This window comes from Pararhizobium sp. DWP3-4, from assembly GCF_049898205.1.
Classification (GTDB): Bacteria; Pseudomonadota; Alphaproteobacteria; order Rhizobiales; family Rhizobiaceae; genus Pararhizobium.
On the sequence record NZ_JAFCXF010000008.1, the window covers coordinates 1 to 230,686 of the forward strand.

190 protein-coding genes, 6 pseudogenes and 1 other annotated feature (1 of these 197 cut by a window edge) are annotated in these 230,686 nt (G+C 58.7%); of the genes and pseudogenes, 109 read left to right on the forward strand and 87 right to left on the reverse strand.

Going from position 1 to position 230,686, the window contains the following annotated elements:
• Nucleotides 1-125 precede the first annotated feature (125 nt).
• Nucleotides 126-539 (forward strand): annotated as a pseudogene (locus ACP7E6_RS20215) (glucuronate isomerase); the annotation flags it as partial.
• A 1,011-nt stretch (nt 540-1,550) separates the two neighbouring features.
• Nucleotides 1,551-2,330, forward strand: coding sequence for an SDR family NAD(P)-dependent oxidoreductase (locus ACP7E6_RS20220; protein ID WP_426231508.1), 780 nt, complete (start codon nt 1,551-1,553; stop codon nt 2,328-2,330).
• A gap of 702 nt (nt 2,331-3,032) precedes the next feature.
• On the opposite strand, the gene ACP7E6_RS20225 is transcribed toward ACP7E6_RS20220, so the two are convergent.
• Nucleotides 3,033-3,182, reverse strand: coding sequence for a hypothetical protein (locus tag ACP7E6_RS20225; protein ID WP_426231509.1), 150 nt, complete (start codon nt 3,180-3,182; stop codon nt 3,033-3,035).
• A gap of 84 nt (nt 3,183-3,266) precedes the next feature.
• Nucleotides 3,267-3,917: an RNA polymerase sigma factor gene (locus ACP7E6_RS20230; protein WP_426231510.1), complete on the reverse strand. Its 651-nt coding sequence runs from the start codon at nt 3,915-3,917 to the stop codon at nt 3,267-3,269.
• A gap of 226 nt (nt 3,918-4,143) precedes the next feature.
• Between ACP7E6_RS20230 and ACP7E6_RS20235 the strand changes: the two genes are divergently transcribed.
• Nucleotides 4,144-6,987: an ATP-binding protein gene (locus ACP7E6_RS20235; RefSeq protein WP_426231511.1), complete on the forward strand. Its 2,844-nt coding sequence runs from the start codon at nt 4,144-4,146 to the stop codon at nt 6,985-6,987.
• A 215-nt stretch (nt 6,988-7,202) separates the two neighbouring features.
• On the opposite strand, the gene ACP7E6_RS20240 is transcribed toward ACP7E6_RS20235, so the two are convergent.
• The gene (locus ACP7E6_RS20240) at nt 7,203-7,976 is read right to left on the reverse strand and encodes an ester cyclase (protein ID WP_426231512.1); all 774 of its coding nucleotides are present in this window, start codon (nt 7,974-7,976) and stop codon (nt 7,203-7,205) included.
• 840 nt (nt 7,977-8,816) lie between these two features.
• On the opposite strand from ACP7E6_RS20240, the gene ACP7E6_RS20245 reads away from it, so the two are divergent.
• The 3 genes from ACP7E6_RS20245 to ACP7E6_RS20255 all read left to right on the forward strand — a co-directional run bounded on the left by ACP7E6_RS20245 (nt 8,817) and on the right by ACP7E6_RS20255 (nt 11,655).
• Nucleotides 8,817-9,239, forward strand: coding sequence for a DUF305 domain-containing protein (locus ACP7E6_RS20245; protein ID WP_426231513.1), 423 nt, complete (start codon nt 8,817-8,819; stop codon nt 9,237-9,239).
• Complete coding sequence (locus tag ACP7E6_RS20250; protein ID WP_426231514.1) at nt 9,236-10,690, forward strand: YncE family protein; 1,455 nt, start codon at nt 9,236-9,238, stop codon at nt 10,688-10,690. Before ACP7E6_RS20245 ends, ACP7E6_RS20250 begins: the two co-directional genes overlap by 4 nt.
• A 95-nt stretch (nt 10,691-10,785) precedes the next feature.
• The gene (locus tag ACP7E6_RS20255; protein WP_426231515.1) at nt 10,786-11,655 is read left to right on the forward strand and encodes an alpha/beta fold hydrolase; all 870 of its coding nucleotides are present in this window, start codon (nt 10,786-10,788) and stop codon (nt 11,653-11,655) included.
• Between the two features lie 144 nt (nt 11,656-11,799).
• On the opposite strand, the gene ACP7E6_RS20260 is transcribed toward ACP7E6_RS20255, so the two are convergent.
• The 8 genes from ACP7E6_RS20260 to ACP7E6_RS20295 form a co-directional block, all read right to left on the reverse strand.
• Nucleotides 11,800-12,600, reverse strand: coding sequence for a M24 family metallopeptidase (locus ACP7E6_RS20260; RefSeq protein WP_426231753.1), 801 nt, complete (start codon nt 12,598-12,600; stop codon nt 11,800-11,802).
• 378 nt (nt 12,601-12,978) lie between these two features.
• Nucleotides 12,979-14,127, reverse strand: a complete 1,149-nt coding sequence (dgoD, locus tag ACP7E6_RS20265) for a galactonate dehydratase (RefSeq protein WP_426231516.1) — start codon at nt 14,125-14,127, stop codon at nt 12,979-12,981.
• A 1-nt stretch (nt 14,128) separates the two neighbouring features.
• Nucleotides 14,129-15,361: a CaiB/BaiF CoA transferase family protein gene (locus ACP7E6_RS20270; RefSeq protein ID WP_426231517.1), complete on the reverse strand. Its 1,233-nt coding sequence runs from the start codon at nt 15,359-15,361 to the stop codon at nt 14,129-14,131.
• 26 nt (nt 15,362-15,387) lie between these two features.
• Nucleotides 15,388-16,173: an enoyl-CoA hydratase/isomerase family protein gene (locus ACP7E6_RS20275; protein ID WP_426231518.1), complete on the reverse strand. Its 786-nt coding sequence runs from the start codon at nt 16,171-16,173 to the stop codon at nt 15,388-15,390.
• The gene (locus ACP7E6_RS20280; RefSeq protein ID WP_426231519.1) at nt 16,170-17,084 is read right to left on the reverse strand and encodes a hypothetical protein; all 915 of its coding nucleotides are present in this window, start codon (nt 17,082-17,084) and stop codon (nt 16,170-16,172) included. Before ACP7E6_RS20280 ends, ACP7E6_RS20275 begins: the two co-directional genes overlap by 4 nt.
• Entirely contained in the window at nt 17,024-18,055 is a 1,032-nt protein-coding gene (locus tag ACP7E6_RS20285; protein WP_426231520.1) for an ABC transporter permease, read from the reverse strand. Before ACP7E6_RS20285 ends, ACP7E6_RS20280 begins: the two co-directional genes overlap by 61 nt.
• A 17-nt stretch (nt 18,056-18,072) precedes the next feature.
• A complete protein-coding gene (locus ACP7E6_RS20290) occupies nt 18,073-19,569 on the reverse strand; it encodes a sugar ABC transporter ATP-binding protein (RefSeq protein WP_426231521.1) in 1,497 nt (498 codons plus the stop codon).
• A gap of 60 nt (nt 19,570-19,629) precedes the next feature.
• Nucleotides 19,630-20,595 carry a substrate-binding domain-containing protein gene (locus ACP7E6_RS20295; protein WP_426231522.1) on the reverse strand — a complete coding sequence of 322 codons (966 nt, stop codon included), beginning with the start codon at nt 20,593-20,595 and terminating at the stop codon, nt 19,630-19,632.
• An 82-nt stretch (nt 20,596-20,677) separates the two neighbouring features.
• Here ACP7E6_RS20295 and ACP7E6_RS20300 point away from each other — a divergent pair, with 82 nt between their 5' ends.
• Entirely contained in the window at nt 20,678-21,454 is a 777-nt protein-coding gene (locus tag ACP7E6_RS20300; protein WP_426231523.1) for an SDR family oxidoreductase, read from the forward strand.
• A gap of 24 nt (nt 21,455-21,478) precedes the next feature.
• Here ACP7E6_RS20300 and ACP7E6_RS20305 read toward each other — a convergent pair whose 3' ends face one another.
• The 3 genes from ACP7E6_RS20305 to ACP7E6_RS20315 form a co-directional block, all read right to left on the reverse strand.
• The gene (locus ACP7E6_RS20305; RefSeq protein WP_426231524.1) at nt 21,479-22,573 is read right to left on the reverse strand and encodes a glycoside hydrolase family 88 protein; all 1,095 of its coding nucleotides are present in this window, start codon (nt 22,571-22,573) and stop codon (nt 21,479-21,481) included.
• Between the two features lie 10 nt (nt 22,574-22,583).
• A complete protein-coding gene (locus ACP7E6_RS20310; RefSeq protein WP_426231525.1) occupies nt 22,584-23,390 on the reverse strand; it encodes a FadR/GntR family transcriptional regulator in 807 nt (268 codons plus the stop codon).
• 248 nt (nt 23,391-23,638) lie between these two features.
• Complete coding sequence (locus tag ACP7E6_RS20315; RefSeq protein ID WP_426231526.1) at nt 23,639-24,160, reverse strand: hypothetical protein; 522 nt, start codon at nt 24,158-24,160, stop codon at nt 23,639-23,641.
• A 61-nt stretch (nt 24,161-24,221) separates the two neighbouring features.
• Here ACP7E6_RS20315 and istA point away from each other — a divergent pair.
• Both istA and istB read left to right on the forward strand, forming a co-directional pair.
• Nucleotides 24,222-25,779 (forward strand): annotated as a pseudogene (istA, locus tag ACP7E6_RS20320) (IS21 family transposase).
• Complete coding sequence (gene istB / locus ACP7E6_RS20325; RefSeq protein ID WP_426231527.1) at nt 25,721-26,455, forward strand: IS21-like element helper ATPase IstB; 735 nt, start codon at nt 25,721-25,723, stop codon at nt 26,453-26,455. Before istA ends, istB begins: the two are co-directional and overlap by 59 nt.
• Nucleotides 26,456-26,595: 140 nt before the next feature.
• Here istB and ACP7E6_RS20330 read toward each other — a convergent pair.
• The 3 genes and pseudogenes from ACP7E6_RS20330 to ACP7E6_RS20340 all read right to left on the reverse strand — a co-directional run.
• Nucleotides 26,596-27,042, reverse strand: a pseudogene (locus tag ACP7E6_RS20330) (alcohol dehydrogenase catalytic domain-containing protein); the annotation flags it as partial.
• Complete coding sequence (locus ACP7E6_RS20335) at nt 27,035-28,123, reverse strand: Gfo/Idh/MocA family protein (protein WP_426231528.1); 1,089 nt, start codon at nt 28,121-28,123, stop codon at nt 27,035-27,037. The pseudogene ACP7E6_RS20330 and the gene ACP7E6_RS20335, both read right to left, overlap by 8 nt.
• Entirely contained in the window at nt 28,120-28,572 is a 453-nt protein-coding gene (locus ACP7E6_RS20340; protein ID WP_426231529.1) for a nuclear transport factor 2 family protein, read from the reverse strand. Before ACP7E6_RS20340 ends, ACP7E6_RS20335 begins: the two co-directional genes overlap by 4 nt.
• Before the next feature lie 102 nt (nt 28,573-28,674).
• On the opposite strand from ACP7E6_RS20340, the gene ACP7E6_RS20345 reads away from it, so the two are divergent.
• The gene (locus ACP7E6_RS20345) at nt 28,675-29,604 is read left to right on the forward strand and encodes an AraC family transcriptional regulator (RefSeq protein ID WP_426231530.1); all 930 of its coding nucleotides are present in this window, start codon (nt 28,675-28,677) and stop codon (nt 29,602-29,604) included.
• On the opposite strand, the gene ACP7E6_RS20350 is transcribed toward ACP7E6_RS20345, so the two are convergent.
• From ACP7E6_RS20350 to repA, 13 genes are all read right to left on the reverse strand, one after another.
• Nucleotides 29,601-30,446: an SDR family NAD(P)-dependent oxidoreductase gene (locus tag ACP7E6_RS20350; protein WP_426231754.1), complete on the reverse strand. Its 846-nt coding sequence runs from the start codon at nt 30,444-30,446 to the stop codon at nt 29,601-29,603. The genes ACP7E6_RS20345 and ACP7E6_RS20350 overlap by 4 nt on opposite strands.
• 124 nt (nt 30,447-30,570) lie before the next feature.
• Complete coding sequence (locus ACP7E6_RS20355; RefSeq protein WP_426231531.1) at nt 30,571-31,008, reverse strand: DsrE family protein; 438 nt, start codon at nt 31,006-31,008, stop codon at nt 30,571-30,573.
• A 123-nt stretch (nt 31,009-31,131) separates the two neighbouring features.
• On the reverse strand, nt 31,132-32,097 hold the full coding sequence (locus ACP7E6_RS20360) for an MBL fold metallo-hydrolase (RefSeq protein WP_426231532.1): 966 nt from the start codon (nt 32,095-32,097) through the stop codon (nt 31,132-31,134).
• 93 nt (nt 32,098-32,190) lie between these two features.
• Nucleotides 32,191-33,015: an alpha/beta fold hydrolase gene (locus ACP7E6_RS20365; RefSeq protein WP_426231755.1), complete on the reverse strand. Its 825-nt coding sequence runs from the start codon at nt 33,013-33,015 to the stop codon at nt 32,191-32,193.
• A gap of 250 nt (nt 33,016-33,265) precedes the next feature.
• Complete coding sequence (locus ACP7E6_RS20370) at nt 33,266-33,565, reverse strand: tautomerase family protein (RefSeq protein WP_426231533.1); 300 nt, start codon at nt 33,563-33,565, stop codon at nt 33,266-33,268.
• A gap of 32 nt (nt 33,566-33,597) precedes the next feature.
• Complete coding sequence (locus tag ACP7E6_RS20375) at nt 33,598-34,602, reverse strand: zinc-dependent alcohol dehydrogenase family protein (RefSeq protein ID WP_426231534.1); 1,005 nt, start codon at nt 34,600-34,602, stop codon at nt 33,598-33,600.
• 135 nt (nt 34,603-34,737) lie between these two features.
• Entirely contained in the window at nt 34,738-37,605 is a 2,868-nt protein-coding gene (locus ACP7E6_RS20380; protein WP_426231535.1) for an ATP-binding protein, read from the reverse strand.
• Nucleotides 37,606-37,810: 205 nt separating this feature from the next.
• Nucleotides 37,811-38,734 carry an SDR family NAD(P)-dependent oxidoreductase gene (locus tag ACP7E6_RS20385; RefSeq protein ID WP_426231536.1) on the reverse strand — a complete coding sequence of 308 codons (924 nt, stop codon included), beginning with the start codon at nt 38,732-38,734 and terminating at the stop codon, nt 37,811-37,813.
• A 503-nt stretch (nt 38,735-39,237) separates the two neighbouring features.
• A complete protein-coding gene (locus ACP7E6_RS20390; protein ID WP_426231537.1) occupies nt 39,238-40,155 on the reverse strand; it encodes a DUF6929 family protein in 918 nt (305 codons plus the stop codon).
• 437 nt (nt 40,156-40,592) lie between these two features.
• Nucleotides 40,593-43,106: a DNA translocase FtsK gene (locus ACP7E6_RS20395; protein WP_426231538.1), complete on the reverse strand. Its 2,514-nt coding sequence runs from the start codon at nt 43,104-43,106 to the stop codon at nt 40,593-40,595.
• Between the two features lie 77 nt (nt 43,107-43,183).
• Nucleotides 43,184-44,494, reverse strand: a complete 1,311-nt coding sequence (gene repC, locus ACP7E6_RS20400) for a plasmid replication protein RepC (protein ID WP_426231756.1) — start codon at nt 44,492-44,494, stop codon at nt 43,184-43,186.
• A 232-nt stretch (nt 44,495-44,726) separates the two neighbouring features.
• Nucleotides 44,727-45,731, reverse strand: coding sequence for a plasmid partitioning protein RepB (gene repB, locus ACP7E6_RS20405; protein ID WP_426231539.1), 1,005 nt, complete (start codon nt 45,729-45,731; stop codon nt 44,727-44,729).
• Nucleotides 45,732-45,897: 166 nt separating this feature from the next.
• Nucleotides 45,898-47,124: a plasmid partitioning protein RepA gene (gene repA, locus ACP7E6_RS20410; RefSeq protein ID WP_426231540.1), complete on the reverse strand. Its 1,227-nt coding sequence runs from the start codon at nt 47,122-47,124 to the stop codon at nt 45,898-45,900.
• 567 nt (nt 47,125-47,691) lie between these two features.
• Here repA and ACP7E6_RS20415 point away from each other — a divergent pair.
• From ACP7E6_RS20415 to ACP7E6_RS20490, 16 genes are all read left to right on the forward strand, one after another.
• The gene (locus tag ACP7E6_RS20415) at nt 47,692-48,864 is read left to right on the forward strand and encodes an ABC transporter substrate-binding protein (protein WP_426231541.1); all 1,173 of its coding nucleotides are present in this window, start codon (nt 47,692-47,694) and stop codon (nt 48,862-48,864) included.
• Nucleotides 48,865-48,993: 129 nt separating this feature from the next.
• Nucleotides 48,994-49,857: a branched-chain amino acid ABC transporter permease gene (locus ACP7E6_RS20420; RefSeq protein WP_426231542.1), complete on the forward strand. Its 864-nt coding sequence runs from the start codon at nt 48,994-48,996 to the stop codon at nt 49,855-49,857.
• A 1-nt stretch (nt 49,858) separates the two neighbouring features.
• On the forward strand, nt 49,859-50,866 hold the full coding sequence (locus ACP7E6_RS20425) for a branched-chain amino acid ABC transporter permease (protein WP_426231543.1): 1,008 nt from the start codon (nt 49,859-49,861) through the stop codon (nt 50,864-50,866).
• Nucleotides 50,863-51,627: an ABC transporter ATP-binding protein gene (locus ACP7E6_RS20430; RefSeq protein ID WP_426231544.1), complete on the forward strand. Its 765-nt coding sequence runs from the start codon at nt 50,863-50,865 to the stop codon at nt 51,625-51,627. The genes ACP7E6_RS20425 and ACP7E6_RS20430 overlap by 4 nt, the downstream gene beginning before the upstream one ends.
• Nucleotides 51,608-52,324 carry an ABC transporter ATP-binding protein gene (locus ACP7E6_RS20435; protein ID WP_426231545.1) on the forward strand — a complete coding sequence of 239 codons (717 nt, stop codon included), beginning with the start codon at nt 51,608-51,610 and terminating at the stop codon, nt 52,322-52,324. Before ACP7E6_RS20430 ends, ACP7E6_RS20435 begins: the two co-directional genes overlap by 20 nt.
• A gap of 140 nt (nt 52,325-52,464) precedes the next feature.
• Entirely contained in the window at nt 52,465-52,857 is a 393-nt protein-coding gene (locus tag ACP7E6_RS20440) for a hypothetical protein (RefSeq protein ID WP_426231757.1), read from the forward strand.
• Nucleotides 52,858-53,096: 239 nt separating this feature from the next.
• Complete coding sequence (locus tag ACP7E6_RS20445; RefSeq protein ID WP_426231546.1) at nt 53,097-54,494, forward strand: FAD/NAD(P)-binding protein; 1,398 nt, start codon at nt 53,097-53,099, stop codon at nt 54,492-54,494.
• 243 nt (nt 54,495-54,737) lie between these two features.
• Nucleotides 54,738-55,907 (forward strand): FMNH2-dependent alkanesulfonate monooxygenase, encoded by a 1,170-nt coding sequence (gene ssuD / locus ACP7E6_RS20450; RefSeq protein ID WP_426231547.1) that lies wholly within the window; start codon nt 54,738-54,740, stop codon nt 55,905-55,907.
• A gap of 177 nt (nt 55,908-56,084) precedes the next feature.
• Nucleotides 56,085-61,535 (forward strand): MG2 domain-containing protein, encoded by a 5,451-nt coding sequence (locus tag ACP7E6_RS20455; protein WP_426231548.1) that lies wholly within the window; start codon nt 56,085-56,087, stop codon nt 61,533-61,535.
• Nucleotides 61,536-61,582: 47 nt separating this feature from the next.
• Complete coding sequence (pbpC, locus tag ACP7E6_RS20460) at nt 61,583-63,619, forward strand: penicillin-binding protein 1C (protein WP_426231758.1); 2,037 nt, start codon at nt 61,583-61,585, stop codon at nt 63,617-63,619.
• A 183-nt stretch (nt 63,620-63,802) separates the two neighbouring features.
• The gene (gene bcsN / locus ACP7E6_RS20465; RefSeq protein ID WP_426231549.1) at nt 63,803-64,732 is read left to right on the forward strand and encodes a cellulose biosynthesis protein BcsN; all 930 of its coding nucleotides are present in this window, start codon (nt 63,803-63,805) and stop codon (nt 64,730-64,732) included.
• A gap of 108 nt (nt 64,733-64,840) precedes the next feature.
• The gene (bcsA, locus tag ACP7E6_RS20470) at nt 64,841-67,027 is read left to right on the forward strand and encodes a UDP-forming cellulose synthase catalytic subunit (RefSeq protein WP_426231550.1); all 2,187 of its coding nucleotides are present in this window, start codon (nt 64,841-64,843) and stop codon (nt 67,025-67,027) included.
• Nucleotides 67,024-69,375 carry a cellulose biosynthesis cyclic di-GMP-binding regulatory protein BcsB gene (locus ACP7E6_RS20475; protein ID WP_426231551.1) on the forward strand — a complete coding sequence of 784 codons (2,352 nt, stop codon included), beginning with the start codon at nt 67,024-67,026 and terminating at the stop codon, nt 69,373-69,375. The genes bcsA and ACP7E6_RS20475 overlap by 4 nt, the downstream gene beginning before the upstream one ends.
• Complete coding sequence (locus tag ACP7E6_RS20480) at nt 69,372-70,424, forward strand: glycosyl hydrolase family 8 (protein ID WP_426231552.1); 1,053 nt, start codon at nt 69,372-69,374, stop codon at nt 70,422-70,424. The genes ACP7E6_RS20475 and ACP7E6_RS20480 overlap by 4 nt, the downstream gene beginning before the upstream one ends.
• On the forward strand, nt 70,421-72,586 hold the full coding sequence (locus ACP7E6_RS20485) for a cellulose synthase (protein WP_426231553.1): 2,166 nt from the start codon (nt 70,421-70,423) through the stop codon (nt 72,584-72,586). The genes ACP7E6_RS20480 and ACP7E6_RS20485 overlap by 4 nt, the downstream gene beginning before the upstream one ends.
• Before the next feature lie 59 nt (nt 72,587-72,645).
• Nucleotides 72,646-73,197, forward strand: coding sequence for a glutathione peroxidase (locus ACP7E6_RS20490; protein ID WP_426231554.1), 552 nt, complete (start codon nt 72,646-72,648; stop codon nt 73,195-73,197).
• Nucleotides 73,198-73,270: 73 nt separating this feature from the next.
• Here ACP7E6_RS20490 and ACP7E6_RS20495 read toward each other — a convergent pair whose 3' ends face one another.
• The 6 genes from ACP7E6_RS20495 to ACP7E6_RS20520 form a co-directional block, all read right to left on the reverse strand.
• Nucleotides 73,271-74,989 (reverse strand): dihydroxyacetone kinase family protein, encoded by a 1,719-nt coding sequence (locus ACP7E6_RS20495; RefSeq protein WP_426231555.1) that lies wholly within the window; start codon nt 74,987-74,989, stop codon nt 73,271-73,273.
• Nucleotides 74,986-75,939, reverse strand: coding sequence for a sugar phosphate isomerase/epimerase family protein (locus ACP7E6_RS20500; protein ID WP_426231556.1), 954 nt, complete (start codon nt 75,937-75,939; stop codon nt 74,986-74,988). Before ACP7E6_RS20500 ends, ACP7E6_RS20495 begins: the two co-directional genes overlap by 4 nt.
• A 39-nt stretch (nt 75,940-75,978) precedes the next feature.
• Nucleotides 75,979-77,517, reverse strand: coding sequence for a tripartite tricarboxylate transporter permease (locus ACP7E6_RS20505; RefSeq protein WP_426231557.1), 1,539 nt, complete (start codon nt 77,515-77,517; stop codon nt 75,979-75,981).
• A 33-nt stretch (nt 77,518-77,550) separates the two neighbouring features.
• Nucleotides 77,551-78,051: a tripartite tricarboxylate transporter TctB family protein gene (locus ACP7E6_RS20510; protein ID WP_426231558.1), complete on the reverse strand. Its 501-nt coding sequence runs from the start codon at nt 78,049-78,051 to the stop codon at nt 77,551-77,553.
• A gap of 62 nt (nt 78,052-78,113) precedes the next feature.
• Nucleotides 78,114-79,103 carry a tripartite tricarboxylate transporter substrate binding protein gene (locus ACP7E6_RS20515; RefSeq protein WP_426231559.1) on the reverse strand — a complete coding sequence of 330 codons (990 nt, stop codon included), beginning with the start codon at nt 79,101-79,103 and terminating at the stop codon, nt 78,114-78,116.
• Nucleotides 79,104-79,172: 69 nt separating this feature from the next.
• Entirely contained in the window at nt 79,173-80,207 is a 1,035-nt protein-coding gene (locus ACP7E6_RS20520) for a 4-hydroxythreonine-4-phosphate dehydrogenase PdxA (protein ID WP_426231560.1), read from the reverse strand.
• Nucleotides 80,208-80,389: 182 nt separating this feature from the next.
• Here ACP7E6_RS20520 and ACP7E6_RS20525 point away from each other — a divergent pair, with 182 nt between their 5' ends.
• A complete protein-coding gene (locus ACP7E6_RS20525) occupies nt 80,390-81,076 on the forward strand; it encodes a GntR family transcriptional regulator (protein ID WP_426231561.1) in 687 nt (228 codons plus the stop codon).
• Nucleotides 81,077-81,097: 21 nt separating this feature from the next.
• Here ACP7E6_RS20525 and ACP7E6_RS20530 read toward each other — a convergent pair whose 3' ends face one another.
• Nucleotides 81,098-82,132 carry an AraC family transcriptional regulator gene (locus ACP7E6_RS20530; RefSeq protein ID WP_426231562.1) on the reverse strand — a complete coding sequence of 345 codons (1,035 nt, stop codon included), beginning with the start codon at nt 82,130-82,132 and terminating at the stop codon, nt 81,098-81,100.
• A complete protein-coding gene (locus tag ACP7E6_RS20535; RefSeq protein ID WP_426231563.1) occupies nt 82,108-82,329 on the reverse strand; it encodes a hypothetical protein in 222 nt (73 codons plus the stop codon). The genes ACP7E6_RS20530 and ACP7E6_RS20535 overlap by 25 nt, the downstream gene beginning before the upstream one ends.
• Here ACP7E6_RS20535 and ACP7E6_RS20540 point away from each other — a divergent pair.
• From ACP7E6_RS20540 to ACP7E6_RS20585, 10 genes are all read left to right on the forward strand, one after another.
• Nucleotides 82,328-83,095, forward strand: coding sequence for a 3-hydroxyacyl-CoA dehydrogenase (locus tag ACP7E6_RS20540; protein ID WP_426231564.1), 768 nt, complete (start codon nt 82,328-82,330; stop codon nt 83,093-83,095). The two genes, ACP7E6_RS20535 and ACP7E6_RS20540, sit on opposite strands and share 2 nt — an antisense overlap.
• A 21-nt stretch (nt 83,096-83,116) precedes the next feature.
• The gene (locus ACP7E6_RS20545) at nt 83,117-84,304 is read left to right on the forward strand and encodes an acetyl-CoA C-acyltransferase (RefSeq protein ID WP_426231565.1); all 1,188 of its coding nucleotides are present in this window, start codon (nt 83,117-83,119) and stop codon (nt 84,302-84,304) included.
• Between the two features lie 24 nt (nt 84,305-84,328).
• A complete protein-coding gene (locus ACP7E6_RS20550; RefSeq protein ID WP_426231566.1) occupies nt 84,329-85,456 on the forward strand; it encodes an acyl-CoA dehydrogenase family protein in 1,128 nt (375 codons plus the stop codon).
• Nucleotides 85,457-85,522: 66 nt separating this feature from the next.
• On the forward strand, nt 85,523-86,755 hold the full coding sequence (locus ACP7E6_RS20555) for a 3-methyl-2-oxobutanoate dehydrogenase (2-methylpropanoyl-transferring) subunit alpha (protein WP_426231567.1): 1,233 nt from the start codon (nt 85,523-85,525) through the stop codon (nt 86,753-86,755).
• A gap of 1 nt (nt 86,756) precedes the next feature.
• Complete coding sequence (locus tag ACP7E6_RS20560; RefSeq protein ID WP_426231568.1) at nt 86,757-87,770, forward strand: alpha-ketoacid dehydrogenase subunit beta; 1,014 nt, start codon at nt 86,757-86,759, stop codon at nt 87,768-87,770.
• Nucleotides 87,771-87,772: 2 nt separating this feature from the next.
• Nucleotides 87,773-89,095, forward strand: coding sequence for a dihydrolipoamide acetyltransferase family protein (locus ACP7E6_RS20565; RefSeq protein ID WP_426231569.1), 1,323 nt, complete (start codon nt 87,773-87,775; stop codon nt 89,093-89,095).
• A gap of 4 nt (nt 89,096-89,099) precedes the next feature.
• On the forward strand, nt 89,100-90,491 hold the full coding sequence (gene lpdA / locus ACP7E6_RS20570; RefSeq protein ID WP_426231570.1) for a dihydrolipoyl dehydrogenase: 1,392 nt from the start codon (nt 89,100-89,102) through the stop codon (nt 90,489-90,491).
• The gene (locus tag ACP7E6_RS20575; RefSeq protein WP_426231571.1) at nt 90,475-91,578 is read left to right on the forward strand and encodes an enoyl-CoA hydratase/isomerase family protein; all 1,104 of its coding nucleotides are present in this window, start codon (nt 90,475-90,477) and stop codon (nt 91,576-91,578) included. Before lpdA ends, ACP7E6_RS20575 begins: the two co-directional genes overlap by 17 nt.
• The gene (gene mmsB / locus ACP7E6_RS20580) at nt 91,575-92,465 is read left to right on the forward strand and encodes a 3-hydroxyisobutyrate dehydrogenase (protein WP_426231573.1); all 891 of its coding nucleotides are present in this window, start codon (nt 91,575-91,577) and stop codon (nt 92,463-92,465) included. Before ACP7E6_RS20575 ends, mmsB begins: the two co-directional genes overlap by 4 nt.
• Before the next feature lie 34 nt (nt 92,466-92,499).
• On the forward strand, nt 92,500-93,270 hold the full coding sequence (locus tag ACP7E6_RS20585; RefSeq protein ID WP_426231574.1) for an enoyl-CoA hydratase: 771 nt from the start codon (nt 92,500-92,502) through the stop codon (nt 93,268-93,270).
• 23 nt (nt 93,271-93,293) lie between these two features.
• On the opposite strand, the gene ACP7E6_RS20590 is transcribed toward ACP7E6_RS20585, so the two are convergent.
• The gene (locus ACP7E6_RS20590) at nt 93,294-94,217 is read right to left on the reverse strand and encodes a LysR family transcriptional regulator (protein WP_426231576.1); all 924 of its coding nucleotides are present in this window, start codon (nt 94,215-94,217) and stop codon (nt 93,294-93,296) included.
• An 83-nt stretch (nt 94,218-94,300) separates the two neighbouring features.
• Between ACP7E6_RS20590 and ACP7E6_RS20595 the strand changes: the two genes are divergently transcribed.
• Nucleotides 94,301-95,011 carry an SDR family oxidoreductase gene (locus ACP7E6_RS20595; protein WP_426231577.1) on the forward strand — a complete coding sequence of 237 codons (711 nt, stop codon included), beginning with the start codon at nt 94,301-94,303 and terminating at the stop codon, nt 95,009-95,011.
• Nucleotides 95,012-95,039: 28 nt separating this feature from the next.
• On the opposite strand, the gene ACP7E6_RS20600 is transcribed toward ACP7E6_RS20595, so the two are convergent.
• From ACP7E6_RS20600 to cyoA, 6 genes are all read right to left on the reverse strand, one after another.
• Entirely contained in the window at nt 95,040-95,795 is a 756-nt protein-coding gene (locus tag ACP7E6_RS20600; protein WP_426231578.1) for an MBL fold metallo-hydrolase, read from the reverse strand.
• Between the two features lie 127 nt (nt 95,796-95,922).
• A complete protein-coding gene (locus ACP7E6_RS20605; RefSeq protein WP_426231759.1) occupies nt 95,923-96,600 on the reverse strand; it encodes an SURF1 family protein in 678 nt (225 codons plus the stop codon).
• Nucleotides 96,601-96,687: 87 nt separating this feature from the next.
• Nucleotides 96,688-97,095: a cytochrome o ubiquinol oxidase subunit IV gene (cyoD, locus tag ACP7E6_RS20610; protein ID WP_426231579.1), complete on the reverse strand. Its 408-nt coding sequence runs from the start codon at nt 97,093-97,095 to the stop codon at nt 96,688-96,690.
• Nucleotides 97,092-97,715 (reverse strand): cytochrome o ubiquinol oxidase subunit III, encoded by a 624-nt coding sequence (gene cyoC, locus ACP7E6_RS20615; protein ID WP_426231580.1) that lies wholly within the window; start codon nt 97,713-97,715, stop codon nt 97,092-97,094. Before cyoC ends, cyoD begins: the two co-directional genes overlap by 4 nt.
• A gap of 1 nt (nt 97,716) precedes the next feature.
• Nucleotides 97,717-99,717, reverse strand: a complete 2,001-nt coding sequence (gene cyoB / locus ACP7E6_RS20620) for a cytochrome o ubiquinol oxidase subunit I (RefSeq protein WP_426231581.1) — start codon at nt 99,715-99,717, stop codon at nt 97,717-97,719.
• A gap of 30 nt (nt 99,718-99,747) precedes the next feature.
• Nucleotides 99,748-100,905, reverse strand: coding sequence for a ubiquinol oxidase subunit II (gene cyoA / locus ACP7E6_RS20625; protein WP_426231582.1), 1,158 nt, complete (start codon nt 100,903-100,905; stop codon nt 99,748-99,750).
• A gap of 305 nt (nt 100,906-101,210) precedes the next feature.
• On the opposite strand from cyoA, the gene ACP7E6_RS20630 reads away from it, so the two are divergent.
• The 5 genes from ACP7E6_RS20630 (at nt 101,211) to ACP7E6_RS20650 (ending at nt 107,938) form a co-directional block, all read left to right on the forward strand.
• Nucleotides 101,211-102,575 carry an MFS transporter gene (locus ACP7E6_RS20630; RefSeq protein ID WP_426231583.1) on the forward strand — a complete coding sequence of 455 codons (1,365 nt, stop codon included), beginning with the start codon at nt 101,211-101,213 and terminating at the stop codon, nt 102,573-102,575.
• Between the two features lie 605 nt (nt 102,576-103,180).
• Complete coding sequence (locus tag ACP7E6_RS20635; RefSeq protein WP_426231584.1) at nt 103,181-104,197, forward strand: amino acid ABC transporter substrate-binding protein; 1,017 nt, start codon at nt 103,181-103,183, stop codon at nt 104,195-104,197.
• A gap of 66 nt (nt 104,198-104,263) precedes the next feature.
• Nucleotides 104,264-105,412, forward strand: coding sequence for an amino acid ABC transporter permease (locus ACP7E6_RS20640; protein ID WP_426231585.1), 1,149 nt, complete (start codon nt 104,264-104,266; stop codon nt 105,410-105,412).
• Nucleotides 105,412-106,506, forward strand: a complete 1,095-nt coding sequence (locus tag ACP7E6_RS20645; protein WP_426231586.1) for an amino acid ABC transporter permease — start codon at nt 105,412-105,414, stop codon at nt 106,504-106,506. The genes ACP7E6_RS20640 and ACP7E6_RS20645 overlap by 1 nt, the downstream gene beginning before the upstream one ends.
• The gene (locus ACP7E6_RS20650; RefSeq protein WP_426231587.1) at nt 106,499-107,938 is read left to right on the forward strand and encodes an amidohydrolase family protein; all 1,440 of its coding nucleotides are present in this window, start codon (nt 106,499-106,501) and stop codon (nt 107,936-107,938) included. Before ACP7E6_RS20645 ends, ACP7E6_RS20650 begins: the two co-directional genes overlap by 8 nt.
• 74 nt (nt 107,939-108,012) lie before the next feature.
• Here ACP7E6_RS20650 and ACP7E6_RS20655 read toward each other — a convergent pair whose 3' ends face one another.
• The 3 genes from ACP7E6_RS20655 to ACP7E6_RS20665 form a co-directional block, all read right to left on the reverse strand.
• Nucleotides 108,013-108,180 carry a hypothetical protein gene (locus ACP7E6_RS20655; protein ID WP_426231588.1) on the reverse strand — a complete coding sequence of 56 codons (168 nt, stop codon included), beginning with the start codon at nt 108,178-108,180 and terminating at the stop codon, nt 108,013-108,015.
• Between the two features lie 65 nt (nt 108,181-108,245).
• Nucleotides 108,246-108,395 carry a hypothetical protein gene (locus ACP7E6_RS20660; protein ID WP_426231589.1) on the reverse strand — a complete coding sequence of 50 codons (150 nt, stop codon included), beginning with the start codon at nt 108,393-108,395 and terminating at the stop codon, nt 108,246-108,248.
• A 245-nt stretch (nt 108,396-108,640) separates the two neighbouring features.
• Nucleotides 108,641-108,787, reverse strand: coding sequence for a hypothetical protein (locus ACP7E6_RS20665; protein ID WP_426231590.1), 147 nt, complete (start codon nt 108,785-108,787; stop codon nt 108,641-108,643).
• Between the two features lie 380 nt (nt 108,788-109,167).
• Between ACP7E6_RS20665 and ACP7E6_RS20670 the strand changes: the two genes are divergently transcribed.
• From ACP7E6_RS20670 to ACP7E6_RS20710, 9 genes are all read left to right on the forward strand, one after another.
• Entirely contained in the window at nt 109,168-110,214 is a 1,047-nt protein-coding gene (locus ACP7E6_RS20670) for a LacI family DNA-binding transcriptional regulator (RefSeq protein ID WP_426231591.1), read from the forward strand.
• Nucleotides 110,215-110,217: 3 nt separating this feature from the next.
• Nucleotides 110,218-111,195 (forward strand): ABC transporter permease, encoded by a 978-nt coding sequence (locus tag ACP7E6_RS20675; protein WP_426231592.1) that lies wholly within the window; start codon nt 110,218-110,220, stop codon nt 111,193-111,195.
• The gene (locus tag ACP7E6_RS20680) at nt 111,195-112,091 is read left to right on the forward strand and encodes a carbohydrate ABC transporter permease (protein ID WP_426231593.1); all 897 of its coding nucleotides are present in this window, start codon (nt 111,195-111,197) and stop codon (nt 112,089-112,091) included. The genes ACP7E6_RS20675 and ACP7E6_RS20680 overlap by 1 nt, the downstream gene beginning before the upstream one ends.
• A 48-nt stretch (nt 112,092-112,139) precedes the next feature.
• A complete protein-coding gene (locus ACP7E6_RS20685; RefSeq protein ID WP_426231594.1) occupies nt 112,140-113,564 on the forward strand; it encodes an extracellular solute-binding protein in 1,425 nt (474 codons plus the stop codon).
• Complete coding sequence (locus tag ACP7E6_RS20690) at nt 113,551-114,735, forward strand: ADP-ribosylglycohydrolase family protein (RefSeq protein ID WP_426231595.1); 1,185 nt, start codon at nt 113,551-113,553, stop codon at nt 114,733-114,735. The genes ACP7E6_RS20685 and ACP7E6_RS20690 overlap by 14 nt, the downstream gene beginning before the upstream one ends.
• A gap of 18 nt (nt 114,736-114,753) precedes the next feature.
• Nucleotides 114,754-116,862, forward strand: coding sequence for an ADP-ribosylglycohydrolase family protein (locus ACP7E6_RS20695; RefSeq protein WP_426231596.1), 2,109 nt, complete (start codon nt 114,754-114,756; stop codon nt 116,860-116,862).
• 78 nt (nt 116,863-116,940) lie between these two features.
• Nucleotides 116,941-117,996: an ABC transporter ATP-binding protein gene (locus ACP7E6_RS20700; RefSeq protein WP_426231598.1), complete on the forward strand. Its 1,056-nt coding sequence runs from the start codon at nt 116,941-116,943 to the stop codon at nt 117,994-117,996.
• Entirely contained in the window at nt 117,993-119,210 is a 1,218-nt protein-coding gene (locus tag ACP7E6_RS20705) for a CaiB/BaiF CoA transferase family protein (RefSeq protein WP_426231600.1), read from the forward strand. The genes ACP7E6_RS20700 and ACP7E6_RS20705 overlap by 4 nt, the downstream gene beginning before the upstream one ends.
• On the forward strand, nt 119,207-120,067 hold the full coding sequence (locus tag ACP7E6_RS20710; RefSeq protein ID WP_426231601.1) for an HpcH/HpaI aldolase/citrate lyase family protein: 861 nt from the start codon (nt 119,207-119,209) through the stop codon (nt 120,065-120,067). Before ACP7E6_RS20705 ends, ACP7E6_RS20710 begins: the two co-directional genes overlap by 4 nt.
• A gap of 65 nt (nt 120,068-120,132) precedes the next feature.
• Here the strand turns inward: ACP7E6_RS20710 and ACP7E6_RS20715 are convergent, their stop codons facing one another.
• The 8 genes and pseudogenes from ACP7E6_RS20715 to ACP7E6_RS20750 form a co-directional block, all read right to left on the reverse strand.
• Nucleotides 120,133-121,599 carry a SulP family inorganic anion transporter gene (locus ACP7E6_RS20715; protein WP_426231602.1) on the reverse strand — a complete coding sequence of 489 codons (1,467 nt, stop codon included), beginning with the start codon at nt 121,597-121,599 and terminating at the stop codon, nt 120,133-120,135.
• Nucleotides 121,600-121,669: 70 nt separating this feature from the next.
• Nucleotides 121,670-121,725 (reverse strand) — a sequence feature (sul1 is cis-regulatory element that is thought to sense ions involved in sulfur or methionine metabolism; They are found in Alphaproteobacteria).
• 114 nt (nt 121,726-121,839) lie between these two features.
• Nucleotides 121,840-122,079, reverse strand: a pseudogene (locus ACP7E6_RS20720) (C4-dicarboxylate transporter DctA); the annotation flags it as partial.
• 78 nt (nt 122,080-122,157) lie between these two features.
• On the reverse strand, nt 122,158-123,885 hold the full coding sequence (locus ACP7E6_RS20725) for an acetyl/propionyl/methylcrotonyl-CoA carboxylase subunit alpha (RefSeq protein WP_426231603.1): 1,728 nt from the start codon (nt 123,883-123,885) through the stop codon (nt 122,158-122,160).
• Between the two features lie 43 nt (nt 123,886-123,928).
• Complete coding sequence (locus ACP7E6_RS20730; protein ID WP_426231604.1) at nt 123,929-125,530, reverse strand: 5-oxoprolinase/urea amidolyase family protein; 1,602 nt, start codon at nt 125,528-125,530, stop codon at nt 123,929-123,931.
• Nucleotides 125,531-125,537: 7 nt separating this feature from the next.
• Nucleotides 125,538-126,344 carry a putative hydro-lyase gene (locus ACP7E6_RS20735; RefSeq protein WP_426231605.1) on the reverse strand — a complete coding sequence of 269 codons (807 nt, stop codon included), beginning with the start codon at nt 126,342-126,344 and terminating at the stop codon, nt 125,538-125,540.
• A gap of 22 nt (nt 126,345-126,366) precedes the next feature.
• Nucleotides 126,367-127,131: a LamB/YcsF family protein gene (locus ACP7E6_RS20740; RefSeq protein WP_426231606.1), complete on the reverse strand. Its 765-nt coding sequence runs from the start codon at nt 127,129-127,131 to the stop codon at nt 126,367-126,369.
• A gap of 10 nt (nt 127,132-127,141) precedes the next feature.
• The gene (locus ACP7E6_RS20745; protein WP_426231607.1) at nt 127,142-128,410 is read right to left on the reverse strand and encodes an NRAMP family divalent metal transporter; all 1,269 of its coding nucleotides are present in this window, start codon (nt 128,408-128,410) and stop codon (nt 127,142-127,144) included.
• Nucleotides 128,411-128,541: 131 nt separating this feature from the next.
• Nucleotides 128,542-128,775 carry a hypothetical protein gene (locus tag ACP7E6_RS20750; protein ID WP_426231608.1) on the reverse strand — a complete coding sequence of 78 codons (234 nt, stop codon included), beginning with the start codon at nt 128,773-128,775 and terminating at the stop codon, nt 128,542-128,544.
• 36 nt (nt 128,776-128,811) lie between these two features.
• Here ACP7E6_RS20750 and ACP7E6_RS20755 point away from each other — a divergent pair, with 36 nt between their 5' ends.
• Nucleotides 128,812-129,480, forward strand: coding sequence for a GntR family transcriptional regulator (locus tag ACP7E6_RS20755; RefSeq protein WP_426231609.1), 669 nt, complete (start codon nt 128,812-128,814; stop codon nt 129,478-129,480).
• Nucleotides 129,481-129,682: 202 nt separating this feature from the next.
• On the forward strand, nt 129,683-131,074 hold the full coding sequence (locus ACP7E6_RS20760) for a family 16 glycosylhydrolase (protein ID WP_426231610.1): 1,392 nt from the start codon (nt 129,683-129,685) through the stop codon (nt 131,072-131,074).
• 288 nt (nt 131,075-131,362) lie between these two features.
• Here the strand turns inward: ACP7E6_RS20760 and ACP7E6_RS20765 are convergent, their stop codons facing one another.
• Complete coding sequence (locus tag ACP7E6_RS20765) at nt 131,363-131,569, reverse strand: hypothetical protein (protein ID WP_426231612.1); 207 nt, start codon at nt 131,567-131,569, stop codon at nt 131,363-131,365.
• A 147-nt stretch (nt 131,570-131,716) separates the two neighbouring features.
• Between ACP7E6_RS20765 and ACP7E6_RS20770 the strand changes: the two genes are divergently transcribed.
• The 3 genes from ACP7E6_RS20770 to ACP7E6_RS20780 all read left to right on the forward strand — a co-directional run bounded on the left by ACP7E6_RS20770 (nt 131,717) and on the right by ACP7E6_RS20780 (nt 134,296).
• A complete protein-coding gene (locus ACP7E6_RS20770; protein ID WP_426231613.1) occupies nt 131,717-132,001 on the forward strand; it encodes an acylphosphatase in 285 nt (94 codons plus the stop codon).
• Between the two features lie 228 nt (nt 132,002-132,229).
• Nucleotides 132,230-132,481, forward strand: coding sequence for a helix-turn-helix domain-containing protein (locus tag ACP7E6_RS20775; protein ID WP_426231614.1), 252 nt, complete (start codon nt 132,230-132,232; stop codon nt 132,479-132,481).
• Nucleotides 132,482-132,715: 234 nt separating this feature from the next.
• Nucleotides 132,716-134,296, forward strand: coding sequence for an ABC transporter permease (locus tag ACP7E6_RS20780; protein WP_426231615.1), 1,581 nt, complete (start codon nt 132,716-132,718; stop codon nt 134,294-134,296).
• Nucleotides 134,297-134,473: 177 nt separating this feature from the next.
• On the opposite strand, the gene ACP7E6_RS20785 is transcribed toward ACP7E6_RS20780, so the two are convergent.
• From ACP7E6_RS20785 to ACP7E6_RS20795, 3 genes are all read right to left on the reverse strand, one after another.
• Nucleotides 134,474-135,091: a helix-turn-helix transcriptional regulator gene (locus ACP7E6_RS20785; RefSeq protein WP_426231616.1), complete on the reverse strand. Its 618-nt coding sequence runs from the start codon at nt 135,089-135,091 to the stop codon at nt 134,474-134,476.
• A 10-nt stretch (nt 135,092-135,101) separates the two neighbouring features.
• Nucleotides 135,102-136,208: an aminotransferase class I/II-fold pyridoxal phosphate-dependent enzyme gene (locus tag ACP7E6_RS20790; protein ID WP_426231617.1), complete on the reverse strand. Its 1,107-nt coding sequence runs from the start codon at nt 136,206-136,208 to the stop codon at nt 135,102-135,104.
• 79 nt (nt 136,209-136,287) lie between these two features.
• Nucleotides 136,288-137,106: a class I SAM-dependent methyltransferase gene (locus ACP7E6_RS20795; protein ID WP_426231618.1), complete on the reverse strand. Its 819-nt coding sequence runs from the start codon at nt 137,104-137,106 to the stop codon at nt 136,288-136,290.
• A 122-nt stretch (nt 137,107-137,228) separates the two neighbouring features.
• Between ACP7E6_RS20795 and ACP7E6_RS20800 the strand changes: the two genes are divergently transcribed.
• The 5 genes from ACP7E6_RS20800 to ACP7E6_RS20820 all read left to right on the forward strand — a co-directional run bounded on the left by ACP7E6_RS20800 (nt 137,229) and on the right by ACP7E6_RS20820 (nt 143,296).
• Nucleotides 137,229-138,362 (forward strand): ABC transporter substrate-binding protein, encoded by a 1,134-nt coding sequence (locus ACP7E6_RS20800; protein ID WP_426231619.1) that lies wholly within the window; start codon nt 137,229-137,231, stop codon nt 138,360-138,362.
• A 3-nt stretch (nt 138,363-138,365) separates the two neighbouring features.
• Entirely contained in the window at nt 138,366-139,433 is a 1,068-nt protein-coding gene (locus ACP7E6_RS20805; RefSeq protein WP_426231620.1) for a FecCD family ABC transporter permease, read from the forward strand.
• The gene (locus ACP7E6_RS20810; protein ID WP_426231621.1) at nt 139,427-140,182 is read left to right on the forward strand and encodes an ABC transporter ATP-binding protein; all 756 of its coding nucleotides are present in this window, start codon (nt 139,427-139,429) and stop codon (nt 140,180-140,182) included. The genes ACP7E6_RS20805 and ACP7E6_RS20810 overlap by 7 nt, the downstream gene beginning before the upstream one ends.
• Before the next feature lie 323 nt (nt 140,183-140,505).
• The gene (locus ACP7E6_RS20815) at nt 140,506-142,032 is read left to right on the forward strand and encodes an ABC-F family ATP-binding cassette domain-containing protein (RefSeq protein ID WP_426231622.1); all 1,527 of its coding nucleotides are present in this window, start codon (nt 140,506-140,508) and stop codon (nt 142,030-142,032) included.
• 157 nt (nt 142,033-142,189) lie between these two features.
• Nucleotides 142,190-143,296 (forward strand): HPP family protein, encoded by a 1,107-nt coding sequence (locus tag ACP7E6_RS20820; RefSeq protein WP_426231623.1) that lies wholly within the window; start codon nt 142,190-142,192, stop codon nt 143,294-143,296.
• A gap of 60 nt (nt 143,297-143,356) precedes the next feature.
• Here ACP7E6_RS20820 and ACP7E6_RS20825 read toward each other — a convergent pair whose 3' ends face one another.
• From ACP7E6_RS20825 to ACP7E6_RS20840, 4 genes are all read right to left on the reverse strand, one after another.
• The gene (locus ACP7E6_RS20825; RefSeq protein WP_426231624.1) at nt 143,357-144,154 is read right to left on the reverse strand and encodes an inositol monophosphatase family protein; all 798 of its coding nucleotides are present in this window, start codon (nt 144,152-144,154) and stop codon (nt 143,357-143,359) included.
• Nucleotides 144,155-144,183: 29 nt separating this feature from the next.
• Entirely contained in the window at nt 144,184-145,245 is a 1,062-nt protein-coding gene (locus ACP7E6_RS20830) for an ABC transporter ATP-binding protein (protein WP_426231625.1), read from the reverse strand.
• Nucleotides 145,242-147,473, reverse strand: a complete 2,232-nt coding sequence (locus ACP7E6_RS20835) for an ABC transporter permease (protein WP_426231627.1) — start codon at nt 147,471-147,473, stop codon at nt 145,242-145,244. The genes ACP7E6_RS20830 and ACP7E6_RS20835 overlap by 4 nt, the downstream gene beginning before the upstream one ends.
• A 147-nt stretch (nt 147,474-147,620) precedes the next feature.
• Entirely contained in the window at nt 147,621-148,652 is a 1,032-nt protein-coding gene (locus tag ACP7E6_RS20840; RefSeq protein ID WP_426231628.1) for an ABC transporter substrate-binding protein, read from the reverse strand.
• 183 nt (nt 148,653-148,835) lie between these two features.
• Here ACP7E6_RS20840 and ACP7E6_RS20845 point away from each other — a divergent pair, with 183 nt between their 5' ends.
• A complete protein-coding gene (locus ACP7E6_RS20845) occupies nt 148,836-149,840 on the forward strand; it encodes a substrate-binding domain-containing protein (RefSeq protein WP_426231630.1) in 1,005 nt (334 codons plus the stop codon).
• Between the two features lie 5 nt (nt 149,841-149,845).
• Nucleotides 149,846-150,379: an NUDIX hydrolase gene (locus ACP7E6_RS20850; RefSeq protein ID WP_426231631.1), complete on the forward strand. Its 534-nt coding sequence runs from the start codon at nt 149,846-149,848 to the stop codon at nt 150,377-150,379.
• Between the two features lie 54 nt (nt 150,380-150,433).
• Here the strand turns inward: ACP7E6_RS20850 and ACP7E6_RS20855 are convergent, their stop codons facing one another.
• On the reverse strand, nt 150,434-150,592 hold the full coding sequence (locus tag ACP7E6_RS20855) for a hypothetical protein (protein WP_426231633.1): 159 nt from the start codon (nt 150,590-150,592) through the stop codon (nt 150,434-150,436).
• A 317-nt stretch (nt 150,593-150,909) separates the two neighbouring features.
• Here ACP7E6_RS20855 and ACP7E6_RS20860 point away from each other — a divergent pair, with 317 nt between their 5' ends.
• From ACP7E6_RS20860 to ACP7E6_RS20905, 10 genes are all read left to right on the forward strand, one after another.
• Entirely contained in the window at nt 150,910-151,056 is a 147-nt protein-coding gene (locus ACP7E6_RS20860) for a DUF1127 domain-containing protein (protein ID WP_113243755.1), read from the forward strand.
• Nucleotides 151,057-151,214: 158 nt separating this feature from the next.
• On the forward strand, nt 151,215-154,175 hold the full coding sequence (locus ACP7E6_RS20865; protein ID WP_426231634.1) for an aminotransferase: 2,961 nt from the start codon (nt 151,215-151,217) through the stop codon (nt 154,173-154,175).
• Between the two features lie 85 nt (nt 154,176-154,260).
• Nucleotides 154,261-155,928: an amidohydrolase gene (locus tag ACP7E6_RS20870; protein ID WP_426231635.1), complete on the forward strand. Its 1,668-nt coding sequence runs from the start codon at nt 154,261-154,263 to the stop codon at nt 155,926-155,928.
• Between the two features lie 109 nt (nt 155,929-156,037).
• Nucleotides 156,038-157,147, forward strand: coding sequence for an ABC transporter ATP-binding protein (locus tag ACP7E6_RS20875; RefSeq protein WP_426231760.1), 1,110 nt, complete (start codon nt 156,038-156,040; stop codon nt 157,145-157,147).
• Nucleotide 157,148: 1 nt separating this feature from the next.
• Entirely contained in the window at nt 157,149-158,069 is a 921-nt protein-coding gene (locus ACP7E6_RS20880; RefSeq protein WP_426231636.1) for an ABC transporter permease, read from the forward strand.
• Nucleotides 158,062-158,862, forward strand: coding sequence for an ABC transporter permease (locus ACP7E6_RS20885; protein ID WP_426231638.1), 801 nt, complete (start codon nt 158,062-158,064; stop codon nt 158,860-158,862). The genes ACP7E6_RS20880 and ACP7E6_RS20885 overlap by 8 nt, the downstream gene beginning before the upstream one ends.
• 22 nt (nt 158,863-158,884) lie before the next feature.
• On the forward strand, nt 158,885-159,919 hold the full coding sequence (locus tag ACP7E6_RS20890; RefSeq protein ID WP_426231639.1) for an extracellular solute-binding protein: 1,035 nt from the start codon (nt 158,885-158,887) through the stop codon (nt 159,917-159,919).
• Nucleotides 159,920-159,986: 67 nt separating this feature from the next.
• Nucleotides 159,987-161,018: a histone deacetylase family protein gene (locus ACP7E6_RS20895; RefSeq protein WP_426231641.1), complete on the forward strand. Its 1,032-nt coding sequence runs from the start codon at nt 159,987-159,989 to the stop codon at nt 161,016-161,018.
• Nucleotides 161,019-161,020: 2 nt separating this feature from the next.
• Nucleotides 161,021-161,905, forward strand: a complete 885-nt coding sequence (gene aguB / locus ACP7E6_RS20900; protein WP_426231643.1) for an N-carbamoylputrescine amidase — start codon at nt 161,021-161,023, stop codon at nt 161,903-161,905.
• Nucleotides 161,902-163,047, forward strand: coding sequence for a serine hydrolase domain-containing protein (locus ACP7E6_RS20905; RefSeq protein WP_426231644.1), 1,146 nt, complete (start codon nt 161,902-161,904; stop codon nt 163,045-163,047). Before aguB ends, ACP7E6_RS20905 begins: the two co-directional genes overlap by 4 nt.
• Before the next feature lie 2 nt (nt 163,048-163,049).
• Here ACP7E6_RS20905 and ACP7E6_RS20910 read toward each other — a convergent pair whose 3' ends face one another.
• The 4 genes from ACP7E6_RS20910 to ACP7E6_RS20925 form a co-directional block, all read right to left on the reverse strand.
• Complete coding sequence (locus tag ACP7E6_RS20910) at nt 163,050-163,736, reverse strand: DUF2161 domain-containing phosphodiesterase (protein ID WP_426231645.1); 687 nt, start codon at nt 163,734-163,736, stop codon at nt 163,050-163,052.
• Nucleotides 163,737-163,824: 88 nt separating this feature from the next.
• Complete coding sequence (locus tag ACP7E6_RS20915) at nt 163,825-164,298, reverse strand: GreA/GreB family elongation factor (protein ID WP_426231646.1); 474 nt, start codon at nt 164,296-164,298, stop codon at nt 163,825-163,827.
• Between the two features lie 227 nt (nt 164,299-164,525).
• Entirely contained in the window at nt 164,526-165,527 is a 1,002-nt protein-coding gene (locus ACP7E6_RS20920; protein ID WP_426231647.1) for a pyridoxamine 5'-phosphate oxidase family protein, read from the reverse strand.
• 53 nt (nt 165,528-165,580) lie between these two features.
• Nucleotides 165,581-166,198, reverse strand: a complete 618-nt coding sequence (locus tag ACP7E6_RS20925; protein WP_426231648.1) for a glutathione S-transferase family protein — start codon at nt 166,196-166,198, stop codon at nt 165,581-165,583.
• Nucleotides 166,199-166,322: 124 nt separating this feature from the next.
• Between ACP7E6_RS20925 and ACP7E6_RS20930 the strand changes: the two genes are divergently transcribed.
• The gene (locus ACP7E6_RS20930; protein ID WP_426231649.1) at nt 166,323-167,255 is read left to right on the forward strand and encodes a LysR family transcriptional regulator; all 933 of its coding nucleotides are present in this window, start codon (nt 166,323-166,325) and stop codon (nt 167,253-167,255) included.
• A gap of 192 nt (nt 167,256-167,447) precedes the next feature.
• On the opposite strand, the gene ACP7E6_RS20935 is transcribed toward ACP7E6_RS20930, so the two are convergent.
• The 4 genes from ACP7E6_RS20935 to ACP7E6_RS20950 form a co-directional block, all read right to left on the reverse strand.
• Nucleotides 167,448-169,322 (reverse strand): hypothetical protein, encoded by a 1,875-nt coding sequence (locus tag ACP7E6_RS20935; RefSeq protein WP_426231650.1) that lies wholly within the window; start codon nt 169,320-169,322, stop codon nt 167,448-167,450.
• A complete protein-coding gene (locus tag ACP7E6_RS20940) occupies nt 169,319-170,269 on the reverse strand; it encodes an AAA family ATPase (RefSeq protein ID WP_426231651.1) in 951 nt (316 codons plus the stop codon). Before ACP7E6_RS20940 ends, ACP7E6_RS20935 begins: the two co-directional genes overlap by 4 nt.
• Nucleotides 170,270-170,423: 154 nt before the next feature.
• Nucleotides 170,424-172,583 carry a DDE-type integrase/transposase/recombinase gene (locus ACP7E6_RS20945; protein ID WP_426231652.1) on the reverse strand — a complete coding sequence of 720 codons (2,160 nt, stop codon included), beginning with the start codon at nt 172,581-172,583 and terminating at the stop codon, nt 170,424-170,426.
• Nucleotides 172,584-172,610: 27 nt separating this feature from the next.
• Nucleotides 172,611-173,435: a hypothetical protein gene (locus ACP7E6_RS20950; RefSeq protein WP_426231653.1), complete on the reverse strand. Its 825-nt coding sequence runs from the start codon at nt 173,433-173,435 to the stop codon at nt 172,611-172,613.
• Between the two features lie 651 nt (nt 173,436-174,086).
• Here ACP7E6_RS20950 and ACP7E6_RS20955 point away from each other — a divergent pair.
• Nucleotides 174,087-174,776 (forward strand): hypothetical protein, encoded by a 690-nt coding sequence (locus ACP7E6_RS20955; protein WP_426231654.1) that lies wholly within the window; start codon nt 174,087-174,089, stop codon nt 174,774-174,776.
• 104 nt (nt 174,777-174,880) lie between these two features.
• Here ACP7E6_RS20955 and ACP7E6_RS20960 read toward each other — a convergent pair whose 3' ends face one another.
• Entirely contained in the window at nt 174,881-177,184 is a 2,304-nt protein-coding gene (locus tag ACP7E6_RS20960; protein WP_426231655.1) for a DNA cytosine methyltransferase, read from the reverse strand.
• 327 nt (nt 177,185-177,511) lie between these two features.
• Between ACP7E6_RS20960 and ACP7E6_RS20965 the strand changes: the two genes are divergently transcribed.
• Both ACP7E6_RS20965 and ACP7E6_RS20970 read left to right on the forward strand, forming a co-directional pair.
• Nucleotides 177,512-177,700: a hypothetical protein gene (locus ACP7E6_RS20965; RefSeq protein WP_426231656.1), complete on the forward strand. Its 189-nt coding sequence runs from the start codon at nt 177,512-177,514 to the stop codon at nt 177,698-177,700.
• A gap of 3 nt (nt 177,701-177,703) precedes the next feature.
• Complete coding sequence (locus tag ACP7E6_RS20970) at nt 177,704-178,162, forward strand: hypothetical protein (RefSeq protein ID WP_426231657.1); 459 nt, start codon at nt 177,704-177,706, stop codon at nt 178,160-178,162.
• On the opposite strand, the gene ACP7E6_RS20975 is transcribed toward ACP7E6_RS20970, so the two are convergent.
• The 3 genes from ACP7E6_RS20975 to ACP7E6_RS20985 all read right to left on the reverse strand — a co-directional run bounded on the left by ACP7E6_RS20975 (nt 178,163) and on the right by ACP7E6_RS20985 (nt 180,680).
• Nucleotides 178,163-178,693 carry a PIN domain-containing protein gene (locus ACP7E6_RS20975; RefSeq protein ID WP_426231658.1) on the reverse strand — a complete coding sequence of 177 codons (531 nt, stop codon included), beginning with the start codon at nt 178,691-178,693 and terminating at the stop codon, nt 178,163-178,165.
• A 428-nt stretch (nt 178,694-179,121) separates the two neighbouring features.
• On the reverse strand, nt 179,122-180,327 hold the full coding sequence (locus ACP7E6_RS20980) for a hypothetical protein (protein ID WP_426231659.1): 1,206 nt from the start codon (nt 180,325-180,327) through the stop codon (nt 179,122-179,124).
• Entirely contained in the window at nt 180,324-180,680 is a 357-nt protein-coding gene (locus ACP7E6_RS20985; protein WP_426231660.1) for a hypothetical protein, read from the reverse strand. Before ACP7E6_RS20985 ends, ACP7E6_RS20980 begins: the two co-directional genes overlap by 4 nt.
• A gap of 674 nt (nt 180,681-181,354) precedes the next feature.
• Here ACP7E6_RS20985 and ACP7E6_RS20990 point away from each other — a divergent pair.
• Both ACP7E6_RS20990 and ACP7E6_RS20995 read left to right on the forward strand, forming a co-directional pair.
• Entirely contained in the window at nt 181,355-182,011 is a 657-nt protein-coding gene (locus ACP7E6_RS20990; RefSeq protein WP_426231761.1) for a transcriptional regulator, read from the forward strand.
• 297 nt (nt 182,012-182,308) lie between these two features.
• A complete protein-coding gene (locus ACP7E6_RS20995; RefSeq protein WP_426231661.1) occupies nt 182,309-183,523 on the forward strand; it encodes a GlxA family transcriptional regulator in 1,215 nt (404 codons plus the stop codon).
• Between the two features lie 9 nt (nt 183,524-183,532).
• On the opposite strand, the gene ACP7E6_RS21000 is transcribed toward ACP7E6_RS20995, so the two are convergent.
• The gene (locus ACP7E6_RS21000) at nt 183,533-184,183 is read right to left on the reverse strand and encodes an HD domain-containing protein (protein ID WP_426231662.1); all 651 of its coding nucleotides are present in this window, start codon (nt 184,181-184,183) and stop codon (nt 183,533-183,535) included.
• Between the two features lie 484 nt (nt 184,184-184,667).
• Here ACP7E6_RS21000 and ACP7E6_RS21005 point away from each other — a divergent pair.
• The 13 genes and pseudogenes from ACP7E6_RS21005 to ACP7E6_RS21065 all read left to right on the forward strand — a co-directional run.
• A pseudogene (locus ACP7E6_RS21005) lies at nt 184,668-184,874 on the forward strand (Na/Pi cotransporter family protein); the annotation flags it as partial.
• A gap of 152 nt (nt 184,875-185,026) precedes the next feature.
• Nucleotides 185,027-185,704 carry an MFS transporter gene (locus ACP7E6_RS21010; protein WP_426231663.1) on the forward strand — a complete coding sequence of 226 codons (678 nt, stop codon included), beginning with the start codon at nt 185,027-185,029 and terminating at the stop codon, nt 185,702-185,704.
• 167 nt (nt 185,705-185,871) lie between these two features.
• On the forward strand, nt 185,872-186,318 hold the full coding sequence (locus ACP7E6_RS21015; protein WP_426231664.1) for a MaoC/PaaZ C-terminal domain-containing protein: 447 nt from the start codon (nt 185,872-185,874) through the stop codon (nt 186,316-186,318).
• Nucleotides 186,319-186,325: 7 nt separating this feature from the next.
• Nucleotides 186,326-187,090: an IclR family transcriptional regulator gene (locus ACP7E6_RS21020; protein ID WP_426231665.1), complete on the forward strand. Its 765-nt coding sequence runs from the start codon at nt 186,326-186,328 to the stop codon at nt 187,088-187,090.
• A gap of 409 nt (nt 187,091-187,499) precedes the next feature.
• Nucleotides 187,500-187,796: a hypothetical protein gene (locus tag ACP7E6_RS21025; RefSeq protein WP_426231666.1), complete on the forward strand. Its 297-nt coding sequence runs from the start codon at nt 187,500-187,502 to the stop codon at nt 187,794-187,796.
• A 648-nt stretch (nt 187,797-188,444) separates the two neighbouring features.
• Nucleotides 188,445-189,620, forward strand: a complete 1,176-nt coding sequence (locus tag ACP7E6_RS21030; protein ID WP_426231667.1) for a substrate-binding domain-containing protein — start codon at nt 188,445-188,447, stop codon at nt 189,618-189,620.
• A 39-nt stretch (nt 189,621-189,659) separates the two neighbouring features.
• Nucleotides 189,660-191,222 carry a sugar ABC transporter ATP-binding protein gene (locus ACP7E6_RS21035; RefSeq protein ID WP_426231668.1) on the forward strand — a complete coding sequence of 521 codons (1,563 nt, stop codon included), beginning with the start codon at nt 189,660-189,662 and terminating at the stop codon, nt 191,220-191,222.
• A 69-nt stretch (nt 191,223-191,291) separates the two neighbouring features.
• Nucleotides 191,292-192,263, forward strand: a complete 972-nt coding sequence (locus ACP7E6_RS21040) for an ABC transporter permease (RefSeq protein WP_426231669.1) — start codon at nt 191,292-191,294, stop codon at nt 192,261-192,263.
• A 46-nt stretch (nt 192,264-192,309) separates the two neighbouring features.
• Nucleotides 192,310-193,728, forward strand: a complete 1,419-nt coding sequence (locus ACP7E6_RS21045; protein ID WP_426231670.1) for an amidase — start codon at nt 192,310-192,312, stop codon at nt 193,726-193,728.
• A 1,087-nt stretch (nt 193,729-194,815) separates the two neighbouring features.
• Nucleotides 194,816-195,658, forward strand: a complete 843-nt coding sequence (locus ACP7E6_RS21050; protein WP_426231671.1) for an oxidoreductase — start codon at nt 194,816-194,818, stop codon at nt 195,656-195,658.
• 22 nt (nt 195,659-195,680) lie between these two features.
• Complete coding sequence (locus ACP7E6_RS21055; RefSeq protein ID WP_426231672.1) at nt 195,681-196,634, forward strand: DMT family transporter; 954 nt, start codon at nt 195,681-195,683, stop codon at nt 196,632-196,634.
• A 20-nt stretch (nt 196,635-196,654) separates the two neighbouring features.
• The gene (locus ACP7E6_RS21060) at nt 196,655-198,151 is read left to right on the forward strand and encodes an aldehyde dehydrogenase family protein (protein ID WP_426231673.1); all 1,497 of its coding nucleotides are present in this window, start codon (nt 196,655-196,657) and stop codon (nt 198,149-198,151) included.
• Between the two features lie 50 nt (nt 198,152-198,201).
• Nucleotides 198,202-198,648 (forward strand): annotated as a pseudogene (locus ACP7E6_RS21065) (aldo/keto reductase); the annotation flags it as partial.
• A gap of 600 nt (nt 198,649-199,248) precedes the next feature.
• Here ACP7E6_RS21065 and ACP7E6_RS21070 read toward each other — a convergent pair.
• The 3 genes from ACP7E6_RS21070 to ACP7E6_RS21080 all read right to left on the reverse strand — a co-directional run bounded on the left by ACP7E6_RS21070 (nt 199,249) and on the right by ACP7E6_RS21080 (nt 202,677).
• Complete coding sequence (locus tag ACP7E6_RS21070) at nt 199,249-200,178, reverse strand: LysR family transcriptional regulator (RefSeq protein ID WP_426231674.1); 930 nt, start codon at nt 200,176-200,178, stop codon at nt 199,249-199,251.
• Between the two features lie 645 nt (nt 200,179-200,823).
• Nucleotides 200,824-201,900, reverse strand: coding sequence for a LacI family DNA-binding transcriptional regulator (locus ACP7E6_RS21075; RefSeq protein ID WP_426231675.1), 1,077 nt, complete (start codon nt 201,898-201,900; stop codon nt 200,824-200,826).
• 318 nt (nt 201,901-202,218) lie between these two features.
• Complete coding sequence (locus tag ACP7E6_RS21080; protein ID WP_426231676.1) at nt 202,219-202,677, reverse strand: MaoC family dehydratase; 459 nt, start codon at nt 202,675-202,677, stop codon at nt 202,219-202,221.
• A 551-nt stretch (nt 202,678-203,228) separates the two neighbouring features.
• On the opposite strand from ACP7E6_RS21080, the gene ACP7E6_RS21085 reads away from it, so the two are divergent.
• The 11 genes from ACP7E6_RS21085 (at nt 203,229) to ACP7E6_RS21135 (ending at nt 217,131) form a co-directional block, all read left to right on the forward strand.
• Nucleotides 203,229-204,863, forward strand: coding sequence for an ABC transporter substrate-binding protein (locus tag ACP7E6_RS21085; protein WP_426231677.1), 1,635 nt, complete (start codon nt 203,229-203,231; stop codon nt 204,861-204,863).
• A gap of 109 nt (nt 204,864-204,972) precedes the next feature.
• Complete coding sequence (locus ACP7E6_RS21090; protein WP_426231678.1) at nt 204,973-205,995, forward strand: ABC transporter permease; 1,023 nt, start codon at nt 204,973-204,975, stop codon at nt 205,993-205,995.
• Entirely contained in the window at nt 205,985-206,851 is an 867-nt protein-coding gene (locus tag ACP7E6_RS21095; RefSeq protein ID WP_426231679.1) for an ABC transporter permease, read from the forward strand. Before ACP7E6_RS21090 ends, ACP7E6_RS21095 begins: the two co-directional genes overlap by 11 nt.
• Nucleotides 206,848-207,804 (forward strand): ABC transporter ATP-binding protein, encoded by a 957-nt coding sequence (locus ACP7E6_RS21100; RefSeq protein ID WP_426231680.1) that lies wholly within the window; start codon nt 206,848-206,850, stop codon nt 207,802-207,804. Before ACP7E6_RS21095 ends, ACP7E6_RS21100 begins: the two co-directional genes overlap by 4 nt.
• Complete coding sequence (locus ACP7E6_RS21105) at nt 207,801-208,835, forward strand: oligopeptide/dipeptide ABC transporter ATP-binding protein (protein ID WP_426231681.1); 1,035 nt, start codon at nt 207,801-207,803, stop codon at nt 208,833-208,835. Before ACP7E6_RS21100 ends, ACP7E6_RS21105 begins: the two co-directional genes overlap by 4 nt.
• A complete protein-coding gene (locus tag ACP7E6_RS21110) occupies nt 208,832-210,274 on the forward strand; it encodes an amidase (RefSeq protein ID WP_426231682.1) in 1,443 nt (480 codons plus the stop codon). The genes ACP7E6_RS21105 and ACP7E6_RS21110 overlap by 4 nt, the downstream gene beginning before the upstream one ends.
• 220 nt (nt 210,275-210,494) lie before the next feature.
• Complete coding sequence (locus ACP7E6_RS21115; protein ID WP_426231683.1) at nt 210,495-211,289, forward strand: SDR family NAD(P)-dependent oxidoreductase; 795 nt, start codon at nt 210,495-210,497, stop codon at nt 211,287-211,289.
• 57 nt (nt 211,290-211,346) lie between these two features.
• Nucleotides 211,347-212,873 (forward strand): CoA-transferase, encoded by a 1,527-nt coding sequence (locus ACP7E6_RS21120; protein ID WP_426231684.1) that lies wholly within the window; start codon nt 211,347-211,349, stop codon nt 212,871-212,873.
• 11 nt (nt 212,874-212,884) lie between these two features.
• Nucleotides 212,885-214,597: an FAD-binding protein gene (locus ACP7E6_RS21125; protein ID WP_426231685.1), complete on the forward strand. Its 1,713-nt coding sequence runs from the start codon at nt 212,885-212,887 to the stop codon at nt 214,595-214,597.
• A 39-nt stretch (nt 214,598-214,636) separates the two neighbouring features.
• Nucleotides 214,637-215,620 (forward strand): AraD1 family protein, encoded by a 984-nt coding sequence (gene araD1, locus ACP7E6_RS21130; RefSeq protein ID WP_426231686.1) that lies wholly within the window; start codon nt 214,637-214,639, stop codon nt 215,618-215,620.
• A 68-nt stretch (nt 215,621-215,688) separates the two neighbouring features.
• A complete protein-coding gene (locus ACP7E6_RS21135) occupies nt 215,689-217,131 on the forward strand; it encodes an aldehyde dehydrogenase family protein (protein ID WP_426231687.1) in 1,443 nt (480 codons plus the stop codon).
• 694 nt (nt 217,132-217,825) lie between these two features.
• On the opposite strand, the gene ACP7E6_RS21140 is transcribed toward ACP7E6_RS21135, so the two are convergent.
• The 5 genes from ACP7E6_RS21140 to ACP7E6_RS21160 form a co-directional block, all read right to left on the reverse strand.
• Complete coding sequence (locus tag ACP7E6_RS21140; protein WP_426231688.1) at nt 217,826-219,067, reverse strand: Zn-dependent hydrolase; 1,242 nt, start codon at nt 219,065-219,067, stop codon at nt 217,826-217,828.
• A 57-nt stretch (nt 219,068-219,124) separates the two neighbouring features.
• Nucleotides 219,125-220,633: an amino acid ABC transporter permease/ATP-binding protein gene (locus tag ACP7E6_RS21145; protein WP_426231689.1), complete on the reverse strand. Its 1,509-nt coding sequence runs from the start codon at nt 220,631-220,633 to the stop codon at nt 219,125-219,127.
• Nucleotides 220,634-220,693: 60 nt separating this feature from the next.
• Nucleotides 220,694-221,497: a transporter substrate-binding domain-containing protein gene (locus ACP7E6_RS21150; RefSeq protein WP_426231690.1), complete on the reverse strand. Its 804-nt coding sequence runs from the start codon at nt 221,495-221,497 to the stop codon at nt 220,694-220,696.
• Nucleotides 221,498-221,595: 98 nt separating this feature from the next.
• Nucleotides 221,596-222,768, reverse strand: coding sequence for a M24 family metallopeptidase (locus ACP7E6_RS21155; protein ID WP_426231691.1), 1,173 nt, complete (start codon nt 222,766-222,768; stop codon nt 221,596-221,598).
• A gap of 43 nt (nt 222,769-222,811) precedes the next feature.
• Nucleotides 222,812-224,011: a diaminopropionate ammonia-lyase gene (locus ACP7E6_RS21160; RefSeq protein WP_426231692.1), complete on the reverse strand. Its 1,200-nt coding sequence runs from the start codon at nt 224,009-224,011 to the stop codon at nt 222,812-222,814.
• 105 nt (nt 224,012-224,116) lie between these two features.
• On the opposite strand from ACP7E6_RS21160, the gene ACP7E6_RS21165 reads away from it, so the two are divergent.
• Nucleotides 224,117-224,593: an Lrp/AsnC family transcriptional regulator gene (locus ACP7E6_RS21165; protein WP_426231693.1), complete on the forward strand. Its 477-nt coding sequence runs from the start codon at nt 224,117-224,119 to the stop codon at nt 224,591-224,593.
• Between the two features lie 489 nt (nt 224,594-225,082).
• Here the strand turns inward: ACP7E6_RS21165 and ACP7E6_RS21170 are convergent, their stop codons facing one another.
• Complete coding sequence (locus tag ACP7E6_RS21170; RefSeq protein WP_426231694.1) at nt 225,083-225,880, reverse strand: SDR family NAD(P)-dependent oxidoreductase; 798 nt, start codon at nt 225,878-225,880, stop codon at nt 225,083-225,085.
• Nucleotides 225,881-225,995: 115 nt separating this feature from the next.
• Here ACP7E6_RS21170 and ACP7E6_RS21175 point away from each other — a divergent pair, with 115 nt between their 5' ends.
• From ACP7E6_RS21175 to ACP7E6_RS21190, 4 genes are all read left to right on the forward strand, one after another.
• On the forward strand, nt 225,996-226,943 hold the full coding sequence (locus tag ACP7E6_RS21175; RefSeq protein ID WP_426231695.1) for a GlxA family transcriptional regulator: 948 nt from the start codon (nt 225,996-225,998) through the stop codon (nt 226,941-226,943).
• Nucleotides 226,944-227,711: 768 nt separating this feature from the next.
• A complete protein-coding gene (locus ACP7E6_RS21180; RefSeq protein WP_426231762.1) occupies nt 227,712-228,335 on the forward strand; it encodes a (2Fe-2S)-binding protein in 624 nt (207 codons plus the stop codon).
• Nucleotides 228,332-229,309: an FAD binding domain-containing protein gene (locus ACP7E6_RS21185; protein WP_426231696.1), complete on the forward strand. Its 978-nt coding sequence runs from the start codon at nt 228,332-228,334 to the stop codon at nt 229,307-229,309. Before ACP7E6_RS21180 ends, ACP7E6_RS21185 begins: the two co-directional genes overlap by 4 nt.
• Nucleotides 229,306-230,686, forward strand: partial view of a xanthine dehydrogenase family protein molybdopterin-binding subunit gene (locus tag ACP7E6_RS21190; protein WP_426231697.1) — the 5' portion only. Its footprint extends 848 nt past the window's final position; the window shows 1,381 of its 2,229 coding nt (coding positions 1-1,381); its start codon is at nt 229,306-229,308; its stop codon lies beyond the right edge, outside the window. Before ACP7E6_RS21185 ends, ACP7E6_RS21190 begins: the two co-directional genes overlap by 4 nt.

Here is a 230,686-nt window from a genome sequence, read left to right on the forward strand (position 1 = left end):
GCGGCGCTCAGGACCGGGCAGGACTTCTATCTTCGGATTGTGACTAGTCATAATGGGCACATTACCTCGCACACTTGTTAAGTGGGAGATCGTGTCCGGATATTTATGGGGCCATTACAGAAGGATTGAAACCCCTTCTCGACCGCTTCGGCAACGATCCTAACTTCCACCTTATCCTATTCACGCTTGACGAGACGGCTTACTCGAGAGAACTTGGTCCTTTGGCTGGCGTGTACCCATCCCTCTGGTTGGGGTCCCCATGGTGGTTTCACGACAGCATTGAAGGATTTCTTCGGTACCGTCAGCAGGCGACCGAAACAGCTGGCTTTTATAAATATGCCGGGTTTGTCGATGACACACGCGCGTTCTTTTCTATTCCCGCACGCCATGATGTGGCCAGAAGACTGGACGCGGCGTATCTCGCAAACTTGGTAGTTACACATCGGTTGACCGAGACTGCCGCTTTCACCCTGATCAACGACTTCGCGACGCATCTGCCGCGGCGGGCTTATTGCCTCGATGGAGTGAATCCCAGATAGGGAAACTTTCAAGACATCCACAATCGAAGACAGCGTTCCGAGAGCTACGACGGTCTTGAGTCAATGGTTTTTGACCCACTCATAAGGTAACGAGCCACGGTCCACGAGTGCTGGGCGCCCAATAGATGCAGACTTGATCACGCAAAGGTCAAAGCCAACGTCCGAAGAATGTCGCGTGCATTTTGCAGCGGCTGGCGGTTTTCTTCGATCGCACACACAGCTTGTCATGTCCGGTGCGACGAGTTTTTCGTGAATTGTCTGCGATCATGTTACCTGCCTCAGTGTATGGCCAGGTGTTGTCGTGGGCCGCGGTTCCCGGCTAAGGCGGAGAGAGCACCGGTCGAAAGTCTGCGTGTCACCTACACGGTTTAACAGCCTAAATGCTGATGATGTCGCCAGACACGTAAGTCGGCGTGCATCCGAACGCGAGCCCAGATGTAGGGATGCGCGGTTGGTTATGCGGAGAATGTAGCCAAACCATTGCATCGCCAATCGACTTGCGGAAGCAAGGTAACAGACTTCAAATTTTACCAATACGCTGACGTCCAGCATATGAGCGAGGGAGACATGCTGACCAAGAGAGGTGAACAGTTCGGGGACGAATAGCTTATCCGCGCTACTTACTCGGCTCAGCATTACCACTGGCTTCTGCTATTTTGCTGTCATTCTCGGCGCCTGCAACGGAGAGTGGTCGGTTATAGCCTGTCGAAACGCTTGGACTCGCCGTTGGCGCTGGCGGAATGCATTCAGCCATTCAGAACGGGAAACCGCTCCCGGGCTGCATTCACCACGCCGACCGGGGATGATAACGCAAGTGAAACCTAACGAAGGCCGCTGCGCGAGTAGCGCTGACGAGTTATCTCATTGCATATGGCTCACAATCGCCACTCTTTGAAAAATTGGAGCGAGAGCACTACGGCAGGTGGTGGGGGTTTCGAGAAGGCCTGCGTCTATCGCCTTGTAGCTCGACAAACGCAACAACGATATTGATGAGAAGTGTGACAAAGGAGAATGCCAGTGACTATGCCAGCCGGAAAAAATGCCAAGATTGCCTTAGTAACAGGTGGCAGTCGTGGAATGGGCCGAAGCACGGTACTCAGCTTGGCCGCACGTGACGTCCAAACGATCTTCACCTACAATTCGAATAAAGCCGAAGCCGACAAGGTCGTAGCATCAGCGGCGCTGGCCGGGCACCGTGCGGTCGCTCTTCAACTTGATATGGGCCAGGTGGGTTCATTTGACGCGTTTGTCGAGGACCTGCGTGGGGCATTGGATATGCTGCATGCGACACGGCTTGACTTCCTAGTCAACAATGCAGGAATGTCACTGCACAAGCCCTTCGATCAGACCAGCGTCGATGATCTTGATCTCGTGTTCCGAGTTCATTTTCAAGGGGTCTTCTTTCTCATCCAGAAGCTTCTGCCGATATTGAACGACGGTGGGCGGATTATCAACATTTCGTCGGGCCTGACCCGGTTTACGTCGCCGGGCATTTCCGCATACGCCTCGATGAAAGGTGCGGTGGAGGTCCTGACTCGCTATCTCGCAAAGGAACTGGGCCCGCGCGGGATCACAGTTAACACAGTAGCCCCGGGCGCGATCGCGACAGACTTTAGCGGCGGCATCGTACGAGACAATCCTGAGCTGAACCGACAGGTGTCGGCCATGACCGCATTGGGACGTGCCGGGCAGCCCGATGACGTGGGCCCGATGATTGCTGCCCTATTATCCGACGACAACCGGTGGGTCAACGCCCAGCGGATCGAGGTTTCCGGCGGCATGGTGATCTAACCGAGCCCTTGAAGAATCGGAAAGACCCAATCATTCGCCGTTCGGCCGGCAGCGGGTAACACCGCAAGCTACAACAATGCCATGACGGGCATTGTGGCAAGTTTGGTTGCTCGCGGATTCTTCTCCCTCATTTCCACCGGTGTCCGTCGAAATTTACTCCCATTTGAGCGCCACCTGTGGGCTGCCGTCTGCCTGGTCTGGCGGTGGCTTTGACAGGTGGTCTGTTCGGCGGCGGTACTTGAGGTTTGCTCGCGCGACGAGGGGAAAGGCGAGAAGCTTTGGACGGCTTTCTAATCGGCCTGCGCAATACGCAACAGTAGGAACGCGACGAGGCGACGCCAATCTGGGTGCGGACCGCATTGTTGTTGTGCCCAGGAAATGGCAGATCCCCAACGTCTGCTTTACTCAAAGAAGAACAGTTCAATCGCTCAGCAGCGGTTTTAGAGATCGGCAACCTACTGTGCTGGCGCGTCGAGATCGTTAGCCAGGAGGCGCAACAACTTGCCTGCATCCGTTCGAGCGGTGATCTCGCGCAACGGATCGTTAAAACGGGTTTCTGCGGCGTTCAGCTTGGCGCGTCGGCAGAAGGCCGCGATCTGACAGTATGGGGACCGGTTCTTGCGACCGCGTGCTCGTCACGGCAAGCGGCGTATGTGACTTGAACTGCGTGACGATTCGGCACCCGGCCTTGTCCAGCTTGTCCTACCAGCCAAAAATTGTGAGATAGCCGAGATCATAGACGTGGGTCCCGCCCAGCTGTATCGGCATCTCTTTCGCAGCGGCAATGTCGTTGATATTGGCGGGTGTGACGGCCGCATAGATCGGCCTCATCCTCAGCATCGTGGCTGACATGGACTTTTGCGCGGCAGGCCCGATGGAAAAAGCGCCTACTGCGACTCGGTCACGGTTGACATGATTGGGACCACAATATGCTATTCACTCCGCATCCCAAGCTTGGCGATGGTACGACATATGCAATATAGCCTTATTGACGTGTTTCTCGACTGCACTGACGGAAATGCCAAATTGGTGGGAGATCTCTTTGTAGGAGAGCCCATCAACGCGCCGCAGCAGGAAGACCGTTCGCGTTCGCGCGGGCAAAGCCGCGAGCGCAGCGAGGGCTGCTGATAGGGACTGCCTGTCTTCCAAGATTTGATGGGATGAACAATCTAAGCCACCATGCAGGTCGGGCTCAAATGAAGTATGAAATGCAGCGCATCTGACGACACGGCGACGATGTCGATCCGTAAGTACACTTCCAGCAATGCGATAAAGGTAACCGCCCGTATTCGAAATTGTTTCAGGGAAGTTGCAGGACACGATACGTAGGAGAACATCTTGGACCAGGTCGTCTATCTCGCATTGGTCAGATATCCTTCGCCTAAAGAATGCTCTTAAGGCGTCTCGCCGGGATGTAGCATCCTGAATGAGTTCAGCTTTTTCTACGGCAGCATGCTGTATTGATCGGTCGTAAGGTCGCTTTGGAGTAATGCTTTGCGTGCTGACAGCAAGCTCTGGAAGGTCGCCACAAACCCGTTTTGAAGAACTCGTATGTGACGGGTGACAGCTAAAGTTTTGTGATAACATTTGGGTCTCCCTGCAGTGGGTCGTAGAACCAGTACTGCCGGTTCTTGCACCATTATGCCGAAGGACCACCGTTATTGGTGAGTTGTGAGTTGTGAGTTTTCGTTGGTTTGTAATCTCGATGTAACGCGAGCGGATTACACGCCACGCTCAAACATGAAATGTCGGTAATTCGCACCCCGTTGTTGTCTTGTATCCCTTTTGCATCGTTCGTGAGGAGATAAAGGAGATGGAAAATCATGAGGGAATCCAACACCCCAACACTCTGCGATTTGGACCTTTCACGCTACATGTTACGGAAAGACGATTGGAGCGCGACGGGCAAGCTGTTCCTCTGGGATCTCGCGCACTCGACTTGCTCATCGTCCTAACCCGCCGCGCCCAGACAGTCGTCACCAAGGACATATTGATGGAAGAGGTCTGGGCCGGGTTCACGGTAGACGGGTGTAACCTACGCTACCAAGTCGCAGCGCTGCGCAGAGCCTTGGCAGACGGCGTTGACGGCGCGCGTTACATTACTACGGTGCCCGGGAGAGGATACTGCTTCGTCGCCGTCGCACGGGGTGCGAATCAAGGTGCTCTACCGATCGACTATAGTGAGGGGGATAATCTCCCACAATCTTTGGATCAGATCATTGGTCGCGACGAAGACTTGGCTGTGGTGACTGCAAAGTTACTGTCCGAGCGTTTTGTTTCAATTGTAGGCACAGGAGGCATCGGTAAAACGACCGTGGCGGTAGCGGTTGGCCATACGTTACGCTATAATTTCAGCGACCTGGTTCGCTTTGTAGAGCTTGGGTCGGTGAGCGACCCCCGCCTTGTGACAAGTGTTGTAGCAACGACTCTTGGACTGGTCGTGCAGACCGATAATTTGCTGAACAACATCGTCGCTGCTGTTCGCGACAAGCACATACTGCTTATCTTCGACAGCTGCGAGCATGTAGTTGACATGATTGCCCCTTTGATCGAAACGATTCATGCGCAGGCACCTCGGGCGTACATCCTTGTAACAAGCCGCGAGACGCTTCGGGTGATGGGTGAGCACGTCCATTGGCTACGGCCGCTTGCCACTCCCGCGCAGGATGCGATCCTCACCGCATCGGCCGCTATGCGATACCCCTCGATCCGACTTTTTGCTGAGCGCGTTGACGCCGCTGAAGGTCGGTTTGTTCTTAGTGACGAGGACGCGCCAATCGTCGCCACCATCTGTCGACGGCTTGACGGTATCGCGTTGGCGATCGAGTTCGCCGCAGGTCGTGCTGGATCATATGGCGTCGCGATGACTGCGCAGCTTCTTGAACGTCAGTTTCACTTACAGTGGCAGGGCCGACGCACTGCTCGACCCCGTCACCAGACGCTCGAAGCAGCGTTGGACTGGAGTTATATGTTGCTTGCGGAGACCGAGCGTCTGGTCCTTATACGACTGTCAGTTTTCGCGGGAGTATTCGATCTGGACGCGGCAACCGCAGTCGCGATCGACGGCGACCTGGCTGATGCGGCCGTCTTGGAAGCCATTGCTAGCCTCATTTCCAAATCTTTGATCACGAGGGTAGCTGGCGACTCCACACGAAGGTATCGGCTCTTGGATACAACGCGTGTTTATTTACTGAAAAAATTACTTTCTAGCGACGATGCTACCCCCGCAAGGTGGAGACACGCCAGCTACCTGCTTCGCTTCTTTAACAGTGAGAAGAACGCCGCCGCCAGACTAACACAGGGCGAGGCATTCGCTAGATATGGCTCGTCTGTCAACGACGCCCGTCTAGCACTTCAATGGTGTCTGGCAGAGGGGGGAGAACCAACTATTGGGGCTGCTTTGGCGGCGGCGGCGGCGCCGATTTTGCTACTCATGGCCTTGCTTACTGAATGTAATCGTTGGATGGAGGAGGCGATTGCCTCTTTGAACCAAGAAGCCCTCGGGACGCGACTTGAAATGGAACTGCAAGCCGCGCTGGGACAGTCACTGATGTGGACGGAGAGCAGCAGCGAACGACTATTTGCCGCGAACGATCGAGCGCTCTCCATTGCCGAGCGCATCGAGGGACCCGAGTATCGGCTGTGGTTAATTCGGGGTTTGCACTCCTATTTTCAGAGAATTGGCAGCTACAACAAAGCACTTGCATATGCCGAAAGTTGTCTCGCTCTATCAGATCAGCTCGGCGAAGAGGCGCGACATTTGGCCCTCTCGCTTCTTGGTATAACCCGGCACAGCATGGGTCTGAACGAGCAGGCGCTTCGCGATCTCCGCGCCTCGTTGGCGTTGCCGGAGGGTTCTCAGAGCGCCAAAGCCGTTTACTTTCTGCTGGATTACCGTAACAGGGCGCGTTTAGCCCTTGCCCGCAGTCTTTGGATTAGCGGCTATACAAACGAAGCCTTGCGGGTAAGTGAGCAAGCGCTTTCAGAGGCTGCGGAATTGCAACATCCCGTCGCGATATGCATGTCGAACGGATGGACGTCGTCGTTATTCCTTTGGTCTGGCGATCTGGAACGAGCAGAGCATCATATCGATCTGTTCTGGGACATGATCCAACGGCACTCATTTGCGGGCGGCGAGGCAAACTGGCTTGGCGTAAAAGCGGTTATTGCGGTTGCAACGGGACGCGAAGCTAATGCAGTCGATATTCTTCGCCACTGCATCGATACCTTGCAGCGGGAAGAGTATCTCTTCCTGCTTCCTAATTTTGAGATAGCCCTTGCCGAGGGACTGTTGGCTACTGATCGAGCCGAGGAAGCGCTAGTTTCAATCGATCGTGCCTTAGCCCGGACTGAGTTATGCGGAGACCTGTTAACGAGGCCTGAGATGCTGAGAGTGCGCGGTGAGATACTTGCGGAGATACCAGACGTCCGAGCCAGCGAGGTCGAGGCCTCAATCAAAAGTGCTCTCAATCTTGCCAACGCGCAAGGCGCTTTGGTGTGGGAGCTTAGGGCGGCAATAAGCTTAGTTAAAGTGTGCGATACGACTTCAGGCGGTGTTGCTGCGCGTCAAATCCTTGCGTCAGTGATCGACCGATTCGGCGAAGGCTTTGACCAACCCGACCTTGTGGCTGCTCGGCGGATACTCGCTGCGCCGTAAACACGTGAACAGCCGATTTTTAGCATTTCGCCAAAAGCTCGCCATAGCAATCTGCAGTGCTCACGGCTACGGTCATTTTGGAGCTTTGGAGCGTTGTATCCGGAAGTTAATGAATCTGGACTGCCATTGAGTGTCGAAAGTGACTAGCCAGCCGACGATAGCCTCCAACTGTGCCGCAAATTCCGATCTCGAGCCGCGGAGGGCAAGGCAGACGGTTAGGGGCGGCGATCGGCTTCCTCACCTGGAAGCTTTCCGATTTGCGTCAAAAATGTCAGATTATCTTCAAGATGCCAGTTGTCAGTGATGCGACCATTTCGGACGCGTACAATATCGGTCGCAATGAAGTCAACACGCTGACCAAAACCCCTAGTACCCTCGAACATACCAGTAAATGTTCCAGTAAATCGCAAATGCGAGACGACGCGATCGGAGATCACGAGGCGCTGGACTACAGCCACATTCAGGTCTGGCACCGCACCTAAGAGAGTTTTGGCGGCAGCAGCGGGACCGTTCGGGCCTTGGGAACGCCCCGGCGGCAATGTGTGGTCCGTAAATCCTCGGTCAATCGCTGCCGAAAGCAAGGTACCGCTGCCATTAGTCCAGAAGCCATAAAAATTCTCGACCGGCTTGAGTAAGGCAGCGCGGCGTTCCTTGGAAATGTCGGCCGCGACAATCAACTCTAGGGGTTTTGCCATTGCAACCGCAGTCACATCGTCGACCTGCGCGGCCACTGCGGGACAGGCGAAAGTCGCCGCCGCTGCTATCCATAAGGGCATCATCAACCCCCCCTTTGGCTTCAGAGCACCAGGGAGTTTACGCCCTCGCTTGCGAATAATGAGTGCCGCAATGGCTTTGCGACTGGAGGGATAATTGGATCGTTTGACCGCCGCTCCATTCTGATCGCGGCTGGTCCATTCATCTTTGGACATTCGGACCTTGACCAACGATGCCTCATCGTATGGTGGGTACAGGGGGATGGTGCTCGACATAGCTGCTCCTAAATCATGGCGTGGTGGACGGACGGCCCTGGGGGAAGAGGCTGTCCGTCCGTTGCATGTCCGGCCGACCGCCGAGGGAGGCTCGACGTCGTCTCGTCCGGATGACACAAACTGCGAAGGGCTTGTGTCAATAGTAGAGACGCAACCGGTCAGAAACCCCACACCTTGAAGAGATCAAGTTAGCGATCGCGGCCTTACGTTGGCAGTTACGCCCAGAATCGCCTCGGCGATAGCGTGCGTTCACAATCAGTGGTCAGGACCGCGCCATGTCACTGAGCGGTCCAGCGGAGATTGGTTTCCCCTAGATGCTTGAGAAGCGTCAACATCACTGGTTTATTTGCAATCGGGATGAGGATTCCGACCACTGCCGCGTCTAGTGTTACGAGGCCTAACCGTAACGACGGAGGTAACAGATGCTGTGTTCTAGGGCCCTGATAAGCTGGCGGGAAAGCCTGATCGACGACATTTACACGACTGCTCTCGACTTCAATATTCTGCCCGTTGACGGCTTGTTGGGTTACCGCACGAGCAGGTTATCAAGCGGCTTTTACACCCATACTGCACGCCACAGTTCGTAATCCTATACCTTTCGTCCCGTTACAAGCGAAAATTGCGAAGACTGCTACCATCACCCTCACGTAAAATCAGAACTAGGCCCGAGCCAAACGGACATGTCAGCTCCCCAGGGCCAAATCGGGCACGGATTTTACCAATCATTTCTCATTTGAAGACCAGCTCAACTTCGTAGCGCCACTGTTCCACAATTTTTCTCGATCGCGAAGTCGTGCGGTCCGCTATTTCGACAACTAAACATCTTGATTGGAGTAAAAAATGAGCCAGAAAGCAATCGGAGTAATCTACGCTTTGGCGTTGCTATTGCCGGGCATCGCCACCGCGGAACAGGCGAGTTTGCCCGTCGCCGAACAGCATTTCACACGAGGCAACGCTATCGCGATGGACCGTATGATGACAGCCATGCACCTGCCGTCTAGCGGGGACGTCGACACTGACTTCGTGAACATGATGGAGCCGCATCATCAAGGCGCAATCGATATGGCGATCCTCCAGCTCCGCTATGGGCGCAATCCTAAATTGCTCCGGCTGGCGCAAGAGATCATCGTTGAACAGCGGCAAGAAATTGACGCAATGCGACTGGCACTTGGCCGGCCGCTTCTGTCGCCATCGCCGCTGCCGGGGCGTCAATTGGTACTCCAGACGGCCCCCATTCACTACCACGCGGAGTCAAGGCCATGACCCCTTTGAAGATTGCGTTGACGCTCACCATCGGGTCGTTGCTTGCAGCTACTCCAGTCTATTCTGGCCAAGCTCCGTTCGCCGCCTCGGCCCTTGATGTCCCCATTAGTTCGCGCGATCGCGTCTATGCTGCGGAGCAGTTTTCTAACACCGTCTCGGTAATCGACCCGTCCAGCAACCGTTTGCTCGGGGTGATTCGTCTTGGCGAGCCGCAGCCCACCAACTTTAGCCCGCTCTACCGTGGACAGGTACTGGTGCATGGCATGGGGTTCGCGCCGGATGGCAAGACCATCGCGGTTGTCTCGATCGGATCTAACGGAGTGAGCTTCATTGATACCGCGACCAACATAGTGAAACAAACCACCTATGTCGGCCGCGCGCCACATGAGGCCTTCTTCACTCCTGATGGCCGGGAGGTCTGGGTAACAGTGCGCGGCGAGGACTATGTTGCGGTCCTCGACAGCGCAACATACAAAGAGATCGCGCGAGTGAAGACACCGGGCGGCCCTGGGATGACAATCTTCTCGCCCGACGGTCGCCTCGCCTACGTATGCTCGTCCTTTAATCCTGAACTCGTCGTATTCGACGTGACGAGCCGCACCGAAGTCGGTCGGGTCGCGCAGCCAAGCCCATTCTGCCCAAATATCGCCGCCACTCCCGATAGCAAGCAGGTTTGGTATACACTAAAGGACGTCGGTAAGGTCGTTGTCATTGATGCGAAGCCACCGTTCGCGACCCTGAAGGTCATCGATGCAGGTCCGATCACCAACCACGTCAACTTCGTCGACAACCGGCACGGCAAGTTTGCCTACATCACCGTTGGAGGTCTGAACGAGGTGCAGGTGTTCCGGCGTGATAACTTCACCAAGGTCGCAACAATCCCGGTAGGTGCGCTGCCGCACGGCATCTGGCCGTCCGGTGACGGCCGCCGCATCTATGTTGGGCTCGAGAATGGCGACGCCATGGTTGCCATTGACACGCTCACTAATCAGGTCGTGGCCACCATTCCGATTGGGCAGGGAGCACAGGCGGTCAACTATGTACCCAACGCTGTGCAGACCGGAACGGGTTTAGCCAGCCTTGAGCCTCTTGGCATCGCCGGCAATGCGAAACATATAGCGCTCGCCGCCTCCGGCGATAAAACCAGCCCACCAACAACTAGCGTCAGCCTTTTCGATCAGGGATTGGTGCAGGTCCTTGAGGCAGGAGTAACCGGCCTCGCCCCGAAATCGCCCTACGTCCTCGGTCTCACGTCGAAGCCCGATGGCAGTGGAAGTTTTGAGCCGCTTGCCGCCTTCACTACCAACGCCGCGGGCGCCGCGATTGTCAATGCAACCGGCCGGATCCGCACCATTGTCGAAGCGGACAGCCCCTCACTGCGTCGCTACCTCGTCATCGTTCAGGGTACGCCAGGCCGGCCCGGTGTCGCCGTTCAGGTGCAGGTCAATTGATTAGTACTACCCCCAGTGACTTGCCTTTTCTGTAGTACGCAATCGGCATCGATTTTTCCGAAGTTATGAAACTAAGCCGTCAACCGGAGTTGATTATGTTTGCGGAGATAAATGGAACGCGGATTTTTTTCGATATCGAAGGGACGGGTCTCGCGTCTTCTGACGGTGAATTAACAGCTAAGCCGACACTGGTAGCGCTTCACGGCGGCCCAGGATTCGATCACGGGTATCTACGCCCCGGCCTGTCGGCACTGAGTGAAATCGCGCAGGTGGTCTATGTAGATCTTCGGGGACAAGGTCGCTCTGATCGCCCTTCACTCGAAACATGTACACTGGAACAAATGGCCGATGACATTGCGGGCTTGTGCCTCTTCCTCGGCATCGAAAAGCCAGTGTTGTTTGGACATTCGGCTGGTGGGTTTGTCTCGATGCACATTGCACTTCGACATCCGCACCTTCCCAAAGGTATGATCCTCTCAGGGAGCTCGGCCAGTATGAAGCCAGGGCAAGAGGATGGCGGTGAACACCCCCCTCCACTTGCCTCTCGTGCCAGCTCAGACGTCGTCGAGACAGCGGCGCGGGTATTTGCCGGAGATATCACTGAAGAAAGCGTTGCCGCCTTTTTAAGGAAAGTCGGTCCCTTCTACGGCGGCCCCGCCCACATGCAAATAGTCAGCGAAATATTGCGACTTACAACTGCAAATATTGATATAATGAAGCACTTCATGGTCAGTATCGGTCCGCGATACGATCTTCTAGCTGACCTTTGCAGAATAGACGTCCCAACCCTTGTCATGGTTGGAAGGTACGACTGGATCTGCCCACCTAGAGCCAGTCGCGCGATCGCTCGCGGGATTCCGGAAGCGAGGATTATTCAATTCGAAAATTCGGGCCATTTCCTATTTTCGGAAGAACCCAATGAGTTCTTATATCGAACGCGACTGTTTTTGGACTCTTTAAGGTAGCCGCGTCACTTCACGATCTCTGGCCATCTGGCCAGGGACCACCGGTTAGAAGCTGGCCCCACATACCTGTGGGGACGGTTTCGCATGTCTGGTCGAAGTCTCCGGGTTTTCGCCTTTTTTAGCGCCAGAGTGGAATTGAGTTTCTCAACTGCTTTGCTCCAAAGGAAAATCGGTAAGGACTTCGACGCCGGTCGCCGTCACTCGCAGCATATGTTCACATCGCACGCCGCCGACGCCGGGGACATAAGCGCCCGGTTCGACCATGAGCACCATATCCTCTTCGATTGTTCCGTGCTCACCCTGTACGAGACGGGGCCATTCATGCACTGATGTTCCGATGCCGTGCCCCGAATGATGAGGGTACTCCAGACCCATTTTTCGCATGTGGGCGCGAAGACTCGTATCAAAGGCGTGGACCGTAAGCCCGGATCGCAACGTCGATATGGCGAGCATCAGCGTCTCGTGTACACTTTTGTAAATTGAGCACCACGCTTCGGACGGCGCCCCCAGTGTGAAGCTGCTGCAACTATCGCCCCAATATCCCGCAACGCGAGGCGCCAGATCGCATAGGATGGGGTCACCCCCCAAGAGCCGACGCGGCCCCGGGTTTGTCCCCAGCATGGCTGTGTGGTTGACGCCACCGAGAAATTCCCCCGCAAGTGCACATCGTCCCCCAGCCTCCTGCTCCATCACGGCACGTATTGCGTTGAGCACCTCGACCTCGGACATGCCTACACGCGACAAACTGCGCGCGGCAATCTGCCCTGCGCTGGCGACCGATGCCGCGGAGCGTAGAGCGATAAGCTCGGACGGGGTCTTTATTGCGCGAGCCCGTTGAAGCAGATGATCGACGGGAACTGTCATGGGCATCAAATCGTCAAGGCTAGCAGGCTGAGTCCCTAACTGGATTGCCAAACACCCACCAACATCCAAGTGTCGCATCATTCGTTGGACAGCCGTTCGGTAGCTGGTGACTTGATCGACCACACCGCCTGCAAAGCCCGTGTATACTTCCGCATGTAGAGCGTCCGGCAGGTTTGCCGCCTCGACATTCGAGCAAACAAGGCCCACTTCGCCTTGGCGTCCAACAAAAGCGAGTGCGGGTCCGCCTGTAAAAGGCGACGGGCCAGTTTCAATCGGGATGACCTGACCGGTAGCATAGCAGACCGCATCCGGACCGCTAAGCACGGCCCAGTCTGCACCAAGTTCACAGAGAACGTTATGAATGCGGTCTTGCCGGTCCGTCGTCACAGAGCTGGTTCTTTCTTTTTGGGCATCGAAATATATGTGGTCTTAATTTCGAAGAGATGGCGTTGTGACGGCCTACCACTCTGCCACCGCCCCGTCCTTATGCCGCCAGACCGGAGCACGCCAACGATGGCCGGTTTGGGCAGCTTCGACAACGCAAGACTCATCGATTTCGATACCGAGGCCCGGGCCGGTGGGTATGAGCAAGTGACCATCCTTCAATGTAAAGCCACGCTCCGGAAGCATATAGTCAGCCAGGTCGCCTTTTTGATTATAGTGAATACCAAGGCTTTGCTCCTGAATGAAGGCGTTGTGGCACACCGCGTCGACCTGCAGACATGCAGCCAGCGCGATCGGCCCCAGAGGGCAATGCGGAGCGAGCGCCACGTCATAGGCCTCGGCCCAATGACCGATGCGGATTGTCTCCGATATCCCGCCGACATGGGCAGGATCGGGGTTTATAACCTGCGCAGCCCGCCGTTCGAACACCGGCTTAAAATCATAGCGCGAATGCAGTCGTTCTCCGATGCACAGGGGAATTGAGGTCGCACGCGCCAGATCAGCCATCGATTCCACCATAGCCGAAACCACCGCATCCTCAACAAAGAGCGGCCGCAATGGCTCCATTTCCTTCAAAAGGACACGGGCCATCGGTAGATGCACGCGGCCGTGAAAATCAAATGCGAGATCCATCGTCGGGCCAACGGACGCGCGTAGATCGAATAGCCGTTTCAGAATCGTGTCGACCGCAGCATAGGTATCGACGATCTGCAATTCCTCGCATATGTTGAACTTGACCGCATCAAAACCACGTTCTCGCATCGCCTGTGCGCCTTCGATCAGACGTTCTGGTCTGTCTCCGCCAATCCAGCAATAGCTGCGGATGCGGTCGCGCACAGGCCCACCGAGAAGCTCGTAAATCGGCACACCCAGCGCCCTGCCCTTGATGTCCCAAAGGGCAGTATCGATGCCGGCAATCGCGCTCATCAGCACGGGGCCACCGCGATAGCAACCGTTGCGGTAGAGCATCTGCCAGATATCCTCGACGCGTCTTGGATCAAGGCCGATGACGAAATCAGCGATTTCGGCAATTTTAGCCGCGAGCGTTTCAGCATGCCCTTCAAGGACCGGTTCGCCCCAACCAGATATACCTTCGTCCGTTTCCACCTTCAGAAAGAGCCAGCGGGGAGCAACCAGAAACGTTTTAAGCGCGGTGATCTTCATTTCAGGCGTCCAAGGCAACAATAGTGCCACGGGCAACGAGCCCGTCGATCTGGACTTCACCAAAGCCTTCCGACCGCAGGATTTCACGGCTGTGGGCACCATAGGCGGGTGCGGACGTCATTTTTTGCGGGCCGACGGCGGGAAAGCGGATGCCGGGCGCGACGGTGGTATAGGTTCCGCCTTTGGGATGGTCGAGCTCGATCAGCATTTCGCGCGCCTGCGGGTGAGCAAGGAAAGACGCGTAGTCGTTGGCCACCATGCACCAGACGCCAAGCGGTGAAAGCAGCGCATCCCATTCGGCGGCCGGCGCGTGAACCAGTTTGGCGGCAACAGTGCCGACGATCTCATCGCGCCATGTGGTCAACGCCGCGACATCACCCTGCGGTGGACGCGTCGCCTTCAGTGTCGAAAGGGCGGGCAGGTCAAGCGCCCGTGCCAACACGTCGAGATCGGCCTGCGCTATAGCGAAAAAGCCTTCCCCGCACTTATAGAGCCCATAGGGCGGTTCTTGATAAATCGACACCTGGGGCTGGGTTCCGCGAACTGGGGGTGCATCGGCGGCTAGGAAGCTCGTCACTTCCTGGCACTGCATTTCCATGATGGCCCCCATCATCGAGACCTTAACCTCCTGGCCTCTGCCGGAAACACCGCGCGCGACAAGTGCTGCCAGTACACCTTCGCACACCATATGCGAGGCCGTGACATCAACCATGTAAAGTGGCGACGCTGCTGGCAGTCCATCGGCGGTTCCGCCATTGAAGGCCAAGCCCGTGAAGCTCTGCAGCAGCAGATCCTGTCCAGGACGATCTTTCATCGGCCCTTCGTCGCCATAGCCGGTAATTGAGCCATATACGAGACGCGGATTGCGAGCTGATAGGCTCTCGTAGTCGATCCCCAGCTTTTTTGCCACATGCGGGCGGTAGTTCTGGACCAGAACATCGGCGCCCAGAACCATTTTGTTCAGCACATCGCGGCCTTCCTCCGATTTAAGATCGAGCACGAGGCTGCGCTTGTTGCGATTTAATGTCACGAAACAGGTGGCATCGCCAAATCGGGTCACGCCGGCCATCGGCGCATGACGGGCGAAGTCCCCGCCACCCGGTGCCTCGATCTTGATCACGTCGGCGCCCATTTCGGCCAGTCGCTGCGTGCACAGCGGACCTGCCATTGCGATCGTTAGGTCCAAAACGCGAAGTCCGGTCAAGGGGCCTTTTTCAACGTTGTTCTCGGTCATTTCATTTGTCCTTCAATCCGTTTGGCCTAACGCCCGCGAAACACGGGGTCGCGCTTTTCGCTGAAGGCGGCCATGCCTTCACGTGCGTCCTCCGTCATCATGCAAAGCGTGTATCCGTCGTTTTCCCAAGCAAGCCCCTGCGCAATCGATGTGCCTTGGCTTTGCTTGATAATTTGCTTGGCTGACTGGACCGCAATCGGCGGGTTGAGGGCCAGTCGCGCTGCGATCTTCCGCGCCTCGGACAGCAGTGCGTTAGGATCAACAATCCTTTGAACCAGCCCGACACGATATGCCTCTGCAGCGTCAAAACGGTCACCCGTCAGGATCCACAAAGCCGCGTTACCGTAGCCGATGAGCCGGGGCAGGATGGAGGTGTTGCCGGAGCCCGCATGCCAGCCCCGCTGGACTTCGGGCGCGCCGAAAGAGGAGTTGCGGGTCGCGATACGGATGTCGCAGCACATCGCCACTTCGAGACCTCCGCCGAGACAATAGCCGTCGATCGCGGCAATCGCAGGCTTGCGCAGGCCGAGAAGGGGCGCAATGTAGTCGCGGTCGTAGTCGGCTCGGTTGCGGCCGTCCCATGGCGTGCCGAGATCATCCAGAGCGTTAACGTCCGAGCCCGCAGAAAACGCCCGCCCGCCGGCACCCTCGATGATGAGGACCTTGATACTGGCATCGGTGTCGATCCGGCGAGCCAGTTTGGCTATCTCGCCGCCCATGGCGGCGGTGATGGCGTTGTGCTTGGCCGGCCGGTTCAGCGTGATAAAGGCTATCCCCTCTTCGACGCGAAACAGGATGTGATCTTCGCTCAATTGTCGGTTCTCCGATTGGGGCCGGTCAGCGTCACGCGAACGGACCAGCGGTGGGTGACGTGTGACTCAACAGTTTTGGCCTGACCGATTGCCTCGGCGGCTGCAAGGTGATCCGCCGCAGCCGTCGCCGGCTCCAGCGCTACCTGATGAACGGGATCATGCGTAGGCCAGCCGCCGTAGGACAACCAAAGACCGAAAGCGGGAATACCGTCCCAGCAAAACCGAATGCCGCCATCCGGATTGACGATCTCTGCGGACGCGACGGTTGGCGTCATAGCGTACGATTTCAGCGCGAACCCGTCGCATGCCGTACCGATAAGGCTAAGATCGCGCGCATGATGATGTGGCCAATCAAATGGTGCTGAATTCGCGATCATCTCGTCAAGGCCCGAAAGCACGATCTTGTCCTCGAGCGTGGTGGACAGCAGGCAATGCTGACTCCAGAGGTAAGCAAAAGGCACGGCAGCGCGGTTTGTCACGGCATAATCCGCCGTCAAAGTTGCATCCTGCAGGCTGAGCTTGCGCACGAAACGAAATGCGGGAGAGACATACTGCGTCTCGATGCGGTCGACTGCAGCCTCCACCACCTCCCAGGCCTTACCCCAAAGAAGGCCGTGGTCGCGCAGCTTGCCCCAGGACGGATGCTCGCACGGCGCAACGGTGGGAAAGCATTCATCCCAACCGCACGCTTCGGCCGCTCCATAAATTGCGTCCGCGCCTGTGTCAGGACTAAGATCGCCCGGTATCAGCCATTGCCGGCCGGTAGAGCGATCCCACAGTTCCGTCACCCTCGCGCCATACTCAGGAACAATTGTGAGACGAATTCGATCGTTGGCGAGTGTCAGTGTCATCACGCCGTCCCGGACGTGGTGAGCTTGGCCTGACGCTTTTCCGCCATAGCCATCCGCCATTGGCCGATCGCCACCGCTAGGACGAGAAGCAGACCTTTGGCAACGAGCTGGTAGAAAGTGGGAATACCCAGGAGGTTCATTCCGTTCGACAGCACGGCCAAAAGCAGAACCGCCAGCATCGTGCCAACGATAGTTCCCTTCCCGCCAGCCAGCAGCGCGCCTCCAAGGAACACGGCCGTGATCGCCTCAAGCTCCAATCCTTGCGTTCCGGACGCTGGTTGTCCCGAGGACGTGCGCGCAGTGACAATAACCCCCGCCAGTCCAGAAAGTCCGCCCGACACGGCGTAGATCCAGAGTCGCATGCGGTTGAGATCGATGCCTGCAAGGCGTGCAGCGGCAGGGTTGCCACCCATCGAATAGATCGACCGGCCGAAGACCGTGGACGACATGATAAAGTGCGCGACGACCGCAACACCGACAAGTATGGCGAAGGCGATGGGAAATCCTGGAAATCCGCCGAGTTCGAAAAACCGTCCGGAACCCAGCAGGGCAAACGTCGGATCGAGCACGCCGACAGGACGCCCGCCAGGAGCGATCAGAAAGGCGACGCCGCGGAAGGCTGACATCGTGGCAAGAGTTGCCACCACAGCATTCACCCGCAAATAGTTGATAATCATGGCGTTAATGACGCCAAGTACGAGGCCAATGGCGATGCCGCCAGCCAGGCCGCCTGATACCGCGCCCGTACCTGCAACAAGCATCGCACAAACCACTGAGGCACAGCCGGCAATGGACCCAACCGAAATATCGAGCCCGGCAGACACGATCACCAGCGTCATACCGACGGCGATCAACCCTACAACTGCCATGTTCTGCGCGATGTTAAACAGATTGCGCGACGAAAACAGGAATTCCGTTTGGCTAGAGACGGCCGCCACCAGCAGGATCAGGGCAATGATCAAGGACAGATTTTCTGCCCCGATAAACCGCGTCGCCCGTAGCACAACACTTTCGGATGGACGGCTGTTCATATGTAACTCTCCCGTGGTCATGCAGCAGCTCCCGTACCAAGCGCGTAGGCGACGATGACTTCCTCTGTCGCGTCTTTCTTTTCAATTGGCGGCGATAACCGGCCATCTCGCATCACGACGATCCGGTCCGACAATGCCAAAAGTTCAGGCATCTCCGAAGAAATCACCATGATCGCCATGCCCTGTTTTGCCAGGTCGTCGATTAACCGATAGATTTCGGCCTTGGCACCCACATCGACGGCTCGCGTCGGCTCGTCCAGAATGAGCAAGCGAGGACCAGCAGCCAACCAGCGGGCCAATACGACCTTTTGCTGGTTGCCGCCGGACAGTTTGCCGACATCGTGATTGAGCGACGGCGTCTTCACATTGAGCTGCCGTATGACCGGCCCGACCGCCTCGATCATCCAGGCATTGCGCAAGACACCCCAGCGGGCGAGACGCGAATAGATCGCCATCGATGCGTTCTCAATGACCGAACGGACCAGAATAAGCCCCTCGGCCTTGCGGTTCTCAGGCGCGAACCCGATGCTCGCCCGGATCGCATCGGAAGGCGAGCGGATGTCTACGTCGATGCCAAGCAGCCTAACACGGCCCGTAGTTCTGGGGTATTCGCCAAAGATCACCTTGGCGAGTTCCGTGCGCCCGGCACCCACCAACCCGCCGAACCCGAGAATCTCTCCCGCCCTGATCTTGAACCTGATGTCGCGGTGCCACCGGCTAGATAGACCATCCACCTCAAGGATAACGTCATCGCGCGTTGTCTCGAGGCGCTTGAAGCCGTGAATGAGCTCACGTCCCACCATCAACCTTACGATCCGGTCTTCCGTCGTCTCGCTGGTTACAAGGTCGCCTGTCGGCACGCCGTCTTTCAAGACGATCACCCGGTCGGAGATCGCCATGACCTCTTGAAGACGGTGAGAAACATAGATGATACCAAGGCCCTCCGCCTTCAATTGCCGGATCAGGGCAAAAAGCCGATCGACTTCGTCCGAGGTCAAGGACGACGTCGGCTCGTCGAAAGCCACAACTTTCACGCCGGGCTTCAACGCCCGCATGATCTCGACGATGTGCATTTGCGCGGGCGAAAGACTACGGCCATCGGCATCAATATCGATCATTCCAGCGAAACCGTACCGGGTGAGCAATGCCGTCACTGCCGCGCGCACGGCGGCAAAATCAACCCGGCCAAAACTGCGGCAGGGATATTCGCCGATGAACACGTTTTCGGCGACGGATATATCTGGGACGATTTCCGGCTCTTGGCGCACCAGCCGAAAGCCCGCCCGTCGCGCCTCCAATGGCGATGCGTGCGAGACTTCGACCCCGTCAAGCAACACCTGCCCCTGGTCCAGACGATAGTCGCCGGACAGTATCTTCAGCAACGTGGATTTGCCCGCGCCGTTTTCACCGACGAATGCCACCACCTCGCCCGCGGCTACTGTCATCGAAAGGCCGGACAGCGCCCGTACACCGGGGAAGGACTTACCCACCGCTTTAATTTCGAGCATGGTCATGGTTTACAAATTCCGAAAGAAAAGGACGGGCCGCCGCAACGACCCGCCCGGTCTGAACATTTATTTGCAGGGCATAATATCTGCGTAGCTTGTCGGATCGACTATGGTCGTATTAGCCACAGTCTTTTCCGGCAGCGGTTCGCCTGTCTCGATGGACTTGATCAGTGCACGCGCAGCCGCATCGCCAACATCAGTTCCGCTAATATAGAGCGCGGCCTTGAATCCGGTTTCGATGCCTTCCTTCCAGGGCCGGCATGCTTCATACGCGCCAAGTCCGACCGCAATCACGTCAGATGCGGCAAAACCGGCATTTTTCAGCGCGTTGACGCCGCCCAAAACGCCCTCGTCGTTACATGACACCACAACCCACTTTGCCACCTCCGGATTGGCTGTAATCACCGGGCCGGATGCGGAGAGCGCGACATCAGTGGTTCCGTCATAGGAGACCGGGATGACATTCGCCTCTGTCGCACCCGCAGCAAGCAGCTGCGCTTTCGCAGCATTTGTGCGATCGTTGCAAACTGAAAGCGTATCGAGGTTGATGCTCAAGATGCCGTACTTCGTGCCGCCCGCCCAGCCGGACTGCTTCAGCAGTTCGCCCGCTCTCTCGCCGACTTTCGTCCCCATGGCAGCGCCATCGAAGCCTGCAAAGGGAACGGGCTTGCCGTCACCGTCCTTAAGCGGGTCGTCGGTAGCGATCAGTGGAATGCCGGCCTTGGCGGCGGCAGCAGCAGCAGCAGCGCCCATTGCCTGATCCGGGGCCGTCAGTCCTATCCCTTTTGCACCAGCGGCGATAGCATCAGACACCGCGCTGATTGCAAGGTTGGCGTCGAGTTCAACATTGATGATCTGAGCCTTATAGCCCAATGCCTCCGCGGCTTTGGTGAAGCCAGCGGCTTGATCGATAAAGTACTGTTGGGTGCCGCTCTTATATATAGCAACGACGAGCTTGTCGGCACCAAAAGCGGTACTGGCGAGCAAGGTAACCAGTGTTGTGGCAACTAGGAATGTTTTGGAAATGTTCATTGCATCCTCCTCCTCAGAATGTTTATAGTATTGTCACTTAAACTGTTTATCAGACAAAGGCAAGAGCCGTAAAGGATGGAAAATGGGTAGACTGCAGGGAAAAACCGCGATTGTGACCGGCGGTGGTAGAGGAATTGGCGCTGCTGTTGCTCTTCGGTTCGCACGCGAAGGAGCATTAGTGATGATCGCCGACGTGGACGAAGGTCAAGGCAGAGCAACCGCTCTTGATATTGCGCAAAAGACAGGGGTGAAGGTGATTGCACATCGATGCGACGTTGCCGATCCAGTGTCCGTGGTGGCGATGGTCGACGCTACCCGGAACCAACTCGGCCCCGCCAATGTCTTGGTCAACAATGCCGGAATAGCAGTGTTCAGGGAGCCGCTTGAGATGACCCCTGCCGACTGGACTCGGTGCATGTCCGTGGACTTGGAGGGCGCCTGGCACTGCGCGCGAGCGGTTCTGACTGACATGCTAACAAATCGAGACGGCGCCATCATCAATATCATTTCTAATCATGCCTTTACGGTTATCAAAGACACCTTCCCTTATCCGGTCGCCAAGCACGCCCTCCTAGGGCTGACCCGATCACTGGGGCTCCAATATGCAGACCGGGGCATTTCTGTGAATGCCATCTCACCTGGCTATACCGACACGCAGATTGCGCAGGACGATTTTGACCGCCACCCAGACCCGGCTAGAGCGCGGGCTGAGACCGAGGCGAAACAACCACCAGGTAGGCTTTGCAAGCCTGAAGAGGTGGCCGCTGTCGCCGTGCTTCTGGCATCTAACGAGGCGCGGTTCATGATCGGGGAGAATATCGTGATAGACGGCGGGGTCAGCATCCGGATGTACGAATAACCCCGCCCACTCTAATTCGGCTGGCTAACCGTCGCTCTGCGCTTGCCACCGCCGGCGAGCAGCCGCAGCCGTCAGCGCGGGGCCTTGCCCCCATGGCACGATCCGGTCCAAAGGGACGTGCCAGTAATGCTGTTGTACCAATGCCGACATCACGGCCGCCGATACCCCGAGCAAATTACCCTCGGCATCCAGATTAGCCTCCATTGCGCGATAGGCGCGTTCAGCCGCATTCGTAAATTCCTCACTCGGCAACAGGCCAAGGCGCATACCTCGAAAAAAAGCCGTCGCCATGAAGGCGGCGGTAGAGCTTTCAGGCCCACTTTCGGCTTCGTGCACCATGCAGTGCCAGTTGCCGTCTGGCAGTTGGTAATCCAGCATCCGACGTGCAAGGCGCAGAGCTTCTTCGCGAACGTCGGTGGCCCCAGAGATTCCCTCTGGCAGGTGTTCTGCCACGTCGATCAGACCTAGAAGGGCCCAGCCCTGCCCACGACCCCATCCTTGAGTGTAGGAGTGCTGCGCCTTTTCAAGCCAAAAATGGTTATAAAGACCCGTCGAAGGATCAAGCAGCAAATCGCGATAGCCAAGAATTTCCGACACCGCTGTCTCGGACCAACCTTGACCCGGATCGATTTTGTCGAGATGCGCAAAGAAGGGCGGGTCGAAATGCATGCAATCGAGCCAAATCCCTGGTCCGGGAGACTTCATCTGCTCAGCTTCCGCCTCCGAAAGTTGCACGCCACCATAGGGGAGGCGTAGAGATCGAAGAGAGTCCTCGAACGTCACCGAGACGGACCCCACCTTGCGCCGCGCACGCAAATCGCGGGCCAAGGCAATAACGGCATCCCGCAAGACAGCATCTCCGGTGCGCTCCACCACAACACACATCGCATGACCAGGGGCCGTGTTATCGTCAGGCCTGAAGGGCAACATGCGCGTTGCCCACGCCCGGAAAAATCCGTGGCTGAAGTTGAACCAACCCGGGCTCCCCAGCATATCGGATGCGGCAATCAGCCCTTCGAAACCTACGGAATCGCCGTAGAACCAGCATTTAAAATCATGCGCGCCGAGGCGTGCGGCGACTGCACCGATTAAGGTGTCGGTCAGCTTTACGTCGTTCATCTCATCTTCCTCAGGGGGCTCTTTGCTTGAAACCATCATGCGCGTCGCTGATTGCCCGTTCGATGAGCCGGCGCATTGCCGCCTCAGCGGCCACCGGGTCGCGACGTTCGAACTCGACATAGACTGCTTCGTGCAACGCTTGGCTTTCTTCCATACCGATCATCTGGGTCGTGTATCCCCGGGCACTCATTTGCATGTCCAGAAGAAGGCCGAGCGCCGCCTCGATCACCGCGAACAACTGCGACAAGAGGTCGGACTGCACCGATGCCAAAAAGGCCCGGTGGAACTCGAGATCAGCGAGAATAAAGCGTCGGCGACGCTCGGCATAATCTGGATCGGGGGTGGTGTAGACATGCACCTTCACTTCCCATGCACGACGAACCCGGACTCTGGCTTCTTCCGACGCCATCAACGTCGCCGCGTGCACCACGCCTGGTTCGAGAACCAGCCGCACCTTCAATAGGTCATGCAAGAGAGAATTAGTGTCCCCCGCCTTGATCCGCCAGTCCATGACGTCGGGATCGAGAAGGCGCCATTCGCTGCGGGGCTGGACTCTTGTTCCATCAGAAGTACGGCTACGGATCAAACCCTTTGCGCCCAGGATGCGAAATGCCTCGCGGATCACCGATCTACTAACTCCCATCTCATCGCAAAGATCGGATTCTTTGGAGATGGCTTCGCCGGGTAACCACGTGCCGCCGACGATTTGGGTTCCAAGTTCAGAGACCGCCTCCCCCAAGACGCCTCTTACCTCGATGACGCCGGCTAAGCTCTCACTACGTCGACCGCCAAAGATTGGCTTTACAATATTAGACATGATCCAACACCCAGTAGTTTATCTGATAAACATACTAACGCTGGCGAGAGTGTGAAACAAGAGGCTATCTACCTAAGTGAAGTTTTGCTGCCCTTCGGCAGCTGCGGGCCACAAATAATGAGATGCAGACCGTTTGAGTTTCTCGGTCTCAACGCGACTGCACCGCCTGTTCAGTTACAGAGGTGCTTGAATGCCCATAAGGCCAGTGACCGAGCGGCTGCAGCAATTAAGCGTTTTAATCGCTCCCATTAATCGATGCAAGTTTTGACGTGAAAGAGCACTCCATCCATAGCATCGATGTCCGTTCTAAATGCAGTTGTCGATTGTGAAGAAAATGCGCCTCTGAGAGGGAGGATTGTTGCCGGTGCGTTGAGTTTCACCTCGACATTTAACGCGTCGCTGTGGTGATTTAACAGGGCGATAATGGTCGATCCATCCGGAAGCGAATGTTCTGTTACCGCGACCCTGGGTTCCTCTATGGCTGCAAGAGGCCGGCGCACCAGATGATCCCCCAGCTTTCTGTAGATTTGCCAGACGGGGTTTTGATCTGAAAATTCCATCGGGTGCGCGACCAGTTCTGCCTCTAAGGGAGCACAAAGAACGTATATGAGACCCTTTCCACACCTGTTCCTCCAGAAAACAGGCTGGCCGTTGTCGCTTCGGGAACCAAGTAGTTCGGCAGTTGTCAATTTGATTTCAAACTCGTCACCGCCGCTGAGTGTGTTTAAGCATGGAATGTTGACCCCTCTGGCGGGGTAATACTTATCCAATTTTGACCCCCCTTGGATTTCATCCGACCATCCGGCTTTTGGCAGCGGATGGAGTGGGGAGTTGAAGAGAGTGGATACGATTGCCCGTGTCCGACGAGCCTTCCATGTTCAGGGCTGGTCGGTGAAGAAGATCACCAGAGAGCTGAACGTTTCGCGCAATACGGTCCGCAAAATTCTGCGCTCTGATGCGACGGAGTTTGCCTACAAGCGAGAACATCAGCCGTTGCCGAGAATGGGAGCCTGGAAGGGTGACGTCGAACAATTCCTCATCGCCAACGAAGGCAAGGCGTCGCGCGAACGGCTGACGCTGATCAGGATTTACGAGGAGGTCCGGGCACTCGGTTACGACGGCAGCTACGATACCGTTCGCCGCTATGCCAAGGCCTGGGCAAGGAAGCGAGGAGCTGTAACGGCCGAGGCCTATGTTCCGCTCTATTACGCGCCAGGCGAGGCCTACCAGTTCGACTGGAGTCACGAGATCATTCTGATCAACGGGGTGACGACGACTGTGAAGGTCGCTCATGTCCGGCTCTGCCACAGCCGGATGATGTTTGCACGAGCCTATATGCGTGAGAGCCAGGAGATGGTGTTCGATGCGCACGACAAGGCATTCGACTTTTTCCGAGGCACCTGCACGCGCGGCATCTACGACAACATGAAGACCGCGGTCGAGACTGTGTTCGTCGGCAAGGAGCGGCAATATAACCGCCGTTTCCTGCAGATGTGCAGCCACTATCTCGTCCAGCCGGTCGCCTGCACGCCTGCATCCGGATGGGAGAAGGGACAGGTCGAGAACCAGGTCGGCTTGGTTCGAGAGCGCTTCTTCACACCGCGCCTCCGGGTCAAAAGCCTGGAGGAGCTGAATGTCTGGCTGCTCGACAAATGTATCGCTTACGCCAAGGCGCACCGCCATCCCGAGCAGACCGAGCGAATGATCTGGCAGGTGTTCGAGGAGGAACGCGGCAGCCTCGTGCATTACGTCGGGCCGTTCGACGGCTTCCACAGCGTCTCGGCCTCGGTGTCGAAGACCTGCACGGTCCGTTTCGACAACAACAAATACTCAGTTCTCTCGACTGCCGTCGGCCGGCCTGTCGAGGTTCATGCCTATGCCGACCGGATCGTCATCCGGCAGGACGGGGTGAATGTCGGAGAGCATCAGCGTTGCTTTGGCCGGGGCGAGACAGCCTACAATCCTTGGCATTATGTGCCTGTTCTGGCTCGTAAACCCGGTGCTCTTCGTAACGGCGCACCGTTCAGGGACTGGGCGTTGCCAGCGGCAATGGAGAAGGTCCGCAAGCGCCTGAAGTCAGTCCATGACGGTGATCGGCAAATGGTCACTATCCTTGCATGCGTTCCGACCGATGGTCTGGTGGCTGTCGATGCTGCCTGCCAAGAGGCGCTGGATCACGGCGTCTGCTCGGCCTCGGTGATCATCAACATTCTGGCCCGCAGCCGTGATCCGGCTCCAGCGGCAACTCTTCAAACCCCGGATGCGCTTCGATTGACCCATGAGCCGGTCGCCGACTGCGCCCGCTATGACAGGCTCAGGAGGGCAAGCTGATGGAACGCACACAGGTTCTCGAACTGATGAGCACGCTCAAGCTCTTTGGCATGCGTAGTGCCTACGACGAGGTCATGGGCAATGGCATCAAACGGCAACACGAACCGCCGCGCATCGTCGGTGACCTCCTGCAGTCGGAGATCGCCGAGAAGCAGGCACGCTCCATTCGCTACCAGCTCAGCATCGCCAAGCTGCCGCTTGCCAAGGACATTGATGACTTCGACTTCACCGATACACCTGTGAATGAATCCCTGGTGCGGGAGCTGGCTACCGGCACATTCGTCGCCGATCAGCGCAATGTCGTTCTCGTCGGCGGCACTGGAACAGGTAAGAGCCACCTGGCCATTGCGATTGCCCGTGCTCTCATCCGCAACGGAACACGCGGCCGCTTCTTCAATGTCGTCGATCTGGTCAACCGCCTGGAAACGGAAACGCGCAGCGGAAAGCAGGGACGAACGGCGGACTATCTCAATCGCCTTGACTTTATCATCCTCGATGAACTCGGCTATCTGCCCTTCGCCCAAGCCGGAGGCCAACTCCTGTTCCACCTGATCAGTAGGCTCTACGAGCGCACCTCGATCATCGTCACGACGAACCTCGCCTTCGGTGAATGGCCGTCAGTGTTCGGCGATGCCAAGATGACGACGGCGCTCCTCGACCGCCTGACCCATCATTGCGAGATCGTCGAGACCGGAAACGAATCCTGGCGCTTCAAGAACCGCTCTCAAAGCTAAAGCCCAAGAACGACATCACCCGCACTTGGCCTACCCTCTGCAACCCCGGCCAGCGCCGGGCAGGCCAAGCGCTGATCTACAGCATATGGGGGGTCAAAATTGGATAAGCAAAAGGGGTCAATGTTCGGTGCTGATTGACACCCCTTGTCGAAGACGGCTTCCCACGCGGTCAGGCCGACCACAGGGAGCGCGGCAGCCTGCACGAAATCGAGGTTCTTCGGCTTTCGCGAGAGGTAAGCCCCCTGTATCACCTTGTACTCCGCGTAGCTGCCCGGGTTCCCAGGATAGCCGCCATCGATGTACCAAACTTCGTCTCCAATCGCCACGTTGTCGACAGCGTCGCCGATATCCTCAACGACGCCAACGCCGTCGATGCCAAGGGTCGTCGGCGATCCGGCGTCTGCATCTGGATCGGGCCTCTGTCCACTCTTTCTATTCTGCCAATCGGCCGGATTAATCCCGGCAGCGACGACTTTGATGAGAGCATCCTGAGGTCTCTCGATTTTCGGCTTGGGTATGTCCCGCACCTGCAAGACTTCAGGTCCGCCGGGGGTGTCCAGCACCAACGCACGCATCTTCTCAAACATCGCGCCAACCCCCACCGCTCTGTTCGACCGCATTGATCAGCCGATGCAGGTTGACGGCGCTTTCGAACGTCGGGCTTTGGCGCGTGCCGGACATTTTGTCGGAGGCAAAGAGTTCGTAAAGTTTCTTAACGTTGCCAATCAGGACATTCTCATCCGGCCCGAAGTCGCCTGGAACGGGTATTGGATGCAGGTTCTCGCCCGCTTGCGCACCAGAAAGGTTGAACCCGCCAACGCCCACGTAGCCGACCGGGCTGGTCAGGAGCAAGTCTCCTTTGCTTCCGTTGATCTCCATATGGAAATTCGTCGCGCGCGACAGGCCACCGCGGAAATGGCTTGTCACAAAAGCGCCCGATTCAAGCCTACCGCTAAAGGCGATCTGGTCTGCGACAATGAGCGGAACAACCTCGCGACCCTCCACTATTCTGATGGTGGGCCGCCGAGTTGCGAGCGTCCCTGAAACGCTGAGGAACTCAGAGCCCAGCGCGAACCCAAGAGCGTCCATTGTATGCGCGAACGGCACGTGCAGCATGCTCGCCCCCTTGGATGGATCCAGGGTGTACCGGAAGGCTTCCTCGATTTCCTCGCCCCAGGTGATCCCGGAGCCGATAACGGAGGCCGAGAGAACCTCGCCAACATACCCGTCGCCGACGAGCTGCCGAATGTGCCTGATGGCCGGGTTGGCGCGGGTCTGGAGACCGATCATCGTCGAGACACCCCTGGCAGCGGCAAGCTCGTTCATGGCTTCCGCATCGCTGACGTTCATGCCGAGAGGCCATTCGGAGAACACTGATTTCCCCGCATCCAGGGCGGCGGTCACAAGCTGGAGGTGTTCCGGGACCCTGACTGTAACGACGACGAGATCCACTTCGGGGTGGTTCACGAGCTCCTCGGTTGATGAGACAGCGTGGTCGAACCCGAACTTCTGTGCCGCTGCCTGTGCGACTTCAGTCCGGCTGTGGCTTAGAACCGAAAGCCTGAACTGCGGCAGTTCCTGAAGAGCGGGAACATGGGCGGTAGATGCCCAGCCACGGTCGGGGTGTACCCCGATGATGCCAACTCTGATTGATGCTTGGGTGGTCATTGGATGCGCTCCTTGGGCTTGATTTCAAGAATGGTGCGACGGAGGGCGAGCTTCGCAATGCGCCACTGTCCATCCGCCAGCTCCCACGTTTCGTGGTAGTGTCCGTAGCCATGCATGCTGGCCGGACGCGTTTCGTCTTCCACCGGGAAGACGAGGTAATCCTCCATGGACCAGATCGCCGTGACCTGGTGGGCAGACACTCGTTCCAGTTCAGCGTTGTGGACTTGGTGGATCGTACGGGCGCCCTCAAGGAAGCGGGCGGTTACCGCGACGAAATCGGCGACAGAATTGAACGCGCCGACTGTGTTTCCTTCAGGGCCCATGAACCGGACTTCTGGCTCGGTCGAGAACAGCTTCCCGAACTCATCCCAGCGTTTGGTGTCGATGTATCGGCAATACCGGGCCTTCTGAAACCCGATTTCTTCGAATACCTCTGTGTCGTTCTGCATTTGCAATCTCCGTTAGGGTGTCTACATAAGTCGTCGGTTCCGGACGTTTGAGATCGGTTAGTCTCGGATTGTTGTCGGATCGTCCAACTCTGACGAGGTGACATGGACGCGCTTTCGAAAATCTTCACTGCCCCCCGCATCAGAGGGGCGAAGTTCACTCGCCTGGAGGCCAGCGCACCGTGGGGGATAGTTTCCCCCGGCGAGCCTGTGGTGAAGTTCGTACATGTCGTGAGCGGCTCGGCTGTATTGACCACGCCCGACCAGGCCCTGCCCACGCGGTTGGAAAGCGGTGACGTCTTCATCCTGCTGGCGGATGCCGCGTACCAGATTTTCGACGACGAACGTTCGGTGCTCATCGATTGCGTCGACGTCGAGCTAGCCCGCGTGGGCGACGGTATTAAGTTCGGCGGCGGCGGAGCCACGACGACATTCATCAGCGGGTCCTTCGAGATGGAGCCGCTCGGGCGCAATTACGTCCTCGACGTGCTTCCGCCGTTTCTGCATCTAACAAAAGGCGTTGGACGGACGGAGGGTTTCGCGACCATCCTGAACATGCTTGCACTTGAAACCTCCGTTCCTGGTCTGGGCGCAGACGCAGCGGTGGCCCGACTATTCGAGCTTCTGTTTATCCATGCGCTCCGCGCCTACGTGGGCGATGACAGGCACCAGAAGCGCGGTTGGTTGGCCGCTGCATCGGATGTCCGGCTAAAATCCGCTATCGAGGCGATCCATGCCGATCCCGCAAAGGACTGGACCGTCGATGCCCTTGCCAGAACGGCAGGCATGTCGCGGTCCGCTTTCGCGGCGCGTTTCAGAAACGTTCTTGGCCAAACTCCGCTGGAGTACATGACCTCATGGCGTGTCTACTGCGCTTCGGCGCTTCTCCTCACATCCCCAGCGCCGATATCGGAGATCGCCCACAAGACCGGATATGCATCTGATGCCGCATTCAATAAGGTGTTCAAGCGAGTAACCGGATATACGCCGGGCATGTTCAAGCGCGTGAATGAACCTGCGAGCCGCGCTGACTAGCGTCCTTGATCGAGGAGACGAAGCGACATATCCCAAAGCCTTTGAGCGTTGGCTGTGTCGAGGGCATATCCGGCGACGCCCTCCAACCGCTGCTCCGGCCGACTTTCAACCACGGGAGCCTCGGCGCAGTCCTCGAAATATCGCCCGCTCGTTCCCCCCACCAAAGGGGAAGCTGCCAGGAGCACGGAAGTCGCCGCGCCTTCCTCGAGCGTTTTGCGGAGATGTTCGGGTGTTCGCAGTCCGCCAGTATGACGCTGTAGATTGGTCGCAATAGCTCCGGGGTTAAGCGCGTTCGAAACTATCCCGTCGTCGGCCAATTGATAGGCGATGCCAACGGACAGGAGGGTGCAGGCGGTTTTCGACTGAGCGTAGGCTAGCAGTGGATCGTAAGGGATGAAGCGGAAGTGCGGGTCGCCCCAGAATACCGGGCCGAACAAGCTGCCACTGGAACTCACGGACACGACCCGCGCGTGTTTGGCCATGGCGAGCGATCGGCGGAGGCCGAGCGTCAGGGCGAAGTGCCCGAGGAAGTTCGTAGCGAACTGCATCTCCAATCCTTCGGCCGTTCGTTGAAGCTCCGGCAACGCCATGATACCCGCGTTGTTGATGAGCGCGTCAATCGGACCTTCCCAGCCGTCGACGAACTGACTTACGGAACGGAGATCGGACAGATCCAGCGGCCGCACCGTGATATCGGTGTTCGCGGACCTGATCCTGAGGTCTCGGGCGACGACTTCGGCCGCCTCCGGACGACGCGCGGCGATGACAACGGACGCACCGGCGGCGGCAAGAGCTGCCGTCGTCTCGGTGCCGATCCCGCTTGCGCCTCCGGTCACGATCATTGTCTTTCCATGGAGATCAATGCCCTGCACGACATCCGAGGCCGTTGAATGGAAACCAAATGGCAGTTGGAGCATGGCACCGTCCTTGGATGTTCGTTTCTTGGCAGGACAGGGAACCGGAAGGTCACTCGGTGATCTTGACGAATCCTTGCTGGACGAGCTGGATCGTCCGCGCCATGGCGTCGAGATTGATCTTGATGCGGGGCAGAAGATCTGCGTTGCCCCATCCGTTCACCTTCGCAGTCGCTCCGCAAAGCTCGACTTTGACGCCGATGTCGATGAGGTCCGCGACCAGCTTTTTGTAGGGGTTGCCAGTGGCGATGTTCCGCGACGCATTGTAGGCCTCATCGCCTAGCGTGACGTGGCCGGCATTGGTGTGGAACACCACGATCACTTCAGAAGCAGCCTTCCAGTTCGCTATATCGGTCGTGATCAACTGGAGATGGAACAGAGCCGCAGGCAGGTCGCCCTCGAACTCCAGGCCTCCGATGCTGTGGACTGACTTCACTTCTCGCAATTCGACAGGGATATCGATTACGAGCTCGCTTTTTTTATCCGGCATGTTCGTCTCCTTCGAGAGTAATGGTTGCGAATAGATCCGGGACGCCAACTGGCGGTGCCCCGGAGGCGCGCGAGGGAGCGGTGGGAGGAGCGCGCCGAAAGGGTTTCGTGAGATCGGTGCACCCTAGACGCCGGCGTAGACGAGCCTCGTGAAGAAGGCGGGATCAATCACGAACTGGCCCCACTTCTCGTCAAACGCAGCCGTGGGCTTTGCCTCGACCGTCTCATCAAGCGACCGTCCCTGCCGTTTCAGCTTGGCCACGTTCTCGCGGATGGCAACCAGCATGTCACGGAAGTCACGCAACTCGGCGCGATTGCTCACCGGGTTTCCATGTCCAGGAATGATGATGGTCTTCTCGGTGGACGCGGCGAGGTTCGCTTCAGAGGCAGCGATCATTCCGTCGATACTTCCGCCTGTCGAGTGATCGATGAACGGATAGATGCCGTTCCAGTATGTATCGCCCACATGGAGGACATCCGCCTCGCCGAACATCACGAAGATATCGCCGTCGGTGTGGGCCGGGCCGTAATATTTCAGAGCGAGTGTGTTACCATTGAGTTTGAGCGTATGCTCCTTCGAGAACACATGCTGGGGGACGCCGCTTGGCGCCAGCGGTAGAAAATTGTAATCCCAGTCCTCTACGCGTTGGACCTGCGAAAGGTAGTTGCGGGTGTTCTCATGCGCGATGATCTTTGCACCGCTGGAGCCTATCCAGGGGTTTCCATCCGCGTGATCGAAGTGCCAATGCGTGTTGATCAAGTGGGACACGGGATCCGGCGAGATGTCGGATATCGCCTTGGTCATCTGTTTCTGCGAGACACTGATCCCGGCGTCCACCATGACGAGGCCGTCCTTGCCGCCCAACACGGCGATGTTGCCACCCGACCCTTCGAGGATGGTAATGCCATTCCTCAGCTTGTGGGTGGAGATGGTGGACTTGGCGGCGCTGTCCTTTATGAGGCTTACCAGGCCGCGCGCCTCCGCATAGGCATCGCGGGGGCTCAACCATCCTCCCGTTGCGGCAAATCCCGCCGCACCAATGCAGCAGAGGCAAAACCCACGGCGCGAGAGCATGTGTTCGGATTTCATGACATACCTTTCCGCAGCCGGTCTCGAACGAGCCGACAGCTTTCGAACTGGAGTTGGAGAGGTCGAGGGCGGGCGCTACGGCCCGCCCGGCCATCAGGCCTTGATGAAGGCCAAAAGATCAGCGTTGATCACGTCGGCGTGCGTCGTGAACATTCCGTGGGGGTAGCCGTCGTACACTTTGAGCTTCCCGTTCTTGAGCAACTTCACCGATAGCTCCGCGGAGTCGGCGATGGGAACCACCTGGTCGTCGCTGCCGTGCATCACGAGCACAGGCACATCGATAACCTTAAGGTCCTCCGTGAAGTCGGTCTCCGAGAAGACCTTGATGCACTCGTAATGTGCATTCGCGCCGCCCATCATGCCCTGACGCCACCAGTTGCGGATGGTACCCTCCGAGACGGTCGCACCGGGGCGACTGAAGCCATAGAACGGCCCGCTTGCGATATCGAGGTAGAGCTGCGCGCGGTTCGCGGCTAATGCCGCCCGGTAGCCGTCGAACACCTCGATCGGAAGCCCGCCCGGATTCTTGTCCGACTTGACCATGACCGGAGGGATTGCGGAAATGAGAACCGCTTTCGCGACCCGGCCCTTCCCATGTCTTGCCACATATCTTGTGACTTCGCCGCCGCCCGTCGAATGGCCGATATGAATGGCGTCGCGAAGATCGAGAGCATCGGCCAGAGCCGCGACGTCGGCCGCATACGTATCCATGTCGTTGCCACCGGATGTCTGGCTTGAGCGGCCATGGCCCCGGCGGTCGTGTGCTATGACACGGAACCCCTTACCCAGGAAAAACAGCATCTGGTTGTCCCAATCGTCGGCGCTGAGTGGCCAGCCATGATGGAATACGATTGGCTGACCGGAACCCCAGTCCTTGTAGAAAATCTGCGCACCGTCTTTCGTCGTGATGCTGCTCATGATCTCACTCCCGGTTTCGATGTTTGCATTGATCGGATTTGAAGAGGCCGTGGCCGCAAGTGCCTGCATCGGCAGCGCGACCAGTGCCGTGGCGGCCGTTCCCATCAAAACCTCCCGTCTTGTCACAGCGGGTATCGGAAAATGTTCTCTCGAAGTCATGGTCCTGTCCCTTTTTCGGCCGGATGGCTCTGTGCGGGTGGAGGTCTTCCGTCCGGCTTTCTGTGTTTGCCCAGGCTCAAATGCAGGGCGGTCAGCCAACGACTGGCGCGGCCGCAGCCCACTCTTTGCGCGTGGTCGGATCACCGTCGATCGTCTCGATGATTTCTTTCGATTTCGAAAGCGTGGTCATCAAGGACTTCGGCCCCTCGAACGGCCTTCCTCCGATGTGCCAGCCATCCGTGTGCAGTTCCTCGATCAGTACCCAGACGACCTCGCGGAAGGCTTCCGATCCTTCGAATTTGACCATGACATCGGTCAGCGCCTTGGCCATGGCGTGTTTTTCCTCTGGCGTGAAGACGCCGTCGACGAGCTTTACGTTTACGAATGGCATAGCTTTCTCCTTGGCTGGTGTGAGACGCCCACCTAGTCGGCGACGTCGATGACGATCTTTCCGCTGGCGGTGCGACTTTCGACTTCGGCATAGGCTGCCGAAACGGTCTCGAAGCTGAAGCGGCGTGGGTCGAGGAGAGGAGTGATCTTTCCGGCTTCGGCAAGGCGTTTTGCCTCGCGCAGGATTGAGCCGTGGTGGGCGCGGCCTTCTCCGGTCAGGATGGGCAGGAGCGTGAACACGCCCGAGTAGCTTGCGGCCCGGAAGGAGAGCGGTCCGAGCGAGTGGGTGCCCCATCCAAGGCAACTGACCACGTGGCCGAATCTGCTCACGGCGTTGAATGCGGCATCAATCCCTGCCCCGCCGACGGTATCATAGACGACATCGAAGCCGCGTCCCCCCGTGTGGTCCTTCACGTACTCCTCGACGGTAGTCTGATGGCGGTCTATCGCCGTCGCACACAGCTCTTCGATCTGCCTCTGCTTCGACGCTTTGTCCACGGCGAAGACCTGAGCTCCGAAGGCGCGTGCGATTTGGATTGCTACATGACCGACGCCGCCAGCACCGAGTACGAGCACCTTTTGCCGTGCCTGGACGGCAGCGCGATCGACCAGCCCTTCCCAGGCCGTAATGAACACCAGCGGCAGTGCGGCGGCCTCGCGCATGGTTAGATTGTTTGGCTTGGGTGCCAGCAGATCGGCATCGACAGAAACGAAGGTCGCCAGTGAGCCCTGAAGGCCTCCAACGCCGCCTGTCAAGCCGAAGACCTCGTCCTGCGGCTTGAAGGACGTAACGCCCGGGCCGACTGCCTCGACGACTCCGGCCAGGTCCATTCCGAGGATTGCGGGCAACGGATGGCGGGCGTGCGGGGCCTGTCCGCTCTTGATCTTGAGATCGAGCGGGTTGACGCTGCTCGCCTTGACGCGGACGAGAACCTCCCCCGCCGCGGGAGCCGGGCAGACCATGCGGGAACGGACAAGGTCCGAGTTCGTCTCGGTGAGGACGAGTGCGTCCATTTCTGTAGGCATGGTGGTCATCATCGGTCTGCCCTTTGTGCGTTGCCGACAATCCGGCAACGGGCACAAGATGACAGAACACGGCGGTCACCAGCCAGTGAATCGCGGTGAATTCTTGTGTGACGGTCAAGCGGGCGTCCGCGGAACGGAAAGTCTGGATCAGGACAGTTCGGCCAGTATCGCCTTCGCCGCGCGCAGGTCTGCGGTATCGAGACCTTCGCTGAAACGTTCATAGACCGTGGCCAGAAGCTCGCGCGCTCCAGCTCTGTCGCCGCGCCCCAAAACCGATTGAGAAAGGCTAACGGCCGCTCTCAATTCCAGGGAAAGTGCGTCCTGCTGTCGCGCCAGCTCCAAGGAATGGAGATAGCATTGCTCGGCTTCGTCGCCATGTCCGCACTTCGCAAGGATTTCACCTCTCAAACGATAGAGCTCTGTAATATACCAGAGTTCCTCCTTATGCTCGCTTGCGGCAATGGCCGCCTCCACTTGGGCGCGCGCTTCGGCGTGCTCGCCGAGCGAGGCGAGGCCCTCGGCCAGGAAGCAGACAAATCTGACGTTGTAGAGGTTGAAAAGCTTGACCTGCCGCAGTTCCGCCAGTCCGCTGCGGAGAAGCGGAACACCTCTTTCGGGATGTCCCCGCTGGATCAGCAGGGCCGCTTTCCAGCAGCGGCCGAATACCTCCCACGGACCCAGGCCGTTCAGTTTGGCCAAATCAAGCAGTTCTGTGATCGCGAAATCAGCCGCCGCGAGATCCCCGACATGAACCAGGATTGGACATGACCACCGGGCCAATGCTTCGCAAAGCGAAATTGCGTGGCCGGAGGTGCGTGCCGCCTCCACGGCGGCATCGGCGGCGCGCACGGCCTGATCGGGGAATCCCTGCATCCACAGGAGCTGAGCGGGCTGTATTCGCGCCGAAACGGACTGACCAAATCTGAACCGGACGAACCCGCCAGGGGGAAGCTCGGTCGAGATATCGTGCTCCAGCATGAGATCGGCGTGGCGACGGGCACCCCGGAAATCTCCCATACAGAAGAGCGTCATGCTCAGCATGCGGTCGCCGATGAACCTGTCGAGGCCGTTACGAGCAAGCCTCACGAACCGATCGGCATTATCGCGCGATGCCCGATACTCGCCCATACCCACCTGCGCGATCCACAAGCCCCACAGGGCTTCTGCCTGCGCGTCGACGTCGCCCAGCTCTTCGGCTATCTCCAGTGCCTTTGCGAACGCGGCAGGAGCCTGTGGCGCGAACCCGACCTTGAAGGCCTGCGAGAGACCGAGCGCCCTATAGAGCTGCATGACCTGACGGGCGCGCCCATCCCGCTTTTCCCCTGGATCGATGGCAAGCAGTGCGCGGCGCACACACGTCAAGCACTCATCGACCAGCGACAATTGATACCAGAGCGGAATTGCCGAAACAGTTACGGCGACCCCTACGTCGGCGTCGCCGTTGTCGGCGTACGCCCAGTCGAGAACGTAGCGGACGTTGTTGATTTGTGACCCGTACTTGAGCAGCCAGTCCTCGCTTGACAGGGTTTCCACTTCCTCTGCCGAATGCTCGAGGGTCTCGCACAGATATCTCGCAAGACGCTGGACGGCGAGGCTTACCTCCCCTTCTTCCTGCAATTTGCTTGCAGCGAAGGCACGTGTCGTATCGAGCAACCGGTATCGTGCCGCCTTGCCGTGCGTATCAACAGCTAAAAGGGACTTCGCCACGAGTTGCGCGAGTTGCCCCGGTACATCGCGTTCGTTTGCGAGCGCATCGAAAGCAACGGCTGCGGCGGCCTCGCGCCCGAATTCACCAGCGAACACGGCGAGCCCTCGCAACACCGCCTGCTCCTCGCGCGAAAGCGCACCGTAGCTCCAGTCAATCATGGCAGCCAGCGTCTGGTGACGTGGAAGAGCGGTGCGCCTGCCACCAGTCAGCAATCGTAACCGATCATTTAAAAGCTCCGCTATTCCTCGGGTGCCAAACGCCTCGACCCGACCGGCAGCGAGCTCGATTGCCAGGGCAATTCCGTCGAGCTGACGGCATATGTGGCTGACGATCGGAGCTTCGTCGTCGTCGAACGTGAACTCACTTCCGGACGAAGTTGCTCGGTCCACAAAAAGGCGGATGGCGGGAAATGCCAGAGCATCGGAAGCCGTAAGACCCGAGCCAAGCGGGGGCATATCGAGTGCGGGAAGCCTGTAGACGCTCTCCCCCTCCACCCGCAATGCCTCTCGGCTGGTAGCCAGAATGCCGATAGCCGGAGCCTCCCGGAGCAGGATCTCCGCCAGTCCTGCAGCGGCGTCGAGAACGAGTTCGCAACTGTCGAACACCAGAAGCATACGCTTGTCGCGCAGGTGCGCGGTCAACAGGGAAACAGGATCGCCCGTGATCTCCGGGAGCCGAAGCTGTGATGCCAGGACGGACGGAAGCGACGAAGGATCCCGAAGCGGTGCCAGATCCAGAAAGCACACGCCATGCTCATACGATGAAGATAGCTCTTCCGCCACACGGATGCCGACCGTTGTCTTTCCGATGCCGCCGGGACCTACAATGGAGACAAGACGAGACCGTTGAACCCGTCCTTCAAGGATTTCGATTGCCTCCTCCCTTCCGATCGGTCGCGTCAGTTGCCGTGGAAGGCTATTCGGCGCTGCATCCTCGGTAGCCCCGTTCGGGAGTTCCGAGCGGGAAATTGGCGCAATGAACCGATAGCCCCGCGCAGGGACGGCGGCAATGTAGCGCGCCGTGGATTGGTCTTCGCTGAGCGCCCTCCGAAGCACGGCGATCTGCGCTCTGAGGTTCGATTCCTCGACTATCGTGTTCGGCCAGGCGCGCGCGATCAGTTCGTCTTTCGTCAGGAGCTCGCCAGGCCGTTCCGTCAGCGCGATGAGGATGTCGAGCGCTCGCGACCCGATGGGTACCGGCTCCTGGTCTCTGACTAGGAGGTGACGTCCCGGGTACAGCCGGAAATCGCCGAAGGATGTCGCAACATCCGGCGCCCCCGTTGCGTTTGGAAATGCCTGCCCTTCCATCCTGATCGGCCCTTAAAGAAAAGCGGTGTCAGCTCGCGGCCAGTAACGCGGCGCATCATATTCGATCCTGTCGGGTCGGAGAATGATAACGCATAGAATGCTAACTCGAGAAACTTGTGGCAACAATTAGCGGGCCACCCATCTTCTCCTGGCGATATCAGTCCGTGTCGTGCCGTCGTCGGTCGCTGAAAGGCATCATTATGCTTCAAGTTATTTCAATATCTAAATCCGTGATCATGGCGCTCTTACGCCACAACCTTTCGGCCCTCTCCGGGTCAATCGCATAAGGGCGCACCCCGAAGGGGCTTTCGGTCTCGACGGACGCGATGTCGCAGTTCTCGCAGTATACTCCTCCTAGAGAATTCAAAAGTGGGGAGGTTGCGCACCAGACCGTCGTAGCTGCGCCCTGCCCGGGTGTTTTTTTGTCCGCAACCGGATTGATCACCGGAGACCCGTCTGGCTCGAGCGCGCCGACAGCGTCGAACTCGGATCGGGATAGATGCCGGATTCCCGGTGTGACGATCATCCCCGGATGAACAGAAAATGCGCGAACTCCATTCGCGCGGCCACGCCTGTCAAGCGCCACCGCGTAGAGGGCGTTCGCTGTCTTGGATTGACCATAAGCCATCCACTTATTATAGGGACGTCGAACGAAATCGATATCCTCGAAATCGACATCGGATATTTGGTGTCCCCGGGATGACAGGATGACTACTCGCGATGTCCGGGCGGCCACCAACGCTGGCCACAGCAGCGCCGTGAGCTGATAGTGTCCTAGGAAATTGATTGCGAAATGGCCCTCATGTCCACGCGTATCACGGAAAAGCGGCTGCGCCATTATGCCCGCGTTGAGAACGAGAATGTCGATCCGACCCCATCGGTCGAGGAAAGCGTTCGCGAAAACTTTAACTGATGCCTCGTCCGCAAGATCAAGGGACCACACATCGACATTGTCGGTTCCGCTCAACGCCGCGCGGGCAGCGACAGGGTCGAGAGCGGGAACATGTACGCGCGCCCCGGACGATGCCAACGCGCGGACCGCCTCAAGCCCGAGACCGGACGAACCACCAGTTACTACAGCAACTCGTCCCGTTAGGTCCGCGTCGCGCACTACCTCCATAGCCGACATGGCGGCCCCGAACCCGGTCAGCAGTGGTTCTTGAACTACTTGCAATCTGCCCCCAAGAATTTGATCGTCGCTATGATCGGCACTCGAGGATCAGGGCGATGTCAGAGATATACCTTGCCTTGCAGACCGCCAAACTATCAAACCACCGAAGGGCAGGCAACACGATGCGCCGGATTGCATCGCCCGATCGACGGGAAGCGAGCCGTGGCAAATCTTCCGAATATTAAACGACGGTCAGAATGTGAGCGAGCACTCAGTCACCATCAAGGTGACTGAGACATGCCGGTAACATCAGACTGACTCCTTCCAGGTAGACAGCGCGTGGTATGAAGGACCGGAATGGTGGCGCGAAGTGATTTCCGCTCCAGCCGATAGGACATTAACCGGTGAGACAGTCGCCGCTGGCCGTTTAACCCTAGCAGGCGTAGCCGGCGCGGCTTCGGAGTATGCCAGCCCCACATTGGTCTCAGCGAAACCGCTTGGCACAGTTCAAGGGACCACAGCTACTTCGGGATAGAAGTGGAAAACAGCGCTGCCGGCATTCCGGGGTCGTCGGCATCGGTGACAAGCAGTAGATTCAGTCGATCGCCGTCCTGCCGGGCGTTGATGCCCTCTACCTTGTACGGCCGGTCAAGGTGCTGGAAGGAGACAATGTGCCCATTGTTGTCGGCAATGCCGATGCCAGCTGCGATGCAGGGTCCATCGCGATAGGCATCTTCGGTATCTTCCGCGACAGCGCAGAACACCATGTCCCCGTTGGGCAGAGCGGCTGCGTCGGTAAAGCTGAAGGGAACGCCCCCGATCGAACCGAGGTCCAGCCGATGGATCGCCGAAGGTACGATGGTATCGGCGCCTAATCTTTGCAAAGCAGCGAGAACGCGCGAAAGCGGATAGCGGATGATGGCGTTGTCGGCCTGCTGCTTGTTGCCGCGCTGGAACAGGCGCAACTCATCGCCAAAAACAACGGCGCCCTCGATGTTGAGTTCAGGGAACGCGTCTTTGAGTGGACCGAGGATGGGCGATAAATCCAGTTCACGAGGCGAACCGCAGACCGCGCCGTTTGCGTCGAGGCCGAGCAGGGCACCACGGCGACGGTTTGGTCTTGAGCCCGAGCCAATGGCCAGGAGGGCGCCATGCGGAAAATTCCGGATGGGCGGAATGAGGACAAGCGCCTCCAGGTCAGGTTTCCGCCGCTTCCGCTCAGCCTTAATGTCTGGCAGCGCGCCATCAAACAGGCGGATCAAATCGCCGGGTTGAGGCTCGGTTGTCGAAAACACGCCCAGGTGAAGCTCGTCGTCGGCGACGACGTACAGGGTCGAACCGACACACACGAGCCCGCTCGCCGCACTGATGTGCAAGGGCCTCCTCCTCGTAGAGGGCGCCTTGATAATGAGCTCGCGTATCTTGGTCAGGCTGATCATTGCCGTGTCTTAGCAGGCTGAACTGGGGAGCTCCACCTCCCCTCCCCCGAAGACCGTGCACACTTCGATTTTCTCAGAGGCGCAAAGGCCGTCGGTTTGGCGAAAACAGTCTCAAATGCAAATCTGTTATGAGCGCTTTACGCGTCACATGGTGCTCTAACCGCACCACTCGTCTCAGCGCCATAACGACTGATAATGTTGCATTATCGCTTGTTGTACCAGTGCTGGCATCACTGGCGGAAATTCCTGCATCGCTGACGGATTGAGCTCCACCCATGCCGTGGCGTCATGAAGCTCGATCTTCCCTCGTTCCTGATCAAAATATCACCTGTCCACTGGCAATCTTATCCCATGAACAAAACGTATCCTGCAGACCGGTCCGGAACCGGGATTCACGATGCCCCTCCCCCGCCGTCATCTCACGGGCCCGTCTCGATCTATTCCTCGTCACCAGTGGGCATTTCTGCGACTTCGCGGCCGGCTGACAGGATCGAACGCTTGCCGACATGGTTTGCCGATCCGACCAGCCCCTCCCGCTCCATCCGTTCGACCAGCGACGCGGCTCTGTTGTAACCGATCTGAAGGCGCCGCTGGATATAGGATGTCGAGCATTTCTTGTCGCGCAGTACGACCTTTACGGCTTTGTCGTAGAGGTCGTTGCCGTCTTCCTCCGCCATTGCGCCCTTGTCGAAAACCGCAGCGTCTTCGTCCGCCGGCCCATCGATTTCCTCGGCATCCTCTGTCACCGTACCGAGATATTCCGGTCGCCCCTGCGTCTTCAGATGTGCGACAACCTTTTCGACCTCCTCGTCGGATACGAACGGCCCGTGCACACGGGCGATCCGGCCGCCACCCACCATGTGCAGCATGTCCCCCTGCCCCAGCAGATGCTCGGCCCCCTGCTCGCCCAAAATGGTACGGCTGTCGATCTTCGACGTGACCTGGAACGAAATCCGGGTCGGGAAATTGGCCTTGATCGTGCCGGTGATGACATCGACCGAGGGGCGTTGGGTTGCCATGATCAGGTGGATACCGGCAGCTCGCGCCATCTGGGCCAGACGCTGGATGGCGCCTTCGATCTCCTTGCCGGCAACCATCATCAGATCGGCCATCTCATCGACGATGACGACGATATAGGGCATTGGTGCGAGATCCATTTCCTCTTGTTCGAAGATTGGCTCGCCGGTCGAGCGATCAAAGCCCGTCTGGACGCTGCACAGGATCGTTTCGCCCTTTGAGCGCGCCAAAGCGGCGCGCGTGTTATAGCCATCGATATTGCGCACACCGAGCCGCGACATCTTGCGATAGCGGTCTTCCATTTCCCGCACGGCCCATTTCAACGCCATCACCGCCTTTTTCGGGTCTGTCACGACAGGCGTCAGGAGATGCGGGATGCCGTCATAGACAGACAATTCCAGCATTTTCGGGTCAACCATGATCAGCCGGCATTCCTCCGGCTTCAGCCGGTAGAGCAAGGACAGGATCATCGTGTTGATGGCGACGGATTTACCGGAGCCCGTCGTGCCGGCGACGAGAAGATGCGGCATTTTTGCAAGTTCGGCGATGACCGGTTCACCGCCGATGGTCTTGCCAAGGCAAAGCGCGAGCTTGAAACGCGTATCCTGGTAGTTCTCCGACTCGATCAGTTCGCGGAAATACACCGTTTCACGCACCGGGTTCGGCAACTCGATACCGATGACATTGCGGCCTGGCACAACGGCAACACGCGCCGACAGAGCCGACATCGAGCGGGCGATATCATCGGAAAGACCGATGACACGCGAGGATTTCACACCGGGCGCCGGTTCGAATTCGTAAAGCGTAACGACGGGGCCTGGGCGGACGTCGATGATCTCGCCGCGGACGCCAAAATCCTCAAGCACGCTTTCGAGCAGGCCGGCACTCTGTTCCAGGGCTTCCTGGGTGATTACCGCAGTTTCCTGAACCGACGGCTCCTGCAGGAGGTCTACCGGGGGAAAGACATATTCGGCTGCACCAGGCTCCGTCGTCATTTCCGGTATGGCCACAAAGGTATCTGGCCGAACTGCCCGGATCGGTCTGGAAACCGCCACTGGCGGCTTAACGATACGCACGGGTTCGACAGGGCTCGCGACCTCGGCAACAACCGGCCGGATTTCTACTTCGACAATCGGTAAAGGCGTGTCGATGGACGCAGGCCTGCTGCTGACCGTTGCAGCAACGTGACGATCGACCGCCTTAACACCGATTTCGCGGTAGAGTTCCGTTACCGAACCTGCGAGAGAAACAACCTCTGGAGGCTGCCAATGCATGACCGGCGCCAGAGCGTTGATATCGGCTTCCAAGTCCAGGGTGTCCCAGAACACTTCGTCCGACACGTACAGGAAGGATCCGCCCCGTTTGACCGTCGTTTCCGGCAGATCTTCGGCCACAGGCTCTCCTCCGGCCGGAAAACACGCCAGGTCAATATCGGTAAGACCCGCATATTCGACCGCCGCTGGTTGAATCAACGATGTATCAAGCTCCTGCCTGAGCCGTAGTGAAAGCAGTTGAATGCCGGAAACAACCGGCGTTTTGTCAAGAACAGGTTCGATAACCGGTAAATGGTCTTCGGTTACGGCGACAGTTTCCGCGACTTCGATAACCGGTTGCTCAGCCGGGCCTATCTTTTCCGCTTCCTTCCCAGCCTCGCCGGCCGGCCGCTTCGAATAGACACTCTCCGGAGTTCGGGTGAACCGTACGTTCGGGCCAAGCACAAAAGCGCTTTGCCAAACGGGTGCCTCCCCTCGCCCCTCGATTTCTGCCATCGCATCGGTGTCCGCCTCAAAGGGACCTTCGGCGCTTTTCACATCGGCAGGAGCACCGTAGATACGGCGTTGCGGCTCCGCTTTTCCCAAATGATTGTCCGGATCTGCGGGCTGATCCCCAGTGATATCGAAGCCGTTCGAAAAGTTGGTTCGGGAAAGACGCATAGGGACCTGCTCACTCATAATTCACGCGCAATGGGCACACCCCTTTTCAATAGAAAATAAAGGTTAATCACCCCTTTCTAGCCGGCCCTTCTCAGAGAATTTCCATTCGCCCTCGCCAGCGACATAATCATCGGGCCGATGGCGAATTCGCCCTTTTCCGCCCGTCTTGTCAGGTCCCGCAGGTAGCCGCCGGCCGAATTGATATGCCCTGCCCGCTCCAGAATGCAGGCAATCACCGTCGCTGCATTTTCGGCCCCGAGTATTTCGCACGCCTGCTGATAGGCATCCGGGCTGACCCCAAGCATCGACCGCACGACGACAGCGGCGGCCATCAGGTCTCGCCAGTTTGAAATCGCTCCTCCGGAGCCGTAGGGGATGATTTCCGGGCAAGCCTGGAGTACCAAGGCCAGCGGGAAGGCCTTCATCTTGCCAGTTGCCGACGAGGAATTTTGTCTGCCCTCGCCGGCCGTTGTAGCTCCGCTATTTGGTTTGCCGTCGCCATCACGCTTTTGCCGCGTCATCGCCGTTTTTGGCACCAGTTGTTCGGGTTCTGAATTTTCGCCCTGCCGTTGTTCTTTGGCAGGTTCAAATTCAGAAATAGATTCGGGTTTTGAATTCTGTATGTGCCGATCATTTTGGAAGGGATTGCCGCTTATATCTTTGGTTTTAAGCTGCATTTCCAATTGGTTGACAATCTCTTCGCGCAACGTTTCCATTTCACCCAGCGCCGTCGTCACTTCGAGTACCGTCGGTGTGCGGGGAATTGCCGTTACTAGAGCCCGGAAATGGGTCGTGGCCATCTCCCAGTTGCCGCTAGCGCCCTCTTCCAGCGCAGCCTCGATCAGCTTGGTGACGTCGCGGCGGCACAATGTCAGCCGTTCACGCAACCGCCGCAGCTGCAGCCGCTCGGCGACCACCTGTGCCGCCAACTCCTCCAGTTCGTCGGCACGCGCAAGCAATGGCGCAAGAGAAAACCCGAAGGCATCGTCGATAGCGCCCGTACTGCCCCGGCGCACGTAGCGCTTGCCATTCGGACTGTCTTTTCGGACGATCAATCCGGCCTGGACCAAGATCGCCAGATGACGCCTGATCGTCTGTTCGGTCATGCCGTGGGATCGCAGAGATAACTGCGCGTTTGATGGGAACACGACCAGACCATTGGTCTCGGACAGTTCGTCTTTCGGGTAGAAACTGAGCAATGCACTCATCACCGCCAATGCGCGATCGGTCACGCCAATCAGCGGCCTGGCTTCGCATAGCGCCCGATAGAGTTTCCACTTATCGATGCTTTTACCGTCTTCAATATCCCGAGACACAAGTTGGCTTGCCAACATGCCAAGCGTCATCGGCCGCCGCCCAAAGGGCGTCGTCACACTTCCACTTTCCATCGCCTCTGCCTTTCGCAAGGACAAAGCTATCCGGCACGTCGAAATGACGTCTATCTCGATGAAGAGACTTGACTACGATTCCAGGAAGTGTGATTCTCTCAGTCGCCAAACAGTCGAGAAGGGCTTCCGGAATAGATTTCGGGGGCCTTTTTCTTTGCCTAATTTTCCCTTGTGACTATCCTTCGATAGCGGTTGATCTAAAGGTCCCTGCCCTGCAGGGACCCGGCATAAACTATTGCCGGCCGCCCTGTTTTAGGCTTGCCGTAAATTCTGCATAAAGTTCGTCCAGTCGATCGGCGAGATATCCGCCGAACTCGGGCACCTGACGTTCATCGAACACGATTCGCGTCTGGACATCGTCGCGCTCTATGCGTGCTGCCTTGCGCCCCTGCGGGCTTTTCCATTCCTGCGCCTTCGGCTTCCGTTTTGCAGGCTCGGCTCCAAGCATTTCAAAAACTCTGCTAAAGCGTGCATCGCTATCGCCTGCAAGAAAATCCGGTCCGGTGATCAGCGCTTCAAGCATATGCTGCTTGCGCTCGGCGCGATCCACCAATGCCGCCCAGCGCGCGCGCCCGGCTTTTGGCGCCGGTCCGATCGCCTGGACAAGGTATTCGGGGATGCTTCTGGCAATGCTGATGTAGCGGCTGAGGTCTGCCTTGTCGGTCGAAAGTGCGGCCATGATCGTGGCGCGATCGTAACCACCATCTTCTAGACGGCGGGCAAATTGGGCCTTCTCGATATAGGAAAGGTCCTGCCGGTCGAGGTTCTCCTTTCCTTGCGCGATGACAAGCTCGTTATCGGTCAAGGTTTGGACGATCGCGCGCACCGTGCGGCCAAGCAGGGCCGCTGCACGAAGCCGCCTGCGGCCGTATGCCACCTGGAAACGGCCGGGCGATGCCGGCTGCGGCCGCACCAGGATGGGAACCTGCTGGCCGTTTTCGCGCATGCTGTCGACCAGAGACTCGAAACCCGGGTCAACGGTGATGGAAATGCGATCGCTGACCGACGAGTGGTCGATCAGCGCGGGGTCGAGGTCGACTACCGACGAACCAGACGCCAGTTGCTCCTGCAATCTTGCAGCGCTACGTGCGCCTTCCGTCATTTCCTGCAGCGATGCACCCATTGCCGATATGGCACCGCTACGAACGCGATCGGTGTTCTTTTCAACGCCAGCGACGGGCACAGATCCTTCGGGCTTTCGCATGAACAGCGTGTTGACGGTATCTTTTCGGCTCACAGCGGGCCACCTTCATTGTATTGTAACGAGCGCCCGTTGGGAGTTCCCAACGATGATGTTTGGGCGGCAGGCAACGTCTTTGGCATCACGCAATCACAGGCCTTGGCATGATAAGAGCCTGTCGTTGGGAGTTCCCAACACATCGCCCGCAATGTTTGAAGCAAGCTCATTTTGGCGAACGCCCCCATGCTTGGCGAATCAACGATTCAATCTCGCCATTGACGGAATCGAGCGCTTCCATGGCCCGGTCGTATGTCGAGCGCGTCAGATTTTCGCGGCCGATTTCGTAGAGCGTCTGCTTCGTCAGTCCGGCGTCGGAGACAGCAGCCGACTTCACCATCGGATTGGTCATGACGTGGTCATCGAACAGATTGCGGAGGAGGGCGGCGACTTTCGTCTGCGGCGCATCCTGCGGCTCGTAGCGGGTGAGCAGATAACGGATGAAATCGTACTTCAGCTCGCCGCCGGCTTCACGAACGACCGCAAGCAGATCGTGCGTCATCAGAAGAAACTGGCTCATTGACGCAACGTCTAGCATCTGCGGATGAATAGTTACGACCATCGACGTTGCGGCACAAAGCCCGCTAAGCGTGAGGTAACCCAATTGTGGCGGGCAATCGATCACGACGACATCGTAATTGTCGGCAACTTCATCGAGGGCGCGCGCAACGCGCGTGAAGAAAATTCCATCAGCATCCCGGGCGCCTGTCGTCAGGGCGCGGGGCGTCGTGTGCTCGAACTCCATCAGTTCAAGATTGCCCGGAACCAGATCAAGCCCATCAAAATACGTATTGCGGATGACGTCGGCCAAGGGACGCTTCTCTTCGTCGTAACGGATTGCTGCGTAGAGCGTTTCGTTGGACTTCACGTCCGTTTCCGGCAATACGCCAAGCAGGGCCGAAAGGCTCGCCTGCGGATCGAGGTCGACAGCCAGGACGCGATAGCCTTGCAGCGCAAGATACTGGGCGAGATGAACAGAGGTGGTCGTCTTCCCGGAGCCGCCCTTGAAATTGGTAACGGCAATCACCTGCAGATGATCATCGTGACCACGGCGCGGCACAAAATTATAAGCTTCCCTGCCACGGGCCGTTTGCGCCATCTTTTCGCGTAATTCATTAATCTGGCGCAAGGTGTAGAGACGGCGGCCGTTGCTGGTCAGATCGGGTTGCGGCCCTTCGCCGGCGAGCGTCATCTTGCGCAGCGTCGAATCCGAAACGCCCATCAGCTTCGCCGCCTCCCCGGAGGTGAACCTACGCAAGGTTTTGTTTGCTGTTGGCGGAAAAAGCGCTTCGCTGATCGCCTGGAGCTGCGAGCTGATGATTGCCGCATGATCTCCGATCGTCTCATCGACGGTCTTCCGCTCAATCTTGGTGGCTCGAATGGCATTGCTCACGTTGAAAAACTTTCGTCACGGTAAAATGGCCCGATGGGAGATATAACCGTGACGATACGCAACGCAACGATTCGTGCAAGAAGTTATTGGTTAACAGTTGCTTACACCGGGCAGGTCAGAAACTGAGTCTGCAGGGCTTGCCGACACGTTTCGCCTATGAATCCAAAGCGTTCCTGTCTTGCAAATATGCCAGAGTGAAAAACACGCAGGGAAATGATTCATGTGTGTAATTTTGATTTGGGCGACGTCCTGACCGATGAGGGGGAGGGGAGCCAAAGGCGACTCACTGCTTTCCACCTCTCAGTCTCCGTCACAACGACCGTTTTGTCGCGTATTTTTAACCCCTTCACTATCCCAAACCTGCTTCAGAAAATGAAGGCAACGGGAAACGGCTAAGGTCCAGGCCACCGCGGTCAAAGGCCCCGATCCATAATCAAATGCATATGGAATCCCCTTTGATATTTCATTTTACATTACCATTCGGCATGACAAACTGAGATCAGCTGCTTTGTCAGTCATTTTGTGCCGGTTCTTTGGGAGCATGCCGGCCATTCAGGGAGGAGAATCATGAAACGGGCCATCATCGCCGCGTTTGCGGCCATCATCATGGGTAGCGGTGCCTATGCCGACACGATCAAGATCGGTGTCGTCGGTCCATTCTCCGGACCATTCGCGCTGCAAGGCAAAAACTTCAAGGCCGGTATCGACGCCTATATCGCGATGCACGGCGCGACGATCGGCGACGACACTGTCGAGATCATCTACCGTGATCTGCCGGCAGCTGATCCGGCCCAATCCAAGGCGCTGGCGCAGGAATTGGTGGTCAAGGAAAAGGTGCAATATCTCGCCGGGTTCTATTTCACCCCCGATGCGATGGCTGTCACACCGATCCTTAAGCAAGCCAACGTGCCCCTGATCGTCATGAATGCCGCAACATCGGCAATCGTCACCAAGAGCCCGCTTGTCGTGCGCACGTCGTTCACTACATGGCAAACCTCTACACCTATCGCAAAGGTCGCGCACGACGCCGGCGTTGCCAAGGTGATCTCCATAGTCAGCGACTACGGCCCGGGCATCGACGCCGAGAACGCCTTCAAGGCCGGCTTCGAGAAAGAGGGCGGGGCGGTCGTCGAGGCGATCCGCATGCCGCTTTCCACCAATGACTTCAGCCCGATCATGCAGCGCATCAAGGATTCCGGCGCACAGGGCGTTTTCGCCTTCCTGCCATCCGGTCCGACGACACTCGGTTTCGTCAAGGCTTACAACGAAAACGGTCTCAAAGCTGCAGGCATCAAGTTCTTCGCACCGGGGGACCTGACACAGGAATCTGATCTGCCGGCTCTTGGCGATGCTGCCCTGGGCATCCAGACGACGTTCCACTATGCGGTTTCCCACGATTCTCCTGAAAACAAGGCATTCGTCGAAGCCGCCTCCAAGGCGATCGGCAATCCTGCTGAGCTTTCCTTTCCTTCGGTCGGAGCCTTTGATGGCATGAACGTCATCTATAAGATGATCGAAGCGACGGGCGGAGAACAGGATGCGCAGAAAGCCGTCGATGCCGTAAAGGGCCTGTCCTGGATCAGTCCGCGCGGCCCGGTTTCGATCGATCCGGAATCACGTCATATTACGCAGAACATCTACCTGCGCGAAGTGACGAAGGCGGATGACGGTTCCTATTACAACAAGGAAATCCAGACGTTCGAAAAGCAGGGCGATCCCGGGCTCGCGGCCGTCAAGTAAACGTCCGGCGGCAAAGCGTATCGGCATATAGCGGAACAGACCGTGATGCCGATACCTCGCCCTGATTTTACGATTGCGGGGGAGGGGAGGGCTCTCGTCTCGCGCAAATAACCAAATGGAATTCGCGCGATGCAGACAGTCTTCAGCATAGCCATCGACGCATTTGCCTATGGAATGGTGCTCTTCGTCATTTCGATCGGCCTTTCGGTCACCATGGGTCTCATGCGCGTCGTTAATTTGGCCCATGGCGCCTTTGCCATGATCGGCGGCTACATTGCCTCCTACGCAGCGCAAGACCTTGGGCTCGGTTACGCCGCAGCCGTGCTGCTTGCTGTCGTCGGCACGGTGATTATTTCAATCCCGATAGAACGGCTGCTCTACCGGCGAATTTATGGTGCGCCTGAGCTGACGCAGGTGCTGATGACCATCGGCATCACCTTCTGCATTATCGGCATCGCCAACTATGTCTTCGGCCCGACGTTGAAGACGATCCCGTTGCCGCCCGCTCTGCAGGGTTCAGCCGACCTCGGCTTCCGTTCTATCGCCGTCCACCGCCTTTTTGCCATTGTCTGTGGTCTGGCCGTCGCCGGCGGACTTTGGTACGCGATCGAAAAAACGGCGTTCGGCGTCAAGCTGCGCGCCTCCGTCGACAATGCCTCCATGGCTGCCGCCCTTGGTGTGCGTACGGAAATCATCTATGCGATCAGTTTCGCTGTTGCGGTTGGTCTCGCGGCCTTCGGCGGCGTGCTGGGTGCCGAGTTGCTCCCGGTCGAGCCATATTATGCCCTGCGCTACATGGTAACCTTTCTGGTCGTCGTTTCCGTCGGCGGCGCCGGCTCCATCCCCGGAGCTCTTCTCGCGTGTCTCGTGCTCGGCGGCATCGATACGACAGGCCGCTACCTCATGCCGGAATTCGGCGAATTTTTCTTCTACCTTGCGGTCATCGCCATCATCTGCATTTTTCCGCGTGGCCTTGCCGGACGGGCACGCTAGGATGACACTGATCATGAATCATCAACCTGCCACGAAGACGCGCGCCCAAAGTCGCGGCATCGGCCGAGACCTGATCGGCATCGGTGCGATCATCGCTGCATCTGCGGTCGGCTATCTCCTGTTTCCCGATAATCTGGCGCTTTTGACACGGATCATCGCCATCGCGCTGCTGGTTCTGTCGCTCGATCTGGTCACCGGCTATTGCGGCGTCGCGACGCTTGGTCACGCCGCCCTGTTCGGCTCCGGCGCCTATGCGGCCGGGATCGCCGCCGCCCATTACGGCATTACAAACCCTTTGCTGATGACGCTTGCCGGCATTCTTGGCGGAGCGATTGCCGGACTGGTCTGCGGCGTCATTATCCTGCGGGCACATGGATTGCCGCAACTCGTCCTGTCGATTTCGTTGATCTATCTCTTCCATGAGTTTGCCAACAAGGCCTCGTCCTGGACGGGCGGAAGCGATGGCTTGTCCGGAATTTCACCCGACCCGCTGTTCGGCAGCTTCGAGTTCGATCTCTGGGGCCAGACAGCCTATATCTTCGGCGTCTTTCTGCTGCTTGCGGTTTTCGTTCTGTTGCGTTTTCTGGTGCGCTCGCCATTTGGCATGCTCTGCCGTGGTATCAAGGAAGATCCGCTGCGCATCATGGCCATGGGCGCCTCGCCCAAGGTCACGCTGATGAAAATGTACGTGATTTCCGGCGCCGTCGCCGGCATCGGCGGCGCCCTGAATGCGATCTCTACGCAGGTCGTCGGTCTCGACAGCCTGTCCTTCACTCAATCGGCCGAGGCGCTGGTCATGCTGGTTCTCGGTGGCACCGGATCGCTGTTTGGCGCGCTGATAGGTACAGTCGTCTTCATGTTGTTTGAGGATTATGTTTCTGCGGCCAATCCCTTCCACTGGCTGACAATGGTCGGCGCTCTTTTGATCGCGGTCGTCCTGTTCGCACCGAAAGGGCTTTATGGCACTGCGGCCGACATCATTGCCCGCCGCTGGGAGAAACGCACATGAGCGCGGTCTTCGACGTTCGTAATCTGAAAAAAGCCTTCAGCGGCCTGACGGTCACCAATGACGTCTCCCTGGCGATGGCGCCCGGCGACCGGGTGGCGCTGATCGGCCCGAACGGCGCCGGGAAAACCACCTTCGTCAATCTCGTCACCGGCAATCTGCGGCCAGATTCCGGCGAGGTTCGTCTCAACGGTGAAACCGTCACCAAAATCGACGCGATCGGCCGTGTCCGCCGCGGGCTGGTCCGCTCTTTTCAGGTGACGCGGCTCTTTCAGCAGATGACACCGGCGGAACACGTGGCTCTGGCCATCCTGCAGCGGGACGGACGCGCCGGAAAGATGTTCGGCAACTTCCTGTCCATGCCCAATGTCATGGACGAAGCAAGCGTGCTGTTGGCAAAGCTCGGCTTGGCCGATCTGATGCACCGCAAGGTGAGCGAGATCGCCTATGGACAGCAGCGCCTGCTCGAAATCGCCCTGGCACTGGCCCTCAAACCAAAAGTCCTGCTTCTGGATGAGCCGGCCGCCGGTGTGCCCCAGAGCGAAACTGGCCGCATCGAACAGGCACTTGCCGATCTGCCCGCCGATCTTGCGGTTCTGATGATCGAGCATGACATGGATCTGGTTTTCCGCTTTGCCAAGCGGGTCATCGTGCTGGCTGCCGGCACCATCATCTTCGACGGTTCGCCCGCCGACGTCACCAAGGACGCCGCCGTGCGGGAAGCCTATCTCGGGAGCTATGCCAATGCCAGCCACGCCGCTTGACGTCGAAAACCTGTCGGCCGGTTATGGTCCGACACGGGTTCTGGAAAACGTCTCCTTCTCGGTTTCCGCCGGACAGCGCTTGGCGGTGCTGGGGCGCAACGGCATGGGCAAGACGACGCTGCTGGCAACCCTGGCCGGGCAGACAAAACGCTATGACGGGCGCATCCGCATCGGCGCAACCGACGTCACCGCAATCTCAAGTGCACTGCGCGCCCGCACCGGGCTCGGATATGTCCCGCAGACGCGGTGCATCTTTCCGACATTGACGGTCGAGGAAAACCTGTTCGTTGGCCTCAAGGACCGGCCGAAAAGCGACCTTCAGGATGCCTACGCAATGTTCCCCCGTCTTTTCGAGCGCAAGGGGAACCTTGGCTCGCAGCTTTCCGGCGGCGAGCAGCAGATGCTATCGACAGCGCGAACCATCCTTGGCCGCCCCACTGTCCTGTTACTCGATGAACCGCTCGAGGGGTTGGCGCCGGTGATCTGCGAAGAACTGATGACGGCGTTTTCCGAACTGGCAAGCACCGGCAACATGACTATCGTGCTTGTCGAGCAGCGCATCCAGAGCGCGCTTGATTTTGCCGATCAGGTCATCGTTCTCGAACGGGGCAGAGTGGCCTGGAGCGGCACGCCACAGGCACTGGCCGCCGATCATCATGCGGTAGACCGGCTGCTTGGTGTCGGCGGACTGCATTGATGCAGAAGCAGGGAAAAGGGCCTTTTCAAAATCTGCAAATTATTTTGAGGAGGAGGGAACAATCCGTCTCCTCTTGCATTTTTACGTCAGGTCGATTTCTGTCGGCACCAACCACCGTTCAAAACGATGAGGATGTGCAGATGAGCAACCTTTTACCCGAACTGCATGAAGGCCATGCCCCAATCACGCTGCATCTGCTCTTTCGCGATGCACTTGAAGCCTATGACGACTGGGGGGATGAGACAGATGTCCCCCTTGTTTTCCATCTCGGCATGCCAGTACCGATCGGGCTGGTATTCGATCATATGCGAGGTTGCACAGATATCCTGCCGAACAACATGGTCAGCGCCATCACCGAACGGCTGACCAAGCCCTTGAGCAGCAATAGCGCGCTAGACGAGATGACGTTTTCGACGGCGGCCCGGGTGATGTGTGTGGTCATCCGCAAGAGACAGCTGCAACGCAGCGGCAGTGACATCGGCGTCTTCCTGCGCCGGTTTGAGAAGCTTCGTGCAGGCCGCGCCGATCCCTGACGTTTCTCGCCTACGACGCTGTTTCAAGTTCTCGCGAAAGAAGCGCGCTTCCAACGTCTGGTAACTAAGTAACGGAAATATATTGCGTTTTTATAGGTCGTGAAAACGGCTTGTAACGATAGGGTCTCCGTGTTTAAAATGATGAAATACATAGAATATGCCGCATATTGATGAACTGGCGTTTGAGTAGGGGTGCCGAGGTTCAACCATCCAGCCGCATGACGCGGAGAGGAAATGATATGACGGTTCATGGTCTTTCGTCGCCTTTCAGCCCGCGGAGCGATCAACCGTTGCAGATCGCCATCGTCGGCCGCGGCTTTTCCGGCCTGATGATGGCCATAGCGCTGTTGAAGTCGGTCAACCAGCCATTCCGGTTGCGCATGTTCGATCCCCGCCCGATCATCAGTGGCGGCCAGGCTCTGGCCACGGCGCGCTCCACCGAAATTCTCAATAGCCGCGCCCGGGACCTCTCTGTTTCGACCGGTGAGCCGAAGGACTTTACCCGCTGGCTGCAGGCGAACGCCCCATTTCGTGAAGCCGTTTCGGCGGCAATTCCGGGATTTGGCCAAATCTTCGTGCCCAAGGCGACGTTCAGCGATTATGTCTATCAGCGTTTTTCCGAAGCGCTGGCGCAGCGGACGGACGTAACCGTGCAAATGTCCAACGAGGGCATCGCCCATGTCCGCCGTAACGAGAATGGCCAGTTTACGCTCAGTCTGGCCGATGGCGGCAAGGGGATTTATGACACGGTTGTTCTTGCTACCGGCTACGGTTTGAAGCCGCCGTTGGAGACGGCCGAGCAGGATATGGACTCCCTTCTGCTAGAACGCCCCGAGCCGCGCCGGCATGTGATCGTCATGGGCAATGGACTGCGCGCCGTCGATCAGGTTCTGCAATTGCGCGATGGCGGCTTTACCGGCCACATCACCATCCTGTCGCGCCGCGGTTTCCTGCCGCAGCCGCATACGCGCATGCCGGCCGATGCGGTCTTTCCGACACAGCCGATGCCGTCGCAGCTGCGCAATATCGTCCGTTTCGTGCGCGACGCCTGCGCCGAGGCCGAAGAAAATGGCTGGAGTTGGCAGGCGGCGATGAACGGCCTGCGCAAACGCGCCCGCACCCTGTGGGCATCCCTGCCACCGAGCGAGAAACGGCAGTTCAATCGGCACCTGCGCGCCATCTACGACAGCCATAGAAACCGGCTCCCCGCCGATGTGCATGCAAGACTGGAACGAGAGTTTGCCAGCGGCCTGACCGAGCTCAGGCGCGGAACAACCCTCAAACGCACGGCGGAAGGCCTTCTGGTCCGCTGGGCCGGCCAAACGACTGAAAGCCATTTCGCTGCCGACGAAGTGATCGACTGCCGTTGCCTGTCACCGGACCTCAAGGATCCAGTGGTGGCCGACCTTCTTGAGGCCGGCCTTGCAGCGACAGACGAGCTCGACCTCGGTCTCGCCGTCAATCCAGCCGGGGAATTGTTGACGCCGAAGGGCCGGCCAGCCGGCCTCTTTGCCGTCGGACCTCTTGGCCTCGGCTCACTGCCCGATATCGATCTCGTTCCGGAGATCGTCACGCAGACCTATGCGGCGGCCACCCTGATCGGCGCACGATCGCTGCCGCAACTGCAGGCGAGCTGACATCTGGCCAAGTGCTCGCCGGCAGGCCGTACCGTCGCGGTAGTTCCCGGCCTGCGCCTCGCCGTTTCCTCCCGTTAACCGACGCACTGTTCGCCTGCTGGGTGTAACGCCTCAAGAAGGCGGAAAACGCGAACGGATTTTCCATACACGATAAAATTTATAGATATTATAATTTTGCGATCAAAGCCGATCCCGGAAAAACTAGGCGATGACCTATTTCCTATCCGCTGGAGACAATCGCTTATGAACACCGTTCCGGAAAAGATCGACGTTCTCTGGTTTCTGCCGACCCATGGCGACAGCCGTTATCTCGGCACATCGATCGGCGGCCGCAATGTTGATCTCAATTACCTGAAGCAAGTCGCTCAGGCTGCCGATACGCTTGGCTATTTCGGCGTACTGATCCCGACCGGCCGTAGTTGCGAAGACAGCTGGATCGTTGCCTCTGCGCTCGCACCTTTGACCGAGAGACTGCGCTATCTCGTCGCTGTGCGCCCGGGTTTGCTCAGCCCGACGCTGGCTGCCCGCATGACTGCGACACTCGACCGGATCTCCAACGGCCGCCTGCTGATCAACGTCGTCACCGGCGGCGACCCGATCGAAAACAAGGGCGACGGCATCCACTATTCCCATGAGGAACGCTACGAGGTCACCGAAGAGTTCATCAACATCTACAAGGCCGTGCTGCGCGGCGAAGACGTCACCACGAAAACCAAGCATTTCGATATCGAGGATGCCAAACTCCTGTTCAAGCCGGTCCAGGAACCGCATCCGCCGCTTTATTTCGGCGGCTCTTCCGGTGTCGGCCAGCAGGTTGCGGCCCGCACGATCGACAAATATCTGACCTGGGGCGAACCGCCCGAGGATGTCGAAAAGAAGGTGGCGGAAGTGCGAGCGCTCGCGGAAGCCGAAGGCCGCGACGTCACCTTCGGTATCCGTCTTCACGTCATCGTCCGCGAGACGGCCAAGGAAGCATGGACCGCAGCCGACGAGCTGATCAAATATGTCGATGAGGACACGATCGCCGCAGCCCAAAAGGTTTTCCAGCGGATGGATTCCGTCGGTCAGAGCCGGATGAGCAAGCTGCATGGCGGCAGCAAGGACAAGCTGGAGATCAGCCCGAACCTGTGGGCCGGTGTTGGTCTCGTGCGCGGCGGGGCAGGGACCGCACTGGTCGGCGATCCCGATCAGGTGAAGGCGCGCATCGACGAATACCGTCAGATCGGCATCGATACATTCATCTTCTCCGGCTATCCGCATCTGGAAGAGGCCTACCGGTTTGGTGAACTCGTCCTGCCGAACCTGCCCCTCAACCACCCGGTCAAGACTCACAAGGCAAGCGCCAATACGGGTCCGTTCGGCGAGACGATCGCCGGTGATCACCGTCCGCCGCTCAAGGTGTCGCAGTCCTGACGGAATAAAGCTTGGATCGGCATTTTTATTCGTGACGCAGCGATTAAATCGTAACGTTCAACCGTTAACCAGGGCAGTGGCTACGGAACAGCCGCTGTCCATGTCCGGTTGACAAGCTCGAGGCGAGCCTAAAGAGTAAACCGGTCAAAACGGCAGCGTTGGGGAGGACTTTTGTCTATGCGCGCGTTTATCCGGTTTTCAGCAATTATTCTCAGTGTCCTTGCGTTTTCACCTGTTGTCCAGGCGGCGGAAACGGGCAGGCATATCGTCACCACCCAGGACGGTGATTATTTCGGCTTTGACCTGCGCACGGAACAGGACGTTTCCCTTGCTGATTGCGAGAAGGTCTGCGTTGCGGATTCCTCCTGCCGCGCCTTCACCTATAATCCCAAGGTGAAATGGTGTTTTCTCAAATCCGATTATAACACGCTGAACACGTTCGCCGGCGCCATTGCCGGCAAGGTCGTGGATGCCTCCGCCGCCGAACCAGATATCGGTGCGCCTCCGGCTTTGCCGTTCGTCACCGAACAACTCCTGAACGACGCGCGCGCCACCAAGGAAAATCTCTCGGTGCTGGCAGACCAGGATGCGCTGGGGCTAAATGGCCGCAAGGATGCCGCCTATCGCGAGCTGACCGCCGGCAATGTTGGCCCGGCGCTGAAGGCGTTTCAGGGTGCGCTGTCCATTACGCCCGATGACGGTTCATTGTGGATCGAAGCTGCACGTGCGGCAAACCGCGTTTACGGCAATTCCGAATTCGCCACGCAGGCTTCGCTTGCCGCCCTCAACGCCTATCAGCTGTCGCGCGCCACACAGACGCGGGCAGAGGCATTGGCTGTGCTTGCGACCGCGTTGAAGAACGTCGAGAATTTCCGTGCAGCGCTCAGCGCCTACAAAGCCAGCCTCGAACTGGTCGAAGCAAAGTCCGTCCGCGCCGAGTATACCGACCTGCGCTCACGCCAGGGTTTTCGCGTCACCGAACACAAGATCGATTCCGATAGCGCCACGCCACGGGTGTGCGTCCAGTTTTCCGAGCCGCTGGTCAAGGCCGGGGTCGATTACACGCCGTTCGTCCTTTTGGATGGCGCCACACCCAAGGCTGTCGAAGCCAAAGGCAGCGAGATCTGCGTCGAGGGCCTCAGTCATGGCCAGCGGTATAAGGTGGCCTTCCGCTCGGGCCTGCCGTCTTCCGTCGATGAGCCGCTGGAAGCCAACGTCAATCTCGACGTCTATATCCCCGACCGCGCGGCGATGGTCCGCTTTACCGGTGATAGCTTCGTTTTGCCGGGAACGGCCCGGCGCGGCATTCCGATCGTTTCGGTCAACACCACCAGCGCCAACCTGAAACTCTACCGCATCGGCGACCGCAACATTGCCTCGCTCCTGACCGCCTCGCAATTCCTGACGCAGCTCGACGGCTATGGTGCCCAGCGGATCCAGGACGAAAACGGCGAAATGGTCTGGCAGGGGTCGATCGACATTGCCACCGATCTCAACAAGGAGGTCGTCACCAGCTTCCCGGTTGATGAAGCGCTGCCGCAGCGCAAGCCGGGCGTCTATGTGTTGACCGCCGTCTCCGCGACAGGCGCGTCCAACGAATGGGACAGCCAGGCGACGCAATGGTTCGTCATTTCGGATATCGGCCTCTCCACCTATTCCGGCACCGATGGGCTCTCCGTCTTCGCCCGGTCGTTGGCATCGGCCAAGCATCTGGCCGGGATTGAACTGACCCTGCTTGCCAAGAACAATGAAATTCTCGGCACAACGACCACCGACGACGACGGCCGCGCGACCTTTGACGCTGGCCTGCTGCGCGGCACTGCCGCTATGACCCCGGCCGTCATCACCGCCAAGAACGGCGCGGACGATTTCGTTTTCCTCGACCTGACCCGTGCCGGCTTTGACCTCTCCGATCGTGGCGTCACAGGACGTGCAGCCCCCGGCGCCATCGACGTGCTGACCTGGACGGAGCGCGGTATCTACCGTGCTGGTGAAACCGTGCATGTCTCAGCACTCGCCCGCGACAGCGCCTCGGTCGCCATCGAGAAATTGCCGCTGACCTTCATCTTCATGCGCCCGGATGGCGTCGAAGATCGCCGCGTTGTCAGCGACGGTGGTCTGGCAGGCGGCTATGCGCTTGATCTCCCGCTACAGCCGAATGCAATGCGCGGCACCTGGACCGTCCAGATCTTTACCGACCCCAAGGGCACGGCGATTAGCGAGAAGCAGTTCCAGGTCGATGACTTCGTTCCCGACCGCGTCGAATTCGACATGGCAAGCACGGTCAAACAGATCGAGATCGATACACCGGCACCGATCACCATCGACGGCCGCTTCCTTTATGGCGCCCCGGCAGCAGGGCTCGAACTCGAAGGCGAAGTCGGACTGAAGCCGACCCGCGAAAGCCCCGACTTCAAGGGCTACTTCTTCGGCCTCGCCGATGAGGAGGCCACGGAAGACAGCCGCACAACACTCGAAGGGCTGGAGCCGCTAGACGAGGACGGCAAGGCAACCTTCGACGTCACGCTGACGGACGTTCCCTCCACGACGCAATTGCTCAACGCCAATATCACCGTTCGCGTTCAGGAGGCCGGCGGCCGCGCCGTCGAGCGCTCCCTTACACTGCCTGTCAAACCGGCGGGTGCGATGATCGGCATCAAGCCGGAATTCTCCGGCGACCTTGCGGAAAACGCCGTCGGCAAATTCCACGTCATCGCCATCGACCAGAGCGGCGCCAAGCAGGCAAAGACCGGCCTCTCCTGGAAGCTGCTGCGCGTCGAGCAGGACTATCAGTGGTACCGCGACGGCACCGCCTGGAAATATGAACCGGTCACCTCGACCAAGCAGGTTTCGACCGGCAAGCTGGACGTCACCACGGATGGCGGCGAGATTGCCATCTCCGCCGGATGGGGCCGTTACCGGCTCGAAGTCGAGACGGCCGATATCGATGGCCCGACATCGAGCGTCGAATTCGATTCCGGCTGGTATGTTACCGCAAGCTCGACGGAAACACCGGACGGGCTGGAAGTGGCCCTCGACAAGCAGAACTACGCGATCGGCGACACCGCCAAGCTGCGCGTATCGCCGCGCTTTGCCGGTGAAGTCCTGGTCACGATCGGTTCTGAAAAGCTAATCGCCACGCAAACCGCGACCATTGCCGCCGAGGGTGGTGAAGTCGATATTCCGATTACCGCCGATTTCGGCGCTGGTGCCTATGTCACCGCAACGCTCTATCGTCCGGGCGACGCGCAGGAAAGCCGCATGCCGATGCGTTCCATCGGCATCAAGTGGCTCGCCGTCGATCCAGCCGAGCGCAAGCTGTCGGTCAAACTCGATCTGCCGGAAAAGACGCTGCCACGCCAAACGCTCAATATTCCGGTTGAAGTGACCGGGGCAGGGGTGGGCGACGAAGCCTATGTCACGGTTGCCGCCGTCGATGTCGGTATTCTCAACCTGACGCGTTATGAAGTGCCCAATCCGGATGGATGGTATTTCGGTCAGCGCCAGCTCGGCCTTGAAATCCGCGACCTCTATGGACGGCTGATCGATGGCTCGCTCGGTGCAACCGGGCGACTGCGCACCGGTGGTGACGGCGGACAGATGGCGCTGCAGGGCAAACCGCCGACTGAAAAGCTGGTGGCTTTCTTCTCCGGCCCGGTCCAGCTCGATGCGGACGGCAAGGCGATCATCAGCTTTGATATCCCGCAGTTCAACGGCACCGCGCGTGTCATGGCTGTCGCCTGGTCGAAAGCCGGCGTTGGCCACGCTTCGACCGATGTCGTCATCCGCGATCCGGTCGTGGTGACGGCAAGCCTGCCGCAATTCCTGGCCCCCGGAGACAAGGCCGAGCTGCGGCTCGACATCGCCAACACCGATGGCCCTTCCGGCGACCTGAACCTCAAGGTGACAAGCAGCTCCTCCGTGGTGATCGACGCGGCACAGGCCCAGCAGACGTTCAGCGTCAAACCGGGTGGAAAGTTCGACCTGACATTGCCACTCTCCGGCGTTCATCCGGGCGATGGTGCGATCTCGATCGAACTGACCAGCGCCGACGGCCTGTCGCTGCAACAGTCGGTCTCCGTTCCGGTGCGGCCGGCCGCCCTGCCGTTGACGACACGGCATCCACTGACCATCGAGCCGAATGCCAGCCTCAAGGTCGATGGCGACCTGTTGGCCGAAAGCATGCTGCAGGGATCGGCCGTCAGCATCAGCGTTACCCGCTCGGCTGCCTTCGATATTCCGGCTCTCCTGACATCGCTTGATCGCTACCCCTATGGCTGCGCCGAGCAGACGACCAGCCGGGCGCTGCCTCTGCTCTATCTCAGCGAACTCGCCAAGCAATCCGGGCTGCCGGAGGATGGCGATGTCCAGAAGCGGGTGCAGGAAGCGATCTACCGGGTGCTGTCCTATCAATCCTCAACCGGCAGCTTCGGTCTTTGGAGCCCCGGCTCCGGCGATCCCTGGCTCGACGCCTATGTCACCGACTTCCTGACGCGGGCCCGGGAACAGAAGTACCAGGTGCCGGACCAGGCGATGGTGCAGGCGCTCGATAACCTGCAAAATGCAATGAGCTATGATGTCGACATGAAGAGCCAGGGCAATGAGATTGCCTATTCTCTCTACGTGCTCGCCCGCAACCGCAAGGCTGCGATCAGCGATCTGCGTTATTACGCCGACACCAAGCTTTCGGAATTCCCGACGCCATTGTCGAAGGGGCATCTGGCCGCCGCTCTCGCCCTTTATGGCGATGCGCAGCGGTCGCAGAGCATTTTTGCAGATGCGCTACAGATGTCGGTAACGGCAAGCAATGCCAGCCTTGATCGCTCCGATTACGGCTCCGCCTTGCGTGACGATGCCGCCGTCCTGACACTCGCCGCAGAAGCCCGGCCCGTGCCGACGATCATCCCGCAGCTTGCCAAGATCGTTGCCCGTGAATGGGAGCAGAAATCCTATACGAGCACGCAGGAGCAGATGTGGACGCTGATGGCGGCCCGCGCCATCCAGGGTGGCGACAGTGAACTCAGCCTCGATATAAACGGCACGCCGCGCACCGGCGGCTATGCGGCACGCCTCACCGGCGACGAAGTCCTCGATCAGCCGGTGACGATCACCAACCGGTCGAGCGAACCGGTTGCCGCCGTGGTGACGACGGTTGCGGCGCCGGCATTCCCGCTGCCTGCCGGCGGCAACGGCTTTACCATCGAGCGCACCTATTACACGCTCGACGGCGAGGCGGCCAATGTCACGCAGGCCAAACAGAACGAGCGTTATGTGGTCGTCATCAACGCCACGGAAAGCAACACCTGGCCATCGCGCGTGCTGATCACCGATCTGCTGCCTGCCGGTTTCGAGATCGACAATCCAACCCTGGTCGATAGCGCCAAGCTGTCGAACTTCGAATGGATCGGCGAAGTGGAGGCTGCTCACACGGAGTTCCGCAGCGACCGCTTCGTTGCAGCCTTTGATCGCACGGCCGGTGACAACCGCACGATCACGGTCGCTTATGTCGTCCGCGCCGTCACGCCGGGCACTTACGATCACCCAGCGGCCAGCATAGAGGACATGTACCGGCCGCAATTCTCCGCGCGCTCCGCCATGGGGCGCATGGAGGTTCAGGCGGTCGAATAATGTCTCTCTGGGCGAAAACCTGCGCCGCATTGCTGGGCTCCGCACTCATGTGCATCGCCATCATGTTCGGCCTTGAGGCTGCGGACCGCGCCTATCCGCCGCCACTGGAGCAAGCACGTACGGTCTCGGCCGAAGTGCTGGATGCCGACGGTCAGCTGTTGCGCGCCTTTGCGACGCCGGAAGGCCGCTGGCGTCTGCAGACCACGGCAAAGGATGTCGATCCGCAATTCGTCCGCATGCTTATCGCCTATGAGGATCAACGCTTCTGGGAGCACAAGGGCGTCGATCCCTACGCCCTGACGCGCGCTGCGTGGCAGTTCGCCACCCATGGGCGGATCGTCTCGGGCGCCTCAACACTGTCGATGCAGGTTGCGCGGCTGATCGAACCCCGCGAAGGGCGTTCGTTTGCAGCAAAATTTCGCCAGCTTGCCCGCGCCGTGCAGATCGAGCGCCGCCTGAGCAAGGCCGAAATCCTCGATCTCTATCTGACCCACGCGCCCTATGGCGGCAATCTCGAAGGCATTCGCGCCGCAAGCCTTGCCTATTTTGGCAAGGAGCCACGCCGTCTTACGGTTTCCGAAGCGGCGTTGCTGGTAGCCCTTCCGCAGCTGCCGGAGAAACGCCGTCCCGACCGTCATTTAAAGGCGGCGGAGACGGCGCGACAACGGGTTCTGGAACGCATGGCAGTTTCCGCAGTGATCGGTGAAGGGGAGGCCGAACGCGCCGGCTTGGTTTCAGTACCGGCCCGCCGCCTGCAACTGCCTGCCTTTGCCGCTCACGTCGCCGAAGCGGCGCGGCGCAAGGAGCCCAAGATCATCCAGCATCAGACGACGCTGCGGCGGAACATCCAGAAAGGGCTGGAAACGGTTGCCAAGGAGGCAGCCGGTCGGCTTGGCCCGAAAGTATCGATCGCCATGGTCATGGCCGATGCGCGCACGGGCGAGATCGTCGGCGAACTCGGCTCCGCCGATTATTTCGACGCCAGCCGCTCCGGCTGGATCGACATGACGCGCATCTCCCGTTCGCCCGGCTCGACGCTAAAACCGTTCATCTATGGTCTCGCCTTCGAGGAAGGACTGGTTTCCCAGGAAACCATCATCGAAGACCGTCCGGCGGATTTCTTCGGTTACCGGCCGCGCAATTTCGACATGACCTATCAGGGTGATGTCAGCATCCGCCAGGCGCTGCAGCTCTCTCTCAATGTTCCAGCCGTGCGGCTGCTCGATTCCGTCGGGCCAACGCGGCTGATGGTGCGTTTCCGGCGCGCCGAAGTCCGGCCGATCCTGCCACCGAACGAGGCACCGGGTCTGGCGATCGGTCTCGGAGGGCTGGGTGTCAACCTGAAGGACCTCGTGCAGCTCTATGCCGCCCTTGCCAATCGCGGCAAGCCGGTGCGGCTCGGCGACGGGATCCGGGAACAGCCGGGCGGCATTGAGAACGAACCGCTTCTCGATCCGGTCGCCACGTGGCAGATCGCCGATATTCTTTCGGGTGTGCTGCCGCCAGCGGGTGCTGTCCAGCGCGGCATCGCCTACAAGACCGGAACGAGCTATGGCTACCGCGACGCCTGGTCCGTCGGCTTTGATGGCCGCTACGTTCTCGGCGTCTGGGTCGGCCGCCCGGATAATGGCGCGGTGCCTGGCCTCACCGGTTATCGGACGGCAGCCCCCATCCTGTTCGAGGGTTTTGCCAAATCGGGCGTTGCCATGACGCCGCTGCCGCGTGCACCGGCTGGCGCTGTGCGTATTGCCCAGGCGGAATTGCCGATCAGCCAGCGCCGGTTTTCATTGACCGTAAATGGCCTTGTATCGGCAACTGTCCGCGAGGCAGCGCCGCAGATTGTCTATCCTCCGGAGGGCGCTCGCGTTGAGCTTGGCATCGATACTGCCGGTGCACCAATGCCACTGGTTCTCAAGTTGCAAGGCGGGCGGGCTCCTTTTCGCTGGCTGGCCAATGGCAGGCCGCTGCCCGAGACTTCACGGCGAAGGGTCAATCAGTGGGTGCCGGATGGCGCCGGCTACTCGACGCTGACCGTCATCGACGCCGCCGGGCGGGCCGCGAGCGTGCGGGTCTTCCTCAACTAGAATTATCCCGGATCTCAGAGCTGAAGCCGCCATCAGCAAAAACGGGCGACTCTGAATAATCCTCTGTCATGAATGGGGATTCCCGAATCTGGCCTCATGATCTATCAGTAAGTGATGATTCTATCCGATCTGATTCGAAATCGCGCTTGGCCAGGAGCCCTCCGCGAAGAAGTTGACGGAGGCATGTTGTCTTTCCCGCTCACCTCAACCGTTCGTTATACGCTTGCCGGCATCGTTCTGACGCTCGGTCTTGCAGGCTGTGGCGGGCGCGACGGCGTGAGGTTATCCGATACCGCAACCACGGTGCCCGAAGATACGGCCTTTGCACTTCCAGGCCCCGGAGGGCCGGCCATCGTCAATATTGTCGAGCGCAGTTTCAGGAATGCGACCCAGCAGGATATCTTCCTGTTCACAACTGCATCCACGCCCGGCCAGAATGTCATGCGCGTACAATTGTTCGGGCCGGTCGGATCAAAATTCGAAGGGACGAAGTCGCTTGGCTACTCTTCCGTGCGAGCCAGCGAAATCGCCAAGGAAATGCGCCGCGAGCTTCCCGGCATCGCACTCAGGCAATCCCCCATCTACCTGCAGAACAATTACGGCCCCTTCAGCTATGCCTACGGCCATGGCCGGGGCAACGATGCATGCCTTTATGCCTGGCAACAGATCCGTTCGCCCGAAGATGCAAGAACAGCCTTCCAGAACGGTGGCACGATCCAGATCCGCCTGCGGCTTTGCGAAGAGAACGCCAGCGAAGAAAAACTGGTAAGCACCATGTACGGTTATACGATCCGCGGCGCGTTCAATGCTGCGGGCTGGAATCCCTACGGAGAGCCTCCCAGCGTTGAACCGGGTTTGGGCCGAACCGGACATCCCATCTATCCCAAGACGAATGATGTGCGCGACAACATGATGCCGGCCGTTGAAGTCGAGAAGGCGCGCCCTGCCATGCAGCCCCGGCAGGTCGTGGTCGCAACGGAAAAAGTCACGCCGATCAAACAACCGGCGCCGGAAGAAACCATTCCTTTACCAACAACAGGGGATATGAATGGGATCGTTGTTCCTTCGCCTGATTGTGTGAACCAGTCAGCTGGCACCGGACAATGCAAATAACACCGGCATGATCCGAATTGCCGACTGCAGTTTGAGTTGACCATGGCGTTTTGAGGGCTTCCGGCGGCATTTGCGTGTCACCGGGTGGCCTCCTGAAGGGCACCAACCATGCGCAAGGCGAGTATCATTGTTTTCTGGGCGATTGCCTCCCTTTGCGTCATTGCGCTGGTCACCCTGCCGATCAACCTTCAGACCCAGCTGATCGCCAGCATCGCCGTCGTCACGTTCATGGCTGTCCTGAAGATTCTTAGGGCGGAAGGAACCTGGCGTCTCACGGCGCTTGCCTTCGGTACGGCAATCGTGATGCGCTACGTCTACTGGCGCACCACCAGCACGCTTCCGCCGGTCAATCAGTTGGAAAACTTCATTCCCGGTTTCCTGCTCTATCTCGCTGAAATGTACAGCGTGATGATGCTAGCGCTCAGCCTGTTTGTCGTCTCCATGCCGCTGCCGTCGCGCCCGTCTCGGGCAGCCTCCGGGGGAAAATATCCGAGCGTCGATGTCTACGTACCGACCTATAATGAGGACACGCATCTCCTTGCCAATACGCTGGCCGCAGCAAAAGCTCTGGACTACCCCGCCGACAAGCTGACGGTCTGGCTGCTCGACGATGGCGGTACTCTGCAAAAGCGAACCTCGGCAAACCTGCTCGAAAGCCAGATGGCCAAATCCCGGCATCAGGAATTGCAGACACTCTGTACCGATCTTGACGTCAAATATCTGACGCGCGACCGCAACGAGCATGCCAAGGCCGGCAATCTCAACAACGGAATGGAGCACTCCCAGGGCGAACTGATCGCCGTGTTCGATGCCGACCATGCGCCGGCGCGCGATTTTCTGCGGGAGACTGTCGGCTATTTCGAAGACGACCCGAAACTATTCCTTGTTCAGACACCGCATTTCTTTCTCAATCCCGATCCGGTCGAGCGCAATCTGCGAACCTTCGAAAAGATGCCCAGCGAAAACGAGATGTTCTACGGCATCATCCAGCGCGGCCTCGACAAATGGAACGCCTCGTTCTTCTGCGGCTCGGCTGCGGTGTTGCGCCGTCAGGCGCTCGACCAGACCGGCGGCTTCAGCGGCGTCAGCATTACGGAAGACTGCGAAACGGCGATCGATCTTCACGCCAGCGGCTGGAACAGCGTCTATGTCGACCGGCCGCTGATCGCCGGACTGCAGCCAGCGACCTTTGCCAGCTTCATCGGTCAACGCAGTCGCTGGGCGCAGGGCATGATGCAGATTCTGCGGTTCAAATTCCCGCCGCTCAAGCGCGGCCTGTCGATCCCGCAGCGTCTTTGCTACATGTCGTCGACCTTGTTCTGGCTGTTTCCGTTTCCACGCACGATCTTCCTGTTCGCGCCGCTCTGTTATCTGTTCTTCGATCTCGAAATCTTTACCGCATCCGGCGGCGAGTTCCTGGGCTACACGCTCGCCTACATGCTCGTGAACCTGATGATGCAGAACTATCTGTACGGTTCATTCCGCTGGCCATGGATCTCCGAGCTGTATGAATATGTTCAGACGGTTCATCTTCTGCCGGCCGTTGTCTCGGCGATCGTCAACCCGAGAAAACCGAGCTTCAAGGTGACGGCAAAGGACGAATCCGTTCTGGTTAGCCGCTTGTCTGAAATCAGCAGACCGTTTTTCATCATCTTCGCCGTTCTGCTGCTCGCCTTGTTGGTGACCGTCTATCGTGTCTATACCGAACCTTACAAGGCGGATGTCACACTTGTGGTCGGCGGCTGGAACCTGCTCAACCTCATCCTGGCGGGATGCGCACTCGGCGTCGTTTCGGAGCGCGGGGAATTATCGGCAACGCGCCGCGTCAAGGTCACGCGCCAGTGCGAATTCGGCCTCGGCGAGCAATGGTATCCGGCAACGATCGACGACGTTTCCGTCTATGGCGCCCGCATCAACGTCTACGCAAAGACGATCGGCTCCCCCGCGGTCGATACGCGCGGCTTGATCCGTTTCACGCCGCATGGGCGCGAGACCGCAGAAATCCTTCCCGTCGCCGTCCGCAACACGCAGGTCGCCGGCGATATCGTCACGATGGGTTGCCAATACCTGCCGGAAGCGGCGCGCGATCACAGTCTCGTCGCCGATCTGATTTTTGCAAATTCGCAGCAATGGACCGAATTCCAATTGTCGCGTCGCGGCAATCCTGGGCTTTTCCGGGGTACGGTCTGGTTCTTCGGGCTGGCTTTCTATCAGACGAGCCGCGGGCTCGCCTATTTCTTCAGCAATCGCGGGGCAGGCGGCAAGCCCCGGGTTTCTGCGGGAGCGAAAAAATGACGAAGTCCGTGGTTCTCGCTCTCACACTTCTTGCGTTGCCGGCCGGTCCACTCCACGCCCAGACGGTTCCCTTCGACATGACGCCGGAGCGCCCGGCATCGGAAAGTCCCGTGGTGACGACACCGCCGGGAGATCAGGGAAAAAATCCACCCGGAGCCCAGCCGGTGACAGTCGTGCCCGTTGCGGAAGCGGTCGAACCCGTGCCCTTCCAGCGGTATGTTCTTCCGGAAGGCAGTCTTGGGCTGACGGGGGAATTTGAAGATCGGCTGTGGTCTGTCTATCTCACGCCCCAGCAGGCGGCCGCTGGAACAAAGCTCCATCTCGGCTACCAGAATTCGATTTTCGTTGCCCCGGAAACGTCCCGCCTGACCGTCGAAGTGAACAACACCAAGATCGCCGAGGAGGCCATCCGTTCACCGGAATCCGTTTCCGATCTCAGCCTCGATCTTCCGAAGGACCTGCTGAAACCGGGATCAAACCTGATTCGCCTGCGCTCGGACCAGCGACATCGCACCGACTGCTCCGTTCAATCGACCTACGAGCTCTGGTCGAACATCGATCCGGAGAAAACCTATCTCAGCTTTGCAGGCAGCGATCCACTAACGATGCAGAGCCTTGATGACATCAGGGCCATCGGCGTCGATGAAGGCGGATTTACCCGTTTCAATTTTGTCGTTCCGGCGCTGGAACAGCCAGGCTCCACCGTCCCATTGATGCGCCTTGCACAGGGCCTGGCGGTTCTCGCCGACATGCCGAACCAGTCCTTCTCTTTTGAAACGAACAAACTGACGTCATCCGGGCCTGGAGAAATGACCGTCCTCGTTGGCACGCCCGCCGAGCTGTCGCCGCTGTTTCCATCCTTGCCTGATGGCGCCGCTTCCGCACCGGTTGCCGGTTTCGTCCAGGATGCAAAAACAGGATTGCCGGTTCTGGTGATCACCGGTCCAACATGGCAGGCGATCCGCAGTGCGATCGAAAGCATTGTCGCGCCAACCGATGTCGCCGTGCCGGTTCGCCGCGACGTGATTACCACGCAGCGCTGGCGCGCTCCCGATGCGCCGTTCTTATTCGCCGATAGCCGTCTTCCTTTTTCGCAGCTCGGCCTGAAGACCGAGGAATTCACCGGTAGGCGTTTCGGCACGGATTTCACCATCGGTATCCCGGCAGACTTTTACGCCGCCGCTTACGGCGAAGCCGTGATCCTGCTGGATGCAGCCTATACGGCCGCTGTCCTGCCGGGAAGCCATATCGATATCTACGTCAATGACAGCATCGCCTCCACCGTTCCGATTACCTCGTCGGGCGGCGGGCTCCTTCGTCATCTGCCGATCAACGTAACGATGCGCCATTTTCGCCCGGGCGTGAATACCATCGCGATCGAAGCCATTTTGGAAACCGATAGCGACAAGGTCTGCGCGCCGGGAGCAACCGGCACTGATGCCCCACGCTTTGCGCTCTTCGATACATCCGAATTTCTCATGCCGGACTTTGCCCGTGTAGGCCAGCTGCCCAATCTGGCAGCGACAGCGGGAACCGGAGCGCCTTACAACAGGAGCGTTGATCCCGTCCCGCTGTTCATGGATCGCATCGATACCAATACCCTTTCGGCGGCGGCGACATTCCTTGGGCGGCTTGCCGCCGGCGCTGGACATCCGCTTGCTGTGGAGACCGTCGCGTCCCCGGCATTGATCGGCAACAGAAGCGCAATCTTTATCGGATCCCTATCCCAGATGCCGCAGGCGGTCTTCACACAGATGAATATTTCGGAGGCGAGCCGCAATACGTGGGGGCCGAATACAGGCGCTCAGGCCCAGGGTGTCGATACGCAGGCCGCCTACGACGAATGGCGCGACAAACTGAAGGGTGGTCTGTTCAGCGGCCAGATCAGCGCCTTGGAGGGATGGCTGAAGCAGAATTTTGACATCACGCTGACATCCCTGCGTTTTGCGCCCAGATCCGAAAGCAGCTTTATGCCATCGAACGAAGCATCCTTGCTTATGGCGCAGGCATCCAGCCCCGACGGCACGGGGACGTGGACTGTCGTGGCTGCACCGACTGGTAAAGATCTTCGCGACAGCATGCTGTCGATGAGCGGGCAGTCGAATTGGTCACAGCTTTCCGGACGCATTTCGACCTATGAAGGCGGCACCAAGACCGTGCAGACCGTGCCGGTAAATAGCTTCCAGTTCATGCCGACGCAGCCCGGATCCTTTTTCAACTACAGGCTCATCGCCGCCAATTGGTTATCGACCAACATCCTGTCCTATGCTGTGCTGCTGGGGGTCCTCGGCCTCATTCTGGGTTTGGCAACCGCATCGATGCTGAGCAATCTTGGACGGCGTCAATGAGAGGAAAACTGCTGGCGGCCTTTCTTGCGGGACTTTTCAGCTTCTGTCTGACGAGCACCGCGGCGACCGCTCAGCAACCCTTGATCGCAGCCGAAGCCTGGCAGGCCTACAAGGCGAAGTTTCTCGATCCCGGTGGCCGTATCATCGACGATGCCAATGGCAATATCAGCCATAGCGAAGGGCAGGGCTATGGGTTGCTGCTATCGGTCCTTGCTGGCAATCCCGCAGATTTTGAACTGATCTGGTCCTTCACCCGCACCGAACTGCTGTTGCGGAGCGACGGCCTGGCGGCGTGGAAATGGAATCCCGCCGCCAAACCGCATGTCACCGACATTAACAATGCGACTGACGGTGATATTCTGATTGCCTACGCACTGGGTCTGGCCGGTAAACAATGGAACCGGCCGGACTACATCAAAAATGGCGCCGGCATCGCGCGTGCCATCCTCGAAAAAACCGTCATTCAAATTTCGGGGCGGACCCTGCTCTTACCGGCCGCCACGGGCTTTTCCGCTAAAGACCGCGATGATGGCCCGATCATCAATCCCTCCTATTGGGTTTTCGAAGCCTTTCCGGTGCTCGATCAGTTGGCACCGTCCCCGGTTTGGGCCAAGCTTCGTAACGATGGCATTGCAATTCTCGGTGAACTTCGCTTTGGCCCGAAACAACTCCCTTCGGATTGGGTTTCGTTAAAATCACCATCAGCACCCGCAACCGGGTTCCCCGCCGAATTCGGCTATAATGCCCTGCGCATCCCCCTCTATCTCGTACGCGGGAGCGTAAGGGATCGCGATCTGTTGACACGACTGATGCGGGGGGCGTCCGGTGTAAATGGAGCTTACACAACTGTAGATATAGTATCCGGCTTACCGAAGGACAACCTCTCCGATCCGGGTTATCGAATAATTAACCATATTCTGGCCTGTGTGGTGGATAAGACGGCGGTGCCCGACGATTTGAAGCAATTCGTGCCGACCCGCTATTATCCTTCGACGCTCCACTTGCTGGGGCTATCTTTTATCGCTGCTCAGCAGCCGGAGTGCTCATGAAGTCTACCTTCATCGCATTGTCAGCAGCGGTCATCGCTATCGGCGTCGTCGGGATGAACAAGCCCGATTATATCAAGCATGCGATGCAGTCTCTTTCGCTGACGGATGCGGAAGAACCTGTTGTGCGATCCTCCCGCGTGGCTGAGCAATCGGATACCGGCATCGCTGGCGCAAAAACGCCGGTGTTCCGGGAAATCAAGCGCTCTGCCCGGCCGGTACTCGACACGGTGGTGACTGCCGCAACGACGGCGACGGTCGATGAGAGCGCATTGCGTTATTTTGCCAGCCGGGGCGACACGGCAAGACTGCAGGCAGAAATATCCCGTTTGAAAGCACTCTATCCGGATTGGGTGCCGCCAAAGGACCCTCTGGCCGTACCTCAAAACGAGGACAAGCAACTGGAGGCGATGTGGGAGCTATATGCGCAAGCCCGATACGCTGAAGTCCGCAAAGCTATTGCCGAACGCCAGGCGGCGGAACCTGCTTGGAAGCCGCCAGCGGATCTGCTCGACCGGTTGATCGTTGCCGAAGCACGCACGCGGCTGATCAATGCCTCGGATCTGAAACAATATGAGACCGTCGTGCGGATCGGATCGGAAACGCCGAGCCTGCTTACCTGCAGCGAAGTCGATGTCCTGTGGCGCGTGGCTGAGGCCTTTTTCCGCACCGACAAGGCACAGCGCGCGACAGACGCCTATTCCTATATCCTGAACAATTGCGACAATGCCGCCGAGCGTCTCGCCACGGTTCAAAAGGCCGCCGCACTTCTTCCCGCCAAAAACGTCGAGGACCTTCTCGCCAAGGAAAAGACTTCGGCAGACGGCACGATGGAATTCGACAGCATCCGCGACGATCTCGCTCGCCGGTTTCTCGCCGAAGCCAATGCGGACGGAAAGCTCGTCGTCCCGCCGCAATATCTGGCGCGCGTGGAGCAACTTGCCGAAACAGGCGGACTTGCCTCCGATGCCCTGTTGCTGGGCTGGTACTACCTGCCGCGTGGCGACATGGAGGCGGCGGAAAAATGGTTCCGCAAGGCGCGGGATAAGGAAGATACAGCGTCTGCATCGCAGGGCCTGGCACTTACATTGATCGACCGCAACGACCAGCTTGCAGCCGAAGACACCATATATCGCTGGCGCGACGATTCCAAGGAGGCAAAGGCTGTCTATCTGGCGGCCACAGCCAACCTGCTGGCACTGGAGCCGCCGGTTGCCATCTCCGGCGATGTCTTGAAACGGATCGCCGCCGAGGTAATAAAATCCCGCGATGCGTCCACTGCCCAGCAATTCGGCTGGTATGCCCGCGCGTTGAACCAGCCGCAAACGGCCTTGCAATGGTTCCGGACCGCACTCAGCTGGAAGCTCGACGACGAGCCGTCCGCCTACGGACTGGCCGTCACCTATCTGCAACTCGACGACCTGAAGGGCTTGGCGGAGATCCAGCGCCTCTGGGCTGGCCGGTCGGAGCGCATTGCTAAAGTCGGCGAAGTTGAAAAGCCAGAAACGGCAAAGAGGCCGTTGCCTATTGCCAACGAAACAGTCGTCATCAGCCGTCAGGAGCGCGCGACTGCGGTGCCGCAAGATGCGCAATACGTTCCGGCGGAGCCAGCCGTAGTGACACGGCCACGCAGAACCGTTGCGGTGGACCGGGGCTGCAAGTCCACGGTCAATCCGCAGACCCTTGCACCGGAAGCCGCATTGACCCGCGGCTGGTGTCTGATGGAGCGGAACAGGCCGATGGAAGCAGCCGCAGCCTTCGAGGTCGGTATGCTCGGCTCGTCTGCAAAAACCCGCGAGGACGCAGCCTATGGCCAAAGTCTCGCCTATCTGCGCGCCGGTCTGTCAGGCAAGGCCGCCGTCTCGGCAGTCAAAGCGCCGCAGAACCGCCAACGCGCTTTCGAGCTGCAGCAGGCCATCCTCGCCGACAAGGCCGTAGCGGCTTTCGACGCCGGCCGTTCTCGCGAAGCGCTCCTGGTTCTTGATCAGTTGAAGCAGATCGCACCCGAAAGGACAGACCTCCTCTCGCTCCGCGGTTATGCCTATCTGAAGCTGAAACGCTACGCCGATGCGCGGCGGGTATTTGAGGCGCTGGCCGCCATAGGCAATCGCGACGGCCAGCGTGGACTTGGTATTCTCTACCAGATATTCAACGATAAGAATTGACCGGGACGCAAGACTCCCCCCGGCTTTCCGGTATCGCCATCAGGGAGCGGAGTGGCAACGTGACATCTTCCCCTTTGGATATTCCTGTCAAGACTGCGGACGGGCGTCAGACGACGCTTGCAGAGTTTCGCGGACGCGTGATGCTGGTCGTCAATGTGGCGTCGAAATGCGGCTTGACTGTACAGTATGAAGGCCTCGAAAAGCTCTATAAAGCCAAGCGTGACGCAGGCCTTGTCGTGCTTGCCTTTCCGGCCAATGATTTCATGGGGCAGGAACCCGGGACCGAAGCCGAGATCGTCGAATTCTGCACCAGCACCTATGATGTGCAGTTTCCCATCTTTTCGAAAATCTCGGTCAAGGGGGCGGCCACTCACCCGCTCTATCGCAGCCTGACGGCGATTGCATCCGACGCGATCGGCGAAGGCCCCATGCGCGACCGGCTTAAGGGCTATGGTGTCGAGCCGGACAACAAGGCCGACGTGTTGTGGAATTTCGAAAAATTCCTGATCGGCCGTGACGGCAAGGTCGCTGCCCGCTTTTCACCGGATGTCACGGCTGAGGACGGACGCCTTGTTTCCGCTATCGACAAAGAACTGGCACAGCGAAACTGAAACAGCAGGGCTTTGAACGGCAACGACCGGCCATGCGTTCAATCATGGCCGGTCGAACTCGCTATGGTGCGGTTTACTGCGCAGCAGACTTGGAAATGTAGTCCGCCGCAACCCGCGCGACGAGCGCCAGGGATACGGCTCCGGCATCGGGATGGCCGATGCTTTTTTCAGCCAGCGGCCGGGCGCGGCCAAGTTTCGGGGTCAGAGCCGAGGTTGCATCGGCTGCAGATTTTGCAGCGACTGCCGCAAGTGACCAGGCCTCCGGCAGCGATTTACCTGAAGCAGCTTCTCGCTCCAGCGTCTCGACAAATGGGATCAGCGCATCGACCAGCGTCTTGTCGCCAAGCCGCGCGCGGCCAAGCCTGGTAACGCCTTCGAGTGCAAGCCGGGCGCCTATGACGGCAGCATCTTTCTCGATCGCATCACTATCGCTCAACGCGTTGCTCCATGAACGCAGCAGCAGACCCCAGATTGCTCCCGATGTTCCGCCAGCGCGGTCAGCCCAGGCATCACCGGCAACGGCCAGAACACTTGCGGCGCCCGCCCCCGCAGCGACGGCAGCATTGGCGGCGTCGAGTGCAGCAGCCGAGCCGCGGCGCATGCCCTGGCCATGATCGCCATCGCCCGCATGGGCATCGATCCGTCCAAGTTCCTCTTCCGCATCCTTCAATGCCGCAGCGATGCCCGAGAGCAGGCCAGCCACGCATTTACCGGCTTCCTGCGATGCTTCGGAGGCGGGGGCAAACACCATCTTTCCTTCGAGGTCTTCCAGCGCATCGGTTGCCGGTTCCGTCGAAAACGTCGCGCCACGGCGCAGGACCGGCGTATCGCAGGCGGCCGACCACAGCGGTTCCAGTTCTTCGTCGAGCCAAAGAAGCGTCAGCGAGCATCCCTGCATATCGAGGCTGGTGACGAATTCGCCGGCTTCCGGCGCCACGACATCCAGACCGGCATCCTTCAGCAGCGTCGAGACCGTCGTCCAGAGCACGAACAGCTCTTCATATTTCGTCGCGCCCAGACCGTTGAGGACAACACCGACCTTCGTCGTTCCGGCCGGACGCTCGGCCAGCAGCTTTTCCGTTAGCAGTCTGGCAAGGTCCCTGGCGGGAACGATCGCCTCTTCTTTGATGCCCGGCTCACCGTGGATACCGAGACCCAGTGCCATCTGGCCATGCGGAACCGTGAACAACGGGCCGTTGGCACCCGGCAGCGTGCAGCCCTTGAAGGCGACGCCGAAGGACACAGTGCGATCATTGGCATGGCGCGTCACACGCTCGACGTCATCGAGGTTCATTTTGGCTTCGGCTGCAGCGCCAGCAATTTTGAAGACAACGAGATCGCCGGCGATACCACGGCGCTTTTCGGCCGCATCGGCTGGCGCACTCGCCACATCGTCCGTCACCGGCACGATGCGCACATCGATGCCTTCGGCCCGCAGGCGTTCAGCTGCAACACCGAAATTCAGTACGTCACCGGCATAATTGCCGAAGCCGAGCAGGATGCCGCCGCCCTGATCCGCATGGCGGCAAACACGCGCGACTGCAGCGGTCGAGGGGGAGGCGAACACATCCCCGGCAACTGCTGCATCGGCAAGTCCCGGGCCAACGTAACCGGCAAATGCCGGATAATGGCCGGAGCCACCACCGATCACTACCGATACCTTGCCCGCAGGCACCTTGGTCGAGCGCACGACGCCGCCCTTTACGTGACGGACATAACGGCTGTAGATCGCGGCAAAGCCTGCAAGAGCGGTCGTTGCGAAATCCTCGGGCTCATCGAAAATGGTGGTCATGACGTCTGTCCTTGGTCGCGAGGCAGGATGCGCCTCAGATAATCGCGATTTGCGGCGCTGACGGAAAGCCCGTCGCCGCCATAATGTTCACAAAGAAAGGGGCTCGAAAAGCCATGGGCCAACGCCATGCGAATGGCGGTGCGATAATTGATGATACCGGACTCCAGTGGCGCCGGATGCGTAACGGTGACGCCGGATGCCGGATCTTCGGTGCGTGTGTAGTTCTTCACGTGCCAGTATTTTGCATAAGGAGCGACCTTGACCATCATCTCCTGCCAGTGCTCGACCGGCCGGTGCAGCCGGATAAGATTGCCGAGATCGGCGTTGATACCGACATTGGCAAGACCGATATCCTCGACGAGCCGCACCGCGCTTTCAGCCGTACCCAGATAGGTGTCCTCGTACATTTCCAATGCCAGCTCGATGCCAAGCTCTTCGGCATGACGGCCCAGTTCACGGATGCGCGTCACAGCCTTGTTCCAAGTCGCTGCATCATCCGAGTTCTTCGCGCCATCGACGGTCCAGAACCACAGCGCTTTCTTCTGCGCATCGGTCAGTGCCTCGAACAGGCCGAAGGATACGGAACCGGCGCCGATCGCCTTGGCGGTGTCGATGACCCGGTGACCATAGGCGAGATAGTCGTCGCCGTGCTTCGCATCGATAACGCTGCGGCGTGCCGTCGAGATCGCCGGCATGGTCAGCCCCAACGATTGTGTCAACGCCGCGAAGGCATCGAGCCGTGCGGGCGAAAGATCAGCCAGCCGGATCCAGCTGTCGGTCGGGTCGAGTTCGGTGAAACCGGCATCCACGACATCGACGAGCGTCTCTGCCCATTCCTCGACGGACTGATCCTGAACGGAGCGTCCATCGGGCAAGGCATTCGGATATTGGATCATTGCGGCCGCGATCGGCCAGGTATCTCTATTCCATCGGCGCGGTTCAGCGGTCATGGTTCCATCCTTGAAATTTCCGGGACATGCGCGGGCCGGTCAGTCCGCCGGTTTTCCATCATTGGCCGATGTCGTCGTTTCCGTCTTGGCACCACGGACAAGACCGATCAGCCAGAACACCAGCGGCGAGAGAAGCAGTGCCAGGCCCAATGCCATCAGGCCGGAAACAAGGCTGTTCGACCAGAAGATCGAGAGCTCACCATTGGACATCAGCATCGACTGGCGGAAGGCATCCTCCGCCTTGTCGCCGAGCACCATGGCCAGAACCAGCGGTGCCAGCGGATAGTCGAGCTTCTTGAAGATATAGCCGAGCAGACTGAAGGCGATGACCAGCCAGATATCCATCACCGAATTGGCCACTTGATAGGCGCCGGAGAAGATGACGGCGACGATGATCGGGCCGATGATGGCAAACGGCACGCGCAGGATCGACGCATAGAGCGGCACGGTGGCAAGCACCAGAATGACCGCGACGATATTGCCGAGATACATCGAGGCGATCAGACCCCAGACGAAGTCCGGCCGGTCGGTGAACAGTGTCGGCCCAGGCGTCAGGCCCCAGATCATCAGTCCGCCCATCATGACGGCGGCGGTTGCCGAGCCGGGCACGCCGAGCGCCAGCATCGGCAGCAGGGCGGACGTGCCAGCCGAATGGTCGGCCGTTTCAGGCGCTACGATACCGCGCGGGTCACCCTTGCCGAACATCGACTTGTCCCGGGCCGAGCGGCGGGCAACGCCGTAGCTCATGAAGGACGCAGCCGTCGGTCCGGCAGGCGTGATGCCCATCCAGATGCCGATGATGGTGGAGCGCAGGATGGTGAACCAGTAGCGCGGCATTTCCATCAGCGTCCGGCCGATTTCGGAGAGCTTGACGCGCGCCTTTATGCCTTCGAAACGCAGGCCCTCTTCGGTGGTCAAAAGCAGTTCGCCGATACCGAACAAGCCCATGACGGCGATCAGGAAGGAAACGCCCTTGATCAGCTCGGGAATATCGAAGGTGAGGCGCAGGTTGCCGGAGATCGTGTCCATGCCGACCGATGCCAGCGCGAAGCCAAGCATCATCGAGACCAGCGTCTTGAACGGCGATTGCGCGCCCATCGAGATGAAGCTGGCAAAGGCGAGGAAATAGACGGCGAAATATTCGGGCGACGAGAAGCGCAACGCGAAATTAGCAACCCAGCCGGACAGCAGCGTGATCATCACCACCCCAGCGAGCGCGCCAATACCGGCCGAGACGAAGGCAAGCGTCAGCGCCCGGCTCGCCTGGCCGGATTTCGCCATGGGGTAGCCGTCGAACGTCGTTGCGACAGACGAGGGCTCTCCGGGGATGTTGAACAGGATGGATGTCGTCGATCCACCAAACAGCGCGCCCCAGTACATGCAGGACAACAGGATGATCGCCGAAATCGGATCCATCGAGAATGTCAGCGGCAAAAGCAGCGACACGCCGTTGGGAGCCCCCAACCCGGGAAGCACGCCGACCAGGATGCCAAGCGTCACGCCGAGCATCATCAGCAGGATATGGTTGAAGCTCAGGATATGGCCGAAGCCGTCGATCAGCAGACCGATATTTTCCATGTCTTTCCTCCTAAAGACACAAGGCAGGTGGGATCAATAGATCCCGAACCATGCCTCGACCGGACCTTTCAGGAGCGGAACCTTGAAGCCGATTTCGAAAATGACGAAGAAGAGAACCGAGACAGTGATGCCTGCAGGCAGGCCGATCCACCATTTGTAGCGGCCCTGGAATGTCATGGCGCCGGCGATATAGAGCGCAGTCCCGACATAGAGACCGAGAAAGGTAGCAACTGCGGCAAAGGCCACGAGCGGCAGCAGAAACGACAGCACGACCTTGAGGCGCGAAGCCTCGAAGAATATTTCGCCGCTGCCACGATGCTTGATCAGAGCGGCGATCAGATTGGCGGCGCTGCCCAGCATGATCAGCAGGCCGATATAGAAGGGGAAGTAGCCAGCATCGGGGCCCATGTCGGTCCAGCCCGTGCCAGCCTCGACCGATCCGTAGCAGACGGCGGCACCGAAGGCGCCGGTCAACAGGGCGACGCCGGTTTCCATGGCGAAACGTGACAGTCCCTTGGCGGTGTTGTCGCTCATCGTTCAAACCTTTCCGGTAGGTGCGGACGCTCTTTTAGCGTCCGCAGGGAACCTTAAGGGGTTCAGTTCGCCAGCCAGCCCTCGCGCTTCAGCACCTGCGTCACCGAAGCCTCATTGGTCTTGATGAAATCAGCGAATTGCGCGCCGCTCATGTAGTCGGCAGACTGCGAGGTATCAGCGAGATACTTGGCCCATTCCGGGGTCTCCGACACCTTCTTCAGCACACCGGCGTAGAAATCAACAACGTCCTGTTCGACGCCGGCCGGCAGCCAGACGGTGCGCGGCATGGAATAGTTGTCAATGGCTATGCCGCTTTCCTTGCAGGTCGGGATATCGCCCCAGCCCTGCTCGCCGGCAACCTTGCCTTCGCTCTTCAGCTTCTCCGACTTGAAGACGCAGACCGGCTTGACCATGCCGGCCTGCCACTGGCCGAGGTTTTCGCTCGGGTTGTTGACGTTGGCGGCAATGTGCTCGCCGGCCAGCTGAACGGCTGCTTCACCGCCGCTCTTGAACGGGATGTAGCCAAGCTTGGTACCCGCCGCATCGTTGATCATCGAGGTCAGGATCTGATCGACATCCTTGGACTGGCTGCCGCCAACCTTGTAATTGCCGGATTCCTTTGCCTTGGCGACGAAATCGGCGGCCGTCTTGATGTCTGCCTTGCCGTTGACCCAGAGCACGAACTCGTCGGCTGCAAGCGCTGCGACCGGCGTCAGGTCTTCCGACTTGTAGGGAACCTTGGCGCGGACCGGCAGCAGATAGGCATTGTTGGTGCCGAAGGCGAGCTTGTAGGCATCACCCCTGTAGCCAGCAGTATAGACGAAGCCTTCCGCACCGCCGGCGCTGCCCTTGTTGGTGACGACGACAGGCGCCTTCATCAGCTCATACTTGGCAATGATCGACTGGATGGTGCGGGCGAAGATGTCCGTGCCGCCGCCAGGGCCGGCCGTCACGACGAACTCGACCGGACGGTTGGGCTCGAACGCCATTGCAGGGGCAGCAACGCCGAACGCGGCGGCCATGATGCATGCGATTGAGACTGATGTTTTCATCTAAAATTCCTCCGTTGAATGAACGGCATGGACCTCCTCCACGCCGGTAGAAACCAAAACAGGTCGAATTCAGGCCGCAGCGGCTTGTGCCGCACTTCTTTTCGCCATGCGTGCCGCCAGAAGAATGGCCTCACGGCTCGCGCCAACGTCGGCGATACCCTTGCCGGCAATGTCGTATGCGGTGCCGTGAGCGGGTGTGCATAGAGCGAATGGCAGTCCGCCCATCATCGTCACGCCCTTGTCAAAACCCATCATCTTCATCGCGATCTGACCCTGATCGTGATACATCGTCAGAACCGCCTGGAACCCTTCCTTCAGGGCCCGCAGGAAGACCGTGTCGGCCGGGAAGGGGCCTTCGACATCCCATCCGCGCTGGCGGGCAAACTGTACGGCCGGCTCGATGATGTCGATTTCTTCCATGCCGAAGCTGCCGCCATCGCCGGCATGCGGATTGAGGCCTGCGACCGCGATGCGCGGGTTTTCATAGCCAGCCGCCTTCAGGCACTGCCGCGTCAGTTCGATTTCAGCGAGGATGCCATCGACGGACAGGTTGGCCGCGACGGCAGACAGTGGAATATGCGAGGTGACGCGCGCATTCCAGACCTTCTCCAGAACATTGAACTCACGCACCTTGCCGGCAAAACCGATGACATCGGCAACGAAACGGATCTCGTCGTCATAGCCCGGATAGGCAAAGCGCATCGCCTTCTTGTTGAAAGGCGTGAAGCAGACAGCTTGCGCCCGGCCCTTGTCGGCCAACTGCAGTGCCGTGCGGAAATTGGTGGTCGCGAAGGTGCCACCGGCGAGCGTCGCCTCGCCGCGATCGACATCAGCCGGATCGAGATGTGCAAGATCGATGAAAACATGCCGGTCAGTACCGGCGCTCTCGAAATTCTCAAGCGATGCGGAAGCGAGATCGAGCGTCAGCCCGGCACATTGCGCACCTTCGTCGAGGATGCGGCGATCGCCGATCACCACCAGATGGGCTGCATCGCGGATATCGTCCATCGAAAGGAGCTTGGCGGTCAGTTCCGGGCTGATGCCTGCCGGATCGCCCATGGCCAGTGCAATGACAGGACGCGCGTCGTTGGTGCTCAGGGTCATAGTGAAGATCCTCCGCTTCATGCTGTTGAAACCGTCATACGGCATTCATAATTCAGCATCAAGTCTTTTGTATTCTGTATGCAGCATTTTTTGTTGACGTCTGATCAGGCAGTCTTCATGTTCGCAATGCGCTAAAAAACGATTCAGAAACGCAAGCGCCCGAGCGGAACAGGCATCAAGACATGGACGAGACATCCTCATTGCAACGCCGCGCCGATGGCAGCGCCGGACCAATCCGGCGCACCGCGCTGCATGACACACTGGTCAATCACCTGCGCGACATGATCATCGAGGGCGACCTAGAGCCCGGCACACGCCTGCATGAAGGCCAGCTTGGCGAACAACTCGGCGTTTCACGCACCCCGTTGCGAGAAGCGATCAAATATCTGGCCAGCGAAGGTCTGGTGGAACTGGTGCCGAGCCGGGGTGCCGTAGTGAAGCGCTTCAGCCAAAAGGATGTCCATGACATGCTGACGGTGCTGCGCACTTTGGAAGAACTCGCCGGCCGTCTCGCCTGCGAAACGGCGACCGACGCCGAGATCGCGCATGTGCGGACCCTGCATGACGCGATGATAGACCGTTACAAGGCTGCCGACCGCCTGCAATATTACAAGCTCAACCAGGACATTCACACTGCGATCGTTCGGCTTGCGCAGAACAGTTCGCTGATCGACATTCATGCCATGCTGCAAACCCGGCTGAAGCGCATCCGCTTCATCGGTCATGAAGGCCCGGAAAAATGGGCCGCCGCTGTCAGCGAGCACGAGGAGATGATCCAAGCGCTCGAAGCCCGCGACAAGGCAGGGCTCTCCGAAGTCCTCGGCCGGCACCTGTTCAACGCTTGGGACCGGGTGCGCGATTCGCTCTGATTTAAGCCGACCATTGTCGCATTAGCCTTGAACAGAATTGCGATCCTGTTCGCTGCCGGACACGGCCGTCTGCCGCCGAAAAGCCGCCGGGCTCTTCGTGGTCCATTTCCGGAACGCGCGGTGGAAGGCGCTTGGTTCGGAATAGCCGAGCTGCGCGGCTATCTCGCCGACGCTTGTTGCACTGCTCAGCAGCATTTCGATAGCGCGGTCCCGACGGATTTCGTCCTTGATCCCGGCATAGCTGTGGCCTTCCGCCTGCAGCCGATGACGCAGCGTCGAGGGCGACATGTGCATCTGCACGGCCAAATCGTCAAACCCGGACCACGCCGCCGGTGCCTGTTGCCGGAGCCGCTCGCGCACGGCCGCCGCAAGTCCGGCATCGTACCGGTAGCGCACGAGAATGTTGGCAGGCGCTCCACGGAGAAACTGCTTCAATGCCTGTTCGGTGCGAGCGATGGGCAGTTTCAGCACTGCACGATCGAACACAAGACGGCTGACGGGTTGTGAAAACTGCACCGGCGCTCCGAAGAACAGGCGGTAGTCGGCTCCCTCGAGAGGTTCGGAACAACGGAAATCGACCCGGCGGATCGGGATGCGGCGGCCGACCAGCCAGCAGGTGATGCCGTGCAGCAGGATCCAGTAGGTGCGATAGGCAAAGGCCGACCGGGCGTTTCCCTTGTCTGTCAGTACGATTTCAGCCAGCCCGTCGCCGATCACCAGTTCGCCGGTCGGGTCCTCCAGCACCACGCCGAGAAAACGCAGTGCCCGGCGAAGCGCCTGATCCAGCGTCTTCGCATGCAGCACGCAATGACAAAGCAGGGTAAAACTGCCGCGCCGCATCGGCCGTTCGCCCATGCCGAAGAACTCGTCGTCCACTTCTGCCGCAACCGCCAGCCAGAGCGCACCGTAGCTTTCGGCGGAAATCGGGTTTTCGACCACGGGGGGCAATTCCAGCGAAGCCAGCAACGGTGTCGTCGGCTTGCCCGCCCGGCGCAGGCAATCGAGCGCCTCTTCGACAAACGAAGGCGAGATCATTCGCCGGTCAGCATCCACCATCGATTTTCCTCCTGTATGGCAAAACCGGCCGAAAAATGAAGGACAGTTCTGTCATCGCTTGCAATATCGCGCGAGGATAGAGTCCGGCAAGATGCTATGATCGAAATCAGGCATGATGGACGGAACGCGGCGGGGAGGCTGCATGACGGATCAACGACCGACTGCCGCGCGCCTTCGCACAGGAAGGTCAGCGCCATGAAGATTTCTGGTAAAGTTTTTGTGGTGACCGGCGGCGGTTCCGGTCTCGGTGCGGCCGTCACGCGGCTGTTGGCTGAGGCGGGTGCCAGCATCGTCGTCGCCGATATCGATCAAGGTGCCGGCACGCAAATTGCCACCGATCTGGGGTCGAGCGTCCGGTTCATCCGCACCGATGTCACCAGCGACGCCGACGGACAGGCCGCAATTGCGGCAGCCCTTGAGAGCTTTGGCCACCTGCACGGCCTGGTCAATTGTGCAGGCGTCGCGCCGGGCGAAAAGGTTCTCGGCCGCGATGGTCCGCATCGTCTTGAGAGTTTTGCGCAGGCGATCGGCATCAATCTGGTCGGCACGTTCAACATGATCCGTCTCGCCGCTGCCGCCATCCGGACACAGGCACCGGACGGCGGAGGCGAGCGTGGCGTTATCGTCAACACAGCCTCTGTTGCTGCCTTCGACGGACAGATCGGCCAGGCCGCCTATTCGGCCTCCAAGGGCGGCGTCGTCGGCATGACCTTGCCAATCGCCCGCGAACTCGCCCGCTACGGTATCCGCGTTGTCACCATCGCCCCCGGTATTTTCGAAACACCGATGATGGCCGGCATGCCGCTCGAAACGCAGGAAGCACTCGGCAAGAGCGTGCCGTTTCCACCACGCCTCGGCCGACCCGATGAATTTGCCGCTCTGGTGCGCCATATCTGTGAGAACACCATGTTGAACGGCGAGGTCATTCGTCTGGATGGCGCGTTGCGCATGGGGCCGCGTTGAGACGGTTTCAGGAGGTTTCAAATGACGTCACATGATCCCATCGTCATCGTCGGCTCCGCTCGTACCGCCATGGGCGGATTTCAGGGCGACCTGCAAGGCGCCACCGCGCCGGAACTCGGAGCTGCCGCGATCCGCGCCGCCCTTGAGCGCAGCGGCTTAGAGCCGGAACTGGTGGATGAAGTCGTGTTCGGCTGCGTGCTGCCGGCAGGGCAGGGTCAGGCGCCAGCCCGTCAGGCGGCGATCGGCGCTGGCCTGCCATTCGCAACCGGCGCCAGTACCGTCAACAAGATGTGCGGCTCGGGCATGAAGGCGGCGATGCTGGCCCACGACCTGATCCTGGCGGGTAGCGCCAACATTGCCGTTGCCGGCGGCATGGAAAGCATGAGCAATGCGCCCTATCTGCTGGATCGTGCCCGCGGTGGTTACCGGCTCGGCCATGGCAAGGTGATCGACCACATGTTCCTCGACGGGCTGGAGGACGCCTATGACAAGGGACGGCTGATGGGTACATTTGCCGAAGACTGCGCCGAGGCCTACCAGTTCACGCGACCCGCCCAGGACGATTTTGCGGTGACTTCGCTCACCCGTGCCAAGAAGGCCATCGAGGACGGATCGTTCGACGGTGAAATCACGCCGGTCACCGTGAAGGCCGGAAAGACCGAACAGGTCGTCAGCCGCGACGAGCAGCCCGGCAAGGCGAGGCTCGAAAAGATCCCGACGCTGAAGCCCGCCTTCCGCGAAAACGGCACGGTGACGGCTGCCAATGCCAGCTCGATCTCCGATGGTGCGGCCGCACTGGTGTTGATGCGCCGCTCCGAGGCGGAACGCAGGGGTTTGACGCCGCTTGCGACCATCACCGGCCATTCCACCCATGCGCAGGCACCCAATCTGTTTGCCACCGCACCGATCGGCGCGCTCAAAAAACTCAGCGAACGCACCGGGTGGGCCGTGAAGGATGTCGATCTGTTCGAGATCAACGAGGCTTTCGCGGTCGTTGCCATGGCGGCAATGCGCGATCTCGACCTGCCGCATGACAAGGTCAACGTCCATGGCGGCGCCTGCGCGCTCGGCCATCCCATCGGCGCATCCGGCGCCCGCGTCATCGTCACATTGCTGGCAGCCCTTGAGCATTACGATCTGAAGCGCGGCATGGCCTCGCTCTGCATCGGCGGCGGCGAGGCGACGGCGATTGCGGTCGAGCGGCATTGATCGGGCAGGGGAGGAGACCCAAACATGATCCTGTCTGAACAGCAGATCCAGATCCGCGACATGGCCCGCGATTTCGCCCGCGAACGGCTGGCGCCGGGTGCGGCCGAGCGCGACGTGTCGCATGCGTTTCCGAAAGGTGAACTGAAGGAGATGGGCGAACTCGGTTTCCTCGGCATGCTGGTGCCGGAGGCCTATGGCGGTTCAGAAACCGGAACTGTTGCCTATGCGGTCGCACTTGAAGAGATCGCCGCCGGCGATGGTCCATGCTCGACGATCATGAGCGTGCACAGTTCGGTGGGTTGCGTGCCGATCCTGAAATTCGGCACGGAAGAGCAAAAGCAGCGTTTCCTGCCGAAGCTCGCCTCCGGCGAATGGATCGGCGGCTTTGCGCTGACCGAGCCGCAGGCAGGCTCCGACGCTTCCAATCTCCGCACCCGCGCCCGGCGCGACGGCGACGACTACGTACTCGACGGGGCCAAGCAGTTCATCACATCCGGCAAGAACGGCAATGTCATTATCGTCTTTGCGGTCACCGATCCGGATGCCGGCAAGAAAGGCATCACCGCCTTCATTGTGCCGACGGACACGCCGGGCTATGAGGTTGTGCGCGTTGAACAAAAGCTTGGCCTGCATTCCTCCGACACCTGCCAGATTGCCTTTACCGATATGCGCATCCCGGCCGACCTGCGACTGGGCGCCGAGGGCGAGGGCTACAAGATCGCACTTGCCAATCTGGAAGGCGGCCGCATCGGCATCGCCTCGCAGTCGGTCGGCATGGCACGTGCGGCATTCGAGGCAGCCCGCGACTATGCCCGCGAACGCATAGCCTTCGGCAAGCCGATCATCGAACATCAGGCCATCGCCTTCCGCCTTGCCGATATGGCGACGCAGATAACAGTGGCGCGGCAGATGGTGCTGCATGCGGCCGAACTGAAGGAAGCTGGAGAACCCTGCCTGACAGAGGCGTCGATGGCAAAACTGTTTGCCTCGGAAATGGCCGAAAAGGTCTGCTCGGACGCGATCCAGATCCATGGCGGCTACGGCTACATGTCGGATTACCCGGTCGAGCGCATCTATCGCGACGTTCGCATCTGCCAGATCTATGAAGGCACAAGCGACGTGCAACGCATCGTCATTGCACGTAGTCTATAAGAAAATGAGCCCTACTTCCGGGAGGAGACTGGAAGGCAAGGGCAAAAATGGGAGGAAGAGCACGGCATGACCGAGTTCCCGCAATTGAGCCTGCATGTTCCGGAACCGGCCGTCCGGCCCGGCGGCATGCCGGATTTTTCCAATGTCAACATCGCCAAGGCCGGCTCCGTGCCGCGCCCCGAGGTTGATGCTGCGCCTGAAGACATCCGCGATCTCGCCTATTCGATCATCCGCGTGTTGAACCGGGATGGCGAAGCCGTCGGCCCCTGGGCTGGTCTCTTGTCGGATGAGGAATTGCTGACCGGCCTCAAGCACATGATGAAGCTGCGGGCGTTCGACGCCCGCATGCTGATGGCGCAGCGGCAGGGCAAGACGTCTTTCTACATGCAGCATCTGGGCGAAGAAGCCGTCAGCTGCGCCTTCCGCAAGGCGCTGAAAAAGGGCGATATGAACTTCCCGACCTATCGCCAGGCAGGCCTGCTCATTGCCGACGATTATCCGATGGTCGAGATGATGAACCAGATCTTCTCCAACGAAAAAGACCCGCTGCGCGGTCGCCAGTTGCCGATCATGTATTCCTCCAAGGAGCATGGTTTCTTCACCATTTCCGGCAACCTCGCCACCCAATATGTCCAGGCCGTCGGCTGGGCCATGGCATCCGCCATCAAGAACGACACCAAGATCGCCGCCGCCTGGATCGGCGATGGCTCGACGGCGGAATCCGATTTCCATTCGGCACTTGTCTTCGCCTCTACCTACAAGGCGCCGGTTATTCTCAACATCGTCAATAACCAGTGGGCGATCTCGACCTTCCAGGGCATTGCCCGCGGTGGCTCCGGCACGTTTGCGGCGCGCGGCCTTGGCTTCGGCATTCCGGCGCTGAGGGTCGATGGCAACGACTATCTCGCCGTCTATGCCGTTTCCCTCTGGGCGACCGAGCGTGCCCGCCGCAATCTCGGTCCGACGCTGATCGAATACGTGACCTACCGGGTCGGGGGGCATTCCTCCTCCGACGACCCGAGCGCCTATCGCCCGAAGACAGAGTCCGAAGCGTGGCCGCTCGGCGATCCTGTCCTGCGCTTGAAGAAGCATCTGATCGTGCGCGGCGCCTGGTCCGAGGAGCGGCATGTGCAGGCGGAGGCGGAAATTCTTGACGAGGTGATCCAGGCGCAGAAGCAGGCCGAGACCCACGGCACCCTGCATGCCGGCGGAAAACCCTCGGTGCGCGATATTTTCGAAGGCGTCTATGCCGAGATGCCGCCCCATATTCGCCGCCAGCGGCAGAAGGCAGGATACTGACATGGCCAGAATGACGATGATCGAGGCCGTGCGCAGCGCCATGGACGTCTCGATGGAACGTGACGACGACGTGGTTGTGTTCGGTGAAGACGTCGGCTATTTCGGTGGCGTCTTCCGCTGCACTCAGGGGCTTCAGGCGAAATACGGCAAGACCCGTTGCTTCGATGCACCGATCAGCGAGAGCGGCATCGTCGGCACGGCGATCGGCATGGCCGCCTATGGCCTGAAACCCTGTGTCGAAATCCAGTTCGCCGACTATATGTACCCGGCCTATGACCAGATCACCCAGGAAGCCGCCCGCATCCGCTACCGTTCAAACGGGGATTTCACCTGCCCGATCGTGCTCAGAATGCCGACCGGCGGCGGTATTTTTGGCGGCCAGACGCACAGCCAGAGCCCCGAGGCGCTGTTTACCCATGTCTGCGGCCTGAAAGTCGTCGTGCCCTCCAATCCCTATGATGCCAAGGGCCTGCTGATCGCCTCGATCGAAGACCCCGACCCGGTGATGTTTCTTGAGCCGAAGCGCCTCTATAACGGCCCCTTCGACGGCCATCACGACAGGCCGGTAACGCCGTGGTCCAAGCATGAGCTGGGCGAAGTGCCGGAGGGCCATTACAGCATCCCGATCGGCAAGGCGGAAATCCGCCGTCCTGGCTCTGCGGTGACTGTGATCGCCTATGGCACCATGGTCCATGTGGCGCTGGCAGCGGCCGAAGAGATGGGCATCGATGCCGAAGTGATCGACCTGCGCAGCCTGTTGCCGCTCGATCTCGATACGATCGTGCAATCGGTCACCAAGACCGGCCGCTGCGTCGTAGTGCATGAGGCGACCCTGACCTCGGGCTACGGCGCCGAACTCACGGCACTGGTGCAGGAACATTGCTTCTACCATCTGGAGGCCCCCGTCGTTCGCGTCACCGGTTGGGACACACCTTACCCGCATGCGCAGGAATGGGATTACTTCCCCGGCCCCGGCCGCGTTGGCCGCGCGCTTGCCGAAGTGATGGAGGCGTGAGCATGGGTGAATTCATTATCAAGATGCCGGATGTCGGTGAAGGCGTGGCGGAAGCCGAGCTCGTTGAATGGCATTGCAAGGTCGGCGATCCCATCCGCGAAGATATGGTGCTTGCCGCCGTTATGACCGACAAGGCGACCGTCGAAATCCCGTCGCCGGTCACCGGCACCGTTCTCTGGCTCGGCGCCGAGATCGGCGACACCGTCGCCGTCAAGGCGCCGCTGGTGCGCATTCAGGTCGCAGGCGAGGGCGGTGAGGCAGAGGCGGTTCCGATGGCGGAAACGGTGACGGCCGCCTCCTCTTCTCCCCAGCGGGGAGAAGGTACCGGAAGGGCGGATGAGGGGGCCTCTCCGCCGCCCCCACCTGTTCAGCCGTCCCCCTCATCCGGCCCTGCGGGCCACCTTCTCCCCGCGGGGGAGAAGGGAAGGCGTGCCCTATCTGAAACACCTGGGGACAAGCCGCTTGCTTCGCCTGCCGTCCGTCTTCGGGCGCAAGACGGTGGCATCGACTTGCGGCAAGTAACAGGCACCGGCCCGGCGGGGCGCATCACCCATGACGACCTCGACCAGTTCCTTGCCCGTGGGGCGCAGCCGCAACCGGCGCCGACCGGCCTTGCCAAGAAAACCGCCGTCGAAGAAATCAAGGTCACCGGCCTGCGCCGCCGCATCGCCGAGAAGATGGTGCTGGCAACCTCGCGCATTCCCCACATCACCTATGTCGAGGAAATCGACGTCACCGATCTGGAGGACTTGCGCGCGACGATGAATGCGACGCGCAAGCCGGACCAGACGAAGCTGACGATCCTGCCGTTCCTGATGCGGGCGATGGTGAAAACCATCGACGAACAGCCCGTCGTCAACGCCACCTTCGACGATGACGCAGGCATCATCAGCCGTCACGCAGCCGTGCATATCGGCATCGCCACCCAGACGCCGGCGGGCCTGACCGTGCCTGTCGTTCGCCATACGGAAGCGCGCGGCATCTGGGATTGTGCAGCCGAAGTCGTCCGGCTGGCGGAAGCCGCCCGCACGGGCTCGGCGCTGCGTGAAGAACTGTCCGGCTCGACCATCACCATCACCTCGCTTGGCGCGATGGGCGGCATCGTCACGACGCCGATCATCAACCATCCGGAAGTGGCGATCGTCGGCGTCAACAAGATCATGACCCGGCCGGTCTGGCACGGCAGTCAGTTCATCCCGCGCAAGATGATGAACCTGTCATCCAGCTTCGATCACCGGGTGGTGGACGGATGGGATGCCGCGACCTTCGTCCAGCGGATCAAGGCCCTGCTCGAAACCCCCGCGCTGATTTTCATTGAAAGCTGAGCCCATGAAAGAGATCGTCTGCAAACTTCTCGTCATCGGCGCTGGTCCAGGCGGCTATATCTGCGCCATCCGGGCCGGGCAGCTCGGCGTTGACACTGTCATCGTTGAAGCGGTCAAGGCCGGCGGCACCTGCCTCAATATCGGCTGCATTCCCTCCAAAGCGCTGATCCATGCCGCAGAAGAGTTCGAGAAGGTCAGCCATTTTGCGGGCACCAAAAGCCCGCTTGGCATCTCCCTCGAGGCACCAAAGCTCGACCTTGCCAAAACCATCTCCTGGAAAGACGGCATCGTCAGCCGTCTGAACAGCGGCGTGCTGGCATTGCTGCGCAAGGCCCGGGTCAAGATCGTCCATGGCCGGGCAAAATTCCGGGACGGCAAGACCGTCGAGGTCGAGACGGAAACGGGGGTGCAGGTCATCCGCGCCGAAACGATTGTTATTGCCACTGGTTCGGAACCGGTGGAACTGCCGTTCCTGCCCTTCGGCGGACCGGTGATCTCGTCGACCGAAGCCCTGTCCCTGAAAACCGTGCCGCAAAAGCTGGTGGTAGTCGGCGGCGGCTATATCGGCCTTGAGCTGGGCACCGCCTTTGCCAAGTTAGGGTCCAAGGTCACCGTGGTCGAAGCGACATCGCAGATCCTGCCGCAATATGATGCCGAACTGGTCAAGCCGGTGGCCAAGCGCCTTGCCGATCTCGGCATTCGTGTTTTGACCGGCGCCAAGGCCAAGGGCCTTTCGGGCAACGCGCTGCTGATCGAAACCGCCGAAGGCGCGGAAGAACAGCTTGCCGCCGAAAAGATCCTCGTGACCGTCGGCCGCAAGCCGCGCACGGAAGGCTGGGGGCTGGACGAACTCGACCTCGACCGCACTGGCAAATTCCTGCGCATCGACGACCGCTGCCGCACATCGATGCGCGGTGTCCATGCCATCGGCGATATCACCGGCGAACCGATGCTGGCCCACCGCGCCATGGCGCAAGGCGAGATGGTCGCCGAAATCGTTGCCGGGAAGAAGCGCACATGGGACAAGCGCTGCATTCCGGCCGTCTGCTTCACCGACCCGGAGATCGTCACCGCCGGCCTGTCGCCGGATGAGGCGCGGGCGCAGGGCTACGAGGTTCGCGTGGGGCAATTCCCGTTCAATGCCAATGGCCGTGCCATGACCATGCTTTCGGAAGAAGGCTTCGTGCGCATCGTGGCACGTGCGGACAGCAACCTCGTTCTCGGTATCCAGGCCGTCGGTTCTGGCGTTTCTGAACTGTCGAGCGCTTTCGCGCTGGCGATTGAAATGGGTGCTCGTCTGGAAGACATTGCGGCGACGATCCACGCCCATCCAACCCGCAGCGAAGGCTTCCAGGAAGCCGCCTTGAAAGCGCTTGGCCATGCCCTCCACATCTGAAACCCGCGCGGCAGACGCCGAAACGCTGGTCGAGCGCCAGGGCGCACTCGGCCGCATCCGGCTCAACCGGCCGAAGGCGCTCAACAGTCTGACGCTGCAGATGGTGCGCGACATCGAAGCGGCGCTCGACAATTTCGAACGTGATCCGTTCATCGCCGCCGTACTTGTCACGGGCGAGGGGGAGCGCGGCCTCTGCGCCGGTGGCGATATCCGCGCCATTTATGATGGCGGGAAAGCCGGATCGGACGCACCAACGACGTTCTGGCGCGAGGAGTACACACTCAACGCCCGGATCGGTCCCTACCCGAAACCCTATATCGTCATCATGGACGGCATCGTCATGGGCGGCGGCGTCGGCATCTCGGTCTATGGCAGCCACCGGATCGTCACCGAACGCACCCGTTTCGCCATGCCCGAAACCGGCATCGGCTTTTTTCCGGATGTCGGCGCATCGTGGTTTTTGACACGCCAAGCCAGCGAACTCGGCACCTATGTCGGCCTGACAGGCGAACCGCTGGGTGCTGCCGACGCCATCCTCGTCGGTCTTGCGGATGTTTTCGTCAGATCCGAAAGGCTCGACGCATTGATCGCAGCACTGGCATCGCTGCCCGCGGACAGCTCAAGTGAGCAAATTTCAACCACGATCGCAGGCTTTTCAGACGTGCCGCCGGCCGGCGTTCTGGAACCGCTGCAGCAGGCCGTCGATCGCCTCTTCGCCTTTGACACCATCGAAGAGATTTTCGCAGCCCTGCGTGCAGATGACAGTCCGTTCGCCGGAAAGCTTCTCGCCATTCTGTCTACCAAATCGCCGCTCAGCCTCACCGTCACGCTGCGTTTGCTGCGATTTGGCCGCAAAACCGAGACGTTGGAAGATTGCCTCGAACGGGAATTCTCAGCCACTGCTGCAGTCCTGCGCAGTCATGATTTCTACGAGGGCGTGCGGGCTGCCGTGATCGACAAGGACCGCAATCCGCAATGGCGGCCAGCGCGGCTTGCCGATGTTACCGCAGCCGATATCGATGCCTATTTCCAGCCATCCGCCTACCCGCTCTTTGCGGCGAAGATCAAGGAAGGATCACCAACATGACGATCAGTTTCATCGGTCTCGGTCACATGGGCGGCCCGATGGCTGCCAATCTGGTCAAGGCAGGCCATACGGTGAGGGGATTCGACCTTTCTCAGCCATTGCTGGACGAAGCGCAAAGGAAAGGCGTCGCCGCCTGCACTTCGCTTGCCGAAGCGGTCGCTGGCGCCGACACAGTCATCACCATGCTTCCCACCGGCAAGCATGTCCTGTCCGTCTGGCAGGAACTGGTAGCGACGGTGCCATCCGGCACGCTGCTGATCGATTGCTCGACCATCGACATCGACAGCGCCCGCCAGGCGCATGAACTGGCGGCCGGCAAGGGTTGCCCATCGCTCGATGCACCGGTATCCGGCGGAACCGGTGGCGCTTTCGCCGGGACGCTGACCTTTATGATCGGCGGCGAACAGGATGTTTTCGCAAAGTCTCAGCCGATCTTCGAATCGATGGGCAAAAAGATCATCCATTGCGGTGGCGCAGCGGCCGGGCAGGCGGCAAAAATCTGCAACAACATGATCCTTGGTATCAGCATGATCGCGGTCGGCGAAGCCTTCGTGCTCGGCGAAAAGCTCGGCCTTTCGCATCAGGCGCTGTTCGATGTCGCCTCGGTATCTTCGGGCCAATGCTGGTCGCTGTCCACCTATTGCCCGGTCCCTGGCCCGGTCCCGACATCGCCTGCCAACAACGGCTACAAGCCGGGCTTTTCCGGTGCGCTGATGCTGAAGGATCTGAAGCTTTCGCAGGAGGCAGCGCAATCTGCGGGCGCGACAACGCCGCTTGGCGCCAAGGCCGCCGAACTCTACGCATTGTTCAACGCGCTTGGGAACGCCGACAGGGATTTCTCCGGCATCATCGAGATGTTACGGCAACAATCAGATAGCACTGCCTGACCAAGCCCTATTCTGTCGCAAGAGGATTACGCCCATGGAAAAACCGATCATCATTGAGCAGCAAGACCGGGTCGTTATCGTCACGCTGAACCGGCCTGCCGCCCGCAACGCACTCAATTCCGAGATCATGCACGCGCTTGCGGCCGAGCTCGCGCCGCTCGATCGGAATCCGGGCATCGGATGTTTTGTGCTGAAGGGCTCCGAAAAGGCTTTTGCCGCAGGCGCCGATATCAAGGAGATGGCTGACAAATCGTTCCCAGATATGTTCGGAGAAGACTTCTTTGCCGCCTGGGACCGGTTCGCATCGTTCCGCACCCCGAAGATCGCTGCAGTCTCCGGCTATGCGCTCGGCGGCGGCTGCGAGCTGGCGATGATGTGCGACATGATCTTTGCCGCCGACACCGCCATGTTCGGCCAGCCTGAAATCAAGCTCGGCGTCATTCCGGGCATGGGCGGCTCGCAGCGACTGACAAAGCTGGTCGGAAAGGCCAAGGCGATGGACATGATCCTGACCGGACGGATGATGGACGCCAACGAGGCCGAACGCTGCGGCCTCGTTGCGCGCGTGTTGCCGGCAGAAAAGCTGCTGGAGGAAACACTGACGGCGGCCAAAACCATCGCCGGCTACGGCAAGGCTGCTACCATGGCGGCGCGCGAAGCCGTCGATCGTGCGCTCGAAGGCGGCCTGCGCGAAGGCATACTGTTCGAACGCCGCATTTTTCACGCACTGTTTGCCACCCAAGACCAGAAGGAAGGCATGGCAGCCTTCATCGAAAAACGGCCACCGCAATTTCAGGGCAAATAAAAACCAAACGAGCTAGGACCCGCCTACTGAGCGGGGTCGGAAATCACCGAATGGCGAGTGGCCGCAACGATGGCATCGATCGTCACCCGCAAGCGCGGCAACATCATCGGCGTACTCGGCCAGACCACGTGAATGGGCAGGGCGCTCTCGATCCGGCCAGCCATCACCTGTTTTAGCGCGCCGGACGTCAATTCCGGTGCTGCCAGCCATTGCGGCAGCAAGCCGATACCGCGACCGGCCTTGATCGCTGCAAGCGTCAGGGCACTACCGTCAAGCAGCAGCCGGGCAGGGGGTGTCCACGTCTCGACCCCACCATCAGGCCGGGCGATAGACCACGGAACAACGCCTCCTTCACCGCTGGTTGCGACCAGCCGATGCGCCGAAAGATCGGATATCGATTGCGGCGTTCCATGCCGGTCGAGATAGCTGGAGGATGCGCAGAGTACGATCGTCTGAGTGCCAAGGCGGCAGGCGGTCAATCCGGAAGTGTCGGGGAGATGGCCGATCCTGACGGCCAGATCCACCTGCTGCGCCAGAAAATCGACCTTCTCGCCTTTGAGCTTCATGTCGAAGGAAAGTAGGGGATGGGCATCCGCCAAAGCAAAGAGAGCCGGAGCGATGACCGAGATGCCGAACAGCGGCGGCAGGCTGATCCGCACCAGCCCGCTCGGTTCCGTCCGCGTTGACGCGAGTTCCAATTCCACCCGGTCGATTTCGTCGAGCGCCCCACGGCAAACGCTGAGATAGCGTTCGCCCTCCTGTGTCAATTGCAGCCGCCGCGTCGTCCTTTCGAGCAGGCGCACCCCGAGCCGGGCTTCCAGCCCCGCTATCGACTTGGCAACGGCGGACGGCGACAGGTGAAGCCGGGTGGCAGCCGGAGCAAAGGATTGCGCCCCGCAAACGGCAAGGAAAATGCGGATCGAACCGGTACGGTCATTCTTCGACATGACGCATTTAATGAAAATAAGTCGTGAGTGTCACGCTTAAACGTCGCTTCTCTCCTGGTAAAGTCGTCAATAGGGTCAGCTCCATGAGAAAAGCAAAGACATATGCCGTCATCGGCGGCACTTCGGGAATGGGCCTCGGCCTTGCGCAACAACTTGTCGAGCGAGGCGACCGCGTCCTGATCGGCGGCAGAAACGCCGGGCGGCTGGAGGCGGCGGCCCGGCAACTCGGTCCGCTGGCAACCGCCCGCTCGGTTGATATCGAGGACCGGGCGTCACTGGCCACCTTTTTCGCCGGCCAGGAGGAACTGGCCGGCCTGTTCACCCCCGGCACCACCTATCGTACCGCTTCTTTCCGGGAGGCCGATACCGAGACAGCCGAGAGCCCGTTCAGGGCAAAATTCTGGGGGCAATACTGGGCCGTGCACTCAGCGCTACCTTATTTTGCGAGGGATGCTGCCATCGTGTTGATGTCGGGAGCCGCCTCGGTTCGCCCTATCGGCAATCCCGCCTACTCGGCCTGCAACGCAGCGATCGAGGGGCTTGCCCGGGCGCTGGCGGTGGAATTGCGGCCGATCCGGGTCAATTGCCTGTCACCGGGGCCCATCGACAGCAATCTCTGGCGCAACCGCGACGCCTCCATCCGCGAACCGGTCTTCGATAGCTGGCGGGCGCTTGCACTCACCGGCGAGGTCGGCACTGTCGATGACGCGGCGGGAGCTGCCCTGTTCCTGCTCGACAACGGCAATATGAACGGATCGACGATCTACAGCGACGGCGGCTACACGATGCGCTGAGGTGGCAGTGATCGGAAATGCGGTCCGGTTAACTCCTGCCCAGTACCACGGTCTCGCCATCCGCAGGGATCAGCAACCGCGATGGGGCAATACCCTTGTCTTCCGCCGCCTGGAGCAAATCCTGACGGCTGATCGTCGCATGATCGAGCGCCTCCATATGGGTGGCGATAACGACTGCGTCCGGCGCCGCTTCACACACGGAAACGGTTTCCACAGCGTCCATGACGATCAGGTCGCCATCCCAGCGCGCACCGCAGGAATGGGTAATGATGATATCCGGTTTGGTGTCGCGGATCACCGCCGCAACTGGCGGGTAAAGCACCGTATCGCCGGCCCAGTAGATCGAAGGCTCGCCCGCCGCCTCAAGGCTGAACCCCATGACCGAGCCCATCAGCTCAACCACCGGCGCAAGCCCATGGCTGCCCTCGCGGCGCGTCAGCGTCAGGCCCTCCCATGTTGCACTGCCAGTCAGCGGTGTCACGTTGGTAAACCCAGCCTCGCGGATCGTTGCCTCGTCGCCCGGCTGACAGAAAAGCGGCAGATGTTTCGGCACGCGCTGCATGGCAACGCTGTCGAAATGATCGTCATGCAGATGCGACACGATAACCAGTTCCACGCCATCCAGAATATCGTCAATCCCCACCGGCAGGTCCACCATCGGATTGGGCGAGCGGCCGGTAAACGATGGCAGGGTGTGTTTTGGCGCCAGATAGGGATCGATCAGCACGGTACGCCCGGCATAGTCGAGCTTCAACGTGGCATTGCGGATCAACTGGAGTTTCATCGTGTTTCCTGACGAGATATTGGCGGACATTGTTGGGCGCCATCCTCACGACCGTCGCGATAAAATCAAGCCCCAACCAGAGGACGGCGCCGATTGGATAGGGTCCCTATCAGTGCGCCAGAAGAAATCAGATCAGCCGGCGCCGGCGCAGGATGATGGTCGTGGCCGCTGTCATCACAGCAAGGGCATACCAGGTCAGCGCATAGAAGAGATGGCTGTTGCGGAAGTTGATCACCGTCAACCCGCCAACCGGAACGCCGCCAGGAACGGGTGCAGCATCGGCATCGATGAAATAGGGCGCGACCGGGGAACCAAGATTTTTGGCGCGCGCAATGGCGGCAACATCTCGGGAATACCAACGGTCATTGGCCGGGTCGTTTGAGCGCAGGAAAGCGCCGCCGGGCTCGCTGATGCGCAGGAGGCCGGTGACCGTGACAGGTCCGGCGGCAATCTCGCTCGCCGCGCGTGCCGTAGAATCGCGATGACCGGCGGGCAGGAAGCCACGATTGATCAGGATCGTCGACGAAGCCGCAAGATGCATGGGGGTCACCAGCCAAAAGCCGGCGCCGCGCTCGGTGACGGCCTGCACGAGCACCGACTTGCCATGCTCGAGGGTACCGGTCGCGGTGACGTGACGATATTCGTCTTTTTCGGCGCTGATGGCAGCCCAGTCTCCGGCGCTGGGCGCGGCCACCGGATCGGCGTGAACGCGCGCGTCCACGCGCGCGATGAGGTCAAGCTTCCAGAACAACCGGTGGACCTGCCAGGTTCCAAGCGCAACGAAAACAACCGTCAGCACCAGCATGGCGCCGACGAAAACCAGGCGGGCGCTGCGCGGATGGCCGCTGGCGTCCGTTATGGCTGGATGTTTTGTGGTCACGGTTGTCACCCGTCAGGGCATGTTCTTCATCATCTCCGGCGACATCGGCATCATGTTCGCATTGAGATGGTGCATGACCCAGAGCGAGCCGGCCAGCGTGATGCCGACGATAACGAGCGTGAAGAGCAGCGCCATCATCGTCCAGCCGCCTTCAGAGCGGGGGCTCATGTGCAGGAAGTAGACCATGTGCACGATAATCTGCACGACGGCCAGCGCCATGACCAGGAAGGCCGTCAAAAGCTTGCTGTCGAAAACGCCGGCCATGACAAGAATGAACGGAATGGCCGTCAGAATGACAGAAAGCCCGAAGCCGATCATATAGCCCTTCAGCGAGCCGTGACCAGCCTCGTGGCCATGGCTGTGAGCGTGATGGGTGTTGGCGGCATCTTCATGAGCGGGTGCGTGCGGCTGTGAGCTCATCCGAGGACTCCCATCAGATAGACAAAGGAGAAGACGCCGATCCAAATGACGTCGAGGAAGTGCCAGAACATCGACAGGCACATCAGCCGGCGGCGGTTTTCCAGGATCAGGCCGTGCCTGGAGACCTGGACCATCAGCGTGATCAGCCAGATGATGCCGAAAGTGACGTGCAGGCCGTGGGTGCCGACCAGCGTGAAGAAGGACGACAGGAAGGCGCTGCGGGTTGGCCCGGCCCCTTCGTGGATCAGGTGCGCGAACTCATAAAGCTCGAGTCCAAGGAAGGCTGCTCCGAACAGGCCGGTGACGGCAAGCCAGAACAGCGTCTCCGCCTTGGCATTTCTTTCCATTTGCAGCATGGCGAAGCCATAGGTGATCGAGGAGAACAGCAGCATCGCCGTGTTGATCGCGACCAGAGGCAGGTCGAACAGGTCGGCCGGCGAGGGGCCGGCCGCATAGTTGCGGCCGAGCACGCCGTGGGTGGCGAACAGCACGGCGAAGATCAGGCAGTCGCTCATCAGGTAGAGCCAGAAGCCCAGATTGGTACTGCCTTCGGGATGGTGATCGTCCGTGAGGTAGAAGACCGGCTTTTCGCCGTCTTGCGTTTGGATGTCTGTTGCCATGTCAGATCCGCTCCGCGAGCAGCTTCGTGTGCACATCTTCCGTCGCGGAAACGGTTTCCGCCGGAATGTAGAAGTCGCGGTTGTAGTTGAATGTATGGCCGATCGCGATGGCGAGGAGACCGATCAAGGAGACGACAGCCAGCCACCAGATGTACCAGATCATCGCAAAGGCAAACACGATGCTGATGGCAGCCAAAATGACGCCGGTGCCGGTGTTCTTTGGCATATGAATCTGCCTGAAGCCGGTGAGCGGCCGCTCGTAGCCGCGGTTCTTCATGTCGTACCAGCTGTCATGATCATGCACGACCGGCGTAAAGGCGAAATTGTAATCCGGCGGCGGTGAAGAGGTCGACCATTCGAGCGTGCGGGCGTCCCAAGGGTCGCCGCTGCAGGCCAGCTGGTCGCGCCTGAGGTAGCTGACGACGAGCTGGATGACAAAGGACGCGATCCCGAGCGCGATCAGGACGGCGCCGAAGGCGGCGATGATGAACCAGATTTGCAACGAAGGATCTTCGAACTGGGAGACTCGGCGCGTCACGCCCATCAGGCCGAGCACGTAGAGCGGCATGAAGGCGAAGAAGAAGCCGATCTGCCAGAACCAGAAGCTCATCTTGCCCCAGAAATCATCGAGCTTGTAGCCGAAGGCCTTCGGCCACCAATAGACGATACCCGCCATCAGCCCGAACAGCACCCCGCCGATGATGACGTTGTGGAAATGGGCGATTAGGAAGAGCGAATTGTGCAGCACGAAGTCCGCCGGTGGTACCGCGAGCAGAACGCCGGTCATGCCGCCGATGACGAACGTGATCATGAAGCCGATCGTCCAGTACATCGGCAGTTCGTAGCGGATGCGGCCGCGGTACATTGTAAAGAGCCAGTTGAACATCTTCGCACCGGTGGGGATCGAGATGATCATGGTGGTGATGCCGAAGAAAGCATTCACCGAAGCGCCCGAACCCATCGTGAAGAAGTGGTGCAGCCACACGAGGTAGGAGAGGATCATGATGACGCAGGTCGCATAGACCATCGAGGCGTAGCCGAACAGGCGCTTGCCGCAGAAGGTCGCAACGACTTCGGAAAAGATGCCGAAGGCCGGCAGGACAAGAATGTAGACTTCCGGATGCCCCCAGATCCAGATGAGGTTGATATACATCATCGGATTGCCGCCGAGGTCATTGGTAAAGAAGTTGGTGCCGGCGTAACGGTCGAGCGTCAGAAGGGCGAGCGTCGCGGTCAGGACCGGGAAGGTGGCGACGATCAGGATGTTTGTGCAGAGCGACGTCCAGGTGAAGATCGGCATCTTCATGAAGGTCATGCCTGGCGCGCGCATCTTGACGATGGTGGCGATCAGGTTGATGCCCGACAATGTCGTTCCCACACCGGCGACCTGAAGGCCCCAGATATAATAATCGACCCCGACGCCTGGACTGTAATCCGAACCGGACAGCGGCGGGTAGGCGAGCCAGCCGGTGCGGGCGAATTCGCCGACGAACAGCGACATCATGATGATGATCGCGCCCGCCGTCGTCATCCAGAACGAAAAATTATTGAGGAACGGAAACGACACGTCGCGCGCGCCGATCTGCAGCGGCACGACATAGTTCATGAAGCCCGTAACGAACGGCATTGCTACGAAGAAAATCATAATCACGCCATGCGCGGTGAAGATCTGGTCGTAGTGATGCGGATTGAGGTAGCCCTCGTTGCCGTTGAAGGCGATTGCCTGCTGGACACGCATCATGATCGCATCGGCAAAGCCGCGCAGCAGCATGATGATCGCCAGAATGATGTACATGATGCCGATCTTCTTGTGATCGACGCTGGTGAACCATTCCGTCCAGAGATACCCCCAGAGCTTGAAGTAGGTGACGAGCCCGAGAACGGCGATGCCGCCGAGCGCCACGCCGAGGAACGTCACGACGAGGATGGGCTCGTGATAGGGAATGGCTTCCCAGGTGAGCCGTCCGAAGATGAATTCCGTCAAAGTGCTATAGCCGAACATGGTTTTGTCCAAAATGTCCCGGACGCTGCGTTATGGCTGCGTCGTGCTGTTGGTGTTCAGTTGCGCCGGAGCGGGGCTGTTCTGATCGTTTTCGGGCATGGAATGGCCCTCATGCATGGAATGGTCCATCGGCTGCCCGTCATCCACGCCTTCGGCGGGCTCTTCGCTGCGGGCCGGATTGCCGGTTGCCGGGAACGTCGCTGCCGGCGCCTCTTCGGTGCTGTGGCGATTGTCGTAATCCAGCCGCGCCCGGTTTTCGGCGCTTTCGGCGCCGCCGCCGCCCATCATGTCAATATGCATCATCTCGCTCATGCACATCTTGCCGGGATGGGCGCACATGTTGAGGATGGAGGTATAGAGGCCGTCATCGACGGTGGCATAGTAGCGCACCGGTTCCTTGGTGCTGGGCTTCTCGAGCTTCAGATAGGCGTCGCGGTTCAGCGCCGTGCCCTGTGCCTTGACCCGTGCAACCCACTGGTCGAAGCCAGCCTGCTGCAGGCCGTGGAATTTGAACCGCATATGGGAAAAGCCGTCGCCGGAGTAGTTGGCGGAAAGGCCATCATACTCGCCTTCCTTGTTGATCACGGCATGAAGGCGTGTCTGCATGCCCGGCATGGCGTAGATCATCCCGGCCAGAGCCGGCACATAGAAGGAGTTCATCACCGAGGATGCGGTGATCTTGAAGTTGATCGGCACGTCCACCGGGGCCGCCATCTCGTTGACGGTGGCGATGCCATAGTCCGGGTAGAAGAACAGCCATTTCCAATCCAGCGCCACCACTTCGACGGTGATCGGCTTCACATCGGCCGGAACGGTGCGTTCCGCGTCGATCCTGTCCAGTGGACGGTAGGGATCGAGCTTGTGCGTGCTGATCCAGGTCACAGCACCAAGCGCAATGATGATGATCAGCGGCGCCGACCAGATGACCACTTCAAGCGCCGTTGAATGATGCCATTCGGGGTCATACTTGGCGTTGGTGTTGGACCCCCGATACCGCCAGGCGAAAAACACCGTCAAGAAAAGGACAGGCACGATGATCAGAAGCATCAGCACCGTTGAGATGATGATGAGGTCTTTCTGCTGCATGGCGATGTCGCCGGACGGGGCCATGACAACCAAGTTGCACCCGGCCAAGGCAAGGAGCGGCAACAGGGCGAGAAAACGGCTGGCGGATTTCCATAGAGACATAGCGGGCTCGAATTTTGCGTTCCGTGGGTACCGCACTAACGAAGCGACTGTGATCAAGGAATGAGGTGCTTCGTCGCAGTGCAGCAATTTGTCGCGTTGCAAAAAGTATGGCTGCGATCGAAATCGAGCGTCTGGCTAAACTAAGGTATAAACGGTCTTGGGCGGAGATCAAACCATCTCTGCATTTGTGTGCCGGGGCGATGTTTTCTGGGATGGACCGCAGCGTTTTTGCACCATATTCTTGATCATGGTCCGGCCTGGGTTCACACAGTGATGAAATCGGAATCCCGCGAGGAGAAAAGATTATGGGCGTAGTGGCAAATCCTTCGTCATCGGGGCTTGAGCAAGACGCCCGGCGCATGCATGGCGACAAGCCGCTTTCGGCCGGCAGCATTGCGCTCGGCGTGATTATTGGCCGCATGTCGGAGTTCTTCGATTTCTTCGTTTATGGCCTTGCCTCCGTCCTGGTCTTTCCGCGGCTGATCTTTTCGTTTGCGCCCAATCCGGTGGCGGCAACGATGATGTCCTTTGGCGTCTTCTCGCTGGCCTTTCTGGCGCGCCCGGTGGGTTCCTTCGTCTTCATGTGGATCGACCGCAATTACGGTCGCGGCACGAAGCTGACGATCGCGCTGTTTATTCTCGGCGGCTCCACCGCCTCCATCGCCTTCCTGCCCGGCTATGAAACCGTTGGGTATTGGTCGGTGGCGCTTCTGGCGCTGTTCCGGCTCGGCCAGGGATTTGCACTCGGCGGCGCGTGGGACGGCCTTGCATCGCTGCTCAACCTCAACGCACCGCCAAACCGCCGCGGATGGTATGCGATGATCCCGCAGCTCGGCGCGCCCATCGGATTTGCGCTGGCAAGCACCCTGTTCGGCTATTTCGTCGCCAATCTGTCCGACGCGGACTTCCTGTCCTGGGGATGGCGCTACCCGTTCTTCGTGGCCTTCGCGATCAACGTCGTGGCACTATTCGCGCGTCTGCGCATCGTTGCCAGCCAAGAGTTTGGTTCGGCGCTTGAAAACAACGAGCTGCAGGCACGGCCGGTTTTCGAAATGCTCAGCAAACATTCATCCGATGTGCTGCTTGGAGCCTTCGCGCCGCTGGCCAGCTTTGCGATGTTTCACCTCGTCACGATCTTTCCGTTGAGCTGGGTAACGCTGTTCGGCGGTCAATCGGCGGCACAGTTCCTGTGGGTGCAAGTGGCCGGCGCTGCCGTCGGCTTTGTCGCCATCATCCTCTCCGGCCTCATTGCCGACCGGATCGGCCGCCGTAACCAGCTGATGATCGGCGCTATCATCATCGCCATCTTCTCGTTCTCGGCACCGTTCCTGCTGGATGCCGGCCGTTCGGGCCAGGATGCGTTCATCATCATCGGCTTCGGCATTCTCGGCCTGTCTTTCGGCCAGGCATCCGGCGCCGTCTCGTCGCGGTTCGGCCAATATTACCGTTACACCGGGGCGGCACTGACCTCCGACCTTGCCTGGCTGATCGGTGCCGGTTTTGCTCCGCTGGTCGCGCTCGGCCTCGCCAGCAATTTCGGCATCATCTTCATCGGCGGCTATCTGATATCCGGTGCGATCTGCACGATCGTGGCGCTCAGCGTCACACGGGCTCTGGATATGAGCGGAGAGCCGGATGCGAAACCGGAGACGGCGTCCAGCGGCAAGTGATGCCGATGCAAAATTCTTGATCTCCGCTTACCGCAACATACAGGTGGCATGAGGCTCGGCCAACTGGATCGTCGTCGATTCGACGATCCCTTCATCCAGCAGGCTCTGGATCAGATTCGGTTAGCAAACGATGGTGATCGGCCGCAGGCTCTTCATGAGAACGTTGTCCTCCAGGCCATCAATGATGGCACCGTGGTCGCCTGGAACGTATCTGAACATGTCGTTGCTGTGATCTGAGTCCGTTGCGCCGCGCAATTTCGACTTGCATATTGTCTACTATTTAATTCAGTATCAGGTTGCACACCCGACTGTTTATCTTCCCACAGACTAATCCTTGCAACGTTTGCGTTACGCAAAAACGCAATGCCATGCATGCCAAAAGGCTGCGTAACCGCTTAAAAATCGGTGTTCGCCTAAATTTCGGAAGGATGGATATTTGTGCCGCACAAGTCACGCCATTTCCTGGATTCGATTTTGTTGCCAAATGATTTTCAATATTGTACACAATATTCGCGACCGGGAGGATCGCCGATCTTGGAATTTCTGCTGGAGGGCGGAAGTCTTCATTGATCGTCAGCAGCAAGGAAACCATCAGGGAGGGGACTATGAAACAAGGATTTCTGGCGATCTGCGCCGCAGCCACGGCACTTCTGGCGGCCAGCGTCGTGCAGGCGGGAACGCTCGATACCGTAAAGGCCCGCGGCAAGCTGGTGTGCGGTGTATCGCTCGCCACACCAGGATTTGCCGCGCCGGACGACAAGGGCCGGATGCAGGGCTTTGATGCCGACGTCTGCCGCTCGGTGGCTGCTGCGGTGTTTGGCGATGGCGACAAGATCGAGTTCGTTCCGACCAATATCAATACCCGCTTCCAGGCTCTGCAATCCGGCGAAATCGACATGCTGTCACGCCAGACGACGCAGACCTTTTCGCGCGAAGCTTCGCTCGGCCTCGATTTCGGCCCGACCGTATTTTATGATGGTCAAGGCCTGATGGTGGCGAAATCGCTCGGCGTTTCCAGCGCAAAGGAGCTGACGGACGCTGCAATCTGCACGCTGCCGGGTACGACCACCGCGCAGAATCTCAGCGACTTCTTCCGCACGATTGGCGGTAGGTTCGAGCTCGTCGTTTTCGAAAGCCCGGATGAGAACCGGGCCGCTTTCTTCGCCGGCCGCTGCGAGGCGATTTCCTCCGACCGCTCTGACCTCGCGTCGATCCGCGCGGTCGCCAACAACCCGGACGACTACATCGTCCTGCCGGAAACGATCTCCAAGGAGCCGCTCGCACCGGCCGTTCGCCAGAACGATTCCAACTGGCGCGATATCATGTCTTGGTCGGTCTGGATGCTGATAGCAGCTGAAGAAAAAGGCATTACCCAGGCCAATGTCGACGAGATGTTGAAAAGCCAGGATCCGGACATCCAGCGCATGCTCGGCGTCACCGACGAACTCGGTGCGATGTTCGGCCTCGACAACAAGTGGGGCTACAACGTCATCAAGGCCGTCGGCAATTATGGCGAGGTCTTCGAGCGCAATCTGGGTGAGAAAACCCGGCTTGGACTGACGCGTGGACCGAACGCGCAGTGGAATGCCGGTGGTCTGGTCTACGCACCACCGTTCCGTTGAGTGCATCGCTCGCGCGCATGAAGCGCGCGAGCTTTCTCCCGTTCGGCAAAACAGCGGCGAGTTTTCATGAGCTTCTTGAATGATATGCGTTTCCGCGCGTTCTGCTATCAGATCGGCGCGATCGGTCTGGTTGTCGCTGTTGCATGGACGATGTTTGCGACGGCGAGCGACAATCTGGCAAAACAGAATATTGCCACCGGCTTCGGCTTTCTGGCGCGCCAGGCCGGTTTCGTCATCAGCGAAACGGCGATTACTTACCAGCCGACAGACAGCATTGCCCGGGCGATCCTTGTCGGCATCGTCAATACCGTCAAGGTTTCGCTGCTGGCGGCAATCCTCGGAACGGTTCTGGGGCTCTTCGTCGGCGTGGCGCGCATGTCGCGCAATCCGCTGCTGGCGCGTTTGGCACTTGCCTATGTCGAGGCGTTGCGAAACGTCCCGCTGCTGCTCTACCTCTTTCTCTGGTATTCGTTGATCATCATGGTGTTTCCGCCGGTCAAGCAGGCACTCAACATCCTGCCGGGGGTCTACCTTTCCAACAGCGGGCTGGTTCTTCCGGCCGTGTTCGTGGAAAACGGCGCTGCGATCTTCGCCCTGTTTATCTGCGCCGGCTTTGCCGCTGCGATCCTGATCGGGCGCATCAGCCAGCAACGGCGGCTGGCGACCGGAAAATCCAACCACGGCACGGTCATTGCATGTCTTGCGCTGCTGGTCCCGCCGCTTCTTCTTTGGATGCTCGGCCTTGTGTCATTCGGTTGGGATATTCCGCAGGCCGGCAGGTTCCGGCTGACCGGCGGCCTGCATGTGCGTCCTGAATTCGTCGCGCTGCTGTTCGGACTTCTTCTCAGCGTGTCCGCCAGCGTTGCCGAAATCGTCCGCGCCGGCATCCAGGCCATAGGGCCAGGGCAGTGGGAGGCCGCAGCCGCACTGGGGCTGCATCGTTCGCGGGTGGTGCGGCTGGTCGTGCTGCCACAGGCTCTGCGCCTGATCATCCCGCCTTTGACCAACACGTACCTGACCGTCTTCAAGAACAGTTCCCTGGCGATCGCCATCGGTTATCCGGATCTGGTGATGGTGTCCAACACCGTCATGAACCAGACCGGGCAGGCAATCGAGACCATCGCCATTTTCATGGGCGTCTATCTGAGTCTGTCGATCGCCATTTCGCTGACGATGAACTGGTACAACGCGCGCGTCGCGCTCAAGGAGCGCTGATGGCTGAAACTCAAGCTCTGCCATTACCGGCCGGCGCTGCCAAGCCACCCGTGCGGCATTCCGAATGGGTCAAAACCTATTTCGGCACGCCGCTGAATTCCATGATCAGCCTCGTCTCGATGGTTGCCATCTTTTTCCTGGGCAAACTGGTGTTTGGCTGGCTGGTGGTCAATGCCGCCTTCTCCGGCGATGCCGCAGCCTGCAAGGCAAGCAGTGGCGCTTGCTGGCCGTTTCTTGCCGAGAAACTCCGCTACATGATCTTCGGCTTCTATCCGTTCGAGGAGCAATGGCGCCCCCTTTTGGCGCTGGTGCTTTTTCTGGCGAGCTGCCTGATCTCGATGATGCCCCGCATCTGGAGCCGGGCCTTGTTGTATGTATGGCTGCTGGTTGTTCTGCCGGCTCTCTACGTTCTGATGGCGGGCGGGGTCTTCGGCCTGTCGCCGGTTGCGACATCGAGCTGGGGCGGGTTGCCGCTATCGTTCATGCTCTCGTTTATCGGGCTGGTCTGCGCCCTGCCGCTCGGCATTGGCCTTGCACTTGCCCGCGCCTCCAGCCTGCCGGCCATCCGCGTTCTTGCCATCGGCTTCATCGAAATCGTCCGCGGCCTTCCCTTGATCAGCATCCTGTTCATGGCGACGGTGATGCTGCCGCTGTTCATGCCGGAGGGCGTGACGATCGACAAGCTTCTGCGCGCGCAGGTCGCCATCATCATCTTTGCCGCCGCCTACATCGCCGAAATCGTTCGTGGCGGCCTGCAGGATGTTCCGGAAGGCCAGTTCGAGGCAGGCCAGTCTCTCGGGCTGTCCTATTGGCAGGTGATGCGAAAGATCGTCCTGCCGCAGGCGCTGAAGAAAGTCATCCCGCCGATGGTCGGGCTATTCATCGGCTTCTTCCAGGATACGACACTTGTCACCATCGTCGGCCTGCTGGATTTTCTCGATACCGTGCGCTCGGCCCTGCGGGATCAAGAATGGCAGGGCATCGCCGTTCTCGAAGGTTATGTCTTTGCCGCAGCAGTCTATTTCACCTTCAGCGCCCTGATGGGCCTGTACAGCCGCTTCCTCGAACAGCATTTCAGGGTCACCCATGGCTAACGATATTCATGTCATCCGCAACGCCAGCACGATCGTCGGTTATGACGAAAACCACCAGGGACATGCCTATCTTTCCGACGGCGACATAGCCTTTGACGCCAGCGGCTTCATCCATGTCGGCGGCCGGTATGACGGTGTATTCGTACGTGAAATATCCGGCAAGGACAGGATGGTTCTGCCCGGTTTTGTCAACGTGCATTGCCATTCCGGCGAAGAGCCGATCTCCAAAGGGCTGTTCGAAGATGAAGGCACCGCAGCGCTTTGGGGCAATGCGCTGTATGAATATTCCAACCTGATCGAGATCAGCGACAGCGCTGTTGAGGCCTCGTTGACGGTGATGCTCGGCGACCTGATGCGTAGCGGCGTTACCACCCTTGTCGATATTGCCGGTCCGCATGACAGCTGGCTGCCAACTTTGGCAAGGAGCGGCGCACGCGCCTATGTCGCTCCCGGCTTCCGGGAAGCCGCATGGCATGTCGAAGACAGCCGCCGTCTTGATCTCACCTGGGACAAGGGCAGGGGATACGAGGCTTTTGCCCGGGCGCTCGAAGTGGTCGATGCTGCACGCGCGCATTCATCCGGCAGGCTTGGCGGTATCGTTTCTCCTTCGCAGGTCGAGACATGCTCTGCAGAATTGTTGCAGGCGGCGGCAGAGGCGGCGCGGGCACGGAACGTGCCGATCACCGTGCATGCGGCGCAGACGATGGCCGAGCATGAGGAGCTGATGCGCCGGACGGGCTTGACAGCTGTTCAGTATCTCGAAGAACTGGGTGTTCTTGGCGCGGACCTGATCATCGGGCACTGCATCTTTGTCGATGGTCATTCCTGGACGCGGCAACGAACCGAGATCGATCTTGGCCTGCTCGCCGAGCGGTTGGCCACGGTGGCGCATTGCCCCGTCACTTTCTCGCGCAGCGGCATGGTGCTGCAGTCACTCGGACGCTATCGCCGCCGCGGCGTCAATGTGGCGCTTGGAACCGACAGTTATCCGTTCAACATGTTGGAAGAGATGCGCCAGGCGATGATCTGCTCGCGCATTGCCGGACGCTCCGTCTTCGATGTCGGTACGGCCGACGTGTTCGAGGCAGCGACGCTTGCCGGAGCGCGTGCTCTCGGCCGGCGTGATATCGGCCGGATAGAGCCAGGTGCGAAGGCGGATTTCCTGTTGGTGGACCTGAAACATTCGGCCATGCAGCCTGTCTACGACCCGCTGCGAAACCTGCTTCACTGCGCTGCTGAACGCGCTGTTGACGCGGTATATGTGGATGGGCGGCCAGTGGTTGTAGGCGGAAAGGTGATTCATCTTGATTATGATGGCGCTCTGGGCGAATTGCAGGATGCGCAGGATTTCGTGATCAGACACCTGCAAGTCAATGATCCGGCGGGGCGGCCGAGCGATGTACTTGCAAGGAAATCACTCCCAGCCATGTGAGCTGACGCCACAACGCACCTGGCTGACCAGAGGTCTATGCAACACCCGCTAACTGATGCTGAACGCCAGTGGGCTCACTGATCGAGCAGGTTTTCCCGCCAGGACATCTCATCGATCCGGTCCTGCTGCGTGGGGCTCATTTTTGAGTTGAACCGCCGTTGACTGAGAATACCGTAGGCGATGGCTATGCCACATACAGCAAGCGCTGCCAACAGTGCGATGATCCACGTTACGCTGGCCATTGTCTCTCCTCCGAAGGGCAAAACGCGACAGATGTGCTCAAAGTTCCAAAGAGCCGGAATACACCTCAACTATAGGGGTTCGTTTCACCGGTGACCGTGGCAGGCGGCTCGATGGCGCTGTTTGAAACAGGTCGATAGAATGCATTGTGTATGAGGAGCAGAGCGGTCAGGAAGAACGCCGTGACCAAGACCAGCAAAACATCTCGCGCGGTCATGGCCTGTCACCGGTATCGCCGATCGCTGCGATCCGGAATGAGGTTAAGGCGTGGTTTGGCTGTGCGCCAATTTGTTGACAGGTTAGCGGCACCAAAGCACCGTTCTGCAGCCGTATCAGTCTAAGGGCAAGGCTCCTGTTGTCCATCGCAGTTCTCCTCTGCGGCAGAACAGGTCGGATCGACAAAAAGTTCCCTAGAGTTCACATAAGGTTCGATAGCAGCTGCCAACCGTCAAAAGCAGCGGATTATCTTGGTATCGACGATGTGATTTCGCTGGAGACGCCATCATTTGTGACCGCCGTGCCATAACGGGCCATCGCAATGTTCAAGGTGAACATCGCGACGATCGTGAATGCGATGACGGCGAGCGTAATTCCTTTGTCCGTTTTCATAGGCCAATCCCTTCAAGAGCAACTGCAACGCTTTGAAAGCCGGGATGGGGCTATTGTGCGGCGCGGAAAGTGCTGTTCCACCAATGACGCTCATCATGGTAAATGTGCGGTTAAAGAGATAGCGCTTTGAGCAAAAAAGGCAGCCAATATCGCTGCGAACCGACATCCCCCCGCTTTGTCGAGCCGTACCAGAGTCGTCTCACCTAAGCCTGAGTAGGCGGGTTCGTCAGGCTGCCATCCACCTTGTCGTTTCTGCTGTCTACAAAGCCGTCAATGCCGGCGGCTGCAGTCTTGCAGTGTTTTCCAAAAATTGCCCTTGTTCTTCAATGCAGCCTCGTGGTAACGTTCCCATGAAATCATGCTGAGGAGGGCGTGTTTGGATGCAGAGGCGGCGGCCGACCATTATTGATGTTGCGCAAAAGGCAGGTGTGTCGAAGAGCACGGCTGGTCGCGCATTGTCGGGTGCCTCCAATGTGACGGACGAGGCGCGCGAGCGCGTGCTGGATGCCGCAAGGGCCGTAGGCTACGAACGCAACGATCTTGCAGTCGGCATGCGATCCGGACGGACCGGGCTGCTCGGTCTCGTCATTCCTGACATTACCAACCCGTTCTGGGCGGATGTTGCCCGCGGCGCGCAGGACCGCGCCGCCGAAAATGGCATGTCGCTGCTGGTGTTTTCATCCGATTGGGATCATGGCCGCGAGGCCAGTCATCTGCGCGCTCTGCGGCAGGCGCGCGTCGATGGCGCAATCATCAATCCGGTCGCCGATAATTTTGACGATCTCGACCGGTTCGGGCTGCCTTTCGTGCTGATCGGCTCCAGCGCCGAGCGCTTCCCTGCCACCTCCAGTGTCGGCTCAGATATCGCCCAGGCGGTGCGGATCGGCATGGATCACCTCGTCTCCAAAGGGCATCACGCACCGGCACTCATCCTCGGACCCGAGTCCCGTATCGCGCGGGCGCGCTTCCTGCGTACGTTCCATGAGCATTGTGTCGAGCGGGACATCGACCCGGCAGCCCTGCCGATGGAAGATGGAGAATATACCGTTGAAGGCGGGCATGCGGCGATGAAGCGGCTGCTGGCGCGAGACCGCGCCGGGCATCTGGCGGTGTTTGCTGCCAACGACATGATGGCGCTCGGTGCCATGGTCGCCGTGCGTGAGGCAGGGCTGAGCTGCCCGGAAGACGTCTCCATCCTCGGGTTCGACGGTGTTCCGGCCGGCGCGTTTTCATGGCCGGGATTGACCACCGTCGCCAAGCCCGGCCGCGAGATCGGCATGCGTGCGGTCGACTGCCTGTTCGATGAAATTGCCGGCCGTCCCGAACATGGCCGGGTCTTCATGCCGTGCCGGTTGATCGAGCGCGGCTCGCTGGCCGACCTGTCGTTACACCAGCCGAGGCGGACCGCCGCGACCGGGAGGGGATAATTCATGACTAACCACCGACGCGAGTTGTCCTCGTCCAGCATTGGGAACGTTCCCACTAATTTAATCCGCCGAAAGCCGGGACGGGCGTCCGCGTTCGCCGATGGCTGGCGCCGCTGGTGGCCATATTACGTCATGATGGCGCCGGGTATCCTGTTCTTTCTGGTGTTTCACTACCTGCCGATCTGGGAAACCCGCATCGCCTTCGAACAGGTCCGTATCGTACCGCCGAACGTCTGGGTCGGGCTCAAGCATTTCCAGGTGCTGTTCTCGTCTTCGGTGTTCTGGCAGGTGCTGGCCAATACGCTGATCATCTCGACGATGAAGATGGTGTTCTTCCTGCCGGTCCCGATCGTTGTGGCGCTGCTGCTCAACGAGGTACGCGGCGGCTCGCTGCGCAAGTTCATCCAGTCGGCGATCTACCTGCCGCATTTCCTCTCCTGGGTGGTCATCGCCGGCATCTTCATCGCCGCCTTGTCGCCGACGGATGGCGCGGTCAACAATCTGCTCGGCATGGCCGGCATTGCGCCGCGGTCGTTCATGACCGACACCGGCGCCATCCGCTGGGTGCTGGTGTTTACGGAAATCTGGCGGTCGGCCGGGTGGGACAGCCTGCTGTATCTGGCCGCCATCATTGCCATCGACCAGCAGCTCTATGATGCGGCCGAGGTCGATGGCGCCAACCGCTGGCAGAAGATCTGGCACGTAACGCTGCCGGGCATCGTTCCGACGATTGCCACCCTGTTCATCCTCAATGCCGGGATGTTCCTCAATGCCGATCTCAATCAGGTCATCAACCTGTCCAATGACGTGGTGCGCAGCAAGATCGATATCGTCGATACCTATGTCTACCGGATCGGCCTGCAGACCGGCGAATATTCGCTGGCGACGGCGGCCGGCCTGTTCAAGGCTGTGCTCGGGACGATGATGATCGTCGTCGCGCATTTCATCTCCAAACGCCTGACCGGAAAGGGAGTTTGGTAATGGCCCTGTCGCGCAAGACCCCGATCGAACGCATCGAATACGCGATCATCGTTTCAACACTGCTGCTGCTGGTCGTCGTGACTGTTCAGCCGATCCTCAACCTTCTGGCAGTCTCTCTGTCGGCGCCGGGCAAAGTGCCGGGCATGAGCGGATTGGCTATCCTGCCGGACGGTTTGTCGTTCGAGGTGTGGAGCGTCCTGCTGCAGCATCCCAATGTTCAGCGCGGCATCATCAACTCCATCTTCATTACTGGCGTCAGCACGCTGATCGGCGTGGTCGGCACGGCACTGATGGCCTGGGGGCTTTCACGGCCGAACCTGCCGGGACGCAAGGCGCTGTTCATCCTGGTGCTCGTCACCATCGTCTTCGAACCGGGCATCATTCCGGATTATTTCGTCAACAAGCGGCTTGGGCTGCTCGACAGCTACTGGTCGGTGATCCTCTTCAAGGCGGTCAACGCCTGGTACCTGATCATTCTCATCCGGTTCTTCGAGGAAATCCCAAAGGAGCTTCTGGAAGCGGCCGAACTCGACGGCGCCAATCCCTTCCAGGTCTTTTGGCATCTGGTTTTGCCGCTCGCCAAGCCGGCGCTGGCAACGATCTCGCTGTTTTATCTGGTCTTTCACTGGAACGAGTTCTTCCGGGCGATGATCTATCTCAACGACCAGGGGAAATGGCCGCTGCAGGTGGTGCTGCGCCAGTTCGTCATCGATGGCGACAAGATCGCCATCGTTGGCGCAGACAGCGCCAACAACAATACCGGTGCGGGCCAGCTCAATCTGCGGGCGCTCAAGGCTGGCATGATCCTTTTGACCATCGCTCCGATCCTGGCGATCTACCCGCTGATTCTGAAATTCTTCACGAAGGGCACCATGAGCGGCGCGCTCAAGGGATGATCGTGACGACGCAATAACCAAAAAAGCAAATCTAGCGGAGGAGACGAAATGCTTAGAAAATTGGTCCTGACGACCTCGACCGCCCTGGCGCTGTGCCTTGGCATCACCGTGCCTGCCATGGCCGAACCGATCAAGATCCGGATCGTGTCCAAGGATTTCGGCCCGAACAATCCGGACGATGTCAAGCATATCAAGCGCATTGAGGAAGCGCTGAAGGCGCAGGGCACCGATCTGGACATCGAACTCGTCGACCTGCCGTCGTCTGGTTATGCCGACAAGCTTTCAGTCATGCTGTTGTCGGGCGATATCCCGGACCTGATCTATTTCCAGGGTGGCGATGCCAAGATGGTCGAGCAGGGCGTGCTTGAAGATCTGGGGCCGATGATTGCCGGGACGACCTATCTCAAGGATGCGTTTTGGCCGCACAATGTCGAGCGCCTGAAAAACTATCCATACCTTCTCTACGTCTATCCGGTTCGTGGCCCGCAGCCGGTGATCCGCAAGGATTGGCTGGAAAAGACCGGCCTCAAGGCACCTGAAACCGTCGAAGACTACGTGACCCTGTTCAAGGCGATCAAGGACGGCGATCTCGACGGCAACGGCGTCGCAGATACCTATGGCGTGACCACGGCTGACAACACCAACGAACTGGATTCGATCTTCAACCAGGCGTTCGGGATCACCGGCACATGGATGAAGAATCCGGCCGGCGAATGGGTCAGCGCCCGGATCACCAGCCAGGAGAAGGACAAGATCGCCTTCTATGCCTCGCTACGCGAACAGGGGCTCTATGATCCGGAATACATCACCACCAAGTTCGATGTGAAGGAAGACAAGTTCTACACCGGCAAGGCCGGCGTGATCTTCGGCTCCTCCGGTGAAGTCATCGACATCTACAGCGGCAAGATGCGGCAGGTTCATCCGGGCACCGAACTCGTTCTTCTGGCACCCCCGAAGGGGCCGGGCGGTCAGGGTCTGTCTGCCGTTGATGTGTCGAAGGAATCGCGCGGCTTTGCCATCTCGACGACCTCAGAACACAAGGCCGAAGTGATGAAGCTCCTGGACTTCATGGCAAGCCCAGAAGGGCAGATGTTCGACCGGCTGGGTTTTGAAGGCCAGGAATTCACCAAGGAGGGCGACACCTACAAGGTGACCGACAAGATCGCCACCTGGTATGCGCGCTTCATGGTAGCGGCAAACTGGACGCCACCGGTGGTCTGGCAATCGGAGGCCGCCCAGCAGTCGCTGGCGACGATCCAGAAGGATTTCAAGCCGGACAACACATTCGTCTGGCCGGCCGATTATGCCGCCGATCTCGATGCCACGGAAAACGTCTACCGCTCCTGGGTCTTCAAGTTCATCTCCGGCGCGGCGACAATGGATCAGTGGGATCAATATATTGCCGAATGGGAAGCCGCTGGCGGCACACGTCTCAACGACTATGCAAGGACTGTTCTCGATGCAAAAAAATAGTGCTTCCGGGCTCTCTCTCAAGGGGAGAGTTCGCGCGCTCATCCATGGCGTCGCGTTAGGCGACGCCATGGGGGCTCCGGTCGAAAAACTGCCGGTGGCCGATATCGCGGCCCGGTATGGCCGGGTTTCCTCGCTCGACACGCAATGGCACAAGATGTCGCTCGACGACACGGCGCGCAACGGCAGGGTGCGCGGCAACGGCATCGTCACCGACGATACGCTGATGACGCTCTGCCTGATGGATATCTATGCCGAGGTCGGCAGGCATCTGGACGCCTGGGACATGGCCGATGGCATGGTGCGGCAGATCGCCTGGATACCCCGCTACGTGCCGGAATTGCAGCGCGAGGCGATGCTGATCGAGCGGCTGTTTTATCCGGAAAAATGGATCTTCCAGCGTCACCAGCTGACCTCCTGCGATCCCCGGCAGGGTGGCATCGGCAACATGGTCAATTGCGGCGCAGCCATGTACGTGGCGCCGATCGGCGTGGTCAATGCCTGCGATCCGAAGGCAGCCTATGACGAGGCGATCGCCTTTGCCTCTGGTCACCAGGAAAGCTATGGCCTCGAAGCGGCGGGCGTGTTTGCAGCCGCAGTCGCGGCGGCCTTCGTTCCGGTGACGACCATCGATGCCGTGGTCGAAACAGCGCTGGCACTGGCAAAGGACGGCACCCGCAATGCCATCGCCGATATCGCGCAGAGTGCCCGTCAGCTCAAAACACAGGGTGCGGACCATTCAAGCGTCGTTGCCGAGTTCCACCGGATTATCGCGCCCTATTCCCCAATGGGCGACGACGTCAACCACACGCCCGCTAAGGCTGGCCGGTTGACCGCTGCCTATCAGCCAACCCGCCTGGGTTCGATCGAGGAACTGCCGCTGGCGCTGGGCTTCTGCCTCGTCAATGACGGCGATTTCCGCCGATCGATCGAAGACGGGATCAATTCCGGCCGCGATACAGACTCGATCGGCGTGATGGCCGGCGCCATCCTCGGCGCCATGCATGGTGAAGAGGTTATCGGCAAGGCCGATTGCCAATTGCTCGACGCGGCAAACCGGCTCGACCTCATTGCATCGGCCGATGCGTTTACCGAAACCGTCAAAGCCATCCTCGCAGCCGACCAGGCTGCTGCCGACAGCCGCGCCGTAAGCCGCGCTGCTCTCCTGAATTAGAACTGCAAAGAAAGACGCATGATGTCCAAGCTGACCAAAGAGATGATTTACGAGAAGATCTATGCCGGCTTTATCGGCAAGGCGATTGGCGTTCGTCTGGGCGCGCCGGTCGAACCGACGATCTGGAGCTATGAGCGCATCCAGAAGACCTATGGCGAAGTCACACAATATCTCCGGGACTTCAAGAATTTCGCTGCCGATGACGATACCAACGGTCCGGTCTACTTCATCCGCGCCTTGCGCGACTACGGCCTGAAGGCGAGTGCTGCCGATGTCGGCCGGACTTGGGTAAACTATGCAGCCGAGGAACATGGCATGTACTGGTGGGGCGGCTTCGGCGTATCCACCGAACACACGGCCTATCGCAACCTGCGTGCCGGGATCCCAGCGCCGCAGTCCGGCTCGATCGCCCAGAACGGCGCATCCGTCGCCGAGCAGATTGGCGGACAGATCTTCATCGACAGCTGGGGCTGGGTACATCCGGGCGAACCGCAGAAAGCTGCCGACGCCTCCGCTCGCGCGGCAAGCGTCGCCCATGACGGCGAGGGTTTGAATGGCGCTCGCTTCTGCGCTGCTGCGATTGCTGCGGCGTTTGAAGCAACGTCGATTGCCGATATCGTCGCCACTGCCATGGCGACGATATCGGCAAAATCCACCTATGCCCGCGTCGCTCAGGCGGTGATCGATTTCCACAAGGCCAATCCCGGCAACTGGCGCGCCTGCCGCGACATGCTGACGGCCGAATGGGGCTACGATCGTTATCCGGGCGTCTGCCATATCATCCCGAATGCGGGCGTCACCGTCATGGCGATCCTCTACGGCGAGGGCGACCTGCCACGCACCACAGAGATTGCCACCATGGCCGGCTGGGATACCGACTGCAATGCCGGCAATGCCGGTGCCATCGTCGGCACGTTCCACGGTGTGCAGCCGGGTTGGGATCGCTACCGGACGCCGATCAACGATTTCGTCATCGCATCCGGCGTCGTCGGCTCGATCAACATCGTCGATATTCCGTCCTTTGCGCGCGAACTAACGGTGCTGGCGCTGCAGCTTCGCGGCGATGAGGTGCCGGCTCTCTGGCTCGAAGACTTCACCCGCCGTGGCGTCCGCTTCGACTTTGATCTGCCCGGCTCTACCCACGCCTTCCGGACTGCGGGCTTCAACCAGATCAGCGTCAAGGCATCGACCGAAAGGCATGTCGAAGGCTCGCGTGGCTCGCTGGAAATCCAGCTCGACCGGCTGGAGCGCGGGCATGGCGGCCGCATCTTCTGGAAACCGTTCTATCGCCGCGAGGATTTTGACGACGAGCGTTATCGTCCGATGTTTACGCCGCTGGTCGATGCGGGACAGAAGGTCTCGTTCAAGCTGTTGCTCGATCCGTGGAACGGCGACGGCAATCTGCGTGTCGTTCCTTATGTTCGCCGCGCCATGTCCGGAACGATCGAGGAAATCGGCGGCTGGCATGTGCCCGATCATCAGGGCTGGCAGGACTATGCGTTCACCATCCCGGAAGGTCTGGAAGCCATCGATGAAATCGGCATCCAGGTGGAATATTTCGGCCGGTTAAAATTCCTCGGCCGCCTGTTCCTTGCCGATTTCAAGGTCGAGGGTGCCGGGCACACGGTGATCGACCCCAAGACCGAAGTCCAGGAATGGGGCGCGATTTCGCGCTTTACCTGGAACCGCGGCCACTGGACCCTGCAGAATGGTCGCATCCACGCCCACACGGCCAGCGATGCCGATATCTGGACGGGGCACTATTATGCCCGCGCCGTTACCGTTTCGGCCGATATCCAGCCGCTGGCAGGGACATCACACCTGGTCACCGCCCGCGTTCAGGGCACCAGCCAGTTCTATGCGGCCGGGTTCGATGGCGATGACGTGGTGATCCTGAAGGAAGATTTCGGCACCACCGTTCTGGCCCGGGCGCCGTTCAAGCGTGAATTCGGCCGCAACTATGCGTTGGCATTTTCGGTGCAACGCGATGCCTTGTCGTTCTCGGTCGATGGCAAGACGTTGATCGAGGCAAAAGACGATCAGTACATCTATGGCATGGCCGGTCTTCGTCTCGGTGCGCTGGGGCGCATGAGCGTGGGCACGCTCGAGATCGTCGAAGCCGTCTGAGCAAGCCGTGCCCGCCCTTCTCAACACCGAGAAGGGCGGGCGATGGTAGCCTTGGCGGATCAACTGGGAGGAACATGCATGTCTGAGATCGAACTCAGGAACGTCGGCAAAAGCTACGGCAGCCTGTCCGTACTCAACGATATCTCGCTGGACATGAGCAGCGGCGAGTTCGTGGTCTTGGTCGGTCCATCGGGCTGCGGCAAGTCCACGCTGTTGCGGATGATTGCCGGGCTGGAGGATATCAGCGCCGGCGAGATCACCATCGGCGGCAAGATCGTCAATGACATGCCGGCAAAGGAACGCGACCTTGCAATGGTGTTCCAGAGCTATGCGCTCTATCCGCATATGAAGGTCGCCGACAATATGAGTTTTGCGCTCAAACTCGCTGGCGTATCCAAGGCGGAGATCAGCCGGCGCGTCAACGACGCCGCCGAAATCCTCGGCCTTGAGCATCTTCTCGGCCGTCTGCCGCGTGAGCTTTCCGGCGGGCAGCGCCAGCGCGTTGCCATGGGGCGCGCCATCGTGCGTGATCCGCGCGCCTTCCTGTTCGATGAGCCGCTGTCCAATCTCGATGCCAAGCTGCGCGTCAAGATGCGTGGCGAGATCAAGAAGCTGCACCAACGTCTCGGCAAGACGACCATCTACGTCACCCACGACCAGACCGAAGCCATGACCATGGCTGACACGATCGTCGTGCTGAACGGCGGCAAGATCGAGCAGATGGGGCCGCCGCTGGAGCTCTACAAAAATCCGTGCAATCTCTTTGTCGCCGGGTTCATCGGATCGCCGGAAATCAATCTCTTGAAAGGCGTGGTCGACGGCGCGATGCTGCGGCTTGCCGATGGCGCCGCACTGCCGCTGCCGCCCGGCCTCAATCTGGCGCGGGGGCGTAGAGTTACTTACGGCATCCGCCCGCAGCATATCCGTCTCAGCGATGACGGCATCGGCGCCGAGATCGCGCTGGTCGAGCCAACCGGCGACACGCAGGAAGTCACGCTCCGGCTGGCCGCGGCCGACATCACCATGGTGCTGGGCGACGACCCGCCACTCTTGCCGGGTGAACACGTCAGGATCGGCATCGACCCCGGCAATGTGCTCCTATTCGATGAAGCCTCCGGCGAACGCATCCAATGACCGGCTTTTCGCGGAAGCATTGGGATCCAAGTGCTGAAGGTCCGCTGGAGGGCATCAAGGTGCTCGATCTTTCGAGACTGGTGGCAGGGAATATGCTGTCGCTGCAACTCGCCGATTTCGGTGCCGATGTCGTCAAGATAGAGCCGCCGATCGGCGACCCCTTGCGTGAGTGGAAGGAGGAGGGCCTGTCGCTATTCTGGAAGACCTATGGCCGCAACAAGCGGTCCGTAGTGCTCAACCTGCGCCAAGTAGCGGATCGCGAGGCCCTCTGGACACTGATCGACGGTGCCGATGTGCTGATCGAAAACTATCGCCCCGGGACGCTGGAACAGATGGGGTTCGGCCCGGACCTCCTGCTTGCGCGCAATCCCGATCTGGTCCTCGTTCGCATTTCAGGTTTTGGCCAGACGGGTCCCTATGCCGAATTTCCAGGCTTCGGCACCATCGTCGAGGGCATGAGCGGCTATGCCTATCGCACCGGCTTTCCGGACCGCGAGCCGGTTCTGCCACCGCTGGCGCTGGCCGACATGATCGCCGGCATCTACGGCATGTCGGCCACGGTCACGGCACTTTTCGCCCGGCAGCAGGGCAAAGCACGCGGACAGGTGATCGATCTGTCGCTGCTGGAACCGATCTTTTCCGTGCTCGGCCCTGAAGCGGGCATCTACGCGCTGACCGGCAAGGTCAAGGAGCGCACCGGCAGTGCCTCCAACACCGCATGCCCGCGCAATGTCTATCGCTGCGCCGATGGCCAGTATGTGGCGCTCTCGGGATCGACGCCCGCTGTGGCCCGGCGTATTTTCGAGATTATCGGCCGGGCGGACATGAATGAGGACCCGCGCTTTTCCACCAATAGCGAACGGCTGAAACATCGGGATCTGGTCGATGAAGCCATCGGCGCCTGGTTTTTAGCCCGGTCGCATGACGAGGCACTGGCGATCATGCGCGACAGTGGCGCGACCGTTGGGCCGATCTACAGCATCGCCGATGCAGCCGTCGATGCGCATTTCACTGAGCGCGAAGTGATCGTTTCGCTGGACGACGAGGAACACGGCGTGCTGCCCATGCACAACATCGTCCCGCGTATGTCGGCAACCCCCGGAGGTTTCCGGCGCCCGGCTCCGGCACTTGGCGAACACACTGCTGAGGTTCTGGTGGAGGCGGGCGTTTCCCCTGAAGCCATAGCTGCAATCGTTGCCGGTGCTGCTCAATGAAATTGCGCTCGCTGCTTTACGTCCCGGCCCATCTCGCCCGGTTTATCGACAAGGCGCATCAGCGCGGTGCCGATGCAATTATTCTCGACCTGGAGGATTCGGTACCGGCGGCGAGCAAGCTTAGCGCTCGCCAAGGGCTGGCTGACTCCGCCCGTAAAACCGGGCAATTGGGTGCAACAATCTTCGTGCGGATCAATTCCGAGGCCGATCTGCAGTTCGATGATGCGGCGGCAGCGTGCAGGGCCGGCGCCTATGGCCTTGTTGTCCCAAAAGTGCAGACCGTGGAGGGCCTTGACCGGCTCGCTGCCTATCTTGCGCCGCTGGCGCATGAACTGGGCCGTGATCCCATGCCGTTCATTTGCCTTATCGAAGATCCGGCCACGGTGTTTGACGCGCGGGCCTTGGCCGCGCATCCCCGTGTGCTTGGCATGGCGCTCGGCAGTGAGGACTTTGCCACGATGATGGGCGCCGAGCCGAGCCCGGATGTCCTGCGGCTACCCAAACTCCTTGTCCATATGGCGGCCAAGGCGCATGGCAAACTATCCTTCGGTCTTCTCCGCAGCATCGCAGATTACGCCGATAGCGGCGCCATGCAGACGGCAACCATTGAAGCCAAGACCTTCGGATTTGACGGCGCAACCTGCATCCACCCGTCCGCCATTCCGTTTCTGAACACTGGTTTTTCGCCCACCGAAGCGGAATGCGATTGGGCAAGGCGTCTGATTGCTGGAGCCGACAAGGCAGCCACAGAGAACCGTGGAGCCTTTGCATTCGAAGGCAGAATGGTCGATGCACCGGTACTGTCACGCGCCCGCGCGATCTTGGCCAAGGTTGGGCGAGATGGCGAAGACGGGTGAAGAGGGACGCCTCGCTTGCCGTACGTCCCGCTTTTGAAACAATGCCGCCGGAGCTCCGGCTCGGCTCAAACCGCTTTCGGCTCCACCGCGCCGTCGAGGCTGCCGATCAGCGCCGAACTTGCCTGATTGAGGCCGACGACGTCCACGGGGATGTCATGCAGTTTGAACCGCTGCACCACCTTGTCGAGCGCTGCGACTGCCGTGATGTCCCAAAAGTGAGCTTCCGTCACATCGATCAGAACTGCCATGCCCACGGCATCCTGAATTTCAAACGCCTCGATGAAGATGTCTGCGGATGCAAAGAAGACCTGGCCCGATACGCGATACGACACGCGGCCAGCCTGCGCATCTGTCTCTGTCTCCACCTGCAGCAGACGGGCGACCTTGAACGTGAAGAACACACCGCTCAGAAGGACGCCCACCGTTACGCCCAGCGCCAGATTGGAGCTCAACACGGTCACCAGAACGGTCGCCACCATGACGGCACTCGACATCTTGGGATGAACGACCACCGAGCGCAATGACGACCAGTCGAACGTATCGATCGACACCATCACCATGATGGCAACTAAGGCCGCCACCGGAACGTGAGAAACCCATGGCTTGAGCAAGACCATCAAAATCAGCAGGAAGGCACCGGCAAACAGGGTGGAGAGACGGCCGCGTCCACCGTATTTCACGTTGCTGACGGTCTGGCCGATCATGCCGCATCCGGCGATCCCGCCGAACAGGCTGGCTGCAGCATTGGCGATACCGAGACCGGTACACTCCCTGTTCTTTGAACTTGCAGTGCCGGTGAGGTCGTCCACGACGCTGGCGGTCATCATCGATTCGAGCAGGCCAACCATGGCGATGGCAAGCGCTGGCCCGGCAATGATTGCCAGCGTTTCCAAATTCAGCGGAACTGCGGGCCAGCCAAAGATCGGAAGTGTATCCGGCAACTTCCCGAGGTCTGCAACAGTCATGACCGGCAGCTGTAATGTGACCGAGGCAACGGTCAGAACAAGGATGCAGATCAGCGGCGACGGGATCGCGGTGGTGATCCTTGGAACACCGTAGATGACTGCCAGTCCTGCGGCCAGCATCGCATAGGCAATCCAGTCCCCGCCGATTATGTGTGGGAGCTGGGCCGCAAAGATCAGGATGGCCAGCGCGTTAACAAAGCCGGTGCGAACGGAATTTGAAACGAACCGCATGAGAACGCCAAGGCGCAATATCCCAAACAGAATTTGGAAAACGCCGGCCAGCAAACCGGCGGCGAACAGGTATGGCAGCCCGTGTGCGTGGACCAGAGGTGCCGCAACCAGCGCGACCGAGCCTGCGGCGGCGGAAATCATTGCGGGACGCCCACCGGTAAACGCGATGACGATGCCGATGACAAACGAGGCAAACAGGCCGACCTGCGGATCGACGCCGGCAACGAACGAAAACGCGATGACCTCGGGAATCAGTGCGAACGTGGCGACCGCGCCCGCGAGCATGTCGCGCATGGGATTGGCGGACCAATCCCGGCGGATGGATGAAAATTGCATGGGATGAGTTCTCGCAAAGCATGACCAACGCGCTTCTCAAAGCGGTTATCGAGTTGGCACGCGGGTTTTGCGTTGTCTGGCGGATCGGCGGCCAGAAGAGCCACCCGGAGTTTCACCGGGTCCGTGGTGATTACAGGGTTTATAGACCGCATTTTTGCGGCGATGCAACACGAAATGTCCCACCATAATCGGCGTGTTGTCTGCGTGTCGTGTCTCGCTGATGCGATTGCGGTCTGGTCTTTATTCTGCGGGCTGCAAAGCACCAATCGATGGTGCCTGGCCGGCATTCCCCTGCAACGCACTTGCCAATTGCTCCGTATCGAGCTCATTTTCCCAGCGGGCGACGACGATGGTTGCAACGGCATTGTCTACGAGATCGGTCAGCGCCCGGCATTCGGACATGACGCGGTCGATGCCGAGGATGAGCGCCATGACGGCGACGGGAACGGCGGGTACGACCGAGAGTGTCGCTGCAAGCGAGGCGCATCACAAACAATAAACGCTCGCGGCTTGATGCAAGCTGCGAGCGCTCTTCAGACTGACCTGCAGGGCCGGGCCTTACTCGACCCGGGCGAGTGCCGATCCGGCATTCACGTAAGCGCCTTCCGCAGCCTTGATCCGCAACACGCCGGAGCGGGTCGAGAGAATCTGCGTTTCCATCTTCATCGCTTCCATCACGGCGATCAGATCGCCCTCTTTGACGGTGTCGCCATCGGCGCATTTCCAGGCTTGCAGCGTACCGGAAATGGGAGCCACAACGGTTGAGGCGTCCTCAACATCCGCGGTTTTCGCCGGATCCGAATCCTGTGCTTTCAGGCCACCAAGGCCGGCAAGCAGCGAGGCCGGAATGCCGAGCGCGTGACGTTTTCCGTCGATCTCGACATGGGTGCGGATGAGCGATGTATCGGCGCCCGGGTCGGGCCGGGCTTCAGCCGTCAGGGTGTCTGCGAAATCGGTCTCGATCCAGCGCGTGTGAACCTTGAACCCGTCTTCGCCGATAAAATCAGCGGCTTCCATCGCGGCGCGGTGGAATGGCAGGACCGTTGCGATGCCTTCGATCTTGAACTCCTTGAGTGCCCGGCGGGCGCGGGTCAGTGCCTGCTCGCGGGTGGCGCCAGTGACGATCAGCTTCGCCATCAGGGAATCGAACGTGCCGGGAATGGTCGAGCCGGACACGACGCCGCTGTCGAGCCGCACGCCGGGACCGGACGGAGCTTCGAACGTGGTAATGGTGCCCGGCGTCGGCAGGAAGCCACGGCCGGGATCTTCGGCATTGATGCGGAACTCAATCGAATGGCCGCGCGGGGCTGGCGTCTCAGTGACCAGCAGCGGTAGGCCGTCGGCGATGCGGAACTGCTCGATGACCAAATCGATGCCGGTCGTCTCTTCGGTAACCGGGTGCTCGACCTGCAGGCGGGTGTTGACCTCGAGGAAGGAAATCGTACCATCGACCCCGAGAAGGAATTCGACCGTGCCGACGCCGGAATAGCCGGCAGCAGCGCAGATCTTTTTCGCGGCATCATGGATCGACTGGCGCTGCGCGTCGCTGAGGAAGGGGGCGGGGGCCTCTTCGACGAGCTTCTGGTTGCGCCGCTGCAGCGAGCAATCGCGGGTACCGAGCACGACGACATTGCCGTGCTTGTCAGCGATGACCTGTGCCTCGATATGGCGCGGACGGTCGAGGAACCGTTCCAGGAAACACTCGCCGCGGCCAAAGGCCGCCTTTGCTTCACGCACGGCCGACTCATAGAGTTCGGCGATGTCTTCCATATGCCAGGCGACCTTGATCCCACGGCCGCCGCCGCCATGCGCTGCCTTGATCGCCACCGGCAGGCCATACTGTTCGGCAAAGGCGATAACTTCTGCTGCCGTTTCGACAGGGCCGTCGCTGCCGGCAACCAGAGGGGCGCCGACGCTGGTGGCGATCCGCCGTGCCTGGACCTTGTCGCCGAGGGCCTCGATGACCTGCGGGTCGGGACCGATCCAGATCAAACCGGCATCGATGACGGCACGGGCGAACTCTGCCCGCTCGGAGAGGAAGCCGTAACCCGGATGCACGGCATCGGCGCCGGAGCGCTTAGCGATGCCGATCAGCTTTTCAATGTCGAGATAGGTTTCCGCCGGCCGGCTGCCGGAAAGCCCGTAGGCTTCGTCGGCCAGCTGGACGAACAGCGCATCCATGTCCGGGTCGGCATAAACAGCAACGGAGGCGATGCCGTGATCGCGGCAGGCGCGGATGATGCGGACGGCGATTTCGCCACGATTGGCAATCAGCACTTTTTTCATGGGGTCTATCCTCATTGTCTTTGGTCGGCCGGGCATCGCGATCTCAGGCCTTGGTGGGCTTGATATCGGCGAAGGCCGTCACGGGCCGGAAACGGATCTTTGCATTGACCGGAATCTGCCCGGCGAGATCGAGATGATATTCGGCGACGGTGCCGATCACCGGATAGCCGCCGGTCAGCGGATGGTCGGCAAGGAACAGCACCGGCTGGCCGCTATGCGGCACCTGGATGGCGCCGGTGGCCGTGCCTTCGCTTGGCAGTTCCGCCTTGTCCTTGCGCTCCAGCGGCACGTCGCCGGACAGCCGGATGCCGACACGGTTGGATTGCGGCGTCATCGTCCAGAGCTGTCCGGAAAGCGTTGCGATGCCGGTCTCGGTGAACCAGTCGCTGCGAGGGCCCATGACCACGTCCAGCGTCACGGTCTCGCCGGACGCCGGATGCTCAAAGGCCGGTTCTTCGATGAGAGAAACAGGTGCGAGGCCCTTGGTCCCGGTCGCGACTGTCAGCACGGTGCCGGTTGATACCGGGTCCGGACCGACGATGGCGAGCGTATCGCTGGAAGCGCTGCCAAGCACCGGCTTGACGGCAAAGCCGCCCCGGATCGCCAGATAGCAGCGCATACCCTTCGGCGCATGGCCAAGCGTGACGATATCGCCGGGCTCCAGCGAGATCGGCTGGTAGGTTTCGGCCGTCTGCACGCGCCCAGAAGAGTCGCGAATGAGAATGGGACAGGGGGCGCCGGTAATGGCCAACACCGCGCGGCCGGTGATTTCGAAGGAGAAGCCACCGAGCGTGATTTCGAGACAGGCGAAATCGACGGGGTTGCCAACGACGCGGTTGGCGGCCTTAAACGCGCCGAGGTCGAGAGCGCCGGACGACGAGACGCCCTGACCGGTCTGGCCGAAGCGGCCGAGATCCTGAAACAACGCCGGCATGGGAGCGGCAAGGACCTTGAGCGTCAGGGTATCCGCTGCCGCAGGCGGCACCGGCTTTGCAGGCGTTTTGGCGGCAGCTGCGGAGATGGTCGTCTGGCTTTTCGAAAGATCGGTGAAGCGCACCCGGTAACCCGGCTGAAACAATGCCGGTGGATCGCGCGACAGGTCCCACATCTTTTCCGGCGTCGTGCCGATAATCTGCCAGCCACCAGGACTTGCCTGCGGGTAGACGCCGGAAAAGGCGCCAGCCAAGGCGACGGAGCCGGCCGGTATCTTCGTGCGCGGGCTCTGGCGGCGCGGCACCTGCAGGGCGGGATCGCCACCGACGAGATAGCCGAAACCGGGCGCAAAGCCGCAGAAGGCGACGGTAAATTCGCTCTCGGTGTGGCGGCGGATGACCTCCTCGACCGAGAGGCCGGTGAGGCCTGCGACATCGGCAAGATCTTCGCCGTCATAGTGGACGGCGATTTCCACGCACTTGTCTGATGGCGCGATGCGGGCGGAGAGATCGCGGGTCGCGATTGCGCCGGCAAGCTCGTCAGCCGTCAGTTTTTCCGGCCGGAACCGGATCATCAGAGTGCGGGCGGCCGGCACCATGTCTTCGATGCCGTCGACCGGATCGGCTTCGAGCGAGGCAAACAGCGCCAGCGTCTCGTCGAGATCGGCGAGTTCGACAAGCAGGACTGTCAGGCTGACGGGCAGAAAACGCATCGGAACCTCAGGCGTGGTAAGCGGAATCGGGGATATCGGTGATGAACATATGCCCCGGCGCATGGGTGATGGCAAACGGCACACCGGATGCCATCACGGCTGCTTGCGGAGTAACGCCGCAGGCCCAGAAAACGGGGATTTCGCCGGGCTCGATGCGTACCGGATCGCCAAATTCGGGCTTAGCGAGATCCTTGATGCCGATCTCTTCCGGTGCGCCGATATGCACAGGCGCACCGTGCACGGCCGGAAAGCGACCGGAAATCGTTGCCGCATCGGCAACGCGCGACGCCGGGATCGGCCGCATCGACACGACCATGTTGCCGTGCAGACGCCCGGCCGGGCGGCATGGCCGGTTGGTCAGATACATCGGCACGTTGGACTTGTCGGTGATGTGCCGTATCTCGATGCCGGCTTCCGCCATTGGTGTCTCGAACGTGAAGCTGCAGCCGATCAGAAAGCTGACGAGATCGGGATGCTCGGCCCAGGCGGTGCGCGCGTCGGCGGTTTCTTCGGCCAGCTTGCCATCGCGCCAGATGCGGTAGAGCGGAATATCGGTGCGCAGGTCAGCGCCGGGGGCGAGCAACGTGGCATGCGAGCCGGGATCGGATACGTCGAGGACGGGACAAGCCTTCGGATTGCGCTGCGCATACAGCAGGAAATCAAAGGCCCAGTCGCGTGGCAGAACGATCATGTTGGCCTGGGTGAAGCCGGGGGCGACGCCCGATGTCGGCTCGATGCTGCCAGCACGGTAGCGTTCGCGGGCAATACGAGCCTGTTCGGCATTCACATGGCGGAGATGGTCTATCGCGATCATTGTGTTCCTCCCACAATATCCATCAAGCCGGCAGAAACGACCGGACGGTGATGCCGTCGGCCTCGAAGGCGCGGCGAATTTCCTGTGCGATGGCAACGGCACCCGGGCTATCGCCATGGACGCATATCGATTGCGCATCGATCTTGATGGTCGAGCCGTCGACCGCCTCAAGCGTGCCCTGCCGGGCCAGCTGCAGCATGCGGCGGGCGATCAATTGTGTGTCGTGGAGCACAGCACCCTGTTCGCGGCGCGAAACGAGCTGTCCGTCCGGCGTATAGGCACGGTCGGCGAAGGCTTCGGCGACGGTCTTGAGACCCGACGCCTGCGCAAGCGCAAGGATCGGGGCATTGGCAAGGCCCATCAGCACCAGTGACGGGTCGATCGCCTTGATGGCATCGATCACCGCTTGGCCCTGTTTGGGGTCATGGGCGATGCGGTTGTAGAGGGCGCCATGCGGCTTGACATAGCCGACGGTTGTTCCGGCGGCGGCCGCCATGCCTTTCAGCGCACCGATCTGATAGATGACGTCGGCGATGAGTTCGCCGCTCGTCACGTCCATGTCGCGCCGGCCGAAGCCGACGCGATCGGGATAGGAGACATGCGCTCCGATCGAAACACCTTTCTTGGCGGCCGCCTCGACGGTCTTCCAGATACCGGCGGGATCACCGGCATGGAAGCCGCAGGCAACATTGGCGCTGGAAACGATGGCAAGCATCGTGTCGTCGTCGCCCATGCGCCACGCGCCGTAGCTTTCACCGAGATCGCTGTTCAGATCGATGGCAGTCATGTTTATCTCCTCAGGTGGCTGGCGACAGCAGGGCGAAGATCGGGCCGATCGACTTGTAGCCCATGTACCAGGTGAGCGCGCAAGCCAGAACGCCGAGCACCAGCAGCCAGCGCGGATAGCGGTAACCGGACATGAGGTCGGAACGTGCCCAGGCAGCATAGATGAAGATCGACAGGCCGATCGGCAGGATGAGGCCATTTAGTCCACCAACGAAGATCAGCATCTGCGCCGGTGGCGTGGTGATGATCACGTAGAAGAACAACGAGACGGCGATGAAGATCACTGTCGCGATGTTGCGGGCACGCTCACTGATATCCTTCTTGAAGACTGTGATGAACGACACCGAAGTGTAGGCCGCACCGATGACCGAGGTGATGGCGGCAAACCATAAAACGGCACCGAAGATGCGATAGCCGACATCGCCCGCAGCCGCCTGGAAGGCCTGTGCTGCCGGATTGGCGCCCTTGCCGGAAACATCGATGACAACGCCGCTGGCGACCACGCCGAGAATAGCAAGGAACAGCACATAGCGCATCAGGCCGGTGACGGCGATACCGGTCAACGCGGCACGGTTGACTGCGCCAAGATTCTCGATGCCGACAGTGCCCTTGTCGAGCAAACGATGTGCGCCGGAATAGGTGATGTAGCCACCGACCGTACCGCCGACGATTGTGGTGATCGTGGCAAAATTGATGGTGGAGGGAAGGAAGGTCTGGAACAGCGCATCGCCGACCGGCGGTGCGGAGACAATCGCGACATACAGCGTCAGAAGGATCATCAGGACACCGGCCACGACGATCAGGCGATCGATGGCAACGCCGGCGCGCTTCGAGCTGAAGATGCCGATGGCGATCAGGGCGCTGATTGCGCCGCCCCATTTCGGATCGAGACCGAGCATGGCGTTGAGGCCGAGGCCAGAGCCGCCGATATTGCCGATATTGAAGAACAGGCCGCCGACGATGACGAGAACTGCCAAAAGGTAACCGGTGCCCGGAATGGCCGCATTGGCAATGTCGGACGCGCGCATCTTGGTCAGCGTCACGATCCGCCAGATGTTCAGCTGCACGACGAAATCGATGAGAATGGAGGCAAGAATCGCGAAAGCGAAGGCGGCTCCGAGCTGACTTGTGAATGTGGCCGTCTGGGTAATGAAGCCCGGGCCAATGGCGGATGTGGCCATCAGGAAGATTGCGGCGACAAGTGCGGCCCGCCGCGATTTGGCCGACATGGCGGGCGTTGGCGGTGTGCCGTTGTTGGGTGAAATAGGTGACTGTTCCATGAACCCTCGCTTTTATTTACAGGCGCCGCACATTCCCCGCACGGGCCCAGTCAATTTTATTGACAGCCACAACCTCGCCGCATTTCACAACCCTGTCAATATTGTTCAACGATTATTATTTCATCGTTCCATCATATTGTTGAAATGTTGAGCTTTTCATATTTGAACCAAGAAGCGAATCCGTGTCTCTTGATGCATTTTTCAGTATCTGCTGCTGCGTAGGCGGCCTTGCCGCCACCGAATAAAGCGTAGCCGGATTGCGGAATCCCTCTATGGCTGCCGCATTCAAGCTGCAGATCATACGCCCATTCACGCGATCGATGCAGACCCCATTTCCAAGTGAAGAAAACCACGATATCGGTCAACCACGAGGTGCTTATCACTTCGCATGAAGGACGTGTATGACTGACCAGGACATGACATCCGCACTTGCGCCCCGCCTGGCGGAAGCGATCCGCAACAAGCTGATCGCTGGCGAACTCAAGCCCGGCCATCGTCTGTCGGAAGTAAAGTTGAGCGCCGATCTGCAAGTTTCCCGCAATTCGCTGCGTGAAGCATTCCGGCTTCTGACCAAGGAAGGGCTGCTGCGTCACGAGCCGAACCGTGGCGTTTTCGTCGCCATCCCCAGCATGGCGTCGATCATCGATATCTACCGCGTGCGCCGCGTCATCGAGTGCCGGGCTGTGGCGCAGGCCTATCCGAAGCATCCCGCAGTCGGCCGCATGCGCGCCGCTGTCGAGGAAGCGCGCGCAGCCAGCGTTAAGAGTGATTGGGGCACGGTCGGCAGCGCCAACATGGTCTTCCATGCGGCGATCGTCGATCTCGCCGACAGCGAACGTCTGAACGCTTTCTACCTCCAGATTGCCGCAGAGCTTCGCCTGAGCTTCGGACTTCTTGACAGTCCCGAACTTCTGCATGAGCCCTATATCGAACTGAACGCCGCCATTGTCGAAAAGCTTGATGCGGGCGAAATGCATGAGGCTGCAGCAACGTTGGAAAGCTACCTTCTTCAATCGGAACGCACGGTCCTTGCCGCCTTCTCGCGCATTCCAGACAAGGGGAAAAACTGACTGTCTTACTGCTCCGAAATCGGTCACACTTGATCCAGAACGAGATTGTTTGTCTGCATATTAACGCAGCTTGACGGTTTCGCGCGCACCAGCCCGATCCTTGATGGGGTATCCGGCAGCCTGGTGTACCTTGGTTGCACTGCGGCATCGATCCCGTTTCCGGTGCCACTGGCTATTGCCAGCAGGACCACAGGAGATGATCATGCGCAAAACCGTTTTGAACGCCATCGGGCAAACCTTGTTTTACAGCGACAGTTCGACCGGGTTTTTCTCCGCAACCGGCTCCGGCCCGACATTGCGCGGTACAGCGGGCAATGATTCCATGTGGGGCGATAGCGCCGTCAACGTCACGATGAGCGGCGGCATGGGGGACGATATCTACTACCTCTATTCGGCGATAAACCGCGCATACGAGGCGGCAGGGCAGGGTATCGACACGATCAGCACCTGGATGAGCTATACCTTGCCCGACAATTTCGAGAACCTCACTGTCACCGGCGATCTCCGCTATGCCTTCGGAAATGCCGCCGACAACATCATCAGGGGAGCCTCCGGCCGGCAGACGCTGGACGGCGGCGCCGGCAATGACGTGCTCACCGGCGGTGCCGGCGCGGATACTTTCATTTTCGCCAAGGGCAATGGCAGTGATCTGATCACCGATTTCGATGCCGCCGATATCGTCCGGTTGAATGACTATTCGCTGACATCCTTTGATCAGGTTCTCGCCCATGCGACCCAGGAAGGCGCACATCTCAGGCTTGATCTTGGCGATGGCGAAAGCTTGGTGTTTGCCGATACGAGTAAAGCCGATCTGAATGCCGGCCAGTTCGAATTGAGCCTCGATCGCGCCGCTCTGACCCAGACATTTGGCGATAATTTCGACACGCTGCAGCTTGTGAACGGCACGGAGGGGGTCTGGGAAGCAAAATACTGGTGGGCGCCCGAGAAGGGGGCCACGTTAACGGGCAACGGCGAGCTTCAATGGTACGTCAACCCACGCCATGCGCCAACATCCGCCAGCAATCCGTTTTACGTCAGCGACGGCGTCTTGACGATCACAGCCGAGAAAACCCCGGACGCGATCAGCGCCGAGGTCGAGGGGTACGATTACACGTCCGGCATGCTGACGACGCATGCATCCTTTTCACAGACTTATGGCTATTTCGAAATCCGCGCCGACATGCCGGAAGATAGAGGAACGTGGCCCGCGTTCTGGCTGCTTCCGGAAGATGGCTCCTGGCCACCGGAACTGGATGTCGTGGAAATGCGCGGCCAGGATCCCAACACCGTGCATGTGACCGTCCACTCAAACGAAACCGGCCAGCAAACGTCGGTTGCCACCGCCGTCAGCGTCGTCGATACGCAAGGTTTTCACACCTACGGCGTCCTGTGGCAGCAGGATGAGATCGTCTGGTATATCGATGATGTCGCCGTCGCGCGTGCTGATACGCCGTCCGACATGCACAAACCGATGTACATGCTGGTCAACCTCGCCGTCGGCGGCATGGCCGGGGCGCCCACGGACGGGCTTCCTGATGGTTCGGAAATGAAGATCGACTATATCCGCGCTTATACGCTGGACGATCTCGCCTGATATCAGCGTCGCCAGCGCCTCTGACCTCTGTCACTCTTCGGCCTCGGTGCCTTGAAGCATTCTTCGAATTCGCGTCTCAGGCTGCTCACCTGTGAGCGCGTTCACGGCGCTTGGCGACGCTGGTCTTGGGGCTATAGCGGGGCTAAAGCCGATGGTACCATCAAGACATTGTCGGAGAAGTGGTTCGGGTTCGACGTCACGCCGCTTTAAGGCGCAGACGGCCCATTCCGGAGCCGGGCAAATCGATATCGGTTCGGCGGGCGGCGATGCTCGCTGAACGTGTTTCGACTACTCGGTCATCAAGCCGTCAAAAACCTCGAGCATCGCGTCCGCGATGGCCTTGCCAAGTGCGGCGCCATTATCCTGGAGGGCGTCTTCGTTCATGTCGCGGGCCGCCAGGGCAAGAGCTGCGCCCTCGTTCATGACGATTTCCTGCGCGCGCTGGATTGCCCAGAGAGCGAAATCGCTGCGCCCATTGATTTCTACGGTATCCATATCGATTTCCATTGTTGTCGTATCGGGAGCCCGGTGTTTCATCCAGGGCCGGCCTTTCCATAGCAGGGGAAAGACGCGTTGGAAAACACGCTTGTAATCTTCGATGCCTGCTCCAGATTGTTCTGACTGAAATTGGTGGAAATGGTCATGACGGATGAAGCCAAAGCGATGTTGCTTCGCATAACCGGGCGTGTCCAGGGTGTCGGTTTCCGGTTTTGGATGCGCGGGCAAGCGCAAAGGCTTGATCTGTCTGGCTGGGTTCGCAACGAAGCCGATGGGTCGGTGACAGCCTTGATCTGCGGACCTGCTGCAACGGTAAGCACCATGCTGGAGCGCTGTTGGATCGGCCCTTTTGGCGCTTCCGTTGCGAATGTCGAGACGAAATCAGCGCGCATTGAGGAGGTGCCGTCGGGATTCACCATCACGAAATAACCAAGCGCATATCCATGAGGAAACCTTCACATACCATTGGTTCGATTGAACTTTTTAAGATATGAACGACGTTGGCTAAAACATTCGAACCGGACCATCTAGCGGATGCAGCAATATTCGCTTGTCGATGCCGCACTGCAGCAATAAAAGGAATTCGTATTTTGCGGTCAGGCATAAAACGGGGAACGATAAAGCAGACGTTCGATTCATGAACAACAGGAGACTTCCATGTCTATTGCAGTCAATAACTTCGACAATCTTGGCCTCGACGCCGTTTCCGCCGGGACCGTTGCGTCCAGGGTCAAGGCCTATCGTGAATCTGCCGGTTACAGCATCGAAGACCTCGCAGTGACTTGCGGATTGGCAAATTCCGAGATCTCGGCCATTGAAGATGGCAGCGATGCCGATCCGGCCAAGTTGAGAAGGATTGCCGCAGCACTGCAGATTTCCGTATCGGCCTTGCTGGGAACCGAAATCTAAGCCGATTGCCGCTCCCCGTCGGTTTCCGGCGGGCCTGCGGCGAGGCGAGCTTGCGACGCCGATCCGAAAAGGCGCCATTCATCGACCGCCCGCACAGACGGGCTCCAACCGAAACCGAAAATTCCCTTATCGGGCAGAAATTACTTTCATCGATCGGCTGCCTTCAACCGAGCGTCGGGTGGCTGCAGCGCTCGGCCATGGCTCGGCCATCCGCGCCGCTGCAATTTAACCGCGGTGTGGGGCGACCTGATTGTCTTTTCCGTGAAGGCGCTCAAGGGTTCGGCGGGGCTCTGGTCTCATCTCGTCTCCACCATATTGCCAACCGCCTTGGTCGATACTGCCATTCTGCTGGGTGGCGTCGGTCTGATCACTGCCGTTCTCGGCACGTCCACGGCCTGGCTGGTCACGGCCTATGCCTTTCCCGGCCGACGCGTGCTCGAATGGGCACTGTTGCTACCGCTCGCGGTGCCCACTTACATCATCGCCTACGCCTATCTCGACATCCTGCACCCGATCGGCTCGGTGCAGGGGGCGATCCGCTGGCTGCTTGGCTATTCCAGTCCAAGGGAATTCCGTCTGCCGGATGTACGTTCGATGACGGGGTGCATCCTGCTTTTGGGATTCGTCCTCTACCCTTATGTCTATATTCCAACGCGGGCGATGTTCCTGACGCAGTCGGCCAACCTGATTGATGCGTCGCGCACGCTCGGTATCTCGCGCCGCGCCGTCTTTTGGCATGTCGCGCTGCCGCTGGCCCGCCCGGCAGTCGCCGTCGGTGTCAGCCTCGCGCTGATGGAAACCCTCAACGATATCGGTGCCTCCGAATTTCTTGGTGTGCGGACGCTGACCGTCTCCATCTACACCACATGGATCACCCGTACCGATCTGCCGGGGGCTTCGCAGATCGCGCTGTCGTTGCTGATGGTCGTGGTGGCACTGGTGGCTTTCGAGAAATGGGCGCGGGGCAAGCAGCGCTACTCGACCGGCGCGCAACGCAGCCGCCCCTTCGAACCGCGCCGGGTATCGACTGCAAAAGGTCTGGTGCTGTTTACCGCCGGGCTCCTGCCGATCCTGATCGGCTTTGGTGCCCCCGCAAGCTACCTCGTCAACGAAGCATGGAAGCGGATTGAATTCGCCGGACTTTCGCCGCGCTTCCTCAGCGAAGCCTTCAACACCATCGTTCTTGCGTCCGCCGCAACGATCATCACGGTCCTGTTCGGCCTGCTCGTCGCCTATGCCAGCCGGCTGCGGCCGGGAGCGGCGACCGCGTGGCTGCAGCGGCTTTCGACGCTCGGTTATGCAGCGCCTGGCACGGTCGTTGCGATCGGCGTGCTGATCGTGCTCGCCACAGTCGACGGTTTCATCGATCGTACGGCCACCGCCTGGTTCGGCGTCTCGACTGGCCTCCTGTTCATCGGTTCGGGCGCCGCCTTGCTCTATGCCTATACCGTTCGGTTCCTCGCCATCTCGGCTGGCGGCATCGATGCGGGATTGTCGCGTATCCCGATGTCATTCGACCACGCCTCGCGTGTCCTTGGTCAATCGGCGGCTGGTACGTTCCGTCATGTCCATCTGCCGTTGTCGAAGGCGGCGATCACGGCGTCGGGTCTCTTGGTCTTCGTGGATTGCGTCAAGGAACTGCCCGCCACGCTGCTGCTGCGGCCGCTCAACGTCGAGACATTTGCAACGCATCTCTATGGCGAAGCCGCGAGGGGCACCTATGAGGAAGCATCCATCGCAGCTCTGGCTATCGTCGTCATCGGGATACTGCCTGTGATCCTGCTTTCGCGGATGGGGCAGCCTGCGGACAGCTGAAAAAGACAAGTTCAAACCGCATGAGCGCGCTGGTGTGCCTCGAGAACAGCAGTTGCGATGGCGATATCCTGAATTGCGATGCCGGTAAGATCAGCGATGGTGATATCGCCGGGGTGAAGCCGCCGCAAGCGCACTGTCGAGATCGACCAAAGCCTCTATCTCAGTGTGACAGGATGATCATTCGTCCGCCGATCGGTCCTGGCTGAGATATTTGTAGACGGTCGCGCGGCCCATGCCGAGGATGCGCGAGATGTAGGCGGCGGAGTTCTTGCCGCCGAAAGCGCCGTCGGCCGAGAGATCCTTGACCACCTGCTGCTTCTGCTCGCGGGTCAGGTCGGCGATGATCAGCCCGCGCGAACCCGTCCAGTTCTGGATGTACTCGTTGATACGCTCGTGCCAGTCTTCCTTGAACAGGCTTGCCGGCTTGGCATGATCGACGGGGATCGAGGCGAAGGCGCTCAACGTCTGCATCACGGCATGAAAATGCGAGACGTCGGCATTGATGCACATCACGGCCATCGGCCGCTCGCTGCTATCGCGCAGGATGATGCTGATCGACTTGATGCGGCGGCCATCCCAGTTGACCTTATCATAAGGGCCGAGAAGCCGCTCGGCCGGACGGAAGTCGATCTCGTGCAACAACGAGGGCTCGCCGATCTCGCGCTTGGAAAAATTCCCGGCGATGTGCGCCGCCGTCTCCGTGTCGAGATCGTGCAGCACCACCTCGACAAATGGCTGGAACAGCTGTGCGACACCATCGCAAACGGCAGCATAGGAGGCGAGTTCAGGCTTCATAGGGTGGTTCTCAACCCCTCATGAAATCTGCAAGGCGCTCCAACCCGGCTTCCAGATGAGGCTTCTGTGCGCCGATACCGATGCGGATATAGCCGTCAAGGCCGTAGACATCGCCGGGCACCAGCATGACGCTCTTTTGCTCCCGCACCCGATCGACCAGAACGGAGGAGTTGATGTCACGGTTATAACGAACGAAAGCCATGCCGCCGGCGCGTGGCGGCAGGTAGGAAAATAAATTGTTGTGCGCCTCGATCCAGGCTGTCAGCAACGCCCGATTTTCCCGTAGCAGATGGCGGCTGCGTGCCAGAATTTCGGCCCGTTTGGCTGGCTGCAGGACGATATTGGCGATGTGCTCGCTCAATGCCCCGGTAGTGATCGAGGTATAGTCCTTGCGCTGCCAGGTGCCGTAGATTTCCTTGGCCGGACCAACCAACCAGCCGAGCCGGAGGCCCGGAAGCGCCATCGCCTTGGAAAGCCCCGCGGTTACCACTGCCTTTTCGTATAGGTCGGCAAAGCTGATGGACTCTTCGGTATCCAGTTCGGAACCCTTGTAGATTTCGTCGGCATGCAGATACACGCCGTGCTCGCGGGCGATATCGACAAGCGCATCCATCGTTTCGCGCGGCAACAGGCTGCCGGTCGGGTTGTTCGGATTACACAGGCTGATCATCTTGGTCTTCGGGGTAACGGCGGCGCGCACCTCGTCGAGATCGGGCAACCATCCCAGCTCCTCGCGCAAAACGATCTCTTTGACGGTGACGCCGAGCGCCTTTGCCCAGCCGCGGATCTGCAGATAGTTCGGCACGAACATCACCATCTCGTCGCCGGGCTCCAAAAGAGTCATGACCAGAATGAAGTTTGCTTCCGCCGAGCCATTGGTGACCATGACGTTTTCGCGGTCACGGTCCTTGTAGAGCCGGGCGACGGTATCGCGCAGCTCTACGCCGCCATTGGTCCAGCCGTAGCCGAGCTCGACCTCGTGCAGGCCTAGCAGTTGGTCCGGCGTCAACAGTTCCTTCAACGAATAGGGATGGACGCCGCTGTCGGAGAGATTGAGCTCCACCAGATTTTCATAAAGCGACTGAATCCGTTCGAGCGTGAATTCCTCGATCTGCATGACTGGCTTCTCCGTGATAGCGATGCAGCTTGTCTATCACGGAGACTATGGACAATAAAGTCCAGAATGGAAAGTTGGTCTATATTGATTCTTTAACCGGTTTGATTGCCCGGATCGCATAGCGATGCTGTGTCGCGCGGGCCAACCCTTTCAGGATATTCCAGTGCTTGGCCTGCGTGCGGTGGATGTCGCCAAGATCGGTATCGATGACAATGTTTTCGAACCCTGCGGCAGCCAATAGACCGGCGACGGCTTCGGCGCGGGCGCCTTGCGAGAAATAGACCCGCGAAAGAATGCTGCGGTGGGTCTCCATCATGCCGGGCGGGGTATGAAGCGGATCGCCCTTCAAGAGCCCGTAGCGCTGGCCCCAGCCGGCAAGCTTCATCAGCGCGCGTTCGAACAGGGTCGTGTTGACGAAATCTCCGTCGATCACCAGCAGCGTGCCGCCGGGTTTCAGCACCCGCAACCATTCGGCAAAGGCGTTCGCCGGATCGACCAGCGTCCAGACCAGATGCCGGTTGATGACCACGTCATAGTGATCGTCCGGCTCCATGGTGTTTTCGGCATCCCCGATGCGGAAGGTGATGTCCCGGGCGCGGGTTTTCGCCTTGTCGCGGGCGCGCTCCAGCATCGGTTCGGCCCAGTCGAGACCGGTGACCTGGAAACCGAGATCGTCCATCAGATGCGAGACGACGCCGGTGCCACTGGCCAGATCCAGCGCCAAGCGCCCATAACCCGTGCCGAGATGCTTGCCGATCAGCCGATGCCAGGCAACACGTTCCTCGTCGGAGAAGATCTCGTGTCCCGGCGATTGATCGAAGGTTGCCGCGCGCACCGACCAATAGGCCTTGATCTCGTCGCGCAGGTCATAGTTCGAGAGACGGGGCGTGTCAGTCATGGATGGCTGCCTTGCATTGAAGTGTTGGCGAACGGTTTCTGGAAAGCTTCTAAAAGATAAAACTTGACTGTCAATATCATGATATCTACGAAACTTGCAGTTCCCCGATGGAGTTGAAAACGATGGGTATGTTCGGCAAGGCGGCCTTGGTCGCCGTGGGTCTCTGCGCGCTTTTTTCCAGTACAGCGCTGGCCGGTGAAAAGGTCGTCATCAAGGATATAACCGGACGTGACGTCGAGGTCAGTGTCCCGGTCGAAAATGTCATTCTCGGGGAGGGCCGGCAGATCTATTTCGTCGCCGCACTGGACCGGGATGCACCCTTCAAGCGTATCGTCGGCTGGCGGGACGACCTGTCAAAGGCCGATCCGGAAACCTATGCCACCTATCTCGCCAAATACCCGGAGATGGCAAAGCTGCCGACATTCGGCGGCATGAAGGATGGCACGTTCGATATCGAACAGGCCATTTCGCTGAAGCCCGACGTCGTCATCATGAACCTCGATGCGAAGACCTCGACCGAAGAAGCCGGCTATATCGAAAAGCTCGGCAAGGTCGGTATCCCGCTCGTCTATATCGATTTCCGCGAAAAGCCGATGGAAAATACCGAAGCCAGCATGCGGATCATGGGCAAGCTGCTTGGTCAGGAAACCAAGGCCGAGGACTTCATCAAGTTCCGCGCCGACGAGATCGCCAAGGTGACCGACGTGCTGGCCAAGACCGATATGGTTCGACCGGTCGTCTTCGTCGAGCGGGCCGGCGGCTATTCCGACGATTGCTGCATGTCGTTCGGCAACGAGAATTTCGGCAGGATGGTCGAAATCGCCGGGGGCACGAATATGGCCAAGGACATCATTCCAGGCACGTTCGGTACGGTCAATCCGGAACAGATCATCGCCTCCAATCCGGATCAAATCATCATCACCGGAGGCAATTGGCAGGGCTTTGTTCCTGGCGGCAACTGGGTCGGCGTTGGTTATGGTGCCGATCTGACCGAAGCGCACCGCAAGCTCGAGAACCTGACCAAGCGCCCGGCATTCACCGGCGTCAAGGCGGTCGAGGACGGCAATGTCCACGCCATCTGGCACCAGTTCTACAACAACCCGTATCAGTTCGTGGCGATCCAGCAGATTGCCAAATGGCTGCATCCGGAACTGTTCAAGGATCTCGATCCGGAAGCGACGTTCAAGGAACTGCATGCGCGCTTCCTGCCGCTGGACTACAAGCCCGGCTATTTCGTCTCCCTGAAGGGTGAATAACCGATGGCCATTGCCGCCGAACAGAGCGAAACGACAACAGGGCGCGTCCAGTATCGCGCCCTGGCTTTTCGCCGGATCGTGCTGATCTGCGGCATGGTCGCGGCCCTGCTCCTCAGCGTCTCCATCGACATGGCGCTGGGGCCGGCCAATTACACCTTGAAAGAGGTGCTGACCTCCCTGTTCTATGCCGGTTCGGTCAGCGATCAGCTGCGCGTCGTCATCTGGGATATCCGCATGCCGATCGCGATAATGGCCGTGACCGTCGGCGCATCGCTCTCGGTCGCCGGGGCGCAGATGCAGACCATTCTCGCCAATCCGCTGGCAAGCCCCTTCACGCTGGGGATTTCAGCCGCCGCCGGATTTGGCGCAGCGCTTGGCCTTGTCGGCGGCGTGGCGCTTTTTCCGGCCGCCGTGCAGTTCATGATCCCGATCAATGCCTTCCTGATGGCGATGGCGGCGGCTTTGTTCATCCATTTCGCCTCGACCATGCGCGGCGTCACGGTCGAAACCATCGTGCTGCTCGGCATCGCATTGGTCTTCACCTTTAACGCGCTGCTGTCGCTCCTCGAATATTTGGCCTCCGAACAGGCATTGGCGGCGGTGGTCTTCTGGACGATGGGCAGCCTCACCAAGGCGACGTGGCCGAAGGTCTGGATCACCGGTGCGGTGCTTGTGTTTGCCCTTCCGCTGTTTGCACGGCAGGCCTGGGCGCTGACGGCGTTGCGGCTCGGTGAAGACAAGGCGGCAAGCCTTGGCATCAATGTGCGCGGGCTGCGGCTGCAGACGATGATGACCGTCAGCCTGCTTGCGGCCATCCCGGTCTCCTTTGTCGGCACCATCGGTTTCGTCGGCCTGGTCGGCCCACATATCGCCCGCATGCTGGTGGGCGAGGATCAGCGGTTCTTCCTGCCCGCGTCCGTGCTGTGCGGCGCACTGCTTTTGTCGGCCACATCCGTCGTGTCGAAAACGCTCATTCCCGGCGCCATCCTGCCGATCGGGGTCATTACCGCGCTGGTCGGGGTGCCGTTCTTCTTCATCCTGATCTTCACCAATCGGAGGCGGGCATGGTAGGTCTGGCACTCAAGGGCGTCGGCGCCAAATACGGCAAGCACGTCGTGCTCTCGGACGTCGATACCGATGTCCTCAACGGCGGCGTGATGACTGCCGTCATCGGTCCGAATGCGGCGGGTAAATCCACCTTGTTCAAGCGCATCGCCGGGCTCGCTTCGGGGCCGGGAACGGTCGTTCTGTCCGATACGCTGAAGGGGCCGGAAACCATCTGTTACATGCCGCAGGACACGGGCGCCAATGCCGTTCTGACGGTCTACGAATCCGTGCTGCTCGCCAGCAAGCAAGGGTCGAGCTGGAAGGTGCGCGACAGCGAGCTTCTGGAAATCGACCGTATCCTGCAGGCCCTGCGGATCGACGACCTTGCCTTTCGCGGCCTCGGCGAGCTGTCCGGCGGCCAGCGGCAATTGGTGTCGATTGCCCAGGCACTGATCCGCAAACCCGAAATCCTTTTGATGGACGAGCCCACCTCGGCGCTCGATCTGTTTCGCCAGATCGAAGTTCTGGGCTTCATGCGGTCGCTGGCGGCAAAGTCCGGCATGTCGGTGCTGATTGCTTTGCACGATCTCAATCACGCGCTGCGCTATTGCGAAAACACCATCGTCATCGCCAAGGGCGCGATGATCGCGAGTGGCCCGACCGGCGATGTCATTACGGATTCGATGCTGCGTGACATTTACAGGGTCGAGGCGCGGGTCGAGATGTGTTCGCATGGCAAGCCCGTCGTCATCGTCGATCACTCCATCCTTTGAGGCCGGGTTGCTCTGCTTTGGGGGGCGATTGCGAATCCCGAAATCGGATGTTATGAGAGATCCCTATCGAAAGGAGGGCTGCGCAATGAACACATTTTTCCGGCACCATCGCCAGCGTGGCCCCGTCAACGCCCTGCAAATGCGTTTGCAGGGCTGACCAAAGTCCGTTTCTCTTAAAAAACCGTCTTCTGGTCTGCCCTTCGTGGCACTGCGCTGATCCTATTGGTTCGAGCTGCTGTATTTTCTATCCGCCGCGCGCATCGCATCGATGATGGCTTGAGAGCCCTCGATGGATGTTTGCGCGGCAAGACCAGAGACCGATCATGACCCTTATCAACATCCGCAATCTCGGCATCGTGCTGGGCAGTCCGCTGTTCTCCAAACTCAACCTCGTCGTCAATGCCGGCGATCGCATCGGCCTCGTCGCTGCCAATGGCCGCGGAAAGTCGACGCTGTTTCGCTGCCTTGCCGGCGCCCTTGAGGCGAACGAAGGCGAGATCACCAAGGCACGCGGCCTGACCATCGGCTATGTCGAACAGAACGTTCCCACCCGATTGTTCGATCTGCCCTTTTATGCTGCCGTGCTGGATGCGCTGTCCGCCGACCAGCAGGAAAGCGAAAGCTGGCGTGTCGATGTGGTGCTGGAGGAGCTCGATGTGCCGGAGGCCTTGCGGCAGCGGCCGTTGAAGCAGCTGAGCGGTGGCTGGCAGCGGATTGCCATGCTTGCCCACGTCTGGGTGACCGAGCCGGATGTACTGATGCTCGACGAGCCGACCAACCATCTCGATCTCGGCAAGATCGCCGTGCTTGAGGCGTGGCTGAATGCGCTGCCGCGCGATGTGCCCGTCATCATCGCCAGCCATGACCGTGCCTTCCTCGACACGGTGACCAACCGCACGCTCTTTCTGCGCGCCGAGCAATCGCAGATCTTTCCGTTGCCCTACACACGGGCGCGGGGTGCACTGGATGAGGCCGACGCCGCTGACGAGCGCCGCTATCAGCGCGATATCAAGGTCGCCGATCAATTGCGCAAGCAGGCGGCCAAGCTCAACAATATCGGCATCAATTCCGGCAGCGATCTCTTGGTCGTCAAGACCAAGCAGCTGAAGCAGCGGGCGGACAAGCTCGAAGATGCCGCCAAGCCCGCACATCTGGAGCGCTCGGCCGGAGCCATCAGGCTCGCCAATCGCGGCACCCATGCCAAGGTGTTGATCACCCTGGAGGATGCCACGGTTCAGACGCCGGATGGCACCCTGTTGTTCAAGATCGGCAAGCAGTTCGTCTGCCAGGGTGACCGGATCGTACTTCTCGGGGCCAACGGCGCCGGAAAAACCCGCCTTGTCTCGATGCTGCGCAGGGCGATCGAACAGCCGGAGGTGGCGCAGGACGGCATCAAGGCGACGCCTTCGCTGGTTCTCGGCTATGGCGATCAGGCGCTCGCCGATCTTCGCAATGAAGACACCCCGATGGGGACGATTATTCGCCGGTTCGATATCGGCGACCAGCGGGCGCGGGCACTGCTGGCAGGCGCCGGAATGTCCATCGAGCTGCAGGCGCGGCCGGTTGGCCAGCTGTCGGGTGGTCAGAAGGCACGGCTCGGCATGCTGATCCTGCGGCTGACCAACCCCAACTTCTACGTGCTCGACGAGCCGACCAACCATCTGGATATCGACGGCCAGGAGGCGCTGGAGGGCGAACTGATGGCGCATCAGGCGAGTTGCCTGTTCGTTTCGCACGACCGCAGTTTTGTCCGCTCGGTCGGCAATCGCTTCTGGTTGATCGAGAAGAAGAAGCTGGTCGAGGTCGATAGTCCGGAAGGCTTCTTTGCCGAAGCCGCCAAACAGAACTAGGTGATCTTGGCGGCCGGGAAACCGGCCGTCCCAGCCCTTGCCGCCAGGCCCGTTGCCGTTTGGCCGTTGCGCTTTGTGCGTGATTTTCCTATAGCCGGGACACGGGATGACGCGCGCGCCGGTGTCCCGATCCCGTCTCGGCGTGTCCGGTTTCGCAATGTCCCATTCCCCAAAGCCCAAACCGGACGGCCGTTTTCGAATGTTCGTTCCCATTCTGGCCGGCGCCACCTTGCGCGAGCGGCTGATTGCCTGTGTCGGCGCGCTGATCGGTATCGGCCTGACTGGCCTGATCAGCAGTTATCTGCTCGGGCAGGGACCACACCTGCCTCTGATCGTGGCACCGATGGGCGCGTCAGCCGTACTGTTGTTTGCGGTACCGGCCAGCCCGCTGGCGCAGCCGTGGTCGATCATCGGCGGCAATACGATTTCGGCGCTGGTGGGCATCATCACCGCCTCTCTGGTCCACGATCCGGTCATTGCCTCCGGCGTCGGCGTCTCGCTCGCCATCGCGGCAATGTCGCTAACGCGTTGCCTTCATCCGCCTGGCGGGGCGGCGGCTCTGACTGCCGTGCTCGGCGGGCCGGTAGTTGCCAGTTGGGGGCTGTTGTTTCCGTTCGTGCCGGTCGGCCTCAATTCCTGCATTCTGGTCGCGCTCGGCTTGCTGTTTCACAAGCTTGCCCGGCGCAACTATCCGCATGCCGCGACCATAACGGCGGTCAATATCCACGAGACGGCAGACCTGCCCGCATCGCTGCGCGTCGGTTTTCGCGAGGAAGATCTCGACGCCGCGCTGGCCGCGTTTGACGAAACCTTCGACATCGACCGGGGCGATCTCAGCCGTTTGCTGCAACAGGTCGAGCTTCAGGCAACCATCCGCGCGCATGGCGATATCCGCTGCGCCGACATCATGTCCCGCGACGTCATCTCGATCGATGCCGATGCCGACCCTGCCGATGCGCGCGCGCTTGTCTTAAAGCATAATATCCGGACGCTGCCGGTCATGGACGGGAACGGCCATCTGGCCGGGACGATCGGTTTGCGGGAGTTGTCGAAGCATGCCGATCGTGTCGGCGACATCCTGTCGAAGGCCGCCACCGCTTCAGCCACCGATCCGGCGTTCTCGCTATTGCCGGTCCTGACCGACGGGCACGCCCATGCGGTCATCGTCATCGACAGCGAGCATCGGATACTCGGCTTGATATCCCAGACCGATCTTTTGAGCGCGGCGGCACGCGCTTTGCCAGCTGGTCGCGCCGAACGGTAAGGCGCTGCTCGGGTCTCAATGGGGCGGCGCCCGTTGGCGCACGCCCCCATGAGGGTTTTTTCAGAGGCCAGCGATTTTCATCAGGTCTTCCCGTGCGCCGGGAGCCGTCGCCAGGACCGGCGACCCCTTGGTCAGCTGTTCTCCTTCGACAGGGAAGGGGTGATACCAGCCGCCCGCTTCCTTGACGAGGCAATAACCGGCAAGGCAATCCCAGGCATGCATGTAGGGCTCGTAGTAACCCACCAGACGGCCGGCGGCGACATAGGCGAGCATCAGCGCTCCGGAGCCATTGCGGATGAAATTGCCACCCGCTGCCAAAAGGTCCTCGACCATTTTGCCGACGAAGGCCGGCGTCACGTAATTGTTGGCACCGATGCCGGTGACGGCGTTGCGGATAGTGCGGGAGGGATCGAGGGTCAGCACCCGGCCGTTGAGCGTCGCGCCCTTGCCGCTCGCGCCGGCATAGAGTTCGTCGTGGCAGGGGGCGCAGATGACGCCGATCACCGGTTCGTTGTCGTGCAGCACGGCGATCGAGACGCACCAGTTCGGCATGCCGTTGACGAAAGGGCTGGTACCGTCGATCGGATCGACCACCCAAGTATAGCCGGAATCACCGGGGGCAAGACCATATTCCTCGCCCAGGAAGCCGTCGCCCGGGTTAACCTCAGCGACGCGGGCGCGAATGAGGTTCTCGACCTCGCGGTCGGCAATGGAAACAACGTCCTGCAGGTCGCGCTTGGTTTCGATCACCAGCGTCTCGCGTCTGTTGTAATAGTCGAGTGCAACGCTGCCTGCTTCCTTGGCGATAGCCTGTGCCAAGGCGAAGCGCGCGTCGAGCCCGGAGATCTGCAATGTCATGAAATAGTCCTTCTGTAATATTGTATGGCTCAGCCGTTGATGATGGCGATACCGCGTCCCTTGAAGCCGATAGCGACTTCGGTCGCCGGTGCCAAGGCCCGTTCGACGGCCGGATCGACGACGAAAAGTCTGCCTGTGCTTGTCTCTACCTCGTATTCGACATGGTCGCCAAGATAGGCCGCATGGGTAATCTGGCCGGGAAAGGCAGCACCCGATGCCGGCTCAAGCGTGATCGAGTTTGGCCGCACCGCAAGCTTTGCCGGTCCGGGTTTGGCATTGCGGCTGGGTACGCGATGTTCGAGCCCGCCGATGCGGATGGTGGCGTCGGCGCCATCGACGCTGATGACATCGCAGGCGACCACATTGGCCTCGCCCATGAAGTCGGCAATGAAGGCCGAAGCTGGCGCTTCATAGAGATCGCGAGGCGAGCCTTCCTGCGCGATCACACCGTCCTTCATGATGACGATGCGGTCGGAGACGGCCAGTGCTTCGTCCTGATCATGGGTGACGTAGACGGCGGTAAAGCCGAGGCGCTGCTGCAGGTCACGGATTTCGGTTCGTACCTGGCGGCGCAGCCGGGCGTCGAGATTGGACAGCGGCTCGTCGAGCAACAGCACCTGCGGTTCCAGAACGAGTGCGCGGGCAACAGCGACGCGCTGCTGCTGGCCGCCGGAAAGCTCGGCGGGAAGCCGTCCGCCCATGCCGGCGAGACCGACCAGTTTCAGACCTTCCTCCGCCCTTTCACGGGCTTCCTTCTTCTTGAGCCCGGACGATTCCAGGCCATAGGCGACATTGTCGAGCGAGCTCATATGCGGAAACAGCGCATAGGACTGGAACACCATCGAAACGTCGCGCTCGTTGGCCGGCAGCATGGTCACATCCTTGCCGCCGATCAGGATCTTGCCGGAGCTTGGATGTTCAAGGCCGGCCAGCATGCGCAGTGTCGTGGTCTTGCCGCAGCCGGAAGGCCCGAGCAACGTGACCAGCTGGCCGGGCTCAATGGTCAGCGACAGGTCGTGAATGGCGGTGAAGGCACCGAACTGTTTCTTGATATTCTGGAAGACGACCGAGCCGGAGCGAGAGGTGATCATACGGTTTTCTCCTGACCGAGGGAAAGGGAAGGGGCTGAGGTGACGCCGGCAACGCGGTTTTCGCGCCGCAGCCGGCGTTCTCCGACGAGAAGCTGGAAGCTGGCGATAACGACAATCATCACCACGATCAGCATCGAGGAATAGGCGATCGCCACGCCATATTCGCCGTTTTCGACGAGGCCGACGATATAGGAGGTCGCCATGTTGTATTCGGCGCTGACGAGGAAGATGACGGCGCTGATCGAGGTGATGGCCCGCACGAAGGAATAGACCAAGGCTGCGGTGATCGCCGGGCGTAGCAGCGGAAGGATAACCTTGCGGATCGTCCTGAAGCTGTTGGCGCGCAGGGTCAGCGATGCCTCGTCGAGGCTCTTGTCGAGCTGGCTCATCGCCGCCACGCCGCCGCGCACGCCGACCGGCATGTTGCGGAAGACGAAGCAGGCAATCAGGATCAGTGCCGTACCGGTCATTTCCAGCGGCGGCAGGTTGAAGGCCATGATGTAGCTGATGCCGATGACCGTGCCGGGAATGGCAAAGCTCATCATCAGGGCGAATTCGAACACATTCCTGCCGGCGAATTTCTGCCGGACGATCAGATAGGCCGTCAGCAACCCGACGGCAGCCGTCAGCGGCGCCGAGATCAGCGCGATCTCGATCGTCGTCCAGAAGGAATTCCAGGCAACGCCGGTCCAGGCCAGCGCGCCATCGCGCATTTCGACGGAGAATGCGCGGGCGTAGTGATCAAGCGTCAGCGAATTGTCCAGTCCCCAGGTCTTCACGAAGCCGCCGACCAGGATCATGCCATAGATGACGATCGTGAAGATCATCCACGGGATAACCATGGCATGCACGGCGATCGAGATAGAGCGGGGCAGCGCGATATGCGAGCCGCTGTCGCCCTTGCCGGTCACGGTGGCAAAATTCTTGCCCGACAGCCAGTAACGCTGGGCAAGGAATGCCGTCAGCGTGAAACAGAGCAGTATGATGGCGAGTACGGCGGCGCGTGACGGATCGTTCTGCGAACCAACCACGGCAAAGAAGATTTCAGTCGAAAGCACGCCATGGCTACCGCCGAGCACCAGCGGATTGCCGAAGTCGGCCATGCTTTCAATAAAGCCAATCAGGAAGGCGTTGGCGATGCCCGGTTTCATCAATGGCAGCGACACGCGCCAGAAGGTGCGCCAGCGGTCAGCGCGCAATGTCTGGGACGCTTCTTCCATGGATGGGCTGACGCCTTCGACGACGCCGATGAGCACGAGGAAGGAAATCGGCGTGAACGACAGGACCTGGGCGATCCAGATGCCGGTAAGGCCATAGAGCCAGCGGCCGGGCTCGATGCCGAACAGGTTGGACAGGCTTTCTGTGATCACCCCGGCGCGGCCGAACAGCAAAGTGAGGGCAAGGCCGATGACGAAGGGTGGGGTAATGATCGGCAGCACCGTCAAAAGCCGCAGGCCCTTCTTGAACGGGAAGCGCGTGCGGGTGGCGACCAGCGCAAAGGCAAGACCCATGATGGTGGAGCCGCTGGCTGTCATCAAGGCCAGCCAGAGTGTGCGCCAGGCAACGCCGCAGCGCTCGCCACCAACAACGCAGCCAAGGCTCCAGATCGAATTGTCCTGAATGTTGCGGGTAAAACCGTCCGGATTGAACGAGCCGTCGAAATCCTGGAAGGCGCCGACCAGCATGCTGCCGACCGGATAGAATACGAAGATCGCTACGAGGAAAACCAGGATAGCGATCGAGGAGACGACAAAGGCATCGCCCTTCATGACGCCGCGCTCGGCAAGGCCGAAAGAGAAGATCAGAACGAAGGCGAATGCTGAAAGCACTGCACCGGCACCCATGGCCGGCTGGCCGTCGGCCAATGCGCCAAACAGCGTTTCGCTGATCGTCCAGGACCAGCCGGAAAAGCCGATCGCAAGACCCTGAAGTGTCAGAAACAGCACGCCGGCGGCGCCTGCCGCGGCCAGCAATGTTCCGCGCGGCATCGGATCGCGAATGAAGCGCGCGGCGACTGCAGCCACCATGATCAGGCCGGCAAAGGCCAGCCACCAGCGGCCGTAGCTGAGGATTTGCAGAATGCCCGGAGCGACGGAGGTCTCGGTCGGAAAGCCGGAAAACCAGCCGAATCCGAGAAATCCGCCTTCGATCCGGTACCACGGGACAAGGAGGAAGGCAGCAATGCCTATTCCGAGGACAATGTCCAGCCTACGGTTGCGATGGTCCATAACGATCCCCGCGCCTTTTCATGATGCAAAATATGGAGTTAGGAGTGGCCGGAGACGGCGCCGCAATCTGTGGAGGGTTGCGCGATCCCCGGCCGGGAAAAACTTTGGGTCTGGCCTTGACGATGGCCTCCGCCTGACCCGTTTCTCTTAGTTGGCGTTGGCGCTGATTTCGCGATCCCAGCGCTCAAGCAGTTCCTTGCGCTTGGCCGGATCGCCATAGGTCTTGAAGTCGTAGTCGATCAGCTTGATGTCCTCGAAGCGCGGTGCTTCCTTGGGGATTTCAGCCGTCTTGTTGGACGGCAGCTGGAAGGATTTTGCATCCTTCATGCGTGACTGCACATCCGGCTTCAGCGCCCAGTCGTACCAGGTCTTGGCATTGTCGAGGTTCTTTGCGCCCTTGACGATCGACATCGAGCCGATCTCGTAACCGGTACCTTCGCACGGTGCGACCGACTTGACCGGAAAACCTTCGGCCGTCTGGGCAACGGCATCATGCATGAAGACGATGCCGATCGCCGTTTCGCCACGTGCAGCCGCCTTTACCGGGGCAGAGCCGGACTTGGTATATTGCGAAATATTGGCATTGAGCTTCTTTAGATAGTCGTAGGCCTGGTCTTCGCCCATGATCTGGACCAATGAAGCGAGCGCCGTATAGGCCGTTCCGGAAGAGTTCGGGTTGGCAATCTGGATTTCACCCTTGAATGCCGGGTCGAGAAGGTCCGCCCAGCATTTCGGCTCCTTGAAACCCTTGGTCTTGAAAATCTCGGTATTGTAGCCCCAGCCGAGAGCGCCGGCGTAGACGCCGACCGTCTTGTAGCCGGAGCTTTCCGCCTGCTTCTTTGCCCAATCCTGTAACTGATCGAGCATCGGCGACTTGTATTCCAGGGTCAGGTTTTCAGATGCTGCCTGCAGGTGCGGATCGCCTGTTCCGGCCCACCAGATGTCAGTTTTCGGATTGCGCGCCTCGGCCCGGATCTTGGCATAGGTTTCGCCGGAAGACAGGCGCACCATGTTGACCTTGATGTCGCTGTGCGCCTTTTCGAAGTCGCCCTTCATCTGCTCGCAGATGACCACATCGGCCGAGCAGATCAGGTTGAGATCGCCGGCGGCCTGGGCCGAGAAAGCTGAAAGTGTCGTTCCGGCGGCCAATGCGGCGACGGCAATATATCGTGAACCCATGAAATTTCCTCCTGTTAAGCGGCGCCTCCACGCCATCAGCTTTTGCAAGCGTGTGCAAATGCTGCATGAGATGACAACGGCTGTCAAACAAAATCTTCACAAAACTGTCACACTTCGAGGGATCGAGCGCTTGCACGCAATTGCAAAATTGTGCAGATTATGCGCAAGAGGACGGACCGCATCGTGTCACAAAAATTATTCGTCAGTGCCCAGGAAGTGGCGGAGAAGGCCGGGGTTTCGCGCTCCGCAGTTTCCCGTACGTTTACATCAGGTGCCAGCGTTTCGCCGAAAACGCGGCAGAAAGTGCTCGATGCCGCAGAGGCGCTCGGCTACCACGTCAATCACCTGGCCCGCGGACTCATGCGCAACGAAAGCGGCATCGTCTGCCTGATCGTCTCAGAAATCGGCACGCCCTATCGTTCGGCGCTGTTGCGCGCCCTGACACAGCAGTTGCAGAATTCCGGCAAGGTCGCGATGCTGATCAACACCGACCGGTCGGACGGCAGTGTCGACCTGGCTCTCCGGCAGGCGATCCGCTACCGGGCCGATGCCTCGGTCATCCTGTCCGGCCTGCCGGACAAGTCGATTACCGACCTTTGTCTGAAGAACGGCCAGCGGCTGGTGCTGATCAACCGCGATGACGACCGGGAAGGGCCGCTGAAGATCAATCTGGATGACGCGGATGCGGCTTCGCGTATTGCCACCGCGTTCGTGCGGGCTGGCTGCCGCAAGCTTGCCTTTGCCAACTCCCAGGCCGGTACCCCAAGCCTGATGGCACGCGAGCACGGCTTCGTTGCCGCTGCCAAGGCGCTGGGTCTGGATGTGATCGTCGAGCGGTTCGGCCATACCGGGTATGAAAGTGGCCGGGTTGTCGCCCAACAGCTTCTGACCCGCAAGGAGCGTCCGGACGCAGTGTTCTGCGCCACCGATCTCCTCGCCTGCGGTTTCATGGATGCCGCCCGTCATCAGTTTTCAGTGTCCGTTCCAGATCAGATTTGTGTCGCCGGTTTCGATGATATCGAGCAGGCGTCCTGGTCATCCTATGGGTTGACCACATTCGCGCAGCCCGTGGACACGATTGCGCGCGAGGCCGTGTCCTGGCTGGTATCCGAGGATGCCGAGCCTGAGAACCATACGGTGCGCCTGCATGCCGACTTGGTATGGCGAACCTCGATCAGAGGCGGGTAAACCCTATGGGCGGTGCGCTGAAAAAATCGTCGAAAAAACCGGCAACCTTTTTGTCCGAGCTGGCACCATTTACCGAAACCTTGTTCAAGGAGCGGACGCGCGAGCAGTTCGCGGCGTTGTGCTACCGCATTTGTGCGGAAGGTGGCATATTCGAAGTTCTTTTGGTAACGAGCCGTCAAAGCGGCCGCTGGATCATTCCCAAGGGCTGGCCCATAGCCGGCAAAAAGCCGCACGAGGTCGCCGCGATCGAAGCCTTTGAGGAGGCCGGCGTGCGCGGCAGGGCAACGAAAAAGCCGTTCGGATATTTCACCTATCTGAAGATGTTCACCAATGGCGAGCGCGCGCCTTGTTGCGTCCAAGTGCACCTGCTCGATGTCAAGGAAAGCTGCGATGTCTTTCGTGAGAAGGGCCAGCGGCTCAGCGAGTGGGTGTCCTGCGTCGAGGCGGCGCGGCGTGTACGAGAGCCTGAGCTCAAAGGACTTTTCCTGTCTATGCAACGGGCAAATGTTTCCCGCCAACAGGCGGGCGGTCACAGATAGCCGTCTCGCGCTCAGCAGACTGCGCGAAACAGTGTAGGCGAGCTTGTCGAGCCTTTAGCCAAATCGCTCCATTTCAAAATTAACCGGCGCCACCGGACCATTCAGGCGGCTGGTTTTCGCAAGCGTGGTGGTATGATCTGCCATAGTCAGTGCCATCAGCAGGCCGGCGCCGACGACAAAACCGAATGCGAGATAGGAAAACTTCGCGAGCATATTAGTAACTCCTGTTTACCTCATCCGTTGAACGCGGCGAGATGGGTAAAGTTCCGCTGAGATGGGAGAACCGCTTCAGATGTTCGGTGATGCGATTGCCATGGCGCCCGGCAATGAACGGCGTCACTCCCAAGTGCAAACCGCAGTCTGCCATTGGGATTGGCCCTTTGGAAGTTGACCATGCAGCTAGTGCATGGGTGTCCTGAAGTATTGGCGCTGTTACTCCATAATCAGGAGGCTTATACACAGCTCATCAAAACGACAACGGCGCCACTGAATGGCTGCCGGGCCCGGAAAGCCCTAGAAAGGGGATTATCATGAACGTAGCACGCTCTTTCAACAATTGGCGCAAGTACCGTCAGACGGTCACCGAACTTGGCCGCATGACCTCCCGCGAACTGCGCGACCTCGGCATCGACCGTGCCGACATCCAGAGTATCGCCCGCGCCTCGGTCGCTCGCTAATCGCTTAAAACACCGCCACCCGGCGAAGTGTCCTGAAACGCCCGTTGCCTTGCAGCGGGCGTTTCTGTGTTTGGCGCATAACGAAGGATGTGGGATGCCGCCACTTGAAGCCTGCGGGATAGCACCCTCCAATTTGTCATTCTTGTTCCCGGATGCATATGCCAATCTGCAGCCGACTGATTCCGGGGGGCGAGAGATTGGAACATGCTTTTTTGCGGCGGGCGGCATTGTCTCGGCCTGATGTGACTGCCGAAGATGCCGCGCGGCTTTTTTCCGATCACTATGGTCTTGCTGGCCAGATTGCCGAACTCGGCAGTCAGCAGGACCGCAATTACCGCATTGACACAGCAAAAGGCCGTTTCGTCCTGAAGATTTGCCGCGCCGATTATGCGACTGTCGAGCTTGAAGCGCAAAACGCCGCACTGCGCCATATCGCCGGCAAGGCCAATTCGCCCCGCGTGCCGAAAGTGATTGCCGCTAACAATGGCGCCGACATCCTGTTCGTCACGGTGCGCAATGCAAATTATCAGATCCGCCTGCTCGATTATATCGGGGGCCAACCGCTGACGCGGCGCAAACATCTGCCGGCAGTGACGGTCGCGGCACTCGGCGCGCTGGGCGGCCGGCTGGCGCTGGCGCTGGCGGATTTTACGCATCCCGGCCTGTCGCGCGACCTGCAATGGGATCTTCGGAATGCCGAACCGGTCGTTAGCCATCTGCTGCCGGCGGTAAGGGATGCGGATCGCAAGCAGCGCATCGGCCAGGCGATGGATGCAGCCATGCGCCGGCTCAGCGTGCTGAAGCCCGAGTTCCGGCAACAGGCGATCCATCATGACATCACCGACGACAACGTCGTCAGCCTACCGAATGACAGCGGCCAGCTGATACCGGATGGTGTGATCGATTTCGGCGACGTCATCCATGGTTGGCTGGTCGCCGATCTCGCTGTCACCTGCGCCTCGCTGCTGCATCATGCCGATGGCGATCCCGTCATCATCCTGCCAGCGATCAAGGCATTCCACGCGGTTTTCCCGCTCAACGAGGCGGAACTGCGCGCACTCTGGCCGCTGATCGTGGCGCGCGCCGCCGTGCTGGTGGCAAGCAGCGAACAGCAGATCGCGCTCGATCCGGACAACGGCTATGTCAGCGGCAACATCGACCACGAGCGGTTGATTTTCGACGTCGCGGTTTCGGTGCCGTTAGCCATGATGGAAATCGCCATCCTGCGGGCCGTCGGCCAACTTGGCGATCAGGATGTAATCACTGGCGAGCGTCTGCTGCCGGAAATCGACGTATCCGGGATTGCGGTAATTGCCCTGAACACCCAGAGCGACCTGTTCGATGGCGTTGCATGGCTTCAGCCCGGCCTCGAAGACCAGCTGCTAAGGGATGCATCGCGCGAAAACAATGCGGTCTCGACCCGATATGGCGAATACAGGCTGACCCGAACAGTGCTGCTTTCACCTCAGCCAGCGCCGACTTGCGCTCTTTGCGTCGATCTGCTTTTGCCGGCGGGCATCAGCGTGTCCGCACCTTTCGGCGGCATTCTGAAATTCACCGACGGCGGGTTGATCCTGCTGGGGCGGGATGCCGCGCTGCATCTGACTGGCATCGATGCCTTGCCCGGCCCTGATGATTTCATCCATCCCGGTCAGCCGCTCGGCCTTGTCAAAAGGACAGCCGGTGACGCCAACGTCCTGCGCGTCCAGCTCTGCCGCGCCAAGGATATCGCGCCGCCACCGTTCGTGTCGCCGGATCATGCTGCCGCATGGATGGTTCTATGCCCATCGCCGGCAAAGCTGCTCGGCTTCGACTGTGATGCGCCGATGCCGCAGAGTGCGTCGCTTCTATCGCGCCGCCAGAGCCATTTCGCCAAGCCGCAGAAGAACTATTACGAGACGCCACCGCAGATCGAGCGCGGCTTGCGCGAACATATGGTCGACGTCGAAGGCCGCGCCTATCTCGACATGGTCAACAACGTCACCATCCTTGGCCACGGCCATCCGCGTCTCGCCGATGCGGTGCACCGGCAGTGGCAAAGGCTGAACACCAACTCCCGGTTCCACTATGCCTCCGTCGCGGAATTTTCCGAGCGGCTGGCAGCTCTTGCGCCGGAAAGGCTCGACACGGTGTTTCTGGTCAATAGCGGCTCGGAAGCCAATGATCTGGCGCTCAGGCTCGCCTGGGCAGCGAGCGGCGCGCGCAACACGCTGTGCCTGCTGGAAGGATACCACGGCTGGTCGGTTGCCAGCGACGCAGTCTCCACCTCGATCGCCGACAATCCGCAGGCACTGACCACCCGGCCGGACTGGGTCCACCCGGTCATGTCGCCAAACACCTATCGCGGTCCGTTTCGCGGGGCGGGTTCGACCGCCGGCTATATCGAAGCCGTCATGCCGGTGCTGGAAAAGCTCGATCGCGACGGCGAGGGGCTGGCCGGGTTCATCTGCGAATGCGTCTACGGCAATGCCGGCGGGCTACCGCTGCCGGCGGGTTACCTCAAGGACATCTACGCTTTGGTTCGGGCACGCGGCGGCGTCTGCATCGCCGATGAAGTGCAGGTCGGCTACGGCCGTCTCGGGCATCATTTCTGGGGTTTTGAAGAGCAGGGCGTGGTCCCCGATATCATCACCATCGCCAAGGGCATGGGCAACGGCCATCCGCTTGGTGCTGTCATCACCACCAAGGCGATCGCCGATGCGCTGGAGAAGGAAGGTTACTTCTTCTCCTCCGCTGGCGGAAGCCCGGTCAGTTCCGTGGTCGGCATGGCGGTTCTGGATATCATGCGCGATGAGAAGCTTCAGGAGAACGCCTGCGTCGTCGGCGACCACCTGAAACGCCGCCTGCAGGCATTGGGACAGCGGTTCCCTCTCGTCGGTGCCGTGCACGGCATGGGTCTCTATCTTGGATTGGAATTCGTCCGTGACCGCGAGACGCTGGCGCCGGCAACCGCCGAGACGGCTGCGATTTGCGACCGGCTGCTGCAGCTCGGCGTCATCATGCAGCCGACCGGTGATTATCTGAACGTCCTGAAGATCAAGCCGCCACTCTGTCTGTCACAGGAGAGCGCGGATTTCTTCGCCGACATGCTGGAGCGGGTGCTTTCGGACGGATGGTGAGGAAACATTCCCATTCCGATTGAATTGCGCAGCCGGATCGGCTTAGCTCGCCCCAGATTCTTCGTGGCAAGCAGTGAGTATCATCATGACGCAGACCGCCGATATCATCATCCTCAACGCCCGTGTTCTGACGCTGGATGAGGATAGACCCCGAGCCGAGGCGGTCGCGATGGCTGCAGGCTTTATCCTGGCCGTCGGCACGGAAGCGCAGATGGAGACCTTTCGAGGCGCAGGCACGCAGGTGATCGATGCGGCGGGAGGCACGGTGCTTCCGGGTTTTTCCGAAAACCACATGCACCTGTTTTCGGGTGCCGCCGAACTCGACCATCTCCAGCTTGCCGGGATCAGCGGACTGGCAGCCCTGACCGAGGCTGTTCGGGCGTACGCGCTAACGCGGACCGCCGAGAAGGTCCTCTTTGCACAGGGAGCCGACTACACGATCCTCGGGGACGAACGCCTGACGCGCCGTCATCTCGATGCGATTGTGGATGATCAGCCATTGGTTCTTTTCGCGCCCGATCATCATACGGCCTGGGCCAATACCAAGGCGATCGAACTGGTCGGCATGTTGCACGGCGCGGACCTTGGACCCGGCAACGAGGTTGTGGTGGATTCAGATGGCCTGGCGACCGGGGAATTGCGTGAAATGGAAGCGTTCAGCCCGTTGCAGGCAGCTGGCGGTTTCGATCGCTACCGCCTCGGCCTCTCCACCGGGGGTGAGCCGGACCCCTATCCCAACGAAGCGGAATGGGCGCAGGATATTGCCGTGATGCGGCGTGGCCTCGATTACTGCTCCCGCCACGGCATCACCACCGTTCAAAACATGGATGGCAATCTCTACCAATTGGAACTGCTCGCCGCGATCGAAAAAGAGGATGGCAGCCTGCCGTGCCGGGTGATCATTCCCTTCCATTTCAAAAATTTCATGTCGCTCGACATGCTGGAAAAGGCATCCGAACTTGCGCGCCGGTTCGACAGCGACTGGCTATCGTCCGGTGTCGTCAAGGTTTTCTACGATGGCGTGCTCGACAGCTGGACGGCGGTGATGGTGGAGCCTTACGCCGACAAATCAGGCGATTGCGGCGAGGGCCTCTTCACGCCCGAAACGTTTCGCGATGTCGCAGTGGAAGCGGACCGGCGCGGGCTGCAGATCGCGGTTCACGCGATCGGCGACGGCGCGGTGCGCGCAGTGCTCGATGGGTATGAGGCCGCACGCGCGCAGAACGGCACCCGCGACAGCCGGCATCGCATCGAGCATATCGAAGTCGTGCATCCGGGTGACATCGCCCGGTTCGCCGAACTCGGCGTCATCGCCTCGATGCAGCCGCCGCATCCGCCCGGTTGCGCCGGCGTGCCGCTGGAGCCGACCGTATCGCGCATCGGCCGGGATCGCTGGCCGGTCAGCTATGCCTGGCGCACGCTCAAGGACGCCGGCGCGCATATCTGCTTTGCCTCCGACTGGCCGGTGTCACCGATCGACCCGATCATCGGCATTGAGGCAGCCATCACGCGCAAACGCTGGGCCGACAGCGATCCGGATCAATCGTTTTCCCTGATGGAGGCCCTCTCGGCCTATTGCGTCGAAGGCGCCTATGCGGAATTCAAGGAGGATCGAAAGGGCATGATCCGCGCAGGGTACCTTGCCGATATCGTTGTACTCAGCGGTGACATCGAGGCAACGGCTCCAAATGAGTTGCAGAAGATCCGACCCACCACCACAATTTGCGGCGGCCGCATAAGTTTTTCCTCCTGATAAAGATTTTTTCCTCATCAAGTAGAATCGTGTTGTCAATGCGAGGCCGCTGTGGTCACCTAGCGCAAAGCCGAAAGGGCGGGAACAGCAGCTTCATGCAATGGGTAGTGTGCCGCATATGGCGGAATTGAACGCGGTCGAAATACGCCATGTTTCTAAGATATTCGGCTTTGGCGAGTTTGCATTCGCCGCCGTCGACAACACATCGGTATCGATCCGGCAGAACGAGTTCTTCACGCTTCTAGGGCCATCCGGATGCGGCAAGACCACTTTGTTGCGGCTGATCGCAGGCTTCGAATATCCGACATCCGGCGAGATCATACTGAACGGCGAGAACATCGCCGTCATGCCGCCTTTCAAGCGACCAATCAATACGGTTTTCCAAAGCTACGCGCTGTTTCCACATATGACGGTGGCGGAGAATATCGGCTTTGGTCTGACCATGCTCGGCAAGCCGAAGCAGGAAATCAAGGACCGCGTCGATACCATGCTCAAGCTGGTGCGCATGGAAGCGCTCGCCGGTCGGCGGACAAGCCAGATTTCCGGCGGTCAGCAGCAGCGTGTCGCGCTCGCCCGCGCCCTTGCGCCCCAGCCGAAGGTTTTGCTGCTCGACGAGCCGCTTTCGGCGCTCGATTACAAGCTGCGCAAGGACATGCAGATCGAACTGAAGCGCCTGCAGGCGGAAACCGGCATCACCTTCATCTTCGTCACCCATGACCAGGAGGAGGCGCTGACCATGTCGGACCGCATCGCGGTGATGTCATCGGGCAGGATCCTGCAGGTCGGCAATCCCCGGGAGATCTATGATGCCCCGGCGGATCGCTTCGTCGCCGATTTCATCGGAGAAACCAATTTTCTGAAAGGCCGGATCAGTTCGGTGAGGGACGGCATCGCCGATGTCGATACGCCGGTCGCCGGCCGCATCTCGGCAACAATGCCGCAGGATTTCCACGCCGAAGGCGAGGTGACGGTGGTTCTGCGGCCGGAGCATGCAACGCTCTGCCCACCTGACCGTACCGTCGCCAACCAGATGACCGGCACGCTCGAAAACGTCGTCTATTTCGGCACGGATACCCATTATCACGTCCGCCTTTCCGACGGCGAAACGGTGTTTACCCTGCGAGAACAAAACAAACCTCTGCAGAGCGCACGGTTCAACCAGGGCGATATGGTTGGCATTGCGCTCGAAGCCAATGCCGCCCGGGTGTTGAGGAACTGAGATGACGGACATGCCGGGGACGATCGAAGCGGAGAAGAGCAGGGATATCCGGAAACGGTGGCTGCTCTCGCTTCCCGCCCTGCTGATCATCCTTCTTGCATCGACCGGCCCGCTGCTGATCGTTCTCGTCTATTCCTTCCTGACACCCGGTCCCTATGGCGATGTGCAATGGCTGCCTTCGCTTGAGGGCTGGATCGGCGTCGTCATGGAGAAGGATATTTTCGACGGCACCTTCTCGCTTGCCGATGCGCATGTGTCGATCTTCATGCGCTCTGCCATGCTGTCTTTGGCAACGACGGTCCTGACTTTGCTGGTCGGTTTCCCCACCGCCTATTTCATTGCCACAAGGCCGGAAAAAACCCGGGAACTGTGGCTGTTCCTGATTACCATCCCCTTCTGGACCAATCTTCTCATCCGCACCTTCGCGATCCTCGAGATCATTCGCAACGAAGGCCTGATCAATGGTTTGATGTTGAAGTTCGGTCTGATTTCAAGGCCCGTCCAAATGCTCTTCACCGACGGTGCGATCCTGACAGGCATGGTCTATGTCTATCTGCCGCTGATGGTGCTGCCGCTCTATGCCAGCATGGAAAAGCTGGATTTCCGGTTGGTGGAAGCGGCCTATGACCTCTATGCCACGCCCTTCAGGGTGCTGAGAAAAATCATCTTTCCGCTGGTCAAGCCCGGCGTTATCGCCGGCTCGATTCTCGTCTTTATTCCGGCGCTCGGCGCCTACGTGACGCCGAGCATTCTCGGCGGCGGCAAGAACATGATGCTCGGCAACCTGATCGAGCTGCAGTTCGGCCAGGGCCGGAACTGGCCGCTCGGCTCGGCGCTGTCGATCACGCTGATGCTGATCGTCATGGCGGCACTGCTTGTCTATGTTCGCAATGCAGGATCTCAAGGGAGCCGGCATGGCTAAGACATTTTCCATCCGGCGTCAGCGCGGATTCACAACCATTGCAATGGCCTGCTTCTTTGCGCTTTACCTCCCGATCGCGGTGCTGGTCTTCTACTCGTTCAATGCGGGCGAATCCCTGGCTTCCTTTGACGGGATTTCGTTTCGCTGGTTCACCAAAGCCTTTCAAAACCAGCAGGTGATCGACGCTTCCATCCGCTCGCTGCAGATCGCCTCGTTTGCCGCTGTCGTCGCCACCATTGCAGCCACCATGGCGGCGCTGGCGACGACCCGCACGGAGCCCTATCGCGGCCTGACGGTGAAATATGCCTTCATCAACCAGCCCCTGATGATTCCGGAAATCGTCACGGCCGTTGCCCTTCTGATCTTCTTTGCCCGCGTCAAGATCTGGACCGGTTATTCCGGCCTGGGCTACCTCATCGCCGCCCATACGGCGTTTTGCATCCCGTTTGCCTATCTGCCGATCCGGGCGCGGCTGGAAAATATGGACCTGACGCTCGAAAAGGCGGCTGCCGATCTCTATGCGACGCCATGGAACACCTTCCGCTATGTCACGCTGCCGCTGCTGTGGCCCGGCATTCTCGCCGGTTTCATGCTGGCGTTCGTGATTTCGCTCGACGATGTGGTCATCACCGAATTCGTCAAATCGGCCGGCCAGGATACCTTGCCGACCTACATGCTCGGCCAGATCCGCCGCTCCATCACACCGGAAATGAACGCGATTTCGACGCTGTTCCTGCTCTTGTCAGTCTGTGTCGTCACCGTCTTCTTCATCGTCAACAGAAAACGTGTCTAACGAAAGAAAAGGGAACAGCATCATGAAACGGATGACAGCGACCATGGCCGTCACGGCCGCACTACTTGCCTCCACCGGCCTTGCCCGGGCAGAAGGCGAACTCAACATCTACAACTGGGGCAACTATACCAGCCCCGAGGTGATCAAGAAATTCGAGGACCAGTACAAGGTCAAGGTGACGATCACCGACTATGATTCCAACGATACGGCGCTCGCCAAGGTTCGCCAGGGCGGTTCGGGCTTCGACATGGTCGTGCCGTCGCAGAACTACATCCCGATCTGGATCTCGGAAGGCCTCTTCCTCGAGACCGACCCGGGCAAGATGGAGAATTTCAGCCACGTCGCCAAGGAATGGCAGAACCCCGAGTTCGACCCGGGCCGCAAATACACCGTTCCGTGGGCGATGGGCATCGTTGGCGTCGTCGTCAACACCGATGTCTACAAGGGGGACATCAACACCTGGGGTATCGTCTTCGACACGCCCGATGAGCTGAAAGGCAAGGTCAATGTTGTTCCGGAGATGACCGACGTCATCGACGCTGCCGTTCTCTACAATGGCGGCAAGAAATGCACTGGCGACCTTACCATCCTCAAGAAGGTGCGTGATACGCTGGTCAAGGCGAAGCCGAACTGGGTGGCGATGGAATATGGCACCATCCAGAAAATGGGCTCGGGCGACTTCGCCGCTTCCAGCGACTGGAACGGTTCTGCGTTTCGCCAGCGCCTGGCCAATCCTGCGATCAAATTCGGCTATCCGAAAGAGGGTTTCGTCAACTGGAGCGACAATCTTGCCGTTCTGAAAGACGCAAAGAATGTCGAAAATGCCAAGCTCTTCCAGAATTTCATGATGGATCCACAGAATGCCGGAATGAATTCCGGATTTCATCGGTATGCGAACGGGATCGCCGGTTCCGGTGAATTCATGCCGGCCGATATGAAGGGGGCACCGGAAATCGATATCCCCGCTGAGTTTGCTTCGGTCGGCGTTCCCTCGCAGACCTGCCCGCCCGAAGTTCAGGAGCTTTACACCAAGATCTGGACCGAGCTTCAGAAGTAATCCTCTCCCAACGCACCCCGCCGGTCGCGGCGGGGTGCGTTTTTGTTCCCGCCGCTTGGATAATCCCATGAAAACCGTCTTCTCGCCCCGCCATCTTGGTCATGCCAACCAGCTCGAACTGGTCGCCGGCGCCATCGTACCTGGTTACGAGCTGACCTCGCGCGCTGAATATGTCTCGGGGCGGATCAAGACCGTGGGGCTCGGGCCGATCCTGCCGCCGCAGGAGCATGACCTGACGACGGCGGCTCGCATTCATCGCAAGGACTATCTCGATTTCCTGCCGACGATCTGGGATCGCTGGACCGCGGAGGGACGCACCGGCACCGCGCTTCCCTTTACTTGGCCCACCCGTGGCCTGCGCGGGGATGTACCGCCTGAATTCATCGACGGGCTTCTCGGATATTATTCCTTCGACGCCGGCTGCGGCATCGTCGAAGGCTCCTGGGATGCGATCAAATCCTCGCATGACGTGGCACTGACGGCAGCCGTCCTTGTCCAGGAGGGCGAACGCGCAGCCTTTGCATTGTGCCGCCCGCCTGGCCATCATGCCGGCGCCGGTTTCATGGGCGGCTATTGCTACATCAACAATGCCGCAGTAGCGGCGCAGTGGTTCCGCGACAACGGCGCCAAGCGCGTCTCGATCCTCGACGTCGATTATCACCATGGCAACGGCACGCAGGAAATCTTCTATTCCCGCGCCGATGTGCAGGTGATCAACCTGCATGCCGATCCGATGCAGGAATATCCCTATTTCCTTGGCCACGCCGACGAGCGCGGAACCGGCGAGGGCGAAGGCTACAATCTCAATTATCCCATGCGCTTCGGCACGGATTGGGAGCGCTGGAGCCAGTCGCTGGAGGACGCCTGCGGCAAGCTGGTGGCCTATAATCCGGATGTGGTGGTGATTTCGCTCGGCGTCGATACGTTCGAGAAGGACCCGATCAGCAAGTTCAAGCTCAAGACCGAGGATTTCCCGAAGATCGGCGAGCGTATCGCCCGGCTGAACCTGCCGACTTTGTTCGTGATGGAAGGCGGCTATGCCGTCGCCGAAATCGGCGTCAATGCCGTCAGCGTTCTGACCGGCTTCGAGGGTAACTGACCGTGGCTTCCGGCTCCGTCACGACTTTGGGCGTCGTCCAGTTCGCCTGCACCGATGATCTCAATGAAAACCTCGTCACCGCCTCCCGGTTGATCCGGCAGGCTGCGGGCGAGGGTGCCAATATCGTGCTGGTACAGGAGCTGTTCGAAGGCCTCTATTTCTGCCAGACGCAGGAGCCCGTCCATTTTGCCAGAGCGCATGCGCTTGCCAATCATCCGGTCATCGCACCAATGCAGGATCTCGCCAGAGAACTCGGCGTCGTCCTGCCGGTTTCCTTCTTCGAGAAAAAGCATCAGGCCTTTTACAATAGCCTCGCCATGATCGACGCCACCGGAGACATCCTCGGTGTCTACCGCAAATCCCATATTCCAGATGGTCCGGGGTACAGCGAAAAATTCTATTTCCGCCCCGGTGACACCGGCTTCAAGGTCTGGCCGACCCGCTTCGGCACGATCGGCGTCGGCATCTGCTGGGACCAGTGGTTTCCAGAGGCTGCGCGCGCCATGGCGCTGATGGGCGCCGAACTGATCCTCTACCCGACCGCCATCGGCTCTGAACCGGCCCGCCCCGATCTGGATACGATGGAACACTGGCGCATGGTGATGCGCGGCCATGCTGCCGCCAACATGATGCCCATTGCCGCCGCCAACCGTATCGGCTCTGAAACCATTAGCGGCCAATCACAATCCTATTACGGGTCGTCCTTCATCGCCGGTCCCGACGGGCAGCTCGTCGCCAGCGCCGGACGTGCCGAAGAAGACGTGCTGGTTGCCAGTTTCGACCGGCAGCAGCTTGCCGACGACCGCGCCGCCTGGGGTATGTTCCGCGATCGCCGGCCGGAACTTTATGGCGTGCTGGCGACAGCGGATGGAGGAGACAGAACATGACGGATTTCAAACGCTCGGACGTTACGCTCGCCAATTGGCGGACGGCCCCTTTCTCGCAATGGTCTTTTCAGAATGTCAGCGAGGTCGTTCCCTCAGCCGTCATCAAGGCCAAAGGCGAGGGCGAAGCGCCATCCCTTAATCTCGGTGGTCTCGAAGACCTGCAGGTGCCCGGCATCGATGGCACGGTCCAATCGCTGAAGGAATTTCTGACGGCAAGCGAGACAGACGAACTGTTGGTGATGCGCAATGGGCGCATCGTTGCCGAATGGTCGGCGGATCATTCCAACCCCGCCCGGCCGCATATCATCTTTTCCGTGTCGAAATCCCTGACGGCTTTGCTTGCCGGAATTCTGGCGGGCAAGGGCTTGCTCTCCTTCGACAAGCTGGTGATCGATTATGTGCCGGAGGCCTCCGGTTCGGCTTACGCGGATGCGACTGTGCAGCAATTGTTTGACATGGAGATCAGCGTCGATTTCGTCGAGGACTATCTGGACACATCAGGCGGCTTCGATCGCTATCGCCGGGCCACCGGCTGGAATCCCGACAGGCCGGACAGTCCCGCACCGGATTTGAACAGCTTCATCTGCAGCATCGGAAAAGGCGACTGGAGGCACGGCGAAAAGCACTCCTACCGCTCCCCAAATACCGATCTCGCCGGTATCGTGCTTGAGCGCGCCGGCGGCGGGCGGCTGCCAAGCCTGCTGAGTGATCACCTCTGGCAGCCGATGGGCGCCGGCTGCGATGCGATGATCACCGTTGATCGCATCGGCACGGCGCGCGCTGCAGGCGGCATGTCGGCGACGGCGCGCGACCTTGCCCTGACCGGCGAGCTCGTGCGGACAAGAGGGGCCGGCCTGATCGCGGAGAAGTTCATTGACGATTTGTGGACCGGTGGCAGCCGTGATGCGTGGAAGAATGGTGATCAGACCAGCTTGTTTCCATCGGGCAGCTATCGCAACTACTGGTACGAGACCGGCGAGGGCGAACTGGCCGCCATCGGCATTCACGGCCAATGGATCTGGGTCGATCCGGCAACGTCAACCGTCGTCGTCAAGCTGTCATCGCAGACCTTGCCGGTCGATGCTGAGCTGGACCAGGCAACCGTTTGTATGCTGCGCACAGTTTCCCGCGCTGCAGCCTGAAATTATAGGGCTACGGCAACCGCTGCTACATCACCTGCGGCCGCGACAGGCCACCGGATGAGGGCTTCGGCACCGGTAGCAGTCAGACCATAAACACCACGGTCGATGCGCTCGAACCAGCCATAGACATTGCCGCGCAGGATGGCGGCAGCCGATGGCGTGATCGGCTTCAAGTCTCTTGGCCGTAAAGGCCCAGCCTGGAGCGCCGCAGCGCAGGCCAGAGCTTGCTGCCGGTAGGCGGTCATGATCGGTGAGCGTGTGCTGCCGCCGAGGGCAGGATCGCCCTTGCGCTTCTTGTGTTCGTTGACCAGACGAGACCGCTTGCGCGGGTTCTTGCGCGGCATCAGCGCCACCGGGCTAACGACGACATCGACCGTTCCATTGTCGGAAACGCTCAGCATGCCGAACCCGAGCCGCCGGCAGAGATCGCGGTAGCGGCGATCGCTTTCGCGACCCTTTCCCTTGGCCGAGACGCGGGCTGCAATCCACACCTCATCGCTTGCCGCTGCCCTGTCGACGGCCTGAAGGATCAGTTCGAGATTGAAACTGAGCTTGAGTTCACAGATGACCACGACCGGCGGCTCATCCGGGCTTAAGCCCACCATATCGCAACCGGCTACCTCGCCCTTGACGCTGTAGCCGGCGGCTTCGAGAAAGCCTTTGATCGGCAGATAGAGCGTGGTCTCCAAATCGTGTCCTCACATCATCGTCTGCACGGTCTTGCCGTGATTTGCCGATGAGATCAATGAAATGATGGTCAGTTGGAGGAAACGGGACTTACCCAAGTCCGGCAATGGACAGGACGACGATATCCTCCTCACGGCCGGCCACTTCGAACTCGACCGTGTCACCGGCAGCCGCGCCGTCCAGTGCGCGCGCAAGCGGCGATGTCCAGGCAATGGCCCCTACGTGCGGATCAGCCTCGTCCTCGCCGACGATGCTGATATCCTTGACGCTGCCACCGCGGCTGATGGAAACATGCGTTCCAAACCGGACCGAGGTTGGTTCCGCGACGGGGTCCATGATCTCCATACTGGCGCGCCGCGCCTCCCAATAGCGCAGATCCCGCTTGAGAGCGGCAAGCACCTCGTTATCGCTGGTCGCCGCAGTCTGTTGGGTGAGCGCTGCAACCATCTGCTCGATCTGCCTGGCACCATTGGGTGTCACAAGATTTCGGGCAGTGCTGATCGGCCTCTCCGCGACCGGTGGCGGCGGGACGTCGTCGATTTCCTTGGTGAATGCGCGGCTCATGGGCTTCTCCTCTCATACCAACGCATAGCACGCTTTCAGGTTCACTTGTGGCCCAACGTGTCGAACAGGGATCTGAAAACCCGGTGATCACACCTTCCACTTCAGCTTGGTACGCCGGTCGCGGATGATGTGGTCGACCCTTCCGGCAAGGGTGTGATCCGGTTCTCTTTCGGCGGCCTCCCTCTACGCATGACAATATCGCCAGATTCGCCTGCTCAACGCCTTCTTCAGGCCGTCGATTCGCTCAACCGGCGTTCAGCCTCGCCCCAGCTGCCGGTCATGCGCAGGCTCGGCGATTGGCCGTCCATTTTGGATGCCCAGCGCAACGGCAGGGCATCCGGCCGCCGGATGATGCGGCGCGGCGTGAAGCGCCAGAGGCGTTCGGCGCCCTCGAATGCTGCGATTTCGGGCGTATCCACAATGACATGGGCATCGCCGGAAAGCTGCAGCAAGTCGCCGGTGTCAAAATCGGCAAAAACAAGACCGGCTCTGCCGTTTGCAAGAATATTGCCGAGCGTGTTGAAAAACAGGTTGCCAGCGAAATCTGGGATAGTCAGCACACCGTCATCGCCAACCCGGACAAAGCCCGGCTTGCCGCCCCGGTGCGAGACATCCGCCTGCCGCTCACCGTTTTCGAACTCCGCATAGGTCGCGACGAAAAATGTGTCGGCTGATGCAATCATCTGTCGAGCACCGGTATCGAGCGCCTCCAATGTCGTGGGCTCAGTGACCGGGCCTGCCGAAGGATCGCGGACGAAGTGGAAATCGCGCAGCTGGATATATTTCGGACAATTGCCGTAGGATTGGCCGACATCAACGTCGAAACCTTCCGGCCCAGACCTACGGATGGTTCCGTTCAGGCGATTGCGCCGTCGTGTGTGCAGTTCGATACCAAGCATGCCGATCGCCGCACCATCGCCCAGTCCTGCCTGCGCCGGGTCTTCGGGTTCCCAGCCAAGGCGAACATTCAGGGTGTGCGTATCCGGGCTTTGCAGAAAACCGGGATTGGCCGCCCGTATCGTTGCCCACGCATCTCCTTTGCCATCCACGGTGCCCAGCACGATGAATGGGAGCTGCGGATAGAAAGCGCGGTGCTGATCGATCAGATGATCGCGCAGAACCCGGCGGCCGAGCTCTTCCATGCGCCCGGCCACTCCGGCCTGATCCTGCAGCACCCGCTCACCTGGATGCCAGGGAGATGCCTGGTCTATCGTGTTGAGAACCGACATTTGCTGATCCTTTGATGATGGGTTGGCAGGCTGCCGCGCTGCTCCGAAGCTGCTCAAGCAGCCTCCGGAATGCCGATTGCCGTTTTTTGGAAGGCAACGAAACCGGGAAGCGCTTCCATCCGCTTCAGCCAGGCATTGACGTTCGAATAGGCGGCACGGTCGACATTGCCCTCCGGGGCGCGGGCGATGTAGCTGTAGAGCGCGACGTCGGCGATGGTCGGCCGATCGGCGGCAATCCACTGGCGGCCGGCAAGTTCTGCCTCGATGCGACCCAGAATAGTATGGGCGCGGGCGATAACCTCGTTCGCATCGAAGCGTGCACCGAAGACAGTGACAAGCCGCGCAGCACACGGGCCATAGGCGATTTCGCCGGCGGCGACAGACAACCAGCGCTGCACGGCGGCGGCACCCTTCGGGTCTTCGGGCAGCCAGTCCTCGGCCCCGGTTTTCTTGGCGAGATAGACGAGAATGGCGTTTGAATCGGCGACGATTACGCCGTCATCGTCGAGCACCGGAACCTGTCCGAAGGGGTTGAGTTTCAGGAATTCCGGGCTCTTACGGGCACGCGCGGCAAGATCGACTTCGATCAGTTCTGCATCGATCCCGAGCAGCGAGATAAACAGACGGGCGCGGTGCGCGTGGCCGGATAGCGGGTGATGGTAAAGTTTCATCGACGGTCTCCTTCGGGCGTTGACTGCCTATGGGAGAAGATGTTTCTTTCTTCGCAGAAACAGAAGCGTGATAGAAGACAAGATATCATTCCATTCAACGGAACAATGATTTGGGAGGCTGAGCTTGGACAGGCTTCAATCCATGCGGGTTCTGGTCAGGGTCGCCGATACCGGCAGCTTCGCCAAGGCAGCGCGCGCGCTCAATATGAGCCCGCCGGCGGTCACCCGTGCCATTGCCTATCTGGAAGACCTGACGGGTGCCCGGCTGTTCCTGCGATCGACCCGATCCGTGAAACTGACGGCGCCCGGAAGCCGCTACGTGGAGGATTGCCGCCGCATTCTTGCCGATATCGACGAGGCCGAGGCCTCTGCCGGCGGCTCGCATGCGACGCCGTCGGGCCTATTGACAGTTACGGCACCGGTCCTGTTCGGCCAGATCTATGTCATGCCGGTCCTGACATCGTTTCTGACACAGCATCCGGCCGTCAACGGCCGAGCCCTTCTGCTCGACCGCGTCGTCAACCTGCTGGAGGAAGGGATCGATGTTGCCTTGCGTATCGGGCAACTGCCGGATTCCGGCTACCACGCCATCAAGGTCGGCAGCGTGCGGCGGGTGATCTGTGGTGCACCGTCCTATTTCGAGGAGCATCCGGTGCCGCAGGTTCCGGCTGATCTGGCAGGGCACACGATCATTGCCAATACCGGTTCGTCCGCGCCGCAGGACTGGCGCTTCGCGGGCGGGGAGAAGAGCCATGTCACGCTGCGCCCACGATTGTTCTGCAACACCGTAGATGCGTCGATCTCCGCAGCGCTCCGCGGATGGGGCCTGACCAGCGCGCTGTCCTATCAGGTCGCATCGGCAGTGAGTGACGGAAAACTCAATATCGTGTTGTCCGACTATGAGGAGCCGGTCATTCCCATCCACGCCATGCACGCCGAGGGCCGCCATATCTCTGCCAAGACGCGGGCGTTCGTTGACTTTCTGGTGGCCGAATTGCGCGCCAACCAGAACGTGCAGTCCTCGACTTCGCTTTCCGCCGGTAGTCAAGTTTCGTAGGAATGATCCTGAGTCAATATAACAGCTACGCAACTAATTGAAATCGCTAGGGAAAATTGACTCTCTTGTTACGTCGATTCAATGACGTACACAAAAGTTTCCGTTGCTGCGATCCTAATCAACCGGTGCAATGGCAACAAAAAAGCCCGCATTTGCGGGCTTGGATTTGGTAGCTGATGAGATGTGGGTTGGTTACCGCCGCGCGCGGCAACGAACCGGCTTCACAAATGTCGAATGTACGACTTCCAATTTGCGGAAGAAGCGCGTTACTCTTCCAGCGCTTTCGTTGATTGGCTTAACACCCATTTGTTCGAGAACTCTCCTGACGATAATTGGATGGGTCGAACTGTTTGCGGCCAGATCCGCGACAGAGATATACGCCGTCGCAAAAGCAGCTACGGAATCACCGGTGACGTAAACTTGCTTTCGCACACAGGTGCGATTGTTTTCCACTGCGGTGATCAGGAAACCCTGCTCAATGAGCGCAGCGACGCTAAGGTGTGTTGTTTTCAGGTAGTGAGCTGTTTCATGTCTCGTCAAGAACCTCGGAAACTTTCCTCCAGATAACTGATCTGAAGCGCCGTTGTCCTCGGACACGACAGCTTTAATTTCCGCCACATCCACCCAGATTCTAGAGATCTTAAAATTATGCCCGGGTTCCGCGGCGACATTCTTTATTGATCCGTTTACGATTTGTGAAAGCAGTGCCGCTTGTGAGCAACCGACCCTTTGGCAAGCCGCACCAATTGGCTGGTAGTTAATCGGAATCACGGATGCAGCGTTTGCAAATACGGCTTGCTTGAATTCGTCAAAATCCGAGCGCAGAATTCGGGAGTACACACGACCTTCATCATGGCTTTCAACACGCGGGATGATGCCTTCATCGAGCAGCTTCGTGAAAACGACCTCTGTCACGCCAAGTTGTTCGCGCGCCCCACGGCTCGTGAGCGTTTCCGTCGCTGCCGATAACACATCATGTGCCAACGCCGCACTAAAGTATACTTCGTGATAGGGCCGCTCCGTCGGTCCAATGAGACCCGCATCAAGAACCAACCGAAACACTCGTTTGGGCACGAGCCCATACTCCTTGGCGGCTGTTTTAACGGAATGCACACGGCGACGCTGCACTGGTAGGAAGCATACATTGCCTGGGCCCACGCGAATGTTTTGCACTGCGATGTCGTGAAAGAGCCCCACTAATTCGGCATGTGCAGGATTGGCAACGTTGCGTTTCAGCCATAGTGCAAGGGTTCCGAATTGAAACCCCTTATTACTAATGCGGCGAGCATTTGTGATTATCGCGCTTACGGTAGATCGAATTTCGGCGTCGCCTTGATTAGCAACCCAGAACCCGATTTCCCTCTCACTTCCATCGAGCAAATTTCCTGGAACCGAGGGTGCCTTCGACCAATGCCGCTTGATGAACTGTCCAAGGTAGTTACAGAGATCGGCCGCCACGTACGTTTCAAAGCGTGCGAGATAGCAGTCCTTCGCAGTTCCATGGATACAATTCACAATGTGGCGGTCTAGGTCGCACGTAATCACTGTATTGGCACGCTCGGCGCTTTTCTTAACCTCTTCCCATCCAGTCACCATCATTCTTGTGAAGTCCTCACATGCTTTGGCCGGGAGAGGAAAATCGATTAGGGGAATTGAGTGGATGGTGCAGTTTTGTACTGCTCGCGTCATCCAAGCGGCGCGGACGTACGTCCGAAAGGCCTGCGTGCCGGTTCCGTTGCTTACATCGTTTAAGATACATCGGGGGCAGAGCCGGTATGTAGCGCCTCTTCGCGATTCCTTGGAGAAACGAGCTTCGCCAAGTGTCCAGGGCTTCTCAACGGTGGCCGGTTTGATTGCGTAGCGGGAGATCGTGAGGCTGTCCTCTCCACTCCAATACGCAAGCCTCCTGGTGGCTTCCGGTTCACCATGCCCCAAACCGCCGGGACTAATCTCGGCGGCGTTGAGGAACTGTTCAAGCGATGAGAATCCATTTACATACGCAAGTGCCGAGGCAAAGCTAAGGGGAGTTGCATCGCGGGCCATCTTAATCGGAACCGGTAACGTCATTCGGCTACTTCCTGGAGATCCATCAGGGAAAACTTGGGTTTGAGTTCATTCCAGCGCGGCGAGTGGAACATGTTCTCCCCCTCCTTGCAGGCCGTAATCTGGTCGTAACGGTATGCAAAGTGGTTAATGGTGAGCGTCGTACGACCGTTCGCCAGGGCCACGAAGCAAGCCTCCTGCACCATTTCAATGATGGACCCCCAACCTCCATTCATCGCACGGCAAAGACGGCCCAGGAATTCGTCTGACGTGATGGCATCGGACAACTTTAGGGAACACTGTTGAACCGCGACATTGTGCAGTAGCGTCTTCAGCCAATCGAGGTCGTCAGGGTATTCCATCGGCTCAAACTTCAAGACGTGCGAGCGCCGCTCCATTTGACCATCCCCGATCCTCATATTGTCGACTTCTGGCATGCCGGAAATAATAAGGTGTAGCGGCCAGTCGGGGATCGCCATGAGATTTTTGAGAAAGTCCTGGACCCCTTTGATAGCTTTGGGCGTGTTTGAGCGGATCGCATGCTGGCCTTCGTCAATGTGAAGTGCGATTAATGAGCGCTCTTTTGCCTGCTCTTTCAGAAGCGCCGTGAGTTCCTGCTCCGAGCCTTTGTGAGGCAGGTTCATTGTTTTCAAGACCGCAACGATAAGGTCTTTGGTCGGTGATTGTTTGGGAGCAGGGAGACTGATCAGAGGTTTAACGGTTTCAAGTTCACGGACAAATGGTTGAAATTGAGGAATTTTCTTGAAGTGGTGTTCAAGGGCGGTGGTCTTGCCGCTCCCGGACGGTCCAATCACGAACAGGCAGCGGCGTTGAGAGGCAGCACCCGCGTGGAAGTCGTCGATGTTGGACACAATAAAGTTGAGATGGTCCGCGACTTGCTCGTCGCGGCCGTTCTCGATGTATTGGGAACGCACCTTCTTTTTGAGCGCGCGAAGTTCTTCAGTGGTCATAGGTTTGGTTTTCGACATTGGTCGTCTTTCATAATGTGCTGAACGGAAGGTAGATTATCGGTGCGATCACAGTCTCAGGGTGGACGTGGACGAAGTTGATGGAGGCCCTGCCCGGCAACGGGCAGGGAGATTGTGGCGATTGAGCTTGCGTGCATCAGAGTTCGCGCTTAACCCGGTCAAACTTAGACTTGCCGGAATTCGCTGGAACAACCTGCGACGTCGCGTCCACGTCAACAGTCTTGGTCGAGCCAATCATTCCGTCGCGAAGTGGATCGGGGGCAATTGTCAGATCAGACAGTAGTGCGACATCCGATCCGCTCTGCGGCGCGGGCTCGTATCCGTGGAACAGCCGTGCCCTCGCGCGTTTTTGTTTCTCGCTGACCGGAGTCATCGGCGTGTGGCCAGCGCGAATTGCCGCTGCTTCGCCAATCTGACGCATGCGGTTCACGGCCGCATAAATCGTGGCGAGACCAGCGTTAGACTGATCCTTATTCTCCGCCAGATCTGCCTTGCGGGCGGCGATCCATTCCAGTTCGGACATTTCAGAGGTCAAACCAACCGTGTTTTCGACGAGAAACCATCCCTTTTTGCCCTTCACGAGAATATCGTTCAGGCGGGATTGATCGACCTTGATGTCGAACTTAATCTTGCCGTGGGTAGACATCTCGAGGTCGAGAGTCTCGTTCCGGTAGGAAATGCCCAGACGGGTAATTCCATATTTGCCCACGGTTCCTTGCTCAACCGCTCCGAATGCGCGCAGCATCTCTTCTGGCCCTGGAGGGCTCATTACTCCATGCTCTTGGCACGCCTCGATGTAAGCATTCTGCGGGGTCTTGCCTCCGAGCGAGTCGTGGGGACGGTTGTGATAGACGTCGCAGGTGATTTGGGTAATCACCTTGACGAATTCATCATTCAAAAGGCTGGCATGCTCCTTCGGATCATAATCGCCTTTTTCGAGGATCGAACGAAACGTGCGTCCCTGAAAAAAGCTAGTCCAAAGTGGCCCAATACCGTTGAAGAAACTTTCGATGAAAGGACGACGGTAAGGCTGTCCCGCCGGAGGGCGTACGACCGTGATGCCCAAGGCCTGGAGACCGCTAACGAACTGCTCGCTGAGAAACGCAGACCCATTGTCCGAGTACACTTCTTCAGGAACGAGGTGGCCAAACCAGTCTGTTCGCGCACCTGCAACTCGTGACTGCAATGTTTTATCAGACATCGCCATGCGCATGGCTGCAACGGCAGCGTCCCCGGAAGGATTCAACGTGGCTTTGATCGCCAGGATGTAGCGAGTAGCCACATCAATGACCACCACAAGCCAAATGCGAACTTTCTTCAGAAGTTTGAAAAGCTCCTTTGGGATATTAACATAATCGCCGCTCATGGCGACGAGTGTCGCCATGTCCGCTTTTACCTCATCGATTTCGACGCGCTGGCCGGGACGATCAACTTCAATTCCGCGCACGTTTGGCGCAAAGTGTTTTTGAGCAAACTCCTCTCCTTCGCGCGCAACCATCGTCTCGTAGGCAGAGAAGCTGTTGATGATTTTTTCGAACTTTGAACGAGAAAATGGGTGGAGCGGCGGTTTTTTTTCAAGCTCGCGTTGTTCATTCACTGCCCAAAGTGCTGCCTTGTAACGCAGGTAAACAAACGCCCGGGTTGGCTTGAGTTCGTTCAGAAACCCCTCAGCTTCCTTGTACGCGAATGCCAAGCTCTCAGGGCACCAAATCACAGGCTTCTTGCCAGGCCCGCGATGCCGTGGGACAAGCGCGAGAATATTTCCGCCACTGGCTACGTACTCGCGGAACTTGCGGTTGATTGTAGCAAGTGACGGAGCGACATAGGTGTCCTCGTCAACGTCCCAGCGAGTGCTGTTTTTTACAGTCTTGACGATCTTTTCCCATTCGTTAAGCAACCAGCCACGAGACTTGTCGGAGCGTGGTACCTTTTTTCCTGTTTTCGAGCCTTCCTGCAGCATTGCGTTGATAAGCTTTTCCAACAACACACTGCGAATGCGGTCTCCATCCTTAAAATCGGAGAGCGTTTTGTCGCCGTGGATGAGGTCCAGGCGTTTGTTGACAGGGTGGTTCTTGTTGCGCTTGATCTTGGCCTTCTTCGTGCGCAGGAGCTGAGCGAGTTCGAAGTCACTGAGAAACATGGTCCGCTCGGGATCATCCTCGTGGACAATGTTAAAACCGTTGGTCAACCGTGCGACTGGACGATAAGGCTCGTCGGCAATCAGCACGCGATCATGAAATCGGAGACGCTCCTTAAAGTTGCGCTCCAAGGCGTGAATAACCGGTTCAACGTTCATTAAAATGTTCCTTAGGTTTTTGGAGGATTAAGCAGTGATCTTACGAAGCCAAGTCAGCTCCGTAATTTCTTCACCAGTTGTCGAGACCAGGATCCCCTGATCAATAAGACGCCAGATAGCCACACGGCGAGCTGACATGTTTCCGCAACCCCAGAGCAGGTCGCCGAAACGGAAGAATCCCTGCAGCTTCTTGAGCAGGTTCAAGACCTGTTCGATTTCGTTCTGATCGTGCCATTTGCGGGACCACAAAACGTTTCGTGCGTTCGCAGCTGCCTCGAACGAGCCATTTTTTTCGCTTAGGAAGCGGATGTCATCGACTGCGCCATCCGTTCCGTAGGCCTTCATGCGCTCGATAAGGAGGAGCATGTCGGCGCGCTTGCGCTCCATCTTAACAACTACCGCGACTTCATAACCGTCCGTGAAGCGAACACAGAAGTCAGCGGTATGTTTACACGTCTTTCCGTTGGCATCGACAAAGCGGAGAACCGGATACTGTCCCTGAATGTCGGCCACATCAGTGCGTGCCATCAGAGTCAATAGGATGCGATGTTCCAGCTCGCTTTCGAACGGGATCACGTGATCGCCGTACGCCACCGAACCACGTGCGGTTTTCGCGCTCTTGCTGGGAGGAAGACGGCTTGCCAACCCATAGCTTGGTGGATTCCAGTATTTCTCACTGGTCGGCGTGACCTCGAGATTATGCTGGGCGCGGAGCTTGTAGGAGCACATCAAATTGGTGTCCTGCATTCCACTGATCTTTTCTTCCGAGCGACGAGGTCTGTTGAGGTGACCCAGGCCGGCACGGTCGCGCTCATGACGGAAAGCGACTTTACGGGAATGAACAACTGACATTAGTCCGTACCTCCAACATGATAGCGACAGACGAAGTAGGTTGCGGTCGGGATGCGAATTTCAAAGGTTGCGCAATTAACAGGGCGCACGGGTTCGTTCCGTGTTTTCACGGCAGGTTCTCCAAATTGTTGTTGAACTTACAATTCTGCCTGAATGCGACTGAGCACCTGGTGTCAGGTCATGTTGTTTCCGGATGTCCGGTCGAATTCAGTGAGCGGAAGATGCGACTTTTCGCGGCAATGCCAGCATAGCAAATGCATAGAAACGTATTCCCGAACGATTTCTTTCGATGCGGGATCCTGCCGGCGCTGGAAAGCCAACGCTGGATACGACTTCTCTGAATTTGTAAGTAAGTGGCGAGCGCGAGCGCGTGACGGCCAAGCTAGTCGTTCAGGCACTTGTGCCCGCGAATTTGCTAAGCGCGTCCGCCGCGAACTTTAGATATTCGAAATAACGACATGGCGATCTGGTCCCTGAAACAACACCAGCAAAAATGCCTGCGCGATCTGCCGAAGTCGAGTGGCATCGTTAACAATTCGTTAAAAGATGAAAACATGGTTAATTACTCGAATGACTTGCATCGACGATCCAACATTGGTGGCTTGCATAAGAACGAGAGAGTCTGAGGTACCGCTATCAGAGGCCCTCGTTATGGAATTTCCCAAGCTAAAGTTTTTCGGCGAAGTGCAGAAGACACTCGCACCTGTTCTAGACCATCTCGGGCTGAAAGCACGGATGCGCGAATGGTGGGGCTATCCAACAATTCAGTTCGAAACACCAGACGGGACCATGCGTAGCCCAATTTGTTTGGTGCTAAGGAATCCCGATCCGTCCAATAAGGCGGGGTCGAGGTGGAAGGGTCACACGATCCAGTATACTGGCCACGACGAACGGCCGCTGGGGGATAGCGGCTGGACTTTCGTGAAGTTCGTGGCAATGGACGAGGAATATCTCAAGGGCAGCGATAATGCGTCCGCAAGAACATTGGCTCGCGACTTAATGGACTTTAACCTAACTTTTACTGAGACGCATCCGATGGCCACTTTTGAAATCGAGGTCTTCAATACCTACAACAACCTCAGAAAAATGTTGAAAAGATCCGACAATCCGACAGTGGAATGCCAGCGTTCAGGCAAACTGGAAATTTTGAAATTCAACGACCACGCTGGCCGGGCGTGGAGCATTGAATTTGGAGAGCAAGTGACCGTATCGGTCGACGGCGCGTCGTTGAAGACGTTCCGTTATTATGAAGCCGAGACTATCATGCCGTTTGTCAAACGTACGATTTCTAAAATCAAGCCAGAGGTAACAACCGACTGCACGAATGCCATGACGCGGTGAACTGCGTCATGGCAAGGTTGTTTTCATCAACATCCACGGCGAGCGCGCTGACGTTCCGTGGGTTGCTCCCGGCTTCTTAAACGCTGTTCGCCATTGTCGTTTAATCATGTCGGTCCGTTGTGGATTTCTTGTTCAACTCGATAGCGCCGTGATTTTTCTGCTTGAGGGTTGTCATACAGATAAATGGGCTGACGACTATAGGGTATCTGTTTTTTAAACCCCCGCGTAGGTACAAGTTCGCCGGTATCCCGCGATACCAAAAGCTGCTTCACCGCAATGGGTTCTTGAAACGAAGCCGATAGGTCCACGAGTTGTCCGGTGAGCGTGGCATGCATCGCTTGCGCGACCAGCCGCGTGATCGCGGGAGGGGTGGTCCGGCAAATCTGCTGGGCTTGCTCCCACTCTGAACCTTCAAAAACCCAATGTGGCGGGATGCCTTGCAGCGCCTTGAGAACAGGAGTTGTGAGCGGAATGGACGGGGGTTTGTCTTTTCTTGCCCGACGCTTTATTTGCGGTAACAGAACGTCCTCGAATTCAAAGCCCACGTCCCTCCATTTTTGCAGAACCGCCGAGTAAGGCTTCACAAGCGAATAGAGATCGGGCGTCAAAACCGGCCTTTTCTGGGATATATTCCGCCAAGTAATGTATGCAGATTTGAAGTTGTCCGAGGTTTCCTGGCTGTCCACCAAGTCCTCGAGAGTCTCAACGAGCGAGCGGTAAACACCCGGTTCGATTAGCGGGGGTACTAAATCCTTCTTCAAAGACCGCTTGACCCCCATAATCACGGTTCGATTGCGATTCTGAGCAAGCCCGTATTCCTCGCCTTTTAGCAAGAAGAATTCAGCGATATAACCCAGTGCGCTGAACTCCTGGATGATCCAGTTTTTGTAGAGTGCATGGCGAGCATCGAGAAACTCCTCGGCATTCTCGAAAAAGAACCCGTTGGGGCGTTTTTGCCGTATCAGGGAGATCACCTCGGGAAACGCGTGTCCTTCATCGGTGGCACCTTTGCTTTTTCGGTGCCACGGCCTTCCTGGCAGCGCACCGCAAATAACATCAACGCCCCTCGCTTTCATCCCGGAGGGAATGGCATGCTCAATATCATCAGATTTCATACCTCCAGCGACCCCCCAATCTGGACGGTTTGCCGTAATAGTAGCTCGTGCAACTCTATTTTCATCAGAGACGGCAGCCACGTGGAAACTTGCGGCTTCCAGGCCTAATGCGCCCGCGCCAGACGCGGAAAAAATCTCAACTGCACTAAAGCGGCGAATGGGATTGGTCTCACTTAAGTCGCTCGACGCCGCGCGCGTCCGCTTGCCAGGCCGTTCCGTGGCGCAAAGGTGGTTCCTTTCCGCTCGGTTTGCGTCAGCAGACGGTTGAATTTTATCAGGTGACGTTGAGATAGGCGTCGCGCACAATCTCTTCAGGGTGTCGAGCCCGTCAAGTTCAAGGAACTCGGAGAATTCCGTGTCGATCGCCGCGAAGTCGCCATAGGAACTATGGCTCAGCAGATATCGTGCTTTCGCCAAAAGTAGGTCGGCGGAATACGACGGTAGATCAAGCCAATCCTCCCTTGGCATACACATGTCGGGGAATAACTTGTCAAACCAAGACAACAAAACTTCCGCTTCCCGCGCGAGATTTTCGCGCGCCAAATCAGACCGTTCTAGATCGGAAACCTGGGCAGGCGAGAGGTTGTCCAAGTCCTCAATTTGACTTAGGTTTAACTGTTGCGACCTCTTTAAATTTTCAAAGTTTCGAACGAACTCGCCCACTGCGGATCGGAACTCCTCGGCGTTTTTCTTCCCGAGCGTTATGGCTCCGCGTGATAATTTACTATCATAGGCCCGCGACTGCCTTTGATCAGTGGATAACGCTAAAAGCTGAAATTCCTTTTCAATTTCCCTAACTTGGCGCGGGCTGAGATTTGCTCCGGCGGCGATTCTGGCAAGTGCTTCAGTCCGAGCCTCGTCGCTAGCGGAGATCATAGCCTTGATCGTGTCGAATTGAACGGCTTGCTTTACGAGCAGTTCCTTGTGCGCACCTAAAGTTTCTGAAAATCCCCGAAAAAATCTAGTGTCGCTGGGAAACAAACCTGTCTCAGCAAGAAAGGAATTGACTGCTTTGGCGGACATATCGTCATTGAATATGCCAGTAGCAACTTCGTTAGCCATTCGCGATCCCGCCTGACGCCGGCCGCTTCCGGAGAGATTCAGCACCTTTTCAACATTCTCAACCAGGTCGAGAAGGGTTTTTGTCAGTTGTCGCCTGTTTTGAAGAATCTTCCATCGCGCGTCTTTAATAGTCGAATCGGCGTCCGTTGCGACCGCCTTTTTCCGAGCAGGTTTGGGTCGGGGCTTGCCAATAATAGTCTTTTTAAAAGGCGATGTGTTTTTTATTGCCATGTGAGAATTCCTGAGTGACGCCAGATTATTCGCACGCTAGGCGTGTTTTCCTCGCAAACCAAACCGTTAAAACTTTAACAGAAGGGAGGATTCCTACGGCAACCTCTTTCATTGCTAAATTTAACTTCTGTGGGAGGGAACCACTGGAGAGGGAGTACGGCGCAAGTGCCGACTTAGTTATCCTAGATCGTGCAAGATGCCCATCTTTACCCTCGCCAAAAACATTACACGATCACACTTAACTCCGAAAATGGTCGTCTAAGTCTGATTGAATGGCGCGACATCATGTGTGAATGTCATCGTCGCGATCCACCGGAGATAATCGACATGCTTCCAAAAATCCCAGGGTTAGGTAATATTGGCCTGCCAGACATTCACTATCTGCCTATGCGTGGCCGGGAACAGAGTTCGCAGATCACTGGTCTTCTGGATGGGGCGGCGAAGTTGAAGGTGAAGGCTCAACGGGCTCCCGATAAAAGCGAAGAACAGCCTAAAAAGACTGACGATGGCAATTGATACATGAGTTGGGAAGCCGTGTCCGCGGTCGCCAACGTTGTGATGGGGGCGACAGCCGTAGGAGCAACGTTTTACGGGTTCCGGCAATATAAGCATTCAGTTGAGATTCAGGAGAATGACTCTCTATTTTCGATGACCGAGCGGATGGCAAGCGCGAACAAGGCCATCAGAGAGGCGGGTGACGACCAAGCAGCGCTGGAGCAAGCCGTCAAGGAAATCATAAATATACTAGAGGTCTTTTGCTTCATGTTGCACAAGCGTCAACTCAGCCACGGGGTTAACGAATTTGTGTCGGATCTCGTAAATTCGGACCTGAAGGAGCTTATTCGACTAGACGCAGTAGTGGAAATCATCCGAGAGAGTTCGAAACGCAACCCCAACGCCGCCCGGTATATCAAGCTCCAGCTCGAGAGGGTCTTGGGCATTGATGAAACAAGAGAGGTTTTGCTCGCAAATTTCTGATTAAAAAGTCTTTTTTCCATACGGAGCCATTTCCGGAAACCGTAAGGCCTCCATCTTCGCGTGCCAAATACCTGTCATAGGGTTGAATATGCCCGGCAGCGGGTAGCACTCGTTGATGAGCATGAAGTCCTTGACATTGAAAGTGGCTATCACCGCCCGGAGCGTTAGTGCGGTAGCGGCGATGTGGAGATCTTGGCCGATACGGGGCTCTTTTGCGTCTGCTCGCGGCACAGATAGATTTCTCAACCGGCGATCGGCGGCAAGCGTTCCCCAGATTTCCAATACTTCTTTGCCCGAGGGAGCGATCGGTATCTCGCCCGCTGTGAGTTCTTGATACCATTTGCTCAGCTTGACTGCTTTGAGGGGGCTCCGGGCACAAATTTCCATGATGCCTTTTTGCAGCTCCATCAACGCCGCTGCGGGAAGAACTATGTTCTCGGCGGCTTTAAGAAAGTCGAGAACTCGCGGATGAGGCCTGACTTTGCTCGTCTCACTGATTACATCGGTATCCAAAACGAAAACTTGCTTCATGTCGTTCGCCTATACTGACGGCGATGTTGCCGATCTTTTTCCCTGTTGTTACTGTAATGTTGAGTAGTATTGGTTTATAAATGTTTAATGATTAAATCACCTGGCCTGCGCGGCTGGATGTAACTCGTTATAGAGAAATAGAAACCGATGCTTTTGCGAATCGCTCAGACGGTGATATAAAGGAATTCTCTTTCTCCTGATTTTTGGACGACATGAAATTAAAGGAATTAATAACAGTTCGCGACGAGGATCAGGAAATATTGCATTTTCTTGACCGAATTCGTGCGGCTGGTTCAGCTATTGTCCAACATGGATCAGCCCGTTTCGTCATCGACATTCGACGTGAAGAGGTTTCAGAAAAGGGTCGACTTATCCTGACGAGGGGTGGACCTGTAGACGATAGTGATACCTGAGGTCAGCATATTCCGTCAGACTGATCTTTCGCTTGCGCTGGAACTTGAGTGAGGCGGATTCCAAAAACCGTGATTGCGGTACGTACTGAGTAGCTTGCCTGGCAAGGGACTGCGGAGACTGTCAAATCCCGTAGACCCTTCAACGGACTCCTGGTACCAATTTTGTGTCGCTGAGTTTATTCGTGCCAGATTGGTCGCCTCGGTGTTGCCAAGGGAGAATGGCGGATTTCCAGCGCATTCGACCGGCTGCCCGCTGAAAATTCTTAATAAACAGATCAATGAATTCCGGGTCATTCTTGCGAAGCCTGCCGCAAGCAAGGGCAGTCGAAAGTTGTCCGATTGCAGTTCTAATATGAGCTTGCTGGCGTTGCGGGAGTTCCAGCCGCTGCGTCCTACCGGCATGAATGCCCAATTGTCCTGGCCTTCGGGTGCGAGGGTTTCCTGCAAAGAATTCTTACTGCTTCCCTCAAGGTAGACAAGAGACCCAAGAACCTCAAAACGTTCGAACAACAACTCAAAATCAGGCACTGCGCCGACGAACGTTTTTGACCAGGAACGTGTCAATTCCAACAAGTGGTCGCTGAGGGGCGTTTTACGTTCTTCGAAGTCAGGAAGCTGTTTCCAGGCGTCATTTTCGGTTCCAACCCACGTCCATAAAAACAGCGTCTCTATTAGCCGTGTGGGCCTGCGGTAATCGTTTTGCAATTCAGCGCTCATAAGTCGGTGCAGCATCTCCCAACGGCCGGCGCGAACCAACCCCAACGCGTAGCTGGTGAAAGTGAGAACAGCAGGATAGGAGCGCAAATTTGGAAATTTTGACACACCGCTGCGGGACTTCTGACCGTGAGCATGGACGCTTCGGATTGTGTTAATTACAGCACTCCATTCTCTTCCTTCGCCCCATCGCCCTGCGATACCGGCGATAGTCGCAAGTCCTTCGGAAACAGATTCAAGTCGCGTGACGCGTATCCGAAACGCGGCTTGATCCCAGTCAAACGGGATCTCAAATTCCGGTCCTTCGAGGTGGGAAAGCAGTCTTGCCGTCTCGTCAGAGAGAAGGTCGTCAAGCTGGATGCGAAATTCGGGTTTTGCGAGAAACCGTTTTGTGCTTCCAACAAGCAATTCGATGCTTAAGGGATTCGGGCGTTGGGACGATTCCAACGTTTTAACGTGTTGCTCTACGCTAGAAAAAAAGCTGTCCGCATCAGAAATAGAAATCACGTCAGCCTTCCGATGGGCGACCAACCCCGTTGCACCAACACCCAGATTCCCCCTCGAAGCCCAGTAGGTTGAGTACCGGCGGTTCGGCGCGCGGACAAAGGCTGCGCGAAGCGCGCTGACCAGCCGGAAACTATCAAACCGTGCTCGTCCAAGATACGATCCAGGATGGCATCGTACTGTGCGGGGTAGCCGTTCAATTCGCTCTCTGTATTGAGGATACGAGCGTCTTTGTAGTCCCCATGTAGTTTGAGGATGTAACAACGGCTGTGGGTAAGGGGCTCGGCTCCGGACAGAGCGTCCACGGATGCAATGATGGTGGGCTCTACGCCACGCTCGCGCAGAGCATTTTCCATGAGGCGATCGAAGTTGGTCGTAATGATGACCCGGATATAACCGCTTGCAACAAGATCGGCGATTGCGCGATGCGCTTTTGTTGGAACTTTCGCCCCTCCTCTCGATCTTTAGCGTTTGGCTCTATGTAGCCATGCAAGATTGCCCGCCGCTCTCCGGGTGAGGATCCCAACTCTTCCAACAAAACCGAATAGTTGGGCTCTCCGCCCATTGTGTCACGAAACCAAACAGCCCAATCGGTTTGGTCCTTTACGCCTTGACCGACGGCCACGCGGCGCACGAGGCCTAGCGTAATTTCCCAACCTGTTGGTATTTCGGCCGCTCGAGATAAGCCGCTACCGAGAAGTAGGGCTAAACGCCTTTGTTCTCGAATACTGAGAAGGCTAGTTTGGTCAGTGGGTCGCGCGTAATAAGACTCATGGCCGGTATGATAGCGCAATGTTGCTCAGCCATCGTGAGTGGACCAAAGCCATCCACAAGTTGATTGGCCGGGCTTCTATTTAATCGCGAGGGGACGTCGGGCCAAACTGTCAGGTTGCATGTGCGATAAAGGCCACCGCGCCGATCGGACAGTATAACGGTGCTGGTCTAGACCGCCAACGCAACAACCGCTATTTGACGGACTAACTACTTGTCGATGATGCACCACCCTGAAAGATTTCGAGGCTATACCCTAGTGAAAAAGGTTCAACGCAATTTCGTTATTGAGTACAAATCCGGACGAAGAAATCTTGATGCCAAATCGACTTCGATCTGGGGCATCATGGATCTGAAATCCGTTGCGCGAGATTTGGAAGGGGAAGCAGCGCCTTTTCTAACGCCGCATGACCGTAATGACCTGGCCGATACTGAAACCTTCTCACCCAAAGCAGAAGGGCGAGGACTGTTGTCGACACAATCAATTAGGCATCCAACAACTGCCGCGAACACACAGGAGATAACCATGGCCGACGAGACCGAGATGACAACAAGTAATGAAGCGCCAGCCTCTGTGGTCGCTGCGGTTGAAGTGCCCAAGAAACAGCGAAGACCTCGTGCCAAGAAGGCCACTTTTGAAACGGCTTCTGCCGAAGCTGCGGCGGAGGCAACGCCTTTGAAGAAAACGAGAGGACGTAAGCCCAAGTTGAATGGAGATGCGAGCAGCGCCAAAAGCGCACCGGTGCGCCGCGCTCCGAAGCCTGTGCCAGCAGCGAAAGCTGCGCCAACGATTTCAGTCGACGAGATGGCGGACATTCTGCAGTTGGAGGAGGAAAACAAGCGGTTACGCAAATTGCTTGCTGAGAAGCTTCGCGCAGAAAATACGGATCTTCGTAAGCGGCTCAACTTAGGTTGATCAAAGACGATTAACGAAGCGATGGCCATTGTTTCTCTGCGCATGTGATATGCGGTTTTGTGTTGCTTGTTGTTTCGGCCAATGCCCAAACTCGCCATCGGCGGTGCGAGGAAAATATTCGGCTGAGCGAAATGGCCTCACCTTGGAGGCTCTCGAGTCAGTGTTCATATTGTAAACGGCACCTTCATGAGCCTGTTAATTGAGCATCGTGCTGCATCACGGTGTAACGGGTGCCCGTGAGCGTGCGCCACGCCGTCGCCCCAAGTCGCCATTCGTAGGATCTGAACCAGATGACATTTGAGTCACCGCCGCCGTAATAACAAGAGTGACCCCAAAGCCGAGCCCAACGAAAACAGCCTTGATGCGGGTGTTCAATTCGACGTGCCGCCCAATTGCTTGGTCTGTCGGGTGGGCATTGAAAAAACCGGCATAATAAACTCCTTTCCCGACAACTTCGTTGCCGGATCGCTGTTCCACATTCCGGGCCGAATAACTTCCAAGCATTACGGCCGGGCGGTAACTTTACGCAACGCTTTAAGAGGTGACACGTCGATGAAGACAATAGGTATGGTGGTTTTTGAGGGCGTCCAGTCTTTGGATGTTTCCGGCCCGCTGGACGTCTTTGCTGAAACCAATGCTTTTGTCAGGCCTGATCAGCATTATAAGATTATGACGATCGGGCCAGCCGATTGCAATGTCACTGCTTCGAATGGGATGATCCTGGCGTCGAACCTCAGCTATGCCGAAGCAACTTTCCCCCTTGATCTCCTTCTCGTGCCCGGTGGCCCGTCCTTGCCGACTTCTGACGCGCCGTCTGGTGTTGTCGATTGCATTCAGCGTCTAGTACCGCTCAGCAGAATTTACGGCTCTGTGTGTACAGGCGCGTTTCTGCTTGGGGCAGCAGGGCTTCTGGATGGCCGGAAAGTCACGACCCATTGGCAGAATGCCAAACAACTGGCCCTGCGATATCCAAATGCGGCTGTCGATTATGACCGGATCTACATGCGTGACGGTCCTATGGTGACCTCTGCCGGGGTGACTGCGGGCATCGATCTGGCACTAGCTTTGGTTCGTGAGGAGCACGGGCCGGCCATCTCGTTGGCCGTTGCCAAGCGGCTCGTCGTCGTTGCCCAGAGATTGGGAGGGCAATCGCAGTTCAGCCCTTACATCGAATTCTCTTTGGACACCGGATCGCCAATTTCCGGAGTGATCACTTACGTCATGGAGCATCTCGATAGAGATCTGTCTATCGCCGAACTCGCGACCGCAAGCGCGATGAGCGAACGGAATTTTGCCAGGGCTTTCGTCGCAACCACCGGCTCCACACCGGCCCAGTACGTTGAAAGGGCGCGCGTCGATGCGGCGCGCGCCATGCTGGAAGGAACCAGAAAACCCCTGAAGCTCATTGCCCACGAATGCGGATTTGGCAATCCCAAGCGCATGCGCGAGGTCTTTGTAAAGCGCCTCGGAATCCTGCCCACCCAGTACCGGGATCAGTTTTTGATCAAATGACGATGCCAATCAGCTTTCCCACTTCGAGTTCAGGATGAGATCGACGAAGTTCTCGCGCTTGTAGGTTGGGTCCATGTAGCTCAGCACGTCGGCCTTCACGTTGCCAAATGTGGTCTCTGGCTTTCTGATCGTGCCTAGGCAGAAGGAGGACAGGATGCCGTGCTTGAACTTCAATCCTCGCGGATGGCATGTGCAGACCTCGTGCCGCTGCGCATCGGTGAAGCTATCATAGGCAATTCCGAGCACGTCCATTTCGACGCCGGCGGTCACGAGCGCGACTGTCGGTCGCTTGTGCTGCGGAATTCCCGGGGTCGTGTGTAAGGCGATCGAGTCCCAGACGTCATCGACGTCGCGTTCCGATATGTCGTAGGCCGAGAGAAAGTCACGCGCGGCATTCGCGCCGTCAACTTCGAAACGTTCCGTGTCGCTGGCATATTGATCCATGATCCCCATGTCATGAAACATGGCGCCAATATAGAGAAGCTCAGGATCGTAATTGAGTTGTTTGCGTTCGCCGGTCAGGGCGCCGAACAGGAAGACGCGGCTGGAGTGATGAAAGAGAAGATCCGTCTCCGTATCGCGGACCAGTTCTGTTGCAGCTTTCGCCATGGCGCTGTCAGGGATCTTGACGCCGGCGACGACCTTTGGTTCGTTTGTCATTGGAAACCTCTTAATTTAACGATGAGCGGCACACCTGCGCCGATGCGGCCGATCAATCGCCGCCAGCCCTATACTCTGTCGGTTTGGGGTGTTTGATCAATTCGCTTCAGGGGCCCGATCCTGCCAACAAGGGGCGGAAATCTGCCACCATGCTTGCATATCCTGGTGACGAGCTGAGTGACGTTGTCTGATTCCGGCTCTTTACGGTTGCGCCCCGGTGCCCTGTTGTCACGGGGGCAAGAATTATAACAACGAAGAAAGCCTATCCAGAGCTTGAAGAGGAGGTTGGGATCGCGAGGTCGCAACCCCGGCGGCCAGTCGTGTTACACCAGTTCCCCCATGGCCTGCGCTGCCTCCTCAAGCTTGGATCGCAGCCACAGATGCGCCGGATTATTGCTCAGCCGATCATGCCATATCATCTGGACTGGAGCAGCTAGCGCGGTCCACGGGAGCTTGCAGAAACTCGTTGAGATCGCATCTTTAAAGGGGTGTCGATAGTTTGCAGCAGGACGTGAATGTCTATCTCTCAAAGCTTGGTCGAAGTGATTTGAGTGAGGAAGACGGCCGTCGCTCCATCGTCATCATCGACTCTGCGATCAATCTTGAGCACATGGGCGACATCATTGAAAGGGCCTGGTGCCCCAGGTTGCAAAAAGTCTCGTTGGGACTGAAGTTCTCGGAGGACGGCCACGCTCACCCAAATCGAACGGGCGCCATCGAGCGGGATTGGCCGCGCCAACGGATGGAGCCTCACATGTCGGATCTCAGCCTTGGACAAAACCACGCACTCGATGTTGCCCGGATCCTGATGGTCCCGATCACCCTCTTCGAGGTTCTGGCTGGATGACGGTATCCGCAACGCCAAGTGGCTTACTGAGAAAGAGAAGGCTCGAGCTCAACATCGAGGTGGAAGACCAGGCTAAGGTGGCCCATGGGTCCATGCGATTGTTGTTCAAAGACGTGCGCGTCTGGATGATGGGTTTGGTCTATTTCTGCCTGGTTATGGGCCAGTACGGCATTACTTTGTGGCTACCGAGCCTTGTCAAAAACGCTGGCATCACCGGCAACCTAAAAATTGGGCTGGTCACCGCGGTTCCTTACGTGGCTGCGGCCATTGCTATGGTCTTTTTCGGCTTCCGTAGCGACGCCACCCGGAAGCGCCGCCGGTATCTCATTGTCCCGCTGTTGCTGGGGGCGACCGGTTTCGTGGCGTCGGTTCAGTTTAAGAACAATACGGTGTTAGCTATTGCCGCGCTGACCGTCGCTTCCATCGGCGCCGTCGCCGCTGCGCCATTGTTCTGGCCACTCCCTACCGCATTCTTGGCGGGCGCTTCTGCCGGGGGCGGTATCGGACCGATCACTTCGCTACAAAACTTAGGAGGCTTCTTCTCGCCCTACATGATGGGTTGGCTCAAGGACGCAACACAGAGCAGCCACGCCGGTATGTACGCTTTGACGGGCTGGCTCTTGCTAGGTGCGCTGATCACGTGGCGAACGCCGGCCGAGTTGGTGGACAAATAGACTAGAGAAAAGGGAAGAGTGCTGTTTAGACGGTCGGTGAGCTGGGACTGCGAGTGCGACAAAGCCGTACATTGTGCGACATTATTGACGCGCGTGGCTTAGACGGTGTAGCCTGCGCGAGTGGGTGACACCCGCAAAAGACTATCGAAACCATCGAGTGAGGAAGTATGAGCGCTGAAAATCTTAAAGTATTGGGGGGCATCGCGGTCGGTGAGACCCACACCGTGCGCAAGACGATATCTGAATCAGACGTGTATCTTTATGCTGGGATAGTGGGGGATTTTCACCCCAACCACATCGATGAGGAATATGCGCTTGAACATCTGGGGCGTCGGGTCGCTCACGGCGCACTTCTTCCGGGATTTGTCTCTCGTGCCACCGTGGAGTTGATAGGCGATCGGTTAACGCCGCCGGGGTATGCCGCCCAGGAATTCCGAATAAAGTTGATCTCACCAGTATATATCGGCGACACCATCAAAACAACCGCCGTCGTCACACGGCTAGATGCCGAGCGCCGAAAGGTACATATGTCTGTCGAGATCCATGCGGGCGAGGATCGGCTGTGCGCCGTTGGTGACACGACGGTGAAAGTACTTCGTCCCGCCCAACAATGAGGTTCCGATGCCCGACGTGCGAAAGCCCATCCGTTCAGTGCTGCGAGCGGCAGCCGTCATAAAAGCTATTGGTGCTGGAACCAAGGGCATTACCGCGATCGCCGCCGAAGTTGGCGTGAGTAAAGGAACGGTATTCGACTTGGTGAAGACCTTGGAGAGCGTTGGCTTTGTCAGTCAGTCGCGTACTGGCGACGACTATCAGTTGGGTCCAGTTCTGATGCGTTTGGCTTCGACAGGTCTCTCTCAGGTTGATCTAGTCGCTGTTGCCGCACCACATCTTCAGGAACTCGCCAATGAGACGGGGGAAGTTTGCCATCTTGGACGTCGGGATGGCTTCGCGATTACCTATCTTCACCGCGCCAAGAGCCAGCATCTTAGTCGAATGCTCGAGCTTAGCAGTTTGGTGGGCGCTCGTTCGCCGCTCCACTGCACGTCGATGGGGAAGATCATATTAGCTCAGATGAATCCCGAGGAGTTCGAAGACTATCTAGCGATACCCCGAGAAAAATTTACAGAGCGAACGCTTACCAATGCAACGGATTTGGTAGCCGAGTGCGGGGTGGTGCGGGCGCAAAGGTTCGCCCTCAATATCGGGGAGTATGAGGAAGGGGTATCGTCAGTAGCAGTGCCGTTGAACGTGTCTGCTGGGGTCCCTCACCATGGGATCAACTTCGCGGTCCCTTCGGCGCGGATGTCGAGGTCTGCGATTCCCGAACTGGTCCAACAATTACAACGAACGGCTGAGGCCATCCAAAAGGACCTCGGATCCTAAAGGAATAAAACTGGAGAACGAGAAAGTGACCACGGCGGCCGGCGCGGCGAGGATGGTTCTACCATCGCAATCTTTGTTAATGTGTACTGGCGCCGGACCATTTACTAAGCCCTCGGCAATCGCTTTCTGTCGACTGGGTCCCCAACGCTCATCACCGAGTTTCAACCCATAATCGTCGGAATGGGTTGGGGCCTGGGCCTGGGCCTGGGCCTGGACAATCTCGCCCATCGGCGCGGTAAAAGAGGCCGTCGGCAGTGCGTGCTGTAGAGTTCTGGAAGCTTCGAATTACCACAAAGCCGAAAGACAGTGCGCTCGCTGCGCAAATCGCCAACTTTCCAGATGGACGAAAGAGGAACTACACAAAGTCGGCCTGTGGACTTTCTTTGATCCCGCCGTCCAGGGCGGCTGCATGACTGAAGCGGTCACAAATTATCTTGCCAGGCACATGGAGATCGAAGGGTATGTCTATCTCGCCTATGAGCCGATAAACGTGGCATTCCGGTGCGGTACAGGTATAGCCGCGGACAATGCGGAAAAATCAGTCTGGAAGACTGAGCCCGTTTACCTTGGCATATATGCAATCGCACAGGCGACGAAGGCCTCCGGCAGCAAGGTGGCGCTCCAGGTGCACCGGATGATGCAAAAAGGCTCGATCATCCGCGGATGGTTGAAATTCCGGGTATCTTCGTGGATGCCGTCGTCATAGTGCAGGATCATGAACTTGCCGGCGGAACCTCTATCCCCCCGTTCAGAGGTACCAGTCGGCGGCGGCGGCATCGTCAAGCCGGCGTTACGAAGTGTCCGACGGAGCAATGGTCAGCCGAAAGGAACTTTTCGATCGCATCCGTCATCTGCCTGCCACTCCGCCTGTCCGTCGGCATCGAGACCCCATTCTAAAATACGCGACCCACTCCAAGCGCAATGCCGAGGCTGGCAGGTTATCGAGCTACCACCGCCAGCGTCAACTTCCACATCCCCGTCGGCGCCAGCAAGAATCGCCCTTCAGCCGACGCGAACAGTGCAAGGAGGCCCATGTAATCTTCACGAGTCCAGCCCGCAGACACCCTACCTCGAGTTGGCGCTTGCCCTTCGTGCAGGGTTAAGGGCATCGCTCATCGTTGGGGCAACTCAAGCCTTCACAGTTCAGGAAATATTGATTTTTGGAATGCCGAAATCGTCAAACCGGCGAGGATGCCGTGATGGGACCGTTGACAACAATAACGCGACATGCATAGTGAACCTCCATTGCCGCACAGCGTACGGCATTACCGCACTAAAAGACCGAGATAGGGCAGCCAACTCGGCAGTGTGCGGGATCAACCAAGTGAGTGATCAACAAAAGGTGGGAACGAAAATGGGAACGATTGAAAATCGCATCAACTCAACCATGCGCCGTTGCTGGATAGGAGGCCTTTCGCTAGTTGCGATGTGTGTGGCAACCACTACCGCCAACGCGGCATGCAACCCAAAGAATCTGGAGCGAGCACCGCTGCCATCCTGGATCCAACAGCCCGATGTCAGGACGCTGAAGACGCGGGGTAATGTCGGCGAAATGCCATCATCTTACCTCGACGTTGCCATTTCGCCGGAGCAGGTGCAGGATGTTTGCACGAAGAAGTTGAAGGCAGCATTCCTCAACTGGTCGGCGGGCGCCTATAACGATGCGATCGTGCAGGGTGCGAAGGATGCGCTCGAGGCGATGAATATCGAACTCGTTGCCGTAACGAACTACAACTACAATCAGACACAGCTGGCCAACGATGTGCGGGACGTCATGGCCCTTCGTCCGGACTTCATATTCTATTCGGGCATTGACCCAACGGCAGACCGAGCCGCACTTCAGCCGGCGGTCGATGCAGGTGTGGGGGTGGTTTCCTTTGCCAACGCACCTGGCGGATGGACCGCTGGCAGGCCGTCCAATTTCATTACACTTCTATCATATGACACGCAGGGCAACGGCGCGTTACTGGCGCGCGAAGTTGCCAAGAAATTTCCGGATGGCGGAAAACTTGGCATGATCTATTTCGACGCCAACTATAAAATCGTCAACGAGCGCGAGCAGGGTTTTCAAGACGAAATTGCCAAAACCGACATCGAGATGGCGGTCCGGTCCCCAATGAGTTCGCCCAACTCGACGCAGGACATCACGTCCGCTATGCTTGCACGTAATTCGGACCTAGATGTCATCTTCGCGCCGTGGGACCTGCCTGCAGATGGCGTGATTGCCGCGCTCAACGCAGCAGGCTCCAAGATCGCCATTGCCCATATCGATCTTGGCTTTACGGGTGCCACTCAGATCGCCTGCAACAAAGGGCCGATCTTTGCGATGTCATCCCAGCTTGTGTATGAGTGGGGGCGCACCGGCGCCATCGCTGCAGCGCTCCATGAACTCGGCCAGCCCGTACCCCCTTACGTCATGGTTCCAATCTTCACGGCGAACAAAGACAATCTCAAAGAAGCCTGGGACATCGCCTATGGAGCGACTGCGGAGCTACCTGCTGCGGCGCAGAAGTGCTTGGCCGCCGAGTAAGCTGTGACGAAATCACGTACAAGCGAGTGGGGTTTTACGGTGACATTGTCGACGAACGAAACGATTGCAGATTCGGTGCCATCAGCGGCTAATGTGTCGCCGTTCGCACTCGAAATGCGTGATGTCCAAAAATCTTATGGCGCCGTCAAGGTGCTGCACGGTGTCGATTTCCGGGTAAAGAAGGGAAGTATCCACGCTTTGCTCGGCGCCAATGGCGCCGGAAAATCGACCTTACTCAAGATTGCGGTTGGTGCAGTTTTAGCTAGCGATGGAAAGATTCTCATCGATGGCGCCGAACATGTCTTCTCCGGTGCGTTGGACGCCCGGAAGGCGGGTATTGGAATGGTCTTCCAGGAACGAAGCTTGATCCCGGATTTGACCGTTGCTGACAATATTTTCCTGAACGGAGAACGCCGACGCTTCGGGCTTGTCGATCAGAGTGCCCAACACCGTGAGATAAGGCGAATTTTCGAGAAACTCGGAGTGCAAATCTCGCCTAATGCGATAGCGGGCGAACTCGGTATCGCAGACCAGCAAATGGTCGAAATAGCAAAAGCCGTGCGGTTGGCCGGCTCGGTATTAATCCTGGACGAACCAACCGCCGCATTGACGGACAAGGAGGTTCAAAGGCTATTTGCGGTCGTTCGTCAACTTGCTGGTACGGGGGTCGGCGTTATCCATGTAACGCATCGGCTTACGGAGATTTTCGACATCTGCGATGACGTCACAATTATCCGGGACGGTCGGACAATCCTGTCAAAGAGCGTTCAAGCAACGACGATGTCGGAGGTTGTCGAGGCGATCGCCGGCGGGGTCGTTAGGGAAAATCTCCGTTCGGCCCAACGCCCCAAATGCACGGTAGATCAAGTTCCGATGCTGTCTGTGAAGGATCTGACCGTGGGGGAAAAGCTGAACAAAGTCAGCTTCGAACTTCAGCCAGGTGAAATCGTGGGTATTGCCGGCCTCGCAGGAAGTGGACGCACGACGCTCCTGAAAGCGCTTTTTGGTCTGGTGAACCCCGACTTGGCCGACATTCGAATCCTAGACCGGCGAGTCAAGCTTTCCTCTCCTTCACGCGCAATCCGTGAGGGAATCTACCTCATTCCGGAAGACCGGAAAACCCAGGGCCTTGTCCTGTCGCATTCGGTTGGTTCGAACATCGCGATGTCTGTCTGGAAAAGACTTTGTCGCGGTCCGCTGCTCAGTGCAAATCGTATCAATGGGGTCGTGCGGGAAGCGATAGTGAAGTTTCAGGTCAATCCGTCCGATCCCAACAAGATTGTCGAATGGCTGTCAGGAGGCAACCAGCAGAAGGTCGTACTCGGCAAGGCATTCAATGCGCGGGGTCGGGTCCTTCTGCTAGATGAGCCGACATTCGGAGTTGATATACATTCTCGCGCTGAGATCACCAGCCGCATCCGCGAGTTTGTGGATGCGGGCAACAGCGTGCTGTGGGCGACGTCCGACCTGAGAGAGTTATGTGACGTTTCGGATCGCATAATGGTCCTCGCGCATGGGACCATTCGCAATGTCGTTACAAATTGGCCGCAGCGAACGGAGGCGGAAATCACCCGTCTAATCCAGCAGCGGTCGGCGGGGTAGGTGTATCGTGATCATAGAAGCCAATGTCCGGACGCACAGACGTGCGGAACCACACGAAAGATACAATAAATGAACATGTTTGATCGAATGGTGAAGGCCATTGTGGCCCCCGGCAGTTCTGCTCTCCTCGTGATAGTTATGGTTCTGCTGATCTCTGCTTTCTCTGTGATGCTCTGGGACACCGCATTCCTGAGCGTCGGCAACTTCATGAATATCCTGAAGGGCAAGACACCATTGATCGTAATGGCGGTTGCCAGCGTATTTGTAATCAGCGCGGGGGAAATTGACCTTTCAATCGCATCAGTTCCACCTGTCGCAGGTATTGTCGCGGCAAACCTCTTGGGACAGGACATCGCGATTTGGCTGGTCGTGCTTGCCGCTCTGGGCACTGGTTTGGCGATTGGCCTGATCAACGGCCTCATTACGGTTAAAATCGGCATCCCCTCCTTTATCGTAACACTGGGAATGATCGGCGTTCTCCAGGGGATGGCGCGTGTGATATCTGGAGAACAGGCGGTGCCAATCCTAGATTCGACCTACACCGCTATCTTTGGCCAGGGCAGCATTGGAACAATCCCTTCTCTGCTGATTTGGACTTTGATCATTGCGATATTAGGCGCCGTTGTCTTGCGGGCGACACCGTTCGGCAAGGCTGTGCTTGCGACTGGCGGCAACGAAACCGCCGCCCGATATTCCGGTATTTCCACCGACAGGATACGCATAATAGTGTTGGTGCTTAGCAGCTTGGCTGGCGCACTGGCGGGCTTGCTTTATACGGGTCAATTCGGGTCCGGACGCTATGATCTCGGCGGTAATGACATGCTTCCAATATTGGCGGCGGTTATTATTGGCGGCACCGCGCTCAACGGTGGTCGGGGTAGCGTCGAAGGCGCGGTCGTAGGCGCCCTTCTTGTCGGTCTCGTGAGCAACGGCGTTATTCTTTTGGGCTTTTCGACGCCACAGCAGCAGATATTTTCCGGCATGATCATTGTCGTAGCGGTCGCTCTTAGTGGTCGTCGCCTCATACAGCGCCGCCTTTGAACGTTCCCATTGGCAGCATCGCCCACCTCAGTAAACGGATCTACGAATGGAAGAGTCTCTTGCGTACAAAACGCTTCTAGAGGTGTCGGAAAAAATCCGCACCGGCGAAGTCTCGCCGACAGCGCTGACCGAGCACCTTCTTGATCGCATTGCGATGGAAAACCCGAAGTATTACTGTTACGAAACGATCACGGCCGATCACGCGCGCAATCAAGCCGAGAAAGCGGAACGTGACCTTCGCGAAGGGACCTGGCTTGGTCCCCTCCATGGAGTACCAATCGCGGTAAAGGATCTGTACGAGACGAGTTTCGCGCCGACCAAGGGCGGCACGAGAATTTACGACGCGAGCGCAATGAAGGATAGCGCTACCGTCGTCACACGTCTCGAGAGCGCCGGTGCTGTAATTCTGGGCAAGCTCCAGATGACAGAGGCAGCCTATACCAATCACCATCCGTCGGTCGTTGCGCCGGTTAACCCAGTGGACGCCGAATACTGGGTGGGGACGTCATCGACCGGTCCTGGCGTTGCGACGGCAGCGGGCCTCTGCTTCGCTTCACTCGGAAGCGATACTGGAGGGTCAATTCGCTTTCCTTCCGCGACTTGTGGCCTGACCGGGCTGAAGCCTACTTGGGGACGTGTTAGCCGACATGGTGTTTTGCCTATGGCTTCGTCGCTCGACCATGTCGGACCTATGTGCCGTTCGGCGGCTGATGCTGCTGCCATGCTAGGCGTGATTGCGGGAAGGGATCCTCATGACCTTACCACATCCATGCAATCCGTACCGAATTACATGGAATTCATTAGTCGCGATACGGCTGCATTGAAAATCGGCATTGACCGCTCATATACGCGTGAAGGGCTAGATCCGCAGGTCATCGCAGCACTCGACGAAGCGGAACACACTTTCGTCGAGTTGGGTGCAAGCATCGTTGAGATCAGTATGCCAGACTACCGACCTCTCACCACGAGCTGGATGAGCCTGTGCTCTGTCGAGCTTGCCATCGCACATTCTGACACTTACCCCATCCAGAAAGCCATTTACGGCCCGGAATTGGCGGCATTTCTTGACTTTGGACGGACGCGATCCGGACTGGATGTTGGAAAAATCATTCACGAGCGTTTCCTTTATTCCTGCGGTCTAGCGGCGGGCTTAGAAAACGTCGATATGTTACTCATACCGACCATGCCAATGACCACGCCAAGTCTCGTCGAGATGAGCAACCTCGGCAAGATGCCCGAGGTCTTAACGGAGTTGCTGCGGTTCACGGCGCCGTTCAATTTCTCAGGTAGTCCCACCGTTACGCTGCCGAATGGCGTCGACAGCAATGGGATGCCGCTTAGCATGCAGTTGGTGGGCAAGCATTTTCGCGAAGAGGTCATTCTTAAGGCCGCACATCTATTCCAGCGACATACAGACTGGCACGCTCTAAGGCGCACAATTCCTTCCGGCCATCGTTTGTATTGAGGGACGTGAAGCACTCTAGAAAGTCTCGTGGTGAAGGAGGATTTTGCCGCTCACCGCCGTGCAACAAGGAGCGCACCCTGGCTACTCGCGCCGACCAGTAGTGCATAGAGAAGGCCGCAACGGTAAAATCGGGCCGACGTGCTCGCGCCGCGGGGAGGACAACATGTTTTGAGCGCCGATCGCTATTATGATTGCGCCCAGTCGCCATTGACGCTCAAGATCGCGGTCACCTCAGACAGTCTGGTTAAATGGTTCTACGGGCGGCAAGCGCATTCGCACACCAGACCGGCGTCCTGCTCGATTTGATGCTCGACTACGAGGCTCATACTGCCGAGCGCCTAAGCTGCGGCAAGGTGCTGGCGTAATCACAGCTCAGCCTGAGCCGGTCCAGAGGTGCCGGACATCGGCGCTGGGTACGTTTCGCTTTTTTAGCGTGCGCCAGTTCGGTATTCCTCGAACGATATTTCCCGGAGGGCGTGGACGGTCGGTCGATTTCGCGCCCGCAGCTGTTGCGCTTCGATCTGGGTGACGGCCCGCACTCGCGCTAGGCACGGGCGGCACACGTCGTAGAATTGTCGGGTGCCCACGCACAAGATACCTTCACGCGGGGCGCTCTCGGCTTTGCGTTTGGCCGGAGTTGACAGGGGATGGAGCCTCTCCCGCTCGTCGAGGAATAACTCGCGGTCGGCACCTTGGCTGAGCTGAGTCCAGCGCGGAGGATCGATGTGCCGCTTTATTGGCAAGCGATGCAATTCGACGCGACTCTGCTCGACCGCCCTGACCCGCGTTGTATCGCCGGCCGCGACTGCGCGCCTGCTGTCGACTGCGTGAGGGTGATTTGAGAGCGCGACGCGCACGCCATTGAACGGTCTTATTCAGGGGTATTGCCTCACGGTTTCCTCGGCGCTCCGCCGTTCGACTGTTGGCGAGCGAGCTCAGCTTCGGAGAAAAGTTTCTGACAAGGGTGAGCCGGGCACCGCTACGCTTCGCCGCTCATTAAGCTTTCCTTCAAAGCTTGACGCGGATTTTGCCGCTAATCAGTGGAAGCTCCAGGGCCTAACTTGCTTTCGAACAAAGGAGCAAGTCTATGAAACATACCGTTCACTACACATTCTTCATCACCGGCGTCTCGTCCGGATTCGGTCGTGCGTTTGCCAATGCGGCGCTCGCCGCCGGCCATCGCGTCGTCGGCACCGTCCGCAAGGAAGAGGCGCTCGCCGAGTTCGAGGCGCTGGCGCCTGGCCAAGCTTTCGGCAAGCTGCTCGACGTCACCGACGAGCCGTCCGTCCTGCGAGTTGTTGCCGAGGTCGAGAGCGAGATCGGCGCGATCGACGTGCTCATCAACAATGCCGGATATGGGCATGAGGGCGCGGTTGAGGAATCGCCGATCGAGGATCTGCGCCGCCAGTTCGAAGTGAACGTCTTCGGCGCGGTCGCGGTTATCAAGGCAGTGCTGCCCTATATGCGCGCACGCCGTGCGGGCCGCATCATCGGTGTCACGTCGATGGGCGGCATGATCACTCTACCGGGGCTGGGCTATTACCACGGCAGCAAATTCGCGCTCGAAGGCATTCTCGAGTCGCTGGGCAAAGAAGTCGCTGGTTTCGGCATTCACGTCACCGCCGTAGAGCCTGGCGCGTTCCGCACCGACTGGGCCGGTCGTTCAATGGTCCGCGCACCGCGCAGTATTCCGGACTACGACGCGGTGATCAACCCGTGGCGCGAGCGCCGCGAGGGCTATAGCGGCCATCAGCCAGGCGATCCCGCCAAAGCAGCGCAAGCCGTCCTTGAAATCATTGCGTCGGACGCACCACCCGCGCACCTGCTGCTCGGCAGCGACGCCGTTCGGCTGGTGCGCGAGAAGCTTACATCTTTGAACAGCGAAATCGACGCCTGGGAGTATCTCTCCCGGTCGACCGAATTCGCCTGACTGATCGAAGGCGAGACCAACTATGTCCATCCTCCCTAATCCCCGCGTGATCTTCCCGCGTGAGCCGTCTGCCCGCGGGACGCGGTTGGGCATCCTGTGCGGGATCATCGCCGCGATCATCTGGGGGGCCTTCCTCACCGTATCCCGTCACGGGATCGGAGCCGGCCTCCAGGCCAGCGATCTCGCCTTCATGCGCTATTCGACCGCGGGCCTGCTGCTACTGCCGATGTTGCTCTGGCGTTCGCCTTGGACGCTGGGCGGAATCGGCTGGTGCAAGGGCGCGGTGCTTGCGCTCCTAGCGGGGCCTCTGTTCGTCCTGATCGGGGCCAATGGCTATCACTTTGCGCCGCTTGCCCACGGCGCGGTGATCCAGCTCGGCATGCTCACCCTCATGAGCATCTGCCTTGCCGCGCTGGTGCTCGGCGAGCGGCTGGGGCTGCTGCGGATTGTCGGCCTCGCTGTCCTCATCGCAGGGCTGGCGACGATCGCTGGGCCGGGACTCCTCTCGGGCGGCTCCCAAGCTTGGATCGGGGACATATTGTTCGCCGTGGCGGGGTCAATGTTCGCCTGCTTCACGATCCTCGTGCGGCGCTGGAAAATCTCTCCCGTTAACGCCACGCTGGCCGTCTCGGTCCTCTCGGGGGCGGTCTATGCCCCGATCTATCTGGCGACTGAGGGCTTGGGGCGACTCGCCGCTGCCTCTCCCGCGATGGTGATCGAGCAGGTCGGCGTGCAGGGCATTCTGTCGGGGGTCGTCGCGCTCTTCGCGTTTTCCGAGGCAGTCCAGCATCTCGGCGCGGGCCGCGCCGCATTGTTCCCGGCGCTCGCCCCCGTCGTGGCGATCCTGCTCGGCATTCCGCTGGTAGGCGAACTTCCCACCGCTGGTCAGTGGCTCGGTCTCGTAATCGCGACCGCGGGCCTGATCGTCGCCCTTCGGAACCCATCATCTGCCACGCCGGCCGTCCGGCCGAACTAATCTCAAGGAAAGAAGACGTCATGAACAGTCTTGGATCTCTCTCCACTCTCGATGCCAGCGCCCCGTACAACTTTGGCGCTCTCCTAATAGACGGACGCTGGCGCCCCGGCGCTGCGGGTACGAGCTTTCTCGATATAAATCCCTATACCGGCGACACCTTGCTGGAAGTGGCCCAGGCCGATATCGCCGATATCGACGCCGCTTTCGCCAGCGCCACACGCGCGCAGCGTGATTGGGCGGCGGCCCTGCCCTCGGAGCGGGCGGAAGTCCTGCGCCGTGCTGCCGCGATTCTCGATGTCCGGCACGCCGAAGTGGTCGACTGGCTGATTCGGGAATCGGGCAGCGTGCGGATCAAGGCCGAGCTAGAATGGGCGGCCGCGCGGGCGATCATCCTTGAAGCCTCGACGCTGCCTAGCCACAGCTGGGGACGCATTATTCCGGGCGATATAGCGGGCAAGGAGCATCGCATCTATCGGGTGCCGGTCGGCGTCGTCTCGGTCATCAGTCCTTGGAACTGGCCGCTGCATCTCAGCAGTCGCGCGGTCGCGCCGGCGCTGGCGCTGGGCAACGCAGTCGTGCTCAAGCCCGCGTCCGAAACGGTCGTAAGCGGCGGCCTGCTTTTAGGCAAAGTCTTCGAGGAGGCAGGTCTGCCGGCGGGCGTGCTTAATGTCGTCAGCGGCGACAACCGCGTGATCGGAGATCCCTTCGTCCTGCACGCCGCCTCCCGCGTGATCTCGTTCACGGGTTCGACCGCGGTCGGACGGCGGATTGGCGGCCTTGCCATGACCGGCGTGACGCTGAAGAAGGTCCAGCTTGAACTTGGCGGCAACAACCCGCTGGTGGTGCTGGGAGACGCCGATCTGGAGCAGGCGGTGAATATCGCCACCTTCGGCCGTTTTCTCCACCAGGGCGAGCTCTGCGTCAGCATCAACCGGATCATCGTCGAGGACGCTCTGCATGACCGCTTCGTCGAAGCGTTCGTGGAACGGGTGAAGGGCCTCAAATATGGCGATCCGAACGCGCCGGACACGGCGATCGGCCCGATCATCAGCCAACGCCAGTTCGATGGGCTACAGACGATGATCGCGAATGCCCGCGCCGACGGCGCGACCGAGCGCGTCGGGGGCGAGCCGCAGGGCCTGCTCCTGCCGCCGCATGTGTTCACGAACGTGACCGATAAGGTTCGCCTAGGCAAGGATGAGATCTTCGGCCCCGTCGTTCCAGTGCTGCGCGCCCGTGACGAGGCCGAGGCGCTTCGCATGGCCAACAACACCGAGTTCGGCCTGTCGAGCGCCGTCGTCACCCGCGACCAGGCGCGCGGCGAGCGCTTCGCACATCAGGTCGAGGCGGGCATGACCCACATCAACGACCTGCCCGCCGTGGACCTGCCGAACATGCCGTTCGGCGGCGAGAAAAATTCCGGGCTCGGTCGGTTTGGCGCCAGCGGCGTGGTTGAGGACTTCACCACCGAGCACTGGATCTCGGTCCAGCACACGCCCCGCCAGTATCCATTCTAAGCCCCGGGCGCGCAAAAGCAGAACATGGAAAGGATACAGGCAAGACGACGATTCGCGCAGCTCCCTCCGGGACCTTCCGGGTTGGTTGAGATCGAGATCAACAGCCTCGGCTATGGCGCGATGCGCATCACTGGCCGGGGCATCTGGGGGCCGCCCGCGGACAAGGCCGATGTACTGAGGACGCTGAAGCGTTCCCCGGAGTTGCGTGAACACGGCGGACTCCTCTGGACCCGATGTGTCGGAGGGGCAGATCCGCGAGGCGCTTCCTCATGTTGGGCTGCTGATCGCGACCAACGGCCAGGCTGCCCCGGAGCCGCCCGATCAATGGACACCCAATGTGCGCCCGGAGTATCTGATCAGCCAGGCCCGCAGAAGCCTCGATAGGCGGGGTGTGGCCCAAGGTGCCGCGTGACGAACAATTCGCGGCGGTGAAGCAACTGCTCGACGAGGGTGTAGCTCGTCATGTCGGGCTTAGCAAAGTGTCAGTCGCGGACATCTAGGCGGCGCGCAGGGTCTTCCCGGTCGCTGCACGACGTCGTGAAGGCCGGGAGAGCCCGCTATATCGACGTGTCTCGATCGCTGGACGTTCTTGAGCATGCAGAACTATCTCAATCTGCTCTGTCGCGAGGTAGAGCGCGAGATGTTGTCCTTCTGCGCCGATTATTGCGGTAATCCCGTGGAGCCCCCTCGCACGCGGTCGCCTCGCGCGCGCATGGGACAAGACGTTGGTGCGCCAAGAGACCGACGCTTTCGGTTCCGCATTCCGAGCGACGTGTGGTCGGCGAGGTCGGCGTGATCGACGAGGTGCGAGGCGTGTCGAGGGCGCAGATCGCCTTGGCCTAGCTCCAGAGGGCCGGTGGGGGGGGCGGCGCCGATCATGGTGCGTCGAAGCCGGACCTCGCCGACACAGTCGCCGCTCGATCGATCAATCTCACCGCGGACGAGATCGCAGCGCTCGAAGCGCCTTACGCGCCAAAGCATGTCGCGGATTTCGTGATCGGACGAAGGGCGATCGCGCGCACCCAGACAAAGCGAATGCTCAAACCTGGAAACCTCGATAGAAAGCTTTCGTAGGGGTGCGCAGAGACCGATCGCGTCTATCGAATTACACCGTCGACGTGCGGAGTGGGGCTTGCGAGATCCTTTCTGAGGAAATTGATCAGCGCGCGCAGTTTCAACGGGACGCGACGGCGATCTGGATAATAGAGCGTGAAGCCGGGCAACGCAGGACTCCAGCCCGCAAGAACACGGACGAGCCGGCCTTCGTCGATCAAACGTTCTATATAGCCGTTGATCATGTAGGCAATGCCGAGACCGTCGAGCGCAGCCTGAACCAGCGCTGCGGAATCATTGATTATGAAGCGTCCGGTCACGGAAAGCTCAAAGGTCTCGCCGCCACGTATAAACTCCCAGCGCTCGATCTGCCCCGTCGTGATGTGTCGAAACGCGATGCAGGAGTGGTTGAGCAGATCGCTCGGCTCGTTGGGAATGCCGTATCGCTCCAGATAATCAGGCGCTGCCACCATGTAAGCATAGATCGGAGGACCGACCTTCACCGCGATCATATCCTTTTCAACGAGATTGCCGAAGCGGATGCCCGCATCGAAGCCGCGTCCCACGATATCGACAAGCGTGTTCTCGATTACGATCTCTGTCGTGATCTCGGGATAGGTGTCGCTGAAAGCGCGCAGGATCGGCTGCAACGCGATCATGTAGCCGGCGCGTGGAACATTGAGGCGCAGGAGCCCTCGGGGCTCGTCACCCTCGCTTCCCAGATCATCGGTTGCTGCCGTGATTTCCCGGACGCTGGGAAGGACACGCTCCAAGTAGCGCGATCCGACTTCGGTCAGGCTCACGCTGCGGGTTGTACGATTGAAAAGCGGCAAGCCGAGCCGCCCCTCAAGATTTCGGATCGACTGGCTGACGGCAGACGGAGAGACGCCCAGGCGAACTGCCGCAGCAGAAAAGCCGCCTTCCTCGGCAACGGCGACGAAGGCAACGAGGCCGTCCAGCTGATCCTGACGCATAGGCGCTCCTCGTGCCCGGCTTGATTTATAAGTTTGTCTTAAAGGCCGTCGCTAATTAGCGCGATTATCGACAAAGATCCACTCGTCTATCTGTTGTTCAATCCGACTGGCAGCGCGAATTGCGATGACGGCACCGAGCACCGAGTTAGCACTTGCGTAGTCACCGCTCGCCTCGAGCGGTGGAAGCTTATGCGACTCTCCGAGTACTCGGTGATTGAAGCCCCGGACTGGTTGGCTGAAGTCCGCCGCCGGAATTCGTAATCGCGCTCCTGCGGGGTTGCGGGGTCGACAGCGGTCGTTGTAAATTTGATTTTGGGAATTCCTGACCTGCAATGAGGTCGGAGGTGTATGTCAGGTGCAACGTATAAGTAGGTGCACCTATAACCGTAGTATACGTCCGGCTAGGTTTGTGTGATCTGAGAACAAAAAAATCTAGTGCCAACAGTCGTTTAGCGAGAATACAGATACTGCCGGATACATATGCGATAGTGCCTATCTGGTCTATCAACAGCCATGCCTTTTCCATCAGTCGCTCGTCGTTCGGCGACCCCTGTCCTCCGCGGCTGCTTCTTTTTCCAACCCCGTTTTGTTAAAGCTATCCCGAGGTCGGACCCGCAGACCCGCAGCAATGTGCCCAGCGGTGTTCTATTCTAATGGAGAGACTTCTGCTGAGGAGCGATCTGCCGGCGCTACGCCAGTAGACGATCGAACGCTCAACCTCGCCGGTAACTCGGTCTCGAGCGGAATAGTGTGGCCATCCATCGCGCGACTGAGGTATTCCGCTGCAATACGGCCGATTTCGGCTGCGGGATTCTTTACCGTCGTTAGTGCGGGATCTGTTTCCGCCGCAACATCAATGTCGTCAAATCCAACCACCGACATATCGTCGGGTATGTGGAGGCCTCTTCTCCGCGCTTCAGACATAACCCCCAGCGCCAAAGCGTCAGTTGTGCATACAATTGCTGTTGGCACGGCGACCAATTCGAGCAGTCCTGCTAGACCGCGCCTACCGTTTTCAATTGTTGGAAGCTTGACTTCGACAACGTTGCTTATCGGGAGGGGGACACCCGCTTCCGCCAATGCGTCGCGAACTCCATCAACGCGAGCTTGGGAACGATCGTTTTGGAGCGCAATGTTGGCAATAATGCCAAATTTTTTGTGCCCGAGGCTGAGCAACAAACGCGTGAGATTTTGGGCGGCCAATCTGTTGTCGATCCCAATGGCCGGTATACCGTGGCGCGACTTGTTGGTGTAAGTCGTCACAGTTGGTATTCCAAATTTTTTGATGAGACGGAGTGCATCTGATGAAAAAGTGTCTCCAACGAGCACTAGCCCCGCCGCCCCGTAGTCGAGGAGTGTTTTGATCTGCTGAAACTCCCGCTCCAGATCATATTGTGAGCTGGATACCAGAAGGGAGTAACCCCTCGTCTCAAGTTCGTCTTGCAGTGCCTCGACGCCATCGGAGAAAATTGCACTTCCGCCGATCGTAGGTACGACCGTTCCGATTGTATGGCTTTTTCCAGAACTCAAGGCCTTAGCCATACGGTCGGGACTATAGTCTAGCATCACAATGGCATTTTGAACCCGTTCACGAATCTCGGGGCGTACTATTTGGGGTTGATTGAGAACGCGCGAAACAGTCGATGCCGAGACATTTGCCAGTCGCGCTACATCCGACAGTTTAGCCTTTTTGCTTGCGGTGGTTTTCGGAAATTCGCTCATCATTTCGTCGGCAGTGCCTAAGTTTGTTCAATTCAAAATCAGAGTTTTGACGTCAGCTTTGAACCATCCCGTTAAAAACAGAAATGTTCAATCTCGCAAAATATCCGGCCAAAGTCGCTGATTTTAACAACTCCGGTTACACTTCAGCGTACAAGCCTTTCTACGTCTCTCTATCCTGCTATGAATGGTTTAAGATCATAGTGTCAATCCTCTCATGGTAGGCAAGACGCAATAGGTACGGGCTGCCCAGTCATTACAATCTTGTATGCCTAGCTAGTGGGTACAAGATCTTCCCGTTAACACTCAAGCCGCCGTTACTTATACCTTTGATACCTCTGAGATCGGATTTGGGACCCATTTGCCCAAATGCTCACCTACGGCAACCAGTACACCGTCCTGATTAAAAACTTTCACATCCGCGCGTGTTCGCCCCCTGGCTTCTTCGATTTCACTAACTGTGTAGATCACGTCAACCGTGTCGCCAAAATATACCGGGTTCAAAAAACGTATGCGGTCATACCCGAGCGAGACGGGTGTGCAGTCGATCCCCTGCGCCAGGCTACGCTCCATCATCAACGTCGAAGCTGTGGACATGAAGCCGACGAGAAGCGCTCCATGAGCAATCCGACCGCCGTATTTTGATTTTTTCATGAAGGCTTCGTTGACATGGTTGCCCGAAAAATCCCCTGTTATACCGGCAAACATGTAAACGTCGGCCTCACCAATTGTCTTGGAGAACCTAACGGCGTCGCCGATTTCAGCATGGATGGCTTTCATTTATAGTCTCTTTCACGTGTTAGAGTTCGAAATAAGCAGCTCTCTCACAACAGCTGGCCGGGGACCCCGCCGCCAGCATGTTGAGCGCCTCAGTGACGAGGGTGACATGCGTTGAGCGCGATCTGCGACCTCGCCAACCGGTCGCAGAACGACAACATCATCGAACGATCGTCCCACCGGTTACGCTCGCAATCACGTCGTTGAGTCAATATCTGCAAGCGATTTCAGAATTGCACCGCTTCGAAGAGAATGCAACTGATAAATAGGGGATCCATTGGGGTTATGCGGACCGGGAAGGGTAAGTGCGCTCCTTTCCAGCCTAAGCAAAAAGCTGTCTGCTGCGGCAGGCTTCGTTAGGAAATTATCGTATAAACATCTGAATAACAACAGATTTGCTGCTGGAATGGCTTCGACGACTGCCTTGCCAACGGCTTTAAACAAGGAGTTTAGCTTCTCTCCGTCAGAAAAAATGTTGCAAAGGAAAAGAGGAAGGAGTATTTCATGAAAGCGCTTTCAGAGATCGCGTTTAAAACAAAAACGGGAACATAAAAATGACTATTCACGAAGAACGCAGACAATTCGTTTGGCAGCGTCCGCTGCTGGGAGTGTTTTTGTTGCTGTCAGGCGCTGTTGTTGTGTCGCCTGCTGCCGCCGAGACGCCCAAAGATATTTTGGTAGAAGTCGCGGAGTACGGACCGAACTCGCTTGATGTCATGGCCCCTGGCGCCAACGATGGTAGCCAGCTGGTAACTTGGCAAATCTTCGACCGGCTGGTCACTTTTGGGGTGAAGACCTTGCCTGATGGCCGGAAGGTCTACGACAAGGATAAAATCGAGCCCTCTTTGGCTAAGAGCTGGGACATTGAAGACGATGGCAAGACCATGATCTTCCATCTTAGGCAGGATGCCAAGTTTCACGACGGGAACCCTGTCACGGCCCACGATGTGAAATGGTCGTTCGAGCGCGCCATTGCCACAGGGGCATTTCCTGCTGTGCAGTTCGCTGCCGGCGGCTACACAGATCCGAAAGTCTTCTCCGTTGTCGACGATTATACGTTCAAGATCTCTCTGCCAAAGCCCAACAAGCTCGCGCTACCTGATCTGACGATGATCGTGGCGTCTGTCGTCAATTCGAAGTTGGCACTCTCCCACGCGACGCCGGAAGACCCCTGGGCGCTCAATTGGACCCGTAACAACGATGCTGGCGGAGGACCGTTTAAGGTTGCTAATTGGACTGCGGGTAACCAGGTCGTTTTCGATCGCTTTGACGATTGGAAATCTGGAGAGGCCCCAGCGCTCAAAAAGGTTGTCTACCGCATCGTGGCTTCGGCGGGCACGCGTCGTGCGCTCCTCGAGAAGGGTGATGCAGACATCGCGGTCGGTCTGCCGCCTAAGGAAAATGCTGAGCTAGCCGCTGCTGGCGAGGTCGACGTTGTGGGCGATCTTATCCAGAACGAAATGTACTGGCTTTCCATGCAGGTCGATATGAAGCCGTTCAACGACGTGCGCGTCAGGAAGGCCGTTGCCTACGCTCTACCCTACGATGCGATCATGAAGCAGGCATTCTACGATCGTGCCGTCCCCATGTATGGCGCGAAGGATGGATCTGCATTTCCGCCAAAATGGCCTGCGGTATCTCCGTATAACACTGACATCGACAAGGCTAAGGCCCTTCTCACCGAAGCGGGATATCCCGATGGTTTCTCAACAGAACTGTTCATCGATTTGACGTCGGCTACCATTCAGGAACCCATGGCATTGCTGATCCAGGAGCAGCTGAAAAAGATCGGCATCGAGGTCAGCATCAACAAGGTGCCAGCTTCGGAGCGGTTCGCTAAGATGGCGAGCAAGTCGATGCCTATGGATATCAACTCGTTTTATGGCTGGCTCGACTATCCGGAATACTTCTTTTTCTGGAACTACCATGGCCGAAACAACAGCGTATTCAACACGTCGAACTACAAGAACGCCGAGCTGGACAAGCTGGTCGATGATGCGCAGTCCGCCAACCTGGATAATGCGCAATATGTGAAGGCCATTTCGGACATGATCGGTATCGTCATGAACGATGTGCCGAGAGTGCCTGTTGCGCAGGTATTCTCCGACGTTGCGATGCGCAAGAATGTGGTGGGCTATACCTATTGGTATCATACCCACGTCGACTACAGGGACATTTCCAAGCGCTGATCTTCAGTCGCCCGCTCGGCAAGGTCTAAGCTGTGCGGCGACTGCCCGTCCTCAATGGTACGCGGCGAACCTTTGTTCGCTGCAAGCCTAGCAGTTGAAAGAAAACGCAATGAATGCCCTTACAACCATCTTGCGACGCGTTCTAGTGGCAGTCCCCACCATAGCAGGGGTTATCGTCGTCACGTTCGTGCTCCAGCGCGCGCTACCCGGTGACCCGGCAGTCTTCTACGCAGGTCCGTCGGCCAATCCGGAAACTGTCGCGAGAGTTCGCTCCCAGCTTGGTCTTGACCAGCCAGTCCTGATGCAGTTCGTCGACTTCATCTCCCGGCTTGCACATGGCGACCTAGGTCTGTCGATCTCCAGCGGCCATCCAGTACTGAGTGACCTTATTGCCCGCGCGCCCGCGTCAATCGAGCTAACGTGCGCCGCCCTGTTGTTCGCAATCGTCGTGGGTTTGCCATTGGGTATGCTCGCAGCTCTGCGGCCGGGAACATTGGTCGACCATGTCTGCCGGGTGATCGTTACAATTGGTGCCGCCTTCCCGACGTTTTTCGTCGCGCTGATTCTGATCTTCGTTTTTTATTTTCAACTCGGCGTCGCGCCTGAGCCACTGGGCAGAATAAATGAAATTTACCACACGATGCCCCCGACAGTTACGGGCTTCTTGCTGATCGATACGCTGTTGACCGGCGATGTTGAGACTTTCCAGGCGGCGTTCATGAAACTCGTATTGCCAACCATTTCCCTGGGTTTGTTCGCGTTAGCCCCGATCGCCCGCATCACACGCGCTGCAATGCTGGAAACACTTGCAAGCGATTACTGCCGCACAGCTCGCGCCATGGGACTGTCCTACTCCAAAATGGTCTTCAGCTACGCGCTCCGCAACGCCATGCTTCCCATCATCAGCATACTTGGAATGGTGTTCTCTTTCCTTCTAGGCGGTAGCGTGTTGGTCGAGCAGGTTTTTGCGTGGCCCGGCATCGGAGCATACGCGGTCGCCGCCGTCATGGCTTCCGACTACGCGGCCGTTCAGGGCTTCGTGCTGCTGATGGCTATTCTCTACGTCCTTCTCAATTTGGTGGTCGACTTGCTGATCACTGCTATAGATCCGAGGGTCAGATATGAGCACTAATAGAAACGCGTTCGCAGAATTCGTGAGCGACGCTCGGTATATCGCCAGCACAAACAAGCTGACGTTTGCAGCCGGATTGATCCTTCTTGGACTTGTCGTCATTGCAGTGATCGCCCCCGTGATCGCCCCATACGATCCTATCGCCACGGATGCGGCAAAGACACTCCTGCCACCCTCTTTAAGTCACCCCTTTGGTACGGATGCGCTCGGGAGGGACATCCTCAGCCGCGTGATTTATGCAACCCGGCTCGATCTTGGCATCGCTGTCGGCGCGGTCGCTGTCTCGTTCGCAATCGGTCTCGCACTCGGTTCCGTCGCAGGGTACGCCGGAGGTTGGACCGACGCGATCATCGGCCGGTTCATGGATACAATCATGGCGTTCCCGCTCTTTGTTCTGGCGATGGGCATCGTCGCGGCACTTGGCAACAACGTGTTCAACATCATGGTCGCCACTGCAATTATCAATCTGCCGTTTTACACGCGCTTTGCGCGGGCGGAAGTCAGCGTGCTGAGCAAATTGACGTATGTTGAGGCCGCGCGAATGGGTGGAAATGGGCCGGCTCGGGTCCTGGCCGCGCACATTGCGCCGAATATATTGCCGAAGATGGTGGTCCAGGCGTCCCTTAATCTGGGGTGGGCCATTTTGAACGCAGCAGGCCTATCGTTCATCGGCCTTGGTGTCCGGCCGCCGACGCCTGAATGGGGCATCATGGTCTCTGAAGGGGCACAATACATCTTCTCCGGCGAATGGTGGACCTTTGTCTTCCCAGGTCTTGCCCTCGTCATCGCAGTCTTCTGCTTTAACCTGGTTGGCGATGGATTGCGCGACCTGATAGATCCGCGAGCACGCACATGACAAAACAACTCCTTAGCGTAAATAACCTATCAATCGATTTTCTGACGCGCCGTGGATGTGTCAAGGCTCTAGAAGATGTCACCTTCGCAGTTCACGAAGGCGAGATTTTGGGAATCGTCGGCGAAAGCGGTTCTGGAAAATCAGTGCTTTCCTACAGCATCATGGGGTTGTCGGATCCAGCTGCAAACATTCGCTCCGGTAGTATCAGTTTCAAGGGCGTCGCCGTCAAACCGCACAACATGGCGGATCTCCGAGGGAAAGAGATATCCATGGTCTTCCAGAGCCCTCGAACGGCACTGAACCCTATCCGAAAGGTTGGGCATCAGATTGAGGACGTGCTGCGGCGGCATTGTTCGCTGCGCGGTAAGGCGCTACGGTCGGCCGCTATCGAGGCTCTGGCACGCGTCCGAATTCCGGACCCCGAGCGTCGATATGAGGCATATCCGTTCGAGATGTCGGGCGGCATGTGCCAGCGCGTTATGATCGCCATGGCCCTGGCCTGTAAACCTTCGCTGCTCATCGCAGACGAACCGACCACTGGCCTGGACGTAACGACCCAGGCGGTGATCATGGACCTTATCCGCGAATTGGTTGTCGAAACCAACATGGCTGCGATTCTCATCACCCATGATCTGGCCCTTGCTGGAGAATACTGCGACAGAATTGCGGTGATGCACGCTGGGCACGTGGTCGAGGTTGCTCAATCAAACAGCTTCCCGAACGAACTGAAGCACCCCTACACGAAGCGCCTATTTGAGTCGCTCCCCTCTGCGGCGGACACTCTCGATCAGTTGGCGGTGATCCCTGGCAGCCTACCGGACTTAAGAGGCACACTGCCTGCCTGTCGTTACATCGCTCGCTGTGAGCGCGCCAAAGAGGATTGCTCGCTTAAACCGCTTCCGTGGACACACATCAATTCCAATCACGTCGTTCGTTGTAGGTATCCAAAATGAAAAACATCATTTCTGCACGTGGGTTGACGAAGCGCTTCCCAAGTCGACGCGGTTTGCGCACTCATTGGATTCATGCGGTCGATGATCTGAATTTTTCCATCGGTGAGGGCGAGTGCGTCGGCCTCGTCGGCGAGTCCGGTTGTGGCAAGACGATCCTATCGCGTCTCCTATCGCGAATGGTTGAGCCAACCTCCGGCTCAATCCTGTTCGACGACATCGATCTGACGGAGCTACCGATGAAGAAATTCTCGGAATCCGTTCATCGTGCATCGATCCAGATCGTGTTTCAGGACCCTACCGAGTCTCTGAACCCTCACTTCACGGCGTTTCAAGCGGTTGCCGATCCGGTTCGGCAATTGTTGTCCGAACTGACCGCAACGGAAGTTGAGGCAAAGGTGCTTCAAGCCTTCGATGACGTGGGATTGCCACGAGAGCTAGGTTCGCGTTATCCACATCAGCTCTCCGGCGGCCAGAAGGCGCGTATCGGGATCGCACGGGCGATTGCGGTAGAACCGCGTTTGCTAATCCTCGACGAACCAACGTCGGCACTCGACGTTTCAGTCCAGTCCACAATCCTTCGACTTCTCGGGGAACTGCGGGCCAAGCGCGGCATGAGCTATCTCTTCGTCACGCACGATCTCGAAGTGGTGAGAATTATCAGCGATCGCATTTTGGTAATGTACCTGGGAAAAATCATAGAGAGCGGGCTCACTCGACAGATCTTTGAGAACCCCGTCCACCCCTATACCCGCGCGCTACTCGCTGCGAGCCCCGATCCGGCTCGACGAGGGATCAAAACCGCACGTTTGGAAGGTTCCGCAAGCAGCCCCATCGATCCAAATCCGAACGCGTGCAGGTTCGCAGGGCGTTGTCCGGTTGAAATCGGTCAATGCCGGACGGTGATGCCGGCCCTCGCAGAGATCGATGGAGGGCACCTGGCAGCATGCCACAGGGCTGAACGCCTTGTCGTACAGCCAACAAGACCTCCCTTGCCCAAATCTGTTGTTCCAATCTCGGGGATACGTTCATGACTCCTGATGAATATATTGCGCTGTCGGCCATCGATATCAGAGACTTGGTCACATCCCGTCGCGCGTGTGCCGTGGACATTGTGAAGGCCGCGTTCGCGGTCCTTGACGACGTGGAGCAACACATCCATGCGTTTGCAACGGTAGACTACGACGGTGCGATGCTTGCCGCCAAGCAGTTAGATGCCGACGTTGCACTAGGCCGCGCAGTGGGTCCGCTTGCTGGCGTGCCGGTTGCGATTAAAGATCTAGTTCTTACAAAGGGGCTCAGAACGACGTTCGGTTCTAGGTTGTACAAAGATTTCGTACCTGATCAGGATGATATCGCTGTAGAACGCCTCAGGGCGGCTGGTGCAATTGTGATCGGGAAGACAAACGCGTCAGAATTCGGCTATTCAGCTCACGGCTGCAACCTCCTTTTCGAGGCGACACGCAATCCTTGGGATTTAAGCAAAACCCCCGGGGGATCGAGTGCAGGATCTGCCGCCGCGGTCGCAGCCAAAGTATGCCCACTGGCGATTGGAAGCGACGGCGGGGGGTCAATTCGCATACCCTCCGCGCTCACGGGTAACGTCGGGTTTAAAGCGTCTATGGGTCGCGTTCCACTTTGGCCCGGATGCCGCGATGAGCGTTTGCCGGGCGCCTCGGGGTGGGAATCCCTTGAGCATGTCGGGCCGATTACAAGGAATGTCACAGACGCTGCGCTTATGCTGTCCGTGATTGCGGGAGCAGATGGCCGGGACCGGTTATCCAACAACACGTGCGATGTTGACTGGCTCGCGGCGGCACGCTCACCATTCGTGCGCGGACTGCGTGTCGCATATTGGCCGGACTGGAATGACCAGCCCACCGATCCTCGCATCCGAGCCAAGGTGAGTGAGGCGGTTGACGAGCTTGCAGAAGCGTTTGGACTTGAAATGGTGAAGGTTTCACCTCCCGATATTGAAATCGCTCATGCCTTTCAGACGCTGATGGCACTCGAGACTGATATTACTGGCCTGCGGAAGCTTCTCGAACAGTCAAAGGAGCCGGTAGGCGAGGCCCTTCGCGCGCTTCTCGCGCAAACACTCACCTTTGAAGCTGCCACCGATGCCATCACAACGCGAAAGGCATTCGTGAATGCTATGGCAGTTGTCATGGGCTCCGTCGATCTCATCCTCACACCCACGGTCGCGGTCCTTCCCCTGGCAGCGGATGGTACCGGTAAGGGGAGCATCGCCGGAAAGGATGTAACCTATGATGATTACGCCCGATTTACGTTTCCGTTCAATCTGACGGGACAGCCAGCGGCGAGCATCCAGTGCGGTATTGTGGATGGCTTTCCAGTTGGACTGCAAATCGTGGGCCAGCATCTCGGCGACACGTCTGTCTTGCGTGCTGCAGCAGCGTTTGAGCGCTTACTGCCACCGCAAAGCCCACCTCAGCTATGGCGAAAACGGTGACGGAGAGAACAAGTTGCAAGGATGGCGAGATGCGGTGGTCAAGCATGAGGTACGCCCAAAAATCAACTGAGCATGCCGGCCACGCGTTTTAGTTGGCTCGAACTCAAGCATTTAGACATTTTTGAACAGTCCGCTGCGGGTGTGGCGGTCTTCGATGACGCACGGCTTTAGGTCAGTGTTCAGGAAAACGTGTGTCGATGGAAACCCGAGGAACACAACAATGAATTTGGATCTTAGCGGCAAAGTTGCATTGGTGACTGGTTCGACAAAAGGGATTGGCTTTGCCGTCGCTGCCGGGTTAGCGGGAATGGGTGCAAAGGTCATCATCCATGGACGTTCACAAGGCTCGGTCGATGCAGCGGTCGAAACTTTGACCACGGACGATACCGGCGTGCGCGCCCGCGGCATCGGGGCTGATTTAACAGTGTTCGAGGACGTATCTCGAATGCTCCAAGAATTTCCACACGTGGATATTCTGGTGAACAACGCGGGCTTCTACACGCAAAAAGATTTTTTCCGGACATCGGACGATGAGTGGGAGGAAATGCTGCGCATCAACCTGATGCCGGGGGTTCGCCTCACGCGTCACTACCTCAAGGGGATGCTTGAAAGCGACTGGGGAAGAATCGTCAATGTATCCAGCGAATCCGGCGTCATCATTCCCAAGGAGATGATCCACTACGGCGTCTCGAAGGCCGCCCAACTCGCGTTTAGCCGAGGTGTATCGGAATTGACGGCGGGATCAAACGTGACAGTGAATTCCGTGCTGCCCGGCCCGACATGGGCGGAGACGACACGTGATCAGATCAAGCAGCGGGCGGTTGAGCAAAGCATCAGCGAGGGCGACCTGATGGAACGCACCTTCAGCACGCGCCGACCAACGTCCTTGATCAAGCGCTACACGACGCCGGAAGAGGTAGCGAATATGATTTGTTATCTTTGCAGTCCAGCCGCAGCCGCCACCAACGGAGCCCCAATACGGGCCGATGGCGGGATCGTGCGCACATACACCTAAGTGCACCCGTAACAGGTCGCTCTTTTCAGAAAAAACTGTGCTTTTAGAGGAAGCTCAATGAAAAACGTCAACATCATAACCGCCGACGAGGCTGCATCCTGGGTGAAGGACTATGATTGCCTTGCGATCTGCGGATGTGAAAATGTCCTTACGCCGGACGCGCTGCTACGAGCTCTCGGCGACCGCTTTGTCCAGACCGGCTCACCCCGTTCGATTACGGAGATCCATCCCATCATCGTCGGCATGGGAGAGGGGCGTGGTCTCGAAAATCTCGCACACCCGGGGCTGGTCGCCACTGCAATAGGAAGCGGCTACAGCTACCTGAAAACATCTCGCTACACCACTTTGCTCAAGGAAGGCGCGTTCGCTGCGCACGTCGCCCCTATGGGTACTATTTTCCAAATGCTGCGAGATTGTGCCGCTGGACGAAAGAGGACCTACACAAAAGTGGGCTTGGGGACCTTCGTTGATCCCGACGTCGAGGGCGGCCGCATGAATGATGCAGCCACACACTCGCTTGCCAGGCACGTGGAGATCGAGGGGGACGCCCATCTCGCCTATGATGTGCAACCAATAAACGTGGCATTCCTGCGTGGCACGACCGCGGACGAATGCGGCAACATCAGTCTGGAAGATGAGCCAGTGTCACTCGGTATCAAGGCGATCGCCCAAGCGACCAAGGCTTCGGGTGGCAAGGTTGTGGTCCAGGTGCGTCGTATGACGCAAAAAGGTTCGATCCATCCGAGGCTGGTTGAAGTCCCGGGCATTTTTGTCGACGCTGTCGTGGTGGTGCCAGACCAAGAGCTTGCCGGCGGGCATCTTAACCCCGCGCTGACAGGTGCCGTCCGCCTCCCGGTCGGCGATGTCGGTGTTGTCCCTCCTGGCGTTGAACGTATCGTTGCGAGCAGAGCGAGTTCCGAGGTTTCCGACGGAGCAACTGTAAACCTCGGCGTTGGGATGCCAATCGCTGTACCGACAATTCTCCATGAAAGACGGTCAGCTCCGCACGCCACGTATTTCCCTGAGCACGGTTCACTCGGTGGTATACCGGGCGAACGCGCGATCTTCGGAACCAATATCAACCCGGACGCCATCATCGATTCCACGTCGGTCTTCGATTGTTTCCAAGGCGGTGGCTTGGACATTACATTCCTTGGCTGCGGACAGATTGACGCTAGCGGCAATGTGAACGTCAGCAAATTCAACGGCATCGTGCCGGGTTGTGGCGGCTTCATTGATATCGTGAGCAGGACACCGCGCATCGTGTTCTGCGGCGCTTTCAGTGCCGGAGGTCTGGAGATCGGCACGGAAAACGGGACGCTAATTATTCGAAACGAAGGAAAATTCAGCAAGTTCGTGCCCAAGGTCGAACAGGTCACCTTCAATGCAAAGCTCGCCGTCGAGCGGGGTCAGAAGGTCACTTACGTTACGGAGCGTGCCGTATTCGAGGGCCGGCCCGACGGCCTTGAGCTGGTAGAAGTGGCACCCGGTGTTGATGTTCAGCAGGACATTCTGCGCCTTATTCCGTTCCCGGTTAGAGTTGCCGAAAATCTCAAGACCATGGACTTCAACCATTTCAGCTGAGGGTGAAAAGCATGTTTGAGTACAAGACACTTGAAACGGATGTCCTGGTCATTGGCAGTGGTGGCGCCGCGTTAAGAGCGGTTCTTGCGGCTCACGATGAGGGCGCGGACGTTATGGTCCTCGTCAAAAACAACTTCCGAAAGAGCGGCGCAACCTTTTACAGTGTCGCCGAGGTCGGTGCGTACAACGTCCCGGACGGCGCAGGTGATCCAACGGATAGCCCGGATGTCTTCCGAGAAGACATCCTCAAGGCGGCACAGGGTATGGCCGATCCTCGTTTGGTGGACATCTTGGTGAATGAATCTGAGTCCAGCCTCCGATATCTGGAGAAGTTCGGGGTCCATTTCGAGAGAAACGAGGATCGCTATCTCGCATTCCGCGCCTGCTTCTCATCAAAGCCGCGGTCACATGTGTTGAAGGACCACTTCAAGCCGATCATGCGTGCCCTGGGTGAAGAGGCAACCCGTCGCGGCGTCCGCGCGATGGACCGCATGATGGTTGTCGGACTGGTCAGCGACGGGGACGTGTGCCACGGCGCAATGGCGATCGATAACGAGGGCGGTTTGGTCTTTGTTCGGGCCAAGTCCGTTATTTTGACAACCGGCGGTGCTAGCCAGCTTTTTGCAAAGAATTTATACCCGACCGATATCACCGGTGACGGCTACGCGATGGCTTGGCGAGCCGGGGCGGAGCTCGCAAACATGGAGTTCATGCAGGCCGGAGTCTCGATTATTGATCCCTTTATCAACCTTTTCGGAAACTACCTCTGGGATGCCCATCCCAATCTGACCGACAGAAATGGCGCCCCCTTCATAGAGAATTATCTTCCGCCAGGCATAACTGTGGCGGATGTAATGCAGGAAAAGGAACGACACTTCCCGTTCAGTTCATCTGACATTTCTCGCTACATCGAGATATCGATCCAGAGAGCAATCAACGAAGGACGGGGCACCGACAGGGGCGGGGTCTACATGGACTTCAGAGACTGTGACTTCGATCGGCTTTTGGCCGACAAAACACGGTCCTTCGGTCAAATGTGGCCTCTTACCTATGAATGGTACAAGGAGCGCGGGACAGATCTCTACAGTGATGCGGTTCAGATTACTTGTTCTGCACACGCGATCAACGGCGGCCTTCGAATAGACGAGAACGGGGGGACGACTCTCGAGGGTCTTTTTGCTGCGGGTGAAACTGCAGCCGGACCGCACGGAGCGGATCGCCTCGGCGGAAACATGGCGATGACCTGCCAAGTCTTTGGTGCCCGCGCTGGAAGGGCTGCTGCCAAACGCGCCCGTCAAGTTGACATCACACAGGTGGGAGAGGGCATTGACGTGATCCAAGCCCATCTGGCTAAATTCAGCAGAGGCAGCGGGGAAGACGGGCGGACCATTCGATCGGAACTTCAGGCCGCTGCCAACCGTAACCTACTGATCTTGCGAAACGAGAAGGGACTTAACCAGTTTCTCTCGGAGCTAACGGATTTGCAGGAGCGTCTGCAGGCTGCGTCCGCCACGACACGTGATGATTTTGTCCATGTGATCGAGACGGACAATCTGATCGAGACGGGTCGGATGATGGCGCAAGCAGCACTGCTGCGGACGGAGAGCCGAGGAAGTCATTTCCGTGAAGACGCACTGAGTTCCAACGAGAATTTCGAGCTGAGCTACATTCTTTCGCGAAGCCATGAAAGCGGGGGATATTTCGCCTCGCTTGGATCCCTTTGACGCCCTTCGTTTGAAGAACAAAAGTTAGGAAACAATCTTATGCTCATTTCACAGATCAAGGGTTCGAACGGAGAGATAATTGTCGCCGTGCGCGAGCCGGACGGAACCGGAAAAGCCGTTAAAAATGCTGGAAGCGTATATGCACTGGCGATGGAAGCCGCAAACGGCGGGAAGCCGCTTTTTTCGGTAATCGAAATGCATGGCCTCGGCGAGGAGATCGATCTCGAACAGGCTTATGCCAACGGCCTGTTCCTGCCGCCGATCACCCATCCTGACAACGCGCATCTGCATCTGACCGGCACGGGTCTGACGCATCTGGGCTCGGCATCCACGCGCGATGCCATGCACGCGGTCGTCTCCAGGGGCGCCACCGACACGATGAAGATGTTCAAGATGGGTCTTGAAGGCGGCAAGCCGAAGCCCGGCGAAAAGGGCGTTCAGCCCGAATGGTTCTACAAGGGCAACGGCAGCCAGACGGTTGCGCCTGGCGGCGACCTGGTCTCGCCGTCGTTTGCGCAGGATGGTGGCGAAGAGCCGGAAATGGCCGGCATTTATGTTATCTCCGACAAGGGCGCACCGTTCCGCATCGGCTTTGCTGTCGCCAACGAATTTTCCGATCATGTGACCGAGCGCGTCAACTATCTCTATCTCGCCCATTCCAAGCTGCGGCCTGCAAGCTTCGGTCCGGAAATCCGGGTCGGCGAAGCGCCCAGCGACATCCGCGGTACGTCGCGGATCATCCGTGACGGTGCAGTGTTCTGGGAAAAGCCGTTCCTGTCGGGCGAAGCCAACATGTCCCATACCTTCGCCAATCTCGAATATCACCACTTCAAGTATGGAATTTTCCGTGCGCCGGGCGACGTGCATGTCCATATGTTCGGGACGGCAACGCTGTCCTTCGGCGACGGCATCAAGACCGAGGCGGGCGACATCTTCGAAATCGAGGCGTCCGAATTCGGTCTGCCGCTGCGCAACACGCTGGCGATTGCCAGCGAAGACGAGATCATGATCGGCCAGCTCTGATCTGCTCACATATTTGACTGCGGGTGCCGCTCTCGGGGGCTCGCTGAAACCAAGGAGGCTTTAAGCCCATGACACTCCATCAAAACCTGATCGCCGGCGAATGGGTCGGCAGCAACGGTGTTGAAAACATCAATCCGTCGAATACCAAGGAAATTGTCGGCCTTTATGCCAGCGCCAGCGCTGACGACGCCAAGACCGCGATCGCTGCTGCAAAGGCCGCGTTTCCGGCCTGGTCGCGTTCCGGCATCCTCGAGCGTCACGCGATCCTGAAGAAGACTGCCGACGAAATTCTTGCCCGCAAGGATGAGCTCGGCAACCTGCTCGCCCGCGAGGAAGGCAAGACGCTGCCGGAAGCCATCGGCGAAACCATCCGCGCCGCCCAGATCTTTGATTTCTTCGCAGGCGAAGCGCTGCGTCTGGCTGGCGAAGTCCTGCCGTCGGTTCGCCCGAACATCGGCGTCGAGATCACCCGCGAGCCGATCGGTGTCATCGGCATCATCACGCCGTGGAATTTCCCGATCGCCATCCCGGCCTGGAAGATTGCGCCGGCACTCTGCTACGGCAACACCATCGTCTTCAAGCCGGCCGAACTGGTGCCGGGTTGCTCGTGGGCGATCGCCGACATCCTGCACCGCGCCGGCCTGCCGAACGGCGTCTTGAACCTCGTCATGGGCAAGGGCTCGGTCGTCGGCCAGGCCATGCTCGATAGCCCGGATCTCGCTGGCATCACCTTTACCGGCTCGACCGGCACAGGCAAGCGCGTCGCTGCGGCCTCGATCGAGCATAACCGCAAGTTCCAGCTGGAAATGGGCGGCAAGAACCCGATGGTCGTGCTGGATGATGCCGATCTGACCGTTGCTGTCGAGGCGGCTGCAAACTCCGGCTTCTTCTCGACCGGCCAGCGCTGCACCGCATCGTCGCGCCTGATCGTCACCGAAGGCATCCACGACAAGTTCGTCGCAGCACTGACCGAAAAGCTGAAAACGCTGGTGGTCGATGATGCGTTGAAGGCTGGTACGCACATTGGACCGGTTGTCGATGAGCGCCAGCTTGCCACCGATACCGATTACATCGCGATCGGCAAGCAGGAAGGCGCCAAGCTCGCTTTCGGCGGCGAGACCATCACCCGCGACAATCCGGGCTTCTACCTGCAGCCGACGCTGTTTACCGAAGCGACCAACCAGATGCGCATCAGCCGTGAAGAAATTTTTGGCCCTGTCGCCTCCGTCATCCGGGTCAAGGATTACGAGGAAGCGCTCAGCGTTGCCAACGACACGCCGTTCGGCCTGTCGGCCGGTATCGCCACGACCAGCCTCAAGCATGCGACCCATTTCAAGCGCAATTCGGAAGCCGGCATGGTGATGGTCAACCTGCCGACCGCCGGTGTCGATTTCCACGTGCCGTTCGGCGGCCGCAAGGCTTCGTCTTTCGGCTCGCGCGAGCAGGGCAAGTATGCGGCCGAGTTCTTCACTGTTGTGAAGACCGCCTACACGCTGGGCGGGTCTGAGTGAAAGTATGGCGTCAGAACGACCGGCGGCGACCCTTCCATCTCCCGCTGGTTTTTCTCTGACAAATTTCCTCTACACGACTGCAGCGAGCATCAACCTTTCGACATTAAGGCCAGGACAGGCTTCAGGGGGTCGGTCTCATTCTGGTGTGGGCTGGGGCCTGCCGAAGCCGCCGCGTTTAATACAATCTTGGATTGACGCTGACGAGTCCATTGCCAACCCGCCGGAAAAGATGTCGCTCCAGCGCGGCATTGTCGTCGAGGCCCGCAGTTAACGGCCAGACCGAAAGTCCGGTCTCCTTTCTCCTTCGCTCGCAGCAGAGGTTTTACTGTTGAGGCGTTCCGAAACGGCGCGAACCGAAAGGCCTTGTTCATGTGTCAGCGGCAGTATTGATCGCTACCCGCGAATGAACGGAATCACTGTCCCAAAATTGGTAGACACGCCTTATCATGGAGTAGGGGCGGCGTGACAAGTTTGGCTCCGGCGAGCGAAGGCAGAATCCAACGGGAAGGCAAGGTGGTCCTGCATCTGGGCCAGCTGCTTTGTGACCTTTCCGCTGACTTGTTAGGCCTTGCTGACTTAACGAGAGTTTCGGACGCTGCGCACAGGAATGAAGTTTAGAGGGAGAGTGCCGGATCTGCGGGCCTCGCCGAAGCCAACGGGTCACACAATCCAACATCAAGGCGCGGGATTTTCATCAGAAAACGCGAGCTGACAGCTCTTGAACTACATCCAGCAAAACGTTTGCACCCCTGATCAAGTCGATTTCGGCTGTCCGTTCAGCGGGGTTGTGACTGATGCCCCCAATGCTTGGAACAAAAATCATCGCTGTCGGCGCCATAGATGCGATCATTTGCGCGTCATGCCCGGCGCCAGAGGTCATTCGACGAACCGAAAGACCTCGCGTTTCGGCGGCATTCACAATTTTATGCACTAAGGCGTCATCGAATTTCACGGGGATAGTCCGGGCAAGCCTTTTGACAGAGATCGTCAATCGCTCCTCTTCTGCGAGCGTCTCAACAAACGTTTCAAGAGCGGCTTCGTGCTTCAGGAGCCAGTCTTCTGAGGGACTTCTGAGGTCTACCGTGAGGGAAGCGTGCGAAGGGATGACGTTGATAGCGTTTGGCTCCAGCTCTATGCAGCCGACGGTCGCAACACTTGAGCCTGCGCAATCTCGCGTGAGATCTCGAAGATAGGTAGTGATTCTAGCCGCTCCGTATCCCGCGTCCGATCGCATAGCCATCGGGGTCGTCCCGGCGTGATTTGCCACACCCTCAATATCGACCCTCTGCCACGAAATACCCTGAAGGTTCTCGACCGCTCCGATGTCGATCCTAGATTGTTCCAGAACAGGTCCCTGTTCTACATGAAGCTCTATGTAAGCCGCAGGCATGATGAAACCCGGCGGCTCGGTCCCCGCGTATCCAATTCGGGCAAGCTCTTCACCAAGTACTGCTCCGTCGGTACCAACGATTGCAAGGGCTTCGTTCAAACCAAGGCCGCCGGCGAACACGAGGGATCCCAACATGTCCGGCGCAAAGCGGACGCCTTCCTCATTGGTGAAGGCTGCAACGGCAATTGGTCGGTTGGGCTTGAAACCATCCTCTTTCAATGTCTCGATCACTTCAAGTCCCGCGAGGACCCCGTAGCAACCATCGTACTGTCCCGCATTGATGACAGTATCGATATGAGAACCAAGCAAAAGCGGTCTCTCATCGCTCGACCCCGCCAGCTGCCATATGCCAAATATGTTTCCAATGCGGTCCACCGCAACTTCAAGACCGGCTTGACGAAGCCATGAGACGAACAAGTCTCTTCCGAGTTTATCGGTATCCGTTGCAGCGAGGCGACTAAGTCGTCCCTTGCCATCTCGTCCAATGTCACCAAGTTCGCGGAGGCGCCCAATTAGGCGAGTGCCGCTGATCGATTTGTCGCTCATCTCAGCTCCTCTTGTGCCTATATTCCCTTGATCCGATATGCAGCCAGTGCGCGCTAGTCAAAGGCGAACAAATTCTTTCAAACGCACGTCATTCGTGCGCCGCTCTGTCAGTTGTGCTGGAGAGCCATCAAACACGACGCTGCCTTTCTCCATGAAGATGACCCGATCTGAGACCTCCATGGCGAACTTCATTTCATGCGTAACGATGACCATCGTCCTTCCGGAACGCGCCAAGGCGGCGATGATGCGCAGCACTTCTCCGACTGTCTCCGGATCGAGAGCCGAGGTCGGTTCATCGAACAGGAGGATCGATGGATGCATCGCAAGAGCGCGGGCGATGGCGATGCGTTGTTGCTGACCACCCGAAAGCTGGTGCGGATACTTGTTCTCGTGAACCAGCATACCGACCTGGTCGAGCAGTGTGCGGGCTTCCTTGCGCAGTTCCGATACATCGGCGCGCCCATGATAAAGGGGTCCCATCATGACATTTTCGAGCGCCGTGCAATGCGGAAAGAGATTAAAGTTCTGGAATACCATACCGATTCGCAACGCGTCCCACCGGTTATGGCGAAGCGACTTTGCAAGCTTTTCCTGGGATCCGGCGATGAACGGCCGGTCCTCGAGATAGACCACGCCATGATCGAGTGTTTCTAGCCCGTTTAGGGAACGGATAAGTGTAGTCTTCCCAGAACCTGAGGGGCCAATGATGGACACGACTTCACCCGGCTTGACGGAAAAGTTGAGGTTTTCGAAGACCGAGTGTATGCCATACGACTTGCCACCGCGATCGAGACGTATTGCCGGTTTTGTGGATGCCATCTGCATATCATCGCCAATCGCCCTTGCTATGGCGCCGCTTGGCTCCGCGTCCTCGGTGGTAAGCTCCGCCAGACGCCGTGAAAAGTCCAGACGCCGCTCGAGCGCTTTCAACCCAGTGTCGAACACAGTTACTATCAAGACGTAATAGAACGCGACAGCGACCATCGTCTCAATGACTTTGAAATTTTGCGTATAGTACCGCTGCCCGACCAGAAGGATTTCGGCAAGCGAAATGGCGGACACTAGCGATGTCAATTTGACGATCGAAACGAACTCGTTTCCGAGCGACGGGAGAGCGATCCGCAACGCCTGGGGAATAATGATTAAGCGTTGGATACCTGCGCGCGACAGGCCAAGCACGCGACCCGCCTCGTATTGCCCTTTGCCGACAGCTACGAGCGCGCCACGATGGATTTCTGCAATGTAGGCCGTCTCGCTCAAAACCATTGCCAAGAGACCTGCCACGAACGGAACAGACAGGAGATCAGATGTCGAGGGAAAAGCCTGAGGCAAGTTATAGACGAAAATCAGCAAAACCAACAGCGGCAGGCTCCTGAAGAACCAGACGTAGAGTGCCGCCGAGCGGCGTACGACCCATAAACCAGAGCCGTGTGCTAGCGCGACGAAGAAGCCAAAGACAACAGCTAGTACCCAGGTTGCTACACTGAGCTCGACCACCACGAGTGTCGCGTTCCAGAAGTCGCGGCTCCATAGGAGCCCGATCATATAGGGCCAATCGAAAACCATGTATCTAGTTCCCTGAAGAAACGCCCGAGTCGCCGCAGCGGCCCGGGCCGGATTGCGGGTTTACTTAGCTTCGGTCAAGGCCGCGGCGACTTCAGCATCGGAGGGAAGGTCAAGGTTGTATTTCCCAAGGATCGACTTGTACGCCTCGCTCGATTTGAGAGGCTCGAAAGCCTCCTTCAGCTGTGAAAGGAGCGCGTCGTTACCCTTCTTGACCGCCAGCCCCATGACAACGGGAAAGAGGATTTCGGTGGAGGTGATCTTCAGCCGGTCACCGGAGGCAATAACCCCAGCCTTTGACACGCCGGCATCGTCAAACACGACGTCGGCGCCCCTTGAGAGCAGCGCCTGCGCTGCCTCTGCCGATGTTGCAAACTCCTTTACATCAATCGGATTGGACCCGCATTTCTCCTGCGACACTTTTTGAAGTTCCGGGACCCAGGCAGCGCCCTTCAGGTTGGCGACCCGTTTTCCGCAAAGTTCCTCAGGCGTTTTGGGCGCGAAGCTGTTGTCGGCGCGAACCATCAGAGAGCCGCCGGTCTTGGCATAGGCGATATAATCGACCACTTGCGCCCGCGCCGGCGTCACATACAGCGCTGAGGCGATCATATCGAAACGGTTTGCCTGCAGTCCCGGAATGAGGCTAGCGAAACGCGTGTCGATGAACTTCACTTCGACGCCGAGTTTTGGCGCGATCACGGCCATTACGTCTGCATCAAAGCCTTTTGTTACACCGGCTTCAACGTAGTCGTAGGGCGGATAGACTTGGTCCGATCCGACAAGCAACATGCCATCGGTGATCGTTTTAACGTCTGCGGCCGAGCTTGAATTGGTCGTCATCGCCGAGAGCGCAAGGGCAGTTACCATTGCGATTTTCTTTAGCATTTTTTATTCCCCTTTTTTGAGACCGGGCGGACCACCCGACCGGCATTGGAGTTGTCCTCCCCCGCATTCTTCCAAAGACGTTACCGGATCGTCGGCATCTCCCGCGGCGCACGCTTGGTCAGAAGCCGCGGACCGTCCTTGGTGATGGCAATGTTCTCTTCATGGACAATCATTTTTCCCGGCGCATATTCCATGCCGGGCTCGATGGTCAGCACCATGTTCTCAACGATCACGGTTTCATCGCCGAGCCTGTGGGAAGGCGGCTCCGTCAGCTGTAGGCCCAGGCCGTGCCCGAGACGCCCAACATTGTTGCCAATCGCGCCCGCCCCTTCGATAATCTTCGCCATCGCCCGAAAGACATCGTCCGTCTTTGCACCAGGCACCGCCGCGGCGATACCCGCTTCTGTCGCTAGCCACAGCGCATCGTGGACGCGCTTTGCGTCGTCAGAGATCGTGCCGATCGCATAGTTGCGGTCGAAATCGCAGAAGTAACCGTCAAATGTCGAGCCGGTATCAATGAAGAGGACGTCGCCGTTCTGAATAAGGCGATCATGTGGGCCGCAGACGATTTGAGCCACGCCGCCGGGTCCGGAGATTGCCGGCATGAACGGAGTCGAATCCGCACCGCGCCGGGCGATGTCGATCCGAAGCTTGCGCGCCACTTCCCGTTCGCTTTCTCCGATCGAAATGCTTGTCGGCAACGCTTCGTAAGCGTCGCTGGCAAGTTGGCAGATGTAATGAATATGCTCGATTTCCGCTGCGGTCTTGACCATGCGGATGTCCCAAATGCAAGGAGCACCATCGGCGATCTCGAGCGCTAGCGTATCGCGCAGCCGCAGAAAATCAGAGACGGGCATGCGCAGCGCCATCTCACGCCCAAGCTCGGCACCAAGGCGACCGTAACGACGTGGGAAGCTTTCGATCGTGGATTTCAGGAGGGAAATGCCGTCATCGCTTGGATTTGGCGCTTGCCATGTCCGGATGTCCGACATCCACGTTAGAGCCATTTCCGGCGCGCCGATCTCCGGAATGACGGCTACCGGATCGCCCTCGAGCGGCACGACGACGAACCACGGCCGGGTCGGGCTTTCCCAGAACTGTGAATCGAAGCCGGTGAAGTAGCGGACGTTCGGCGGCGAGGAGACCAGCAGGGCATCGAACTTATGGCGATGCATGATCTGTCTTGCGCGCTCGACGCGACCTTCGAACTCGGTCGGCGTGAAGCCTCTCAGCGGGATTTTGATGGCGCTCATGATATGTTCCCTTGCTTTTTGCATTACATTTACGTCCGCAGGGTCAGTCAGAATATTTGGCGGTTTTCCCAAGGACGTCGTTCGGGGCTAGTCCAACGATGGCTTCGTAAGACGCAGGGTCGGTTGCCCCTTCGGTGTTGATGAGGAGAATTCGGCTCTTGGGATCGAGCCCAAGTGTTCGACGAGCCTCTGGATCGCGGGCGACCGCTAGGTAGCCGGAAAGTCCTGCAGCACCGCTTTCACCGCTAACAACAGGGTGATCGCGGAACGCCAGCATCCGCATGGCCTCTTTGGCCTGATCTTCAGTCACCGTCACGAACGCGCTCGCGCTCGCGCTCAGGATCCGCCAAGCGACCAGCGAGGGGGTATAGCATTCGAGCATCGCCATGATGGTCGGCTCGGTGGGCGTGAAAGATGTCAGCTGGCCAGCCTGTGCGGAGGCAAATAGGCAGGCGGCGCGGTCTGGCTCAACGATAACCGTTCGAATGTTTCTGTAACCAAGCACTTCGCTGAGATGCAGCGAAACGCTGCTCGCAAATCCCCCGACGCCCGCCTGAAGAAAGACGTGGGTCGGCGGGTCGATGTTGAGCATTCCCATCTGCTCAAGAGTTTCCTGAGCAAGAATGGTGTAGCCTTGCGCGACTAGCGATGGGATCTCCTCGTATCCTTCCCATGAGGTGTCGGAAACGAGAAGCCAGCCTCGCTCCTTGCTGACACGCTCGGCTTCTTTGACAGAAACATCGTAGTTGCCCTTGACGCGGATCACTTGGTCGGCACCGATGGCTTCTGACCGGGACTCGGTCACACCCTCGTGGACGAAAATGACCGAGCGGCAGCCTAGTATACGAGCGCCGGCCGCAACGGACTTTCCATGGTTTCCATCAGTCGCGCAGCAGAAGGTGATGCGCGAGGCAAAATCGCGTGCGGTCGGGGAAACGAGTTGGGCGGGGGAAACCTCTTCGCCGAAGTGCTCTTCCAGTATTCTTTTGAATAGTATCATTACCGCGTAGGCGCCACCGAGAGCCTTAAAGCTGCCCAGGCTCAGCCGCTGTCCTTCGTCCTTTATAACAATGCTCTCGACTTGAGTGTCTTCGGCGATCTCCGTTAGGGGCACGAGCGGCGTGCTTCGCTGATCGCTCCACAAGGAGAGGTAAGGTCGCACAAGTCTGGGAGCCGAAACGCCAAGGAGCGATTTGTCGACGTCCCTAATTTGCGCGTGCGTTGGGGTATGAAAATGGATCATCGCGTCCTCACTGATTGATGACCGAGAGAATATTGCAAAATGAACTTTCTTTGTGCTCTAATTTTCGGTAACTGTTGCAAGAAAATTGCAGAGGAGGGGGTAAATATGGCTGGTTCTGTTGCTGCCGCCCTCGATGAGTTCGACCTCAAGATCTTACGGATGGTTCAGGCTGACAATCAGCTGTCGCAGCGCGTCATTGGCGACGCGATCGGGCTTTCACCGCCTGCAGTGGCTCGACGGCTTCAGCACCTGCGCAAAACAAAGGTCATCAGAAGCGAGATTGCCGTCCTGGACGAAGTCGCTGTTGGGCGCCCCTTGACGATTATTGTTCATGTCACGACGGAGAATGAAAGACTGGATCTTCTGGATGCGATGAAGGATCGCTTCATGCGCTGTCCGCAGGTGCAGCAATGCTATTACGTCACTGGAGAAATGGATTTCATACTAATGCTGAACGTGAAGGACATGGCAGAGTACAACGAGCTAACCCGCTCGCTGTTTTTCGATGGAGGAAACGTCAGGAGCTTCCAGACGTGTGTGTCCATGGAGAACGTAAAAACCCACGGGCCAATCCCGCTTTGAGTCCAACAGCCCTTCAAAGTCGTTAAACGCCAAAGTTCGATAAGCCGCCTTACTACGCAATGTCTTGTGTTAACTGCGGCGGCAGGATTGAAAACGTCCGATTGCGTGCAAAATAGATGAAGTGGCTGCCGCCCACTCAGACGGCACCATCATATGATGGCCATTGGGCTTGTCGTTTCTTTCTTCACGCTTTCCAGTCTGCAATCTCAGGTGCTGGCAGAAAAAGTAGAGACGATTCACAACTCCTCCAAATAACCCTACCTGAGCCTCATAGCTTCAATCCTTGCGCCAAAAATGGCTTCAGCCAACGTGAAGGCACCAAGAACCAAAACGGGGTCGCTTGTGCCTGACGTGCGCCGTATCACGCACCCTCAGGCAGGCATCGTCTTTAGCGAAAAAATGCGCGCCTTCGTTTGAAGCGCCGGATGCATGACAACGTATAGAATCATGGCTGCCATTAAATGGACAGCCATGATTCACTTCGTAGCATCAAGCCCTGTAGCGAGCTGCGGGAGCCGCATGCGACAGGTTAGGGCCGAGCGTCAATCGAGCAGTGTCGAAGGCTTTCCAGTCGGCGATGTTTGGCAATGAGGGGATTGTTACCAGTTCGCCCTGATCGAGCCCGGAAAGTGCTGCATCGACCATGTCCGTGGGGGACATAACAATCTCGGAGGGCAGCTGGGCGACTGGAAGGCCTGCAGCATCCCAGAAGTTGGTCGCGGTCGCGCCGGGGAGCACCGCCTGTACCCGAACGCCCTTGTCGGCGAGCTCGTGATGAAGGGATTGGCTAAAGGCCAATATGAAAGCCTTACTACCACCATAGACGCCGTTGAGAACCTCAGGAGCAATGGCAACGATCGACGCGATGTTGATAATCGTACCTGTGCCGCGTGATACGAATCCGGGTGCAACGGCATAGGTCAGCCGCATCGGTCCGGTGACATTCAATGCCACCATGGCCTCCATTTTCGCGATGTCAGATTGTAGAAGTGGCGCAGTCGCTCCTACACCAGCGTTGTTGACGATGAGCGTGATGCTTGCGTCGGTACGAAGCACATGCTCAACACGTGCCAGGTCCTTTGTATTCGTCAGATCAGCGGAAAGTGTCTCGACGGAACGTCCCGTTTCGTCAGTGATACGTTCAGCGAGCTCCTTCAGCCTGTCTCCGCTACGTGCAACAACGATAAGGTCGTAGCCGCGTCGGGCTAAACGGTCTGCATAGACCGCACCTATCCCGGAGGACGCGCCTGTGATGAGTGCCGTTCCCTTGTGTACAGTCGTGTTCATGACCGTGACCCTTCTTTTGAAGCCCGCTTGATTGCTTGCCGCCAAGAGAACCTACGCTCTATCGCGCTCGTCTTAAATGTCGTATATGCAACTTTTCAGGCCATAGGAACTGAGTATGCAGCGCATTGGATTTGTCCTCGTCCCAGGTTTTCAGCTTATGTTTCTGGCGGCAATCTCAGTATTCGAGTTCGCTAATGTCTCTGCGGGCGAAAATGTCTATCAGATCGACGTCCTCTCTGAGGAGGGTGGTCCGATCCGCAGTTCGCATGGGCTCACGGCCCATACCGCGGCATTCGACGATGCCAATTTCGATACCGTCATCTTCGGTGGCGGCATGGAAACCTTCGAGGCATCAGCCAGAATGATAGACTTCGCCCGTCGGGCAAGCATGGCGTCAAGAAGAACCGCTTCAATTTGCACCGGGGCGTTTGTACTTGCCCAGGCGGGCCTCCTCGACGGCAAGCGAGCGACCACTCACTGGTTGTCTGCTCGCGAGCTACAGGATCTTTATCCGAAGGTGAAGATGGAGGACGACAGGATCTTCATTATTGACGGAACCATTTGGACGTCAGCGGGCATGAGTGCTGGAATCGATCTAGCCCTCGGAATGGTCGAAAAGGATTACGGACAAGGGCTCGCTCGCTCGGTAGCCCAGAAGCTTGTCCTCTATCACCGCCGCGCAGGTGGTCAGTCCCAGCATTCCGAACTGCTCAAGATGGATGCTAAATCCGATCGCATCCAGAGCTCCCTCGACTACGCCAGGAAGAATCTCAAGTCGGCTCTGTCGGTCGAGCAACTAGCTAATGTCGCACATCTCAGTCCTCGTCAGTTTAGCCGTGCCTTTCGGTCAGAAACCGGACAGTCTCCTGCCAAGGCGGTCGAACATCTGCGTCTGGAAGCCGCCCGGCTAATGATGGAACAAAGTCGTCACCCCATAGAGTACGTCGCGGCCGAAACCGGGTTTGCCGATAGGGAGCGCATGCGCCGGGCATTCCTGCGCGCGTTCGGACAGCCACCTCAGGCTATCCGCCGCAGTGCGCGGGCGGGCGCTGAGCACGAATGACTGAACATCCATAACCTTTGGCGTGCGTTAGCCACCGCTGTCAGGCCGGGATTGTGGGTTACTAGCTTCCAGGTCGCCCGAATGGACGTCGAGTTAGCGCTCGGCCAAATCGGCAAAGGAAATCAACTATAGCTTATATTTACCTCCCTGCGGAGCCAATAGGAACGTCGGCGTTTTGCCGTTGGTCGGCCGATACTGGCATGCGCATTGATCACGCCTACATGTTGAACGACGGTTTCCAGGTCACGTTGGACTTTGCCCTGAGGAATGACGGCGGTCGCCGTGTCGAGCAATTCGCAAAATCATCAAAAGGTTTCGTAGACCGCGTTCGGTCGATGGATAATTCCCATCAACAACCCTACCAGCGGAACTCGTTGTGCTTTCGGCTTTCGGCTTGCGGCTTCAAGGATTAGGCATGCAATCTCACGCGGATGCGATACCAACGGTACGTGGCTGCAATCGAGTTCAGTAGTTGTGGAGCCTTACCAGCAAGCACACGAGGCGGAAGTGGATTTCTGCGAGGCCATGGGCAGGCTTTCACGCAATTTTGCAACGCTTAACACGCCCTATGGTCGGAATATCGCTATCCTTGACCCAGCTCCTCACTGAACGTTCTAAGTGACAAACATTCTTTCCGCATCCGGCTAAAGCCAATGACTACGGTAACTTTAGTAACCCTAGCCCCTAGGTTGCATGCTTCCACGGGCACCGAGTTTCTTTCGACACTACTGAAGGGAAGCCATCGTGACGCACTCAATCAACGAGAATATGGACGACGAGCTCTCTGAGTCCCCGCGACATAATGATCGACTCTTACTCCTCCGACGCGAAATCTTGCTCTTGTCGGGCAGCGCTGCCGTCGCCACACTTCCGCTATCGAGGGACGCGGCGTTTGCGGATGACGTGGGGTTGGCGGCGCCACACATTGCCGCAGTGTGCTTCACAATCAACTCGCAGCGGGTTTGTCTTGAAATCGATACGCGGCTGTCTCTCCTAGATCTGCTCAGGGAACGCCTCGCTCTGACTGGAACGAAAAAGGGGTGCAATCAGGGCGCATGTGGGGCTTGCACGATCCATGTAAACAGCCAACGGATAATCAGTTGTTTGGCACTTGCAGTCCTCCATGACGGTTCCGAGATTACCACTATTGAGGGTATTGCAGCGGGAGATAATCTTCATCCATTGCAAGACGCGTTCATTGAGCACGAAGGTTTCCAATGTGGCTACTGCACCTCGGGACAGATTATGTCAGGCCTTGCCTGCATAAACGAGGGGCATGCAGGTTCGAGGCACGACATTAGTGAATGGATGAGCGGGAATATCTGTCGGTGCGGCGCTTATCCTGGAATCATAGCAGCAATTGAGCAGGCCGCGAAGGGCGAGAGGACATGATCCCCTTTACATTGGAAAGGCCCGCTGGCGAGAAACAGGCCATCGCGGCTGCCGCAGGTGGTGCAAGGTACATTGCAGGTGGAACCACGCTCGTGGACCTGATGCGCGAGGAGATCGAACGGCCAAATCGTCTAGTAGATGTCAATCATCTTCCCCTTGACTATATCCGCGTGATCGACGGCTCAATCGTAATTGGCTCATTGGCGAGAATGTCGGAAGTGGCAGCGAACTCAGACGTGCGAGCCTTGCAGCCACTCATCGCTGAAACTCTCGTCGAAGGCGCGTCCCCGCAGTTGAGAAACGCCGCCTCGATTGGAGGGAACTTGCTCCAACGCGTGCGCTGTCCTTACTTCCGCATGCTCGATGTTGGCTGCAACAAACGCGTTCCTGGCTCCGGCTGCTCTGCCCTGGAAGGCCACAATGCCGGACACGCGCTCCTTGGAACGTCCGATCAATGCGTTGCAACTCATCCCTCTGACTTAGCTGTCTCACTAGTGGCGCTCGACGCGTCGATGGTCGTGCGAGGAGCGAAAGGAGCGCGCAGTTTTCTCGTGGAGGACCTATTCCGCCTTCCGGGCGCCACTCCTCATCTGGAACATACGCTGCAGCAAAGCGAATTGATTGTCGAAATTAGGATTCCCTCAGGTGCCTATGCGAGAACAGCAAGGTATCTGAAGGTTCGCGATCGGTCTTCGTATGAATTTGCCCTCGTTTCGACCGCTGCCGCCCTCCACATTGTAGATGGGACCATTCGCGAAGCGCGGGTGGCCGCTGGTGGCGTGGGGACAAAACCGTGGCGTATGCGACTGGTCGAAAATTCCCTTCACGGGCAGAAACCGTCGCGAGCCGCTTTTGAGGCTGCAGCGGCACTTTCGCTGGAAGGTGTCCGCCCCCTTTCAGGAAACGGATTTAAAGCCAAGCTCCTCCCTGCGACGATCATCCGGGCGCTCGAGTTGGCAGGAGAGAAAGCATGACCATAAGATCGATCGGAGAAACCGTTTCCCGGGTAGACGGCCGTTTGAAAGTAACGGGAAAGGCTACCTACTCGGCCGAATTCAACCAACCCAACCAGACGTACGCCGTGGTCGTCAGCAGTAGTGCCGGCATTGGACGGATCACTTCGATGCAGACGAGCGAAGTCGAGGAGATGCCTGGTGTGCTTGCGGTCATCACTCATCTTAACGCCGCTGAACTTCCCTATGCTGAACATCGTTCCGGCATTGATCCGGCGGTGGGCGAACGTCTGCACGTGCTCCAGGATGGTCGGGTCAGGTTCTTCGGACAACCGGTGGCGGTGGTAGTCGCCGAGACACTTGAACAAGCAGAGCGCGGCGCAAACGCTTTGAGAATTACCTACGACGCCCTTCGACCCCAAGTGCCCTCCCATACTAAGACGGGCGAACTCATCATACCAGATGCGACGCGTAAACCGGGTAGCCGAGTTCAGGCCGACAGTGAGCGAGGATACGCCGACGCGGTATTTGATGCAGCAAATATCAAGCTAGACGTCGACTATGTGATGGCACGTGAGAACCATAATCCAATGGAGCCCCACGCGACGGTAGCATCTTGGGACGGAGACAAAGTGACGCTTTGGAGCAAAAGCCAATTCATCGTCAACGAGCAGGCGGAAATCGCGGCGATTTTTGGAATTCCCGCCGAAAACGTAACAGTCATTTGCCCCTTTATAGGCGGCGCATTTGGTAGCAGCCTCAGAACCTGGCCACATGTGACGCTAGCGGCATTGGCTGCAAAACAGGTGGGGCGTCCGGTAAAGCTCGTCCTGACCCGGAAACAGATGTTTTTTACCACTGGTCACCGGCCATATACCATTCAACGGGTCGCCTTGGCTGCGGAGCGTGACGGTAAACTTACAAGCATAATCCACGAGGGGGCGGGAGAAACCAGCAAGTACGAACAGTATATAGAGGCACTGACATCCGTGACGACCTTTATGTACTCCTGCCCTAACGTGAGAACCCGATACCGCCTGATGCAGTTCGATACCAGCACATCGACCTACATGCGAGGGCCAGGCGAAGCTAGCGGAATGCACGCCATTGAATGCGCGATTGATGAGTTATCCTATCAGCTGAACATGGATCCCGTAGAGCTTCGCAAGATCAACGAGCCGAAGCTCGATCAAAGCCGCAACGTTCCCTTTTCCAGCCGTTCGGTGCTGAAATGCTACGAAGTCGGCGCGAGAAGGTTCGGTTGGGAAAGAAGGCTTCCGGATCCGCGCTCGATGCGAGATGGCCGCCTGCTTATCGGCTACGGGATGGCCTCCGCCGCGTATCCGAGCTTTTTCAGTCCTGCCAGTGCCCGCGTGAGACTTCTTCCTAACGGGATCG

Coding starts and splice junctions, on each gene's coding strand:
- ACP7E6_RS20425 (WP_426231543.1), top strand. CDS start 49,859: ATGACACTGATCATGAATCATCAACCTGCCACGAAGACGCGCGCCCAA.
- ACP7E6_RS21145 (WP_426231689.1), bottom strand. CDS start 220,633: ATGGTTTTCGATTGGCCCTATATGATCGGGCTCCTATGGAGCCGCGAC.
- ACP7E6_RS21160 (WP_426231692.1), bottom strand. CDS start 224,011: ATGATCCATTTTCATACCCCAACGCACGCGCAAATTAGGGACGTCGAC.
- ACP7E6_RS20420 (WP_426231542.1), top strand. CDS start 48,994: ATGCAGACAGTCTTCAGCATAGCCATCGACGCATTTGCCTATGGAATG.
- ACP7E6_RS20645 (WP_426231586.1), top strand. CDS start 105,412: ATGGCTGAAACTCAAGCTCTGCCATTACCGGCCGGCGCTGCCAAGCCA.
- ACP7E6_RS20945 (WP_426231652.1), bottom strand. CDS start 172,583: ATGAACGTTGAACCGGTTATTCACGCCTTGGAGCGCAACTTTAAGGAG.
- ACP7E6_RS20245 (WP_426231513.1), top strand. CDS start 8,817: ATGAGCCAGAAAGCAATCGGAGTAATCTACGCTTTGGCGTTGCTATTG.
- repC (WP_426231756.1), bottom strand. CDS start 44,494: ATGGAAAGTGGAAGTGTGACGACGCCCTTTGGGCGGCGGCCGATGACG.
- ACP7E6_RS20535 (WP_426231563.1), bottom strand. CDS start 82,329: ATGGCGCTGACCTTCCTGTGCGAAGGCGCGCGGCAGTCGGTCGTTGAT.
- ACP7E6_RS20725 (WP_426231603.1), bottom strand. CDS start 123,885: ATGAAAAAAGTGCTGATTGCCAATCGTGGCGAAATCGCCGTCCGCATC.
- ACP7E6_RS20355 (WP_426231531.1), bottom strand. CDS start 31,008: ATGCCGGATAAAAAAAGCGAGCTCGTAATCGATATCCCTGTCGAATTG.
- ACP7E6_RS21125 (WP_426231685.1), top strand. CDS start 212,885: ATGTTTGAGTACAAGACACTTGAAACGGATGTCCTGGTCATTGGCAGT.
- ACP7E6_RS20280 (WP_426231519.1), bottom strand. CDS start 17,084: ATGGCGGATGGCTATGGCGGAAAAGCGTCAGGCCAAGCTCACCACGTC.
- ACP7E6_RS20390 (WP_426231537.1), bottom strand. CDS start 40,155: ATGATCAGCCTGACCAAGATACGCGAGCTCATTATCAAGGCGCCCTCT.
- ACP7E6_RS20745 (WP_426231607.1), bottom strand. CDS start 128,410: ATGGAACAGTCACCTATTTCACCCAACAACGGCACACCGCCAACGCCC.
- ACP7E6_RS20370 (WP_426231533.1), bottom strand. CDS start 33,565: ATGCCATTCGTAAACGTAAAGCTCGTCGACGGCGTCTTCACGCCAGAG.
- ACP7E6_RS20585 (WP_426231574.1), top strand. CDS start 92,500: ATGGAAAAACCGATCATCATTGAGCAGCAAGACCGGGTCGTTATCGTC.
- ACP7E6_RS20395 (WP_426231538.1), bottom strand. CDS start 43,106: ATGCGTCTTTCCCGAACCAACTTTTCGAACGGCTTCGATATCACTGGG.
- ACP7E6_RS20690 (WP_426231595.1), top strand. CDS start 113,551: ATGCAAAAAAATAGTGCTTCCGGGCTCTCTCTCAAGGGGAGAGTTCGC.
- ACP7E6_RS20905 (WP_426231644.1), top strand. CDS start 161,902: ATGACGGATTTCAAACGCTCGGACGTTACGCTCGCCAATTGGCGGACG.
- ACP7E6_RS21115 (WP_426231683.1), top strand. CDS start 210,495: ATGAATTTGGATCTTAGCGGCAAAGTTGCATTGGTGACTGGTTCGACA.
- ACP7E6_RS21080 (WP_426231676.1), bottom strand. CDS start 202,677: ATGAAAGCCATCCATGCTGAAATCGGCGACGCCGTTAGGTTCTCCAAG.
- ACP7E6_RS20635 (WP_426231584.1), top strand. CDS start 103,181: ATGAAACAAGGATTTCTGGCGATCTGCGCCGCAGCCACGGCACTTCTG.
- ACP7E6_RS20525 (WP_426231561.1), top strand. CDS start 80,390: ATGGACGAGACATCCTCATTGCAACGCCGCGCCGATGGCAGCGCCGGA.
- ACP7E6_RS20670 (WP_426231591.1), top strand. CDS start 109,168: ATGCAGAGGCGGCGGCCGACCATTATTGATGTTGCGCAAAAGGCAGGT.
- ACP7E6_RS20950 (WP_426231653.1), bottom strand. CDS start 173,435: ATGTCAGTTGTTCATTCCCGTAAAGTCGCTTTCCGTCATGAGCGCGAC.
- ACP7E6_RS20700 (WP_426231598.1), top strand. CDS start 116,941: ATGTCTGAGATCGAACTCAGGAACGTCGGCAAAAGCTACGGCAGCCTG.
- ACP7E6_RS20500 (WP_426231556.1), bottom strand. CDS start 75,939: ATGACCGCTGAACCGCGCCGATGGAATAGAGATACCTGGCCGATCGCG.
- ACP7E6_RS20955 (WP_426231654.1), top strand. CDS start 174,087: ATGGAATTTCCCAAGCTAAAGTTTTTCGGCGAAGTGCAGAAGACACTC.
- ACP7E6_RS20270 (WP_426231517.1), bottom strand. CDS start 15,361: ATGACCGAGAACAACGTTGAAAAAGGCCCCTTGACCGGACTTCGCGTT.
- ACP7E6_RS21010 (WP_426231663.1), top strand. CDS start 185,027: ATGACGGTATCCGCAACGCCAAGTGGCTTACTGAGAAAGAGAAGGCTC.
- ACP7E6_RS21025 (WP_426231666.1), top strand. CDS start 187,500: ATGACTGAAGCGGTCACAAATTATCTTGCCAGGCACATGGAGATCGAA.
- dgoD (WP_426231516.1), bottom strand. CDS start 14,127: ATGAAGATCACCGCGCTTAAAACGTTTCTGGTTGCTCCCCGCTGGCTC.
- ACP7E6_RS20415 (WP_426231541.1), top strand. CDS start 47,692: ATGAAACGGGCCATCATCGCCGCGTTTGCGGCCATCATCATGGGTAGC.
- ACP7E6_RS20340 (WP_426231529.1), bottom strand. CDS start 28,572: ATGCAGAACGACACAGAGGTATTCGAAGAAATCGGGTTTCAGAAGGCC.
- ACP7E6_RS20485 (WP_426231553.1), top strand. CDS start 70,421: ATGAAGTCTACCTTCATCGCATTGTCAGCAGCGGTCATCGCTATCGGC.
- ACP7E6_RS21020 (WP_426231665.1), top strand. CDS start 186,326: ATGCCCGACGTGCGAAAGCCCATCCGTTCAGTGCTGCGAGCGGCAGCC.
- ACP7E6_RS21120 (WP_426231684.1), top strand. CDS start 211,347: ATGAAAAACGTCAACATCATAACCGCCGACGAGGCTGCATCCTGGGTG.
- ACP7E6_RS20705 (WP_426231600.1), top strand. CDS start 117,993: ATGACCGGCTTTTCGCGGAAGCATTGGGATCCAAGTGCTGAAGGTCCG.
- ACP7E6_RS20510 (WP_426231558.1), bottom strand. CDS start 78,051: ATGAGCGACAACACCGCCAAGGGACTGTCACGTTTCGCCATGGAAACC.
- cyoB (WP_426231581.1), bottom strand. CDS start 99,717: ATGTTCGGCTATAGCACTTTGACGGAATTCATCTTCGGACGGCTCACC.
- ACP7E6_RS20695 (WP_426231596.1), top strand. CDS start 114,754: ATGATGTCCAAGCTGACCAAAGAGATGATTTACGAGAAGATCTATGCC.
- ACP7E6_RS21165 (WP_426231693.1), top strand. CDS start 224,117: ATGGCTGGTTCTGTTGCTGCCGCCCTCGATGAGTTCGACCTCAAGATC.
- ACP7E6_RS20715 (WP_426231602.1), bottom strand. CDS start 121,599: ATGCAATTTTCATCCATCCGCCGGGATTGGTCCGCCAATCCCATGCGC.
- ACP7E6_RS20475 (WP_426231551.1), top strand. CDS start 67,024: ATGACGAAGTCCGTGGTTCTCGCTCTCACACTTCTTGCGTTGCCGGCC.
- ACP7E6_RS20675 (WP_426231592.1), top strand. CDS start 110,218: ATGACTAACCACCGACGCGAGTTGTCCTCGTCCAGCATTGGGAACGTT.
- ACP7E6_RS20260 (WP_426231753.1), bottom strand. CDS start 12,600: ATGATGCGACACTTGGATGTTGGTGGGTGTTTGGCAATCCAGTTAGGG.
- ACP7E6_RS20710 (WP_426231601.1), top strand. CDS start 119,207: ATGAAATTGCGCTCGCTGCTTTACGTCCCGGCCCATCTCGCCCGGTTT.
- ACP7E6_RS20505 (WP_426231557.1), bottom strand. CDS start 77,517: ATGGAAAATATCGGTCTGCTGATCGACGGCTTCGGCCATATCCTGAGC.
- ACP7E6_RS20650 (WP_426231587.1), top strand. CDS start 106,499: ATGGCTAACGATATTCATGTCATCCGCAACGCCAGCACGATCGTCGGT.
- ACP7E6_RS20605 (WP_426231759.1), bottom strand. CDS start 96,600: ATGCTGGTGCTGACGGTTGTTTTCGTTGCGCTTGGAACCTGGCAGGTC.
- ACP7E6_RS21085 (WP_426231677.1), top strand. CDS start 203,229: ATGACTATTCACGAAGAACGCAGACAATTCGTTTGGCAGCGTCCGCTG.
- mmsB (WP_426231573.1), top strand. CDS start 91,575: ATGACGATCAGTTTCATCGGTCTCGGTCACATGGGCGGCCCGATGGCT.
- ACP7E6_RS20550 (WP_426231566.1), top strand. CDS start 84,329: ATGATCCTGTCTGAACAGCAGATCCAGATCCGCGACATGGCCCGCGAT.
- istB (WP_426231527.1), top strand. CDS start 25,721: ATGGAACGCACACAGGTTCTCGAACTGATGAGCACGCTCAAGCTCTTT.
- ACP7E6_RS20335 (WP_426231528.1), bottom strand. CDS start 28,123: ATGACCACCCAAGCATCAATCAGAGTTGGCATCATCGGGGTACACCCC.
- ACP7E6_RS20660 (WP_426231589.1), bottom strand. CDS start 108,395: ATGACCGCGCGAGATGTTTTGCTGGTCTTGGTCACGGCGTTCTTCCTG.
- ACP7E6_RS20960 (WP_426231655.1), bottom strand. CDS start 177,184: ATGGCAATAAAAAACACATCGCCTTTTAAAAAGACTATTATTGGCAAG.
- ACP7E6_RS21095 (WP_426231679.1), top strand. CDS start 205,985: ATGAGCACTAATAGAAACGCGTTCGCAGAATTCGTGAGCGACGCTCGG.
- ACP7E6_RS21030 (WP_426231667.1), top strand. CDS start 188,445: ATGGGAACGATTGAAAATCGCATCAACTCAACCATGCGCCGTTGCTGG.
- ACP7E6_RS20360 (WP_426231532.1), bottom strand. CDS start 32,097: ATGAAATCCGAACACATGCTCTCGCGCCGTGGGTTTTGCCTCTGCTGC.
- ACP7E6_RS20775 (WP_426231614.1), top strand. CDS start 132,230: ATGTCTATTGCAGTCAATAACTTCGACAATCTTGGCCTCGACGCCGTT.
- ACP7E6_RS20445 (WP_426231546.1), top strand. CDS start 53,097: ATGACGGTTCATGGTCTTTCGTCGCCTTTCAGCCCGCGGAGCGATCAA.
- ACP7E6_RS20345 (WP_426231530.1), top strand. CDS start 28,675: ATGGACGCGCTTTCGAAAATCTTCACTGCCCCCCGCATCAGAGGGGCG.
- cyoC (WP_426231580.1), bottom strand. CDS start 97,715: ATGGCAACAGACATCCAAACGCAAGACGGCGAAAAGCCGGTCTTCTAC.
- ACP7E6_RS20435 (WP_426231545.1), top strand. CDS start 51,608: ATGCCAGCCACGCCGCTTGACGTCGAAAACCTGTCGGCCGGTTATGGT.
- ACP7E6_RS20765 (WP_426231612.1), bottom strand. CDS start 131,569: ATGGATACCGTAGAAATCAATGGGCGCAGCGATTTCGCTCTCTGGGCA.
- ACP7E6_RS21105 (WP_426231681.1), top strand. CDS start 207,801: ATGAAAAACATCATTTCTGCACGTGGGTTGACGAAGCGCTTCCCAAGT.
- ACP7E6_RS20735 (WP_426231605.1), bottom strand. CDS start 126,344: ATGATCGCGATAGACCATCTCCGCCATGTGAATGCCGAACAGGCTCGT.
- ACP7E6_RS20985 (WP_426231660.1), bottom strand. CDS start 180,680: ATGGAAAATGCTCTGCGCGAGCGTGGCGTAGAGCCCACCATCATTGCA.
- ACP7E6_RS21135 (WP_426231687.1), top strand. CDS start 215,689: ATGACACTCCATCAAAACCTGATCGCCGGCGAATGGGTCGGCAGCAAC.
- ACP7E6_RS20560 (WP_426231568.1), top strand. CDS start 86,757: ATGGCCAGAATGACGATGATCGAGGCCGTGCGCAGCGCCATGGACGTC.
- ACP7E6_RS20385 (WP_426231536.1), bottom strand. CDS start 38,734: ATGTCGGCTATGGAGGTAGTGCGCGACGCGGACCTAACGGGACGAGTT.
- ACP7E6_RS20555 (WP_426231567.1), top strand. CDS start 85,523: ATGACCGAGTTCCCGCAATTGAGCCTGCATGTTCCGGAACCGGCCGTC.
- ACP7E6_RS20840 (WP_426231628.1), bottom strand. CDS start 148,652: ATGGGTTCACGATATATTGCCGTCGCCGCATTGGCCGCCGGAACGACA.
- ACP7E6_RS21150 (WP_426231690.1), bottom strand. CDS start 221,497: ATGGTAACTGCCCTTGCGCTCTCGGCGATGACGACCAATTCAAGCTCG.
- ACP7E6_RS20920 (WP_426231647.1), bottom strand. CDS start 165,527: ATGTCGGTTCTCAACACGATAGACCAGGCATCTCCCTGGCATCCAGGT.
- ACP7E6_RS20515 (WP_426231559.1), bottom strand. CDS start 79,103: ATGAAAACATCAGTCTCAATCGCATGCATCATGGCCGCCGCGTTCGGC.
- ACP7E6_RS20310 (WP_426231525.1), bottom strand. CDS start 23,390: ATGTCTAATATTGTAAAGCCAATCTTTGGCGGTCGACGTAGTGAGAGC.
- ACP7E6_RS20785 (WP_426231616.1), bottom strand. CDS start 135,091: ATGAAGCCTGAACTCGCCTCCTATGCTGCCGTTTGCGATGGTGTCGCA.
- lpdA (WP_426231570.1), top strand. CDS start 89,100: ATGAAAGAGATCGTCTGCAAACTTCTCGTCATCGGCGCTGGTCCAGGC.
- ACP7E6_RS20290 (WP_426231521.1), bottom strand. CDS start 19,569: ATGACCATGCTCGAAATTAAAGCGGTGGGTAAGTCCTTCCCCGGTGTA.
- ACP7E6_RS20865 (WP_426231634.1), top strand. CDS start 151,215: ATGCCAATCTGCAGCCGACTGATTCCGGGGGGCGAGAGATTGGAACAT.
- ACP7E6_RS20970 (WP_426231657.1), top strand. CDS start 177,704: ATGAGTTGGGAAGCCGTGTCCGCGGTCGCCAACGTTGTGATGGGGGCG.
- ACP7E6_RS20590 (WP_426231576.1), bottom strand. CDS start 94,217: ATGTCGAAGAATGACCGTACCGGTTCGATCCGCATTTTCCTTGCCGTT.
- bcsN (WP_426231549.1), top strand. CDS start 63,803: ATGTTGTCTTTCCCGCTCACCTCAACCGTTCGTTATACGCTTGCCGGC.
- ACP7E6_RS21060 (WP_426231673.1), top strand. CDS start 196,655: ATGAACAGTCTTGGATCTCTCTCCACTCTCGATGCCAGCGCCCCGTAC.
- ACP7E6_RS20730 (WP_426231604.1), bottom strand. CDS start 125,530: ATGCGTTTTCTGCCCGTCAGCCTGACAGTCCTGCTTGTCGAACTCGCC.
- ACP7E6_RS20855 (WP_426231633.1), bottom strand. CDS start 150,592: ATGCTCGCGAAGTTTTCCTATCTCGCATTCGGTTTTGTCGTCGGCGCC.
- ACP7E6_RS20825 (WP_426231624.1), bottom strand. CDS start 144,154: ATGACATTGCAGATCTCCGGGCTCGACGCGCGCTTCGCCTTGGCACAG.
- ACP7E6_RS20665 (WP_426231590.1), bottom strand. CDS start 108,787: ATGAAAACGGACAAAGGAATTACGCTCGCCGTCATCGCATTCACGATC.
- ACP7E6_RS20810 (WP_426231621.1), top strand. CDS start 139,427: ATGGTAGGTCTGGCACTCAAGGGCGTCGGCGCCAAATACGGCAAGCAC.
- ACP7E6_RS21015 (WP_426231664.1), top strand. CDS start 185,872: ATGAGCGCTGAAAATCTTAAAGTATTGGGGGGCATCGCGGTCGGTGAG.
- ACP7E6_RS20760 (WP_426231610.1), top strand. CDS start 129,683: ATGCGCAAAACCGTTTTGAACGCCATCGGGCAAACCTTGTTTTACAGC.
- ACP7E6_RS20805 (WP_426231620.1), top strand. CDS start 138,366: ATGGCCATTGCCGCCGAACAGAGCGAAACGACAACAGGGCGCGTCCAG.
- ACP7E6_RS21055 (WP_426231672.1), top strand. CDS start 195,681: ATGTCCATCCTCCCTAATCCCCGCGTGATCTTCCCGCGTGAGCCGTCT.
- ACP7E6_RS20630 (WP_426231583.1), top strand. CDS start 101,211: ATGGGCGTAGTGGCAAATCCTTCGTCATCGGGGCTTGAGCAAGACGCC.
- ACP7E6_RS21050 (WP_426231671.1), top strand. CDS start 194,816: ATGAAACATACCGTTCACTACACATTCTTCATCACCGGCGTCTCGTCC.
- ACP7E6_RS20895 (WP_426231641.1), top strand. CDS start 159,987: ATGAAAACCGTCTTCTCGCCCCGCCATCTTGGTCATGCCAACCAGCTC.
- ACP7E6_RS20755 (WP_426231609.1), top strand. CDS start 128,812: ATGACTGACCAGGACATGACATCCGCACTTGCGCCCCGCCTGGCGGAA.
- ACP7E6_RS21155 (WP_426231691.1), bottom strand. CDS start 222,768: ATGAGCGCCATCAAAATCCCGCTGAGAGGCTTCACGCCGACCGAGTTC.
- ACP7E6_RS21045 (WP_426231670.1), top strand. CDS start 192,310: ATGGAAGAGTCTCTTGCGTACAAAACGCTTCTAGAGGTGTCGGAAAAA.
- ACP7E6_RS20740 (WP_426231606.1), bottom strand. CDS start 127,131: ATGACTGCCATCGATCTGAACAGCGATCTCGGTGAAAGCTACGGCGCG.
- ACP7E6_RS20430 (WP_426231544.1), top strand. CDS start 50,863: ATGAGCGCGGTCTTCGACGTTCGTAATCTGAAAAAAGCCTTCAGCGGC.
- ACP7E6_RS20220 (WP_426231508.1), top strand. CDS start 1,551: ATGCCAGTGACTATGCCAGCCGGAAAAAATGCCAAGATTGCCTTAGTA.
- ACP7E6_RS21075 (WP_426231675.1), bottom strand. CDS start 201,900: ATGAGCGAATTTCCGAAAACCACCGCAAGCAAAAAGGCTAAACTGTCG.
- ACP7E6_RS20680 (WP_426231593.1), top strand. CDS start 111,195: ATGGCCCTGTCGCGCAAGACCCCGATCGAACGCATCGAATACGCGATC.
- ACP7E6_RS21175 (WP_426231695.1), top strand. CDS start 225,996: ATGCAGCGCATTGGATTTGTCCTCGTCCCAGGTTTTCAGCTTATGTTT.
- ACP7E6_RS20965 (WP_426231656.1), top strand. CDS start 177,512: ATGCTTCCAAAAATCCCAGGGTTAGGTAATATTGGCCTGCCAGACATT.
- ACP7E6_RS20350 (WP_426231754.1), bottom strand. CDS start 30,446: ATGATCGTGACCGGAGGCGCAAGCGGGATCGGCACCGAGACGACGGCA.
- ACP7E6_RS20925 (WP_426231648.1), bottom strand. CDS start 166,198: ATGAAACTTTACCATCACCCGCTATCCGGCCACGCGCACCGCGCCCGT.
- ACP7E6_RS20880 (WP_426231636.1), top strand. CDS start 157,149: ATGACGGACATGCCGGGGACGATCGAAGCGGAGAAGAGCAGGGATATC.
- ACP7E6_RS20640 (WP_426231585.1), top strand. CDS start 104,264: ATGAGCTTCTTGAATGATATGCGTTTCCGCGCGTTCTGCTATCAGATC.
- ACP7E6_RS20860 (WP_113243755.1), top strand. CDS start 150,910: ATGAACGTAGCACGCTCTTTCAACAATTGGCGCAAGTACCGTCAGACG.
- ACP7E6_RS20820 (WP_426231623.1), top strand. CDS start 142,190: ATGTCCCATTCCCCAAAGCCCAAACCGGACGGCCGTTTTCGAATGTTC.
- ACP7E6_RS20600 (WP_426231578.1), bottom strand. CDS start 95,795: ATGAAACTCCAGTTGATCCGCAATGCCACGTTGAAGCTCGACTATGCC.
- ACP7E6_RS20815 (WP_426231622.1), top strand. CDS start 140,506: ATGACCCTTATCAACATCCGCAATCTCGGCATCGTGCTGGGCAGTCCG.
- ACP7E6_RS20975 (WP_426231658.1), bottom strand. CDS start 178,693: ATGAAGCAAGTTTTCGTTTTGGATACCGATGTAATCAGTGAGACGAGC.
- ACP7E6_RS21040 (WP_426231669.1), top strand. CDS start 191,292: ATGAACATGTTTGATCGAATGGTGAAGGCCATTGTGGCCCCCGGCAGT.
- ACP7E6_RS21000 (WP_426231662.1), bottom strand. CDS start 184,183: ATGACAAACGAACCAAAGGTCGTCGCCGGCGTCAAGATCCCTGACAGC.
- ACP7E6_RS20565 (WP_426231569.1), top strand. CDS start 87,773: ATGGGTGAATTCATTATCAAGATGCCGGATGTCGGTGAAGGCGTGGCG.
- ACP7E6_RS21100 (WP_426231680.1), top strand. CDS start 206,848: ATGACAAAACAACTCCTTAGCGTAAATAACCTATCAATCGATTTTCTG.
- ACP7E6_RS20890 (WP_426231639.1), top strand. CDS start 158,885: ATGAAACGGATGACAGCGACCATGGCCGTCACGGCCGCACTACTTGCC.
- ACP7E6_RS20870 (WP_426231635.1), top strand. CDS start 154,261: ATGACGCAGACCGCCGATATCATCATCCTCAACGCCCGTGTTCTGACG.
- ACP7E6_RS20295 (WP_426231522.1), bottom strand. CDS start 20,595: ATGAACATTTCCAAAACATTCCTAGTTGCCACAACACTGGTTACCTTG.
- ACP7E6_RS20655 (WP_426231588.1), bottom strand. CDS start 108,180: ATGGCCAGCGTAACGTGGATCATCGCACTGTTGGCAGCGCTTGCTGTA.
- ACP7E6_RS20595 (WP_426231577.1), top strand. CDS start 94,301: ATGAGAAAAGCAAAGACATATGCCGTCATCGGCGGCACTTCGGGAATG.
- ACP7E6_RS20885 (WP_426231638.1), top strand. CDS start 158,062: ATGGCTAAGACATTTTCCATCCGGCGTCAGCGCGGATTCACAACCATT.
- cyoA (WP_426231582.1), bottom strand. CDS start 100,905: ATGTCTCTATGGAAATCCGCCAGCCGTTTTCTCGCCCTGTTGCCGCTC.
- bcsA (WP_426231550.1), top strand. CDS start 64,841: ATGCGCAAGGCGAGTATCATTGTTTTCTGGGCGATTGCCTCCCTTTGC.
- ACP7E6_RS20255 (WP_426231515.1), top strand. CDS start 10,786: ATGTTTGCGGAGATAAATGGAACGCGGATTTTTTTCGATATCGAAGGG.
- ACP7E6_RS20495 (WP_426231555.1), bottom strand. CDS start 74,989: ATGACCACCATTTTCGATGAGCCCGAGGATTTCGCAACGACCGCTCTT.
- ACP7E6_RS21090 (WP_426231678.1), top strand. CDS start 204,973: ATGAATGCCCTTACAACCATCTTGCGACGCGTTCTAGTGGCAGTCCCC.
- ACP7E6_RS21185 (WP_426231696.1), top strand. CDS start 228,332: ATGATCCCCTTTACATTGGAAAGGCCCGCTGGCGAGAAACAGGCCATC.
- ACP7E6_RS20850 (WP_426231631.1), top strand. CDS start 149,846: ATGGGCGGTGCGCTGAAAAAATCGTCGAAAAAACCGGCAACCTTTTTG.
- ACP7E6_RS20235 (WP_426231511.1), top strand. CDS start 4,144: ATGGAAAATCATGAGGGAATCCAACACCCCAACACTCTGCGATTTGGA.
- ACP7E6_RS21110 (WP_426231682.1), top strand. CDS start 208,832: ATGACTCCTGATGAATATATTGCGCTGTCGGCCATCGATATCAGAGAC.
- ACP7E6_RS20800 (WP_426231619.1), top strand. CDS start 137,229: ATGGGTATGTTCGGCAAGGCGGCCTTGGTCGCCGTGGGTCTCTGCGCG.
- ACP7E6_RS20375 (WP_426231534.1), bottom strand. CDS start 34,602: ATGATGACCACCATGCCTACAGAAATGGACGCACTCGTCCTCACCGAG.
- cyoD (WP_426231579.1), bottom strand. CDS start 97,095: ATGAGCTCACAGCCGCACGCACCCGCTCATGAAGATGCCGCCAACACC.
- ACP7E6_RS20240 (WP_426231512.1), bottom strand. CDS start 7,976: ATGTCGAGCACCATCCCCCTGTACCCACCATACGATGAGGCATCGTTG.
- ACP7E6_RS20685 (WP_426231594.1), top strand. CDS start 112,140: ATGCTTAGAAAATTGGTCCTGACGACCTCGACCGCCCTGGCGCTGTGC.
- ACP7E6_RS20440 (WP_426231757.1), top strand. CDS start 52,465: ATGAGCAACCTTTTACCCGAACTGCATGAAGGCCATGCCCCAATCACG.
- ACP7E6_RS20300 (WP_426231523.1), top strand. CDS start 20,678: ATGGGTAGACTGCAGGGAAAAACCGCGATTGTGACCGGCGGTGGTAGA.
- ACP7E6_RS20540 (WP_426231564.1), top strand. CDS start 82,328: ATGAAGATTTCTGGTAAAGTTTTTGTGGTGACCGGCGGCGGTTCCGGT.
- ACP7E6_RS20770 (WP_426231613.1), top strand. CDS start 131,717: ATGACGGATGAAGCCAAAGCGATGTTGCTTCGCATAACCGGGCGTGTC.
- ACP7E6_RS20250 (WP_426231514.1), top strand. CDS start 9,236: ATGACCCCTTTGAAGATTGCGTTGACGCTCACCATCGGGTCGTTGCTT.
- pbpC (WP_426231758.1), top strand. CDS start 61,583: ATGTGCATCGCCATCATGTTCGGCCTTGAGGCTGCGGACCGCGCCTAT.
- ACP7E6_RS20365 (WP_426231755.1), bottom strand. CDS start 33,015: ATGAGCAGCATCACGACGAAAGACGGTGCGCAGATTTTCTACAAGGAC.
- ssuD (WP_426231547.1), top strand. CDS start 54,738: ATGAACACCGTTCCGGAAAAGATCGACGTTCTCTGGTTTCTGCCGACC.
- ACP7E6_RS20940 (WP_426231651.1), bottom strand. CDS start 170,269: ATGACCACTGAAGAACTTCGCGCGCTCAAAAAGAAGGTGCGTTCCCAA.
- ACP7E6_RS20380 (WP_426231535.1), bottom strand. CDS start 37,605: ATGGAAGGGCAGGCATTTCCAAACGCAACGGGGGCGCCGGATGTTGCG.
- ACP7E6_RS21170 (WP_426231694.1), bottom strand. CDS start 225,880: ATGAACACGACTGTACACAAGGGAACGGCACTCATCACAGGCGCGTCC.
- ACP7E6_RS20285 (WP_426231520.1), bottom strand. CDS start 18,055: ATGAACAGCCGTCCATCCGAAAGTGTTGTGCTACGGGCGACGCGGTTT.
- ACP7E6_RS21140 (WP_426231688.1), bottom strand. CDS start 219,067: ATGAGCGACAAATCGATCAGCGGCACTCGCCTAATTGGGCGCCTCCGC.
- ACP7E6_RS20915 (WP_426231646.1), bottom strand. CDS start 164,298: ATGAGCCGCGCATTCACCAAGGAAATCGACGACGTCCCGCCGCCACCG.
- ACP7E6_RS20575 (WP_426231571.1), top strand. CDS start 90,475: ATGCCCTCCACATCTGAAACCCGCGCGGCAGACGCCGAAACGCTGGTC.
- ACP7E6_RS20480 (WP_426231552.1), top strand. CDS start 69,372: ATGAGAGGAAAACTGCTGGCGGCCTTTCTTGCGGGACTTTTCAGCTTC.
- ACP7E6_RS20520 (WP_426231560.1), bottom strand. CDS start 80,207: ATGACCCTGAGCACCAACGACGCGCGTCCTGTCATTGCACTGGCCATG.
- ACP7E6_RS21070 (WP_426231674.1), bottom strand. CDS start 200,178: ATGCGTCAGGATCAGCTGGACGGCCTCGTTGCCTTCGTCGCCGTTGCC.
- araD1 (WP_426231686.1), top strand. CDS start 214,637: ATGCTCATTTCACAGATCAAGGGTTCGAACGGAGAGATAATTGTCGCC.
- ACP7E6_RS20935 (WP_426231650.1), bottom strand. CDS start 169,322: ATGACGTTACCGGTTCCGATTAAGATGGCCCGCGATGCAACTCCCCTT.
- ACP7E6_RS21180 (WP_426231762.1), top strand. CDS start 227,712: ATGGACGACGAGCTCTCTGAGTCCCCGCGACATAATGATCGACTCTTA.
- ACP7E6_RS20830 (WP_426231625.1), bottom strand. CDS start 145,245: ATGATCACCTCTCGCTCCGGCTCGGTCGTCTTCCAGAATATCAAGAAA.
- ACP7E6_RS20795 (WP_426231618.1), bottom strand. CDS start 137,106: ATGACTGACACGCCCCGTCTCTCGAACTATGACCTGCGCGACGAGATC.
- ACP7E6_RS20455 (WP_426231548.1), top strand. CDS start 56,085: ATGCGCGCGTTTATCCGGTTTTCAGCAATTATTCTCAGTGTCCTTGCG.
- ACP7E6_RS20225 (WP_426231509.1), bottom strand. CDS start 3,182: ATGTCAGCCACGATGCTGAGGATGAGGCCGATCTATGCGGCCGTCACA.
- ACP7E6_RS20545 (WP_426231565.1), top strand. CDS start 83,117: ATGACGTCACATGATCCCATCGTCATCGTCGGCTCCGCTCGTACCGCC.
- ACP7E6_RS20835 (WP_426231627.1), bottom strand. CDS start 147,473: ATGGACCATCGCAACCGTAGGCTGGACATTGTCCTCGGAATAGGCATT.
- ACP7E6_RS20305 (WP_426231524.1), bottom strand. CDS start 22,573: ATGAACGACGTAAAGCTGACCGACACCTTAATCGGTGCAGTCGCCGCA.
- ACP7E6_RS20530 (WP_426231562.1), bottom strand. CDS start 82,132: ATGGTGGATGCTGACCGGCGAATGATCTCGCCTTCGTTTGTCGAAGAG.
- ACP7E6_RS20230 (WP_426231510.1), bottom strand. CDS start 3,917: ATGTTATCACAAAACTTTAGCTGTCACCCGTCACATACGAGTTCTTCA.
- ACP7E6_RS20790 (WP_426231617.1), bottom strand. CDS start 136,208: ATGCAGATCGAGGAATTCACGCTCGAACGGATTCAGTCGCTTTATGAA.